207 protein-coding genes, 4 tRNA genes, 3 rRNA genes, 2 other RNA genes, 6 pseudogenes, 1 riboswitch and 2 other annotated features (1 of these 225 only partly in view) are annotated in these 230686 nt (G+C 40.4%); of the genes and pseudogenes, 41 read left to right on the forward strand and 181 right to left on the reverse strand.

What is annotated here, in order from left to right; translation table 11 throughout:
* Window positions 1-186 precede the first annotated feature (186 nt).
* The 6 genes from B6F02_RS08700 to sufC all read right to left on the reverse strand — a co-directional run bounded on the left by B6F02_RS08700 (window position 187) and on the right by sufC (window position 7434).
* Window positions 187-1665, reverse strand: a complete 1479-nt coding sequence (locus tag B6F02_RS08700) for an NERD domain-containing protein (RefSeq protein WP_080146963.1) — start codon at window positions 1663-1665, stop codon at window positions 187-189.
* A 526-nt stretch (window positions 1666-2191) separates the two neighbouring features.
* Window positions 2192-3583 carry a Fe-S cluster assembly protein SufB gene (gene sufB, locus B6F02_RS08705; RefSeq protein WP_306293723.1) on the reverse strand — a complete coding sequence of 464 codons (1392 nt, stop codon included), beginning with the start codon at window positions 3581-3583 and terminating at the stop codon, window positions 2192-2194.
* Between the two features lie 59 nt (window positions 3584-3642).
* Entirely contained in the window at window positions 3643-4119 is a 477-nt protein-coding gene (sufU, locus tag B6F02_RS08710; protein ID WP_080146965.1) for a Fe-S cluster assembly sulfur transfer protein SufU, read from the reverse strand.
* On the reverse strand, window positions 4106-5344 hold the full coding sequence (locus tag B6F02_RS08715) for a cysteine desulfurase (protein ID WP_080146966.1): 1239 nt from the start codon (window positions 5342-5344) through the stop codon (window positions 4106-4108). The genes sufU and B6F02_RS08715 overlap by 14 nt, the downstream gene beginning before the upstream one ends.
* Entirely contained in the window at window positions 5341-6639 is a 1299-nt protein-coding gene (gene sufD, locus B6F02_RS08720; protein WP_080146967.1) for a Fe-S cluster assembly protein SufD, read from the reverse strand. Before sufD ends, B6F02_RS08715 begins: the two co-directional genes overlap by 4 nt.
* Before the next feature lie 18 nt (window positions 6640-6657).
* Window positions 6658-7434, reverse strand: coding sequence for a Fe-S cluster assembly ATPase SufC (gene sufC, locus B6F02_RS08725; protein ID WP_080146968.1), 777 nt, complete (start codon window positions 7432-7434; stop codon window positions 6658-6660).
* Window positions 7435-7701: 267 nt separating this feature from the next.
* Window positions 7702-7773: riboswitch (Fluoride riboswitch) on the forward strand.
* Between the two features lie 92 nt (window positions 7774-7865).
* On the opposite strand from sufC, the gene B6F02_RS08730 reads away from it, so the two are divergent.
* Together B6F02_RS08730 and B6F02_RS08735 are read left to right on the forward strand one after the other, a co-directional pair.
* A complete protein-coding gene (locus B6F02_RS08730; protein WP_080146969.1) occupies window positions 7866-9044 on the forward strand; it encodes a cation:proton antiporter in 1179 nt (392 codons plus the stop codon).
* Window positions 9045-9155: 111 nt separating this feature from the next.
* On the forward strand, window positions 9156-9896 hold the full coding sequence (locus B6F02_RS08735) for a gamma-glutamyl-gamma-aminobutyrate hydrolase family protein (protein ID WP_080146970.1): 741 nt from the start codon (window positions 9156-9158) through the stop codon (window positions 9894-9896).
* 55 nt (window positions 9897-9951) lie between these two features.
* On the opposite strand, the gene B6F02_RS08740 is transcribed toward B6F02_RS08735, so the two are convergent.
* From B6F02_RS08740 to B6F02_RS08815, 16 genes are all read right to left on the reverse strand, one after another.
* Entirely contained in the window at window positions 9952-10731 is a 780-nt protein-coding gene (locus B6F02_RS08740) for a GNAT family N-acetyltransferase (RefSeq protein WP_080146971.1), read from the reverse strand.
* Window positions 10732-10787: 56 nt separating this feature from the next.
* The gene (locus tag B6F02_RS08745; RefSeq protein WP_080146972.1) at window positions 10788-11453 is read right to left on the reverse strand and encodes an alpha/beta fold hydrolase; all 666 of its coding nucleotides are present in this window, start codon (window positions 11451-11453) and stop codon (window positions 10788-10790) included.
* Window positions 11454-11569: 116 nt separating this feature from the next.
* A complete protein-coding gene (phoU, locus tag B6F02_RS08750; protein ID WP_080146973.1) occupies window positions 11570-12247 on the reverse strand; it encodes a phosphate signaling complex protein PhoU in 678 nt (225 codons plus the stop codon).
* A gap of 47 nt (window positions 12248-12294) precedes the next feature.
* Entirely contained in the window at window positions 12295-13038 is a 744-nt protein-coding gene (gene pstB / locus B6F02_RS08755; RefSeq protein ID WP_179128588.1) for a phosphate ABC transporter ATP-binding protein PstB, read from the reverse strand.
* Window positions 13039-13060: 22 nt separating this feature from the next.
* The gene (gene pstA, locus B6F02_RS08760) at window positions 13061-13876 is read right to left on the reverse strand and encodes a phosphate ABC transporter permease PstA (RefSeq protein ID WP_080146975.1); all 816 of its coding nucleotides are present in this window, start codon (window positions 13874-13876) and stop codon (window positions 13061-13063) included.
* Window positions 13877-13878: 2 nt separating this feature from the next.
* Complete coding sequence (pstC, locus tag B6F02_RS08765) at window positions 13879-14745, reverse strand: phosphate ABC transporter permease subunit PstC (protein WP_080146976.1); 867 nt, start codon at window positions 14743-14745, stop codon at window positions 13879-13881.
* A 271-nt stretch (window positions 14746-15016) separates the two neighbouring features.
* Window positions 15017-15901 (reverse strand): substrate-binding domain-containing protein, encoded by an 885-nt coding sequence (locus tag B6F02_RS08770; RefSeq protein WP_080146977.1) that lies wholly within the window; start codon window positions 15899-15901, stop codon window positions 15017-15019.
* A gap of 270 nt (window positions 15902-16171) precedes the next feature.
* A complete protein-coding gene (locus tag B6F02_RS08775) occupies window positions 16172-17593 on the reverse strand; it encodes an SLC13 family permease (RefSeq protein WP_256864676.1) in 1422 nt (473 codons plus the stop codon).
* Window positions 17594-17762: 169 nt separating this feature from the next.
* Window positions 17763-17942 (reverse strand): 2-hydroxymuconate tautomerase, encoded by a 180-nt coding sequence (locus B6F02_RS08780; protein ID WP_080146978.1) that lies wholly within the window; start codon window positions 17940-17942, stop codon window positions 17763-17765.
* Between the two features lie 135 nt (window positions 17943-18077).
* On the reverse strand, window positions 18078-18935 hold the full coding sequence (locus B6F02_RS08785) for a MetQ/NlpA family ABC transporter substrate-binding protein (RefSeq protein ID WP_080146979.1): 858 nt from the start codon (window positions 18933-18935) through the stop codon (window positions 18078-18080).
* 56 nt (window positions 18936-18991) lie between these two features.
* Window positions 18992-19693: a methionine ABC transporter permease gene (locus B6F02_RS08790; RefSeq protein ID WP_080146980.1), complete on the reverse strand. Its 702-nt coding sequence runs from the start codon at window positions 19691-19693 to the stop codon at window positions 18992-18994.
* Window positions 19686-20717: a methionine ABC transporter ATP-binding protein gene (locus B6F02_RS08795; protein WP_080146981.1), complete on the reverse strand. Its 1032-nt coding sequence runs from the start codon at window positions 20715-20717 to the stop codon at window positions 19686-19688. Before B6F02_RS08795 ends, B6F02_RS08790 begins: the two co-directional genes overlap by 8 nt.
* A 116-nt stretch (window positions 20718-20833) precedes the next feature.
* Window positions 20834-21101, reverse strand: a binding site (T-box leader).
* 114 nt (window positions 21102-21215) lie between these two features.
* A complete protein-coding gene (locus B6F02_RS08800; RefSeq protein WP_080146982.1) occupies window positions 21216-21575 on the reverse strand; it encodes a glycine cleavage system protein H in 360 nt (119 codons plus the stop codon).
* Window positions 21576-21595: 20 nt separating this feature from the next.
* Window positions 21596-21946, reverse strand: coding sequence for an arsenate reductase family protein (locus B6F02_RS08805; protein ID WP_080146983.1), 351 nt, complete (start codon window positions 21944-21946; stop codon window positions 21596-21598).
* Window positions 21947-22069: 123 nt separating this feature from the next.
* Window positions 22070-23101, reverse strand: coding sequence for a YihY/virulence factor BrkB family protein (locus B6F02_RS08810; protein ID WP_080146984.1), 1032 nt, complete (start codon window positions 23099-23101; stop codon window positions 22070-22072).
* Between the two features lie 252 nt (window positions 23102-23353).
* A complete protein-coding gene (locus B6F02_RS08815; RefSeq protein WP_080146985.1) occupies window positions 23354-23584 on the reverse strand; it encodes a DUF2969 family protein in 231 nt (76 codons plus the stop codon).
* Between the two features lie 183 nt (window positions 23585-23767).
* Between B6F02_RS08815 and B6F02_RS08820 the strand changes: the two genes are divergently transcribed.
* Together B6F02_RS08820 and B6F02_RS08825 are read left to right on the forward strand one after the other, a co-directional pair.
* Window positions 23768-24670, forward strand: coding sequence for a fumarylacetoacetate hydrolase family protein (locus tag B6F02_RS08820; RefSeq protein WP_080146986.1), 903 nt, complete (start codon window positions 23768-23770; stop codon window positions 24668-24670).
* Window positions 24671-24877: 207 nt separating this feature from the next.
* The gene (locus tag B6F02_RS08825) at window positions 24878-26161 is read left to right on the forward strand and encodes an MFS transporter (RefSeq protein WP_080146987.1); all 1284 of its coding nucleotides are present in this window, start codon (window positions 24878-24880) and stop codon (window positions 26159-26161) included.
* A 97-nt stretch (window positions 26162-26258) separates the two neighbouring features.
* Here B6F02_RS08825 and B6F02_RS08830 read toward each other — a convergent pair whose 3' ends face one another.
* From B6F02_RS08830 to B6F02_RS08870, 9 genes are all read right to left on the reverse strand, one after another.
* Complete coding sequence (locus B6F02_RS08830) at window positions 26259-27629, reverse strand: M20/M25/M40 family metallo-hydrolase (RefSeq protein ID WP_080146988.1); 1371 nt, start codon at window positions 27627-27629, stop codon at window positions 26259-26261.
* A gap of 37 nt (window positions 27630-27666) precedes the next feature.
* On the reverse strand, window positions 27667-29034 hold the full coding sequence (locus tag B6F02_RS08835) for a M20/M25/M40 family metallo-hydrolase (RefSeq protein WP_179128561.1): 1368 nt from the start codon (window positions 29032-29034) through the stop codon (window positions 27667-27669).
* Between the two features lie 186 nt (window positions 29035-29220).
* Window positions 29221-30201, reverse strand: a complete 981-nt coding sequence (locus tag B6F02_RS08840; RefSeq protein WP_080146990.1) for an ABC transporter ATP-binding protein — start codon at window positions 30199-30201, stop codon at window positions 29221-29223.
* Window positions 30185-31279, reverse strand: coding sequence for an ABC transporter ATP-binding protein (locus B6F02_RS08845; RefSeq protein ID WP_080146991.1), 1095 nt, complete (start codon window positions 31277-31279; stop codon window positions 30185-30187). The genes B6F02_RS08840 and B6F02_RS08845 overlap by 17 nt, the downstream gene beginning before the upstream one ends.
* A gap of 102 nt (window positions 31280-31381) precedes the next feature.
* Window positions 31382-33052, reverse strand: a complete 1671-nt coding sequence (locus B6F02_RS08850; RefSeq protein WP_080146992.1) for an ABC transporter substrate-binding protein — start codon at window positions 33050-33052, stop codon at window positions 31382-31384.
* A 94-nt stretch (window positions 33053-33146) separates the two neighbouring features.
* Window positions 33147-34103 (reverse strand): ABC transporter permease, encoded by a 957-nt coding sequence (locus tag B6F02_RS08855; protein ID WP_080146993.1) that lies wholly within the window; start codon window positions 34101-34103, stop codon window positions 33147-33149.
* 17 nt (window positions 34104-34120) lie between these two features.
* Entirely contained in the window at window positions 34121-35071 is a 951-nt protein-coding gene (locus B6F02_RS08860; RefSeq protein WP_080146994.1) for an ABC transporter permease, read from the reverse strand.
* Window positions 35072-35127: 56 nt separating this feature from the next.
* Window positions 35128-36312 carry an amidohydrolase gene (locus tag B6F02_RS08865; RefSeq protein WP_080146995.1) on the reverse strand — a complete coding sequence of 395 codons (1185 nt, stop codon included), beginning with the start codon at window positions 36310-36312 and terminating at the stop codon, window positions 35128-35130.
* Window positions 36313-36375: 63 nt separating this feature from the next.
* Complete coding sequence (locus B6F02_RS08870) at window positions 36376-37599, reverse strand: M20 metallopeptidase family protein (RefSeq protein WP_080146996.1); 1224 nt, start codon at window positions 37597-37599, stop codon at window positions 36376-36378.
* Between the two features lie 566 nt (window positions 37600-38165).
* On the opposite strand from B6F02_RS08870, the gene B6F02_RS08875 reads away from it, so the two are divergent.
* Complete coding sequence (locus tag B6F02_RS08875; protein ID WP_080146997.1) at window positions 38166-38516, forward strand: hypothetical protein; 351 nt, start codon at window positions 38166-38168, stop codon at window positions 38514-38516.
* Between the two features lie 60 nt (window positions 38517-38576).
* Here B6F02_RS08875 and B6F02_RS08880 read toward each other — a convergent pair whose 3' ends face one another.
* Window positions 38577-39302: an NAD-dependent protein deacylase gene (locus tag B6F02_RS08880; protein ID WP_080146998.1), complete on the reverse strand. Its 726-nt coding sequence runs from the start codon at window positions 39300-39302 to the stop codon at window positions 38577-38579.
* 170 nt (window positions 39303-39472) lie between these two features.
* Here B6F02_RS08880 and ssrA point away from each other — a divergent pair.
* Window positions 39473-39842, forward strand: a transfer-messenger RNA (tmRNA) gene (ssrA, locus tag B6F02_RS08885).
* Between the two features lie 122 nt (window positions 39843-39964).
* On the opposite strand, the gene B6F02_RS08890 is transcribed toward ssrA, so the two are convergent.
* The 5 genes from B6F02_RS08890 to B6F02_RS08910 all read right to left on the reverse strand — a co-directional run bounded on the left by B6F02_RS08890 (window position 39965) and on the right by B6F02_RS08910 (window position 46298).
* Complete coding sequence (locus B6F02_RS08890; RefSeq protein ID WP_080146999.1) at window positions 39965-40297, reverse strand: tyrosine-type recombinase/integrase; 333 nt, start codon at window positions 40295-40297, stop codon at window positions 39965-39967.
* On the reverse strand, window positions 40245-41090 hold the full coding sequence (locus B6F02_RS08895) for a site-specific integrase (protein ID WP_179128562.1): 846 nt from the start codon (window positions 41088-41090) through the stop codon (window positions 40245-40247). The genes B6F02_RS08890 and B6F02_RS08895 overlap by 53 nt, the downstream gene beginning before the upstream one ends.
* 112 nt (window positions 41091-41202) lie before the next feature.
* A complete protein-coding gene (locus B6F02_RS08900; protein WP_143745267.1) occupies window positions 41203-43779 on the reverse strand; it encodes a DEAD/DEAH box helicase family protein in 2577 nt (858 codons plus the stop codon).
* A gap of 1 nt (window position 43780) precedes the next feature.
* Entirely contained in the window at window positions 43781-45649 is a 1869-nt protein-coding gene (locus tag B6F02_RS08905) for a site-specific DNA-methyltransferase (RefSeq protein ID WP_256864677.1), read from the reverse strand.
* 22 nt (window positions 45650-45671) lie between these two features.
* The gene (locus B6F02_RS08910; RefSeq protein ID WP_080147002.1) at window positions 45672-46298 is read right to left on the reverse strand and encodes a LexA family protein; all 627 of its coding nucleotides are present in this window, start codon (window positions 46296-46298) and stop codon (window positions 45672-45674) included.
* 146 nt (window positions 46299-46444) lie between these two features.
* Here B6F02_RS08910 and B6F02_RS08915 point away from each other — a divergent pair, with 146 nt between their 5' ends.
* Window positions 46445-46672, forward strand: a complete 228-nt coding sequence (locus tag B6F02_RS08915) for a helix-turn-helix transcriptional regulator (RefSeq protein ID WP_080147003.1) — start codon at window positions 46445-46447, stop codon at window positions 46670-46672.
* Window position 46673: 1 nt separating this feature from the next.
* Window positions 46674-46949 carry a BRO-N domain-containing protein gene (locus B6F02_RS08920; protein WP_080147004.1) on the forward strand — a complete coding sequence of 92 codons (276 nt, stop codon included), beginning with the start codon at window positions 46674-46676 and terminating at the stop codon, window positions 46947-46949.
* Between the two features lie 133 nt (window positions 46950-47082).
* Here B6F02_RS08920 and B6F02_RS11185 read toward each other — a convergent pair whose 3' ends face one another.
* The 3 genes from B6F02_RS11185 to B6F02_RS08930 form a co-directional block, all read right to left on the reverse strand.
* Window positions 47083-47235: an IS3 family transposase gene (locus B6F02_RS11185; RefSeq protein ID WP_143745327.1), complete on the reverse strand. Its 153-nt coding sequence runs from the start codon at window positions 47233-47235 to the stop codon at window positions 47083-47085.
* Window positions 47216-47836 (reverse strand): IS3 family transposase, encoded by a 621-nt coding sequence (locus B6F02_RS08925; RefSeq protein WP_179128563.1) that lies wholly within the window; start codon window positions 47834-47836, stop codon window positions 47216-47218. The genes B6F02_RS11185 and B6F02_RS08925 overlap by 20 nt, the downstream gene beginning before the upstream one ends.
* A 132-nt stretch (window positions 47837-47968) precedes the next feature.
* Window positions 47969-48229, reverse strand: coding sequence for a transposase (locus B6F02_RS08930; protein WP_080145561.1), 261 nt, complete (start codon window positions 48227-48229; stop codon window positions 47969-47971).
* Between the two features lie 91 nt (window positions 48230-48320).
* Between B6F02_RS08930 and B6F02_RS08935 the strand changes: the two genes are divergently transcribed.
* From B6F02_RS08935 to B6F02_RS11165, 4 genes and pseudogenes are all read left to right on the forward strand, one after another.
* Window positions 48321-49013: a DUF6973 domain-containing protein gene (locus tag B6F02_RS08935; RefSeq protein ID WP_080147006.1), complete on the forward strand. Its 693-nt coding sequence runs from the start codon at window positions 48321-48323 to the stop codon at window positions 49011-49013.
* A gap of 22 nt (window positions 49014-49035) precedes the next feature.
* Window positions 49036-49458, forward strand: coding sequence for a hypothetical protein (locus tag B6F02_RS08940; protein ID WP_080147007.1), 423 nt, complete (start codon window positions 49036-49038; stop codon window positions 49456-49458).
* 401 nt (window positions 49459-49859) lie between these two features.
* On the forward strand, window positions 49860-50333 hold the full coding sequence (locus B6F02_RS08945; RefSeq protein WP_080147008.1) for an ASCH domain-containing protein: 474 nt from the start codon (window positions 49860-49862) through the stop codon (window positions 50331-50333).
* Window positions 50334-50348: 15 nt separating this feature from the next.
* Window positions 50349-50540, forward strand: a pseudogene (locus tag B6F02_RS11165) (hypothetical protein); the annotation flags it as partial.
* A gap of 212 nt (window positions 50541-50752) precedes the next feature.
* On the opposite strand, the gene B6F02_RS08955 reads toward B6F02_RS11165, so the two are convergent.
* Entirely contained in the window at window positions 50753-51055 is a 303-nt protein-coding gene (locus B6F02_RS08955) for a hypothetical protein (RefSeq protein ID WP_080147010.1), read from the reverse strand.
* A 253-nt stretch (window positions 51056-51308) separates the two neighbouring features.
* Between B6F02_RS08955 and B6F02_RS08960 the strand changes: the two are divergent.
* A pseudogene (locus B6F02_RS08960) lies at window positions 51309-51434 on the forward strand (YjzC family protein); the annotation flags it as partial.
* A gap of 84 nt (window positions 51435-51518) precedes the next feature.
* On the opposite strand, the gene B6F02_RS08965 reads toward B6F02_RS08960, so the two are convergent.
* The 3 genes from B6F02_RS08965 to B6F02_RS08975 all read right to left on the reverse strand — a co-directional run bounded on the left by B6F02_RS08965 (window position 51519) and on the right by B6F02_RS08975 (window position 53114).
* The gene (locus tag B6F02_RS08965) at window positions 51519-51950 is read right to left on the reverse strand and encodes a hypothetical protein (RefSeq protein WP_080147011.1); all 432 of its coding nucleotides are present in this window, start codon (window positions 51948-51950) and stop codon (window positions 51519-51521) included.
* 236 nt (window positions 51951-52186) lie between these two features.
* Complete coding sequence (locus B6F02_RS08970) at window positions 52187-52624, reverse strand: VOC family protein (RefSeq protein ID WP_080147012.1); 438 nt, start codon at window positions 52622-52624, stop codon at window positions 52187-52189.
* 67 nt (window positions 52625-52691) lie between these two features.
* Entirely contained in the window at window positions 52692-53114 is a 423-nt protein-coding gene (locus B6F02_RS08975) for a GNAT family N-acetyltransferase (RefSeq protein ID WP_080147013.1), read from the reverse strand.
* A gap of 126 nt (window positions 53115-53240) precedes the next feature.
* Between B6F02_RS08975 and B6F02_RS08980 the strand changes: the two genes are divergently transcribed.
* Both B6F02_RS08980 and B6F02_RS08985 read left to right on the forward strand, forming a co-directional pair.
* The gene (locus B6F02_RS08980) at window positions 53241-53804 is read left to right on the forward strand and encodes a helix-turn-helix domain-containing protein (RefSeq protein WP_080146705.1); all 564 of its coding nucleotides are present in this window, start codon (window positions 53241-53243) and stop codon (window positions 53802-53804) included.
* Window positions 53768-54634 carry an IS3 family transposase gene (locus tag B6F02_RS08985; RefSeq protein ID WP_080147014.1) on the forward strand — a complete coding sequence of 289 codons (867 nt, stop codon included), beginning with the start codon at window positions 53768-53770 and terminating at the stop codon, window positions 54632-54634. The genes B6F02_RS08980 and B6F02_RS08985 overlap by 37 nt, the downstream gene beginning before the upstream one ends.
* A gap of 54 nt (window positions 54635-54688) precedes the next feature.
* Here the strand turns inward: B6F02_RS08985 and B6F02_RS08990 are convergent, their stop codons facing one another.
* Window positions 54689-55801, reverse strand: a complete 1113-nt coding sequence (locus tag B6F02_RS08990; RefSeq protein WP_218672176.1) for a thermonuclease family protein — start codon at window positions 55799-55801, stop codon at window positions 54689-54691.
* 143 nt (window positions 55802-55944) lie between these two features.
* Window positions 55945-56142, reverse strand: coding sequence for a hypothetical protein (locus B6F02_RS08995; protein WP_080147015.1), 198 nt, complete (start codon window positions 56140-56142; stop codon window positions 55945-55947).
* Window positions 56143-56493: 351 nt separating this feature from the next.
* Between B6F02_RS08995 and B6F02_RS09000 the strand changes: the two genes are divergently transcribed.
* Window positions 56494-56898, forward strand: coding sequence for a YolD-like family protein (locus B6F02_RS09000; RefSeq protein ID WP_080147016.1), 405 nt, complete (start codon window positions 56494-56496; stop codon window positions 56896-56898).
* A gap of 54 nt (window positions 56899-56952) precedes the next feature.
* Here the strand turns inward: B6F02_RS09000 and B6F02_RS09005 are convergent, their stop codons facing one another.
* Window positions 56953-57351, reverse strand: coding sequence for a hypothetical protein (locus B6F02_RS09005; RefSeq protein WP_080147017.1), 399 nt, complete (start codon window positions 57349-57351; stop codon window positions 56953-56955).
* Window positions 57352-57509: 158 nt separating this feature from the next.
* Between B6F02_RS09005 and B6F02_RS09010 the strand changes: the two genes are divergently transcribed.
* Window positions 57510-58010: a hypothetical protein gene (locus B6F02_RS09010; RefSeq protein ID WP_080147018.1), complete on the forward strand. Its 501-nt coding sequence runs from the start codon at window positions 57510-57512 to the stop codon at window positions 58008-58010.
* Between the two features lie 86 nt (window positions 58011-58096).
* On the opposite strand, the gene B6F02_RS09015 is transcribed toward B6F02_RS09010, so the two are convergent.
* The 7 genes from B6F02_RS09015 to B6F02_RS09045 all read right to left on the reverse strand — a co-directional run bounded on the left by B6F02_RS09015 (window position 58097) and on the right by B6F02_RS09045 (window position 65448).
* A complete protein-coding gene (locus B6F02_RS09015) occupies window positions 58097-58873 on the reverse strand; it encodes a Cof-type HAD-IIB family hydrolase (RefSeq protein ID WP_080147019.1) in 777 nt (258 codons plus the stop codon).
* Between the two features lie 27 nt (window positions 58874-58900).
* A complete protein-coding gene (locus B6F02_RS09020) occupies window positions 58901-59581 on the reverse strand; it encodes a histidine phosphatase family protein (RefSeq protein ID WP_080147020.1) in 681 nt (226 codons plus the stop codon).
* Window positions 59582-59762: 181 nt separating this feature from the next.
* Window positions 59763-60224, reverse strand: a complete 462-nt coding sequence (smpB, locus tag B6F02_RS09025; RefSeq protein WP_080147021.1) for an SsrA-binding protein SmpB — start codon at window positions 60222-60224, stop codon at window positions 59763-59765.
* A 26-nt stretch (window positions 60225-60250) separates the two neighbouring features.
* Window positions 60251-62557: a ribonuclease R gene (rnr, locus tag B6F02_RS09030; RefSeq protein ID WP_080147022.1), complete on the reverse strand. Its 2307-nt coding sequence runs from the start codon at window positions 62555-62557 to the stop codon at window positions 60251-60253.
* Window positions 62554-63303, reverse strand: a complete 750-nt coding sequence (locus B6F02_RS09035; protein WP_080147023.1) for an alpha/beta hydrolase — start codon at window positions 63301-63303, stop codon at window positions 62554-62556. The genes rnr and B6F02_RS09035 overlap by 4 nt, the downstream gene beginning before the upstream one ends.
* A gap of 204 nt (window positions 63304-63507) precedes the next feature.
* A complete protein-coding gene (secG, locus tag B6F02_RS09040; RefSeq protein WP_080147024.1) occupies window positions 63508-63738 on the reverse strand; it encodes a preprotein translocase subunit SecG in 231 nt (76 codons plus the stop codon).
* 888 nt (window positions 63739-64626) lie between these two features.
* Window positions 64627-65448, reverse strand: coding sequence for a ZIP family metal transporter (locus tag B6F02_RS09045; protein WP_080147025.1), 822 nt, complete (start codon window positions 65446-65448; stop codon window positions 64627-64629).
* Window positions 65449-65706: 258 nt separating this feature from the next.
* Between B6F02_RS09045 and B6F02_RS09050 the strand changes: the two genes are divergently transcribed.
* Complete coding sequence (locus B6F02_RS09050; protein WP_080147026.1) at window positions 65707-66588, forward strand: cation diffusion facilitator family transporter; 882 nt, start codon at window positions 65707-65709, stop codon at window positions 66586-66588.
* Window positions 66589-66934: 346 nt separating this feature from the next.
* On the opposite strand, the gene eno is transcribed toward B6F02_RS09050, so the two are convergent.
* From eno to B6F02_RS09110, 12 genes are all read right to left on the reverse strand, one after another.
* Window positions 66935-68236 carry a phosphopyruvate hydratase gene (eno, locus tag B6F02_RS09055; protein ID WP_080147027.1) on the reverse strand — a complete coding sequence of 434 codons (1302 nt, stop codon included), beginning with the start codon at window positions 68234-68236 and terminating at the stop codon, window positions 66935-66937.
* Window positions 68237-68331: 95 nt separating this feature from the next.
* The gene (gene gpmI / locus B6F02_RS09060) at window positions 68332-69864 is read right to left on the reverse strand and encodes a 2,3-bisphosphoglycerate-independent phosphoglycerate mutase (RefSeq protein ID WP_080147028.1); all 1533 of its coding nucleotides are present in this window, start codon (window positions 69862-69864) and stop codon (window positions 68332-68334) included.
* A 1-nt stretch (window position 69865) separates the two neighbouring features.
* Window positions 69866-70621 carry a triose-phosphate isomerase gene (gene tpiA, locus B6F02_RS09065; protein WP_080147029.1) on the reverse strand — a complete coding sequence of 252 codons (756 nt, stop codon included), beginning with the start codon at window positions 70619-70621 and terminating at the stop codon, window positions 69866-69868.
* A gap of 133 nt (window positions 70622-70754) precedes the next feature.
* Window positions 70755-71942: a phosphoglycerate kinase gene (locus B6F02_RS09070; RefSeq protein WP_080147030.1), complete on the reverse strand. Its 1188-nt coding sequence runs from the start codon at window positions 71940-71942 to the stop codon at window positions 70755-70757.
* A gap of 302 nt (window positions 71943-72244) precedes the next feature.
* Window positions 72245-73246, reverse strand: a complete 1002-nt coding sequence (gap, locus tag B6F02_RS09075) for a type I glyceraldehyde-3-phosphate dehydrogenase (protein ID WP_080147031.1) — start codon at window positions 73244-73246, stop codon at window positions 72245-72247.
* A 101-nt stretch (window positions 73247-73347) separates the two neighbouring features.
* A complete protein-coding gene (gene gap / locus B6F02_RS09080) occupies window positions 73348-74340 on the reverse strand; it encodes a type I glyceraldehyde-3-phosphate dehydrogenase (protein WP_080147032.1) in 993 nt (330 codons plus the stop codon).
* A gap of 46 nt (window positions 74341-74386) precedes the next feature.
* On the reverse strand, window positions 74387-75415 hold the full coding sequence (locus B6F02_RS09085; RefSeq protein ID WP_080147033.1) for a sugar-binding transcriptional regulator: 1029 nt from the start codon (window positions 75413-75415) through the stop codon (window positions 74387-74389).
* A 269-nt stretch (window positions 75416-75684) separates the two neighbouring features.
* The gene (locus tag B6F02_RS09090) at window positions 75685-76221 is read right to left on the reverse strand and encodes a thioredoxin domain-containing protein (protein WP_080147034.1); all 537 of its coding nucleotides are present in this window, start codon (window positions 76219-76221) and stop codon (window positions 75685-75687) included.
* Between the two features lie 221 nt (window positions 76222-76442).
* Window positions 76443-77039, reverse strand: a complete 597-nt coding sequence (gene clpP / locus B6F02_RS09095; RefSeq protein WP_080147035.1) for an ATP-dependent Clp endopeptidase proteolytic subunit ClpP — start codon at window positions 77037-77039, stop codon at window positions 76443-76445.
* 243 nt (window positions 77040-77282) lie between these two features.
* The gene (locus tag B6F02_RS09100) at window positions 77283-77759 is read right to left on the reverse strand and encodes a nucleoside 2-deoxyribosyltransferase (RefSeq protein ID WP_080147036.1); all 477 of its coding nucleotides are present in this window, start codon (window positions 77757-77759) and stop codon (window positions 77283-77285) included.
* Window positions 77760-78313: 554 nt separating this feature from the next.
* Window positions 78314-79360, reverse strand: coding sequence for a HAMP domain-containing sensor histidine kinase (locus B6F02_RS09105; RefSeq protein ID WP_080147037.1), 1047 nt, complete (start codon window positions 79358-79360; stop codon window positions 78314-78316).
* The gene (locus B6F02_RS09110; protein WP_080147038.1) at window positions 79350-80030 is read right to left on the reverse strand and encodes a response regulator transcription factor; all 681 of its coding nucleotides are present in this window, start codon (window positions 80028-80030) and stop codon (window positions 79350-79352) included. The genes B6F02_RS09105 and B6F02_RS09110 overlap by 11 nt, the downstream gene beginning before the upstream one ends.
* A gap of 134 nt (window positions 80031-80164) precedes the next feature.
* Here B6F02_RS09110 and B6F02_RS09115 point away from each other — a divergent pair, with 134 nt between their 5' ends.
* Window positions 80165-82507, forward strand: a complete 2343-nt coding sequence (locus B6F02_RS09115; RefSeq protein WP_080147039.1) for an ABC transporter ATP-binding protein/permease — start codon at window positions 80165-80167, stop codon at window positions 82505-82507.
* Window positions 82508-82572: 65 nt separating this feature from the next.
* Here B6F02_RS09115 and B6F02_RS09120 read toward each other — a convergent pair whose 3' ends face one another.
* Complete coding sequence (locus B6F02_RS09120) at window positions 82573-82797, reverse strand: hypothetical protein (RefSeq protein WP_080147040.1); 225 nt, start codon at window positions 82795-82797, stop codon at window positions 82573-82575.
* 228 nt (window positions 82798-83025) lie between these two features.
* Between B6F02_RS09120 and B6F02_RS09125 the strand changes: the two genes are divergently transcribed.
* Window positions 83026-83238, forward strand: a complete 213-nt coding sequence (locus B6F02_RS09125; protein WP_080147041.1) for a hypothetical protein — start codon at window positions 83026-83028, stop codon at window positions 83236-83238.
* A 59-nt stretch (window positions 83239-83297) separates the two neighbouring features.
* Here B6F02_RS09125 and B6F02_RS09130 read toward each other — a convergent pair whose 3' ends face one another.
* The 9 genes and pseudogenes from B6F02_RS09130 to B6F02_RS11080 form a co-directional block, all read right to left on the reverse strand.
* Complete coding sequence (locus B6F02_RS09130; protein WP_080147042.1) at window positions 83298-84875, reverse strand: Mur ligase family protein; 1578 nt, start codon at window positions 84873-84875, stop codon at window positions 83298-83300.
* Between the two features lie 209 nt (window positions 84876-85084).
* Window positions 85085-85978, reverse strand: coding sequence for a ribokinase (rbsK, locus tag B6F02_RS09135; RefSeq protein ID WP_080147043.1), 894 nt, complete (start codon window positions 85976-85978; stop codon window positions 85085-85087).
* A gap of 24 nt (window positions 85979-86002) precedes the next feature.
* The gene (locus B6F02_RS09140) at window positions 86003-86587 is read right to left on the reverse strand and encodes a TraX family protein (RefSeq protein WP_080147044.1); all 585 of its coding nucleotides are present in this window, start codon (window positions 86585-86587) and stop codon (window positions 86003-86005) included.
* Between the two features lie 1229 nt (window positions 86588-87816).
* Window positions 87817-89598 (reverse strand): pyruvate oxidase, encoded by a 1782-nt coding sequence (spxB, locus tag B6F02_RS09145; protein ID WP_080147045.1) that lies wholly within the window; start codon window positions 89596-89598, stop codon window positions 87817-87819.
* Window positions 89599-90048: 450 nt separating this feature from the next.
* On the reverse strand, window positions 90049-90408 hold the full coding sequence (locus tag B6F02_RS11135; protein WP_256864699.1) for a DUF2200 domain-containing protein: 360 nt from the start codon (window positions 90406-90408) through the stop codon (window positions 90049-90051).
* 33 nt (window positions 90409-90441) lie between these two features.
* Window positions 90442-91872: pseudogene (locus B6F02_RS09150) on the reverse strand (amidase family protein); the annotation flags it as partial.
* Between the two features lie 237 nt (window positions 91873-92109).
* Window positions 92110-93543, reverse strand: a complete 1434-nt coding sequence (locus B6F02_RS09155; protein WP_080147047.1) for a 6-phospho-beta-glucosidase — start codon at window positions 93541-93543, stop codon at window positions 92110-92112.
* A 155-nt stretch (window positions 93544-93698) separates the two neighbouring features.
* The gene (locus tag B6F02_RS09160) at window positions 93699-94676 is read right to left on the reverse strand and encodes a radical SAM/SPASM domain-containing protein (protein WP_218672178.1); all 978 of its coding nucleotides are present in this window, start codon (window positions 94674-94676) and stop codon (window positions 93699-93701) included.
* Window positions 94654-94926, reverse strand: coding sequence for a hypothetical protein (locus B6F02_RS11080; RefSeq protein WP_218672179.1), 273 nt, complete (start codon window positions 94924-94926; stop codon window positions 94654-94656). Before B6F02_RS11080 ends, B6F02_RS09160 begins: the two co-directional genes overlap by 23 nt.
* A 245-nt stretch (window positions 94927-95171) precedes the next feature.
* Between B6F02_RS11080 and B6F02_RS09165 the strand changes: the two genes are divergently transcribed.
* Complete coding sequence (locus B6F02_RS09165) at window positions 95172-96449, forward strand: NAD(P)/FAD-dependent oxidoreductase (RefSeq protein WP_080147048.1); 1278 nt, start codon at window positions 95172-95174, stop codon at window positions 96447-96449.
* Window positions 96450-96542: 93 nt separating this feature from the next.
* Here the strand turns inward: B6F02_RS09165 and recQ are convergent, their stop codons facing one another.
* From recQ to B6F02_RS09305, 28 genes are all read right to left on the reverse strand, one after another.
* A complete protein-coding gene (gene recQ / locus B6F02_RS09170; protein WP_080147049.1) occupies window positions 96543-98717 on the reverse strand; it encodes a DNA helicase RecQ in 2175 nt (724 codons plus the stop codon).
* 922 nt (window positions 98718-99639) lie between these two features.
* A complete protein-coding gene (gene pepF / locus B6F02_RS09175; RefSeq protein ID WP_080147050.1) occupies window positions 99640-101448 on the reverse strand; it encodes an oligoendopeptidase F in 1809 nt (602 codons plus the stop codon).
* A 341-nt stretch (window positions 101449-101789) separates the two neighbouring features.
* A complete protein-coding gene (locus B6F02_RS09180) occupies window positions 101790-102737 on the reverse strand; it encodes a phosphoglycerate dehydrogenase (RefSeq protein ID WP_080147051.1) in 948 nt (315 codons plus the stop codon).
* Window positions 102738-102848: 111 nt separating this feature from the next.
* Entirely contained in the window at window positions 102849-103643 is a 795-nt protein-coding gene (locus tag B6F02_RS09185; RefSeq protein ID WP_080147052.1) for a hypothetical protein, read from the reverse strand.
* Window positions 103644-103797: 154 nt separating this feature from the next.
* Entirely contained in the window at window positions 103798-104673 is an 876-nt protein-coding gene (gene rsmI, locus B6F02_RS09190; protein WP_080147053.1) for a 16S rRNA (cytidine(1402)-2'-O)-methyltransferase, read from the reverse strand.
* Window positions 104651-104992, reverse strand: coding sequence for a GIY-YIG nuclease family protein (locus tag B6F02_RS09195; RefSeq protein ID WP_080147054.1), 342 nt, complete (start codon window positions 104990-104992; stop codon window positions 104651-104653). Before B6F02_RS09195 ends, rsmI begins: the two co-directional genes overlap by 23 nt.
* Complete coding sequence (locus B6F02_RS09200) at window positions 104979-105689, reverse strand: tRNA1(Val) (adenine(37)-N6)-methyltransferase (RefSeq protein ID WP_372924838.1); 711 nt, start codon at window positions 105687-105689, stop codon at window positions 104979-104981. The genes B6F02_RS09195 and B6F02_RS09200 overlap by 14 nt, the downstream gene beginning before the upstream one ends.
* 455 nt (window positions 105690-106144) lie before the next feature.
* Entirely contained in the window at window positions 106145-106999 is an 855-nt protein-coding gene (locus B6F02_RS09205; protein ID WP_080147056.1) for an aminoglycoside 6-adenylyltransferase, read from the reverse strand.
* A gap of 36 nt (window positions 107000-107035) precedes the next feature.
* Entirely contained in the window at window positions 107036-107890 is an 855-nt protein-coding gene (locus tag B6F02_RS09210; RefSeq protein WP_080147057.1) for an MBL fold metallo-hydrolase, read from the reverse strand.
* A 306-nt stretch (window positions 107891-108196) separates the two neighbouring features.
* Window positions 108197-109558: an APC family permease gene (locus B6F02_RS09215; RefSeq protein ID WP_080147058.1), complete on the reverse strand. Its 1362-nt coding sequence runs from the start codon at window positions 109556-109558 to the stop codon at window positions 108197-108199.
* A 221-nt stretch (window positions 109559-109779) separates the two neighbouring features.
* Complete coding sequence (nrdG, locus tag B6F02_RS09220; RefSeq protein ID WP_080147059.1) at window positions 109780-110340, reverse strand: anaerobic ribonucleoside-triphosphate reductase activating protein; 561 nt, start codon at window positions 110338-110340, stop codon at window positions 109780-109782.
* Complete coding sequence (nrdD, locus tag B6F02_RS09225; RefSeq protein ID WP_080147060.1) at window positions 110330-112534, reverse strand: anaerobic ribonucleoside-triphosphate reductase; 2205 nt, start codon at window positions 112532-112534, stop codon at window positions 110330-110332. The genes nrdG and nrdD overlap by 11 nt, the downstream gene beginning before the upstream one ends.
* 125 nt (window positions 112535-112659) lie before the next feature.
* Window positions 112660-113619, reverse strand: a complete 960-nt coding sequence (gene nrdF, locus B6F02_RS09230) for a class 1b ribonucleoside-diphosphate reductase subunit beta (protein ID WP_080147061.1) — start codon at window positions 113617-113619, stop codon at window positions 112660-112662.
* A 119-nt stretch (window positions 113620-113738) separates the two neighbouring features.
* Window positions 113739-115928 (reverse strand): class 1b ribonucleoside-diphosphate reductase subunit alpha, encoded by a 2190-nt coding sequence (gene nrdE / locus B6F02_RS09235; RefSeq protein ID WP_080147062.1) that lies wholly within the window; start codon window positions 115926-115928, stop codon window positions 113739-113741.
* A complete protein-coding gene (gene nrdI / locus B6F02_RS09240) occupies window positions 115909-116280 on the reverse strand; it encodes a class Ib ribonucleoside-diphosphate reductase assembly flavoprotein NrdI (protein ID WP_080147063.1) in 372 nt (123 codons plus the stop codon). The genes nrdE and nrdI overlap by 20 nt, the downstream gene beginning before the upstream one ends.
* A 2-nt stretch (window positions 116281-116282) precedes the next feature.
* A complete protein-coding gene (gene nrdH / locus B6F02_RS09245; protein WP_080147064.1) occupies window positions 116283-116516 on the reverse strand; it encodes a glutaredoxin-like protein NrdH in 234 nt (77 codons plus the stop codon).
* Between the two features lie 352 nt (window positions 116517-116868).
* Window positions 116869-117213 (reverse strand): DNA replication initiation control protein YabA, encoded by a 345-nt coding sequence (locus B6F02_RS09250; RefSeq protein ID WP_080147065.1) that lies wholly within the window; start codon window positions 117211-117213, stop codon window positions 116869-116871.
* Between the two features lie 374 nt (window positions 117214-117587).
* A complete protein-coding gene (gene holB, locus B6F02_RS09255; protein WP_080147066.1) occupies window positions 117588-118571 on the reverse strand; it encodes a DNA polymerase III subunit delta' in 984 nt (327 codons plus the stop codon).
* Between the two features lie 22 nt (window positions 118572-118593).
* Window positions 118594-118923 (reverse strand): cyclic-di-AMP receptor, encoded by a 330-nt coding sequence (locus B6F02_RS09260; RefSeq protein ID WP_080147067.1) that lies wholly within the window; start codon window positions 118921-118923, stop codon window positions 118594-118596.
* Between the two features lie 34 nt (window positions 118924-118957).
* Window positions 118958-119593, reverse strand: coding sequence for a dTMP kinase (gene tmk, locus B6F02_RS09265; RefSeq protein WP_080147068.1), 636 nt, complete (start codon window positions 119591-119593; stop codon window positions 118958-118960).
* Between the two features lie 198 nt (window positions 119594-119791).
* Window positions 119792-120010: a YaaL family protein gene (locus tag B6F02_RS09270; protein WP_080147069.1), complete on the reverse strand. Its 219-nt coding sequence runs from the start codon at window positions 120008-120010 to the stop codon at window positions 119792-119794.
* Between the two features lie 11 nt (window positions 120011-120021).
* Entirely contained in the window at window positions 120022-120618 is a 597-nt protein-coding gene (recR, locus tag B6F02_RS09275; protein ID WP_080147070.1) for a recombination mediator RecR, read from the reverse strand.
* 75 nt (window positions 120619-120693) lie between these two features.
* Window positions 120694-121014 carry a YbaB/EbfC family nucleoid-associated protein gene (locus tag B6F02_RS09280; RefSeq protein ID WP_080147071.1) on the reverse strand — a complete coding sequence of 107 codons (321 nt, stop codon included), beginning with the start codon at window positions 121012-121014 and terminating at the stop codon, window positions 120694-120696.
* A 37-nt stretch (window positions 121015-121051) separates the two neighbouring features.
* Window positions 121052-122773 carry a DNA polymerase III subunit gamma/tau gene (gene dnaX / locus B6F02_RS09285; RefSeq protein WP_080147072.1) on the reverse strand — a complete coding sequence of 574 codons (1722 nt, stop codon included), beginning with the start codon at window positions 122771-122773 and terminating at the stop codon, window positions 121052-121054.
* Between the two features lie 253 nt (window positions 122774-123026).
* An RNA gene (gene ffs / locus B6F02_RS09290) (signal recognition particle sRNA small type) lies at window positions 123027-123113 on the reverse strand.
* Between the two features lie 62 nt (window positions 123114-123175).
* Window positions 123176-124450, reverse strand: a complete 1275-nt coding sequence (locus tag B6F02_RS09295) for a cytochrome P450 (protein WP_080147073.1) — start codon at window positions 124448-124450, stop codon at window positions 123176-123178.
* A 120-nt stretch (window positions 124451-124570) separates the two neighbouring features.
* Window positions 124571-124792, reverse strand: coding sequence for a hypothetical protein (locus tag B6F02_RS09300; RefSeq protein ID WP_080147074.1), 222 nt, complete (start codon window positions 124790-124792; stop codon window positions 124571-124573).
* A gap of 49 nt (window positions 124793-124841) precedes the next feature.
* Complete coding sequence (locus B6F02_RS09305; protein WP_080147075.1) at window positions 124842-125420, reverse strand: GNAT family N-acetyltransferase; 579 nt, start codon at window positions 125418-125420, stop codon at window positions 124842-124844.
* A 155-nt stretch (window positions 125421-125575) separates the two neighbouring features.
* On the opposite strand from B6F02_RS09305, the gene B6F02_RS09310 reads away from it, so the two are divergent.
* Window positions 125576-127369, forward strand: coding sequence for a S9 family peptidase (locus B6F02_RS09310; RefSeq protein WP_218672180.1), 1794 nt, complete (start codon window positions 125576-125578; stop codon window positions 127367-127369).
* A gap of 155 nt (window positions 127370-127524) precedes the next feature.
* Window positions 127525-128247: a hypothetical protein gene (locus B6F02_RS09315; protein ID WP_080147077.1), complete on the forward strand. Its 723-nt coding sequence runs from the start codon at window positions 127525-127527 to the stop codon at window positions 128245-128247.
* Between the two features lie 69 nt (window positions 128248-128316).
* Here B6F02_RS09315 and uxuA read toward each other — a convergent pair whose 3' ends face one another.
* The 9 genes from uxuA to B6F02_RS09360 form a co-directional block, all read right to left on the reverse strand.
* Window positions 128317-129354 (reverse strand): mannonate dehydratase, encoded by a 1038-nt coding sequence (gene uxuA, locus B6F02_RS09320; RefSeq protein ID WP_080147078.1) that lies wholly within the window; start codon window positions 129352-129354, stop codon window positions 128317-128319.
* A 98-nt stretch (window positions 129355-129452) separates the two neighbouring features.
* Window positions 129453-130760, reverse strand: coding sequence for a PTS sugar transporter subunit IIC (locus B6F02_RS09325; protein ID WP_080147079.1), 1308 nt, complete (start codon window positions 130758-130760; stop codon window positions 129453-129455).
* A 10-nt stretch (window positions 130761-130770) separates the two neighbouring features.
* Window positions 130771-132147, reverse strand: a complete 1377-nt coding sequence (locus B6F02_RS09330; protein ID WP_080147417.1) for a glycoside hydrolase family 1 protein — start codon at window positions 132145-132147, stop codon at window positions 130771-130773.
* A 157-nt stretch (window positions 132148-132304) separates the two neighbouring features.
* Window positions 132305-132991 (reverse strand): FadR/GntR family transcriptional regulator, encoded by a 687-nt coding sequence (locus B6F02_RS09335; RefSeq protein WP_080147080.1) that lies wholly within the window; start codon window positions 132989-132991, stop codon window positions 132305-132307.
* A 144-nt stretch (window positions 132992-133135) separates the two neighbouring features.
* Window positions 133136-134422, reverse strand: a complete 1287-nt coding sequence (locus B6F02_RS09340; RefSeq protein ID WP_080147081.1) for an ABC transporter permease — start codon at window positions 134420-134422, stop codon at window positions 133136-133138.
* Window positions 134415-135314 carry an ABC transporter ATP-binding protein gene (locus tag B6F02_RS09345; protein ID WP_080147082.1) on the reverse strand — a complete coding sequence of 300 codons (900 nt, stop codon included), beginning with the start codon at window positions 135312-135314 and terminating at the stop codon, window positions 134415-134417. Before B6F02_RS09345 ends, B6F02_RS09340 begins: the two co-directional genes overlap by 8 nt.
* A 174-nt stretch (window positions 135315-135488) precedes the next feature.
* Window positions 135489-135893 carry a secondary thiamine-phosphate synthase enzyme YjbQ gene (locus tag B6F02_RS09350; protein ID WP_256864678.1) on the reverse strand — a complete coding sequence of 135 codons (405 nt, stop codon included), beginning with the start codon at window positions 135891-135893 and terminating at the stop codon, window positions 135489-135491.
* Window positions 135894-135996: 103 nt separating this feature from the next.
* Window positions 135997-137031, reverse strand: coding sequence for a branched-chain amino acid aminotransferase (locus B6F02_RS09355; RefSeq protein ID WP_080147083.1), 1035 nt, complete (start codon window positions 137029-137031; stop codon window positions 135997-135999).
* A gap of 54 nt (window positions 137032-137085) precedes the next feature.
* Window positions 137086-138099: a PTS transporter subunit IIC gene (locus B6F02_RS09360; RefSeq protein ID WP_080147084.1), complete on the reverse strand. Its 1014-nt coding sequence runs from the start codon at window positions 138097-138099 to the stop codon at window positions 137086-137088.
* Window positions 138100-138512: 413 nt separating this feature from the next.
* On the opposite strand from B6F02_RS09360, the gene proC reads away from it, so the two are divergent.
* Window positions 138513-139304 carry a pyrroline-5-carboxylate reductase gene (gene proC / locus B6F02_RS09365; RefSeq protein WP_080147085.1) on the forward strand — a complete coding sequence of 264 codons (792 nt, stop codon included), beginning with the start codon at window positions 138513-138515 and terminating at the stop codon, window positions 139302-139304.
* Between the two features lie 17 nt (window positions 139305-139321).
* Here proC and tadA read toward each other — a convergent pair whose 3' ends face one another.
* Complete coding sequence (gene tadA / locus B6F02_RS09370) at window positions 139322-139843, reverse strand: tRNA adenosine(34) deaminase TadA (protein ID WP_080147086.1); 522 nt, start codon at window positions 139841-139843, stop codon at window positions 139322-139324.
* Between the two features lie 100 nt (window positions 139844-139943).
* On the opposite strand from tadA, the gene B6F02_RS09375 reads away from it, so the two are divergent.
* Window positions 139944-140807, forward strand: coding sequence for a helix-turn-helix domain-containing protein (locus B6F02_RS09375; protein WP_080147087.1), 864 nt, complete (start codon window positions 139944-139946; stop codon window positions 140805-140807).
* A gap of 59 nt (window positions 140808-140866) precedes the next feature.
* On the opposite strand, the gene B6F02_RS09380 is transcribed toward B6F02_RS09375, so the two are convergent.
* The 28 genes and pseudogenes from B6F02_RS09380 to mtlA all read right to left on the reverse strand — a co-directional run.
* Window positions 140867-141205 carry a hypothetical protein gene (locus B6F02_RS09380; protein WP_080147088.1) on the reverse strand — a complete coding sequence of 113 codons (339 nt, stop codon included), beginning with the start codon at window positions 141203-141205 and terminating at the stop codon, window positions 140867-140869.
* Window positions 141206-141289: 84 nt separating this feature from the next.
* Window positions 141290-142114 (reverse strand): manganese catalase family protein, encoded by an 825-nt coding sequence (locus B6F02_RS09385; protein ID WP_080147089.1) that lies wholly within the window; start codon window positions 142112-142114, stop codon window positions 141290-141292.
* 252 nt (window positions 142115-142366) lie between these two features.
* Window positions 142367-144859 carry an ATP-dependent Clp protease ATP-binding subunit gene (locus B6F02_RS09390; protein WP_080147090.1) on the reverse strand — a complete coding sequence of 831 codons (2493 nt, stop codon included), beginning with the start codon at window positions 144857-144859 and terminating at the stop codon, window positions 142367-142369.
* A 20-nt stretch (window positions 144860-144879) separates the two neighbouring features.
* Complete coding sequence (locus B6F02_RS09395) at window positions 144880-145350, reverse strand: CtsR family transcriptional regulator (protein ID WP_080147091.1); 471 nt, start codon at window positions 145348-145350, stop codon at window positions 144880-144882.
* Between the two features lie 277 nt (window positions 145351-145627).
* Window positions 145628-145700, reverse strand: a tRNA-Lys gene (locus tag B6F02_RS09400).
* A 6-nt stretch (window positions 145701-145706) separates the two neighbouring features.
* Window positions 145707-145779, reverse strand: a tRNA-Val gene (locus tag B6F02_RS09405).
* 22 nt (window positions 145780-145801) lie between these two features.
* A 5S ribosomal RNA gene (gene rrf, locus B6F02_RS09410) occupies window positions 145802-145917 on the reverse strand.
* 106 nt (window positions 145918-146023) lie between these two features.
* A 23S ribosomal RNA gene (locus tag B6F02_RS09415) occupies window positions 146024-148937 on the reverse strand.
* Between the two features lie 162 nt (window positions 148938-149099).
* Window positions 149100-149172, reverse strand: a tRNA-Ala gene (locus B6F02_RS09420).
* Window positions 149173-149203: 31 nt separating this feature from the next.
* Window positions 149204-149277: transfer RNA gene (locus tag B6F02_RS09425), tRNA-Ile, on the reverse strand.
* Window positions 149278-149394: 117 nt separating this feature from the next.
* A 16S ribosomal RNA gene (locus tag B6F02_RS09430) occupies window positions 149395-150946 on the reverse strand.
* Together the 16S, 23S and 5S rRNA genes with 4 tRNA genes alongside form the textbook arrangement of a ribosomal RNA operon.
* 133 nt (window positions 150947-151079) lie before the next feature.
* On the reverse strand, window positions 151080-151265 hold the full coding sequence (locus B6F02_RS09435; protein WP_080147092.1) for a hypothetical protein: 186 nt from the start codon (window positions 151263-151265) through the stop codon (window positions 151080-151082).
* Window positions 151266-151415: 150 nt separating this feature from the next.
* Window positions 151416-152684 carry an AI-2E family transporter gene (locus B6F02_RS09440; protein ID WP_256864679.1) on the reverse strand — a complete coding sequence of 423 codons (1269 nt, stop codon included), beginning with the start codon at window positions 152682-152684 and terminating at the stop codon, window positions 151416-151418.
* 200 nt (window positions 152685-152884) lie between these two features.
* Window positions 152885-154387: a lysine--tRNA ligase gene (gene lysS / locus B6F02_RS09445; protein WP_080147094.1), complete on the reverse strand. Its 1503-nt coding sequence runs from the start codon at window positions 154385-154387 to the stop codon at window positions 152885-152887.
* A gap of 395 nt (window positions 154388-154782) precedes the next feature.
* Window positions 154783-155667: an Hsp33 family molecular chaperone HslO gene (gene hslO, locus B6F02_RS09450; protein WP_080147419.1), complete on the reverse strand. Its 885-nt coding sequence runs from the start codon at window positions 155665-155667 to the stop codon at window positions 154783-154785.
* 140 nt (window positions 155668-155807) lie between these two features.
* Window positions 155808-157928 (reverse strand): ATP-dependent zinc metalloprotease FtsH, encoded by a 2121-nt coding sequence (gene ftsH, locus B6F02_RS09455; RefSeq protein ID WP_080147095.1) that lies wholly within the window; start codon window positions 157926-157928, stop codon window positions 155808-155810.
* Between the two features lie 181 nt (window positions 157929-158109).
* Window positions 158110-158646 carry a hypoxanthine phosphoribosyltransferase gene (hpt, locus tag B6F02_RS09460; protein WP_080147096.1) on the reverse strand — a complete coding sequence of 179 codons (537 nt, stop codon included), beginning with the start codon at window positions 158644-158646 and terminating at the stop codon, window positions 158110-158112.
* Between the two features lie 14 nt (window positions 158647-158660).
* Entirely contained in the window at window positions 158661-160097 is a 1437-nt protein-coding gene (tilS, locus tag B6F02_RS09465; RefSeq protein ID WP_179128564.1) for a tRNA lysidine(34) synthetase TilS, read from the reverse strand.
* Between the two features lie 200 nt (window positions 160098-160297).
* Window positions 160298-160747: a S1 domain-containing RNA-binding protein gene (locus B6F02_RS09470; RefSeq protein WP_080147098.1), complete on the reverse strand. Its 450-nt coding sequence runs from the start codon at window positions 160745-160747 to the stop codon at window positions 160298-160300.
* Between the two features lie 152 nt (window positions 160748-160899).
* A complete protein-coding gene (locus B6F02_RS09475) occupies window positions 160900-161361 on the reverse strand; it encodes an FtsB family cell division protein (protein ID WP_080147099.1) in 462 nt (153 codons plus the stop codon).
* 159 nt (window positions 161362-161520) lie between these two features.
* A complete protein-coding gene (locus tag B6F02_RS09480) occupies window positions 161521-161778 on the reverse strand; it encodes an RNA-binding S4 domain-containing protein (protein ID WP_080147100.1) in 258 nt (85 codons plus the stop codon).
* 4 nt (window positions 161779-161782) lie between these two features.
* Entirely contained in the window at window positions 161783-162832 is a 1050-nt protein-coding gene (locus tag B6F02_RS09485; protein WP_080147101.1) for a MazG nucleotide pyrophosphohydrolase domain-containing protein, read from the reverse strand.
* Between the two features lie 59 nt (window positions 162833-162891).
* Window positions 162892-164502 (reverse strand): putative polysaccharide biosynthesis protein, encoded by a 1611-nt coding sequence (locus tag B6F02_RS09490; protein ID WP_080147102.1) that lies wholly within the window; start codon window positions 164500-164502, stop codon window positions 162892-162894.
* Window positions 164495-168043: a transcription-repair coupling factor gene (gene mfd / locus B6F02_RS09495; RefSeq protein ID WP_080147103.1), complete on the reverse strand. Its 3549-nt coding sequence runs from the start codon at window positions 168041-168043 to the stop codon at window positions 164495-164497. Before mfd ends, B6F02_RS09490 begins: the two co-directional genes overlap by 8 nt.
* Before the next feature lie 45 nt (window positions 168044-168088).
* Window positions 168089-168649, reverse strand: coding sequence for an aminoacyl-tRNA hydrolase (gene pth, locus B6F02_RS09500; RefSeq protein WP_080147104.1), 561 nt, complete (start codon window positions 168647-168649; stop codon window positions 168089-168091).
* 145 nt (window positions 168650-168794) lie between these two features.
* On the reverse strand, window positions 168795-169196 hold the full coding sequence (locus B6F02_RS09505) for a hypothetical protein (protein ID WP_080147105.1): 402 nt from the start codon (window positions 169194-169196) through the stop codon (window positions 168795-168797).
* A 191-nt stretch (window positions 169197-169387) separates the two neighbouring features.
* Window positions 169388-169918: a hypothetical protein gene (locus B6F02_RS09510; RefSeq protein WP_080147106.1), complete on the reverse strand. Its 531-nt coding sequence runs from the start codon at window positions 169916-169918 to the stop codon at window positions 169388-169390.
* 570 nt (window positions 169919-170488) lie between these two features.
* Window positions 170489-171646 (reverse strand): annotated as a pseudogene (mtlA, locus tag B6F02_RS09515) (mannitol-specific PTS transporter subunit IIC); the annotation flags it as partial.
* Window positions 171647-172068: 422 nt separating this feature from the next.
* On the opposite strand from mtlA, the gene glmS reads away from it, so the two are divergent.
* The 3 genes from glmS (at window position 172069) to B6F02_RS09530 (ending at window position 175270) form a co-directional block, all read left to right on the forward strand.
* Entirely contained in the window at window positions 172069-173877 is a 1809-nt protein-coding gene (gene glmS, locus B6F02_RS09520; protein ID WP_080147108.1) for a glutamine--fructose-6-phosphate transaminase (isomerizing), read from the forward strand.
* A gap of 144 nt (window positions 173878-174021) precedes the next feature.
* Window positions 174022-174684, forward strand: coding sequence for a uridine kinase family protein (locus B6F02_RS09525; RefSeq protein ID WP_256864680.1), 663 nt, complete (start codon window positions 174022-174024; stop codon window positions 174682-174684).
* 25 nt (window positions 174685-174709) lie between these two features.
* Complete coding sequence (locus B6F02_RS09530; RefSeq protein WP_143745271.1) at window positions 174710-175270, forward strand: DUF1697 domain-containing protein; 561 nt, start codon at window positions 174710-174712, stop codon at window positions 175268-175270.
* Window positions 175271-175368: 98 nt separating this feature from the next.
* Here B6F02_RS09530 and celB read toward each other — a convergent pair whose 3' ends face one another.
* From celB to B6F02_RS09555, 4 genes are all read right to left on the reverse strand, one after another.
* Complete coding sequence (gene celB / locus B6F02_RS09535) at window positions 175369-176706, reverse strand: PTS cellobiose transporter subunit IIC (RefSeq protein WP_080147110.1); 1338 nt, start codon at window positions 176704-176706, stop codon at window positions 175369-175371.
* 437 nt (window positions 176707-177143) lie between these two features.
* A complete protein-coding gene (locus B6F02_RS09545) occupies window positions 177144-177698 on the reverse strand; it encodes a GNAT family N-acetyltransferase (RefSeq protein WP_080147112.1) in 555 nt (184 codons plus the stop codon).
* A gap of 230 nt (window positions 177699-177928) precedes the next feature.
* Window positions 177929-179503, reverse strand: coding sequence for an aspartate 4-decarboxylase (gene aspD / locus B6F02_RS09550; RefSeq protein ID WP_080147113.1), 1575 nt, complete (start codon window positions 179501-179503; stop codon window positions 177929-177931).
* A gap of 227 nt (window positions 179504-179730) precedes the next feature.
* Entirely contained in the window at window positions 179731-181701 is a 1971-nt protein-coding gene (locus B6F02_RS09555; protein WP_306293716.1) for a S9 family peptidase, read from the reverse strand.
* A gap of 350 nt (window positions 181702-182051) precedes the next feature.
* Between B6F02_RS09555 and B6F02_RS09560 the strand changes: the two genes are divergently transcribed.
* Window positions 182052-183026 (forward strand): L-lactate dehydrogenase, encoded by a 975-nt coding sequence (locus B6F02_RS09560; protein WP_080147114.1) that lies wholly within the window; start codon window positions 182052-182054, stop codon window positions 183024-183026.
* Window positions 183027-183763: 737 nt separating this feature from the next.
* On the opposite strand, the gene B6F02_RS09570 is transcribed toward B6F02_RS09560, so the two are convergent.
* Window positions 183764-184744: a polyprenyl synthetase family protein gene (locus tag B6F02_RS09570; RefSeq protein WP_080147116.1), complete on the reverse strand. Its 981-nt coding sequence runs from the start codon at window positions 184742-184744 to the stop codon at window positions 183764-183766.
* A gap of 106 nt (window positions 184745-184850) precedes the next feature.
* Window positions 184851-186692, reverse strand: coding sequence for an NAD(P)/FAD-dependent oxidoreductase (locus tag B6F02_RS09575; protein ID WP_080147117.1), 1842 nt, complete (start codon window positions 186690-186692; stop codon window positions 184851-184853).
* Window positions 186693-186997: 305 nt separating this feature from the next.
* Here B6F02_RS09575 and B6F02_RS09580 point away from each other — a divergent pair, with 305 nt between their 5' ends.
* From B6F02_RS09580 to menA, 3 genes are all read left to right on the forward strand, one after another.
* Window positions 186998-187510 (forward strand): FMN-binding protein, encoded by a 513-nt coding sequence (locus B6F02_RS09580; protein ID WP_080147118.1) that lies wholly within the window; start codon window positions 186998-187000, stop codon window positions 187508-187510.
* Between the two features lie 147 nt (window positions 187511-187657).
* Window positions 187658-188731, forward strand: coding sequence for an FAD:protein FMN transferase (locus B6F02_RS09585; protein WP_080147119.1), 1074 nt, complete (start codon window positions 187658-187660; stop codon window positions 188729-188731).
* Window positions 188732-188733: 2 nt separating this feature from the next.
* Complete coding sequence (gene menA, locus B6F02_RS09590; RefSeq protein ID WP_080147120.1) at window positions 188734-189678, forward strand: 1,4-dihydroxy-2-naphthoate polyprenyltransferase; 945 nt, start codon at window positions 188734-188736, stop codon at window positions 189676-189678.
* Between the two features lie 68 nt (window positions 189679-189746).
* Here the strand turns inward: menA and B6F02_RS09595 are convergent, their stop codons facing one another.
* From B6F02_RS09595 to glmU, 3 genes are all read right to left on the reverse strand, one after another.
* Window positions 189747-190190: a NusG domain II-containing protein gene (locus tag B6F02_RS09595; protein ID WP_080147121.1), complete on the reverse strand. Its 444-nt coding sequence runs from the start codon at window positions 190188-190190 to the stop codon at window positions 189747-189749.
* Between the two features lie 124 nt (window positions 190191-190314).
* Window positions 190315-191289 carry a ribose-phosphate diphosphokinase gene (locus B6F02_RS09600; RefSeq protein WP_080147122.1) on the reverse strand — a complete coding sequence of 325 codons (975 nt, stop codon included), beginning with the start codon at window positions 191287-191289 and terminating at the stop codon, window positions 190315-190317.
* Window positions 191290-191401: 112 nt separating this feature from the next.
* Window positions 191402-192775, reverse strand: coding sequence for a bifunctional UDP-N-acetylglucosamine diphosphorylase/glucosamine-1-phosphate N-acetyltransferase GlmU (glmU, locus tag B6F02_RS09605; protein ID WP_080147123.1), 1374 nt, complete (start codon window positions 192773-192775; stop codon window positions 191402-191404).
* A gap of 296 nt (window positions 192776-193071) precedes the next feature.
* Between glmU and B6F02_RS09610 the strand changes: the two genes are divergently transcribed.
* Entirely contained in the window at window positions 193072-193683 is a 612-nt protein-coding gene (locus tag B6F02_RS09610) for a general stress protein (RefSeq protein WP_080147124.1), read from the forward strand.
* 47 nt (window positions 193684-193730) lie between these two features.
* On the opposite strand, the gene purR is transcribed toward B6F02_RS09610, so the two are convergent.
* Window positions 193731-194555, reverse strand: a complete 825-nt coding sequence (gene purR, locus B6F02_RS09615) for a pur operon repressor (protein ID WP_080147125.1) — start codon at window positions 194553-194555, stop codon at window positions 193731-193733.
* 223 nt (window positions 194556-194778) lie between these two features.
* On the reverse strand, window positions 194779-198210 hold the full coding sequence (locus tag B6F02_RS09620) for a pyruvate carboxylase (protein ID WP_080147126.1): 3432 nt from the start codon (window positions 198208-198210) through the stop codon (window positions 194779-194781).
* A gap of 208 nt (window positions 198211-198418) precedes the next feature.
* On the opposite strand from B6F02_RS09620, the gene B6F02_RS09625 reads away from it, so the two are divergent.
* Window positions 198419-198781 carry a DUF2512 family protein gene (locus B6F02_RS09625; protein ID WP_080147127.1) on the forward strand — a complete coding sequence of 121 codons (363 nt, stop codon included), beginning with the start codon at window positions 198419-198421 and terminating at the stop codon, window positions 198779-198781.
* Between the two features lie 118 nt (window positions 198782-198899).
* On the opposite strand, the gene B6F02_RS09630 is transcribed toward B6F02_RS09625, so the two are convergent.
* The 13 genes from B6F02_RS09630 to ispE all read right to left on the reverse strand — a co-directional run bounded on the left by B6F02_RS09630 (window position 198900) and on the right by ispE (window position 210416).
* A complete protein-coding gene (locus B6F02_RS09630) occupies window positions 198900-201128 on the reverse strand; it encodes a glycosyltransferase (RefSeq protein ID WP_143745272.1) in 2229 nt (742 codons plus the stop codon).
* Between the two features lie 56 nt (window positions 201129-201184).
* A complete protein-coding gene (locus B6F02_RS09635; RefSeq protein ID WP_080147128.1) occupies window positions 201185-202267 on the reverse strand; it encodes a diguanylate cyclase in 1083 nt (360 codons plus the stop codon).
* A 211-nt stretch (window positions 202268-202478) separates the two neighbouring features.
* Window positions 202479-202628, reverse strand: coding sequence for a 50S ribosomal protein L33 (gene rpmG / locus B6F02_RS09640; RefSeq protein ID WP_080147129.1), 150 nt, complete (start codon window positions 202626-202628; stop codon window positions 202479-202481).
* Window positions 202629-202639: 11 nt separating this feature from the next.
* Entirely contained in the window at window positions 202640-202765 is a 126-nt protein-coding gene (locus B6F02_RS11025) for a putative metal homeostasis protein (protein ID WP_179128565.1), read from the reverse strand.
* Between the two features lie 224 nt (window positions 202766-202989).
* A complete protein-coding gene (gene rpsN, locus B6F02_RS09645; RefSeq protein WP_080147130.1) occupies window positions 202990-203259 on the reverse strand; it encodes a 30S ribosomal protein S14 in 270 nt (89 codons plus the stop codon).
* A gap of 145 nt (window positions 203260-203404) precedes the next feature.
* The gene (locus B6F02_RS09650; protein WP_080147131.1) at window positions 203405-204193 is read right to left on the reverse strand and encodes a hypothetical protein; all 789 of its coding nucleotides are present in this window, start codon (window positions 204191-204193) and stop codon (window positions 203405-203407) included.
* A 54-nt stretch (window positions 204194-204247) separates the two neighbouring features.
* The gene (locus tag B6F02_RS09655; RefSeq protein WP_080147132.1) at window positions 204248-204580 is read right to left on the reverse strand and encodes a DUF2812 domain-containing protein; all 333 of its coding nucleotides are present in this window, start codon (window positions 204578-204580) and stop codon (window positions 204248-204250) included.
* On the reverse strand, window positions 204573-204893 hold the full coding sequence (locus tag B6F02_RS09660) for a PadR family transcriptional regulator (RefSeq protein WP_080147133.1): 321 nt from the start codon (window positions 204891-204893) through the stop codon (window positions 204573-204575). The genes B6F02_RS09655 and B6F02_RS09660 overlap by 8 nt, the downstream gene beginning before the upstream one ends.
* Window positions 204894-205014: 121 nt before the next feature.
* Entirely contained in the window at window positions 205015-205836 is an 822-nt protein-coding gene (locus B6F02_RS09665) for a metal ABC transporter permease (RefSeq protein WP_179128566.1), read from the reverse strand.
* Window positions 205773-206489: a metal ABC transporter ATP-binding protein gene (locus B6F02_RS09670; protein WP_080147135.1), complete on the reverse strand. Its 717-nt coding sequence runs from the start codon at window positions 206487-206489 to the stop codon at window positions 205773-205775. Before B6F02_RS09670 ends, B6F02_RS09665 begins: the two co-directional genes overlap by 64 nt.
* Before the next feature lie 176 nt (window positions 206490-206665).
* Window positions 206666-208258: a metal ABC transporter solute-binding protein, Zn/Mn family gene (locus tag B6F02_RS09675; protein ID WP_080147136.1), complete on the reverse strand. Its 1593-nt coding sequence runs from the start codon at window positions 208256-208258 to the stop codon at window positions 206666-206668.
* A 181-nt stretch (window positions 208259-208439) separates the two neighbouring features.
* Entirely contained in the window at window positions 208440-209411 is a 972-nt protein-coding gene (locus tag B6F02_RS09680; protein ID WP_080147137.1) for a ZinT family metal-binding protein, read from the reverse strand.
* A gap of 153 nt (window positions 209412-209564) precedes the next feature.
* The gene (ispE, locus tag B6F02_RS09685) at window positions 209565-210416 is read right to left on the reverse strand and encodes a 4-(cytidine 5'-diphospho)-2-C-methyl-D-erythritol kinase (protein ID WP_080147138.1); all 852 of its coding nucleotides are present in this window, start codon (window positions 210414-210416) and stop codon (window positions 209565-209567) included.
* A gap of 409 nt (window positions 210417-210825) precedes the next feature.
* On the opposite strand from ispE, the gene B6F02_RS09690 reads away from it, so the two are divergent.
* Complete coding sequence (locus B6F02_RS09690) at window positions 210826-211224, forward strand: VOC family protein (RefSeq protein WP_080147139.1); 399 nt, start codon at window positions 210826-210828, stop codon at window positions 211222-211224.
* Between the two features lie 119 nt (window positions 211225-211343).
* Here the strand turns inward: B6F02_RS09690 and B6F02_RS09695 are convergent, their stop codons facing one another.
* The 5 genes from B6F02_RS09695 to metG form a co-directional block, all read right to left on the reverse strand.
* On the reverse strand, window positions 211344-211583 hold the full coding sequence (locus B6F02_RS09695; RefSeq protein ID WP_080147140.1) for a Veg family protein: 240 nt from the start codon (window positions 211581-211583) through the stop codon (window positions 211344-211346).
* 544 nt (window positions 211584-212127) lie between these two features.
* Complete coding sequence (gene rsmA, locus B6F02_RS09700) at window positions 212128-213024, reverse strand: 16S rRNA (adenine(1518)-N(6)/adenine(1519)-N(6))-dimethyltransferase RsmA (RefSeq protein ID WP_080147141.1); 897 nt, start codon at window positions 213022-213024, stop codon at window positions 212128-212130.
* Complete coding sequence (rnmV, locus tag B6F02_RS09705) at window positions 213017-213580, reverse strand: ribonuclease M5 (RefSeq protein WP_080147142.1); 564 nt, start codon at window positions 213578-213580, stop codon at window positions 213017-213019. Before rnmV ends, rsmA begins: the two co-directional genes overlap by 8 nt.
* Window positions 213581-213595: 15 nt before the next feature.
* The gene (locus B6F02_RS09710) at window positions 213596-214360 is read right to left on the reverse strand and encodes a TatD family hydrolase (RefSeq protein WP_080147143.1); all 765 of its coding nucleotides are present in this window, start codon (window positions 214358-214360) and stop codon (window positions 213596-213598) included.
* Window positions 214361-214492: 132 nt separating this feature from the next.
* Window positions 214493-216523 (reverse strand): methionine--tRNA ligase, encoded by a 2031-nt coding sequence (gene metG, locus B6F02_RS09715; protein ID WP_080147144.1) that lies wholly within the window; start codon window positions 216521-216523, stop codon window positions 214493-214495.
* A gap of 178 nt (window positions 216524-216701) precedes the next feature.
* On the opposite strand from metG, the pseudogene B6F02_RS11190 reads away from it, so the two are divergent.
* The 4 genes and pseudogenes from B6F02_RS11190 to B6F02_RS09725 all read left to right on the forward strand — a co-directional run.
* A pseudogene (locus tag B6F02_RS11190) lies at window positions 216702-217019 on the forward strand (Rep family protein); the annotation flags it as partial.
* Window positions 217020-217070: 51 nt separating this feature from the next.
* Complete coding sequence (locus B6F02_RS11195) at window positions 217071-217274, forward strand: hypothetical protein (RefSeq protein WP_372924839.1); 204 nt, start codon at window positions 217071-217073, stop codon at window positions 217272-217274.
* Window positions 217271-217420, forward strand: coding sequence for a hypothetical protein (locus B6F02_RS11030; RefSeq protein ID WP_179128567.1), 150 nt, complete (start codon window positions 217271-217273; stop codon window positions 217418-217420). Before B6F02_RS11195 ends, B6F02_RS11030 begins: the two co-directional genes overlap by 4 nt.
* 387 nt (window positions 217421-217807) lie before the next feature.
* The gene (locus B6F02_RS09725; protein WP_080147146.1) at window positions 217808-218431 is read left to right on the forward strand and encodes a CadD family cadmium resistance transporter; all 624 of its coding nucleotides are present in this window, start codon (window positions 217808-217810) and stop codon (window positions 218429-218431) included.
* Window positions 218432-218480: 49 nt separating this feature from the next.
* On the opposite strand, the pseudogene B6F02_RS09730 reads toward B6F02_RS09725, so the two are convergent.
* The 8 genes and pseudogenes from B6F02_RS09730 to B6F02_RS09765 form a co-directional block, all read right to left on the reverse strand.
* A pseudogene (locus B6F02_RS09730) lies at window positions 218481-219059 on the reverse strand (IS3 family transposase); the annotation flags it as partial.
* Between the two features lie 16 nt (window positions 219060-219075).
* Window positions 219076-219348 carry an IS3 family transposase gene (locus tag B6F02_RS09735; protein ID WP_179128568.1) on the reverse strand — a complete coding sequence of 91 codons (273 nt, stop codon included), beginning with the start codon at window positions 219346-219348 and terminating at the stop codon, window positions 219076-219078.
* Window positions 219312-219875, reverse strand: coding sequence for a helix-turn-helix domain-containing protein (locus tag B6F02_RS09740; RefSeq protein WP_080147149.1), 564 nt, complete (start codon window positions 219873-219875; stop codon window positions 219312-219314). The genes B6F02_RS09735 and B6F02_RS09740 overlap by 37 nt, the downstream gene beginning before the upstream one ends.
* A gap of 268 nt (window positions 219876-220143) precedes the next feature.
* Window positions 220144-221541, reverse strand: a complete 1398-nt coding sequence (locus B6F02_RS09745; protein WP_080147150.1) for an ISLre2 family transposase — start codon at window positions 221539-221541, stop codon at window positions 220144-220146.
* Window positions 221542-221736: 195 nt separating this feature from the next.
* Entirely contained in the window at window positions 221737-222144 is a 408-nt protein-coding gene (locus B6F02_RS09750) for a YbaN family protein (protein ID WP_080147151.1), read from the reverse strand.
* 83 nt (window positions 222145-222227) lie between these two features.
* Window positions 222228-223055: a Cof-type HAD-IIB family hydrolase gene (locus B6F02_RS09755; RefSeq protein ID WP_080147152.1), complete on the reverse strand. Its 828-nt coding sequence runs from the start codon at window positions 223053-223055 to the stop codon at window positions 222228-222230.
* A gap of 330 nt (window positions 223056-223385) precedes the next feature.
* A complete protein-coding gene (locus B6F02_RS09760) occupies window positions 223386-224396 on the reverse strand; it encodes a YeiH family protein (protein WP_080147153.1) in 1011 nt (336 codons plus the stop codon).
* Window positions 224397-224682: 286 nt separating this feature from the next.
* Window positions 224683-227094 carry a glycoside hydrolase family 31 protein gene (locus B6F02_RS09765; protein ID WP_143745274.1) on the reverse strand — a complete coding sequence of 804 codons (2412 nt, stop codon included), beginning with the start codon at window positions 227092-227094 and terminating at the stop codon, window positions 224683-224685.
* A 222-nt stretch (window positions 227095-227316) separates the two neighbouring features.
* Window positions 227317-227531 (forward strand) — a binding site (T-box leader).
* A gap of 70 nt (window positions 227532-227601) precedes the next feature.
* Here B6F02_RS09765 and B6F02_RS09770 point away from each other — a divergent pair.
* Together B6F02_RS09770 and tyrS are read left to right on the forward strand one after the other, a co-directional pair.
* The gene (locus B6F02_RS09770) at window positions 227602-228090 is read left to right on the forward strand and encodes an NUDIX hydrolase (protein ID WP_256864682.1); all 489 of its coding nucleotides are present in this window, start codon (window positions 227602-227604) and stop codon (window positions 228088-228090) included.
* Window positions 228091-228115: 25 nt separating this feature from the next.
* A complete protein-coding gene (gene tyrS / locus B6F02_RS09775) occupies window positions 228116-229384 on the forward strand; it encodes a tyrosine--tRNA ligase (protein ID WP_080147155.1) in 1269 nt (422 codons plus the stop codon).
* A 65-nt stretch (window positions 229385-229449) separates the two neighbouring features.
* Here tyrS and B6F02_RS09780 read toward each other — a convergent pair whose 3' ends face one another.
* Entirely contained in the window at window positions 229450-230424 is a 975-nt protein-coding gene (locus B6F02_RS09780; RefSeq protein WP_080147156.1) for a DUF1002 domain-containing protein, read from the reverse strand.
* 257 nt (window positions 230425-230681) lie between these two features.
* Window positions 230682-230686 carry the end of an OmpA family protein gene (locus B6F02_RS09785; protein WP_179128569.1) on the reverse strand. It continues 1819 nt past the right edge of the window, so the window shows 5 of its 1824 coding nt (coding positions 1820-1824); its start codon lies off the right edge, out of view; it ends in the stop codon at window positions 230682-230684.

A 230686-nucleotide genomic window follows, 5' to 3' on the forward strand; every position in this document is an offset into this window, starting at 1 on the left:
TAACATAAGGGGCTGCAATTGCCTCCCTATTATTCCCAAAATGCCAACAATAATTGTGTCACTCATTTTTAGATTCAAATCCCTTCTTAGTAGCTTCTGTTTCGATTATCTATTGAATGTTTTAAAAAATGTTTATAGGTATTAGTCAACTTTAATGCGTATTTGCCCGTACTACTAAAATATCCGTTACTCATTGAAATCAAACATTAAGTCACGCAAAACGCCCTTATAATTTGCTTCAACTAATTTATATTCTTCAGATTCTACGTTTATCAAGGCATTTAAAAGTAAAGCGTATAGCTGGTTGACTCTTGTTAAAGATTCATCTGAGTTTAATTCAATTTTATCTTTATATTTTAACAGGGTATCAAAATGTGGATTATATAAAATTGAAGTCATTATAGTTAATTCACTATCTGGTAAAAATCCGAGCAGTTTTGACCTTAACTTGATGTACTCATCTAACTTTTGAGTTCTTGAGTTATCGCTTATTACAGATTCTCTTAATTCATCTACAATTATCATTAAGTCTCCAATTGGTAAGGATAGTATATTAGAATTTTCAAGTTTATTAGCAAAACCAACAGGTAACTCAAAGCATACATTTAATAATAATATCTCCTTATCTTCACCAAAATGTAAAGGTTTTCCTTGGTGCATGAAATTACCATTTTCAACTATATACTTTTTACCTTTATTTAGTTGTTTTGCAGCTTTTAATATTATCGAATCTAAATTTCTCTTTGTTGTACTTGTATTACCTTCGAGTCTGTAATCGTTATATAAAAGTCCACTTTTACATTCAACTAATATAATTTTTGTATCAGTTTCAACGAGTAAATCGATTTCTCCATACTTGTACGTAAGATTTTTATAAATTGAAGATTCCGGTAAGGAAAAATCAAATATATAATAAGTAAGCTCTTCTAAAAACTCACCCTTATGTGCTTTGTATTTTTCATTCTCAGCCAACAAATAGTGAAAATTAGATATTAAGTGATTTCTATTAAAATAATAATTAGTGAAAAATTTATCTGTCTTTTCTATTTTTATAAATGGCTTTTGTTGTATCTGCTTTATGAATGAATTTTTTGTACTTAAATCCAATTCTGACTCTTCAATTGAAAAATAATCAATATATTTTTCAATCATTTTCAAAGTAATTTCACGGTTTTCCATTTCATAATTTTTCATAATTTTTTTAACTTCTGCAATATTAAATAAAGTAGATTTATTTTGGGCTAAGAAAATGTACATTATCATAAATATAGACTCATCAAACCCATAATTTTCAATCAAGGTTGGCGAAAACTTATCAAATAGCATGTGGAATAAATAAACAAGATGAATATCCGTTAGACTACCATTATATAGACTATATTCAGTAGAAGGAGCTTTCGATTCTACTAGCCTAACAATAGATAATTTATCAGAAATAGTAGTTAACACTTTGAAGTCTAGTATTTTCGTACCTCTCGAATATTTAAAAATTAGGTAAACAATATCCATAATATCATTTTCATCAATTGCTACATATGAGCCTGATGAACTGATGTTATTTTCCTTTCTAAGCATTGAAACTAGAATTGATAAACTATTTGTTTTTTCCCAAGATGATATTTCTGAAATAATATTTGTTTTTAAAGGTTCAATTATTTCATCCAATTCTATTCCCCCTTAATTTTGATTAATTTCTCGTAGTAAAATTCACCCCATCTTAATTATTTAAAGTTATCTTTACATACCCTAGCCTATTTAATTTTTGTGCAAATTAACCGGAATTGGTATCCAAAATTTTACTTAGACACAAATTTTTTAGTTCCTCTGCTTCAACTAAGTTTCCTTTATAAAATAATTTAACTTCATGGTCTAATTACTCTATTGAAAGCGTTGTTCAAATTTTTCTTTACACTTCATCCTTACTTTAAAAAGCCTCACCATTTATGATACATCTCAAAAATATCTACTTCTAAACCTCATTTTAATCTTTCTCGTCTACGTTAATTTTATCACTTTTTTATAATCCGATTCTATGTATATTCGAATTAATTATAACTTTTTCTTTAAATTAAAAATCCCCATATCAATTATAGGGTTAGTTAATTGATTAGCAATTACTTTTATAAATTCACATATATATAAGAGCTTGAAACACACTCTATTAAGGTTTCAAGCTCTTACTTATATTTTTTTACCCCACTGACCCTTCCATCTCATAACTGATCAATCGGTTCAATTCAACTGCATATTCCATTGGAAGTTCTTTCGTGAAGGGTTCTACGAATCCCATGACGATCATTTCTGTGGCGGTTTCTTCGTCTAGACCGCGGCTCATGAGGTAGTAGAGTTGTTCTTCTGATATTTTAGATACTTTTGCTTCGTGTTCTAATGCGACGTTTGAGTTGTGGATTTCGTTGAACGGGATGGTGTCGGATTTCGACTTGTCATCCATGATGATCGTATCACACTCGATGTGTGAGATTGATCCGCCGGAATTTTTTCCGAAGGTCACTTGTCCGCGGTAGTTCACTTCTCCGCCGTCTTTAGCGATGGATTTAGAGACGATCGAGCTGGATGTGTTCGGTGCGTTGTGGATCATTTTTGCGCCGGTATCCTGCACTTGTCCTTCACCTGCCATGGCGATAGACATAGTCGTTCCGCGTGCGCCGCGTCCGTTTAAGTGGATGCTTGGGTATTTCATGGTGGTTTTTGCACCCAGGTTTCCATCGATCCATTCAACGGTTGCGCCTTCTGCGGCTGTGGCACGTTTCGTCACCAGATTATAGACATTGTCAGACCAGTTCTGGATCGTCGTATAACGGCAGTAGGCATCTTTTTTAACGATGATTTCTACAACTGCGGCATGCAGCGAGCTTTCAGAGAATGTTGGTGCAGTACACCCTTCTACATAATGCACACTGGCGCCTTCGTCTACTACGATCAGTGTCCGTTCAAATTGGCCCATTGCTTCATCATTAATACGGAAGTACATCTGAAGCGGCACGTCACAGCGTACGCCTTTTGGTACATAGATGAACGTTCCACCTGACCAGACGGCTGAGTTCAATGCTGCCAGTTTGTTATCGGTTGGCGGTACGACGGTTCCAAAGTGTTCTTTGAAGATTTCCGGATACTCTTTTAACGCAGTATCAGTGTCGGTGAAGACGATCCCCAGTTTTTCATATTCTTCTTTCATATTGTGGTAAACCACTTCTGATTCATACTGTGCCCCTGAACCTGCCAAGAATTGACGCTCGGCTTCCGGAACGCCTAGACGATCAAAAGTTTCTTTGATTTTTTCCGGTACGTCATCCCAGCTGCGCTCTGGTCTTTCGCTGGACTTACGGTAATACGTAATATTATCAAAATCAACTTCTGAAAGATCTGCGCCCCATTCTGGCATTGGACGTTTCAGAAAGTGGTCATAAGATTTCAAACGGTAATCCAGCATCCATTGCGGTTCTTCTTTGCGTTTTGAAATGTCTCGGATGATCTCTTCTGTCAGTCCTTTACCTGTATCGTAAATCGACTCGACATCATCGTGGAACCCGTATTGGTATTCGCTTTTTTCTGGTACATTCACCATGATTGCGTTCCCCTCTCGTGATTAGTTGTTCTTCTCTAAGTGTTGACTCGTCAGGTTTATTCAGTAATGTCTTCGTGCTTCATTTGCCCTTCCAGACCCGTTCCTTGGCTCGCCAATGCTTTCTCCAAGGCTTTCCAGGATAAGGTCGCACATTTGATGCGTGCCGGGAATTTGGATACACCTGACAACATCATCGCGTCTCCTAATTCCATTTCATGCTCTGCATTGTTTCCTTGAACAACTTGCGAGAAATCTTCCGACAGCTTCAAGGCTTCGTCAACCGGCTTTCCGATAATCGCATCCGTCATCATGCTGGCACTGGCCATAGAAATCGTACAGCCGCTGCCGTCGAATCGCACATCTTTTACGATATCGTCTTGAACATTCAGCTGGATTTGAATGACGTCTCCGCAGGTCGGATTTCTCAGCTCGATCTGTGTGGTCGTTTCATCCAGTACGCCGCGTCTTCTGGGTGACTGAGAATGGTCCAGAATGACGGCTCGATATAATTGATCTAGTTTAGTTAAGGCCATTTAAGAAAAACTCCTTCGTGGCTATCAGCGCTTCAACAAATTTATCTGCATCGGCTTTCGTGTTGTATAAATAAAAACTCGCTCTGGCGGTTGCCGGCTGGTTCAAGTATGTCATCAGCGGTTGTGCACAGTGATGACCAGCTCTGACAGCGACGCCTTCCATATCCATCGCGGTTGCGACGTCATGAGGATGCACTCCGTCGATATTAAAGGCGATCACGCCGGTTCTAAGTGAAGCGTCTTTAGGTCCGAAAATCGTCAGTCCATCAATGGCTTCCAGTTTCGGCATGATATACTCTACGATCTCTTTTTCATGCTTCAGGATCGTCTCCATACCGATTCGACTCAAATAATGGATCGCTGCGGCTAATCCGATTGCGCCGGCAATATTCGGTGTTCCGGCTTCGAATTTCCAAGGCAGTTCTTTCCAGGTACTGTCGTGTTCTTCTACAAAATCGATCATTTCACCGCCGAATTCGATCGGTTCCATTTGTTCGAGTAAGGCACGTTTCCCATATAATACACCAATTCCAGTCGGTCCCAGCATCTTATGCCCGCTGAAGGCATAGAAATCAGCATCCAGTGTTTGTACATCCACCGGCATATGCGGCGTTGCCTGCGCACCATCGACAACCAGATAGCCGTTTTTCTCATGGACCCAGTCTGCAATCTGCTTGATCGGATTGACGACACCCAGCACATTTGAAACATGGGCTAAAGAGACGATTTTCGTTTTGTCGGTGATTTTATTGCGGGCATCTTCCAAATCCAGCTGTCCGTCTTCTGTCAGCTCAATATAGACGAGTTTCGCGTTCTTTTTCTTGACTAACTGCTGCCATGGAATGATATTGGAGTGATGTTCCATATAAGAGATCAGGATCTCATCACCTGGTTCAATCACCATTTCCCCGAAGCTTCTGGCTACCCAGTTCAGGGAAGTCGTTGTGCCTCGAGTGAATAAGACTTCTGCCGTTTCACCAGCATGGATAAATTCCCGCACGACTTCTCGTGAACCTTCATATTGGCTGGTCGCCCGTTCCGCCAGTGTATGCACCCCGCGGTGAACATTGGCGTTGGAGGTATGGTAATACGTCTCCAGCGCCTGCAGTACCGCCGCCGGTTTCTGAGTTGTAGCGGCATTGTCCAGATAGACTAACGGTTCATCATTGACGACTTGATTTAAAATGGCAAAATCGTGTTTCAACTGTTCGAATGGAACGGTCATCTGCTGGTCAGCTTCCTTTCGATTGTGTCGACCAATTCATCTCGGATGGCTTTCAGTGGAATCGCTGAGATCACGGATCCCAGGAATCCGCGGATAACAAGTCTTTCTGCTTCGCTCTTGGCGATTCCGCGACTCATCAGATAGTACATTTCTTCCGGGTCGACTCGACCTACAGAAGCGGCGTGTCCCGCTGTGACTTCGTTTTCATCAATCAACAAGATCGGGTTTGCATCTCCGCGCGCTTTATCCGAAAGCATCAAGACACGGGATTCTTGCTGGGCATCTGATCCTTTTGCTCCTTTGACGATATGTCCGATACCGTTGAAAGTCAGTGTCGCACGGTCCAGGATAACCCCATGCTGGAAAATATTTCCAATCGTATGGTTTCCGTAGCTGACAACATTTGAGTCGATGACTTGGGTCTGTCTGCCGCTGCTGATGCCGACAGCTTTCAAGTCTGAACTTGAGCCGTCTCCGATCAGATTCGTATCCAAATCGGCGATCGTATTGCCGTTATTCATGACGCCGATCGCCCAGTCGATGGACGCATCGCGGAAAGTATGACCAGCACGATTGAAGTACGTTGTGGTATTTTCACCCAGTTGATCTACCGCTGAGAATTTGATCTGTGCCCCTTGTTTTGCGACGACTTCGACTAGAATATTCGCTGCGTTTTTCTCTTGTCCGGCAGTCAGGAATTTTTCTACATAGTTGAAGCTTGAATTCACGTCGGCATAGATCAGAACGTGTTTGATGAAGCTGTCTTCAACTAAACTGTTTTGAATAAAAATCGCTTCTAATGGTTCTTCAACGACTACATTCTTAGGCACATATAAGAATAGCCCCGAGTTCATAAACGCTGCATGGAAAGCGGTGATTTTATTTTTACCGGCTTTCACGGCATGCTGCATATAAGCTTCTTTGACTAAGTCCGGATGGTCTTTTAAAGCGGTCTTGATATCTGTAAAAATGACGCCTTTTTCTTTTAAGGATTCAGGCAGTGTCTCGATTACCGATTCATTTCCTGCTTGAATGACACGTGCAGCATCTGCTTTGTCTTCTACGAATTGAGTGATATCAATGGCTTTTTGAGCAGGTGCCCCAGTCAAATTGGGTACTTGCCAAAGCGGCCAGCGGTTGTAACGCAGACGTTCGATCACAGGAAGGTCTAGTTCTTCGATCTGATTCAGAGATTCCAATCGCAACTGAGTCATCCATTCCGGCTCACCTAGTCCTTTTGAGAAGGCTGTAAGGGCATCTGCATAGTCTACATAGTGCTTTTCTTTTGTTACCATATGATTGGCCTCCTCTTTTTATTCGTGTTCTTCCGCGTTGTACTCGATACCCAGTTCTTCCATTAAACCTTTATAGCCTTCAGCTTCCAGTTGGTGCGCTAGCTCTGCGCCACCGGTTTTCACGACACGTCCATCCATCATGATGTGTACGACATCTGGTGTGATGTAGTTCAAGAGTCTTTGGTAATGGGTAATGATCAATGAACCAAAGTTGTCGCCGCGCATTTCATTCACGCCTTTGGAAACGACTTGCAAGGCATCGATATCTAGACCTGAATCGATTTCATCTAAGATCGCAAAAGTCGGTTCGATCATCAGTAATTGCAGGATCTCATTGCGTTTTTTCTCTCCGCCTGAGAATCCTTCATTTAGATAACGTTCTGCCATTTCTTCCGGCATATCTAATAGCGCCATTTTTTCATCCAGTTTTTTGATAAAGTCCATAACACCGATCTTATCGCCTTCTTCCCGGCGGGAGTTGATTGCTGCCCGCATAAATTCTGCGTTTGTGATTCCAGCGATCTCGCTAGGATATTGAACCGCTAAAAACAGTCCAGCTCGCGCGCGTTCGTCAACTTCCAGTTCAAGAACGTTTTCTCCGTCCAGCAACACTTCTCCTTCAGTGACTTCATAGCTCGGGTGTCCCATGATGGCAGCTGAAAGCGTAGATTTCCCTGTTCCGTTGGGTCCCATGATGGCATGGATTTCACCTGTCTGCATTTTCAAGTTGACGCCTTTTAAAATTTCTTTGTCTTCAATGGATACATGTAAATTCTTGATTTCTAATACTGCCATTATGTACCTTCCTTTTCTTTGTCAGATTTTTTGAGGTATTGTCTTGTTATACAAGCGGTTTCCGCTTTGCGTATACTCTTACATTTTAGTCTAATCAATAGACCATATCAAGAACAATGACTAGGCATAAAATGCTTGAATCGTTAAAAAGACGATTACATCAAGGTTTCCAGTTTATAAAAATGATTATTTAGTAACGAGTACAAATTATTCGGCACTAAAAAATTCAATACTGCAGCGTCAAAGACCAGATTTTGTGCTATACTATACTCAAATGGGAATGAGGTTCTCCCAAGGCGATGCCTAAACTGCTGAAAAGCTGATGACTTCTGTGATGACACTGTTCATCCCGGAGTCTCGGCTTTTTTTGATGCTTTGTTTATGGATGGTCTGTCATCTTAAATCATTTTACCGTGAGAGGATTGAAAGAGATGTTAACGAGTTTGGCTTTGATTTTTTTAGTGGGGTTGTTATTGAGCGGGGCTTTCAAGAAGTTGGCACTGCCAGGACTGATCGGGATGATTATTGCGGGTATGCTGCTGGGACCGAATGGACTGGATTGGCTGGATCCTTCGCTGCTTTCCATTTCTTCCAGTTTGAGAGAAATGGCATTGGTCATTATTTTAACTCGTGCAGGATTGTCTTTAAACGTAGAAGAACTGAAAAAAATCGGTTTGCCGGCGATTTTAATGAGTTTTGTGCCGGCAATCTTAGAGATTTCAGCGATCACCGTGTTGGCGCCGCTGTTCTTTGATCTTTCTTATATCGAGTCTGCATTGATGGGGACAGTAGTGGCGGCCGTTTCGCCAGCCGTTATCGTGCCATTGATGTTGAAGATCAAAGCTCAAGGATATGGTCAGAAAAGAGGCATTCCCCAACTAGTCTTAGCCGGTGCTTCCCTGGATGATATTTTTGTGATCGTCTTGTTTTATGCTTTCTTGTCTCTTGCTTCGGGCGGAGCGGTAACGGCCAGTCATTTTTTCACGATTCCTGTTTCGATTATTTTGGGCATCCTCGTGGGAATCATTGTCGGCTGGTTGCTCGGTCAGTGTTTTAAACTCATAAAAATGAACCAGATTGTGCAAGTACTCATCGTGATCAGTGTTTCGTTTTTATTGCTGGCATTAGAGGACAGTTTGGAAGGATTCATCCCTGTATCGGGACTATTGAGTATCATGAGTCTTGGAATTGTTCTGCATCAGTTCTTTCCTGCTGTCGCCGGTAATCTTTCTCCTGTTTACAGCAAGCTCTGGATTGGCGCTGAAATTTTGCTTTTTGTCTTGGTCGGAACAACGGTCAACTTGTCCTATGCTGCAGCTGCCGGCGTATCAGCCGTTTTACTGATTCTATTCGCGTTAGTCTTCAGAATCACAGGCGTTTATCTCAGCCTGATCCCTTCGTCGTTGACCCGTAAGGAAAAGGGATTTACCATGATGGCTTATACACCGAAAGCGACGGTACAAGCGGCTATCGGCAGCATTCCGTTGTCGATGGGCTTATCCAGCGGTTCGCTGATCGTAACGGTAGCGGTTCTCTCTATTCTGATTACTGCACCTTTTGGGTCTATTCTGATTGAACAGTCCTATAAAAAACTGCTGCAGCGAGATTGACGTTTATGGATAAAACCAGAATTAAAGTGATGCTCACTTTCAGATCCGTTTGTCAAAGGATTCTTCTATAAGCTATACTATAACTAAATGGGTGTAATGGAGGATGAAAGAATGAAACCAGTTATTGGAATTCCCGGAAATGTATTAACAAATTTTAGTCCGCAATATGAGAGCCTGCCCATCACCTACACGCCGCATGGATTTGTAGATGGCTTACAAGCTGCCGGCGCTTTGCCTGTCGTCTTCCCGATTTCAAACGAAGAAAATGCCAGACAATATGTTAAGAGTGTTGATGCGATTGTATTGGCTGGCGGCCAAGACGTTTCACCGCTGATTTACGGAGAAGAGCCGCATTTGAAGCTGCAAGCCACAAGTCTGGAACGAGACCGTTTTGAAATGGCGGTCATCAAAGAAGCTTGGGCTGAAAACAAGCCTGTTTTGGCAATCTGCCGCGGTCTGCAGATTTTCAATGTCGCTTTTGGCGGAACGCTGTATCAAGATGTCTCGCTTTATCCTGAAATTGGCGTGCAGCATGTGCAAGCTTCAACGCCGGAGACGGCTGCGCATTCTGTTACGATCGAAGCCGATTCCTGGCTGGGCGGACTTTATGGAAAACAGGCACATGTCAATTCCTATCACCATCAGGCAATCAAGCAACTGGCTGACGTTTTGCGTCCTGTTGCCTGGTCAAAAGATGGTCTAATCGAAGGATTTGAAAGCAATGATGACCAGCACATGACCATCGGTGTACAATGGCATCCTGAGTTGATGATCAAGCAGAATCAAGCGGCTCAAGGATTATTCGATGCTTATGTACAAACCGTCATTGATTGGAAAAATCAATCGTCATAAAAGTCAAACTAATTCAAAGCAGCCGAGATTGAATCGTCCCGGCTGCTGTTTTATTTTATCCTTTTTTACGGGTCGTAACATAATACGTATCGTACGGTTCTTTCAAAATATAGCCCAAATGCTGTGCCAGTTTTACAGAACCGATATTATCGGCATCCCAGTTTGGATACAGCTGGCGGTCTAAGCAGTCCAGTATCAAAGCGGCTGAAGCAACTGCAGCTAGCCCTTTTCTTCTATAATCTGAATGCGTCCCGACTTCTATTTCGATCCCTTCATCATAAACACTGAAGCTGGAAGCCCCGCTGACAACTTTATCTTCGTGAATGACTGCATAGCCGATTCCTCTATTTAAAAAGTCTTTCGCAGATTCAAAGTTTCCGGTAAAGTCTTCTGATAGAGCATGCAACGAGGGCATTTCAATGACCGTCTCATCGAGTTTACGGACAGTATAATCTGACGGCAATTGATTGACCAGGTTTTGCAGGTGCTGGCGGTCAAAAGCATCTGAACTGTTTTCAAATCGGTATCTTGAGTATTTTTCAAAAGCTTCTGCGTGAACCGTTTCGATTAGTTGTTGCCATTCTTCTGATTCCGTAGTGATGAGAACATCTTCTGGTATGTTGCGCAGCAAAGCTTCCACTGCTGGTGTATTCGGATCTCCTGCGAAGAAGGTAAAGATACTGACGGTAATCTGAGCTGCAGTGGGATGATGTAGATCATCGACCCATGCTTCCCCCATATGTCCTTCCAGATAGCTGCGGATCAATGTATCTTCAAAGGCTTCGAAAAACGGCTTGACCAGTTGGCGCTGATTTTCAGGTACTTTTGTAATCATAAGGTTTCCTTCTCTCTTTTAATAATGAAATTCCAAAAAACTGATAATAGATGAGGTTAACGAAGGATAAAGTCACTGACTGTTTCAGCCAGCATGTCGTTATCTATGATATAAGAACTATGATCTTCATTTTCCAAAATCATCAGTTCCGCGTTCGGGATCTTTTTCTCAATCGTTCTGTACATTGAACGGTAAAACAAATCATGTTCTCCGGCGATAACGAGTGTCGGCACTTGAATATTTCTCAAGCTCTCCGGATCAATATTCGGCTCATTCAACATCATATAATAAGCTGGATCTTTTGTTTCTAAGTATTTCTTCTCTAAGTATCTTAAAGGTTTCTGTTTCCAGTCTTTAGGTGAAAGATTGGGACTCAAACTGATCAGTTTCGATAAATAAGTTTCTTGTCTGATTCCAAGAATTAAAGCCATAATTCCCCCATCACTGAAACCAAGAATAGTGACGTCTGTCAGTCCTAATTGTTCAATAAACTGATGGATATCTTCTGAAAGATCCTCATAGTTATACGGTGCAGACGACTTTGAACTTTGCCCGTGGTCGCGGCTATCTACCGCATATATTGTAAACCGCTCTTTCAACTGCTCTGCTAGTACATCAAAAATATGATGGTCTTCCCCATTCCCATGCAAAAGAATCAAATTGGGTCCCTTACCAGATACTTCGTAGTGTAATGTCGTTTGGTCGTTTATATTCAGTTTCATTTAGCACACCGTCCTTTCTAAGCTGCCTCGTTCAGTATAACCCAGTCTGACTATAAACGGTACAAAAAAAGTGCCTTCTCCATTGAAAGAGAAAGCACTTTGTCTATAAGATCTGTTTATAAGTTTTCGTAAGTGTGATGTGTGTTCAATTCTTGGATTTCTCCAGTATCGAAATAGACGATCCACTCAGAAATGTTGGTAATATAGTCTCCGATTCGTTCAATATACGTGCTGACCATGATGTAGTCAGTCGCTCCTAGAACCAATTCTGGATCTTTTTTCATTTCAGCAATTGAAGCTTCTTTGATATCATGTACCAAACTGTCTACTAGATAATCATATTTTGCAATTTCCAGCGCTCTTTCTTTGTCATATTCAACGTAAGCGGACAAAATATCTTCGCCCATTTTTTTGATTTTTTCACCAGCGTCAGAAATCATGCCTTCGACCGTTGCGTTTCGCTTGTTTCCTTTTACGCGAATCGTTGACTTCGCAATACTCACTGCATGATCGCCCATACGCTCCAAGTCGGCAGAAGCTTTCATAACGGTGATGATTTTTCTCAAGTCCGTTGTTACTGGTTGTTGTAATGCAATCAGTTCGATACAAGATTGTTCAAGGTCATGTTCGTACTGGTTGATTTCTTTATCTTCGTCAATAACACCTTTGGCCAATTCTTTATCGTGCTTGACAAAGGCTTTAATGGATTTATAGATTGCTTCGTTAACCATGCAGCCCATTTGATAGAATTTGCGGTGTAACTGTTCTAATTCTTCATCATACGCTCTTCTCATTTTTATACCCCTTCTATTAAAATTCTATTAAAAGATAATGGTTATTCTTATCCGAATCGTCCAGAAATGTAGTTTTCTGTTTCTTCTTGATCCGGGTTTGTAAAGATTTTACGTGTGTCCCCTGTTTCGATGATATGGCCATTCAAGAAGAAAGCTGTTTTATCAGAAACACGAGAAGCTTGTTGCATGTTATGCGTTACCATGACTATAGTATACTCATTTTTCAGATCAGATACCAATTCTTCGATTTTTGCTGTTGAGATTGGATCCAAGGCACTTGTCGGTTCATCCATTAAAAGAACTTCGGGTTCTACTGCCAATGCACGAGCGATACAGATTCTTTGTTGTTGTCCACCTGAGATAGACAATGCGTTACGATCTAAGTGATCTTTTACTTCATCCCAGATTGCAGCTTGTTTCAGTGAACGTTCAACGATTTCATCTAAGGTCTTTTTGTCTTTGATTCCATGTGTACGCGGTCCGTAAGCAATGTTGTCATAAATTGATTTAGGAAATGGATTAGGTTGTTGGAAAACCATTCCGACTCTTTTACGTAATTTATTGACATCCATTTTGTTCGAATAGATATTCTTACCGTCCAGTTCAATGGTTCCTTCAATACGACAAGTTTCAATCAAATCATTCATACGATTCAATGATTTAATAAAGGTAGATTTACCACAACCAGAGGGTCCGATAAATGCTGTGATTTGTTTCTCAGGAATCTCAAGATCTAATCCATGAAGTGCCTGGAAATCTCCGTACCATAATTTTAAATCTTTGATGTTCATTTTAGGACTTTGTGTAGCCAATTTATTTTCCTCCTTTAGATAGACGCGAACTTACTAAGGTCGATAATCCGTTCAAGACTAATACGAATAACAGTAAGACGACCGCTGTAGCATTTGCCTGGTCAACGTGGAATCCTTCATTAGACAAGACGTACATATGCAGAGAAAGTGTTCGTCCTGAACTGAATAAGTTAACAGGGATATTTGATGCAGATCCTAGTGTGTATAGCAAAGCTGCCGTTTCTCCAATAACACGGCCTGTTGCTAAAATGACACCAGACAGGATTCCCGGCATAGCTACAGGAAGCACAACGGTAAAGATCGTTCTTAGTTTACCGGCACCTAGCGCATAACTCGCTTCTCTGATTGGACGTCCAGTTGAAACCAGCGCCTCTTCTGTTGCACGAATAATCAAAGGCAGGGACATGATCACAGAAGTTAAAACTCCAGCAATCAATGAAAGACCAAAACTTAAAAATGTAACGAAGAACAAAAATCCGAATAAACCATACACAATAGAAGGAACAGCAGCTAATGTATCTGTCGCCATACTAATTGCTTTAATCATTGGATTTTTTCTGTTCGCATATTCCACAAGGTAAAATCCAGTAAATACACCGATTGGAGTTGTAATCAGTAAGGTTCCGCCTACTACAAATAAGGTGGTAACAATCGCAGGCATCATTGAAACATTTTCTGAGTTGTAATCCCATGAGAACAGGTCAGGTGTTAGATATAATACTCCATTGACTAGAATGTAAAAAATAACATATCCCAGCATACCGAACGTAATGGCGGCAGCTAAATAAACAAGACCACGGATGATTTTTGCGCTCATAATTAGCTCGCCTCCTTGTTTTTAAAGTAAAGAAAGATGGAATTGATCAATAAAATAAATCCGAATAGAACAACGGCTGTAGCAATCAATGCTTCTCTATGTTGTCCAGTTGCATATGCCATTTCGATAACGATGTTTGTTGTCAGTGTTCGAACCCCAGAAAGCAGATTATCTGGAATAATTGCTTGATTCCCTGCAATGAGTACTACGGCCATCGTTTCACCGATCGCTCTTCCAATCCCTAAGATGACACTAGAGAAAATTCCTGATTTAGCGGCAGGAAGCAAGACTCTGAATACACTTCTTTCGTGCGTTGCTCCTAATGCAACGCTACCAGTGTAATAAGTCTTAGGGATAGCACGTAATGCAGATTCTGATAAGCCGATTACAGTGGGCAGGATCATAATCCCCAGTAAGACAGATGCAGTTAAGACACTGTATCCATTTCCGCCAATATTTTCACGAATAAATGGGGTGAATACTCTCAAAGCGAAAAATCCGTAAACGATAGAAGGGATAGCTGCCATCAAGTTCGTAGCAGGTTTTAATACTTTATACAAAATCGGGGGGCAAAATTCAGCCATGAATACAGCTGTTAATATACCGATCGGTACACCAACGATTGCAGCACCCAATGTGACATAAATCGATCCAATGATCATAGGGAAAATACCATAAAGCGGTACATTATTTGTGGGTGCCCAGTCCATACCGAAAATAAAGTCAAAAAAACCATATTCGGCTATAAAAGGAACGCCGTTAGCAAAAATAAACAAAATAATGAGCAAAAGTGCAATGATAGAGAAACAAGCAGAGAGAAAGAAAACGCCTTTCATAGCCGCTTCTTTAGTGTTCTTCAAATTTAACATCCTTTCCAAGAAAACGATAAGTTGAGTAATTTACAATATTCATAATAATCCATATGACTTCAGATGTCTATGCTCGAACTTACCTGACTGCCATCACTAAACACACAAAAAAGGTATGGAACCGATTGTTTCAAATCGGCTCCACCCCTTTGATACTAACTTAAAGGTATTTAGTTATACTTTATACGAAATTGATCAAGATCTATTATAAGGGGAGACTTACTCTTTGTCGATCTTATAGTGTATCATTTCATTAAATTATCATTTAGAATTACTCAGTAACTTCATCCCAAGTAGTGATCTCACCAGTAAAGATTTTTTGTACTTGATCAAGAGTCAACCCTTCAAGAGGATTTTCGTTGTTGACAACAACTGCAATACCATCAAGAGCAATTGCTTCATGTGTTAGTGTAGAAGCTTCGTCTTCAGAAAGTTCACGAGAAGCCATTCCGATATCAGCAGTTGCATCTTGTGCAGCAGTTACACCAGCACTTGATCCAGTAGCAGAGATTTCAAATGTTACATCAGGATAGATTTCGTTGAATGCTTCAGAAATTGCAGTCGCAACGGGTTCTACTGAAGTAGATCCTGCAAGACTGATTGTTCCTTCGATTCCTTCTTGCTCTTCATAAGCAGCAGCATCAGGTTCTACAGGAATGTACCCTTGTTCTTCAACGATTGCTTGACCTTCAGCACTGAAGATGAAGTCCCAGAATGCTTGAGCTTGAGTAGAAAGATCTTCTCCGTATGCCATGTTGAATGGACGAGCGATTGGATAAGAACCATCAGCAACTGTTTCGTTAGTTGGTTCAGTTCCATCAACTGGAACACCTTTAACTGAGTCATTCAATGAACCTAAAGAGATGTATCCAATTCCATTAGAATCTCCAGATACAGCACTGATAACCCCTTGAGTACCATTTTGGATAACTGCACTTTTTGCTGTCATGTCGTCGCCGCCTTCTGGCTGAACACCAGTAATCTCGTTGAATGCACCACGAGTACCTGAAGCAGTATCACGAGCAATAACAGTAATTGTATCTGAAGTATCAAAATCACCAGATGAAGTTCCTTCTGATCCTCCATCGCCACAAGCTGCCAGAAGTGCAGTTGCGCTTAGTGCCATAATCCATTTTGATGCGTACTTAAGTTTCATTTGAAATCTCCTTCTAAATTGTGATGTGATAGACAGTCGATCTTGTCCTCGATTCCTATACTACAAGTCGAATGTTGATTCATTACTAGATTTATGTTGAGAAAATGTAAATTTGTGTAAATTTTATGTAAATTCACACGCTGAATCCAGCTTTATAGCCATTCATTTAGACAAAAAACACTGACTTTACTACTTCACTTAATAATATCATTACAAACAAAAACTATTTTTGAAAGCTATTATAAATGTCCAGCTGCCGTAGAAGTTGCTTTAAAAATTGAGCAGTACAGGCTGCAGGAAGTAAACAGCTAAGACGATGACAACGATACTGACCATATTCATCCAGAATCCGGCTTTTACCATATCTTCGATTATCAATTCATTTGTACTGAAGACGGCTGCATTGGGCGGTGTGGAGATCGGCAGCATAAACGCACAAGAAGATGCTAAGGCAACAACTGCCATGATCCCATAAGGCTCTACTCCAATCCCCGCTGCCAGCCCGACACTGATCGGCATCAGCATGTTGGAAACTGCGGTGTTGGACATGATTTCTGTCATGAAAAGAATCGTCGCTGTCAGAATGATTAGTATCCATAAATAATTGAATTGATTCAAGTTAGCTAAAACATCTCCGAACCAGAGGGTTAATCCTGAAGATTCGAAAGCTGCAGCAAGTGATAGTCCCCCGCCGAATAATAGAAGCAGCCCCCAAGACAAGCGCTTCATATCGATCCAGTCCAACAGTCTTCCGCCCTTTGAGCTGGGGATTAAGAACAATAAGACGGCGCCGGTAATAGAGATCGTCGTATCAGACAATTCGAACGGCAGAAACCCGCCAAAAATCCATAATAGTCCGATAAAGGCAAACACAATGGCGACCATTTTTTCTTCGATAGACATCGGTCCTAATTCTCTTAGTTGTGTTTTAGCAAAATCTGCTGAAATTCTTCCTTCTTGTTTCACTTTGAATTTGATTTTTGTAATGTAGAAATAAAGTACGATCATTAAAATAATCGTTACAACGATACCAAACAAGAACCAGTCTGAAAACGTCACGTTCTGGTTCAGCATACTAGAAGCAATGGCGACAAATGCAGCATTAGGAACGGATCCTACAATCGTTGCCAATCCGCCGATCGAAGCAGAATACGCAACCATCAGCAGCAGTCCTTTAGAAAAATTATCCATTGATTGCTGATCAAAGAAGTTTTTATCTTTGATCTCAGTGATCAGCGCAATGGCGATCGGCAACATCATTAAGGCAGTAGCTGCATTAGAGATCCACATCGATAGAAAAGCCGTAGCCAAGCCGACACCTAAAATAATTCGGTTACTGCTGGTCCCTAAGACGGAAATAATCGACATCGCAATTCGTCTGTGTAAATTCCACTTTTCAATGGCAATTGCAATGGTAAATCCACCCATGTACATAAAGACGATTGGGTTTCCGTAAGCCATTGTCGCAGTGGCTTGATCTGTTCCACCCGTCAAAGGCAGCAGAACGATCGGCAGCAGCGAAGTCGCCGGGATCGGCATTGCTTCGGTGATCCACCACGTTGCAACCCATAGCGTTACGCCAAGCACCGCTCTAGGCGATGGATCCAGTCCCGTCAGCTGGGGCAGAAAATAAACTAAGGCAAAAAACAACGGACCTAGCAGGAACCCGATTCTTTTGATTCCAAATCTCACAATTCATCATTCCTTTATTTTTTTCATTTACAGCAATAGACATAATAAAATAGCGCATGTGCAGAGGCTGCTCTGAGATGCACTATTTTAGCGTTGAATTTGATGCTGATGTAAACAATCAGTCATTTGATGAAAGTACAGCATTCAAACGATCTGGATAAATAGTCAATTATCCTTGATATTCACCTTTTGTGGCAATATTTGACTTTTCAATATCGTTAATGATAACGGTAATCGCATCCTTGCTGGCACCTGTATGAGTTTCAACAGCTTTAACGATATCTTCTACCAAACCTTTTTTCTGTTCATTTGTACGACCTTTGATCATATCGACATGTACAATCGGCATTATAGTCACTCCTTCACACGTAGTACATTCCATCATAGCATATTTTGCCTTTTAAAATGTTCCTACCAAAAAAAAGAAAGTATTTCAGCGAAATACTTTCTTAAAGAAGCGATTCATTCTTTTTTAATTTATTTTTTATTCAGTGACGGAAACGACTGCTCCGCCCCACTCTTCAAGAATAAAGTCTTGAGTTTCCTGGCTGCGCAGTTCTTCAACTAATTTCAAGATTGCTTCGTTTTCTGCATCTTCAGCATTTACAGCAATAATGTTTGCGTATGGAGAATCCGCACTTTGGATTGCGATAGAGTCTTCTACAGGGCTGATTCCGTTATCTACTGCAAAGTTTGAGTTGATAAATACAACGTCGCCTTCATCATTATTGTACAGTTGAACCATCAATGCCGGGTCATAGTCATACTGGAATTCCAAGTTGCGAGGATTCTCAGCGATATCATCAAATGTCGCATCTGTAATGTCCACGCCTTCTTCTAATGTAATCAAGTCAGCATCACGAAGGATTTCAAGGATACGACCATAATCCGGTGCATTGCTGCTGACCAGAATCTGTGCACCATCCGGTAAATCTTCTAAGCTTTCATGACGCTGCGAGTAAGCTGCAATCGGTTCGATATGGATTCCGCCGACATTAGCAAAGTCATATCCGTTTTCCTCAATCGCTGCTTCATAGTAAGGAACATGTTGGAAGTAGTTTGCATCCAAGTCGCCGTTTGCCAACGCTTCATTGATCAATGGGTAGTCTGTATACGTAACAATCTCTAAATCTACCCCTTCTTCTGCCAGTGTCGGTTTTACAAATTCAAGGATTTCTCCGTGTGGTGTATTCGTTGCCCCGACTGTAATCGTTGTGGGTTCTTCTGTGCTGCCGCTGTCGTTTGCAGCATCTGACGCAGTGTCTTCCCCGTTACCGCATGCAGCTAAAAGTAAAAGTGCTCCTGTTGAAAATAATGCTTTCTTGAAAATTGATTTAGTCATTTTAATTCCTCCATTTTAATATATCGTTTTTTTAAATGTCTTCTAAATAAGTTGGACTAGCGCTTGTCGATTCGTTTCACAATAAAGTCGCCGATCGCCTGAAAAGTAAAGACGATCAAGAGAATGGTGATGGTAGCAACCAGTATGACGGTGTTTCGACTTCTCTGGAATCCATCCAGATAAGCCATGTTTCCTAGTCCGCCTGCACCAATGATTCCGGCAATTGCAGAGAACCCAATGAGTGAAATAGCAGTAACCGTAATGCCCGCTACCAAAGATGGCAGACTTTCTGGGATCAGCACTTTAGTAATGATCTCCCACTTATTTGCTCCCATCGCTTCCGCGGCTTCAATCACGCCTTTGTCTACATCTCTGAACCCCGTTTCAACCAGCCTTGCATAAAACGGTGCAGCTGATAAAATCAATGCCGGAAGTCCCGCTGTCGGTCCAGTGATGGTTCCAAGCAAAGTACGAGTAAACGGAATGAGCAAAACGATCAGAATGATAAAAGGGATCGACCTGAACACATTTACAATCATTGTAGTCACTAGGTAGGTGATACGGGCAGCTGTTCCGCTTCTTCTGCTTGTTTCATATAATAGCAATCCTAGAATCAATCCAATAACGAAAACAGCGATCAAAGAAGTAAAAGTCATATACAGAGTATCTACTGTATTGTCCCAAAGCTTCGGCAGTTCTACTTCTTCCCAGTTAGTATAAGACCTGAGAACGTCTAAAAAACTTTGTTCATTACGCATAATCGATCACCTCAATTTCTATATCGAACGCTTTGATCTGAGCCAGTGCTTGTTCGACTGCTTCTGTGTCTCCTGTTACCTGTACATACAGCGAACCGACAGTTGAGTCTTGCGATTCTTGCACGTTACCTTGAATAATATTTATATCAACATTGCACGTCCTGGAAATCTTGGAGATAAATGGATTTCTGACTTGCTCTCCTTGGAAAGCTAGTCGAGCAATCTTGCCTTCCGGATACTTTTGCGCCAATTCATGCAGAATCGCAATAGTATCCTCTGAATCTGCTGATGTATCTTGTCTGATAAATTGTTTCGTGATCTCTTCTTGCGGATTGCGGAAGACTTTTGTGACTTTGCCTTCTTCAACCACTTGGCCGGCACTCATGACGGCTACTCTATCGCAGATTCTTCTGATGACTTGCATTTCGTGCGTGATCAGTACAATCGTCAGGTTCAACTTGCGATTGATATCCAGCAGCAGTTCTAAAACGTCTTCTGTCGTTTTCGGATCCAGAGCGCTGGTCGCTTCATCACATAAGAGTACTTTCGGGTCATTGGCTAATGCTCGAGCAATGCCGACTCTCTGTTTTTGTCCCCCGGAAAGTTCTGAAGGATACGCATCTTCTCTACCTTCCAGTCCAACGAGCTTGATCAGTTCTAACGCTCGTTTTTTTCGTTTCGATTTAGGAACTTTCGCAATTTCTAATGGAAATAAGATGTTTTCCAATACGGTACGGCTCCAAAGCAGATTGAAATGCTGGAAGATCACCCCGATTTTCTGACGTTCTTTTCTCAAGGTCGCTTTCTTCAATGTATTGAGTGCTTTGCCTGCGAGTGAGACTTCACCATCTGTCGGCTTCTCCAGTCCATTCAATAGTCTGAGCAATGTACTCTTACCGGCTCCTGAGTAGCCGACTATGCCGTAAATTTCACCATCATCGATTGATAGATTGACATCATTCAAGGCAGTGACATTATCGTTTTTTGTTTGATAGATTTTATGAATATTTTTTAACTCGATCAACTGTGTTCCTCCTTCAGTTATTGCTTCAGTTCTTGCTGGTTCTCTGCTATTTTAAAAGCAGATTTTTATTCTGGACACAAAAAAAGCTTCTGTCCTATAAAATCTATGTGTAGATTTCAAAGGACAAAAGCTTCAGCTTTCGTGTTACCACCTTTATTCGCCGCATGCTCACGCATGAGACCTCATCCAGTACTTAGATTAGAGCAAGGCTGTCATCTGTATACTGCGGCACGATATCGGGTGCATCCGGATCAGGCTTGTGAAGATTCATTCACCTGTTCTGCTCAAAGATCATTTTCCACCCCGCCTGCATTGCTGCTTTTCACCAAATCGCAGCTCTCTTTGAATGTTTCTTGGATGTACTCTTCTTATCATCGCTTTATTCTATCGCTTATAACGGTTCATGTTTAAGTGACTTTTATAATATCAGCCCAACTCTTTGAAGTCAAGCAGAAGCTGAAAAAATTTAAGCTTCTGCTTGGTTTCCAATTTGCTGGTTTATTCTACTTCAACCCAGGGCTGATCAGAGAAATCCTCAAACTCAGCTTGATCTACGTCTACTAATTCAATGATCCAATTATCTTCTTTATCTTGTGCATTCAAAAGATCCGGCTCATCTTCTACTTCTGTATGAATCGCATTCACTTTTCCAGACAGCGGAATCGTCAACTCTGTGACTGCTTTAGCGCCCTCTACGCCTAGTAAAACATCTCCCGCTTTCAATTCTGTTCCGTACTCAGGCAGTTCAACGAACATCACTTCGCCAATGTCGTCCTGTCCTTTTTCAGATAAACCTAGTCTATAAGTTTCCCCTTTTTTCTCGATCCATACTCCAGATTTGTGGTATTTAACTGTCATTGCGGTTTCTTCCTTTCACATTATGCCCATGTCTCTTCATATTCCGGTTCTTTGAATCCAATCGTGACATGTCCTTGATCAATTGCCAACGGACGCTTGATGAGCATACCGTTTTCTGATAAAAGCTGTGCCGCTTCTTCAGTCGTCATCTCGTCTAACTTATCCTTCAGCTGCAGCTGTCGATAAACTTGCCCGCTGGTGTTAAAGAATTGTTTGATCGGACGATCTGACTGCTCCATCAGTTCAATCAGCTGCTGCTTATTTGGAGTCGTTTCTTTCAGATTGATCCATTCATAAGAAACCGAGTGGTCATCCAGCCACTTCTGTGCTTTTTTGCATGTCGTACAAGTCGGGTGACAATAGAACTGCATACCTGATCAATCCCTCCTGTTTCAATCGTCTTGTTCTATTATAAGCCATTTTCAGACAAAGAAAAAGAGTGAAAAAGCCTTGCGTTGATCCGCATGCTTTTTTCACTCTTAACGAACTGTTAATTAATTGTTTTGCTGTTCTTCTTTCCGTTCTTTTATTTCGTCTTCTTTCAAGCGATTGACTTTATACAATCTGCGTTTTAAAACCGTGACATCGGCTTCATCCGGATAACCGGTCCAAGAAGAGTCATTGATCTGATTCTGTCTTCTCAACTCAGATTCATATTCAGGGACAGATTCATGCGTATTCCATTCAAAGATAATGGTATTCAGCAACGCTCCCAGCAAAATAATGATACTGGATAAATATAGGAACAGCATGAGGGCGATAAAGGCACCGAATGTGGCATTGGCTACAGCATCTCCTCCTGCAAGATTCAGATAAAGCGAGAATCCTTGGACTAAGATCAGCCAGCCAACCGTTGTAAAGATCGCCCCAGGATAAGAATACTTCATTGTCAGACTATGGTTCGGCACAAATCGGTAAACAATTAAAAAGACAACAAATAAAATCCCGATCAGTACAACATATCTCAAAACAAGGAATTCTTCTATATAAGGAATGCTGAACCCAACGAATTGCTGAACGATATTGAGAATCTGTTCACCGAATACGAAGATAAAGACGGCCAGCCCAATTACGAGCAGAATCCCCATCATGACCAGCACTGAAAGAATCCTCGCGACGATAAAGTTATTCTGCTGCACAGCACCATATACGTCATTCAACACTGTCCGCAAAATATTGATGACTCGACTGGATGACCAGATTGCGGCCAGCAAACCAAAGGAAATCGCTCCGCCGCTCCCGCTCTGCAAGTAGCTTTCAATTGTAGGTCTTAAAACGTCATAAATATCATTAGGAATAATATCAGAGATGAAATTCAGCACATCCGCTGTAGCCATCGGCAGCAGCGGAATAATATTTGCAATAACCAGCAGCACCGGCAGTAAGGATAAAAGCAGGAAATAAGCCATTTCTGCAGCACTCTGACTGACCTCAGCTCGTTCCCAGTTTGACTGCAGTATTCTGATCAAACGGGCCAGCTTATTTTTTTGCGGTATCTTATCTTCATATTTCTCCAACTTTTCCATTTCTTCACTTCCTTTAATCGTTCAATCTTTGTCCGCTCAACATTGAACTGTCTTTGAAATTATCATATCACACTCCAAATCTGAATCGTATTGAAAGGCTTTGAAGCGAGGATAAAAGCAAAGATAGAAGCAAAGATAGAAGTAAAAATAGAAGCTAGATCGGGAAGACAATAAAAAAGCTTTCTTGTCTCGTTATGCTGCAAAGGTTGTCTGCAGTAACCAGCAAGAAAGCTTTTATAGTTTATTTTAATATTACTGATCGTGCAGGTTGTACTCCGCAATAATCATTTGGATTCCTTCGTCGACCGTTTTAGCCGTCATTTCTTTTTCTGACTTGTAATGAACGGCTGCTTGTCCTTCTGGTTCTTGATGAACCGTTCCGATCACTTTGTTTTTCACTAACACTTCTAAGTCTGTGACTGTATCTGTATTTTTGCTTGTCTCTCTGATTTCAACTTCTATATTTTTGTTTCGTTTTGCCATTGTGTTCATCCACCTTCGCTATAACACTTCAGATATTCTGTCTCTTTAGCATACTTCAAACCACAGCGTTGGGCAAGAAAAAACGGTGAAATAAATCGTTATAATTTTAAATTCGAGCTATTTTCAATATACTATTTTTAGTAGAATCAGGAGTTTATTCTGATTTTTATAGGAGGATAAAAAATGAGACTCGTTCAATACTATACGAATTCAAACTCAACAGCTCAGCTCGGTATTGAAACTGATAAAGGTATCCTCAATGCCAACCTGCTGAGTGAACACTTTAACAGCGACAAACAGTTTACGATGGAATCCATACTGGAAGAGCAGACAGAACAGTTGTCACAGTTATCAGAATGGATAGAGACTCTTAATAGTAACAATAACAATGAATTAAACTCTGAATTATATGAACAAAAAGACCAGATGCATTATCTGCCGGTCATTCAAAACCCTGAAAAAATTATCTGTGTGGGTATGAATTACATGGACCATGTTAAACAGGTAGACGGTGAAGTTCCGCTTAGCCCTATCCTTTATAATAAGTTTAAAAATGCCTTAGCAGCCCACGAGCAGGAGATTCCGCTTCCGCCTGTGGCTAATCATGTTGATTTTTCTGCAGAACTCGTTGTTGTCATTGGAAAAGAGGCGAGTAATGTCTGGGAAGAAGATGTAGATCAATACATTTTTGGATACACGGTAGGAAATAATCTGTCTGACCGCTACCTTCAATACAGAACATCGCAGTGGATGCTAGGGGAAACCTTAGACTATTTCGCTCCAATCGGTCCTGCCTTGGTCACAAAAGATGAAATCAGTGATTTGAGAAATCTAGACGTTGTATTGAAATTAAATAACGAAATTGTTCAAAACGGCAATACCAAAGATATGATTTTTGATATCCCGATGATCGTCAGCTATTTATCTAAGCACATCACCTTAAAACCTGGAGATCTGATTTTTACCGGTACGCCTAAAGGGGTTATTCTAGGAAGAGATTCTGATGACCGCAGCTGGCTGACACAAAATGATTTGATTGAGATCACCATCAGCGATGTCGGCACATTAAAAAATCAAATCAAATAAAATAAAGAAATGTATAAAACTTCTCTCTTATTCCTTTTCTGCTTGGCCACATCAGTCGACAGCAGAAAGGGATTTTCTTTACCTGGATTTTTCAATTCACCTGCTTATGTAAAGTTTAGGCAAATTATCAGCGGTTTCTCTCTCTTCATGGTCGTTTTCTGCTAAAATTGATTAATCGAAAACGAATATAAAGGAGAGTATCTAACGATGAAACTGTCTTATACTAAGTCTGAACACAGCTGGATGTTTTATGACTGGGCCGCATCCGCCTTTTCTATTATTATTACAACGGCTATTTTCCCTATTTTTCTAAGCAGCTCTACAGAAGCAGCAGGAGTCTCGAATTCAACTTCCTACTTGGGGTACACGATTTCGGCATATACCTTGATCAGTGCGCTTTTGTTCCCGGTCTTAGGAACGATGGCTGATGTAAAAGGATTTAAAAAGAAATTCTTCCTGTTTTTCTTACTGTTAGGATTGGGCGGCACAGTCAGCTTGGCGTTTATTCCACACACTAATTGGATCGGCTTGCTGATCGGCTATGCCCTCGCTTCCATCGGGATGGCCGGTGCAAACGTTTTCTATGACGGATTTTTAGTGGATATTACCGAACCTGAACGCATGAACCGTGTTTCCGCGCGCGGGTTTAGTTTAGGCTATATCGGAAGCTGTATTCCCTTTATTATCAGCATGGGGATTGTCATGCTTTCTCAAGGCGGCGTTATTCCGCTTTCGACCATTCTCGCTACCAGAATCGCCTTTATCATTACAGCATTATGGTGGGCTGTTTTCAGCATCCCGATGATCAAAAATGTTCACCAGCATCATGGTGTGGAACGCAGACCACACTTGGTCAAACACAGCTTCAAACGGTTATTCAGCACCTTTAGAGAATTAAGCAAGTATAAATCAGCTTTTATGTTTCTGATTGCCTATATGTTATATATTGACGGCGTGGGCACGATCATTTCAATGTCGACTTCATATGGGACTGACCTTGGATTAGAGTCAACGGACTTGCTGGTTGTTTTGTTTGCCGTACAAGTTGTTGCTGCGCCGTTCGCTATTTTATATGGACGACTGGCCGACCGCTTCCCTGGAAAGACTATGATTTACGTGGCGATTGTTATTTATATCTTTATTTGTTTCTATGCCTTTTTCATGTCTTCTCTTGTAGATTTCTGGATTCTTGCCATGCTGGTTGCGACTTCACAAGGCGGTATTCAATCCTTGAGCCGTTCTTATTTCGGTAGAATCATTCCTAAAGACAGAGCCAATGAATTTTTCGGTTTATATGATATCTTCGGACGTTTCGCTTCTATCATCGGACCTTTCCTGGTTGCACGAATCACTCAATTGACAGGACAGTCAAACTACGGTGTATTCAGCCTGATTTTCTTGTTCATCCTAGGATTCATTGTATTGACAAGAGTCCCCGAGACAAAGGCTGGTCGTGAAAACGAGCGGCTGAACGAAGGCGTTTCTTCTTAATCTGCTCAATCAACTCAGAATAAAAAACAGTCTCACGTTTCAGGAAGCGTTCATTCCTGCGTGAGACTGTTTTTTTGCATGCTTTTATTTTATGAGTCTATTCTTTTTCTCCAAAGTCTTTGAGCAGTATGATCATATGCTCAATGCCCTGATAAAAGTCCTGCAGTCTGACATTTTCATTCGGTGCATGCGCACCGGACTTCGCCCAGCCTGTTCCGCTGCCTAGAATCGGTACACTTAAGTATTCTCCGAAACCATGCATGGGACCTGTTCCAGGAGAGTTCGGGTTCAATACGATGTCTTCTCCATAGACTTTTCTAGCAGATTCCAAGACCGTTTGGACAAAGGGATCCGTCAGATCTGTCCGAAACGCTTTTTCTCCTGTGATCAGCTTTAATTCTATATCACTGAATCCTTGAGCATCCCAGTGACGACGTATCACGTCATAAACATCCTCCGGATCCATTCCCGGGACTAAACGAACGTCGATCTTAGCTTGCGCTCGTCTTGGCAGCACGGTCTTGCTGCCGGGACCGGTATACCCAGACAGCATTCCTGAGATGGTCATCGTTGGATATAAAATAAGGGCTGCCTGCGGAGACCAGGTTGTCTTTTCAGTAATCAATGGTTGTTTCAAACCGTAGTTTTCTTTCAGCTTTTCTCCATTGAATGGAATTTTTTCGACAAATGATTGTTCCAGTTCTGTTGGCGGCGTCATCAGCTCATAAAATCCATCGATCGTTACTTGATGATCTGCATTTCTGAGTGAGCTTAATGCATGCGTTAATCGCCAAGCAGCATTATTCACTACAGCCCCTTTAGAAGAATGGATATCCACCTCTGCACTGTCTACCCAGGCATCAAAATAAGCGATCCCTTTGATGCCCGCATCGATTGTAAACCGTTCTTCATTATCTTTGCTGCCGGCTTCCCAGATACATGCATCAGCTGCAAACAAGTCCGCATATTTCTCTAAGTAAAGGTCGATCGTCGGACTCCCGATTTCTTCCTCTCCTTCAACTAAGAACTTAATGTTGCAAGGCAAACCATCTTCAGACTCACTGAGGATCTGTATGGCATTCAGTCTGGACATAAAGTTGGCTTTATTATCAGAAACTCCGCGGCAATATAAAATATCATCCTTGATGGTCGGTTCAAAGGGTTCCGTTTTCCATTCATTCAACGGATCTTCCGGCTGCACATCATAGTGGTTATAGAATAGTAATGTTTTTTCAGCATTTCCATTCTGTCCGGCTTTGAAGAACCCGTAGACGATCGGATGACCGCCCAGGTCTTCTAACAGCTTCGCTTCACCGCCGAAAGACTCTATCAACTGCTTTACATAATTCGCCGTTTCAGGAATCATTCTTTTCTGAGTTGAGACCGATTGTAACCTTAAATAATCGAAAAACGGTCCCTGATTTTTTTCAGCAGTCTCTACTATCTTTGTTGTCCATTCAGTCTCCATTCAAACGCTCCCTTTACTTTCCAATTTAACATTCGATTTAATTACCAAAATCCTGAAGCAAGTATGCCATATGTGCTGTGCCTTCGTGGAAGTCTTTCAGACGGACCGATTCATTCGGTGCGTGAGCTTTAGAGTTCGCCCAGCCGCATCCGCTGCTCAAAACAGGCAAGCTCAAGTATTTATCAAAATTATACATTGGGCCTGTTCCTGCATTGTTGGGAGAAAGGACAATATCCGTTCCTTCTCCGTAGGCCTTTTGAGCAGATTCTACTACTGTCGTTACGAAATCATTCGTCAAGTCAGAACGGAACGCTTTCTGTGCTTTGATCAACTCTAATTTAACATCTTCAAATCCATGTTTATCCAGATGTGTTCTGATCAAATCATGGATTTTTTCGGGATCCTGCCCCGGCACGATGCGGCAGTCCAGTTTTGCAGATGCTGCTCTTGGCAGAACCGTTTTACTCCCGGGACCCGTATAGCCAGAAATAAATCCGCAGATGGTCATCGTCGGATAGAAGGCTAATGCTTCATTCGGTGTCCAGTCCAGATCTTTTGTGATCAATGGGTGTTTCAGTCCATATAAAGCTTGAGTTTTATCTTCATCAAACGGCTTTTTACCAACGACTTCTTTTTCCAGGTCTGTTGGCGGCGTTATGTCATCATAAAATCCTTCTACGAGTATTTGGTTATCAGCTGAACGTAAACTGGCTAAAGCATGTGTCAGTCTCCAGGCTGCATTATCGACAACAGCTCCGATAGAAGAATGAATATCCACGTCTGCACTTTCGACAGCCAGATCAAAGTAAGCCATTCCCTTGATCCCTGCTTCGATCACATAATTCTCATCTTCGTCTTTACCGCCGAATTCCCAAATACATGCGTCTGCTTTAAATAGATCAGCATATTTTTCTAAGTACGCGCCTAATGAAGGACTCCCGTTTTCTTCTTCTCCTTCAATCAGGAATTTCACATTACACGGCAGCCCTTCTTCGGTATCCAATAAAGCTTCGATTGCATTCAATCGAACCATCAGATTTGCTTTATTGTCCGCCACACCGCGGCAGTATAAAATGCCGTCTTTCACAGTCGGTTCAAAAGGTGCACTTTCCCACTCATCAATCGGATCTTCCGGTTGAACATCATAATGATTGTAGAATAAGATCGTTTTCTCTGCATTTCCTTTTTTTCCTGCTGGGAAATAAGCATAAACGACCGGGTTGCCGCCCAGGTCATCCAGAATCTGTACTTCTCCGCCGGTTCTTTCCAGCATTCCTTTTACATATTCCACAGTCTCTGGAATCATGCGGTCTTGGGTCGACACGGATTCAAGTCTTAAATAATCAAAAAATTCATCCATGCGGTCGTCAATGACTGTCTGCAGCTTTTCTTCTAACGTACTCATCTGTTGGGTTCCTTCTTTCGTTATAATTGGTTTCTCTCATTATACCTTAAGGTGAAAAACAAAGAGACTGAATCTGAGATTTCTAAAACCTGTTGCCTTTAGAATATTCTCGATGATTCAGCCTCCCCTTTATACTATCCATTTATTTAAGCTATAGAACTGGGACCATCCCGATTCGTTGTTCATTTAAGCGTATTTTTGACCTTCTCGCATCAATCTTTCGCGTTTTTTCTGATACAACTCGATTTCATCTTCGTGACAATAGATAAAATGCTCTGGTGCGATCTCATGCAACCCGACTTTTGTCAGATCCTTATAATTGTGGTACTCAGGATCATACTCTGTTCTGACGCGTGTTCGTTCATTTTCAGGATCAGGCGTCGGAATTGCTGAAAGTAATGACTCCGTGTACGGATGCAGCGGCGCTTGATACAGTTCATCTGCTTCCGCAACTTCCAGCATCCGTCCGCTGTTCATTACACCAATTCGGTCGCTGATATATTTGACCATCGATAAATCATGGGCAATAAACAAGTACGTCAGATTATTTTCTTTTTTCAAGTCTTTCAGCAAGTTGACCACTTGTGCCTGAATCGATACATCCAAAGCGGAGATCGCTTCATCAGCAATGATAAAGTCCGGCTCGACTGCCAGCGCACGAGCAATTCCTACCCGCTGGCACTGTCCACCTGAAAACTCTTTGGGATAACGATTGGCAAACTCCTTGCTGAGTCCAACGGCTTCCAGCAATTCATACACTCTCTCAGTCCGCTTTTTGCTGTCTTTGTAAAGCCCGTGAACCTTTAGTGCGCCTCCGACAATATCTTTGACGGTAATTCTCGGGTTCAATGATGCATAGGGATCTTGAAAGATCATCTGCATCGATTTCCGGAAGTCCAGCAGCTGTTTGCGACCACTGATTTTTGAGATATCTTTGCCTTTATATAAAATCTGTCCGCCGGTAATGTCGCCGAGTTTGATCAGTGACCGTCCAGTCGTTGATTTACCACTGCCGGATTCTCCAACCAAGCCGAATGTCTCACCTTCATAGATATTGAAGCTGACATCCTTGACTGCTTGGACTTCATTTTTCTTTCCTTCGTTAAAATACTTTTTATATCCATGGATCTCAACAATCGTATTTTTTTCTTTAACCTCTGCTGCCAATGGCTTCACCTCCAACTTGACTACTGATCTTTTTTGATGTGAATAGTGCTTCGTATTTCGCTTTTCGTCGAATAACTTCTGCTGGCGGTGTCACATCCGGCGCATCTGGATGCAATAACCAGGTTTTTGCATAGTGCGTATCTGTTACCTTGAACATTTCAGGTTCTTGTTCAAAATCAATTGCCAATGCATAATCATTTCTAGGCGCAAAAGCATCTCCTTTTGGCGGATGCAGCAGATTCGGTGGTGAGCCTGGAATATTGTACAGATCCGTCTGGTGGATATCCAGCGTCGGCATAGATGCCAGCAGTCCCCATGTATAAGGGTGCATTGGATTATAGAAAATTTCATCAGCTGTTCCAATCTCTACAATTTGTCCAGCATACATAACAGCCACTCGATCCGCCATCTGTGCTACCACTCCTAAATCATGGGTAATGAAGATAATGGATGTTTCCATTTTGTGTTTCAAGTCATTCATCAAATTTAAGATTTGTGCTTGAATGGTCACGTCTAAAGCCGTTGTCGGCTCGTCAGCAATCAAGATCTTCGGTTCGCAAGCTAACGAAATAGCAATCATAACCCGTTGTCTCATCCCGCCGGAAAATTGATGCGGATAATGCTTATGCGTCTGTTCCGGATTTTTAATGCCGACAAGTTTCATCAACTCGATTGCTTTGTCTTTTGCCTTTTCTGCCGGTACATTCTGATGAGCGATGATCGGTTCTGCAATCTGTCTCCACACTTGCATGGTCGGATTCAAAGAGGTCATTGGATCTTGGAAGATCATGGCAATATCGTTTCCGCGGATCGATTGCATTTCTTTATCTGAGATCGTCAGTAAGTCTTTGTCTTCATATAAGATCTGACCGCTTTCTATAATCGAATTTTTCTTCGGCAATAAACGGTTGACGGCTTTTGTTGAGACCGATTTCCCTGAACCGGATTCTCCTACTATGGCTAATGTCTCGCCTTTTTTTAGTTCAAAATTGACGCCTCGAACAGCCTGGACTTTCCCTTCGAATGTCTTAAAAGAAATGGCCAAATCCTTTACTTCCAGCACATTTGTATTATCCATATGTTCCCCACCTCTATCTTTCCTTATTCTCTTACCACAACAGGACGCATCAGTTGATACGTCCTCTCGGGCAACCCTGCAGTTTTCAGTATTTCCTATCTTTTATTCTTGAGGCTCAAGCGTCCATTCATGAACGTCATGTAGTGAACCTGCCCAGTATTCATTGGTTCCGCCATTCAAGTAATCCACTTGTACGGAGAACTGTGAATCTGAGTAAAGCGGAGCGAGAACTCCTTGATCTTGCATGTATTGTGATAGTTCTTCGTAAATTGGGAAGCGTTCTTCAAAACTTGTTCCTGCAATCCCTTGTTCTAGTAAATCATCGATGACTGGGTCTGCTGTACCTGTATTATTTGAAGAAGCTCCGGTTTGGATATAACTTGACACGTTCGGGTCAACAGTGTGTCCGAAGCCCATCAGACCGATATCGTAATCCATATCTTGAGCTGTCTGCAGCCAAGTCGGGAAGTCGTAGTTTTGCTGATCGACTTGAACACCGATCTCTGTCAAAGCTTGTTGGATCAAGTTACCATTTTGTTCTCTGACAGCATTTCCTGTAGGCACACCGAATTTAAGCGGTTGGCTGAAGTCGAATCCAGCATCTTCCAGCATTTGTTTAGCCAGTTCCGGATCGTATTCAAGCGGTTCTACGGCATCTGATTGGTATGGACTTGCTGAAGAATACATACTTGCCAGTACTTCTCCACGTCCTTCCAGCAGATTGTCCACAGGCAACTGACGATCAATTGCATGGATCAATGCTTTACGAACTTCCGGATCAGGGAAACGCTCATTGTTGATGATCATATATTGACCATTAAAACTCGGGTTTTCCTGAACAACGATGCCTTCTGTTTCTTCAAGAATAGAAACATCTTGAGTCGGGATCATTCCAATTCCGCCTCCAGCAGTCATATGCAGATTACCAGCTTGAAGTTCTGTGACCAGTGTCGTTCCATTCATCACTTTTCCGTAAATCGTGTTGATTTTCGGAGCACCTCTGTAATAGTCAGGGTTTGCTTCTAAATGAATATAGTTCCCATTATCATATTCTGCAAAGGTATAAGGTCCGCTGAATACGCTTGGTTGAGTTGCTGCTTCTGAATTTGAAATCTCAGACGGTTCGATTTCTCCGAAAACATGTTCCGGTGCAATCAATACGTTAAACCCGATAAATTCTTTCATCAACGCCGGATCGACTGGCTGCTTCGTTGTAATCGTCAGTGATTTATCTCCAGTGACTTCAACACCTGAAAGTGAATCTGCACCTTCTGCTAATTTTCCTGCATCATCTGTCCCTTCAATCAACGTTGAACTCGTCCCTAACGTTGTTTCAACTTCTGGATCCGCAATAGCATTTAATGTAAAGGCTACGTCATCTGCCGTGACAGGTTCCCCATCTGTCCAGTTGGCTTCCGGATCAATTTCGATCGTGAAGGTCTGATTGTCTTCCGTCTCAAAACTGGAAGCTAACGCACTATCCCATTGATCCGCTTCCGGCATAACCAGCAAGCTGTCATACATAAACCGCTGAACCCATTTCCCCGCTACACCTGGTGCATAAAATGGATTGAAACTGTCTGGTGCATTGGTCATTCCGACCATCAATGTGCTGGTATCTCCTTCTTCAACTTGCGGCCCGCTGCTTTCTCCTTCTGTACCGCTCGCTGTATCCTCAGGACCTGGTACCGCTGAATCTCCACAAGCTGCTAATACAAGTGTTGAGGCAAAGATTGTTGCTCCGAATTTAACGTTCTTTTTCCAATTTGACATGTAAATTCTCCCCTTTTATCAGTCGTTCAATTTAGCGATCTGATGATTCCCCAACCCTCAGATGCTTGATTATTCGTCTAATGGCTTGCTTCGTTTATCCTTTATTCTCCCCTTCAACGGCTTCTCTTAATCCTTCACCGATAAAGTTGATGGCTAATACTGCAACAAAGATCAAAATTCCGGCTGGTACCCATCTCCATGGTTCAGCTGTCAATACACGAATCGACTGGGCGCCTGATAAGATGTTCCCCCAGCTTGGTCTTGGCGGTTGTACTCCAACACCTAAGAAACTCAAGGAAGCTTCTGTAAGGATCGCTGTTGCGATTCCGAAAGTTGCATTAACCAAGATCGGTGAAATGACATTCGGCAAGATATGAACAAACAGAATACCGAATGTGGAATACCCTGTCGCCTCAGCTGCTAAGACAAAATCCTGTCCTTTCAGTGTCATGACTTGTCCTCTAACCAGCCTGCAAAGCGGCGGCCAGCTTAAAACTCCCAGCACAATCGTTACGACCCAGATTCCTGATCCTAGTAAAGAAACCAATGTCAAAATGACGAGAAAGAATGGAAAAGACATGAACGCTTCAGTCACTCTCATGACAATCGCATCAATCACTCCGCCAAAGTAGCCAGAAACCAACCCCAAAGTGGTTCCAATCACAACGTAGATCGCGACTGAGAATAACCCGACGGTCATAGAGACTTGCGTACCATGAATCAGACGTGTCAGTACATCTCTTCCAATATCATCCGTTCCCAAGAAAAAGTTGTCATACGGTGCTGCCTGGAACTGACCTACCGAAGCATCTCTAGGATGCGGCGAAATCTGTTCAGCAAATATCGCAACCAATATCATCGCAATAAAGATTACTAAACTGACAACGGCCACTTTATTTTTAAAGAAACGCTTGGCAATTGTTTTGAAATAACTATCGCCTGCTGTGACGACTTGTTCTGCCGCGCTTCCAGGGAAATTGACACGTTCTGTCGAATTGACCAGATGAAATAGTGCATTTGCGTTTTTATTGTGCCCTGCATTTTGAGCCATTTTCATCTCCCCTTCTCTTAATTGTATTTAATCCGCGGATCAACTACTGCGTACATAATATCGACCAATAGGTTCGCAGCCAGTACAACAACAGCTGACAAGATGGTTACGGCCATCAGAATCGGATAGTCCCTTTGCTGAATTGCAGTAATCGTCAAGCGTCCAAGTCCCGGCCACTGGAAAATCTGTTCTGTTACAATAGCTCCGCCGACTAGTCTGGGTAAGTCTGTCCCAATGACGGTAATAACCGGGATCAAAGCATTTCGCAATCCATGCTTCGATAAAATCGTTTTCTCCGCCAAACCTTTAGCAGTAGCTGTTCGCATATAATTTTCTCCATATACCTGAATCATTGTCGAGCGCATGTACCGGGCCATATTAGCAATGTAAAAAGCAGATAAGACAAATACCGGTAAAACTAAATGATGAACCACTTCAAAAAATCCGCCGCTGCTGCCCAATTCGATCATCCCGCCAGTCGGGAACCAGCCGAGTTGTACAGCAAAAATATAAATCAGTCCTAATCCTAAGAAAAAGTTTGGAATCGACACACCGACGAATGAGCCGCCTGTCAACAGATTATCAATCCATGTTCCCTGCTTTCTGGCACTGATGATTCCAAGTGGAATCGCAACGATATAAGAAAACAGCAACGTAGATCCCATCAGAATAACCGTCGGAACCAGTCTAGATACTACAATCGGCAATACAGCATATCTAGTAGAAAATGAATTCCCGAAGTCTAGTGTCAAAGCTCTGCCCAACCAGCTGATATACTGGATCGGCAATGGCTGGTCCAATCCCAGCGCTCTTTCAGTTGCAGCAATCTGTTCAGCTGTCGCATCTGGTGTTACATATAATTCGGCTGGATTACCTGGAGTCAAGTTCACCATCAAGAATGCTCCAATTGAAATCATAAATAATACCGGTATCGCTGTAATCAGCCGTTTAGCAATATATTTTTGCATAGTTTCCTCCCCTTTTCTTGCACTTTACGTTGATCGTGTACTCTAGCAGCTGCCGTCTAGTTTAAATATTCATCGACAATCGCTAAAAACACTTCCCCTGATCTTAGTAAAGATTGTTCATGAATGACGAACCGCGGATGATGATGAGGATAAGGTGCATCGTCTTCTGGAAATTTCGCTCCAACTCTCAAGAAAGCACCCGGCTTTTCCTTTAAGTAGTACGCAAAATCCTCTCCCCCCATAGCGCCTTCTACTTCCTCAATCTCATCTTCTCCAAAGACGGTTAAGAATTTTTCTTTCAATTTGTTCACTTCTGCGGCATCATTTTGGATTGATGGATAACCTCTTACATAATCAATATCCAGCGTGGCGTCAAATGCTTCTGCAATACCGCTGCTGACGGACTTCAGTTTACTTTCGATCATATCCTGAATATCTCCATGCATCGTTCGAACGGTTCCATTGATTTCTGCTGAATCGGCAATAATATTATAGGCTTCTCCGCCGGCATTGAAGCCTGCGAAAGTCAATACGGCCGGCTTGACAGGATCTGTCAATCGACTGACCACCTGCTGCAAGCCCGCTATGATCTGTGCTCCAATTGTCAAAGCATCATGAGTGTCATGCGGTGCCGCACCATGTCCGCCTTTCCCTTGGACCTTCATCGTAAATGTATCCGAATTTGCCGAGCCAAAACTATAGTTGTATAATACTTTTCCTAGTTCCTGTTCTGCTCCTAAGTGAATCCCAAAGACATAATCAACACCATCCAGCGCACCCTCTTCTACCATTGACTTGGCTCCGCCAGGCAATAATTCTTCAGCATGCTGATGCAGCAATACAACATTCCCTTTCAGCTCATCTTTATGCTGTGCGAGAATCTTAGCGGCACTCAACAGCGATGCGGTATGTCCATCATGTCCGCAAGCGTGCATAATCCCTTCGTTTTTAGATTTAAACGGAACATCCGCTGCTTCTTTGACTCTTAACGCATCAAAGTCTGCTCTTAAGGCGACTGTCGGTCCAGGTTGCCCACCTTTGATCGTTCCAACAATTCCGTAACCATTTCCGACATTCGTTCGAATCTCATCGACTCCAAAAGATTTTAATTTTTCTTCAATGAATTTTGCCGTTTCTTTTTCTTCAAAGGAAGGTTCTGGATGCTCATGTAAATATCTTCTCCAGCTGACGGTTTCATCAAAATTCTGTTTTAGTTCTTCTGCCCATGATTGGTATGCCATGATCCTTCTCCTTCTTTCTCCCTTATTTTGTTTATCGCTGTGAAGTCTGTGTCCGTTAGCTGTCTATCCGACGGTCACGGAAGCTTCTGCTTTGCTGGTTTCTTTTTCCGTTAAATAATGATCAATAATCGATAAGAAACATTTTCCTCCAAGCAGCAAAGCTCGTTCATCGAAATCAAATTTAGGATGATGATGAGGATATACGATCCCTTTTTCTGCGTTTCCGGAATTTACAAAGAAGAAAGATCCCGGTTTTTCTTGCAGGAAGTATGCGAAATCTTCTCCACCCATACGAAGGGGTGTTTCTTCTACCGTCTCTTCACCAAACGTCTCAGTAAACAAGTCAGCAATCAAAGCTGTTTCAGCTTCATGATTATAGAGAGCAGGATATCCTCTCGTGTATTGAACTTCGCAAGTTGCATCGTGCGCTTCACAGATTTGCTTAGTCATCGTAGAAATTTTTTCTTCTATTAAATCTCTCACTTCAGGCGCAAATGTTCGAACCGTCCCTTTTAGTAAAGCTGTGTCCGCAATAACGTTGTTTGCACCATCGCCCGCTTTGAATGTTGAAAAAGTCAACACTCCTGACTTCTTAGGATCTTTCTGCCGGCTGATGATCGACTGCAGTTGGTTCACGACATAGGAAGCCACTACGACAGAGTCAACAGTTGCATGCGGATAAGCAGCATGTCCGCCTTTTCCCTGAATCTTGATTTCAAAAAAGTCTGGTGCTGCCATTGCATACCCTGAACAGTAAGTAACTTTCCCATATTCCAAAGGGGATCTTAAATGCAGTCCGTAAATATAATCTACATCCTCTAATACGCCTGCATCGACCATTGACTTTCCGCCGCCTGGAAGCACTTCTTCTGCGTGCTGGAAAATAAATTTCACTGTTCCTGACAGTTCAGCTTCATACTGTTTCATTACTTTTGCAACACTTAGTAATCCAGCTGTATGTCCGTCATGTCCGCAAGCATGCATGACACCGGGATTTTTAGAAGCAAAAGGCAATCCTGTTTCTTCATGAATCCTTAAGGCATCAAAGTCAGCACGAAATCCAATCACTGGACCCGGCTTTGATCCTCTTAAGTAAGCAACGATTCCTCCGCCGCCTACACCTTCTTCGATTTCTTCATAACCAAATGATTTTAATTTCTCTGCAATAAAAGCTCTTGTATTCCATTCTTCAAATGAAGGTTCTGGATGCTCATGTAAATGTCTTCTCCATGAAATAGTGGTTTCAACATTCTCTACTAGCGCTTTTTCCCAATTTTCGTATCCCATTCTTCACTCGCTCCTTCATTTTGTTGAATGTTCTGAATATTTTCAGCAATTAACCATCTTTTTCTAATGTTTTTCAAATTTTATATGTATTAAATGAAAAAGTCAATGTAAATTGTCAGTAAATATAATATTTATTTCTCATACTTCGTCCTTTATAATATTCGTTTTTAATTCTAAGCGATTTGGAATCGATTGCACTATTTTGTGTCTATTTTGTGAACGATAAATTACTTTACCTGGTATGGTTAGCTAATAAAAATGAATGTTATAAAAAAATAATATCAAACATGATGATTATGACTTTTCAGGTGGTAATTTATGCAATTTGTTGAGAATATTCTCTTAAATATACAATTAGAGATTTATAATTTTTTAATATCACTCTTCTGTTTGGGAACTCTTGTCCAAATTATGAATGTTATTTCTTATAGTTCTTTCATTTATTCTACTTGACATTTACAAGTGAGTAAACTCACTTTATTATTATAGTATCTTATGTTCTGAAAAGGGAAATACGTTAAATATATTCAACAGGAATTCAGTGTAATTCTTTTAGGAGTGAGTAAATGAAAGAAAGTCCACAATATCAAGAAGCAATTGCATTCGCAAAGACGTTGGGAATGACTGAAAGAGAATATCTTACTTATCTGCATGAAAAGAGTCAATCTGTTAAGTCCGTCATGTTGAACGATAGCGAAGGGTTCAAAATCTTTTTAAAAGAATTCCATACAGTGCTGGATGATTTAACAGTCTGTACTAAAGCAGATGAGACAAAAGCGGCAAAAAAAGAACGATCTATGGAAGCGGCAGCTGATTTGTTGCAGAAAGTCAGTTCAGATCCAATGCTATTGGTTCAAATGTATGAACACTATCAGTATGATGCAGACGACGGCTCAAATCCTTTAGTTAAACCATAAAAAAACCACACTTTGATGATTCAGACAATGTTCTGAGCCAGCAAAATGTGGTTTTCTTTTTTAAAGCTTGCTTAAGGTCTCTCCTACTTTCCCTTTAATGAAGAGGTCTACTTCTAATGCTTTCGTATCGATCGCCTCTTGGTTGATCACAACAACCCTTTTGCCATTAAAATGATAAATAAGGTTTTTTGCCGGATTAACGGTTAGAGACGTGCCGGCAATAATCAGCAGATCTGCTGCTTGAATCGCTTTTTTACTTCTGTCCATTACTTTTCTATCTGGATTTTCCCGGAAATAGACAACAGACGGACGGACGATACCATTGTCGATCGGGCATCTTGGAACATTCTGCTCATCTCTTTGAACTTCTTCTGGCAGGTATTCACGAAGACACTTCATACAGTACCAAGTACGATTATGCCCGTGCAGCTCCTGAACAGAGCGATGTCCAGCTTTCTGATGCAGCCCATCGACATTCTGAGTAATTACGCGAATATCTTTTCCGTTCTGTTCCATTGCAGCCAGTACTTGATGTGCTGCATTGGGCTCAGGAGGTTTTTGCTCCGGTTTAGGTCGATTAAAAAAGGCTTCAGGATGTTCCATAATATACTTTATGTTCATCACTTTTTTAGGATCAAGCTGTTGTTTCTCTAATTTTGTATATCGTCCTTCTCTAGAACGGTAATCAGGCAGTCCGCTTTCAGTTGACACACCTGCACCGCCAAAAAACACGATAATTTTCGCTTCATCTATATATGCTTTTAATTGCTTGATCTGAGGATCCATCTTTTTCCCCTTTCTGTCGTTCGCTTCTATTATAACAACCTTAATAGATTCCTGCATTATTCTCAGCTTAAATAAGCGAACAGACTTTCATTTTTTGATAAAGTGTGCTATACTATTTAATAGAAATGATAGAGTTATTCTATGATTTCCAACTTAGTTTTATCTATATCGGGGTTGTTACGGATTCGACAGGCATAGATTGAGCTTGAGTTGCGTTCCGCAGGCGGCGGCTGCGTACCAACGTCACAGTTAAATATAACTGCTAAAAACAATAATAACACTTACGCTTTAGCTGCGTAATAACAGCTAATTAGCGTGATCCGAACTGGCATCGCCCACGTGTCACGTTTGGGTCCTATAATTAAGTGGGATACGCCAAAGCTTTCCGTCTGTAAGCTTTGGAAGAGATTACCAGACTAGCGACGCATGATGCCTGTTATACGGCTAGTGCAGAGCGAACTCTTAATCGTATAACTATGAACGTAGAGGCTTAAGTGCCAATGTGTCTGGACAGGGGTTCGACTCCCCTCAACTCCATAAAGAAAAAGTTATAAGAAGAAACAAGCCTGTAAACGCCGAAAATATAGCATTTACAGGCTTTTCTTTTTTGTGGTGAGACGTTATTTAAATATATGAGGGGGAGTAAAAAGGGGAGCAAGAAATTAAAAATCAATATGATTGGAAAAACGTTCAGCAAAATCGTCTCTCTGAGCTTTTGTAAGGTGGGTATAGGTGTTTTGTGTAGTAGAGATATCGAAGTGTCCTAAGCGTCGTTGAATCTCTTCCATTGAAGCACCAGCTTCATAAAGAAGAGTGGCATGTGTATGCCTTAATTTATGAACGGGTATAGGATCAAGACCAGCTTTTTCAGCTGTACTTCTTAACCATTTGCGAGGTTTGGAAGGTGAGAGCCATTTTCCGTACTCACTGACGAATACCCACTTATAAGGATTGTGTTCTCTCCATTCTAGTAATAGTTCGAGTGTCCTTATTATCTATAGTAGTCATTCGCTTACTCGTATAGTTTTTAGGTTCTTTCAAATAGAGCTCTGTTTTATTATTTGATCCAGCAACTGTACGTCTGCTGATAGCTTTATCTACTCTAATCATGTAATTAACAGGGTCAACGTCTTCCCAAGTTAACGCTAAAGCTTCTCCTTTTCTTAATCCAGTAAAAGCAAGCAATCTAAGCAAAGCTTTAGCTTGTAAGTTATCAGAATCGTCGAGGACATCCATAAATTGCTTTAATTCTTCTGTTTCATAAAAAGTTTTAGTTGCTGCTTTTTTAGGTTTTCTAGGTTTAGAAACAAGTTCACAGGGATTAGAGAGAATAATTTGTTGTTTCCTAGCATGATGGAAGACCCGACTCATTTCATCCAGCCATTTGCTGGCATTGGAAAAGGCGCTCCATTCGTTCACCTGCTTCTGGATCATGTTAGCGTCTATTTTGCTAATTAGATAAGACCCGAATTCTGGAAGAATTCTATTGTTAAACATACCATCATTCTTTAATAGCGTCGACTCAGCAACAGTATTTTTGTATGAATCTCTCCATGACTCATATACATCTTCGAAAGTCATTTCTTTTTTATCTTTCACTTCATAGTATGTTTTATTAGCGACTTGTGCTTGAATTCGTTTTAAGACTATATTGGCTTCCCGTTTCGTTTTAAAGCCTTGTCTAGTAGTCTTGGATTTCTTTCCAGTCAAAGGGTGTACACCAGTATAGACTGTAAACTTAAAAGCTGTTTCACCATTTTTCTTTTTGTATTTCTGTATTTCAGCCATTTTCATTCACCTCACATATGTTATAATAGGTACACAAAAGAGACCTACGCTGTAGGCTTCTTTTCACTAACACACCTAATCTTCTTGGCGGGAGGGTAGGTGTGTTTTTTATTTATTTTACAATATAATTCTCAAAGTCTTCTCTGAACTCATTTTTGTACTGTGAAGTATCAGAGTAAAATTTAAGTCCTAACAGACGGACATCATCATTTTCCGATAGGATCTCAATATCATCCCGTTCTAATAGAGAAGTCAGGAAGTCTTCTTTCCATTTATCAGTCAATCTTAAATGATCACCTTTAGGTTCCAGGAAGACCTGGTAGGTGTAGTTTTCGTCTTGTAAGTAGAGCAGGAAGTCGGGCATGAATCCTCGTACACCGTCAATTTCTACTATTTTTATCTTACGTTCGTTTCTAATCAGATAGACTTCTTTATATTTCTTTTTCAATTCCTCGATATAATCATTGATAAAATCGATAAAGGAATCTTCAAGGTTATTCACTATAGCTTTATCATATATAAACCAATCAAAGTGTCTCATGGATCGAGGCTGTTTGACTTCTGTCATGTCTGATACGTTTGCATTCACTTTGTTCATCTCTACATAATAGTTATTGATAAGCTCAGAGAATGCTACTCCCTCAAAGACAGGCGTACCACGTTCTTTAGAATAATTCAGACGTATTTTTTTCTCGAGATACTCAAAGAACTGATCAACCATCTTGAGTTTTTCTTTTGGGTTTAGATCTTCAAGATTCATTGAAACTGGTGCAGATATGTTTAATGTTGCGTTACCTAAAAAATCAGGACTATTTAAAAAGTCTTGCATGCTGGATAAAGCAGGAATATAATTCTTGAAGTTCTCAAACCTAAAGAACGTATTACGTTGAATTGCTTTTTGTTTATATACTGAATCTATTTTCCAGGACAGAAGATGTGTATCGAAATTAACTTTAGATTTTACATTTTTTCCAAATTGTTGTTCAATAGCAGGTTGAAAACTTATGTCATACAAATCATAAGCGTTATATTTCTCCAACGTATCAAAGTCATCCGGAGTTGTTTCAACAAGTTTATTAATATAAATCTTGCCGTTCTTAAAGATTGGATGCTTTCTGAAGCTAGGCTTTATTTTAGCTTCTAGTCGTTCATAACTATCTTCTTTAACTTGAATGTTAGCAGCTTCAAGTGACTTATTGAGATTCTTGATATAAGAGTTCTTATTAATTGTATGGTAGTGCAGGGACTCTATAGCCTTCAGATCGGATCCAATGGCATCGAAACGTCGTTTATACGATTGTTCACCTTGATGTTCAAAAGGGAAGTAACGGGCTCCACGGCCAATAAGCTGAGCTTCACTATCTGTAGTTGTTTTTGTAGTAGATGCACCTTCACTCACTCGAACAATATCAAAAAGGTTCAATACATCCCAGCCTTCATTCAACTTGGCTACAGCAAAAATTGTTCTAATTGGATTATTTGGTTCTTCCAGACTATTAAGCATGAGTGCATTGTCTTCAGACAGAAATTCTTTACTATTTGCATTGATAGTCGTTGCATCAGTAAAGTCCCATTTGAGATCTTGGAGAACGTGACTCAAATCTTTTGTCTTATAATAATGGAACATTTTCCCCCAGATACCTTGGTTATATTGGTAAAGTGCATATCCATGTTCGATTGTATCTGTTAGTTTATCAAGGGTTAGTGATTGTATCATATTCAGCAATGTTTCGTTAGCTTTTACAGATGTAGCAATTTTATTTGATTTAAATAAAATAACGGGCTTTATCGATACATTGTTATCATGAGCTATATATTTACGGTATTGGCTGAGTAAGATAGCGTGAAACATTTTATTATCGTCATCTTCATCAGCTCGAAGGAGCATTACGTTTTTAGAATAGCCATCATTCATAAAATGTTTTAAGTCATATTGGTATACGATCTTATCACGGTATTTATCGAAAAGAGCATCTTTGTTTAAATCGATAGTAGCAGTGAATTCCAGGAGTCTATTTTCTGGATTCAACGCTAATAGTTTACTTACAGTATTTTCCCAAGTTTTTTCTTCTGCTTCTTTAGTGTTTAGTTTCCGTTCATCACGTTTAGTTAAAGCGTTGATATGATGAGCCTCATCAGCAAGCAAAACAACTTTATCCTCTTCTAATGAATCAAATGTTAATGAATTTTCTCTAGGTTCAGTTAGATCCATGTGTAATTTCTGTATAGTCGTAAGCTTAAGATATATCGTATTTTTGTCTGGCAGTGACGGGAAGACCTCAACAATTTGAATATTAATCTTTTCTCCATCTATAGTGATCCCATCTTTTGTAAATAGATATTTAGATGAGGACAAGTTTGTTAAATTATCAAATGTTTTTCTGATAATAGCATCTGTATTAACAAAGAAGATAAAGTTTTGGTGATTGTGCTGCTTGAATAAATAAAGCATAGTTGCAGCAAGCACCAAAGTCTTGCCTGATCCAGTAGCCATATGGAATAATAAATGATTAAAACTCATATCGGCATTATCCGATTCTTGAGCAAAAACAAAATGTTCCAAGGCTTCTTGCTGATAAGGTCTTAAGTCATGACTCAAGTTATCCGTAATATAGCTTGGTATTTCCGGTGGATTCTGAAAGAGGTTGAATGAATCAGCTATTTTTTTGTGTAATAGTTCCTCAGCCAATTTATTCGCCTCCTTGACCATAGAAAGAGTGATTAAACTGTTTAACTTCTTCAGAAATATCATATTGAGTATCATCAATTTCAGAATAATTTAGATACAATTGGTTCATATCTAAGACATCAATCAATACTTTTTTCTTTTCGTCTATGGATAGGGTAGAGAAATGATCATCTTCAACAGTTACTTTGTTAAGTTCAACTTTGAAGTTTAAGTAGGCAGATGACATCATTTCTTCCAATATGGTTTCTAACTGTTCTTCTGATGCAATTTCATTCAATTTATCGATATAATGTTGATTTAGACTATCCAATTCAGCATAGACGAAACTACCACCGCCTCGCCAGTCTACCTCTTTAGATATACCGCCTTGTTCACCCTCGATTACTTTTTGAAGACGATGGACTGAAACAGTATTTATATAATCCATTTGTTCAATTCCTATGAATTTGCGATTCATCTTCATTGCGACTGCCTGAGTGGTTGCGGAACCCATAAAGAAATCTAATAATAGGTCGTTTTCATTGGTAGCTAATTCTATAACAGTTTTTAAGAGACCTTCTGGCTTTGGAGTAGAAAATACTGCTTTACCAAATAAACCCTTTAACTCTTTATTAGCCTCTCTAGTAGTTCCAGAATTCAACCAAATGTTCTCAGGAGTTCTTCCGGATTGATCTGATAGATAAATTTTTCTAATAATGCCAGAATTATCAGCTTTAAAAATTATTTCCCCAGTAGATATTTTTTCTTTTACTGTTTTTTCAGACCATCTCCAACCATTATCAGGCGGGCTGATAATGGAGTTGTCGGGAGCGATAATGTTATACTTCAAAGTTTCACGTAAATTAGGGCTTCTAACGTCACCAGATCTCCACAAGCCTTTTGGGTCATTATCTGGATTCTTATAATTTATGTTATCTTTTTTTGTTCGCGGCGCTTCAAAATTATCTAATAAATCTTTGTTTTTTGAATATACAATTAGGTGATTATAATGTCTTGAAAAGAAACGTTCATCATTTTTACTTTGTTTAGTATGATTCCAAACTATATCAGCAATAAAATTATTTCTATTAAAAATTGAATCTAATATTACATTTAAATAGTGACTTTCATTACTGTCAATATTAATCCAAATACTCCCACTCTCTGCCAGTAATTCTTTTGCTATTTCCAAACGGTTCTTCATAAATGTCAGCCATGTGGAGTGGTTAAAACTGTCGTTGTAATTGAAACCATCATTATTGGTGTTATAAGGCGGATCAATATAAATCAATTTTACTTTACCAGCATAACGTTCTTTCAGGGTATGTAGAGCTAAGAGATTATTACCTTTAATGATCAAATTATCATTATCATTAAATTCTGTAACCTCACGTTCACCATCTTTATCATACTTATTCATGTTTGTTAAAACTTTAGGGGAGAATAGGGTATCAATTTCTTCTTTTGCAATCACATTATGATAATAGACTTCTTTTTTATCCTCATCTTCATTAGACATACCGCCTTCTAACACACAATCTTTAAAAGGGAAGTCTAGGACCACATCTGTATTGTAATTTAGGTATTTACCATCGCTGGTTAATCCAATTTCATTTCGGTATTTTGTATAACTATTTTCCCAATAGGTTTTATATCGCAGCATTTCGATAAACTCTTCTACTTTAAAAATGGTCATGTCACCAACTGAAAGGGCATAGGCCTCTTTAATTTTATCGTTAGATAGTAAAGCAGTAATAACTTTTTCATCGTAGTTTCTAAGATCTTCGATAACTCTATTTTTTAACAATGTTTCTTCATCCCAATATTCAGGGAAATCAGAAAGCACAGTTTTTATGTTATTCAATAGTGTTGTTTCTATTGTTGAGTTCACTGAACATTCTCCTTCATGTAAATTATAATTCTACATCTACTCTTAAAGCTTTCCCTACAATCTTGGCGGGATTCTCTTCCGTCACTATGTAAGGGGCGTAATCTTCGTTTAGCGGTTGTAATAGAATAGTTTTTCCTTGCTTAATTACTTTCTTTAATGTTGTTTCTTCATCACCATTAACCAACACCGCAGCAATTTCTCCACTTTCTACATCTTCTTGTTTACGGCATAGTACATAGGATCCATTAGGAATCTTAGGCTCCATACTATCACCAGTTGCTTCTAAGAAGAATAATTCACCATGATAATCTAAATAGTCTTTAGGGACTTCACGATACTCAGATATATTTTCTATTGCAGTGATGGGATCACCACATGCGATTTTACCTAAGACAGGGATGCGCTCGAAGCCAGTTACGGGTATCATGTTTTTCGCTTCAGTTGGTGGAAATAGATCGTTAATACTTACGTCTAGAGCTTCTGCCAAATCGAATAAGACATCTTGATTCGGGGAACGATATCCGGTCTCATAATTAGAAATAGTTGCTTTTTTTGTTCCGATTAAGTTACCTAATTCTTCTTGAGTCATTTTCTTCATTTTTCGATAATGTCTTATTTTATTTCCGATAAAGTTATTTAATTTATCCATAAAATTTTTACCTCCTTCCTGTTTATACTATTCATTGTACACACTAAAAAAATGGAAATCAACAAATAATACACATAATGCAAACTTTTGTGTTGACGATTATATGCGTATCGTGTACTATGTGAATGTAGACAGGATGTAAATGGATGCAATGGCATTTAATTCGAGAAAGAAAAGAACATGGAGAAACACAGAAAGACTTATCTAAGTTACTAGATATTAGTGAAAATGCCTATAGACTAAAAGAGAAAGGAGATAATCAATTTAAAAGTGAAGAAATGTTTTTGATAGCCGATCATTATAATAAAAGTATTAGAGATATTTTTTTACCTAACAAGTACACGTTACGCAAGCACAAGCGGAATGAGGAATAAAATGAATTTAAAAACATACTTATTTGAAAGTCGAATGGTAAGAATGATAGAAAAAGAAAATGAGCCGTGGTTTGTAGGAAAGGATGTAGCGGAAATACTAGGCTACTCCAATTCAAGTAAGGCAGTATCTAATCATGTTGATTTAGAAGATAAAAGGTTTGAAATGATAGCACATTCCCGAAATGGGAATCTGTCAGAAACTAAAACGGCTATCATCAATGAATCAGGATTTGGTATTACGTCAATATCTTGGACACGCTTTAAGAGAATTTCTTAATGAAACATGGACCCGTTTTGAGGCCTCAAGGTTTCGGTAAACGTTCTAACCGCTGACGCTTTTTAGAACATTTACCGAAACCATGAGGATAGCTAAAGTCTTTCTATTTAACCGTCCTGTGGTTCCGTCTAACTTAAATGACTGCTTGATCTAAGTATGCTTGCTCAATGGCCAGGGGCGTTCGGTTCCCAAGTGCCGAGTGGATTCTCTTCCGATTGTAGAAGGCTTCAATGTATTGAAATAATTCTCTATAAGCCGTATCGAAATCAGGATAATTTTTTTTGATAAACTTCTTCCTTTTTTACGATAGAATGAAAGGATTCGATTACGGCATTATCGTGAGGACTCCCTTTCCGACTGAAACTATGACGAATCCCTTGTTTTTCCAACGCAGATTCATACGCTTCGCTTGTGTACTGTGAACCAAGATCAGAATGGAGAATGAGGCCTTCGGCCGCACCGTATCGTTGGGTTGCCTTGGTTAAAGTATCTAAGACCAGATCCACAGTCATCTGTCGGCTAAATGACCAAATGGCTTTCCGTGAATATAAATCAAGGATCGTGGAGAGGTAACTCCATTCATCTTTCCCTGTCCAAATGTAGGTTATATCCGTTACCCATATTTGGTTCAATCCAGTGGTAGAAAAATCTTGATGTAATAAGTTTACCCGATCGTCTGACACAGGATCAGCGGACCTATGTGGCCGCCATTTCTTTTGTGTAATGGAACGAATGCCCTGTTTATGCATCAGTTTTTGAACACGTTTGAGACTGCAGTCTTCGTTTTCTTGAGTAACCAAGATTGCATAAATTTTCGGGGCACCATACACACGCCCACTTGATTCCCATATGCGTTCAATTTTTTTTGAGGATACGCCGATTTTCACGATCTCTATGCGATTCCTCGCGATTAATACGTTCATAAAAACTTGAGCGTGGAATCGCAAACAATTCCAGTGTTCGCTTTAAATTGATGTCGTCTTTAATTGCGTTGAGTTCGAAAATAAAGTCATCGCGGTCTATTTTTGAGTGAACATGGCTAAGACCTTTTTTAGGATATCATTGTCTGTCTTAAGACGGGCATTCTCTGCTTTGATTTTTTCGATATCTGCTTCAGAATACCCGGTTTTTTCATCCGTGGAATATTTTTTGATCCACCGATAAATGGTTTGTTCTGCTATGCCATGTTCCTCACTTAAATTCTTTACTGAATGACCATTTTCGTACAAACTGACTAGTGTTTTCTTATAGTCGACATCATAGGTTCTTCGATTTGACATCGATAGACACTCCTTTTCGATAGTTTATATTCTATCAAAACGTGTCCAGGATTTCATACTAACATCAGCATGTTTACTCATCTTAGATGGGGTGTCAGTTCAAGCGGAAGAACTTAGTGATGATGCATTAGATGAATTAAGTTATAATGACTTCGCCGAAGCTCAAGAGATTTTCGATGAAAGATACGGAGATGAAATCTTGAGTGAGCATGAGAAAGATGACTTAGCTGTCTTGATATTGAATGAGATTGCAAATAAAGCTAAACCGTTCAATAACTCAGAGATAAATTACTCTCTTATGGCCAGCTCTTCAAGTATATTGCCCGAAGCATATAAAAAACTCAACTCTAAAGAAAAGGCATTGGTTAAAACAAGTCCATCTCAAGCTTTGCACGTATACGCTGCATCTAAATCTGCAAATCAATTATCTATAACGTACTTCAAAAATGGAGGTAACGATAAAAATAATGGTAATGCTTTTAAACATGCTTATTGGAACGTTTTAATGTATGTGCAAATTGGCTATAATGGTGCAAAAAAATGGGCAGACGCCCACGAATATGGACATAGTGGTGTAGCTACCACAATGGACTATAGAAATAATGAAGTGGGCCGGCAAACTGGGAAAACTCTAGTTTCTCAAGTTAAGAAGAAACACAAACGAAAACCTACTTATTTAGAAGCTAGAAATGCTGTCTTTACAAAAATCAATCAGGGAAAACTATATAGAGTTGTGAACTCTAAACTAGTTAAGACAAATAGCTCAGATAATATTAGACGGTAGTATAATGAGTTGGAGTGGTCGTATGAATTTAAAAAGAGTTTTTATTCCTATATCTATTATAGTTATTCTTTTATTGGGTTTATGGATTTATTTAGAAACTAATAAACCAGAAAATATACTTACAATAGATAACACTTCAAGCAGTACAGTGAAAAATATTAATGTTTACCTAACCAAGAGTACTGATGCTGATGATCAAATCATTTACGAAAAAGAGTTTGGTTCTGTTAGTGAGATTCCACCAGACAGCTCAAAAGATATAGTATTTTCAGAATCTACTGAAAATGAACCCTTTAACATCGTCCTTGAATATAAAGATATGAAGGGAAATATTCATCAAGATTTTGTCAATAATTATATTCCAGAAAATTCTAAACATTTTAACCATACTCAAGTTATAGAAAACGTCGATGAAAACGGAGTAATAACATTTAGAAGCTATTAACAAAGAAGAAAGCCCTCATCCAATTAGGACGAGGGCTTTTAAACTGGTCGATTTCGACTAGTTTGAGATTAAAAAGTACCATATAAATGAAAGTACCTTTTAAAGCTTAAAAAAAGCAAACTTCCCTTTGCTTTTTAGTTTTTTTTAACAATCCGAGTAAGACAAATTTTAGTGAAATTTTCCATTTGCTGAAGAGAGAGTATGTGATTCATCGAATTACTGTATACAAATTCTGAATCGTGGACTTATATTTTGCCATTCTAATAGATTAGATTCATTTACGCTTACTTGTGAGTTAATTTTACGGTAATTTTGAAGGGACATATGATTATGTTAAACTTTAACTACTGCCTATATACGGTTATAACAAAAAATGATACATAAAAAAGGATGCGCTACTTATGAATTCAATCGAAAAATACTGGAAAGACTTTGCACAGATAAATAATTTACCAAGTACTCTTCCGGAGGCTTGGATGTTTGGCGATGGTTCTGAGTCTATGGGAGACGAACTTGGAGCTTTAGTAGTAAATGGAATAAAGACTGGAACTTGTTCTGCTGAATGTGTTTATGAGTTGGAGGGTGAAGAACTGCAGAAAGTTGGACAGTATGACATCGTACTGGACGGCAGAGAAAATCCTTTAGCCATCATTCAATACACTGACATTGAAGTGTTACCCATGAATGAAGTTTCGGAAGCCTTTGCTTTTTCCGAAGGAGAAGGCGATAGGAGCTATGAGTATTGGTACCGTGAGCATGAAAAGTTCTTTACATGGGAACTTGGTCTATACGATTTGCCATTCACTCCTGATATGCTGGTCGTTTGCCAAACCTTTAAAGTCGTAGATATTTATGGAAACAAACAGAATAGCTAAGAAAGGAGAATTGCATTGGTCAAATTTGGACCGAGGAAACCGAGTTTTAAAAAGTCTTTTTCTGCAAGAACAACAGGAAGAGCTAAAAGAGCTGTCAAACGGTCGATTGATCCTACTTATGGTAAAAAAGGAGCTGGATGGATCAAGAATCCGAAGAAAGCTGCCTATAATAAAGTGTATAATAAAACGACTTTTTCCGTTACTGACGGTACTAAAACTCCTTCAAAAAATAATGACTCCAGCTCAGGATGTGCCTGTGGTTGTATCATAGCAGTGTTGCTTATTTTACTGGTTATTATTCTTGCCATATTTTGACGAATCTTCGCAGTGTACTGAGTTGATGGAAGATTATGTTATAGCCTTAATAAACGACTGTCATAGCTACTTGAAATCAACAGAATCTAAAAAAAGAGCAACCATTATTGGCTGCTCTTTTTGAATATACTCTTCAATTCATCTATGCGGATCAATATTTCTTTTTGTGCTTCTATGTGAAAGGCTCTTATACAGTATCCAGAAGGAATCTTTTTAAATCCTTCTACAGTAATCATCCTATTTCTCAATCCCTTAAAGCGATCATCTGGAGAATCCAGCATAAAATGGTCTCCTCTTTTTATCTCGTAACTCTTACTAATTGTTTGGCTTCTAACCGCTACTTTAATCTTCAAAACTTTCCCAGCGCCGTCTTTTATAACCGTCGCCCTCGTTATCCTTTTATTCATATCCATCCCCATCTAAATAACGTTTATTATTTTATTGAATTCATTATACTATAAATGGTTATTATTACTGAATCAGGATGCTTACAACTGGTTTAGCAGGATTGGCTTTCTTTCTAAAAAGTCTTTTAAAATAGACTTTTTTCTGAGCTTCAATCGTTATTCTTTGTAACTCTCTTTTGCTTTGGTGTCAATCCCAGTAAAGGAGGTGTTCATATTGGCTGATTTGTATAAATAAGGTACGGATGATGTAGCACCAGGTGAATATGTTGAATGTGATGAAAACGGAGAAGAAGTCTCTGATCCTCGAATAGTTACAATAGAAAAAGGGGACCGCTTGCCGCCTACTCAAGAAAGCGGACATATGTGGAAGAAAAAATAATGAATTTGCGAGAGCTGTTGATGCAGCTCTCTTTTTTGGTTAAAAAAACATCCTGACGATAATGCCAGAATGTTTTCTCACTGTTTATTCTGCTGTGTCCGGCATTTCCACTTCATTGACAATCACTGTCGCTGAGTCGCCAAGATAAACCAGTTGCACCATTCCATTTTCATCGATCCAGCGCAGACGATTTTCAGTATACTCTATATCATAACTGCCTTCTGTTTCATAGATGACATCTCCATCTCGTCCGACAACTTTCATTTCTCTGTAGACAGAGTCTGTATCATATTCTGTTACAGCTTGTCTTTTCGCTCTCTGGAAACTAGCTGAATTGATGTGCATCATTGTGAAGAATCCGGCAATCGCAATGATCAGAATGCCTGCAACCGCTATACCTGCTTTTAAAGGTTTTGTTTTTACGCCCATAATCAGACCGCCGCCGACTACTATGACAACTCCCAGTAAAATAATCCAAAATATAATGACGCCTGTGTATGCTGCTAAGCTTGCCATGTTACCCTCTCCTAATCGGTCCTTATTATGTACTGCAATATCTTGCTATTGATTGGTCAAACAGCTGTTTGCTCTTGTTCAACCTTTATCATTCTATCATTTATAGAATGGTCTTACCATGAGATTTTGTATCTTTTACCGCTCTTCCTCATATGTTCATGCTCATAGAAAAGCCGCAAACAGTCTGCGGCTTTGACTTACTTCATTTCAGCTCGGTATTCACTTAACCGCATCGTTTATGGCTCAATGATCAGCATATCTTGCTCATCAAATTTCCAGGTATCTGCATACGCCACTTCCCAGTAATAACCATCGGGATCTTGAAAGTATCCACTGTATCCGCCCCAAGAAACGATTTCAGGCTTTTTCACCATGACTCCGCCACTGCTTTCGGCCAATGTCATCAAGTCATCGACTTCTGCTTTTGTTTTTGTATTGATGGCAAAGGTAATGCCGCTGAATCCTTGATTAGAGATTGCCGGCGGATCAGCTTCGTTGATATCATTCGCTAACTTTTCCAGCGGAAACAGCTCCAATTTTGTTCCCTGGTTATCAAAAAATACGATCGGCGGATTCTCTGCATCCTCATAGCATTTAAAGCCGATCTGTTTGTAAAAGGTCATAGACCGATTCATGTCTTTGACTCCTAGCGCAATCAGATTGATTCTATTCATGTTTGCTTCCTCCATTTCTTTTAGTAAAATGTAACGGGTCTTATTTTACTCACTTTTTTTACTCACTTTACTTCATCCGTTTATAGAAATGTATTTTTGTCACGCCGGCTATAGGCATATCTTTTAGGGAACCATATTCTGTATATCCGCATTTCTTATAAAATCCAGCAGCCTGATAGCTTCTGGTAGTCAACGTCACATTGATGATATTTTTTTCAACAGCTGTTCTTTCCATCTCTTTCAATAGTTGTGTCCCAAGCGACTTGCCTCTAAATGCTTTTTTAATAGCCAGCAGCGAAATATGCAGACTCTGATACTGTTTTCGACCAACGATTCCTCCGGCCAGCTGGTTATCTATATAGAGACCGATAGCAATTTCTTCTTTTTCTGCTTCTGGTACTTTTCCGAAATGCTCTTCATCCTGCTCTTCAAAAATTTCATTAAGCATCGTCTCCAGTGTATCTTTATCAATGCGCTTAAATTCAGTCAACAGATTCGTCTCCTTTTCATATTTGAATTTCTTCTTTTTATATTATTGACTATATCAAAAAAGAGCAGATTTGGTGCCGACCCCCAGAAGTTAGAGTAAACAATCTAACTTCTGGGGGATTTTTGTATGGTAAAATACAGCTTTGAATTCAAATTAAAAATTGTAAATGAATATCGGGAGGGACCTTTAGGGTATACGTTACTAGCGAAAAAATACGGATTACCTAGTAACACCCCTGTTGAAAAGTGGGTTCAGCTGTATCAACGTTTTGGAGAAGATGGATTAAAGCGTAAAAAATCTAAAGAAGTCTACTCTGTTCATTTTAAATTAGATGTATTACACTTTATGAAACGAACAGGTGCTTCTTATCAAGAAACAGCTCATTCCTTCGGAATCAGAGAATCTTCTATAATTGCGAACTGGAATCGAACGTTTCATCAAGAAGGAATAGAAGGCCTGAAACCTAAAGCCAAGGGGCGACCTTCTATGTCTAAGCAACCAAAGAAAAAAACAGGTAAAGATCAAAATAAATTATCTAGAGAACAAGAACTGGAACGGGAAAATGAGCTTCTCCGATTGGAGAATGCTTACTTAAAAAAATTAGAAGCTTACGAGAAGAATCCGAATGCCTTTCTCGAAAAGCACAAGCAACGGTGGCGTTCGAGCTCAAAGAAGAAGGATACAGACTAAAGGATGTACTTGTAGTAGTAGGCATTCCTGAAGCTACGTATCATTATCATGTAAAGCGATGGAACAAAGCAGATCAGAATCTATTCTTAAAAGAAACTATTTCCGAGCTATTTTATCACTTCAAAGAGCGATATGGATACAAGCGCATCACGAAAGAGTTGAATAAGACTGGAATCAAAATCAATCATAAAAAAGTTTATCGATTGATGAAAGAACTCCACTTAAAGTGTACTAAGTTCACCCGTAAAACACGTAAATATAACTCTTACAAAGGAACAGTAGGAAAAGTTGCGAAAAACCTTCTAAACCGACGGTTTACTACTCCTTATCCTTTACAAAAATTAGTGACAGATATTACGGAATTCAAATGTCTTGGAGACTATAAACTCTATCTCAATCCTATTATGGATTTATATAATGGAGAAGTCATTTCTTATGGCCTCAGTCATCGTCCAACTTTGGATTTAGTAATACATCCACTAAAGGAAGCTGTTCAGGTAGTTAAAAACAACGCTACAGTGCGTACGACGATTCATTCCGATCAAGGCTGGCATTATCAACACAAACAATGGAGAACTTACTTGAAGAAAAACAAGGTTTTTCAAAGTATGTCTCGTAAAGCAACGTGTTCTGATAACGCGGCGATGGAGAACTTTTTTGGCATTATGAAACAAGAAATGTATCACGGAGAGCCTTTGAAGGCGTATGAGGAACTCAAAAAAGAAATCGAAGAGTATATTGAGTGGTACAACACTATTCGTGGAAAACAAAAATTGGCTGGCCTAAGTCCAGTGGAATACCGAACTCAAACCAGCCAAGAGGCTGCATAATATTAAACTCTAACTTTAAGGGGTAAGCACCTTTACTCTACTCTTTTCGTTTATTTATTGTTTGCTTTTTCGGTAACCGGCTGCTTGAGCAGCTTCTTCAGTATCAAAGTACTGCTCGCCTCTTTCTGGATCGATTTTAGTCTGATCGTAATATCTGCCGCCAGGAATATGATAGATTTTTTCGCCTGATGAACTGATATTGCCTTTGATTTTTCCGCCTGTTGACTGCGCCGGTGCTTCTGCCTGTTCTTCTGCTTCTGATGTTTCAGAATCAGATGGCTGTGAGTCATTCTCCGCTGTTTCTGCTTCAGTAACAAATCCACTATCCGTTACATAGTTTTCAATCGACCAGATTCCGACTGCTTTTTCTTGTGCTTCTCTTTGGATAGCTTGATAGCGATCTACGTATTTTACATTCGGATTATAAATGTACGCGACTCTTGCAAGCCCTCGTTTTAATAATGCTTCTTGGATACTATTCCCTTCTTCATCATATACATACATCAATAGCCGTCCGTATTTATCTCTTTCGCTGATATCCAGTTCCAGCTGCACTTGTTTACCAGATAATCTTTCTTTTACAAATTGACTGGCTTCTTTTCCAAATGGCTGGACGGGTTTATCTGGATGAACAGTTTCTGGCGTATCCACCAGCAAGAAACGAACACTTTCTTCTTTACCGTTTATATTGACTTTGATCGTATCTCCGTCAACTACTCTGATGACGTCATATGTTTTAGCACCTTCAATAGTGCTGCTTTCTTGTTCTTGTATTTCGGTTTCAGTTTCAGTCTCGGTTTGGTTCCGTTTGTTTTCTTGTTGTGCCTTTTGCTGTTCTTTTTTAAGTTTTTCTTTTTTAAGCCGTTCTTTCTCTAATTGTTCCTTATCTTCGTCAGCCTGTGCCTGTTCGATTTCTTGCTCTGCTTGTTCCTTGTCTACTTCTGCGATTTCTGATTCCGACTCTATATGTACGGCATCATCACTGTTCTCAGGTGGGGCAAGTTCTGTTCCGATGACCATCAGAGCAAAGCTTCCAACTAAAAGCCCAACCAAGGTTCTCTTGTTCATCGATCGATTTCTTCTCAGCTTCGGCGTTGCCAGCAGCAGGATACTGTATATCAATCCGATAATACCCACAAAAAAAAGTATATTTCCTATTACTGTCATTCTTCTCTCTCCTTTCTTTCAGTATAACAGCTGCCATCAGAATTTCTTCCTGTTTTTATGACAGTCTCCCTACATTTATCCTCTTTACGTCCTATCATTAGCTGCATCTTTCCATATGCATTACCCAAATAAAAAAGAGCGAATTATTCCGCTCCTACTTGTTTTGCGTATTCAATTAATTTTTCCGCATACTTTGGATTTAATTGTTTGATGTCTGCTTCTTCTTGTTTCAAGGCTATCAGCGTATTCTGATCTACCTGTGTTTTTGAAGCAATCTCAGAAAGTGTCTCTCCACTCTCTGTCACCAGCCATCTGATTAATATTTCATCAGATTTTCTCATTCTGGCAGTCTCCTTCACTCTATGATCTTTCGTAAAACTATATCTCACTATTTACATAAATACAATCCCTTTATAACCGTATAATTGAACTGTAATATCTCTTTGACTTTCCATTTGGAGGTTTATTATCTCAGCTGATTTTAAAATCCTGATTTAAAAGGCTGCTTATGAAAATGTTCTCTTTCATTTTCACTCGTTAAATGGATTTCGTTTAAAGCTTCAGGATTTAGTAATAGACAAAAAAACAATGATGTTTCTTTACGCTATGAATGATTTTCACTTGACCTTTCGAACAAATGTTCTTAATATAGAATTATACCAAACGTATATTCTTATAAAGGAGCGATCAAAATGGCAGAAGAAGTCATATTATTAAATCCAGATAAGTTAGGCTATAAGGACCGCGGAAAAATGAAGTGGCAAGGGATGATGCTGTCAGACCATACAGAGGCTTTAAAGAAAATGAAGGCAGAAGAACAAGCCATCGATATACCCGCTAAAGAGGAAATGACGGTGGAAGAGATTTCTAAAATGCTTTATGAAGCCTATGTAACAAAGTCTCCGGTGGCGATCCAAGCGAACGTTTTAAGAAATGGACAGTATTATCCTGACGTGCACTGTCTGGTACTGGGCTATTTAGGTGAAAAAATAATTTTGCAGCTGAAAAATGGGAGTATCAAACGAGTAAATATAGACCTGATCCGTAATGTAGAAGTCTTCAATGTTTTGAAATGGCATAATAAACGGACAGAATAACAACTTGCAAAAGACCCTGAAACTAAAAGGCTCAGGGTCTTTGCAATACGTTTTTTATTGATCTTCTTTCTTGCTGTATTTATCCAGCGTGAACAGCAAGTCTTCTGTCAGGTTCTCTGCTTTTTCCAAGGAACGTTCCTTTTTCTCAGAATTATTAGAAAAGCTTTCAATCACTTGTGTTAAAGAAAGATAATATGCATATCCCAGGTCTCTCAGCGGCTGCATATAAGGATTCTGGTTATTCAGCGCCATGAAAAACTTTGAATAGTTGTCACTGACTTCGATATACGCATCGCCAGATTTGATTGAAGATGCTTCAGCCAGTCTATTTCTTGCATCAACCAGCTGCTGTACCTGTTCTTTTACTATATGATGGTTGTGTACCTTACGCTGTGCTTGTTCCGGGCGGTTCAGCCACCGCTCACTCAGTCGCTTAAACACATTTGAACTCATGATTGATTCACTCCTTTGCTGAAATACGAGTTCACTTAAATGAGAACCGTGATGCCCTTCTCTTGCTGCGATTTGTTTCCGTCTCATTTCAGGTGGGTTCTGGTGTGCGTTCGTAAAATGTAAGTGCTATAATAATGATGAAAAAGGAGGTAAGCTAAATGAATTTTGACCAAATGAGAATATTAGACAGTCTGCTCAAAGAGTTTAATACCATGATTGATAATGACACTGAGCTGCAGGAAAGTGATATCAAAAAGTACAAACTGCTTTTTGAAATGGACAATGAACTGTACTCTGCAGATTTCATTATTTACGATCGAGAAAGTGATTCATTCAAGCTGCGGTATATGACACCGACTAGTCTGCGGTTTGTGTCTGCCTTGAGACCGGACAATGACTTTACCGAAGAATTCTTCAAAAGTTACCGACTCAATCGAGAGGATTTCAAAAATTTATTGAAGTCTCCTGACATGCTGCTGCTGGCATTGATCGATGTAGTCAAAAAGCTGCATCCTTCCTTATTCCGAAAGGATCGTCTTCAAAATGGTGAAAACATTGTATACAATCTTCAAGGATTCCACAATGATTTCGCACTGGATTTCTTACTGTGCTCCAATAAAGAGTTCCATCCTGTTTCACTTGTAGAAGACGACTCTTAAAGCGCTTACTTATACTGTTTATAAAACCGCATACTCCTGGTTTGTCTGATTTATCATTGAGACAGGAGTATGCGTCTATTTTTGTTTTAAATTAGTCCAAAATGCTTCAGTCCATCTACGATTCCACCATTGATATTGCTTTTTGCAACATAGTCAGCCAATTTTTTGACTTCTTCAGAACCATTTGCCATTGCAACACTATGATCAACTTCATTCAGCATCTCGATATCATTCGGTCCATCCCCGAATGCATAAGTCGGAACATCTGCTAAATCCAGCAGTTCCACTAATCGTTTAATACCGACTGCTTTTGAATTTTCGTTTAAGATCGTATCAATGGAATACGGTGAGTTGCGGTAGAACGATAATTCCGGAAATTCCTGCACGAATTCATAATCCAGATCCGTGTTCTGCGTAAACAGAAGCACCATTAGAATATCATTATTCCAAGCGTAGTCAGGATCTACCTCTGGTGTTTCTGTATGAATAAAGCTGTAGGCTTGGTCGGCACTCTCGTCTTCTTTGGTCAGTTTAAATCCATCTTTGCTGTAGTAAGCAACAGACATATCAAAAGCTTCGACTTTCGACTGAATGCGTTTCAGCAGTGTTTTGTCAAACACCCCTTCATACACGTCCCTGCCCTCGTACTGGATGTAGTGACCGTTCAAAGAAATAAAAGAATCGATAACAGAGTCATTCAGTACATGCTGGACTTGCAGATGACTGCGTCCAGTAGAAATAAATGGGACTCCGCCGTTTTCTTTCAGTTTGGCTAATGCATCAATGACGTCTTGATCCAATTCAGAACGCTCATTCAGCAATGTACCATCTAAATCAAAAAATACTAATGCGGTTGGTTTCAATCTTAAACCCTCAAATCTGCTTTAGTTTTATTCTGCGTCTTTAAAGTGAGAAACATCGTTGTAGCGATCTAGGTGATATTTTCCGCCATGATAGCTGGCAACAGAGACACTTGCATTCAATAATGCTTGAGTATCTGTTAAATCAGGGATTAAATTCTGAAGGATATAGCGGATCGTTCCACCATGCGCCACTAACAGAATCGTCTCTCCTGAATCGCGATGTTTGTCGATCAGTTTGATCAAGCCTTTTTCCACGCGATCCCAGAACATCATAAAGTTTTCTGCATCGTGATAAGGGTCTGCTTCTCTGAAAGCATTCATGCGCGCTGGTATATCTGTATTCAAGAACATATCTTGAGTTGTTTCATACCCCATGTGTTTTGCTACACTTCCCCAAGCTTCTGATCCAAACATACCTTCATAAGAGCCGAAGAAAACTTCTCTGAATTCCGGCATTTGTACCATTGTCAGATTATCCGCTTGTCCATTTTCTTCTAAAATGATCCCCGCAGTATCTTGAGTACGTGTTAAGTCGCTTGTGTACACAGCGTCGAATTTGACATCTGCTAGTCCGCGTCCACAGCGATGAACATCTTCGATTCCATTATCGGTCAGCGGAGCATTGCTCCATCCCTGCATACGTCCATAATGGTTTAAATAGGTTTCTCCGTGACGAACAAAATAGATCGTGACACCTTCATTAGCCATAGTATTCTGTTGCTCCTTCCAAATTTGTCTTCTTCTTTATTGTAACAGAGTTCCTAGACTGATGCGAAGAGAATGAGGGAAATCACACAGTAGATTTTACGACTATTAGCAGAATGAGCCTAACCAAAAAAGCACCAGAGAGCAGATATACTCCAGTGCTTTTCTCATCGACTTCTATAGACTAACGATGTTCCTTTAATGCACGTTCGACTTGGCGTTTCTGGTCTTTACGCTTAAGGGATTCTCTCTTGTCATATTGTTTCTTCCCTTTGGCCAGTCCAATCAGAACTTTGGCAAATCCATTCTTGATGTACACTTTAAGCGGCACCAGTGTCACACCGCTTTGTTTGGATTCCCCAATCAATCGATCGATCTGCTTTTTCTTCATCAGCAGTTTTCTGGTTCTAAGCGGATCATGGTTGAATTGATTCCCTTTATCAAATGGTGCGATGTGGACATTGTACAACCAGATTTCTCCGCCTCTGAATCCGGCATATCCATCTTTTAAATTGATTCGTCCTGCACGGATCGATTTGATTTCAGTTCCCTGCAGTACAATACCGGCTTCAACAGTATCGAGAATACTATATTCATATCTTGCTTTTCTGTTCTGAGCAATCAGGTTGCCTTCACCTTTAGGCATCTGCATCACCCTCCCTCTATCTACAACTAGCGCTTACGCTTGCCAGACCGTTTTTTCTTTGTTTTTCTGCGTTGTGTGTGTTGATTTTTGCGTTCGGCTTTTTTGTTAGTGCGTTTTGTTTTTTTGTTTTTCTCTGTTTCTGGATTTTCAGCCAACTCAAAGTCGATTTGGTACCCTTCTTTGTTAGCTGCAGTCACTTTAACCTTAACTGGCTGTCCGATACGGAAAATACGGCCAGTGTGACGGCCGATCAGCAATAATCCGCGTTCGCTGAATTCATAGTAGTCATCATCCATTTTAGAAATGTGAATCAGACCTTCTACAGAATTCGGCAATTGCACAAACATTCCAAAGTTGGTTACAGAAGTGACTAAGCCTTCAAATTCTTCTCCGACTTTTCCTTCCATATATTCCGTTTTCTTCAGTTCATCTGTTTCTCTCTCCGCATCAACTGCTCGACGTTCGGTCTTCGAACTGTGCTCCGCGATTTCCGGTAATTTTTTATTCCAGCGTTTCTGAGCTTTTTCATCTTTTCCAACTTCATCATAATAATGGATCAAGCGATGTAATATCAGATCCGGGTATCTTCTGATTGGAGATGTGAAATGAGAATAGTATTCAGCAGCTAATCCATAGTGCCCAATCGGGTCTATATCATATTTCGCCTGCTGCATAGATCTCAGCATCAGCATACTGACAACCGTTTCTTCCGGCTTGCCTTTCACTTCATTGATGACAGCCTGCAAGTCTTTTGGCGATACACTGTCTTTTGTTCCTTTGACATTGATACCAAAACTAGTCACGAATTCTAGGAATCGCTGCATTTTCGCTTCATCAGGACGCGCATGGATACGATATAAGATCGGCAGGTTTTGAGTCGCATAATGTTCTGATACTGTCTCATTTGCTGCAAGCATGAAAGATTCGATCAGTCGCTCGCCGACGCCACGTTCACGCAGCAGGATATCGATCGGTTTACCATCTTCATCCATCTTGATCTGAGCTTCGTTCGTATCGAAATCAATGGAGCCGCGACGAACGCGTTTTGCTTCCAGAATATGATGCAGTTCTTCCATCGTCTCAAACATGTCTACAAGATCTGCATGTTCTTCTCTGACTTCCGGATTTTTCTCCATCAAAATTTCATTCACTGCTGAATACGTCATTCGACGGTACGAGCGAATCACACTAGGGAAAATATCATAACGAACGACATCTCCAGCTGAATCGATCTCCATTTCACAACTCAATGTCAAACGGTCTACATTTGGATGAAGCGAGCAGATTCCATTTGATAATCTCTGCGGCAGCATCGGAATCACACGGTCTGTCAGATAGACACTAGTCCCGCGTTCGAATGCTTCCTGATCCATCGGGCTGTCTTCTTTAACATAGTGAGAGACATCCGCAATGTGTACTCCTAATTGATAGTTGCCATTATCCAATTTTTTAACGACAACAGCATCATCTAAATCTTTTGCATCTGCGCCGTCAATGGTAATGATAACGTCATCCCGCAAGTCTTTACGCCCTTCTAGATCAGCTGCTTGAATCGTGTCAGGTACGGCTTCTGCTTCTTCAATGACCTCATCCGGGAATTCAGAAGGAATACCGTATTTATTGACGATCGTTAAGATTTCAATCCCTGGTTCATCTTTATGTCCAATGGTACGCGTAACGAGTCCATACATATCTTCGTCTTGTGTTCTAGGATAATGGGTCACTTCTACTTGGACGATGCTTCCTTCTACCGGACGAATACCTTTGGCTGTTATTTTCAGCGTGATATCAGGCAGTTTTTTACTCTGCGGCAATACGTATCCATAAAGCCCCAATTCATCCACTTCGTCATCGGAGTAAGCATGGAACTCTCCAACTAGTAACTTTGTTGCCCGTTCCACAACTTCCAGTACTTTCCCGACAGGTGCTTTTCCTTTCCAAGGAACAGCCTCTTTAGTCACTTCAATTGTAACTAAGTCGCCATTCAATGCTGAATTGGTATCATGGGGCGGAATGAAAATATCCTGTTCGAATTCATCAAGCGGTACAAATCCGAATCCTTTGTCTGTCCCGCTGAATACCCCTTGTAAAACTGGTTCTGCCTCTCTTAATTTAAATCGCCCTTGCTGTGTGAGTATAATTCTCCCTTCTCGTTCTAATTCTGCAATGGCATTGACCAGTTTTTTAAAAGCTTTCGACCCAGTAGACTCAAGGCCCTCACTGATATCGTTGACTTCAACGCTGTTCAGTTCACTTTCTTCGATAAACTTCAAAATACGTTCTTTGATTTGTTCGTTTTCTTCGTTATGCTCTTCGTTCACTTCTTTGCTCATGAGTTGCCTCCATCCCATTCCAGAGTAGACAGGAATGATAATAAGTCAATCTGTAACTGCTTGCCGATTTGCCCTGTAGTGATTACATGCGGCGCATCGTCGTACCAGTGAAAATCAACATTTGCCTGAACTAATGCATCTCTGTATTTACCTGCTTGATGCGGATCTATCATTTCATCTTGTCCGCCTTGAGCGATAAACACATTTTTTGATACGTCTTTATAGTTCGGAACCATTGTTTGAATGAACTCATTCAAATGTTTCAAAATCGTATCCAGCTGCGGCTCAGCTGAAGTTTTCTGTCCAGCAATCTCTTCTTTTGAGTAGCCTTCGTTTTTCTTCATATATTCATACCACATCATGAAGTTTCTTGGAACGTGGCTGTGTTCATTACTGATCACCGGTGAAGAGAATGTTCCGGCTGCTTTAACATCTTTTGTCAGCATAAGGTGTGTGGCAACAACGCCGCCTAGCGACAATCCAAATACTGCAATTTCATCATAGCCTTTGTCTTTCAGATACTGGTAAGCTTTTTCTCCATCTTTTTTCCAATCCTCGATCCCGTACTTGAAAATATCGTCGGGATTTTCTGTACCATGTCCAGATAGAGTCGGTGCATAAACCGTATAGTCAGCTCGTTCCAGTGCTCTTGCCAATCCTCTCATATCGTTAGGATTACTTGTAAAGGCATGGAACAGCAAAACTGCTCTAGGTCCTTTTTCAAAAAATATCGTTCTGTCTCTCATCTGTTTCACTCCTTAACGCTATACCTATAGTTTACCTTACTTGGTGAAATTTTAATACCAAAAGACTACTCTCTATGAGTTGTCTCCTAAGACTTTATTTCTTCTATCTATCAAAAAAGAGCAATCCAACATTCAGACAGGACTATTATTCCTGCACTTGCAAATGTTTGGAGTTGCTCTTAAATCAGTTTGTATTTAGATAGATTATAATATTCGTGTCAATGCAATCGCCAGACCGAAGAAAAGAACGATACAGACAACCGTTGTTTTGATCAATACAGCTTCAAAGCCTCTTGCTTTCTGCTTTCCGAATAACTGACTGGCCCCACCTAAAAAAGCGTTAGACGCACTTTGAGTTTTAGTCGGCTGCATAGCCACTACGATAATAATAAATACTGATAAAACGAGCATAACTCCTAATAAAAAATCGTACATCTCGAAATTGCCCTCCCTTTCATAAGTCTCTCATTGTTTAATATAGCATAAATGGTCGTTAAATACTAGGGTGGATCTGAAGATCGAGCAGGAGGAGCTGATTAATCTCTGGCCTATCATAACGCTGTACTTACAGTTTTCGTACACAACGGTAACAATCCCCTGATATTCAAAGAGGTAGTCTTTATCACCCTAATTATACTCCTAGGCACTTTTCTCCGCTTTTTTCGTATCTACACTCTAGTTCCACTTGGCGTATCCTAAAAAATTCCTTTGGTAAGAATGATACCTTGTATTTTTGTTACTCGGTCTCTTCTGCTCTTCCAGTTGATAGAATGCGCTGCTTATTTTTGCTACTCGACCTCTTCTGCTCCTCCAGTTGTTAGAATGTGCTGCTCATTCTTGCTACTCAATCTCTTTTGATCCTCCAGTTGTTAGAATGTGCCGCTTATTTTTGCTACTCGATCTCTTTTGATCCTTCAGTTGTTAGAATGTGCCGCTTATTCTTGCTACTCAATCTCTTTTGATCCTCCAATTGTTAGAATGTGCCGCTTATTCTTGTTACTCGACGTTTTTTGCTCTTCCAGTTGCTAAAATGTGCCGCTTATTCTTGCTACTCGACCTCTTTTGATCCTCCAGTTGTTAGAACGCGCCGCTTATTCTTGCTACTCGACCTCTTTTGATCCTCCAGTTTATTGAATTCACCGCTTATTCTTGCTACTCAACCTCTTCTACCGCTACAGTTAATAGAATAAGAGGTTCATGTCAGTGTATTTTAATACTCTACGGGTTTGGGGGAGTCTAGGACTTTACCCGGAGCGCATCAAAAAAAGAGAATCTCCTTAATAGCCAAGAGATTCTCTAATAGATTGATTTTATTATTCTAAATTATCCAAGTGCTACATCTAAGATCATCATGATGACAAATCCACCCATCAGAGCAAGTGTGGCACTATCTTTATTTCCGTTCGTTTGAGATTCAGGAATCAGTTCTTCAACGACTACGAAAATCATTGCTCCAGCCGCGAATGCTAAAGCATATGGCAGAATCGCTGCCATCATAATGACTGCTGCAGCACCAATTACTGCGGCAATTGGCTCAACGATAGCTGACAGCTGTCCGTAGTTAAAAGCTCTCCATCTACTGCTGCCGGCTGCTCGGATAGGCATAGATAAAGCCGATCCTTCAGGAATATTTTGAATACCGATCCCTAAAGCCAGTCCTACAGCACTTAAAAAGGCGTCTCCATTTGCGATTCCAGCAGTTACTGCACCAAAGGCAACCCCAACGGACAATCCTTCTGGAATATTATGAATTGTAATAGCTAAAAACAGCAGCATATTTTTAGATGCCTTCGTCTTAGGACCTTCTCTATTTTCTTCTGGTTCATTGAGATGCAGATGGGGAATGACCACATCGATCAGTCTCAAGAAGAAACCTCCTACTAAGAATCCGATTGCTGCCGGTACCCAAGACCAGACACCATATCCACTGCTCTCTGCATTTGAAATCGCAGGCGCCAATAATGACCAGAATGAAGCAGCAATCATAACACCTGCAGCAAAGCCGTTCATTATGTCTAAGAATTTACGATTGATCGTTTTAAAGAGGAACACAAAAGCTGATCCGAAAATTGTACAGCTCCAGGTAAAAAGTCCGGCAAGTAACGCTTGTAAAACAGGATGAAATGAACTGAATGTTTCTAAAATGGAAATCGCCCCTAACTCTTCTAAGTATTTTTTACTACTACTTGTTTATTATAGTCAGAATAAAGTATATCAATTCTAAATGTAAAGTCAATAAAAGCGAACGGTACTCAGTGAGGCCTTGCAATTTGTTCATAGCAGAACATCATGCTACAATACACATATGAATGATTTTTCATATATTTAAACTGGAATATCAAATAAAACATATCTTTAAAATTTCGTTTTACTTTATTTAAATAATCTGGGAGGAAATAACAAATGACTCATAAACATGAACACCAAAATCAAAGCATCAAGAATATTCGGCTGGTCTTTTTTTTAAATCTTATCTTTTCACTTTTAGAATTTGTTTTTGGTACTTTCCTCAATAGTGCAGCCATTATATCTGATGCCGTTCATGATTTAGGTGATTCCATTTCAGTAGGGTTGTCCTGGTTCTTTCAGAAATTTTCTACTAAAGAAAGCAACGATAAATTCAGCTTTGGTTATCAGCGATTCTCCTTGATTGGAGCACTCATTACTGCTGTTGTTTTACTTATCGGTTCTGCTGCAGTCATTTATAGGAGTATACCGATTCTGTTCAACCCACAACCTGTCAACACTACTGGGATGTTCTGGTTTTCTTTTATTGCAATTGGTGTTAATGGCTATGCCGCGTGGCTGATGCATAAAGGAAGCTCTAAAAATGAAAATTTTCTGAATCTGCACATGCTGGAAGATGTTCTAGGTTGGGTCGGCATCTTAATCGTCAGTATAGTTATTAGATTTACAGATTTTTATATTTTAGATCCGATCTTTTCTTTGCTCATAGCAGTATATATTCTGATTCAAGCTTTGCCAAAATTTTATAATACATTAATGGTTTTTCTAGAGCGTGTTCCAGAAGGCGTCGATATCAACTCGCTGGAACAAAATATCCTTGCCATAAACGGCGTTAAGGACTTCTCTCATTTTCATATCTGGTCTCTGGATGGAGAAACCAATGCTTTTTCTGTTACCTTGCTTGTTCCAGAAGAAACAATTTCGGAAGGCAGCCGCATCAAAAAAGATGTAAGGCACTTACTAGATGACCTTAACGTAACCCACTCTACAATCGAATTGGTCACTGATGAGAAAGACTTGCAGAAACATGCACATTGATTTTTTTATTAGTCTGAGAACCTTAACATAAACACCTTTCTTTTTAAAAGAAAGGTGTTTATTATCACTTTTGTTTAAGTAATCAATATATTTGAAAGGTTCATTTAACAGAAGCCTCTGCTAAAAATATCATCATTAATACAGTGGTATATTTTTCAAAGTCTATTTCACCTGATGCACTGATGTACGTTACTCGTCTAAAGACTTTTTATTTTAACGAACCAATTTGAATAATAGAGCTAATTTCAAAACAAAACCCTCCCGCTGAGATTCAGCAGGAGGGTTTTTAACAGATCATCATTTATTCTATTCGGAATAAACTTTATCTGACTTATTTAGAATCTAATTATTTGTTTTTAAGGTTGTAGAATGCTTCTAGACCTTCGTAAGTTGCTAGTTCGCCTAATTGGTCTTCGATTCTTAGTAATTGGTTGTATTTAGCAATACGGTCAGTACGGCTTAATGAACCAGTTTTGATTTGACCAGCATTAGTTGCAACAGCGATATCAGAAATTGTAGAATCTTCTGTTTCACCTGAACGGTGAGATACAACTGCAGTGTAACCAGCTTTTTTAGCCATTTCGATAGCGTTGAATGTTTCAGTCAATGTACCGATTTGGTTAACTTTGATTAGGATTGAGTTAGAGATATTGTTGTCAATTCCGCGTTTAAGAATTTCAGTATTTGTTACGAACAGGTCGTCCCCAACTAATTGAACTTTGTCGCCTAGGCGCTCAGTTAATAGTTTGAAACCATCCCAGTCATTTTCGTCCATTCCATCTTCGATTGAAAGGATTGGATATTTGTTTACTAATTCTTCAAGGTAGTCAACTTGTTCTTCAGCAGAACGTTTAACGCCGTTTTCACCTTCGAATTTAGCGTAGTTGTATACGCCGTCTTCGTAGAATTCAGAAGCAGCACAGTCAAATCCAAGGTATACATCTTTACCTGGCTCAAGACCAACTTTTTTGATTGCTTCAAGAATTGTTTCTACTCCGTCTTCAGTTCCGTTGAAACGAGGTGCAAATCCACCTTCATCCCCAACAGAAGTTTCTAGGCCGCGGTCTTTAAGGATTGCTTTAAGTGCATGGAAAATTTCTGCTCCCCAACGTAGTGCTTCTTTGAATGTTGGAGCTCCAACTGGTAAGATCATGAATTCTTGGAACGCGATTGGTGCGTCAGAGTGTGATCCACCGTTTACGATGTTCATCATTGGAGTTGGTAATACTTTAGTGTTTGTTCCTCCAAGATATCTGTAAAGAGGGATGTCAAGGTAGTCTGCAGCAGCGCGTGCAACAGCGATAGATACACCAAGAATCGCGTTTGCTCCCAATTTACCTTTGTTTGGAGTTCCGTCTAATTCGATCAACGCTTTGTCGATACCCATTTGGTCGCGTACGTCCATACCGATGATTGCGTCAGCAATCGTGTCGTTTACGTTGTCAACAGCTTTCGTTACACCTTTACCAAGGTAACGGTCTTTGTCTCCATCACGTAATTCAACGGCTTCGTGTTCACCAGTTGAAGCACCTGAAGGTACCATTCCGCGGCCAAAAGCTCCTGATTCAGTAAATACTTCTACTTCGATTGTTGGGTTACCACGTGAGTCTAAAACTTCGCGTGCTAATACATCTGTAATATATGGCATGTATATTGATCTCCTTTAATATTGTTTTTTTATTTTATTTACACACTTTTTAAGTGGTTAAATACATATTGAGTGATGAAATGATTCTGACATACTTAGTCTTTGATGATTAAGCTTTCTCCAGTCATTTCTTCTGGTTTGTCGACTCCTAATAGATCTAGCATTGTAGGAGAAACATCTGCAAGTTTACCGTCTGTACGCAGGTTCAATCCTTTTTTCGTTACGATGACAGGTACAGGGACTGTTGTGTGTGCAGTGTGCGGGTTACCTTCTGGTGTCAGCTCAGTATCTGCGTTTCCGTGGTCAGCAAAGATAATGGCAGATCCGCCTTTTTCAATGATCAAGTCAACTACACGGCCAAGATTTTCATCTACCGCTTCAATTGCTTTAATCGTTGGTTCCAGCATACCAGAGTGTCCAACCATATCAGGGTTCGCAAAGTTCAAGATGATGGCGTCATGTTTGTCGTTTTGGATGTCTTCCACTAAAGCATCCGTAACTTCATAAGCGCTCATCTCAGGCTTAAGATCATATGTTTCTACTTTCGGAGATGGAATCAGAATACGATTTTCACCTGGGAATTCATCATTTGTTCCACCATTCATGAAGAATGTAACGTGCGGATACTTCTCAGTTTCTGCAATACGCAGCTGAGATAAACCATTGTTTGCTAGGACTTCACCAATCACATTTTTCATGTGAACCGGTGGGAACATAACATCTGCTTTCATATCAGCAGTATATTGTGTCATCGTTACAAATTTCAAGTTAGCTGGTACATTCTTGCGGTCGAATTCATCAAAGTTTGGCTCAGTCACTGCACGAGATAATTGGCTCGCACGGTCAGGACGGAAGTTAAAGAATACAATTGCGTCGTTATCCTGAACGGTCGCAACAGGTTTGCCATCTTTTTCGATGACAACAGGTACGATAAATTCATCCATAACGTCTTCAGCGTAGCTGTCTTTAACAGCTTGTACTGGATCCGTTGCTTTTGCGCCTTCACCATTGAAGATCGCATCGTATGCTTTTTGTACACGCGGCCAGCGGTTATCGCGGTCCATTGCGTAGAAACGTCCTGAAACTGTCGCGATTTCTCCGATACCTTCTTCAGCAATCACGTTCTGAAGATCTTCAAGGAAACCAGCTCCTGAATCTGGTGCAACATCTCGTCCATCTGTAAATGCATGTACATAAACTTTGCTGACGCCTTTTTCTTTAGCATCTTTTAATAATGCTGTTAAATGGCGTGAGTGACTGTGTACACCACCGTCAGAAATCAATCCGAAGAAGTGCAGTGCTGAATCGTTTTCTTTAACATGATTGATCGCACCATTTAAAGCTTCATTCGTTTTAAAATCGCCGTCTTCAATTGCCTTATCAATACGAGTAATGCTTTGATACACAATACGTCCAGCACCAATGTTTGTGTGTCCAACTTCTGAATTCCCCATTTGGCCTTCAGGAAGTCCAACAGCTAGTCCAGAAGCTTTCATCGTTGCGTGGGGATATGTCTCCCAGTAACGGTCAAAGTTTGGCTTTTTAGCTTGTGCCACAGCATTCCCGTATTCTTCTTCACGCCATCCGAATCCGTCTAGGATAATGATCGCTACAGGTGCTTTACTCATATTACTTAGCCGCCTCCAATAGTTTTAAGAATGAATCTGCTTCTAAACTTGCTCCTCCAACTAATGCGCCGTCGATGTCTGATTGCTCCATCAATTCAGCAATATTTGCTGGTTTTACAGAACCGCCGTATTGAATACGAACAGCTTCAGAAACTTCATTGCTGTAAAGTTTTTCAACTGTTTGACGAACGACTTTGATTGTATCGTTTGCTTCTTCAGAAGTCGCTGTTTTACCTGTTCCGATTGCCCAGATTGGCTCATAAGCAATAACAGAGTTTTTGACTTGCTCGTCAGAAAGCCCTTCTAGTGCTTTTGTTACTTGGCCAGAAACAAGATCATTTGTTTCACCAGCTTCTTTTTGTTCTAATGTTTCACCAACACAGATGATTGGAACCATTCCGTGGTTGAAGATTGCGTGTGCTTTTTTGTTTACATCTTCATCTGTTTCGCCGAAGTATTCGCGACGTTCAGAGTGTCCGATGATAACATACTGAGTTCCAAGGTCTGCTAATGCAGCTGGAGATGTTTCACCAGTGAATGCACCATTGTCTTCAAAGTAGCAGTTTTGAGCAGCGATTTTAAGATCAGAATCAGCTGTCATATCTAGTAGTCCTTGTGTAAACAAGTTGGGAGCGCCGATGACAGCGTCCACTTTATCAGAAGAAGGGATATTGTTTTTAACTTCTTCAATGAAAGAAGCAGCTTCAGCTGCAGTTTTGTTCATTTTCCAGTTGCCGGCAATAATAGGTTTACGCATGTTCAATTCCTTCTTTCAGATAGTTTAATTGATGGCGGATCGCGGAAGACTGAGCTTCCGCGTCTGCCCTAAGTTCATTTTACAACCTTCAATAAATGGTTCAACCAAAACCCTTTAAAAGAGTTATCTTGAATTATTTATCTGAGATAGCAGCGATTCCAGGTAATTCTTTTCCTTCAAGATATTCTAGAGAAGCTCCGCCACCAGTTGAGATATGGCTGAAGTCATCTTCGAATCCTAATTGTTGAGCTGCAGTTGCTGAGTCGCCGCCTCCGATGATTGTTGTTGCATCATCAAGGTTCGCAAGGACTTCACAAACATCACTAGTTCCTTTAGCAAAGTTAGACATTTCAAATACACCCATTGGGCCATTCCATACAACTGTTTTTGCGCCTTCAAGTTCTTTAGAGAACAATTCAACCGTCTTAGGTCCAATATCTAATCCCATTTTACCTTCTGGTACGTCGCCTTCTACAGTTTCAGTTTCAACGTCATTTGAGAATTCAGAAGCTACAACAGAATCAACTGGCAATACCAATTTGTCTCCTGCTTTGTCTAATAATTCTTTCGCTAATGAAACTTTGTCTTCTTCAAGAAGAGAGCTTCCGATGCCTTTACCTAGTGCTTTATAGAAAGTATAAGTCATTCCGCCGCCGATCAGGACTTTGTCTGCTTTAGACAATAAGTTCTCGATAACTCCGATTTTGTCAGATACTTTTGCTCCACCTAAGATCGCCACGAAAGGACGTTTAGGCTCATCTACTGCTCCGCCGATAAAGTTGATTTCTTTTTCTACTAAGAAACCAGCTGCTGATTCTACGTTTGAAGCAATCCCAACGTTAGAAGCGTGAGCACGGTGAGCTGTACCGAATGCATCATTTACGAATACATCGCCTAAGGAAGCCCAGTATTTACCTAATTCAGGATCGTTTTTGCTTTCTTTTTTACCATCAACATCTTCGAAACGAGTGTTTTCAAACATTAACACATCGCCTTCAGAAAGACTGTCCACTGCAGATTCTAATTCTTCTCCGCGTGTTTCTGGAATGAATTTTACGTCTTTGTTTAGTAATTCGCCTAGACGCTCAGCAACTGGTGCTAGTGACAATCCAGCTTTGTCTTCTTCCGTTTTAACACGGCCAAGGTGAGAAAATACGATCGCTTTTCCGCCTTGTTCAAGTACATATTGGATTGTAGGCAATGCTGCTTGAATACGATTGTCGTTTGAAATCTTGCCATCTTTCATTGGTACGTTAAAGTCAGCACGGACTAAGACTTTTTTACCTTTAAGATCTAGATCTTTTACAGTTTTTTTAGGCATAGTTACTCTACCTTTCCTTTTTATAATAATGATGCTGTTATTGACTCGCTCAGAACATCATTTACGCAATAGTATTCTGTCAATAAAAGAGATTTATTCTGAACGCTATGTTCACAAATAAAAAAGCAGGGAAGCGCGATACTCCATACGGCAAACTACCGCAAAGAGTTCGTGCTAAAACGATTCTGATCGTTAAACGCGTTCTTTACTTTAGTTCACAGCATAGAGTGAGAGCTCCCCCGCTTATTCATTCTTGTTCTGTTCGGTTATTGATCAATTAAGATACTTTGAATTTTTTCTTCTTATAAAGAAGCGAAGTATTCAAGAGTACGAACTAATTGAGCAGTGTATGACATTTCGTTATCATACCAAGAAACAGTTTTAACTAATTGTTTGTCTCCAGCATCAATAACTTTTGTTTGAGTTGCATCGAATAATGAACCGTAAGTCATACCTACGATATCAGAAGATACGATTGGGTCTTCAGTGTAACCGTAAGACTCATTTGCAACTTCTTTCATTGCTGCATTAACTTCTTCAGCCGTTACTTCTTTAGAAAGAATAACTTGTAATTCAGTTAATGATCCAGCAGGAACTGGTACACGTTGAGCAGCTCCATCTAATTTACCTTTAAGTTCAGGTAATACTTCACCAATCGCTTTAGCAGCACCTGTTGAGTTAGGAACGATGTTTACTGCTGCAGCACGAGCACGACGGAAGTCACCTTTAGGGTGTGGTCCATCAAGAGTCATTTGGTCTCCAGTATACGCGTGAATTGTAGTCATTAGACCACCTTCGATACCGAATTTATCGTTTAATGCTTTAGCCATTGGAGCCAAGCAGTTTGTAGTACAAGAAGCACCAGAGATTACAGTTTCAGAACCATCTAAAACTTCGTGGTTTGTGTTGTAAACTACAGTTTTGATGTCGCCAGTTGCAGGTGCAGAAACTACTACACGTTTAGCTCCAGCTTTCAAGTGTAATTCAGCTTTTTCTTGAGTAGTGAAGAATCCAGTACATTCAAGAACGATATCTACTCCTAGTTCTCCCCATGGAAGATCTTCTGGGTTACGTTCGCTCAATACTTTAACATCGCGTCCGTCTACAGTGAATTTGCCGTCTCCGACAGATACTTCACCATTGAAGCGTCCTTGAGTTGTATCGTACTTAAGCAAGTGAACCAACATATTTGGATCTGTCAAGTCGTTTACTGCAACAACTTCTAATCCTTCAACATCGTTAATACGACGGAATGCAAGACGTCCAATACGTCCAAATCCGTTAATAGCTACTTTTACTGACATAATACAATTTCCTCCTTAGAAAATTGAAAAATTTTTTTATTTTAAATCTTAACTGAAGCGAGTCAATTAAGTCTTAAATACATTAAGTTAGGTGTTGATTTTTATAGGTTAGCCATAAAGTCTAACGTTCTTACCATGTTTCCTGTGAAGCCATATTCATTATCGTACCAAGCTACAGTTTTAACTAACTGGCCTGATTCGCCTTCGATGATTTTTGTTTGAGTTGCATCGAAGATTGATCCAGCAGGAATTCCGATGATATCAGAAGAAACAATTTCATCTTCATTGTACAAGTATGCATCTGAAGAGTACTCTTTCATTGCTGAGTTGATGTCATCAACAGAAACTTTTTTATTTAATACAGAGTATAATTCAACCATTGATCCTGTAACTGTTGGGATGCGGACAGCTGTTCCGTCGACTTTTCCGTCAACTTCTGGGATAACTTTCCCTACTGCTTTAGCCGCTCCAGTTGAAGCAGGAATTGCATTTTGTGCTCCGGCACGACTTTTACGTCCGCCTGGTGAGTCTTGTAATGACTGAGTTGAAGTATAAGCATGTACTGTACTCATCAATCCGTGATCTAGTCCGAATTCTTTATTCAAAACGTTGATCATTGGAGACAAGCAGTTTGTTGTACATGAAGCAGCTGAAACAATTTGGTCTTCAGGCTGAACTGATTCGTGGTTAACGCCGAATACGATTGTTTTAAGATCGCCTTTAGCAGGTGCTGAGATCAATACTCTTTTTGCACCAGCATCGAGATGTGCTTGAGATTTATCGCGTGAAGTATAGAAACCAGTACATTCTAAGACAATATCAATTCCCAAGTCACCCCATGGTAATTGACTAGCATCTTTTTCTGCGAAAGCTTTGATTTCATTTCCTGCAACATAGATTGCATTTTCTTTAACTTCTACTTCGTGCGGGAAACGTCCTTGAGCAGTATCATACTTTAGCAGATAAGCTAAATCATTGTTATCTGTTAAATCGTTGATTGCTACGACCTCTAAATTTGTATCTGATTCTAAGATTCGACGAAGAGCCAAACGTCCAATACGTCCAAACCCGTTAATTGCTACTTTCTTTGACATTCTTGTTTCCTCCTTAGATTTTCGTTTCTATTTTAAAAGGTTTCCTTTAAAGGGTTCCCCCATTTAAAATCTCATTAGCAGCTGCCTCATCCGTCACTAACCATGTGTGCGGAGGGACAGTTTTTACATATGCTTCGATTGCTTTTGCTTTGTGTTTACCACCGGCTACCGCTAGTACATTTGGAATCCGACCCATCTGTCCTGATTGCAGACCGATGCGAGAGAGCTTGTAGACGATCTCTCCTTCAGGGTTGACAAATTCGCCAAATGCTTCAGCAACAGCGTTTTTTTCTTTTAACAACTGTAGTGTCTCAGTGTTCATACCGCGTCTTTCAGCCATTTCGAAAGCACTGCCTATACTGTACAAAATCAGCGAAGCATTTTCAACTAATTGCAATGTTTCTTTGATTTCCGGCTCTTCTGATAGTAATGAATACGTATCAGATCTGACATATTCAGGTGCGTAGAGTGCCCGGCTTTTTCCGCCAGATTTTCGAGCCATTTTTTCTGCGATCATGTTGGCTTGGATATCAACTGATTCTCCTAAACCTCCACGAGCAGGTACAAATAACAGTTTTCTGTGCGCACCGAATCCTTCATCCATTGCATCTGCAACTTCACCCATAGTCGTTCCGCCCATGACGGCAACTACGCTTTTACCTGCCGGCAAAAGAAAATCCAATGCTTTAACAGCAGCAAGTCCCATGTCCTGTGCGATTTGTTCATCTTCATCCGCGTCTCCGGGGACAATAATACAATGACTGATCTTCAGTGCATTGGCCAGACGAGTTTCTAACTCTTTCGATCTGACGTGCTGCCCCATGATTCGTTCGAGCTGACGATAAATTTCTACACCAGAAGACGTACATTCCATCCCTATAGAAGAAGTTTTGACTAATCCTTGTTGTTTCAGGATGTCCACTTCACTCCTCAAGACTCGTTCTGTGTATCCCAGTCTGGCAGCAAGTGTCCTTCTTCCGATCGGCCCCATTTTCTGAATCTGTTTCAGTATATGATAGCGTCTCTTCAGTGTTTGAAATGTATCGGGTGCTACTTTTTCGATAACTGACAGCATACTTTAACCTCTCCTCGACTACTCATGCACAGATTCTATTGAGAAATCCTTCTCGACCGAAAGTGCAAAAGTTTGCAGCGAAAAAAGTGCTAACGTCTGTGCTGCAGGCGTAACCTTCGCTTTCTTTACTACTTATATAAAAGAAAGTGAGTTGAACTCGCGATCTTGTTGATGTTTCTTGAATGCATACATAGTGTACCAACAAGCTGGGCAAATTTCAACCCATACAGACAAATTAGCGGGACGAAAATCGCCCCTATTCAATTTTATTAATTGCCTCTTACTAATTTTGTTTCAATCATTTCTGTCAACTCTTCATTTGTAATGTGCTCATCGAAAATAAACTCTCCAATGAATACAGACGGCACAAGCGTGACATTTGCTTCGCTTGCTTCTGTGATAATTCTTCCAGCTTCTGTTTTGTTATTTTGATCAGTGAGAGAGCGTTTCGTCATGGCGTATTCAGCGACCGCTGATTCATCTAATTTTCCCCACTCCTGTTGCTGAGCCAGGAAATATTCAATATCTTCCTTCGTTTTTACTGGATCATTATAGTCTAACAAATGATGAATGACGTTCCCTTTTCTCAAGCCGGGTTTTTCCTTGTCGAACAGCTTGACGATTCTTTCTACTTTTCCATCTGCTACATAAGGGTCAAGTACAGCTGCAGATTCTTCCCACCACTGTTTGCAGAATGGACAGTTTAGATTAATGAACTCAATGACTTTAACGGGTGCACTTTTCTCACCAAGATGTATTCCGCCATTGGTTGTTACTTTGGATGCGTTGATATTTGAAGTGTCCATTATTTCATCCTTTCTTTAATCTATTCGCTTCTTTTATTATAACCCTATCAAATTCTCTTGACCAGTCAGACGGTTGGCGTCGGATGTTTAAATTGTCTATAAGAATAATAACAAATTTCATCAACATTAGTCATAGTATAGAAATTGCGTTTATTATGTAAAAAAGACAGGGTACCGTTTTACAGCACACCCTGTCTTTTAGAACAAAATTATTTTCTTGGTTATTTATTCAAGTCAGCTGAACTATCCATGATTTCGTCAACTAAACCGTATTCTTTTGCTTCTTCTGCCATCATGAAGTTATCACGATCAGTATCACGTTCAATGACTTCAAGTGGTTGTCCAGTACGTTCAACTAAAATATTGTTTAATCTTTCGCGAGTTCTCAAGATATGACGAGCAGCGATTTCGATCTCAGTCGCTTGTCCTTGAGCGCCGCCAAGTGGTTGGTGAATCATGACTTCTGCATTCGGCAATGCAAAACGTTTGCCTTTTTCTCCTGCAGCCAGTAAGAAGCTTCCCATTGAAGCCGCAAGTCCGATTGCAATTGTTTGAACGTCAGATTTGATAAAGTTCATTGTGTCGTAGATTGCCAGACCGGCAGTTACAGATCCACCTGGAGAGTTGATGTAAAGATAGATATCTTTTTCAGGGTCTTGGGCATCCAAGAACAATAACTGCGCAATAACAGAGTTGGCAACTTGATCATCGATCGGTCCGCCAAGCATAATGATGCGGTCCTTGAGTAAGCGAGAATAAATATCATACGCGCGTTCACCGCGTGGTGATTGTTCAATAACTGTAGGTACTAAATTCATAAATAATGTCCTCCTTGATTTCACTTTTATTCAGTGTAACATAGTTGAAATTGTGAAGCTAAGGATATTGTACTCCAAAGGTCAAAAAAGGTCAAATGGTAAGTTTGATGTTCGTACTGTTTCCAAGTAACTTTTATCTCTTACATTTCTTTAATAAATTTTGCCAACAAATTGAAATTTGTAAAAGGATAAATAGGTAAAAGCCGATTCTGCTTTTAAGCAGCTCTCCCTATTCCCCATAATTTATCCTAACACTTCTTTTAAAGTCTGAATCAAAGCCTCTTCAGTTCTCACAATCTTTCCGCGCTTTTTGATCAATCCGACAATATACAAATTGACATAAGAAAACTGTGACTCAGCTATTTCGTCAATCGCATTCAACTTTTGCTGATTCCCATAACTACCTTGTCTGGAATCTGTGTACAGGCCGATAATCGGCTTATCCATGGAATAGAAATAGCCGATTTCTGCCGCTAATCCCGGATCAACAATCGGTCCATCCAGCAAGGCAACCAATACATCCGACTCTTCCAGATGAGCATTATCTCCTTCAGCAATCATGATACTGTCCGCGTAGCCAGACTTATCATTTATCGCTTCATTTTCTACCGGATTGTACACTTCTACATCGAAGTTTGCTCTAATTTCTTTTGCCAGCATTTTGTTGTACGCCGCTTCCATTTCGCTGAATAGCGGTGCCCCTAAGTAGATTTTTTTCATGATTGTTCCACCCTTTCGATTGTAACGCATTCCTTAATATTTTGGCATTTGATTTATTGCATTCATTTAGGAGTATGCTATTGTGTTTTTCAATTAGTATTATAACGAACTGCAACTCCTATAAACAATAAAATAAATAACGCAAGAATCATATTCAACAGCAGTATCAACTTTATGTAAAATATTTAGGTTACTAGACTTTAGTATTCTATCATGCTGTTGAGTATAAAAAATTATGCTTAACTGTCTATCTTTTTCTAAAAAGTGCACGCCAAATTTCTATTGTGATAAATTTTCTTAGAAAGCGGGGATATGCTCGATACATGTCTCTTCATGCAGAACCGTTTAAGACGATAGCAGTATTTTGTTAAGAAATAACCGTTAATTGGCTAAGTTTGCGACGGTTATTTCTTTTTGTCGTTATTCAGCGTTATCAAAACAACTAAAGGGTTATCAAAACAACTAAAAGTTCTAAAATCAATTTATTCGTCAAAAAAAAGACTCCAAGATATGAACTCTGTTCAAACTTCTTGGAGTTTTTCGTTTCTTTATTCCTAAAAAACTTTATCCGCAGGCAGCACAATCCCAATTACTGTTCCTTTTCCTGAAGTACTTTCTACTTGGATCTCTCCTTCATGCAAGTCAATGATTTCCTTGACGAGTGCCAGACCCAGTCCATTTCCTTGGGTTTTTCTGGTGGTGTCTTCCTGATAAAAGCGTTCAAATAATTTCTCCGTGGTTTCTTTTTTCATTCCAATGCCTGTATCGGATAATGAAATTGTTACTCGATCATTCTGATGTCTCAAGGTGACCGAGATCTTTCCGTAAGGCTTGTTATATTTGATGGCATTGTCAATCAAATTAAGCCAGACTTGATATAGCAGTTCTTCATCCCCATTGAAAGTAGAGGGCTCTAAATCTATGTTCCAGTCTAGCTGTTCTTTTTCCCATTTCGGCTGCAGGAACAGGATGACTTCTCGAATCTGCTCGTCCAGGCTGAACATGTTTCTGCTTAGAGAAAATTGTTCGTTGCTGATTTTTGTCAGATTTAAAATATTATCGGACAGCGTTGCAAGCTGCTGCGTACCGTTTAAAATTCGGTGATAGTAAGCTTGCCTTTCTTCAGGGGTCAAATCTGTTTGCTGCAGCAGCTGGACGTAGCCTTGAATTGTTGCGACCGGTGTTTTGAATTCATGAGAAACGGTCGACGTGAATTCGCTCCGCAATAATTCTACACTGTTCAGCTCCCTTACCATTGCATTAAAAGATGTGTATAACTCTTGTACTTCTTTAATCGATTGCTGCTGATCCATCTGGATAGAAAAATCTCTTTCCGCTACTTTTTCCATGTTTTCTCTTAACTGTACAATCGGTCTTAAAACTCTGCGGACGACAAAAGCTGTAACGGCCGTACTCATGGTAATACTATATACTCCGAAAATCAATAAAACAGGAGCTGTTCCAGTCTCTTCAGGATGAATAATATTCCACCTTGTCAGAAAGTAGACGATCGCGATGAAAGATAAGGTTGTGACAACGAGCAAGATGAAAATCAGAATTGTCAAATAGACCCACAACTGAGATGTTACCTTATTTTTCATTCGCTGCCACCGCTTTGTATCCGAGTCCTCTGACTGTGATGATTTCAAAATCCCGATTTCTTGAGAATCGGCTGCGCAATCGTTTGATATGTACATCGACTGTGCGTTCATCCGTATCTGACTCAAATCCCCAGATATCATTCATCAACTGGTGACGTGTAAATATTTTGTCTATATTGGACAGCAGTTTGTACAACAGCTGAAATTCTTTGTTCGGCAATTCTACCATTTCCGTCTCTGAGGAAACGAACAGCTGATCCTGATTCAATACAGTCTGCCCGATCGTTACAGCTCTGTCTCGGTTCACGCGAGATCTTCTCAACAGTGCTTCTACTCGCAAGACCATTTCCTGAACATCGATTGGCTTAACCATATAGTCGTCGATCCCGCTGCGAAATCCGATTTTCTTATCTTCCAATGTCCCTTTTGCCGTAATCATTAGAATCGGCAGATCGTTTTCAAACTTTCTCAAAAAAGAGACAAATTCGTTTCCGTCCATTTCCGGCATCATGACATCTGTGATAATCAAATCCAGCTGAGTCTGCTTCATCTGTTCCAGTGCTTCCGTTCCGCTTTGTGCTGTATGGACCTGAAATCCTGCTTTCAATAAAACTTGCTTGTATAATTCTGCTAGGTTTTCATCATCTTCTACAATCAATATTGGATGCATGCTAAGACTCCTTTTTCAGCTTATTCTTTATTATTTTATCAAAAAAACCTTCTAATTCATATTCAGTTCACAATCAAGTGTTATGCTTGAATCATTCTGAAAATAGAAAATTGCATCGAAGGAATGAACCAAGCATGTTAGAAATCAAAAATATCAAAAAACACTATAAAGTCGGTGAAACAACGACTAAAGCACTAGATGGTATTTCAGTCGCTTTCCGCGAACAAGAATTTGTTGCGATTCTCGGTCCCAGCGGTTCTGGTAAAACGACAATGCTGAACGTCATCGGCGGACTAGATAATTATGATTCCGGCGATTTGATTATTAACGGCAAATCAACGAAGACCTTTAAGGACCGTGACTGGGATGCTTACCGAAACAACTCTATCGGATTCGTATTCCAAAACTATAATTTAATCAGTCATTTAGGCATTATTGACAATGTAGAATTAGGTATGACCCTAAGCGGTGTTTCTAAAGAGGAAAAACACAGAAAAGCAGAGGATGCTCTGACGCGTGTGGGTCTTAAAGATCACATGAATAAAAAGCCTTCTCAACTATCCGGCGGACAGATGCAGCGTGTGGCAATTGCCAGAGCTTTGGCCAATGATCCGGATATTTTACTGTGCGACGAGCCGACAGGTGCTTTGGATACAGAGACCAGTGTTCAGATCATGGATCTCATCAAGGAATTATCTAATGAAAAACTAGTTATTATGGTAACCCATAACCCTGAACTGGCACATGAATACACAGACCGAATCATTAATTTTGAAGATGGTAAAATTCTGAATGATTCAAATCCTTATACTGTTCAGGAACAGTCAGATCAATTCAATCTTAAACAGACAAAGATGACTTTTTTGACAGCATTGAAATTGTCTTTCAATAATATTCGTACCAAAAAAGGCCGTACGATTTTGACTTCTTTTGCTTCCAGTATCGGTATTATCGGTATTGCGATTGTCTTGTCTCTTTCTAACGGATTCCAGATCCAGATTGATCAGACTCAGTCGGAAACATTGTCTCAATTTCCGATCACAATTTCCAGAGTCACCACAGACAGCAGTGCAGCTATAGAAGCGAGACAAGAAGAAGAAAAAGAAGAATTTCCCGAACAGCAAACAATCATTGCAGAGCAAAGCGATCAAGAACAATCTCAGCGAATCAATGATATTAACGAAGATTTTATTGATTACGTGGAGAATATTGACCCTGAATTAAGCAATAACATCGGGTATACTCGTTCAATCGGTATGAACTTGTTGCGAGAAGTTGATGGCGAAGCTCAGCTTGTATCTTTCTCAAACACCAACTCAAGTGATAATTCTTCTGCCATCACTAGCGCCCTTTCTTCCTCAACGGGAATCGGTGTTTCTACTTTCCCTACGCAGCTGGACGAAAGCCAAGGAAACTTTCTGGAAGAAAACTATATGTTATTAGAAGGTCAATATCCAAGTGAACCAACAGATGTTGTACTAATTGTAGATGAAACAAATACCACTAATATCCATGCTTTGGAAAATCTTGGATTTGATGTTGAAAATGGCGAAGAAATCAATTTTGGTGAGATTGTCGGCACAACGGTCCAACTCGTTGGAAATAATGATTATTATACTCAGTTACCTACAGGTGGATTTGTCCCTAACACTGATTATGCTTCCCTAATCGATAATGAAGATAACCAAACCATTACAGTTTCCGGTATTTTGCGTGTTAAAGAGGACTCTACCATGAATCTATTAGCTCCAGGAATTGCCTACAGCAATGAACTGACTGCAGATATTATAGAAATGAATCAGGATTCACAGATCGTTCAAGCACAAATAGAGAGCGATATGAATGTAATGACTGGTGAACCTGTAGATGAGACAACGAAAGATACACTGCTGACTTATCTTGGCGGTGAAAGTGTCCCATCTAGTATTATGATTTACCCAAACAATTTTGAGGATAAAGAAGCAGTATTGGATTATCTGGATGCTTATAATGAAGATCTGCCTGAAGATGAACAGATCATCTATCAAGATTTAGCTGGTACGGTAACGAGTCTGACTGGCGGACTCATGGATGCGATCACTTATGTGCTGATTGCTTTCGCAGCCATTTCATTAGTCACTAGTATGATCATGATCAGCATCATCACATATACTTCTGTAATCGAAAGAACCAAAGAGATCGGTGTGCTGAAAGCATTAGGCGCTCGTAAAAAAGATATTACCCGTGTATTCGATGCTGAAACCTGCATTCTAGGAATTACTTCTGGTACATTAGGTGTGTTGATCGCCTGGTTACTGACTTTCCCGGCAAACTATATCTTGCTGCAAGTAACTGATCTAGAGAACGTGGCGCAATTGAATCCACTTCATGCATTATTGTTGATTGTCGTTTCCACTGTTTTGACGATGCTGGGTGGACATATCCCAGCTCGTATGGCAGCTAAGAAAGATGCGGCGATTGCATTGAGATCTGAATAGCCTTTTGTAAATAGTTAACTAAACAACAGAGAACGACAGGACTTTCCAATACCATTTCAAATGTATTAGAAGGGTCTGTCGTTTTTATTGTGAGTCATTTGATGATCTTGAGAGAGGTATATTTTATTTTTCTGATAGTCAATAATATTACCTTTATTTTTTGAATTCACTGCATCTATGTTTTCAATAACTTTATTTTCCGAAATACCTAATGACCGAGCAACCGAATGAATCGTCACCTCTTTTCTGACAACAATGTTAGAAATAGTTTCTAATGCAAGTTCTTCCATCTGTTCACCTCCTGCTCTTTACTTTTAAACTAAGTTTATCATTAAAAATCATTAATTCTCTTATACTTATCACAACATTCAAAAAGCGCTTAATATTTTTTTGTGATGAACCTTAATTTGTTCAACTTATATATAGTATCATTCCGGATGAAATACTGTTTTTTTGTGTATGTAAGGATGCTGCTACTCAATTTCTATGCTATAGTAAAAATAAAGGAGTGGATACCTTTGAAAGACGACAAAGATAAAAAACGTACTAAAGGTGATAAAGAGACTTCTTCAGGTTCCAATGTGGGTGTAGGAATCGCTATTGGTGTTGCATTAGGGACATCGTTGGGATTGGCATTTGATAATTTGGCGATTGGACTGGCGATCGGTATTGCACTGGGAACTGCCATCGGAACATCCATTCCAGCCGATAAAAATAAAGATGACGAATAAAAACAAGCATGGTCTCAGTTGTTCACTGAGATCATGCTTGTTTTTTAGTAGGCTGTCATTTAATTACTTTGAACTGGCGGCATTCCGATCAGTTTACTATTTAAAACAGTATAGATTGCCTCTTTATCCACATACGGATATTTTTCCATAATGAGTTCCAGTGTTCGATTTGCGCCAGTATCCATTGAGTGCGCGCCTGAGATGAGTAAAAGATCGTCTTCTTGAATTCTATCTACACCTAACCTTAATGCATCCTCCAACTCTTCAAAGAAATCAACTTCTATTCCAGCTTTTCCCATGACTTCTAAGAAAGCGTTCAGCTCTTCCTCTGTCACTGCATCCTTTTTCATGACATTAGATTGGCTTGTCGTCAAAATGATTTTGTTCATGTTGACTTTACGGAACCAATCGACAAGGGTTTCAGAGATTTCTCTGCTTAAGGCTGGACCGTTACTGCCTCTGATCGCGTGGACAAGATGCAAGTCATTATACTTTAGATGTCCCAAAGCTTCCATGCATGAATCAATATTATTTTTGTTCAGCAGCAAGTCATCAATAACTTTGAATTCATTATCATAAAGAATCTGGAATCGTCTTTCTACACCTTTAAAATTTTCAATGCCTTGTTTTACGACCTCAAATGGAATATCATTGATCAATCCAGTTAAAACAGCTGTGACAGCATTATAAATAGAGTGGAATCCCGGTACAGCCAGTTCTATCCGGTAACTGTCCGGTTCAATAAACTTTCCATCCAATGTTCGAATAGACTGGACAATATTCATCGTAAAAGCAGGTTTGCCTGTCGACAAGTCGATATCTGATACAGTAACCGTCCCAGTATCGTTTTCCACGCCGAAAGTAACAACTTGTGCTTCTGTCTGTTCTGCTAATGGAATCAGTAAAGGTTCATCCAGATTAATTAAAGCGGAACTGCTCGGCGATGCTTCTCGAATCAAGGAAGCTTTAGCATTAAAATATGCTTCAAAAGATTCATGCAGTTGAATGTGCTCAGGGCTGATATTCATAAAAGCCACTATATCGAAAGCTGTCTCATGCACTCGTTTCAATTCTAACGCTGAGGAAGAGACTTCCATAGAAACATGCGTTACTTCTTTATCACGCATTTTAGCAAAGTACTTCTGCAGTTCATAAGATTCTGGTGTTGTCAGAAAGCTCATCTCTGCCTCATCATTGATCTTGACTTGAATCGTTCCGATCAGGCCTTTTTTTAACCCATACGCGCTGAATATTTCATCGGTCATGTATGTAATCGTCGTTTTGCCGTTAGTAGCAGTAACACCGAAGATTCGCATATCTTTAGAAGGTTGATCGTAGAAATGACTGCTGACACTTGCCAATGCTTCACGAGTGTTATTCACTCTGATTTGCAACACGTCCAGCAATTCAACATATTCTTCTACAATAACTGCAACTGCGCCTTGTTCGACAGCCTTCTTTGCAAACTGATGACCGTCTGCTTGCTGGCCTTTAATGCAGACAAATAATGTCTCAGGGATAACTTCTTTTGAATGGTAAGCAATTTTTTCGATATTCAGTTCATTCATATCGACTTTTTGCTCGGGATAACGGATTGATTCAATCTCCAGAGAGTTGATTAGATGTAATAAGTTCATTTTTTTATCCCTTCCAGAAATCGATTACAATACAATTGTATTAAGAGTGTTTAATAATTTGTTTTCCCAGTGTACATTTTTTTGGAGAAAATGTCGATTTTTTCGCTTGTACTTTTTTTCATTTGTCACGCTTTAAAAGAATCCATACAAGCCTGCTCTTGTTAAAAAACGGTTACTCAGCCAACTGCAGGATTTTGAGTATCTGTTCTCTATTTGAAAAATGCTTTTAGGTTTTCTAAAGTCGACATGCCGTTTTGTGCTTCGGAACGCTGGATAGACAGGGACGCTGCTTTATTAGCATATCGAACACTTTCCTCTATCGTTTTCCCTTCAGCGTAAGCTACTGCAAATGCTCCATTAAATGTGTCCCCGGCTCCAGTTGTGTCTACAATACGCTCTACTGGAAAAGCCGGTATGCTGATAATTTTTTCTCCATTGCAGAATACCGCTCCATCTTCACCTAATGTGATGATTAGTTTACTAGGATACTTAAACAACATTTCTTCCATCGTTTTATCTGGAAATAATACTTTAAATTCTGTTTCGTTTGGTGTCAGAAACGCTACTTTTTCAATCCACTCCTCGCTGATCAACCTTGCTGGTGCTGGATTGTAAAGGACTGGTACATGATATTCTTGACATGTTAGAATCAGTTTTTCAATCGTTTTAACCGGCGTTTCATTTTGCACCAGCACGATATCACTGGCTTTTAATCGTTCTAACTGCTCTTCGGTTTGAAATAGTTTTTCTGGAGTAAATTGACGATTTGCACCTGCTACATAAATGATTGAGTTGTCGCCTTCTACCACTGTAATAAGTGCAGTTCCAGAAGCGTGCTCTTTTATTCTGACAACTTGATCAATGGATACTTGATTATAGGTCAAGTTTTCCAGCAGTCGAATTCCAAATTCATCTTCGCCGACAGCTCCAGCCATTGCTGTTTGAGCTCCAAGTCTGGCACATGCCACTGCCTGATTCGCTCCTTTTCCACCAAAAAATGTCTGAAATTCTTTTCCTTCAATTGTTTCACCTATTTCAGGCTTTCTATCGGCATTGACGACAAGATCTGTAGAAATACTGCCGACTACTAGAATATTTGCCATTCTATCCTCTCCTTCTCTAATCATTTACATCACCAGCAGAATCAGTACAGCTTGATGCACTGGGTAAAACCAATAAAAAAAGTATCGCGGTAATCTAGGCAGCTTGATCGTCCATTTAGTCAGGAATAAAGGAACAGCTGCTGCGGAGAAGGTCTGGATAGAGAGTCCCATTACGAATTGAACCAGCAATGTTCCAAGTACACCTATCTCCCGATTCCGCTCTATCATCCAATAAATCGCCCAACCGAACAAAAAACCATAAACTGAATACTCCAATGGAATGCTCAATAATAAAAATATTAAAAAGTATTTTTGATATCTTAAGGATAATGAAAACACTGCCAACAGGAAAACCACATTTAACGTGTTAGGGGTAATCGGCATTGAGATAATGCCCAAAAGTACCAGCCGAATAATATACTTCTGATAGTTTCTAGTCCGTTCTGTTCCTTTAATAATGCCATATAAAAAACAGGGAAATGCTACTCGCCCAATTATTCGCAGCCAAAGCAGCTGCGGAAACAGGAAATAACCAATGTGATCAACCAGCATTGTGATGATTCCGATCCATTTAATCATGTTCAGGTGATGGTCGAATGTCTTTTGCATGTAAAGTACCTCCAAAGTTTAAAATTGGCTGCAAGCAAATATCCGCTTTTCTACCTCTCTCTTATTATAGCAGTTCAAAGACTGCGGCTGCTTATGAAAAGGCAATCGAGTAGGAAAAAGGAGCTCTCTCCCCGTCCTTACACATCAGTATACATTCGGACTCGAAGACGGCGGTTTGTTCATTGACATTCAAAAATGAAAACTTTTTCATCGCGTAGTCTTCTTGGACAATTTACTCCGCTCTTTGTGTATCTACTCTCTGCTTCCACCAAAAAGTTATTCATGTTTGCGATCTATCTTCTGTCAACGTCTTCCCTTACGAGACAGTTGCCCTTCAGCGTCTCCTGCAGATCTCCCAAAGTAAGAACAATACCTTTAATTCTTGGCACTTGACCACTTCTTCTGCTCCAGTTGGTAGAATCTGCCTCTTATTTTCGCTACTCGAATCCCTTTTCTCACTCAGTTGGTAGAATAACTCTCTTATTTTCGCTACTCGACTTCCTTTTCTCCCTCAGTTGGTGGAATAACTCTCTTATTTTCGCTACTCGGCTTCCTTTTCTACTTCAGTTGATAGAATAACTCTCTTATTTTCGCTACTCGTTCTCTTATACCGCTCCAGTTGATAAAATAAGCCTCTTATTTTTGCTACCCGCCCTCTTATTTTACTCCAGTGGATAGAATGAGTCTTTTATTTTTGCTACTCGGCTTCTTTTGTTCCTCCAGTTGATAGAATAAGTGGTTCCTGTCAGTACGAGTGTTTGTATTCGACTTCAGATTAAGCCTCGCGGTGGGCACCTTTGTCATTCACTAACTATTTATACTGCCAAGCTTGCAGGAGACTTTCACCATCAGGTTGCCGCCCGTGCCGGGCGCACAAAAAAAACAAGATGCCTCATGACATCTTGCCTAGTATTTTTATGGTTGTCTAGCACTGATCACATAGCGATGATTTTTCTGACATTCTTGCTCCTTTACTGCATCATAAAATGGATTCTTTTGAATATCTTTTAGTCCCAGTTTAGTAGTTAGATAGTAGAAGTATCCTTAACTAAAATCAATAGGAAAAGAAAGCATAATGTGAAGAAGACATTGAATCAAAAAAGAAACCCTGAAAGGAATGTAAAAGTACAATCCTTTCAGGGTTTCTATAAATTTTAAGACTTTCAAAGACTGATGGTTCAGTCTTCTAATATTAAACTGTAAGATACACTAGAAAATAAGTCAGCTTATTACTTAGCTACTTTAGACTCAAGTCCTTCAGCTTTTAAGAATTCACTAAATGGTACTAATTCTTCAGCTTCATATTTCTCTTTGTAAGCTTGGATTTTTTCTGCACTGTATAATGCAGGGTCTAAATAAAGTGTTTCAACTGGAATTGGACGATCTTTAGTAATTTTAGCATCTACTACGACTGTTTTGCCTTCTTTATAAGCTTTAACAGCATCAGCCATTACTTGGTCGATATCTTCAATACGGCTTACTGTGAAACCAACTGCACCTTGAGCTTCCCCAATTTTTGCGTAGTCCACGTCAGTAAAGTCAGTACCGAAAGTATTTGTGTTTGTATCTTCATATTTGTTCTTGATGAATGCATATTCAGTGTTGCTGAATACAATGTTGATAACAGGCATGTTGTAACGTACGTTAGTAACGATATCTTGGTAGTTCATTGAGAACGCACCATCACCCATGATGTTAAAGACTTGGCGATCTGGATATACGTTCTTAGCACCAATACCGCCTGGAAGTCCAATACCCATTGTCGCAAACAATGGAGAAGTTCTCCACATGTTTTTAGGTGTCATGTGTAAGTGACGGATAGATGTTTGAGTAGAGTTACCAACATCGATTGAGTAAATCGCATCTTCATCAGCGTATTTGTTGATCGCATTGTATACTTGATAAAGTTGCAGCGCGCCGCTTTCTTTTGTTTCCAACTTAGTCATGTAGTCACGCCAGTTTTGAATATTTTTCAAGTTAGCGTTCCACCAAGCTGATTCTGGAACTTCTGTTACTTTTTCAAGTAATGAATGAACAGCTTCGCCTGCATCTCCAAGAATCGCAACATCAGCATTGTGACGTTTGCCAAGCATAGCTGGGTTGTTATCAATTTGGATGAAGTTTTCAGTATTTGAGAATGTACCTTCAATTTCAGCAAACGGGAAGTTTGATCCAACGAATAGAATTGTATCTGCTTCTTTAACTGTTTCATTAGCTGGCTTCCAACCAACACGGTATGTTGAACCAGTTAATGCTTCAAAGTCATATTCGAATGTTTCAAAGTTTTTACCAGTTGTAATGACTGGTGCTTTAAGTTTACGAGATAATTCTTGAACTGCTGGACCATGTCCCATAGTTCCAACACCCGCATAAATCGCAGGACGTTTAGAGTTGTTCAAGATTTCAACAGCAGCGTCAACATCCGCTTCGTTAAGCGCTGGAGATACATAATCACGGTAGCTGTGACCTGAAGAGTAGAATGCATCTTCATCAATTTCGTGGTAACCGAAATCACCAGGTACTTCGATTACAGCTACTCCACGTTTAGATAGCGCTGTACGGATTGCATCGTCCATCATTTTTGGTAATTGTTCAGCATAAGCCACACGACGGTTGTATACTGCAATACTTGCGAACATTGGATTTTGGTTCAATTCTTGGAACGCGTCCATGTTCAATTCTTTTTGAGGGCGAGATCCTAGAATAGCTAATACTGGAGTATTATCCATTGCTGCATCATAAAGCCCATTGATTAAGTGAGAAGCACCAGGTCCGCCTGATCCAACACAAACAGCAATGTTTCCGCCAAATTTACGTTGCATTACAGCTGCCATTGCGCCAACTTCTTCATGTTTTACTTGTAGAAAGTTAATGTTTGTTTCTTCTTGTTCACCTAAAGCTTCCATTAGAGGAGCTAAAGTTCCTGAAGGGATTCCGTAAATTGTATCAATTCCCCATCCTTCTAAAACTTTTAGTGAAGCTGTACTAACTTTGGTTTTACCGTTTGTCATTTCAAAAAGTCCTCCTAGATTAATTTCACAAAACACATTCTAGAATAGCATATCATGATTAAACTGAAAATCAAAGTTTAATTTTCATTAAAACGCTTAATCTATCATTTTTTTTAAATACTGTCACTTATTTTACATATTTTCCATTAAAAATAAGGAATTGTTTAACTGTTGAAGATAGGCTTAAAAAAGTAGATCTGCTCTAACAGAAACAGTTCCTAATATATCAAGCCTCATTCAGTTATATAGAAAACAGTTCAATTTTATAGCCGTCACTAATTTCTAATCAACGTCTTATAAAACTGAACCATTTTAAGTCATCCAGACGATTTACTAGATACTTATATTACACAATATTGTTTGTTAAATTTTTCCAATTCATTTTCTATATAGCCGACTTCTTCATTAGCAGCGTGTCTAAAGTTCATACTATTTCTCCCCGCTTAATCATTAAACTTCTGCATTACGCAAAATCTTCTCCATTTTTTTACCTTTCGCCAGTTCATCGATCAGCTTATCGAGATAGCGGATTTCTTTCATCGTCGGCTCTTCGATTTCTTCAATCCTCACACCGCAGATAACCCCTTTTACTTGCGCCCGGTTGGGATTCATTTTTGGAGCCTGCTCAAAAAAGGTTTCAAAATCTGTTCCATTTTCTACTACTGTATCAAGTTCGGACTGTGAGTACCCTGTCAGCCAGCCGATAATCTCATCTACTTCTGCTTTTGTGCGACCCTTTTTCTCAGCTTTAGTAACATAATGCGGATAAACACTTCCAAAACTCATTGTATAGATTTTATGTTTAGCCATTGTTACCATCCTTTTTATCAATACTGGTTTCTTACGGTGCAACGTACTTTGTTCGTAGGCATAGGCACATTCTAGTAATAGGGGTTCTGAATACTGTCCGGCAGTAAACGTTACACCGACTGGTTCTCCTGCAAGTGTACAGCCTGCTGGTACGGTTATCGATGGATATCCGGCCTTGGCAGGGATCATTGCGCCCACATTATTCGGCGTAAGAATGACATCTAACTGGTATTTTTTTAAAGCAGCATCCATTCCATTTTCACGAGACTGTTTCTGATCATGAATGTAACTGTTTAAATAATCAGGTTCAATCAGACGTCCACTCGTACTTTCCGCCTGGTAAAACAAAGCTTGTCCATATTTTAAAGCTCTCTGTCCCAATCGGCGGTTTCCTTGAATCATATCATTTAGCGTATTCAAGTGCAAAGATGCATCTACTGTTTTCAAATACGTCTCGATCGCAGACTTGAATTCGTAAAGCATGACATTGATATCCCAGTTACTGTCAGCTGATGGAATTTTAACATCTTCTACTACAATCGCACCGGCTGCTTTGACTTCTTCGATTGCTGCATCGATCACTTTTCTCTGTTCCTCTCCTATATACTGAAAGAAAGGCTGACGAGCAACACCGATTCTTTTGCCTTTTAATCCGTCTTTTTTAAGATAATCCGTAAAGTCGGTTCCTCTGAAAGGATTGGTTTTCGTTATAGGATCTTTTTCATCTACACCATTCAACACATTGAATAAAACGGCTGCGTCTTCAACTGTTCTGGTCATTGGCCCCGCTGTATCCTGTGTGATGGAGATCGGAATAATTCCAGTCCGACTCACTGATCCAACCGTCGGCTTCAGTCCGACTAACGCATTTTGACTCGCTGGGCTTAGGATCGACCCGGAAGTTTCTGTTCCGATCCCTGCCGCTGCTAAATTTGACGCAACAGCAGCACCGCTTCCGGCACTTGATCCGCCTACCATAAACTCTTTTCCATAAGGATTCAATGTCTGTCCGCCGCGTGAACTATATCCAGTCGGCATGGCCTCAGCAATAAAATTGGCCCACTCTGTCAAGTTTGTCTTGGCTAAAATAATCGCACCGGCTTTTCGCAATTGTTTAACGATAAAAGCATCTTCTTTTGCGACATGATCTTTCAACAGCAGCGAACCTGCTGAAGTATGCATTCTATCTTGAGTATCAATATTATCTTTGATCACTACTGGAATACCCTGTAAGTCTCCAAGGTACTCTCCGTTTTTCCTAGCTGCATCCATGCTGTCTGCTATAGCTAAAGCATCTGGGTTCACTTCTAAAATGCTGTTCAACGCTGGACCCGATGAATCAATGACTGCAATGCGTTCAAGATAAGCCAGCACCAATTGTCTGGAAGTGACTTCTCCCGATTCCAGTGCTGCCTGCAGCTGCTTGATTGTCTTTTCTTCTACCCACTTTAATGATTCCTTCACCTTAATTCCCCCAATTAACTTTCTAGCTGGTAAACGACCCAAGTTATAATGAAAACCTTCTGATGATTTTCCCCCAACTGATTTAGCTTTTCTTTGTACTCTATATTTTAAAGAACTCGATAGATTTAAACAATAGGCATTCTTTTAACGAGTTGCTGCTATGACCAAAAAGAGAGTGTCAGCTGCATTAGCCAACACTCTCTTCTATTCATCTGCTTAATCTGTTAAAAATGGTGATTAGTCGTTGCTGACATCTTCCCCATTTGTTGCGATGACTTTTTTGTACCAGTCAAATGATTTTTTCTTCGTACGTTTCAATGTTCCGTTACCAGCATTATCGCGGTCAACGTAAATGAAGCCGTAGCGTTTTTTCATTTCACCCGTTCCGGCACTGACAAGATCGATACATCCCCAAGATGTGTAGCCCATCAAGTCAATTCCATCTAGTTCCACAGCATCTTTCATCGCTTGAATGTGTTGAGCCATGTAATCGATACGGTAATCATCTTCTACATATCCATTTTCGTCCGGTGTATCAATAGCACCTAGTCCGTTTTCTACAATAAACAGTGGTTTTTGATAACGATCGTAAACGTCGTTCATTGTGATACGAAGTCCAAGCGGATCAATTTGCCATCCCCACTCACTGGCTTCCAAGTATGGGTTTTTAATCGAAGCAAAAATATTTCCGGCTGTTTTTTCATTTACTTTCGGATCTCCTGAAGCAACACGAGAAGAATAGTAAGAGAATGAGATAAAGTCTACTGTATGTTCTTTCAACAGTTCTTTATCGCCTTCTTCAAATGGAATCTCGATTCCGTCACGTTCTAGTTCTTTCAATGCATACGCCGGATACTCTCCGCGTGATTGTACGTCGATGAAGAAATAGTTTTCGTGATCTTCTTGTTGTGCTGCAAATACGTCTCTTGGATGAGGTGTATTTGGATAATATTTACCGGCTGCCAGCATACATCCGACTTGGTTTTCAGGATCTACTTCGTGCGCGATTTTAGTAGCTATCGCACTTGCAACCAGCTCGTGGTGAGCTGCTTGATATTTGGCTTGTTTTTGGTTTTCTCCTTCATCAAAAGCAATTCCAGCGCCCATGAATGGTGCGTGCAGAATCATGTTGATTTCGTTGAATGTTAACCAGTATTTTACTAAGCCTTTGTAACGGTTAAAGATTACACGGCATAAGTTTTCGTAGAATCCAACGACTTTACGATTGCGCCATCCGCCGTATTCTTTGATCAAGTGCATCGGGCAATCAAAGTGAGTAATCGTTACTAATGGTTCAATTCCATATTTATGGCATTCTTTGAATAAGTCTTCGTAGAATTTCAAACCTGCTTCATTCGGCTCTTCTTCGTCTCCTTTAGGGAAAATACGTGTCCAAGCGATCGATAAACGGTAGGTCTTGAAGCCCATTTCTCCGAATAACGCAATATCTTCTTTGAATCGGTTATAGTGATCGATGGCTTCTTTTGCTGGATAAAAATGTTCATCGTCGAACTCAAAATGTTTGACTTGTCCGGTAATAATCGGTCCGCGGTCTTCTCCCACAGGCACCACATCAACGTTTGCTAATCCGCGTCCATCTTGATCATATCCGCCTTCTAATTGGTTTGCCGCTGTAGCGCCGCCCCAAAGAAAATCTTTTCTAAATCCCATGTACTTGTTCCTCCTTAAGTAGTTGAGCTTTTGAAAGCCCTCTTTATCTATATCTAGATTGTAAAGGGTGTAATCCATTACATACAAGCGCTTTTATGTAAAGTTTTTATCCGATTTTTACAATTGAAGTTTATACTGAAAAAAACAATCATTTTTCAAAGCAGCTGCTGGCAGCATTTTTTGAATTTCTTGCCGCTGCCGCATAAACAGCGCTGATTTCTTTCTGGTTTGGGGTATCCGCTATTCAAGTAATGCAGCAGCTGCTCTTTCTTAATCCGATTAGCTATCATCTGCATTCTTTTATCAACATATTGATAAATCATTTTGTAAGCTTCGCAGAAATATTCTGTTTCTTGAGGATTTTTCCGATCTCTGTTTCTCGGGCAGCCGCCGTTGCACAATTTTAGAAAAGGACAAGTCTGACATTTCTCCGGTATTGATGGTTTAAGCTTTGAGAAATTCTGCAAAATAGGATGATTTAAGATATCTTCCAGTGAATCCGTTCCGACATTTCCGATTTTATAGTCTTCATGAATATAAAAATCACAGGGAAAAGCGTCTCCATTTTGTTCCAGGACCAATGTAGTTGGACAATACTCTCTATGCTGGCATAGTTCTGGAGTCTGATGCAGATAAACGGCCAACATATTTTCAAAAAAGCGGATGGATATATTTGGGTTGCCGTCGTTGTACCAGATATCGAATACATCACATAAAAACTGACCATATTCTTCCGGTGTAATATGGTACTGCGGCGCCTTATTCACTTCTTGAGAACGAAAATCCATGCAGGGAATAAACTGCAAATATGTAAATTCCTGTTTTCTGTAAAAATCCATCAATTCTTTGGCGTTATGCACATTGTCTTCATGAATTACAGTCAGTATATTAAAGGGGACCTCTTCATTTTTCAAGTGCTGAATACCGCGCATTACAGCATCATAACTGCCTCTTCCGTTGTTGCGGATTCGTCGCTTATCATGAATTTCTTTCGGTCCATCTAGACTAACTCCAACGAGAAAATCGTATTCTCTGAAAAATTGCGCCCAATACTTATTGATCAAGGTTCCGTTAGTCTGTACAGCATTACTGACTCTTGAAAACCAAGTCTCATGCTTTTTCTGCAGCTCCACGATCTTTTTGAAAAAAGCGAATCCCTGCCATCAATGGTTCGCCGCCTTGCCAGGCAAAAGGAACGACGCCTCTTTTCAGACTAATATATTCTTTTATAAACTTCTCCAGCACAACTTCATCAATCCGCTCAAATTTGCCAGGTTTCCCTTCACAGCGACTATAGTAACAATAATCACAAGCGAGGTTACATGCTTCTGATACGGTTTTCCACATAACCCCATCAATCACAGGCTGTTTTACAGGTATCATCTATTCGATTCCCTTCTGCTGCATTTCTCCTTCATTAATTTTAGCAGTATATTTAAAAAAAGAAATAATTTTGTGAAAAACAAAACAATTTAATATTCATACATATTTTTTTCATAGAACCCTCCTTCTTCATCAGTTATCTTCCGGTTCAGAATGTTCACATCTAATTCTTGAATCTTCTAGATAATCGTTATGTTCTGTGGTACAGTAACGGGTAGTTTAAAATGCAGAAATGAGGAAAGAACATGACCCACTACGATGTACTTGTCGTTGGCGGCGGGACAAGCGGGATGATGGCGGCCATTTCAGCGGCAGAGCATGGTGCAAAAGTTGCTGTTGTGGAAAAAAACAAGTTGCTGGGCAGAAAGCTTTTAGTAACGGGTAACGGACGCTGTAACGTAACAAATAATCGCGATAAAGAAGAAATCATTTCACATATCCCTGGAAATGGACGCTTTTTATATAGTGCTTTTTACCAATATGATAATTACGATATTATGAAATTTTTCCGTTCAAACGGAATTGCCTTAAAAGAGGAAGATCACGGAAGAATGTTTCCGACAACTGATAAATCAAGAACGATCGTTGAAGCTTTAAAACGAATTATGGAAGAGAAACACATTGAAGTCTTTTTGAAAGCACCCGTTGATACGGTGTTATATGAAGATGGAAAAACAAAAGGCGTTCGTCTGCAAGATGGACGGACTTTACTGGCTGCTAGTGTGATCCTTTCTACTGGTGGTCGAGCAATGCCGAAAACCGGATCTACTGGTGACGGCTATCAGTGGGCTAAAAAGGCCGGACATACCTTGAAACCACTATATCCTACTGAAGTACCTGTTACGTCTGATGAGCCTTTCATCGTTGACCGTGTATTGCAGGGACTGGCTTTGAGAGATGCGAATCTGAGTGTGCTGAATAAAAAAGGCAAGGCCGCGATCTCCCACCGGATGGATATGATCTTTACCCACTTTGGGATTTCAGGACCGGCTGTTCTGCGCTGTTCTATGTTTGTACATCAGACCATGAAACGCGACAAAACAGATCGAGTCACGATGACGATCGACGCATTGCCTGACAAGTCAGCTGGCGAGTTGAAACAAGACATTGCTAAACTGATGAAAGACGTCGGAGATAAAAGTGTGAAAAACACACTGAAGAGTTTGGTGCCAGAGCGATATCTATTATTTGGACTGGATAGAATGGATATTTCAGAAAGTCTGCCGCTGAAACAGCTGACACACGCGCAAATCGATTCACTTGTTGAGTTTTTCAAAGATTTCCGTTTCACTGTAAATGGTTCATTGCCGATTGAAAAAGCTTTTGTAACCGGCGGTGGGGTCAATACAAAAGAAGTAAATCCGAAAACGCTGGAAAGCAAACTAATGCAGAACTTGTACTTTACAGGAGAGATTCTGGATTATAATGGCTACACTGGTGGCTATAATATTACGGGCGCTTTTATTACTGGCCGAGTGGCTGGTATGCACGCAGCGCAATCCGTATTAGGAATAGCTCAATAAACAGTTAAAGAGCCGCTGAAGAAATCATAACCGATTTCTTCAGCGGCTCTATTTTATTGGGGAAATTTCTTCTTTATTTAGTAATTTTCTTTTTTATTTAATAAGCTTCTTTTCTTCCAGTTTCAGTTTTGCTAAAACAAATTTGATTTCATTGTAAGTGATCGTTTCAGTTACCGCCTCTTTTATCGGCTTGAGAAATTCTTTTCCAACTTCAGTGATAGCGGAGCGAATCTCGATTTCACATTCCGGAGAAACCAGACGTGTATAATCGATTGTTTTTTCTTCTTCAATCGCTTTGCTCAAATGATTGACAATTGTATTCGAAGAAAATCCTCGAAGTTCTGCAATTTCTTCAACCGACTGTCCATCCTGGAACAGCTGAAGCGTCTCTTCAGCAGAATCTTGGCTGCCGTTTTTAGACTGTAACGCTGGCTTAGTGACTGCTTTTGACGAAACATTTTCTTTTCGTTTGTTTTCAACTTCTATAGACTGCTCGGCAACATAGTCTTGGATCAGTGGAATAAACTGCTCGCCATATGTCGTCAGTTTCGCTTCTCCAACGCCGTTGATTGCTAAAAACTCTTCTTCCGTCTGTGGAAATTTAGCGGCCATATCAATCAAACTGCGATCGGTAAAGACTACAAATGGCGGCTTTCCAATATTTTGAGCGATCTCTGTTCTCAAGGCACGAAGCTCTTCAAATAAGTGTTCATCATAATTTTCAATATTTTCTACTGTTTTAGTTTTATGTTCTGTTTCTTGTGTGAGCTGCTGTCTCATAGCCAATGTGACTTGCCCTTTTAACAGCTCCGGTGTTTTCCCCGTGAACTGCAAGATGGGATACTGATCTCCACCCAGTTTCAGGTAACCTTCGCTGACCATAATCGAAATCATGTCTTTAATTTCTGTATCTTTATACTCTTTCATAATCCCATACGTACTCAACTGGTCAAATCCGAATTGTTTGATGCGCTGATTTTTCTTTCCGCGCAGAACATCTGTAACCAGCCCTGTGCCGTAAGCTTGTCTCATTCTGTGAATATTGGATAATATTTTTTGACAGTCTACCGTAATATCTTTCGTGATGGACTCGCCCGTACAGTTCGAACAGTTTTCACACTCGTTCCATTCAACTGACTGGTTGAAATAATTCAGAATCGTTTTACGCAGGCAGTTTCCGGTTTTACAATATGTGATCATCGTATTCAGGTTCTTTTTCGCATGCGGAGAATTCCCACGTTCAATCAACAAAGTATTTGTGATAATATCTTGAGCAGAATAAAAGAGAACGGCTTCTGCCGGTGCACCATCTCGTCCAGCACGTCCGGCTTCCTGATAGTAGCTTTCCATATCCAGCGGCATATTATAGTGGATAACTTTTCGAACGTTGCTTTTGTCAATCCCCATCCCAAAGGCATTCGTCGCTACAATAATCGGCTTGCGGTCATATAAAAACTGCTCTTGATTCTGCATTCTTTCTTCTGAACTGATTCCAGCGTGATAGAGGGTTGCCGGAAATCCTTTTTTGTTTAAAAAGGTATAAACACTCTCAACGTTTTTTCGGGTATTGCAGTAAATGATACTGGATTCGTTTTTATCCAATACCGAAATAAGTTTGTCTCTCTTTTTTGTAGGCTTTACGACAGAAAAATATAGGTTTGGACGGTCAAAGCTTGCAACATATTGATAAGGATTTTCCAGATGCAGCTGATTGATCATGTCTGCTTGAACAATATCTGTAGCCGTTGCTGTAAAAGCCGCAAACGGCGGTCTGTTTTCAAAAGCTTCCATGATTTGCGGAATCATTTGATAACTTGGTCTAAAGTCGTGGCCCCATTGTGAGACACAGTGTGCTTCATCCACGGCAACTAGATTGACCTTCATTTGTCGGACGACATTAAAGAAAAAATCATTGTCCAATCGTTCAGGAGAAACATACAATAAATCAAGCTCACCCATTGCTGCCTCATCCAGAATCATCTGCTGTTCAAAGAAAGACAACTGACTGTTAATGTAGGCTGCTTTGACCCCCATCGACTGAAGGGTGTCGACTTGATCTTTCATCAAAGAGATCAAGGGAGAAATGACCAGCGTGGTTCCTTCTAAAAAGATTGCTGGAATCTGATAACAGAGAGACTTCCCGCCTCCTGTTGGCATAACACCCAGAACGTCTTTCCCTTCCAGAATGGCTTCTATCAATTCCTGCTGTCCCGGTCTGAATGTGTCATATCCATAAAATTGTTTCAGTGTTTCAAAAATCGTCTTCATATTGCCTCCATGATTCTAAAGCTCGTTTAGTTATCTACTGCCATTCATTTAAGAAACTACTTTTTAGGTTATTTTGCATAAGTAATGTAACTTAACTATCTTACCATATTCAGTGATTATTTAAAGAAGCTGGAAGGAATTATCAAAAGAATCAAGCCTCATTCATCCTTTACTAATATAATTGTGCATTTACCTTAGAAATTGATTATTTTTTAGTTGAGTTTTCGTTTCATAGGATTTTCTTTGTTGTGACCCATTTAATTATGTGAGTTTGGAAGGGATTTTCAATGCTTATTGCCTTTTCTGGTTTGAGTACTGACAATCAGCGCTTTATTCTCTGTACTCTTTTTAATTTCTACCTTGAGTACTGACAATCAGCTCTTTATTCTTAGTACTCATTGCCGTTTCTACCTCGAGTACTGACAATTACCCCTTTATTCTCGGTACTCATTCTATTTTCTGTCTTGAGTACTGACAATCAGCGCTTTACTCTCTCTACTCATTGCCGTTTCTTGTTTGAGTACTGAAAATCTCCCCTTTATTCTCGCTACTCATTCTATTTTCTACTTTGAGTACTGAAAATTACCCCTTTGTTCTCGCTACTCATTCTATTTTCTACTTTGAGTACTGAAAATTACCACTTTATTCTCGCTACTCATTCTGCTTTTTATCTTGAGTACCAAAAAGTATCGTTTCATACTCAGTTTTCCGCTTCTTCTTTTCAATCAAGTCAATAATCCAATGCTTATTCTTGAAACTGATCATCATTTAAATTTCAAGCTAATCTCCACACGTTCCATCTCGTGCGAACCCATATTATCGATTCTTTACCGGCAACAAATTCTGTTAAACACAAAAAAATCAGGTTCTCCGTTTTAGCGGAATGCCTGATCTTTTGCTTAACCTTTTAGAATCTGTCTATCTATTTATTTTCCAGTTCGCCAGTCAACTCAATAATGCGGTCAACGGTTTCATCTAGATATTTGATGGTATCGGTTAATGGTTTGTCGGTCGTAATATCAACGCCCGCAACAAGTGGTGCTTCTGCTGGTACTTTTTGTCCGCCTAATGCTAGGAATTCTAACCAGCCATCCACTTTTTCTTCTCCACTCTTGATTTTCAAGAAAGCTTGAGTCGCAATCGTCAATCCCGCAGAGTAAGTGTATGGATATAGTCCCATGTAGTAGTGGATCTGACGCATCCAAGTCAATTCAGCACCTGGTTCAAGTTCAACGGAGTCTCCCCAGAATTCTTCTAGAACACTGCGTTTGATTTCGCTTAATTTGTTTGCATCAAAACTCTTGCCAGCATCGATCAGTCTATACACTTCTCTTTGATACGCTGCTTCAAGCAAGTGCGTCACAAAGTTGTGGAAGTATGTTTTAGAGATCATTTTAGATAAAATAGAGCGTTCCATACGCGGATCATCCGTTTTACCTTGCAGGTAGTCAGTCAATAGCAATTCATTAAAAGTAGACGGTCCTTCAATCAAGTATAGAGATGGACGCGCACTGGATAATGGATTGTTTTCATTTGAAAGAACGCCTTGTCCAGCATGTCCCAATTCGTGGAACAATGTGTAAGCATCTGTTAATTCACCTGTCCAAGTGATCATGACATATGGATGTTTACCGTAAGTCGTTGAGCAGAATGCACCAGAACGTTTTCCAATGTTTTGCGCGAAATCTGTCCAGCGTTCAGGATACGAGCGCATGATCATGTTGACATAGTCTTCTCCAAGCGGCGCCATAGCTTTTTGGACCAGGTCTTTAGACTCTTCGATAGTCAGTGGTGTCGTATATTCAGGATCCAAGTCAACTTTCAGATCGGCGTACGTCATTTTTTCCAGACCATGAACGTCTTTCAGATGCGTAATGAATTTACGCATTACCGGAGCAAAGTCTTTCATGATCATATCGATTTGACGGTGATACAATTCTTGATCAACTTCTTGGCTTTCTAGTAAATAATCGAAGATAGAGTCATATCCGCGCATTGTTGCGATGGTTTTCTCTGTCTGCAAGTGTGTATAAAATGCCGTTGCTACAGTGTTTTTGTATTTTGACATGACTTCACTGAATTTATCGTAAGCTGCACGACGAATTTTTGGATTATCAGAGTACATATAGACTTCTTCATATAATACAAAGCTTAATTCATATTCTTGTCCGTCTACTTCAAATGTTCCGAAGTCTGCATCTGCAGAACGAGCTTGCTCAAAGATTTCAGAAGGTGCATCAAAAACAGGGCCTAATTGAGCTAGTGCCTTTTCAACGTTTGGATCTAATTTTGCTTTTTTAGCCGCTTTAACTTCACGGACAAACGGTCCATATTGAGGCTCTTTTTCGACAACCGCATCTAACGTTGCTTCATCTGCTTCTTGAACTTGTGAGTTAAAGAAGCTTAGATTTGCACTAATACCCGCTAGTACATTGGATACATGGCGAGATTGCTGCTGTGCTTCACTGTCAGAAATATCAACAGAAACCGGCAGCATTCCGTATTGACCCAAATGGGACGCTTTAGCCATTAATCCTTCGTATTCTTTAATAGCTGCAATCAAAGTATCTACACCGTCAAGGTTTCCATTATATTTATCTGAAAAAGCTTGAACATCTTTTGGAAGCTGTTCTGCTGCTTGTTCAAACTCTGCTTGAGTACTGAAAATTGCTGAAAGATCCCATTTTAGATCTTCTGCAATATCCGCACGACGTTTTAGTTGTTCTGCCATTTTATTCTCCCCTTTGTCTGAATATAGTGAACAGATCAGTTATAGAAATATAACTAGAAGGGATTTAGTCATGCCTATGTAAAAAGACAACATCACCGAAGGAGGATGTGTAATTTTACTCTATTTAGACCGCTTTTACATTTCAACCTTAGTCCTTCACTACTAAATCTATTCACTCTTGCGAATAATTATAACACTCTTTGACTATTTTGTGTGAGAAAAATATGGGAAAATTCAAATTGAACACTCATTTATTTTTTGTCATTTTCCTTTTCTGAAATCTTAACAAAAAAACTGTCTTATTGTTCACTGAGAGCAGTCAACAACAAGGCAGTTTTCTTTTAGTATCCTTTTGAATAGTCCACTAAGTTCAGCGGAAGTTCTTCTCCATTGACATAAGCTTCTAAGTTCTTTTCAAATATCGGAAATAAGCTTGCGCTGTAGTCTTCCAGTCTTCCAGCGATATGCGGTGTGATCAGCACATCTTCACGGTTCCATAAAGGGTGGTCGCTTGGCAGCGGCTCTTCATGGAAAACATCCAGACCTGCATAGGCAAGATTATTATCCAGCGCCTCCATCAAAGCCTCTGTATCCACTGTACCGCCGCGTCCAACATTAATAAATATACTCTGATCTTTCATTTTAGAGAACAACGCCTGATTAAACATGTTTTCCGTTTCGTCCGTCATTGGCAGAATATTGATTACTATGTCTGCTTTTCCAATGACTTCAGATAAATCATCTTGAGTATGCTGTTCGTCCATATACTCGACTTCCCCGCCGCTGCGGTTGATTCCGATCGTTTTCATTCCGAAAGCTTGTGCAATTTTACCTGTCTGCTTTCCGATTTCCCCTGTTCCAACAATCATCATGGTTTTTCCACTCAATTCCAGCAAAGTACTGACAGAAATCCATTCAGATCTCAGCTGAGCGCGAAGAGAGATGTCCATTCCTCTCGTATAACTAAGCAGCATACCGAAGATTGACTCCGCAATCCCATTTGCATGGATACCGCTTGAATTCGTTAATAGAATATCCTGCTCATCTAATAATCCCTGGTCTAAGTAATCGACTCCTGCCGAAGCCACTTGAATCCATTTAATCTGATTATTTTCATTATGAATGAGGCGATTTCCTTCATCACTTTTCCAACCATAGACGATTTTAATGTCTTCAATATTTTCCGCTTCTTCCACAGAGGAAACGAGCGTATAATCTGGTGCAAGTTCCTTTATCCGATTTTCCTGTTCTTCTGTCAGTTTACGCAATGAAACGATTGTTTTTGTCATATCTTCCACCCCTTTTTAATATTATGACACAGCTTATCAGAAAATTCTATCTTGCGGTTTCAAACAAAAAGAGTACACCTTTTTTATGAAGGTATACTCTTTAATATTCACTTATTCGACTGTCTGATACTCGCCTGTTACAGAATCCAGTTTTTCAATATGTTCATCGTTTAAGTTAAAGTGGTAAAGTCCGATCATATTAGACCATTCTACACCATCTTGTTCAACGGTTTCTCTTACTTCAACGGTGACCCATTCTTCATCTGTTTTATCTACAAAGTAAGAATAATTTTCGTTGGTTAGTTCTAGTCGGTTCATTACTTGTTCAAATGCATAATCCTCTGCTTCTGCATCTGTCGCAAATTGACTGCCAGGTGTTGTTTCTTCTTCAGCTTTTTCTTCATTTTCTTTCACTTCTGCTTCGCGCTGCGTCAACCAGTTGTCCAGTTCTTCATCTGTTGCTTCTTCAATGGACTCTCCAGTATCTGCTAAGTATTCTTCACTTAAAACAGAAGACTGACGTTCTGTCTGGTATTCCGTCTTATCAGAGGAAGCGCCCGCTACTTGTCTAGCTTTTTCTGCTTGTGCAACATTTACTTCTTCCAGCAGATTTTCTGCTTCTGACTGTAATTCCGGGAAAGAAGATAAGTCATTTTTTAGTAAAATAGATAAGGTACCTGCTGCTTCATCGGTTTGATCAGCATCAAACTGTGCTTGCGCTTGATCCAGCATATCTTGGTATTCTGTTTCTGATCCAGTTGATTCTGCAGGTGTCTCTGTTGAAGTTTCTGTCGTTTCTTCTTGTGCTGTTTCAGGTGCTTCTGCTGATTCTTCTGTTTCATTACCGCAGGCTACTAGTACTGTACCAACGGTTAATAGTGCAGCTAATTTCGTCCATTTTTTCAATGAGGAAACCTCCTTTAGATACGTTCATTATACTGTATCTTTCTTTGGATTACTATTTAAATTAGAGACTGAATTTCGAGTTTGGATTTAAGCTTAACTCAAAGTTTCTGAACTCGTCCTCCTTTACTTATATTGCTGAATATCATTTATTTAATCACAACTCATGATACGCTGAGTAAATATCTCTTTTGGGTATGTCTCTTAGCCGAGCGACCATCTTGATGGCTTGCTTGCTGGAGATCGCTTCCGTCTCCATCACATGATCAACATGCTCTTTCAATGACCAATTCTGCCACTCTGCGGTTTCATCATTGACTGAAGCATCTGAGTTCCCTTCAAGAATCACACAAAATTCGCCCCTAATTTGCTCCGTTTGTGTCCAATCTGCCACTTCTGCGATCGTACCCCGGATAAATTCCTCATACCGTTTGGTCAACTCACGTGCCAGCACAATTTTCCGATTCGGTTCAAATACTTTTGCCATCTGTTCCAGCAAGGCTTTTAGTCGGTGTGGCGATTCATAAAAAACAATGGCTTCCTGCCGATTATTCAATGTCGTCAGTTCAGCTTGCAGCTCTTTTTTCTTTCGGGGTAAAAATCCATAAAAGTAAAAAGGCTGCGGGGCAATCCCTGAAGCGATCAAAGCTGTCAGTGCCGCATTTGCACCCGGCAGCGGAACGACAGAAATCCCTGCTTCCACTGCAGCCCTAACTAAGTCTACACCTGGATCGCTGATAGAAGGCATCCCGGCATCACTGACTTGTGCAATCGAGTTTCCATCTAACAACTGTTCAATCAGCTTTTCTGTCTTCTCTTTTGAATTATGCTCATGAAAACTGGTCTGCTTTGTATCGATTTCAAAATGATTCAGCAGCTTCTGTGTATTTCTTGTATCTTCTGCGGCGATCAGATCAACCTCTTTTAACATTCTAATTGCGCGAAAGGTCATATCTTCCAAGTTTCCAATAGGTGTAGGAACTAGATACAATGTCCCGTTTTCAGTTGGTTCAAAGCTCTTTTGCGTCTGCATCAGTTAACTCCTTTTTATCGACGACTATGCGTGGATCAGTTTTCTTGAATGGAATCTGAACACCTTCGTTTTTCAGATAGCGCTCTTTGTATTTTCTAGACAGTTTTTTAAATGCCGCCTCTGCTTTTGTCGCTTTGCTTCTAGAAGCATGTGCTTCTGCATAGACCATCTGAGCAGGTCTTCTGTATGATGGACGAGTATATTTGGCACCAACTCCAGTGTTGTGTTCTTTCAGCCTGCGGTCTAAATCAGTTGTATACCCGCCGTACAACGTACCATCTTTACACCGCAGCACATAAAAATAACTAGTGGTTTCCATAAATCATCCTTCTAACTTCCGGCAGATACTGATCTTGCTGATCGAATACAAAAAGCGGCGGCAGAACTGTAAATCCTGTCTCTTTTCCATTCTTAATGCCTTCGATCAGCAGCATGTTCGCTTCTTTATGTTCTTTCGGATACACGAACCTGACTCGTTTAGGTATGAGGTTAACAGCTCTCATTGCATCTAAAATCTCTAAAAATCGTTCTGGACGATGGACAAAATAGGCTTTTCCTTTTGTTTTTAACAGAAAAGCCGTTGCTTTGACCATTTCCTGTAAATCTAAGTGCAGTTCATGCCTGGCAATGGCAAGATGTTCATTAGGATTTTTAATGCTTTCATCTAATACTTTGAAATAGGGCGGATTACAAGTCACGACATCTACAGAATCATGCCGAATCCATTGTTTGACCTCATTAACATCTCCATGGATCATCTTGACTTGTTTTTCCAGCCCATTCAACTGAATACTTCTATTCGCCATATCCGCTAACCGCTCTTGCAGTTCCACTCCAATGATAGAGCTTTGCGTTTTCTGACTCAGCATTAAAGCGACTGCCCCGTTTCCAGAACATAAGTCAACAATTTTCGCACGAGAATGCTTTGGGACTTGTGCAAAATCTCCCAGCAAAACAGCATCCAGAGAAAAGGAGAACACCTTGGGACTCTGAATGATTTCCAAGTCACACTGCATCAACTGATCGATTCGTTCATCTTGCTTAAGTAAGTCGTTCACTATTTCAGCTTCCTTATCCATTGATTTCTTACAGTATACCAAATTTCAACACTGAACATTACCCTAGAATTGACAAAAGCCCCTCCAATGAAGGAGCGGCTTTCTAATTAAAAATAAATGACTTATACAGTTATTTCGGAGCTAAAATACTATTCAAATTATACTACTGAGTTTCTCATTTAAACAACACAGTCCCTACCTCTACCATGTCCTTACAACTCTCAAGTTGTGCCAGATCGATTAAACTTCGTTAAAACGATTTTATATAATGTTTCATATCTATTCTTAATGTAGTTATATTATACCATACGTACGTTAGAAAGCAATTATTCTGCTTTACCTGCCTCCTCTTTTTATCCAGCAGATATCAGGTTGCTCTAAATCGATGTATTTAGTTCAAGCAGGTTTCTTTTTTATCTCTTTAAGTAACTCAAAGTATAATTCATACTATTAGCTGCTTCTTCTCGATTATAATTAAAGTGATTTTTTTCAGCCGATTCTTTTGCACAGCTATCAAATTTCCGCTGCAGTATAATCAGAGCTTCTGACAGCTTTTCTAGTGAACTCAAATTCAGCAGTTTTAAAATATCCGCTCTTTCTTGTTCATCCAGATATTCCAATAGATACTTATAACTTTTCCCTATATTTATTCTATAATCGAAGCGGTCCGCAATCGACCAGCTCAAAAGCTTTAAGTATTCTTGAAAGCAGATCATTCGAAAATGCGATTCTGCATAAAGCAGTTCATTGCGGCAAATGCCTTTTACCACATACGTTGAAACCCACCAGAATTCGTTGCAGCAGTTTTTGAATTCTTTTTCAGTCGGCTGTTTCTGCCAGTAGATTTCATCATTAGTATACAGATCATCCGGTAACAGGGCTTTTGGATCATATAGAATGATTCCTACCGGATCTTCTTTTCTCCAATCTTCTATCTTCGACACTGGACATATACCCAAATCGATTCGATTGCCATCGGTAAACAACATGAGAAAATTAAAGCGTTCGTTCAAATCCAATGGACCTTCAGCGAAATCAGCAGGGGTTTGCAGCAGCAGCCTTTGCCCGAAAGCATTGATCCAGTTTCTTTCTTCTACTAACTCCTGCATTTTTTCATATTTTACAAAATATACGATATCATAATCTTGAAACTCATCTATCCGGGCATTTAGATTAGCTCTTGAGCCGTTCATGGCGATCGCCTCTACTCCTTCTATAGAAGCAGCCACCTCAAAAATCGTATGCATCATTTCGTCGCAGCTTCTCATGGTTTCTCCTTTCGAAATCCTTTATTTTTAGCAGTGTTATGAACGCTTCAAAGCATCTATGACTTCATTTCCATCTTCACTCCACTGAATCATTCGGTACTGAGCATCATGATAAAAAATCAGCTTTGCATTTTCTTGTCTGGCGATTTCTCCCCATTTCAGCTTGGCAGCAATAGAATCCATTGGATAGTCATCCAATCCTGTAACCCATAGCGGATTCTGATGCGCATGTGTCGGCATAATATCTGCCATATGCAGCAGTGTCTCTCCCTTTTGCGTCAATTTCACGATAGAATGTCCTTTACTATGCCCTCCAGTATGAAACAGTTCAATACCAGGAACCACTTCTACATGTTTATCAAATAGGATAACCTGATTCTGAATCGGTTCCCAATTTTCCTGCCGGTAAGTACTTTGCGTCCGCAAATTCGGATACCGCACTTCATCCCATTCGACCGTATTGATGTAAATTACTGCATTAGGAAAAGTCGTCTGATAGGTTCCTTTAACAAATTGTGTCAGCCCGCTCGCATGATCTGCATGCATATGCGTCATCAGCACAACGTCAATCTCTTCTCGTTTCAATCCAGCCTGTTCGAAACTGGCTTCTATTTTTACTCTCTCTTCAATTCCGCTATGTTTGATTTCTTTTTCTGTCAGTTTATCCACATTTATTCCGGTATCGATTAAATAATTTTTTTGCTGGTATTGAATCCAGATCATGTCTGTTGCCAGCTTTATTTGATTCTGCTCATTTACCGAATACTTTCTGGACCATACTGCCTTCGGTACCGGACCAAACATCGTTCCGCCATCCAACTGAGTCATGACGCCTTCTAACCAGGTGATCGTCATTTCATGAAATTTTAGTGAATCAAGTATTTTACTCATCCGTTATGCTCCTATCTGTTTCCTTTATTTAAAACTGTCTGTCATCTTTTTCATTGCCGATTATGCTTTACTGAACAGCAACTCAATAAAGGGATTCAAGAAGGTTATACCTTTTGAGTTGATTTCATAAAAGTCTCGGATTGTTTCTTAACCTTAACATAATGACCTTGAAGTAGAACCGTTGCTCCATTATTTTCAGATTTCCAAGCTCCTATTCACTCTTAGTTTAACGCCTTTATGTTCCTTTATGTATAAAAAAAATCGTCCTGCACACAATACTTAGCTGCGCGCAGGACGGTTTAACGGTTAGTCTTTCACTGTTTTCCTTTGATAATAATAGTATCCTGCTATACAGACAAGCAGTGAAAAAACCAAGAAAAACGGTACGAATGTCGGATTTGAAAAGATTCCGCCAACGAGAATAATCAAAGAACCAAGCGTTCCGAAGACTGGTGCTACATAGCCTAAGAAAACATTCTGAATTGTTCCGACTCGTTTCAACTGAATAACTTTAAGATAGAGTACCGCGTATGCCAAGTAACTGAAAATAATGGCAATTTCGCTGACGTCTCCACCTGATAATAGATTTGTTTTCTGCGTTATATAATGTAAAAACATCCAGCCCAGACTGAGGACAAAGGCAAAGGTAGCAGAGGCTGGTGAAAGTTCCCTTTCTGGATCGATTTCGGCAATCTTGTCACTCATTGGGATCATATTCTTAGTCGCCAGTGCTTGCGGCAGACGGATAAATCCTAATGTCAACCCATTTACAACCCCTAAAACTGCAATCAAGACAAACGTCAGGATAATGGATTCTCCCATTGGTCCCAGCAGTTCGGTACCGATCTGATTGATTGCACCGTCTCCTGTAGAAAGAATATATTCTTCTCCAACGATGGAGACTGTTCCTATAAAGTAGGCTAGATAAACGCCAAGTACGATCAGCGGTCCAATTGTTAAGGCAATCGGCATATTGCGTTTCGCATTTTTCACTTCTGGTGTAATGGTCGTTGAGATGACCCATCCTTCAAATGAGAATGCCATTGGTGCTAAAGCGGCCAACCAGCCCAGCCCTACTGAACTTGTCCCAATTTCAACGACTTCACTTGGTATTTCCGGCATTGGTGCGCTCCAGAAAATACCAGCAATGCCAATTCCGATCAAAGGAATCAGTTTAATAAAGGTCGTTATATTCTGAAATCTTCCGCCGGCTTTTAACGAAAGATAATTCATCGCAAATAGAAATGACAAATACACCAGTCCAATGCCAATTTGCATTTCCAGCGTTGAAGATAAGCCAAACAGCATCGTCGTATAGATTCCTGCTACCCATGACACAACAACGGTGATCGTTGGTAAGTAGACCCACATCTGAAACCAGCCGAATGCACTAGCCGCAGAAGAAGAGATAAATTCTTCAAAATAACCAACGACTCCGCCGATTTTTGTTGTTCTGCTTGCCAGTTCTGTTAGAGTGATACTACCGAAAATCACACATAGTGCACCAATACAAAATACTATAATACCTAAAACAACATCGCCGCCGGTATAAGTCAGGATATCGTCTGCTTTAAAAAAGATACCCGATCCGACACAGATGCCTACAATCATGGACAAAGCAGTCAGTAATCCATAATGCTGCTTGATGCCCTTCGTTTTTTCTTCCACTTCTTTGCTCCTTTAATGCTTCATTTTTTTGATAGAATATACTCGATTAAAATGAATATTGTTTTCAAAATAAAGTATATCTCAGAATATACCAGAAAATTCAGCTTAAAGAAAGACGTTCGCAGATCCTTTTATAATTTGTTATGCAGATTTTATTCACTTTGATTTCCACTAATAACGACCAGTATCATATGACCGATAACAGCCGACTCACTAATCGATTATACGTACTCTCCATTCTTCCATAAGACAACAGCTTCCGCTGTCAGTGATGCCTGAACATCAATGATGCGCTGATTAGAACTGCCTCTGAAAGCTAAGTTCAAATCTTTTTTATTCAGTTCAAAACGGCCGTCTACCACTACGTCTAAATAAGAAAGCAGAATCTTTTTATCCTTAGATCCGCGCATCAGTTCTTCCCAAGTATAGCCAGACCATGACCAAATATCTTTTGACGCTCCATATTCTTCTCGTACACGACTGCAGAGCTGTATCGTTACTTCTGTGTTCAAAAATGGTTCTCCACCCAAAAGCGTAAGCCCCTGACAGTAGTCTGCATTTAAATCTTCAATAATCTGATCCTCCAGCGCTCTTGAATATGGTTTTCCATATGCAAAATTCTGTGCTGCTTTATTATAACAACCTTTGCAGGCAAAAGGACATCCACTGACATAGAGACTGCACCGGACACCTTCTCCATCTACAAAATTATATGGTTTGTAGTCGGCGATATACTGCTTGCTGAATTGTTTTGACGTCCAGGAGACTGGATCAACTGCCAAGTGGATCGTCTCCTTTCATATGCTTGATTCTAGAGGCGATTTCTTTATGTCTGCCTTCTACCATTGGCCGTTTTTGAGGGTTTCCAAGGTACCCGCAAGTTCTTTTTACAACGTCGCATGTTTCAGGATCAGTGTTGCCGCATTCCGGACATTTAAACCCAAATTCTGTCGGTTTAAAATCTCCTTCAAATCCGCACGCATAACAATGATCAATCGGTGTATTCGTTCCTAAATACCCGACTTTGTCATAAGCATAGTCCCACACTGCTTCTAATGCTTTCAAGTTCGTCTGCAGTTTCGGATATTCACAGTAATGAATGAATCCTCCGCTCGTATAAGCAGCGTAGTCTTTTTCAAAATCAATTTTTTCAAATGGTGTTGGATTTTTTCTGACATCATAATGGAAGCTGTTCGTATAATACCCTTTATCTGTAATATCTTCTATGATCCCGTACCTTTCGGTATCCAGTTTACAAAAGCGGTCTGTCAGGCTTTCGCTTGGTGTAGAATATACACTGACATGAAGGTCAGTCTCATTCCCCCATTGATCAGCCTTTTCTTTCAGCTTGCGGACAATATCCAATGTGAAAACTTTTGCTTCTGTATTTTTTTCCCACCCACTGCCGTAAAACGCTGTCGCTGCTTCGTATAATCCGATATATCCAACAGATGCTGTCGCTCTGCGATTTAAAAAGAGCTGCTCTACTTTATCCTGTTTGATCAGCCGCTTTCCAAAAGCACCGTGCATATATAAAATCGGCGCATTTTCTGGTAAAGCATCCATTACTCTATAAGCTTTAAAGATCAGTGCATCATGCAAAACGTCCAATCGTTCTTCCAGGATTGCCCAGAAACGAGACTGATCTCCGCCTGCCTCCATAGCAATTCGTGGTATATTCAAGGTAACAACACCTAGATTCATTCTTCCGGCGTTAACTTCTTCTCCTTTTTCATTTTTCCATCCTTGCAGGAATGATCTGCATCCCATCGGTGTTTTAAAGCTTCCTGTCAGTTCAACGATTTTGTCGTAAGATAAAATATCAGGGTACATCCGTTTAGCAGAACAAGCCAGCGCCAGCTGTTTGACCTCATAATTAGGATCCCCTTCTTCTAGGTTTACCCCTCTTTTCAATGTGAAAATCAGTTTTGGAAAAATAGCGGTGCGCTTTTCTTTTCCAAGTCCATTCAGCCTGACTTGTAAAATCGCCTTTTGGATTTCGCTTTCCAGCCAGCTGGTACCTAACCCGAACCCTACACTTGTGAAAGGTGTCTGACCTTGAGAAGTGTATAAAGTATTGATTTCATATTCTAGACTTTGCATCGCATCATAAATATCTTTTGTCGTTTTTTCTTTCGCAAACGCCGTTTGAATCTCTGATCCTTCAATCCACTGTTTAGCTGTTTTTAAATGCTTTTCATAATTCAATGCAGCATAAGGTGCCAATACCTCATCGATCCGATCAAAACTGCAGCCGCCATATTGGCTTGAAGCCACATTTGCAATAATTTGAGCCGTTTGAGCGGTTGCTGTCTGAATTGACCTGGGCGGCTCAACTTCAGCATTGCCGATTTGGAATCCTTTTTCAAACATCTCTGCGAAATCGATCAAACAGCAGTTGCTCATAGGAGAATAGGGTGTATAGTCTAAATCATGGTAGTGGATATCGCCCTTTTCATGGGCATGTGCAACATGTTCCGGCAGCATTCTCAGACCGACAGCTTTTCCTACAATACCGGCGGTCAGATCACGCTGTGTGTTAAACACCTTACTGTCTTTATTAGCATTTTCATTGACTATGTCTCTATCTTTTGCTACTAGGCTTTGAATCATCTTGTTGACATCCCGCCGTCGCTCTCGTTCAAGCAGCTTTCTTTTCTTCATGTCTGTATAAGTCATGATAAACTGAGGTAATCCAACTTCATTTAACGTATTTTTTAAAATGTGTTCTATCTCACAAGAGTCAATAAATAAATGACCCCCTTTTAATACTTTTTCTTCTACAGACTGTATGATTGTCATCCAATCTGTTTCGGTTACAGCAGTCTGATGATCTGCGGCAATCCTTTCTATGATCCTTTTCAATTTGTTGCGGTTGTAAGTCTGTGTACTTCCATCTCTTTTGGTAATCATCCAGTCCAATGGTTGTTCCAGTTCCAGATTAGTATGACTTTGCGTACGATATGTATCTTGCATAACGGTTCCCCTTTCTTGATCGCTTGCTTTTTACGGTTTTATGCGTAAATATTCACAATTATATTTAAAAGCAGATCCTGCTCAATACGGCAGCAGGATTCGCTTTTACTATTTTTATTTACAGTTTAATACCATTTCACGTAGTCTTCATCTTCCATTGTTTCAAGCATACCCAACAAGTAGCCGTTTCCGACTTGAGAAAAGAAATCATGGTTGCTGGTTCCAGTGGAGATTCCGTTCATGATGATGGGATCGACATCTTCTGCTGTGTCCGGGAACAATGGATCGAACCCTAGATTCTGCAAAGCTTTGTTGGCATTATAGCGCAAGAACACTTCCACACGCTCCGTCCAGCCAATTGCTCCATAAAGATAATCTGTATACTCTGTTTCATTCTGATATAACTTGAACAATAAATCATACGTCCAGTTTTTCAGGTCTTCTTGTTCTTCTTCGGAAAGCTGGTTGTATCCAATCTGGAATTTATAGCCGATATACGTACCGTGAACAGATTCATCTCTTAAAATCAGTTTAATAATCTCTGCCACGTTCGTCATTTTACTATTTCCCAAGTAGTGCAGTGGTGCAAAGAATCCTGAATAGAATAAGAACGACTCTAAAAATACACTGGCTACTTTTTTCTGCAGATCTGTTCCTTCTTGATAGATTGCGTTAACGATCTGGGCTTTTTTCTGCAGCATTTCATTAGAATGTGTCCAGTCAAAAATCTGGTCGATTTCTGACTTAGTGTTTAACGTACTGAAAATCGCACTGTAGCTTTTTGCGTGCATAGATTCCATGAATTCAATATTGTTGTACACGGCCTCTTCATGCTGCGTACGGATATTTTTCTTCAAGGCTTCGATACCGTCTTGCGACTGTAACGTATCCAACAGTGTCAAACCGCCGAATACTTTTGCCATCATATCTTTTTCTTCAAAAGACAGTTTACTCCAGTCGCTCAAGTCGTTGGAAAGCGGAATACGCGTATCTGTCCAGAACTGCTCTACCAGCTTTTCCCACGTCAATTTGTCGATCATATCATCGATTTTATTCCAGTTAATAGCTTTATAGGTTTCAGTCATTTCTCGTCTCCTCGTCCAGTCTATGTCGTTTGGTTTTCCGTTGCCGACCATCTGCCGTTTATTCCACCTTAACTGCTTTGTCTAGGTTGCAATAAATCAGCTTTTCTTATCTTATTTAATTAGATGGTACAGCTCTCACATGCATTTGAGCCGATCTCTTCTGCATCATCGGTAAACGTCCGCACATAATAGATCGATTTAATACCTTTTCTGTGTGCATAGTGTCTCAAGATATTCAAGTCACGAGTCGTCTGCTTCGTTGTCTTTTCTTTCCACTCGTAAACCCCTTCTGGGATATCTGAACGCATAAACAGTGTCAAACTCATTCCTTGATCCACATGTTTTTGTGCAGCAGCATAAATATCGATGACTTTACGCATATCCATGTCGTAGGCACTCTTGTAGTAAGGCATCGTTTCATTAGATAAATAAGGCGCCGGATAGTATGTTTTCCCTGTCAGCTTCTCTTGTCTTTCTTCTACTAGACGAGTGATTGGATGAATACTGGCAGATGTTTCGTTCACATAACTGATTGACCCTGTAGGTGCTACTGCCATACGGTACTGATGGTACAATCCGTCTTTTTGCACATCCTGTTTCAAGGCAGTCCAGTCTTCTATCGTCGGAATCTTAATACCGCGGTCTTTGAAGATCGCTGCAACTTTTTCGTACTCAAAGGTATGCTCTGCTTCTGTATACTTATCAAAATAAGTACCATTAGCATAGTCGGATTTTTCAAAATTATAGAATGTCTGACTGCGTTCTTTCGCAATCTTATTGCTGGCTTTTAATGTGTAATAGTTCAGCAGCATGAAATACGCATCCGTGAATTCAATCGATTCTGGTGAACCATAATGCATCTGATTCAACGCAAAGAACGTATGCAAGCCCATAGCGCCTAATCCAATCGTATGATATTTATCATTCCCATTTTTTATAGAAGGTACGGCATCAATGCTGGAACGATCTGTAACAAACGTTAATGAACGGACCATTGTATCAATTGAACGCTCAAAATCCGGAGTTGTCATTAAGTTGACGACGTTGGTTGAGCCCAAGTTGCAGCTGATATCCGTTCCCAGCGTTTCGTATTCTTGATTGTCTTTGATCAATGAAGGCTCTTGGATCTGCAGCACTTCACTACATAGATTACTCATCGTGATCGTCCCATACACAGGATTTGCTTTGTTTGCTGTATCTATGTTGATCACATAAGGATATCCAGATTCTTGTTGTAATTTTGAGATTTCATTTTCTAGTTCGCGGGCATTGATTTTAGTTTTCTTGATTTCCGGGTTAGCAACCATGTTGTCGTATTCTTTTGTAATATCAACGTAAGCAAATGGTTCGCCGTAGATTCTTTCGACATCATACGGGCTGAACAAGTACATCTCTTCATTGCGTGCAGCCAGCTCGTAGAATTTATCTGGAACAACCACACCAAGCGACAATGTTTTTACGCGGACTTTTTCGTCGGCATTCTCTTTTTTAGTGGATAAGAAACTCATAATATCCGGATGGAACAAGTTCAAGTAAACGGCACCTGCGCCATTTCGCTGACCTAACTGGTTCGAATAGCTGAAACTGTCTTCTAATAACTTCATTACAGGCAAAACACCGCTAGAAGCATTTTCAATTTTCTTGATTGGATCCCCTGCAGCACGCAGGTTTGTCAGATTCACTCCAACACCTCCGCCGATACGCGAAAGTTGCAGTGCAGAGTTAATGGCACGTCCGATACTGTTCATATCATCAGTCGTTTGGATCAAGAAGCAGGAAACCAATTCGCCGCGACGTTTTCTGCCGGCATTCAAGAATGTCGGTGTAGCCGGCTGGTAACGCTGGTGGATAATTTCATCTGCGATTTTTCTAGCTAATGCTTCGTCTCCATCCGCTAAGTATAAAGCGTTGAAGGCAATACGATCTTCGAATCTTTCTAAGAAACGGTTACCATCATTCGTTTTCAGAGCATATTGTGTGTAAAACTTATAGGCCGCCATGAATGAGCGGAAACGAAAACGCTGATTGTACAGCTCTTCAAATAATTCGGTAATAAATGATTTTGAGTATTTTGAAATAAAGCCTTCTTCAATAAAATCATGTTCGATCAGGTAGTCGATTTTTTCACTTACACTGTCAAAAGGGACAGTGTTCGGATTAACGTGCTCAATAAAATACGCTTTTACAGCTTCACGGTCTTTGTGAAGCGGAATCTGATTATTTACTGGTCGGTTGATTTCATTATTTAATTTAAAATACGTTACTTCTTTTGGCGTTGCTTTTACTGGACTATTTGAAGCCAAGATCATCCACCGCTTTCCTTATTTTTTTTACATCTTCTTCGTTTCCCTGGAACTCAAATTCATGGATCATTGGAACTTGATATTCTTCTGCAAGATCTTTTGCAGTAAATACAAATAGCTGACCAAAATTGAGATTGCCTCCGCCAGCTACGCCTTGTAAATGTGTCCTATTTTGTTCGGTCTCAATAAAATCATTCAAGATCTCCGTGACTTCTTTATCATATGTCGGAGTAATAATGATATAAGGTTCATTGATAGGAATGAATGGATTTGTCGGCGTCAGTTCCAACAAATCCATTCCCAGTTTATTGACGAACTTCCTAGTCTGTCCGGTCAGGGACATATACACGACTTTCATAGTTACGCCAATTGGTTCAGCATATCCGGGCGGAAGCCGTTGAATGCTTCCAGACCTTCAGCCAATACGACCGGCAGTGAACTGAAACCCAAACTTTTCACTTCTTCGATCGCTGCTTCGTTTTCTGCAATATCTTTGACTTCGTATGGAATCCCTTTATCTTCCAAATATTTTTTTGTGAAATTGCACTGCATGCAATTTGGTTTTGAATAAACAATAACAGGTGTGTTTGACATAATAACTTCCTCCCAGTGAATGATGACAGGCTGATTCAGCTTGTTTCATTATAAGAGAGCTGATCTATATATTGTGGCTGCTTCATTTTATCTGCAGTCACATTTTGGTTCTGCGCTCTCTCTATATCGTATCTATTATTTTACATGAGTTAGAAAAATATTCAAGGATAAAACACTGCATGTAGAAAATAAATTTAAACCGAACACAACATGTTGTGCCAACGCACAAAAAAGACACTCCCGTCTTTCCGTCTGAATAGAGCGGAAAATCGAGAGTGTACAAGGATTTGTACTTGTCATATGCTTTTTTGTTTTTATCATCTAACACTATATATAGTGTCTGCTTTTTTACTTATTTTCTTTCACCGTAGATAACTTCCAAACAAAATGCACATGGTTCATCGCCGTCTCGTCTGGATCCATAAAACAAGTTGCAGACATGGAAACCATCTTCGTAGATTTTCTCCAAATTCATTCGAGACTTTGTCATACCGCTGTCAGTAATTTGTTTTTCGATCGACTGCTGCTTGATCACTTCAGCCAGTCTGTCTCTTAGATGCTGATTTTCCATACTGAGGGCATGATTTTCTTCTGTCAGCTGAGACAGCTCCTGCTTTACTTGTTTAAGCGATTTGAGAGTGGCTTCTGCTTGGACTTCCAATTCAGAAAATGTGTCATGTAACTCTTTTTTATTCATTATTCACCACTTTTTCATTTCTCTGCAGATTTATTATTGTTTCAACGGTTAACCTTTACTTCTTGTGAATCTTTTTATACTTTTTCAGTAAATCGCGCATAGATGCGATTGCCTTATAATAGCATAACACGATTAGAAATCAATTGGCAAACCCCAAAATCAAAAAATATTTAAAACATTTTATTCTGCTTCAAGTTTAACTGGTGATTTGAATCATTCCTTGAATCTGAGACTCAGATAGATAATTTAATAGGAAAAACCATTATCAATTGAGACGGTTCTTACAATCAGCTGTACGACTGTAAGAAATCGGCAGACAACGTTTGATTATTTATATTGATTAAATAGAAATTTATTTATAATGTGTGTACTTCTTAAATAGAAACGATTTGTAAAGCAACATCTTCAAATATTCCCTGAGCAGCGACATTGCTGTTCAATTTCTTTTTAGCAGCAAGCAGCAGTTCTAAAATAGCCGTCAGCTGCCGACTGGACATCTGGTCCGCTATTTTTTTCAATTCAGCTTCATGGTTCAAAAATGCTGGCTGCACCTGTTCGGAATAGGTAAGATTCAGCAGATCCCGGTAAATAATGATCAGCAGATCTACAACTTGATGATAGGTCTCGCGGTCCTTCGCTGCCCCCATCAAGTCTGTTTGTACGTATACAAAGGCCTGCTCATCCCTTTTCGCTAACAGCTTGAACCATCCCCATAGTGTTTGGACTAGATTCTGAAAAGCTTCTTCCTGAGCGAGTTCGACTGCTTTAGCCGCATCATGTGTCATCCGCGCAGTCAGTGAGGCCTGTGAAAGAGTCAATCCCCGATTTTCAAGCTCCACTATTCGTTCTGAGAGTGGTCGAACAGGAAAGTGAACAATCTGACATCGTGATAAAATTGTCGGCAGGAGCCGCTGTTTAGCAGATGTCAGCAGCAATGCTGTTACATCCCCGTCTGGTTCCTCCAAAAATTTCAGCAAGCTGTTCGCTGCATTTTGCGTCATTTTTTCAACATCCTCAATAATGAACAGCTTACGCTTACTTTCAACTCCGCTTTTAGAAAATTCTTCCTTCAGCTCTCTAACTTGAGCCACTTTGATGGAAAGTCCGTCTGGTTCGATTTCAATAATATCGGGTTGTTGGTGCGTGTCTATGCGCTGACATTGATGACACTTCCCGCAAGGCTGCTGTTCTTCAGAATAGTGAGGACAGAATAGTGCCTTTGCGACCCATAATGCCATCTCTTTTTTTCCGGCACCAGCCACCCCTTCAAACAGGTAAGCATGCTGAAGTGTCTGATTCTCGATCAATTTAGAAAACAGCCGATGAATACTCGGCTGTTTTTCAGTAATGGTCGACATAATTCGTCTCCCCTATTTCAATTTAATATTGTTGGAACTGGTCAATTGGCAGGACGAATAACGTAGCGCCTCCAACTTCAACATCTACTGGATAAGTTAAATCAGACTCTAATGTAAAATCATAAGAAGGCGGGCTCATCATCGTCTGACTTCTAGTAGAGCAAGTTTCTTTTATCAAAGCTAGGACACCTTCGACTCTGCGATCTTCTACACCAATTAAAAATGTAGTATTTCCTGCACGGAGAAATCCGCCTGTTGATGATAACTTGGTTGCTCGGATACCCTTTTCTACAAATTCATCAGCCAAACGTTTGCTGTCTTGGTTTTGTATGATTGCTACGATTAGTTTCATTACGTATTCATCCTTTCTGATTGTGTTCGCCGTTCTATTTTTTTAACACGGATTGAAGAGCCTGAAAGGCCTTCTCAAAGACAACTTGCTGATCATCACTTGCATCAATCACAACAAATCGATCCGGATCTTTTTCAATCATTAAATGGTACGCCTTGCGCACCTCTTCATGGAATGTGACAGCTTCCAGCTCTAGACGATCCTGCTGGCGATTAGACTGTTTATCTTTGATTCGCTGCAGTCCGACTTCAGCTTCCACATCGAGATACAATGTCAAGTCAGGCGTCAATCCTTCAATCGCGAACTCATTGAGGTCTCTGACTTTTTCCATTCCGATTCCTCTGGCCTGTCCCTGATAGGCGATCGAACTGTCCACAAAGCGGTCGCATAAAACCATGTCTCCTCTAGAGAGTGCAGGCAAGATTTTTTCTACAACGTGCTGTCGCCGGCTGGCTGCCAGCAGCAAGGCTTCTGTACGTGCATCCATTTCTGTGTAAGCAGGATTCAACAGCAATCCGCGAATTTCTTCAGCAATCGCACTGCCGCCCGGTTCACGTGTCACCACGATTGGACGATCGATCGTATCTTGCAGTGCCGGAACCAGCTGCTGCAGCAAACTCGATTTCCCTGCTCCGTCCGGTCCTTCAATCGTTATAAACAACCCTGTCACTTTGTTTCCTCAATTCTAAAAAATTCTCTTCTTTATTTTATTATACGGTAGATTCGACCCGGTTGTCTATGTATTTTGTAAAAGCTTTTGCAGTCCAGCAATAAACAAATCCAATAAAAAAAGCAAATGCCCCCCTATTTCTTAACCCGATAAAGTCAAGAAGCAGGACTGATCATTTGCTTTTCATAGTCTCTCTTTTTATTTTCCACTGATGTTTCTGACTCTTGCTTCTTTGAATAGATAGAAATATTTAGCTTGGGCCAGTTTGCGGTCTGCTTTTTGCTTAGGATGCTCTTCTACAATGATTTCTTCTAATAATTTTGACTGCTCCCAAGCTTCCTTCTGATGCTCTATCAGCATCAGCAATTTTTCATCATAGCCTTTTTTGAGTTTTGATTTTTTCCTAAATAATCCCATTTCTGATTCCTCTACATTTCTCTACGGCCTTCGACAGCTTTCAGCAAGGTCACTTCATCTGCATATTCAATATCGCTGCCCACAGAAAGTCCATGTGCTAAACGAGAAACTCGGATACCAGACGGCTTGATCAGACGAGATAAGTACATTGCTGTTGCTTCTCCCTCGGCAGTCGCATTCGTCGCAATGATCACTTCTTTGACTTCTTCATTTTGAAGACGTTTGATCAGATCAGGAATATTAATATCTTCAGGTCCTGTCCCTTCAATCGGAGACAATACACCATGCAGAACATGGTAGAGACCTTTGAATTCCTGCATTTTCTCCATTGAGATGACATCTTTCGGGTGCTCGACCACTAGAATCAGAGACTGATCACGGTTTTTATCTCTGCAGATTTCGCAAGGATCTTGTTCTGTCATATTGCCGCAGACCGAACAATAAGTCAGATCCCGTTTCACACTGATCAAAGATCTGGCGAACCCTGTAACATCTTCTTCGTTCATATTGACGGTATAAAAAGCCAGGCGGGCAGCAGTTTTCTCCCCAATTCCTGGCAGTTTCATATAGCTTTCCATTAATTTTGAGATCGGTTCTGGATAATGCATGACCGTTTCCTTTCTATAACATCCGCTGAATCAGCAGATGCTGCTAGAGTTAATGGTAACTTAACTAGTATAGGATTATAATCCGGGCATACCCAATCCTTTAGTGTATTTACCCATTACACGTTCTGTTTCAGCATCTACTTTTTCAAGTGCATTATTGACAGCAAGTAAAACTAAGTCTTCAATAATTTCAACATCTTCAGGATCAACAATTTCTTCTTTGATTGAAACATTTTTAAGTTTCTTATCTCCTGTAAAGGTTACTGTTACTAAATCATCATTCGCTGAACCTGTAAATTCTGTCTGATTCAACGTTTCTTGGGCAACGCCCATCTCTTTTTGCATTTTTTGCATTTTCTTCATCATACCTTGCATATTTCCCATTCCACCGCGCATAATTGTATCTTCCTTTCTATTTGTTGTTTTCGCTGCGTTATTCTTTTACTTGAACAAATGATTCTCCAAAGAGTTTGAAAGCTTCTGAAACAATCTGATCTTCTTTGGGATCAGGTGCTGCTGCTTCCTGATTGTCTTCAGCAGATGTACTGTCTTCTTTCATCTGCTTGATGAATTCCTGGCGAACGATCGGCCATTGTTCAGCAGGTACGCTGATCATTTCTGCTCTGTGTCCAATCACTTTTTCAAGATACTCACCGATTGCATCTAAAAGAATGGTATCATTCGTTGCTCTTTCACATAGAATATCATAATCAAAGGTCACGACCAACCCTTGAGGACTTGCTGCTACAGGAGTCGATGTATTCATAATGGCTTTCTGACTTGCTTCCAGTACATTCATCAAATCAGGCCAAACATCTTTCAATTGTGACAAATCCTGTCTGGTGGCATTTTCCAGCACTCTATGCACAGATGTTTTATTGACTTTGAAAACAGACTTGCTGCTGGAACTCCGTTTGGCTTTTTGAGGAGCTGGTTTTGCTGTCCCTTGGTTCGCCGTTACGTTCTGCATCAGTTTCTGCATCTCTGCCAGCTGTTTTTTCAAAGCCGCCACTTCCTGCACTTGATCATCTGCCCCACCAGAAGACGGTGCTGTACTGGCTGTCTGCACCGCAGCTCTGGCTTGCGTTAGCCGAACGGTTGCTACTTCTAGATAAACTTCAGCATGATTAGACAAGCGCATTTCCTGCTGCGTCTCATTGAATACTTGGATCACTTCATACAGCAGTGCCGCTGGAACTTGTTCTGCAAGTTCTGCGAATCCATCATCCGCTTTTGCCATCTTCAGCAGCGTATCTGCTTGAGACGTCTGATAGAGCAGCAAGTCCCGGCTGAACAAGATCATATCCTCAACAAATCGGCTTGGATCTTTCCCTTCTGCAATTAATGCATGAAGAATATTCAGTCCTTTTTCTGTTTCGTGTGAATACAAAGCTTCAATATAACCTTCCAGCAATTCCTGCGTTATGCTGCCGGTAATTCTCATCGCATCTTCTGTCTGGAGCGCTCCTTCGGAAAATGACAAAGCCTGGTCCAAAATGCTTAAAGCATCCCGCATCCCGCCTTCTGCTGCTTTAGCAATAGTCTGAAGTGCATCTTCAGCATAATCCACTTCTTTTTGTGTCAGGATATACCGCATCCGTTCCACAATATCCTGCGGCGAAATTCTTCTGAAATCAAATCGCTGTGTTCTGGAAATAATCGTCAGCGGAATTTTATGCGGTTCTGTCGTTGCTAGAATAAAGATAACATTTGCCGGCGGCTCTTCTAATGTTTTCAACAAAGCATTGAATGCTCCCATTGAAAGCATATGGACCTCATCGATAATATACACTTTATAGTCCGCTTGTGTAGGTGCATAATTGGCTTTGTCCCGGATATCTCTGATTTCTTCGACTCCGTTGTTGCTGGCCGCATCAATCTCGATCACATCGCCCAGTTTCCCTTGTGTAATCGATTGACAGAGATCGCATTCATTACACGGTTCGCCGTCTTGACTATGCGTACAGTTAATGGCTTTAGCAAAAATCTTGGCCGCACTTGTCTTACCTGTTCCACGGGGACCTGTAAACAGATAAGCATGACTTGTCTTATTTTGGACTAACGCATTCTTCAGCGTTTGAGTGATGGCTTGCTGACCGGCAATATCTTCAAATCGCTGAGGACGCCAGACTCGGTAAAGTGCTTGGTAGCTCATGATTCCCCTCTTTTCTCTTTATATTCCAGATCATTTTTCTTGATTGATCAGATGTTTCCGTTCAACTCGCTGGGAGTCGGTCTACTCTCTATTATAAGTGAATTCAGATAAAATAAAACATAAATTTTAACGATATATTATGATAAATGGCTGCCATTTTGATTAATGTATGTGCAGAAACAGAAAAAAAGATGCCCTCATAAAAGGAACATCTCTTTTCTTATATGCACAAATTCACTTTGTTCATAACTATGTATGCACATAACACATGGAGGAATGTACTTAGTGCTGCTTCCTTCCGGACCTGACACGGTTCATACACCCGCCATTGTCATGCGGCCTTTCGGCAATTACTATTATACAATAGAATGAACAATTTTTCCAGTCCTATTTCGGATTCTCTTAACCCTTATACATAATTTGTTCAAAAACCATCCCGCTTTTTGGTGTAGTCGGCATGTTGACTAAACTGAAACCTACATCCTGTTCAGGTACTGTATAGTCGATTTTATTGATTAGAAAATCTGTAACGATTTCCATTGCACGTACAGTGTTCCACTCGCCGGGACAACGGTGACCAGCAGAATAGCTGCCGCCGCCTTGTGCCAGCAGCTTGTATTGCACTTGATCAGTCGGGCTGTTATGCCAATCGCTGAATCGTTCTGGTTTGAATTGTTCAGGGTTTTCCCAGACCCTTGGATCATGGTTGGTTCCATAAAAGTCAAAGATCGCTAGTGTGTCTTTCTCAAATTGATATCCATTCCAGACAAAATCTTTTCGAGTGATAGCACCGTTAAATGGAAAGAATGGATAGTATCTTCTGATTTCCTGAATAAACATATGCAGGTAATACGGATTGTCTCCTGTCAGCTTGGCTTTTTCCTCAGGGTGCTGCTGCAGCGTTAGGGCTGTAAATGCAAAGTAAAGTGCAATTGCAACAGATGGGCGCACAACATTCAGTAATTCTACTGCAGCTGTTTTAAGATCCAGAAGTTCTCCATCCAACTCTCTATGCCAAGACATTTGATAGAGGGCCGTTTCTTCTGCCGGATGCAGTTTTCCTTCTCTGACTTCTGCTATCAGTCCGCTGATCCATTTCTCTCCTTTTTTTCTGCCGATGCGCCCTTCAATGTGACGGGTGCTGACGGCGACTGGTGATTCGATCATACTGATCAGCTGTGCTGTCCGCTTGTCGACTTCTTTTTCTTTTAAAGGAATACCGCACCATTCACAAGCAGCTCTTGTCAGTACCTTTTGGCTCTCTTCATAGAAGTTGATCGAGTCTTTAGTCATCCATTCTTTTGTTGCTTTATATAAGTACTTTTCGACCATTTTTGCCCAAATTTCAATTCTCTCTTTGGACATCAAGTCTAAAAACAGTTTTTTGCGGTGCCGATGTGCTTCATCATCCAATTGCTGGACACCGCCGGCTCCCAGCAAGGTAGCAACAGCAGGTTCGGGTGCAGCACCTTCACGTTTGAACTTCTCTTCATCATAGAATAATGCTGCAGCTTCTTCACCACCCAGCAGTATCGCTTCTTGACCGAGAACTCGGGTCTTTACAGCATCAGAGTGGTAAATCTTATGGCGATTTGAAACATATAAGTATCCTTCTCTTAAAATACTCAGTCCATTTTCTAATCCCTCTTCTATAGGCATCGGTCTAGTTTTTTGCATCATCGTTTCCTCCTTGAAGATTGTTTAGTGAACTTGTTTTGTTCATTACGCTTTCTTCTTCAGTATATTCTTCATTCAGGAAACTTTGCAAATCATACTCCTTGTAAATACACTGTCTGCTTACTGCTTTTTATCATGAGGGATGATCATTGGGATGATAACAGAGTTGACCAATATCACGCCTATCCAAATCAAAGCCCAGTCCAGGTTTGCCAAAAGAAATTCACGAAACAATATCGGCACCAATATCAATAATGTTTCATTGAACAGGAAAAACAATACGACTTTCCCCTCATTCCTATCCCACCATGTAGCATATTCCGGCCAACCTTCTTTTCTCATTGTTTTGCTCCTTCAGTTTTCCCCTACTAATTATAGAATTTTACTATTCCTATTCTCTCTCGTTCAGCTTTAAATAATCTGCTTTTAAAATAGATGCATACACATCATTGACGAATTCACCGTCTTTGTCTATATTGACATGACGCAACACGCCTTCTTGCTGCATTCCCAGGCGTTTCATGACTGCGCCTGATGCCTCGTTCCGTTCATCTCTGATAGCGTAGACTCTTTCAAGTCCAAGTATTTCGAAGCCTAGTTTAAGTAATGCTTGTCCAGCTTCAGTCATATACCCTTTTCCGCTATACGCAGGATTCATAACATAGCCCAGTTCGGCTTGAAAATTTTTGGGTTTTATCCGCAGATCAATTGTTCCAATCATTTTTCCGGTTTCCATCAATTCTATACCGTATTTACCAACAGGATCTTTTAGAAAGTAAGCTAAGATATTTTCTTCTGTTTCTTCTATAGTATGGTGTTCATCAAACACGTAAAACATATGCTCTCTGCTCGCAGCATACTCGTACATATCAGCTGCATCGTTCAATGTGACAGGTCTCAGTTTTAATCGTTCAGTAAACAGCACTCGCTGCTTTGCATAAATCAGTTCTAAATTCGCCACTAGTCTCATCCTTTTGATTTTTAATTATTTTATCATAAAACAATAACGTTTAGAGTCGTTCTCCTAATTTTATCAGAATAAAAGCGATAAGCTCTCTCTTTAGATTAAAATATGGTAAGATAAAGTAAATAGATAGATACATAGTCTTTAAGGAGGAATGGGTGATGAATTTTAAAAAAGCAAGTTTTGAACAATTTTTTCACACTAACCGCATCGGCACCTTCGCCGTGTCTAAGGATGAATCGAAATTAATTTATATGACAGATGTGACTGGAAATCCTAATCTCTGGGCCATCGACTTAAAAGTCAGTACAACACCATATTTATTTGCAAAATACGATGAGTCTGTCTCGTTTATTAAAATCAGTCCGGATAATGAATTTGTGCTTGCCGGATTCGACAAAGATGGAAATGAAAATACTCAAATCTATGCTCTGCCCATTCAAGGCGGTTATCCGGAACCGCTCGTGACCGGTGATGCTTCCGAAAAATATTATTTCGCTGAACTTTCAGAGGACGGCAAGCGGCTTTATTACATGACCTCAGAATCAAATCCGAACTTTTTGAATACACACGTCCGAGATCTGGAAACGCAGGAAGATAAACTGCTGGAAGAAGGTGCAGAAGCGCCTACCTATCTTACAGCCGTTTCTAAAGATGAAACGTTGAAGATTTACACTAAGCTTTATTCTAATACGCATCAGAAAGCTTATATCAAAACAGACACCGAAACTATCTGGCTGCTTCCAGAAGAAGCAAAACCTCCCTATACAATCGGAGAAACGATTATCACCGATGACCGAAGAATTTACTTTGTCACGGACTACCAGAGTGAACGATCTTATTTGGTGCGGTTCGATTTGGAAAGCCGCCAAAGTGAAACAGTGCTTTCTTTCAAGAATGAAAGCATTACAGAAGCAATCTGGCATGAAGAATCCGAAACGTTCATTTTGGCTACCACAGCCGGTGTTACCGATAATCTTTATCGTTTTGATCCAACTACTAGAGATATTGAAGAGCTCGTTGTTCCGATTCATGTATTGAGTACGGTACGCGTCGCTAAAAGCGGAACGATTTATTTATCTGGTTCGAGCTCTATTATGCCTGTCAATATCTTTTGCTCAGTAGACGGAGTGCATTGGGAATCTCTAACGGAGAATCGGGTACTCGGAATCGATTCTACGGAAATGGTCGAACCTGAAACTGTTCAGTTCAAGTCTTTTGATGGTTTGAGCATTGAAGCTCTATTATTTAGAGCCGCCGAAGAAACAGCTAACGGGTATACGATTTTTTGGCCGCATGGCGGACCCCAAGCTGCTGAAAGACAGAATTTCCGGGCATTGTTTCAGGCGCTAGTTTACAATGGCTATACTATTTTTGCTCCTAATTTCCGCGGCAGTACAGGATATGGCAAGACGTTCGCTACACTCGTTGAGCAGGACTGGGGGGAAGCGCCTAGACTGGATAACGTAGCTAGTATCGAATGGTTATTCGAACAGGGTATCGCTTCGAAAGACTCTTTATTCTTGGTCGGCGGCAGTTACGGCGGATATATGAGCTTACTGCTCCACGGTCGTCATCCAGAGTATTTCAGAGCGGTTGTTGATTTATTTGGACCGTCTAACCTATTCTCCTTTTATAACTCTGTTCCGCCGCACTGGAAACCGATCATGAAGTTGTGGCTGGGTGATCCTGAAGAAGATCGCGAAAAATTTATTGCGGATTCTCCAATCACTTATTTAGATACAATGACAAAACCTATGTTAGTCATTCAAGGGGCACAGGATCCTCGAGTAATCCAAGAAGAATCAGATCAAATTGTTGAAAAGCTGATTGAAAAACAGCGCGATGTAACTTATATGGTTTTGGAGGATGAAGGTCATGGATTTGCAAGAAAAGAAAATGAAATCAAGGTCTATAAGAAAGTGATGGCCTTTTTAGAAGAACATCAACGTTAACCCCTTATTGAACCGGCTTCTCTCATTGATTTGAGTGAAGCTGGTTTTTATTTATTTCCCGCAGCCCCAGTATAAAGCAATTCTTTGAGAATTTTAGGTTTCTATTCTATACTTGCAACTAACCGAAAAGAATTGCTGAGAAGGCGGGTCAATAGATGAATATAGTAGGCATTTTAGTTGCAATAGCTTTTACAGCTATCCATTTTATATCACCAGATTTCAGAGTGAAGTTTTTCAGCGTTCGTCAGTTCACATCGCTCATTGGCGGTATTTCTATCGCTTATGTTTTTTTTCACTTAATTCCAACAGCTAGAGAAAATGAAGCGCATGTCTCTGAAGCCTTGAGTCTGTCGGGCGAGAGTGCCTCTAATCTTTTATATGGCGCTATGCTGTTTGGCTTAGTGACTGTCTATATTTTGGAACAGATGCTGGAAAAAACTGAAACAAAACTAAAAAAAGGACAAACTGATCCAAATATGGGTATCTTCTGGGCACACTTAGGGACTTATACATTCTATAATACCGTCACCGGATTCTTACTGGCCGAACAGCGATTTGAACCCGGAATTGCTCCTTTTATCTATGTAGGCGTTATCGGGCTTCATTTCCTGACTAATGACTGGGTCCTGCGGGAACACTTTACAAAGAAATTCCAGCATCACGGACGCATCCTGCTTGGATGCTCTGTTTTGGTTGGTCTTGGACTCGGACTGGTAATCCCCTTCAACCATCTTGCACTAGGGATACTGGAGTCTTGTGTAGCTGGAGGACTGATTTTGAACACGATCAGAGACGAACTGCCAACATTCCAAAAAGAAGGCATTTCCTCATTTCTTTTAGGCGTTGTTCTTTATTCTTCGCTCCTGCTTTCTATATAAAGTGAAAAAGGTTTGCAGTGTATGTTCACTGCAAACCTTTTCATTTTAATTATTCGAGCAGCTGAAATTCTACTCGTTGATGGCTTCCCAGATACCATTCAAATAACTCGCGCCCAATGCACGATCATACAGTCCATATCCAGGTCTGCCTGTTTCGCCAAAAATCATACGGCCGTGATCGGGTCTTAAATACCCATTGTACTCATATTGCTTTAAAAGTTTCATGATTCTAACCATGTTTATTGAACCATCGTTTGAAGCGTGTGCTGTTTCTTCAAACGATTGATCTTCATGCAGCTGTACATTCCGTACATGCATAAAGGCTACTTTCCCTTTTTGCAAATAGTTTTCCAGCATTGTGTAGATGTCATTCTGACTACTTGCGCCAAGCGAGCCTGTACAGAACGTTATCGCATTAGATGAACTGTCCGAAAGGCTGAAAAGTTTCTGATAAGCTGCTTGATTCGTTATAATTCTTGGCAAACCGAAAATAGAATACGGCGGGTCATCTGGATGAATCGCCATTCTTATTCCCGATTCTTCCGCCACAGGCAGAATCGCATTCAGAAAGTATGCCAGGTTTTCCCATAGTTGATGCTCATCTATGTCAGCATATTGCTTCATCAGACGTTTCAGCTCCTCTTTTTCATAGGACTCATCCCATCCTGGCAAGGATAACGACTCATTTAATGGATCTATCAATTGTAATGATTTTGTATCTAATGCTAAGGAAGTAGAACCATCCTGATTCCGGTACTCTAAGGTTGTCCGAGTCCAGTCAAATACAGGCATGAAGTTGTAACAGATCGTTTTGACACCGTACTCTGCAAGATTATGGATCGTCTGCTTATAATTTTCGATCCATCTGTCTCTCGTTTGCAATCCCAGTTTGATGTCTTCATGCACCGGAACACTTTCCACAACATCGAACGTCAGCCCATGTGATTCAATGTCGTTTTTGAGTTTTCTGATCTGTTCCAGCGGCCAGACTTCTCCTGAAGGGATACTGTATACAGCGCTCACAATCCCTTCCATATTAGGAATTTGTCTGATGTCTTCCAGCCTCACGGCATCCGTTTCTCCGTACCATCTAAAGCTTAGTTTCATATATGCCTCCTGCCTTGTTTCCTTTATTATCCTTTTTCTAATATCAAAGGAATTCAAATACTAACCTATAAATCTGAATCCCTTTTCATTTCTTTTATCTATTCACTTTCTGCTTTAGCTTGAGCGATAGACACTCTTTCGCTTATTTTAATAAACGGCAAGTATAAAAAGACGCCGAATATCAGAATAATCAGTTGAACGACAATCGCCCGCCAGTCACCTGCTGTCGTCAAGTAAGCATTTATCAGCGGAGGTGTGGTCCAAGGTACCAAGATGACTGATCTATTTAAAAACCCAATGACTGTACAGAAGTAGGCAAAGGCGATCCCGATTGCTGGTAAGAGAACGAAAGGAATCATCATCGGCAGGTTAAAGACGATTGGATATCCGAAGATAATCGGCTCGTTAATATTGAAAATACCGGGAACAAGTGAAATACTGGCAACCTCACGAGAAGACTTCAACTTTGCAAAGATAAAAATGGCAATCATCAAAGCAATCGTTGATCCAGTACCACCGATCATACCAAATGTTGATATAAAAGAATTGGTAATAATATGCGGTGCGGCTTCTCCGGCATTAAAAGCCAGCATATTTTCATTCATATTCTGCAGCGTTAAAGGATCTAAAATAGCGCCATTAACAACTGTTTGATGAATCCCAATCGTAAATAGAAAATTGGAAAAGCTGTAAATAACAATCGTTCCGATAAGACTTGTATTAACTTTTCTCAGCGGTTCTTGAATCAGTGTTGTAATCAACTCAATCAGATTGGTATCAAATCCAGCAATCAGTACAGCAGATAAGACTCCAAACAGACTCAATGTAATCATAGTCGGCAGCATAACAGTGAAAGATCTGCTGACTGCTGGCGGAACGCCTTCTCCTAAATTGATCTGCAGCTTTTTAAAGCGGGATATGCGTATAAAGACTTCTGTTGCTAATAACCCGATAATAATCCCTGAGAACATACCGGTTGTTCCTAAGTTGGTAAATGTCAGACCGCCAGAGACGAGCATATCTTCTCCGCTCTCCAGCCCTGGAAGCGTAATGGATAACGGCATCATAATAATCAGCGTACCCAGCGCTATCGCAGCTGAGGATAGGGGATTTTGAAATCCTTTATTTTTGGATAAACTGTATGCAATCATTGGGGCAATTAGTAAACTAGCCAGATTCAGCGTACCGTTTGTGATGACATTTCCCCACGTTTCCAGCTTCGCCAGCGTTTCCCCGGTAAATAGCCACGGGAAAACGACACTATTGATTAAAACGGCCAAGCCGGCAAGTATGAAGAACGGAATAATAACGGCAAATGCATCTCTAAGGGAACGAAGATGTACTTGGTTCCCTAGTTTCACCGCAAACATGGTAAAGCGATCAATAAACGTATTGTTTTTTTCCATCTGCTGTCTCCTATTCTAAATCTTCTCCATTCGAGTTAATAACCTTTTTCAACCACCAGTAACTTTTCTTCGGTACACGTTTCATATCTTTCAGATCATGATTGTCTCGATTCACATAGACGACCCCGTAACGTTTACGCATATCTCCCTGTGAGCTCAAAATGTCGATCAGACCCCAGCCCAGATAGCCAATTGTTTCCACGCCATCTTCAAACATTGCGTCTTTCATCGCTTGCAAGTGGGCTCTGTGATAATCAATTCTGTACTGGTCATCAATTTCATGTTCCCCGTCCCATTCTTCTTTGACGCCGATACCATTTTCAATAGGAAATACCGGCAGCTGATATCTCTGATACAGTTTGTTCATCACATCTCTAAATCCTAATGGATCAATCTGCCAATCCCATTCTGTACTCTCTAAATGAGGATTTTTCTGCTTCCCTTCCTTCATCATAAAGTTCACAGGTGTTTTGGGATCTACTAAATCAGAATTAATAGTTGAACTGGCATAATAACTAAACGAAAGAAAGTCACTTTTCAGTTTTTTCAGTTCTTTCAGTTCTTCACTGGTTGCTTTCATATCTATCTGATGGTTTTCCACATAAGTCATGACTTCCTTGCTGTATCTTCCGTGTACAAAGGCATCAAGCAGATTGAAATTGACAAATTCATCCCATTTACGGGCATATAAAATATCTTTTGGCTTACTGGAAGCAGGATAATTTTCAGAATAAGCCAGCATTCCACCGATCAAACAGTCTGTTTGTTCATGGATGTAATTTGCGACTCCGACATGAGCCATCATCACGTTATGACTGATTTGATAAAGCTCCTCAATCGTCTGCTCCCCCTTAAGGTATCCGCTGATTCTAAATGCTTCAGGAACATGGAACAGATTTTGTTCATTAAAAGTGATCCAGTATTTCACACGATCACCAAATCGTTTGACCATTTCAACACCAAAATCAACAAACGCTTTCATTACATGTTTGCTTAAAAACCCGTTATACTGTTCAGCTAGATGAAGCGGCATGTCAAAATGATACAAACAGATCATCGGCTCGATTCCTCGATCAATCAGCGCATCGATCAGATTGCTGTAATAAGTAATCCCTTCTTCATTAAAGTCGCCGTCTCCATTTGGATTCACACGGCTCCAAGAAATCTGAAAGCGATAACAATTCATCCCAAGATCTTTAAGAAAATCAAAATCGGTCTCATAGTCGTGATAGTTATCATTTGCGACTTTCCAGTCTGAGGCAAATTCTGTGGCTTCACGTATATCGTAAACCGACATGCCCTTTCCGCCTTCGTTCCATCCGCCTTCTGTCTGCATACTGGATACAGAATTTCCCCATAAAAAGTCTTTCGGCAACTGCTTATTCATTTTCTCCAACCTTTACTCCTCCTAAATCAGTTTAGACATAAAATATGTCCTGTATATAATAGTATTGTACACTGGCATCATAAAATACGTAGGATGTATTGTCAAATATTATTTAATTTAATCTAAAATTATCTGTTTTTACACAAAAACATCCTACCTATTTTTCGTGGGCAGGATGTTCTAGAGATATTCGATTATTGCTCAAATGTATAAGCATTGCCTGCTGGGCTCCTAAACTGTCTTTTTGACGAATGGCTTCTACGATCTCTTGGTGAGAAGACACTGTTTCTCTTTTTTTCTGTTCACTCGTAAAGTGATCGTTATAAAGGTGGATAGATTCGTTAATGATTGGGATTAAGTGGTATAACGCTGTGTTTCCAGACGCTTTTGCGATTTGAGTATGCAGCTGCTGATCTAATTGCGTATACTCTTCATCATTTTCATTCATTTTTTTCTCAATTTCCAAGCATAACGATTCCATTTCTATCACATCGTTTTCTGTTGCATTCTGAGCAGCTAAAGAAGCCACATAGGGCTCAAGCATGAAACGTATATCAAAAAGGTCTTTTGTCAGTTTTCGTTTGTTTTCCAATAATGAAAATCCGAACGGATCGTCCTGCAATCCTTTTTTTGAGCTGATGAATGTACCGGAACCTTGTTTAACTTCCAGAATATTTCTGGATTTCAGCATTTTGATAGCTTCTCGAACGGTGTTTCGGCTGACATTCAACTGTTTTGCCAGTGTAAATTCATTTGGCAGCCTATCTCCTACTTGAAGATCACTCTCTTGTATGACATTCATTATATTATGAGTCGTAATTTCTACTAGTGTCTGTTGTTCCATCTTCTGCTCCTCTTTCCAGTTCTCATTCTTCCACTATTCTGATAGTAAGAGAATTCCCGCTCAATGTAAACGATTATTCACAGCTTTTATAAAAGAAAAAGGAGTCAACAGTTTGTTTTACTGTCAACTCCCTTACGGAATAGATTATCCGTTTGCTTTCTTTGCTTTCTTTGCTTTCCGGTTACTTTGCATAACGCTCCAAGAACGTTTCATCGTTCCAATGATTCCTGAATCCGAATAGATCAGTACATTAGCTCGGTAAAATGCCAAGGATACAGCCGTTAAAAGAATTGTAAATAAAACTGTACCGACAATCGATATCCAGACACCTAGTGTTCCGACGGTTTCTGAAGCGATTCTAAACGGCATTACAAAAGGAGTGAACAATGGAATATAAGAAAAGACAACGGCTAGAATGTTTTCTGGTGAAACAAAAGCGTATAATCCAACGTAGAATCCTGCTAATGCGATCATCACAATCGGCGTAACGGATTTGTTTACATCTTCCATTTTAGAAGCGAGCGAACCAAAGAATGCCGCTAAGATAACATACATCAATACGCCTGTGACAAAGAAGATAATTGTGTAGCCCAATAATTGCTGAACGATACTCCAAATATCAACTTCATTTAAAAACGTTTGAATGAAAGAAAGATCTTTTGCAAAGAAATAGCCGATCACACCTACAACTACGTAAAATGCCAGCTGCGTCAGAATCACTAAGATGACTCCTGCCAGCTTACCAAAGAAGTGGTTCCCAGCTGTAGCACTAGACAAAATGACTTCCATAATGCGTGTGCCTTTTTCGTTCGCAACTTCTTCTGCAATGATAGAAGCATACGTCATAATGAAAATAAAAATCCCGATACAGACAAAGTAAGCACCAAATTCTTGTACAAATGTATCATTATTTTCTTCCGTAACCAGTTCTCCATCTTTAATATTTACAATAGATTCTTGGACTGTAACAGGTTCAGATAAGGACAAAACTTGTTCTTGCGTCAACTGAAGTTCATTTGCTCTGACCATTGTCTGATAAGTTGCCAGCTGTTCATTCAACACTGGAATATAGTCTGACAATGAATCATTATGAGTCACTTCTGCTTGGATCGAACCTGCACTTTCTTCAATGGTCAGATAGCCGTCCAGTGATTCATCTAATAAAGCTTCTTCCGCAGCCGCTTGAGTGGTGATATCTTCTTGGATATCAAATGGACTGCCTTCTTGGCTCAGCATCTCTTGGACTGCTGGATTTTCAGAAATAATAGCTAGTGTCGGTGCTTCAGCATTCTCCGCATCCTGCGACGTAAAGTATCCGATGGCAATCGCGATTCCAGCCACTACTAGAGGAGACAATACCATAATCAAAAATCCAATAGATTTCACGTTTTTCTTGTACACTTCTTTTGTAATAACCCAAAATTTATTCATGTTTCTCACCTGCCATTCGCTTAAAGATTTCTTCTAATGTCGGCGGCTGTTGACTAAAGGTTGGAATATACCCATCTTTTGTCGCTGCCTCAAAAATAGCTTTTCCATCTTCTGTCTGGCTCAAAGTGACTTCCGTTACACCGTCTTTATTGACACGTGCTTGCTGCACTCCAGGGAATTGCAGCAATGCTTCAGTAGATAATGGTGATTCCAAGAATAGTTTTGTTCTTCCAAACTGCTCTCTGATCTCTTTGATTGAGCCTTCCAAGATCTGCTGACCGTTTCTCAGCATGATCAAGCTATCGCACAATTCTTCCACATTATTCATATTGTGACTAGAGAAGATAATACTGGCACCATTTCTCTGTGCTTCTTTGATTCCTTCTTCCAGTAAATCCGCATTAACCGGATCTAGTCCACTGAACGGCTCATCCAGAATAATCAGTTCCGGCTGATGAATCAATGTAGTGATCAATTGAACCTTTTGCTGGTTCCCCTTGGAAAGTGTTTTGACTTTATCGCCTTTTTTACCTTTGACGTCAAATTTTTCCAGCCAGTTATCGATCAATGGCTTGATTTCTTTTTTAGACTTCCCTCTCAGTTGAGCAAAGTAAAGAATCTGATCTTCTATAGATACTTTTGGATAAAGCCCTCTTTCTTCCGGCAAGTAGCCCACTTGGTTGAATAATCTGTTGGTGAATGCCTCGCCTTTCCAAAGGACCTCTCCTTTATCCGGTGTAAGCAAATCTAAAATCATACGGAATGTCGTGGTTTTTCCAGCTCCATTTTGTCCGATCAGGCCCATAATCTCGCCTTTTTCGATCTTAAAGCTGATGTTATCGACAGCCGTCATATCTCCGAACGTTTTACGAAGATTTCTTGCTTCTAACATCTCATTCTTCCTCTCTGTTTATACAGTTTATGTACTCAAGAAATCTCGCTTGATTACTTGATTATAATTTAATTGTACTATTGTTTGACTCTTCTTTCATCAGTCTTTAGGATGAAATTTCAATATTTCTTCAAAATATTTTCATATTATGTTTGGATATTCCTATTTCGTATTTTATCCTCCGATGATTTTCACGTATACAGTTCGGGTCCTAGGTCCGTCAAATTCTGCAAAATAGACACTTTGCCATGTTCCAAATACCATTCGACCCTCTGATATAATAAGTGTTTCACTTGCCCCGGTTACAGTAGACTTCATATGTCCGTCTGAATTCCCTTCTCTATGAATAAAATACTCATGATTGGGAAACGTATCGTTCAATGCAGCATTTAAATCTTTTTTGACATCTGGGTCTGCATTTTCATTGATCGTGATACCAGCAGTAGTGTGCGGGCAGTATACGATCATGATACCTTCTTCGACTTGGCTCTTTTCCAGCGCTTCATTTAAATAATGATCGATATTGATCAATTCCTGTTTGTGATGGGTTTTAACGTTATATTCAAATAAATTTACCATACAATTTCCACCTTTCATTTTCTCAATCTCTTTCCACTTCATTATAATGAATAATATCCTATTAAGACAAAAACTCGGTCTAAAAAGACCGAGTTTAAGCTGATTATTCTACTTTTTCAATCCAGCCTTCCGGCGCCTCAACGTCACCATACTGAATACCAACTAACTCATTGTATAAGCGTTTCGTTACAGGGCCGACTTCTGTCTCAGAATAGAACACGTGAAAATCATCTTTGATCTGCAGTCCGCCGATTGGTGCAATAACTGCCGCTGTCCCGCAAGCTCCCGCCTCTTTGAACTGATCGATCTGATCAATGTAAACGTCGCCTTCAGAGGTTTTTAAGTTCAGACGGTTTTCAGCAAGCCACAATAGAGAGTACTTTGTAATACTCGGCAGAATAGAACTGGATTTTGGTGTAATAAACACATCATCTTTTGTAATTCCAAAGAAATTGGCTGCACCGACTTCTTCGATCTTTGTATGTGTTTCAGGGTCAAGGTAAACAGCATCACTGAAACTTCGGGCTTTGGCTTCTTTTCCCGGAAGCAGACTTCCTGCGTAATTGCCGCCCACTTTAGCTGCCCCTGTCCCTTTCGGTGCCGCTCTGTCATAATCCGTTACTAAAAAATTGGTCGGTTTCATTCCGCCTTTAAAATAAGGCCCAACTGGCATGACAAAAGCTGAGAAAATATATTCATCTGCTGGTTTAACACCGATATTATCTCCTACACCAATAATAAACGGACGGATATACAGCGAGCTTCCAGTACCATAAGGCGGTACCCAGTCTTCATTTGCTTTCACTACTCTTTTAACGGCTTCTACAAATCGATCTTCCGGATATACCGGCATCAGCAGTCTTTCACAACTCAACTTCATCCGTTTAGCATTCTCATACGGACGGAACAATTGAATAGAGCCATCTTTTGTACGATATGCCTTTAAGCCTTCAAAGCATTGCTGGCCATAGTGAAGAGCTGTTGAGCCTTCTGAAATATGCAGCTGATTATCTTCTGTCAATTGCCCTTCATCCCAAGCACCATCTTTATAGTATGAGATAAAGCGGTAATCTGTTTTAATATATGAAAAACCTAATTCTTTCCAGTCAATATTCTCTGGTCTTAACTCCGTCGTCATTTCTCAATCTCCTATTCTCTTTAAAACTTTTAAAGGCAACCCTTTGATTATTTATCAGCTGACCTCTAAGGCCATATCACCTGCCTTGATGGCTTTCGAAGCATACAGCAGTTTGTTGACTGCTAAGGTAATCAAAATCGGAAGAACTGCACCACATAACAAGTATACACCAAAAAAGGCAAGTCCTGAATGGTTGATTACCCAAAGCGGTGCTACTCCGGCAGCAAACCCTACCCCGCCCATCTCAGGAATGGTTTCAAATCCGAAAGCAACTGTAGCAATCGGACCGCAGATGGCAGATGCCAGGGTTGGACCGATCAATATTTTAGGGTTTTTTATGATATTAGGCAGTTGAACTTTCGGTGTACACAATCCTTGCGCAATATACCCCCCAAGATTATTTTCTCTCATTGAAATGATGGAAAATACAAAATACTGAGCCGTTGTTCCGATCAGCATCGCCCCGCTGGCCATTGGACTTAATCCTAAGGCAATAGATAATGCTGCGGAAGACAGAGGCGACATCAGAAACAGACCAAACAAAACTGCCATGACAGCTGAACCTATGACTGGGCTGTCGGCCACTGCTCCCGAAATCAATTCACTGACCATCAGCAGCAAGGGGCTGATAACCTGAGCCAGTCCTGCCCCTGCCAAACCTCCGGCCAACAAGGACAGCGTTGGAATGGACATCATGTCTAACGGTGAGGTTCCGGTCAGTTTCTTTCCGATAAAGGTTGCAATCACACCAGCAATCAGAGCACCAATCGGATCTCCGCCTACAATCGTATATCCTGATTCCGTAGCCTGAATCGCACCTCCGCCTAAGGTCGAAGACGCCATGGAAGCAAAAAGCGTAAGCGTGTTAGCTTGCAGATTAACCGCAATTCCGGCGCCTAGTGCAGGAGCTAGTAAAACGCGAGCAACCCCTCCAATTGTGACGAGTATCGGTAATCCCAGCATATCCCCAAGTGTTCCAAATAAAAATCCGATTCCGATCGTTACAAAAATAGCATTTGCTACTCCAGACGAAACCTTCAGCAGATTGTTTTTCACGTACTCTCTCATTTTACTATCTCCTCTCTTTTCCTTTGATAAACTCAATAATATAAAAAAAGCCAGCCCTGAATTAACTGGGCTGACGAGTATGTACGAAATCTCGAGCCCTTGTTAAACTGCTAAATAGGACTCTATCTTTTGAGAATAGAATCCTGATTATGGGCTGACAATGTATAAGAGGGCAGATGAACAGCACAATGCTTTTTTTGTTTGGTCTTGCATCGACTGTTTAACCATTATAAGTTGCATATGCGTTCATCTCCTCTTTTTATATTATGATAATCATAAAGTTTCATATCAGATAAGTCAATGATTTACATTAAATAAATTTAATCCATTCTCGATTCAGACCTATTCCTATATCGTGCTCTTCCTGCCCGTATGCTATACTTTAAGAAACCTCAGGAAAGAAGGATTACATTTTGAAAATAGGATTTATCGGATTCGGTCATATGGCTCAGGCTATCGCAGCTGGTTTACTTCAAAATCAGGTTGTTGAAGGAAAAGATGTTATTTTCTCCAACCGTACAGCGGCTAAACGATCTCAGCTAGAAGAACGGTTCAGCATTGCTGGAACAAACAGCAACCAGCAAGTCTGGGATCAATCTGACATCATTATTTTAGCTGTGAAACCTTATCAAGTTGATGAAGTTTTAAATCAATTAGATAAAACATATCAGCCTTTTGTTATTTCCGTTGCAGCAGGTGTAACAATGTCTCAGTTAGCAAATCAGCTGCCTCTGAAATCATTTATCCGAACAATGCCCAATTTGAATGCCCAAGTAGGCGAAGGCATTACCGCCTTCATAGAAAACGATCAAGCGGATCAGACAGGTCTGGATTCTGCAAAAGTGATTTTTGAAGCGGTGGGAAAAGTGGTAGAACTGCCAGAATCTCAAATGGGGACTTTTATTGCACTAGCCGGCAGTTCACCTGCTTTAGTTTTTCTATTCATAGATACACTGGCAAGATCTGCTGTTAAGTATGGTTTATCCAAAGAACAAGCGACTGAAATTGCAGCACAAGCTGTTCTGGGGAGTGCAAAAACTGTTCTCGAATCTGAACATTCACCCTGGGACTTGGTGGATCAAGTTTCTTCTCCAGGTGGTATTACTGTTAATGGCGTTCTCTCTCTACTGCAAAGTGATTTTTCTGCTTCTCTGATTCAATCTGTAGACAGCATGATTGAGAAGAACAACCAGATGTCTGAATAGTCAAAAAGACTCTCTTATTAGTCTAGAGAGTCTTTTTCTTTTGCTTTGAGCAGGTTCAGTTGTTGTTTCTTTAACTTCTTTTTTTCTCGCAATTGTTTGAAAAAGCTTGTCAGCAATTGACGGCACTCTTCTTCTAAAATGCCTCTTTCAACATAAGCTCTATGGTTCATTCGATGATCATCTAATAAATTCATCAGTGTTCCTGCTGTTCCGCCTTTAATATCAGCCGGACCATAATAAACTTCCTCAATTCTTGAAAGCACGATAGCTCCGCTGCACATAGCACAAGGTTCAAGGGTTACAAATAACTGGCAGTTTTCCAAGCGCCAATTTCCTAAGTATGCATTCGCCTCTTGGATTGCAATCATCTCTGCATGCGTCGTAGCATTATTAGACGATTCTCTTAGGTTATGGCCTCTGCCGATGACTTGACCATTTTGCACGACTACTGCTCCAATCGGCACTTCCCCTTTTTCTTCTGCTTTCTCAGCTTCTTTGATAGCCTCTTTCATCCACTTTTCTTTTTCTGATAATTCCATTGTTCAACGCCTCTTTCTGTGTTCTATTATACCCTAGTTTCTTCTTCTGCCAAACAATGTTAAAATAGCATTAACATGATCAAGGTTTGGAGGATTTACTTTGGAATTCACTGATTTGAAAATGATTTATCCAGAAGCAAGTATCACTGAACGTCCTGTTTATGAAACAACTCACTTATCCTTACCCTATAAAAACAAATGGATATCTGTCCCTCAAGCTTCTTTAACTGAAAATGAAATCGATTTACTGAAACTGGTTTATACACATAAACCTGCAACTGCAGCACAAAAACATCACTCTGTCTGGTATGACTATCTTGCCGGAAACAGAGCAGCTGTCCCCAGCCACATCGATTCTGTTCGTATGATCCAACTAAAACTCGTGAAAAAAGATGAACAGTTCGATGCACAGTTATGGTTTGATTCAGCCGCTGCTTTGTTTGATCCCCTTATTGATCACTTCTTTTTTACTGATGATCTATTTATCATGCTGCAGTCGGGGGAGACCGATTTCAGTACCCGCGAAGAAATTGAAGGTATGCTGCAAACATTGGAAGATGATTTTTCTATTAAAGTATTTTGCTTTATTGGTCAATTCTGGTCATATTCTATGAATCTCCGGACCCTTTTACAAGAAGAACTTAGTATTTTTTCTCAAGAACTATCGCACATGAGCAGTCGAATGGGTTCCCTGTCTGATGTTTCATTACATTATTTTACAGCCAGCAGCTTAGCAGATAGTGAAGTAGTCCAGCAGTTGAAGTTCAAGCTGGAGTTTTTGGAAGACTGGAAAGAACTGGTACATGCCCTTTGGGAGAATCAGGGAAATGTCAGTATGGCTGCTAAATCTCTGTTTATCCACCGCAACACTTTGCAATATCGGATGGAAAAATTCCAAGAAGCAACAGGGTTATCTTTAAAACAAATGAATGATTTAGCACTGTGCTTTTTGCTGACTTTATAAAAAATAAACGATTAAAAGACCTCGCAACGAATTGCAAGGTCTTTTAATCGTTTATTTAATTATTTGACTACTTTTTTTGCATCGTCCATCTTGTCGCTGAAGAAATGTTTCAAATCAGCTGTTACATCAGATAAACTGCTTTCAAGGTCTTTCACCTTATCTGCAGTACTGACCAAGCTATTGATTTCATCATCAGATAGCTTGTCTAACACTTTAGAAGACTTTTTCTTATCTCCACCTAATTTGTTGAATACTTTTTTAGCGGCTTTACGATTGACGACTGCTTTTGTCTTTTCTTTTGCATTGTCAGAAGTAAAGATGAAAGACAGAATGCCGACTGCTACTGCAAGTCCTACTCCAATCAATACCCCTGCGTTAGGATCGTTCATCTTTTTCATTGATTTGTCATCCTTTCTTGATCTATTAAGAATAGAATAACAGAAATCATTTATTTTCACTAAAGATTTACTTTATGGCTTTTTTTAAAATAGGTCCATAGCTGAAGTATTATAGACATCTTTGGTAACAGGTTTCAGAATTGGTTTTTGTCCCATCGCTTCTGGTTTCCCTGTATAAATGAATTTCTGTCCATCTTTAGCTGTTTTGTCTTCTACTACTTTTTGGCTTTCCTCTCCTGCCGAGAAGTTGAATAATGTATGAGAAACATCACTGACTTCATAGCTGCTTGGAACTTGCCCAGGAACAACAACGCCTTCTTTTTCTTCTAATTCCTTGATAGCTTCAATCCATTGCAACTGATGCTGGGTATCTCGAGCTAGTAAGAACCCTAACATATCTTTAACACCTTTGTCATGTGTCATTTCATATAATCTAGCCACTTGAAGTCGGCCTTGAGATTCAGCTGTTACATTCATTCTCATATCTGCCAGCAGATTCCCGCTTGATACAATATAATTTGAAGTCCAGGCATTACCATTTGAGTCTTTTGGAGCTGCGCCCAGTCCATTTACAATCGCATGCTGTGGATTCATTCCGCCCATAACCGCTGCAAGTGCCGGGTCAGATTGGACTGCTTTATCTTGTGTAGCTAAGGGTGCACCTTCAAGTAATTGTGCAATCATTGTAGCTATCATTTCTACGTGTCCGATTTCTTCTGTCGCTGTATCTAAAAGCAAGTCTTTGTATTTCTCATTTCCACGAGCATTCCACCCTTGGAATAGATACATATTCATAACGGACATCTCGCCCCATTGACCACCTAAAATCTCTTGCAGTCTACGTGCCATTAACGGATCTGGTTGGTCAGGTTTTGCATTATACTGAAGCTTTTTATCGTGCATAAACATATTATCAACATCTCCTTTAATTGGTATGGTACATGCTGAACTTTACCACGATAAAATTTGATTATCAAAAAATAGCGCTTGTTATTAAAAAAGAGCTTGGAATAAAATAAATCTCTTGAAGGTCTCCTGCACTGACTTTTAAAATATAATCATAAAAAAATCGCGTTCATCACTTTAGCAGACAGATTCCTTACTAAAGTGGGAACGCGATTTTTACTTAAGACTTTTGTTCCAGACTCTTAAACTATAAAATTAATTATTGACTGGAACAGCTGCATCATTGGAATCCGTATTTCTTTCCTTTACTTTCAGCGTAATATTACCTTTTGATGCGCCGATTGTTACGTTGTCGCCGACAACGATATGCCCAGACAACAAGTCTTCACTTAAACGATCTTCGATTTTATTCTGAATGGCTCTTCTTAATGGTCGAGCACCATATTCAGGATCAAATCCTTCTTTTGCAATAACATCCATTGCGGATGGAGTGATTTTTAGTTTAATACCTAACTCATCCATTCGAGTAACAATGTTCTGAGTCAGTAATTTAACAATTTCTCGTAATTCTTCTTTTTTCAATGATTCAAATACAATTGTATCATCTACCCGGTTCAAGAACTCTGGACGGAATGCATTTTTGAGTTCTTCACGGATGCGTTTCTCCATGGCAGTATGATCGAATCGTTTATCAACTGCTCCAAATCCTACTGACTTTTCATCACGGAGAGCCGTAGCTCCCAAGTTGGAAGTCATGATCATAATGGTATTCTTGAAGTCCACTTGACGACCTTTTCCGTCAGTCAGCAGTCCATCATCTAATACTTGCAGCAAGATATTAAACACATCTGGGTGTGCTTTCTCTACCTCATCTAACAAAATAACCGAATAAGGTTTTTGACGGATTTTCTCCGTTAATTGCCCACCTTCATCATATCCTACATATCCTGGAGGTGAACCAACCAATCTACTAGTACTGTATTTTTCCATATACTCAGACATATCTACTCTGATCAGTGAGTCTTCACTGCCGAACATTGCTTCTGCCAATGCTTTAGCCAGCTCAGTTTTCCCGACACCAGTAGGTCCTAAGAACATAAACGAACCAATTGGACGATTTGGATCTTTCAATCCGCTGCGTGCACGTCTGATTGCTTTTGAAACTGCGACGACTGCTTGTTCTTGACCAACCACGCGCTCATGCAGTACTTTTTCCAGATTTAATAAACGGTCTGTTTCTTTTTGCTCCATCTGCTGAACAGGAATACCCGTCCATTGTGAAACAACTTCAGCAATATCTTTTGCAGTTACTTCTAAATGACTTTCATCACTGTCTTCATTATCAACTAGATTTTCAACACGCTTACGCTGTTTCATTTCTTTTTCGCGAATTTGAGCTGCTCTTTCAAAGTTCTGCTCTTGAATGGCTTCTTCTTTCATTCTAGTCAAATCATCCAGCTTCTGTTTTGCTTTAGACATGGTTGTTGGCTGATCACTTGCATCAATTCTGACTTTAGAAGCTGATTCATCCATTAAATCGATCGCTTTGTCCGGTAGTTGTCTTGAGGTGATATAGCGTGTCGATAAATGAACAGCAGAATGAACGGCTTCATCAGTAATCGTTACACCATGATGTTCTTCATAACGGTCTTTCAACCCTAACAAGATAGCTTCCGTCTCAAGCTCAGATGGTGGATCCACTTGAACAGATGCAAAACGACGTTCTAAAGCAGCATCTTTTTCAATATGTTTCTGATACTCATCTAATGTTGTTGCACCAATCGTCTGCAACTCTCCTCTTGCAAGTGCTGGCTTAAGAATGTTAGAAGCATCGATTGCGCCTTCTGCTCCACCTGCACCAATTAAGGTATGCAGTTCATCTATAAATAGAATGACTTCACCATCTTCATAAATTTCATCGATGATTTTTTTCATACGCTCTTCGAATTCACCACGATACTTAGTACCCGCAACAAGGGAGCCCATATCTAAGGTCATCAATCGTTTATTTCTCAAAACCGGAGGTACTTCTCCCGCAATAATCTTTTGAGCTAATCCCTCTGCAATAGCCGTTTTCCCTACACCGGGATCCCCTACTAATACAGGATTGTTTTTCGTACGTCTGCTTAAAATTTGGATGATTCGACGAACTTCTTTGTTACGTCCGACAATCGGATCCAATCTATCTTCACGAGCCGCTTGTGTCAAGTTACGCGCTAGAGAATCCAGTGTAGGTGTCCCTTCAACGGATTTCGGGCCTTTCGCTTGTCTGCGACCTTTTATTCCGCCCCTTGTTTTATTTTCCTGTACACCTAATTTTTTCAAGATCAACTGTCTTGTTTTAGATAAGCTGATTTCTAAGTTATTCAGTATTTTTGAAGACAGAATATCTTCATCTCTTAATAATCCTAACAATAAATGTTCAGTTCCCACTAATGGTCTCTGCATTCTTCTCGCTTCATCAGTTGCATACTTAATAACTTGACGTGCTCTAGGTGAATAAGGCAGCACAGCACTTGCTGGTATTTTACTTCCCGGTCCATAGCTTGAGAAATGTTCAATTTCTTCTCTTACCTCTTCTTCTGATAAGGTCAATTGGCGCAGTGTTTTTCCTGCAATTCCTTCTGTCTCAATGACTAACCCAAGTAGTAAGTGTTCAGTACCTACGGTACGATGGCGGAATCCTTTTGCTTCTTCTTGTGCAATCAATAATGTTTTTTTGGCTTTATCTGTAAACAATTCATTCATTCAATTTGTCCGCCCTTCTATTATCTCGGCTCTTCGTATTTTAAATTTCCAATCATATTCCTGAGTAAGTTTGCTCTTATCTGATTATCAATGATTCGTTCCCCAGTGTATAATGTTTTATCCACTGCCACTAACATCAACTTAGCTTCTCTTTTTGATATAATATCATTTTCAAACAATCTTTGTACAACCGATTGCGCATCTCTTTCAGAAATACTCTTCCCAATAATTTCAATCATAGTATCCAGCACTTCAGATTCATCCAGCAATTGTACTTTGATAATTCGGATGTATCCACCGCCGCCGCGTTTACTCTCTACTAAATATCCTTGTTGGATTGTAAAACGCGTATTGATCACATAATTAATCTGAGAAGGAACGCAATCAAATAGCTCTGCAATTTCACTACGTCTGATTTCAACTTTCTCTTGTTGATTCAAAACTTTTTTCAAATAAGCTTCAATGATATCTGACATGTTTTGGTTTTCCATGTTGAATCACTATCAAAACAAAGATGAATGCGTATATAGTAGCTTCTTTTCTACACACATTCAAGTATTTGTTTCGATACCCTCCTATCTTTTTAAATGTCTTGCTAAAAATCTCGAGTTTTTCTTTGACTAACTTTGACTAATCATATTATACCAGTCCTATTCTGATTTTTAAAGAGGCAAGGTCTGAGGGTATTCTATTCGAACGCACCTAACAAAAAAAGCCATGCGGGTAATCGCATAGGCTTGATAATTTTGTATAAAGGTCAACGTCTGATGAGCCATGCAGGGTTCGAACCTGCGACCCTCTGATTAAAAGTCAGATGCTCTACCGACTGAGCTAATGGCTCAAAAAATGGAGGTTAACGGGCTCGAACCGCTGACCCTCTGCTTGTAAGGCAGATGCTCTCCCAACTGAGCTAAACCTCCGGGATAAAATAAAAAAAGAGCTGCACGGCAACGTCCTGCTTTCACAAGGGGAAACCCCTCACTATCCTCGGCGCTGGGAAGCTTAACGGCTGTGTTCGAAATGGGAACAGGTGGATCCTTCCCGCCATCATTACCGCACAATGACTCTTTTCTATTGTAAGAGAACCTTGTTCTCTGAAAACTAGATAGCTGATCTTGCTCACTCACATGTTTGACAACACCGCATACGCTTAGACCAACATGGTTGGTTAAGTCCTCGATCGATTAGTACTGGTCCGCTCCATACATCACTGTACTTCCACTTCCAGCCTATCTACCTGATCATCTTTCAGGGATCTTACTTCCTTAAAGGAATGGGAGATCTCATCTTGAAGGAGGCTTCACGCTTAGATGCTTTCAGCGTTTATCCCTTCCACACATAGCTACCCAGCGATGCCTTTGGCAAGACAACTGGTACACCAGCGGTGTGTCCATCCCGGTCCTCTCGTACTAAGGATAGCTCTTCTCAAATCTCCAACGCCCGCGACGGATAGGGACCGAACTGTCTCACGACGTTCTGAACCCAGCTCGCGTGCCGCTTTAATGGGCGAACAGCCCAACCCTTGGGACCGACTACAGCCCCAGGATGCGACGAGCCGACATCGAGGTGCCAAACCTCCCCGTCGATGTGAACTCTTGGGGGAGATAAGCCTGTTATCCCCAGGGTAGCTTTTATCCGTTGAGCGATGGCCCTTCCATATGGTACCACCGGATCACTAAGCCCGACTTTCGTCCCTGCTCGACTTGTAAGTCTCGCAGTCAAGCTCCCTTCTGCCTTTACACTCTGCGAATGATTTCCAACCATTCTGAGGGAACCTTTGGGCGCCTCCGTTACTCTTTAGGAGGCGACCGCCCCAGTCAAACTGCCCATCTGACACTGTCTCCCAACCGGTTGACGGTTGCGGGTTAGAGTGGCCATACAGCGAGGGTAGTATCCCACCATTGCCTCCACCAAGACTGGCGTCCTGGTTTCATTGGCTCCTACCTATCCTGTACAAGCTGTACAGACACTCAATATCAAACTACAGTAAAGCTCCATGGGGTCTTTCCGTCCTGTCGCGGGTAACCTGCATCTTCACAGGTACTATAATTTCACCGAGTCTCTCGTTGAGACAGTGCCCAAATCGTTACACCTTTCGTGCGGGTCGGAACTTACCCGACAAGGAATTTCGCTACCTTAGGACCGTTATAGTTACGGCCGCCGTTTACTGGGGCTTCAATTCAGAGCTTCGCCGAAGCTAACCCTTCCTCTTAACCTTCCAGCACCGGGCAGGTGTCAGCCCCTATACATCTTCTTTCGAATTAGCAGAGACCTGTGTTTTTGGTAAACAGTCGCTTGGGCCTATTCACTGCGGCTGACCATAGGGTCAGCACCCCTTCTCCCGAAGTTACGGGGTCATTTTGCCGAGTTCCTTAACGAGAGTTCTCTCGATCACCTTAGGATTCTCTCCTCGACTACCTGTGTCGGTTTGCGGTACGGGCAGCCTACTTCTCACTAGAAGCTTTTCTTGACAGTGTGACATCAGATACTTCGGTACTATAAGTTCCCTCCCCATCACAACTCATCCGTATGAATAGAAGCATTTGACTCCTACTCGGACTTGTTGCTTGGGCACGCATATCCAACAGCGTGCATATCTTAGCCTCCTGCGTCCCTCCATCGTTCAAACAAAGCAGACTGGTACAGGAATCTCTACCTGTTGTCCATCGCCTACGCCTATCGGCCTCGGCTTAGGTCCCGACTAACCCTGGGAGGACGAGCCTTCCCCAGGAAACCTTAGTCATTCGGTGCACGGGATTCTCACCCGTGTTTCGCTACTCATACCGGCATTCTCACTTCTAAGCGCTCCACAAGTCCTCACGATCTTGCTTCAATGCCCTTAGAACGCTCTCCTACCATAGAACCAATGGTTCTATCCGTGGTTTCGGTACCTTGTTTAGCCCCGGTAAATTTTCGGCGCAGGGCCACTCGACTAGTGAGCTATTACGCACTCTTTAAATGATGGCTGCTTCTAAGCCAACATCCTAGTTGTCTGAGCAGCCCCACATCCTTTTCCACTTAACAAGGATTTTGGGACCTTAACCGACGGTCTGGGCTGTTTCCCTTTCCACTACGGATCTTATCACTCGCAGTGTGACTCCCGGATCTACATCAGCGGCATTCGGAGTTTATCAGGATTCGGTAACCCGATAAGGGCCCCTAGTCCAAACAGTCGCTCTACCTCCGCGATGCACTATCCGAGGCTAGCCCTAAAGCTATTTCGGAGAGAACCAGCTATCTCCAAGTTCGATTGGAATTTCTCCGCTACCCACACCTCATCCCCGCACTTTTCAACGTACGTGGGTTCGGGCCTCCAGTGCATTTCACTGCACCTTCACCCTGGACATGGGTAGGTCACTTGGTTTCGGGTCGACGACGGCATACTGAACGCCCTATTCAGACTCGCTTTCGCTGCGGCTCCACCTCTTCGGCTTAACCTTGCATGACATCGTCACTCGCCGGTCCATTCTACAAAAGGTACGCCATCACCCATAAACGGGCTCTGACTACTTGTAAGCACACGGTTTCAGGTGCTGTTTCACTCCCCTTCCGGGGTTCTTTTCACCTTTCCCTCACGGTACTGGTTCACTATCGGTCACTAGGGAGTATTTAGGCTTGGGAGATGGTCCTCCCGGATTCCGACGGAATTTCTCGTGTTCCGCCGTACTCAGGATACCGGCTAGGCAAGGTCGGATGTCGCATACGGGGCTTTCACCCTGTCTCGCATAACATTCCAATTATTTCTGCTATCCTTACTCGTCCATATTGCCGGTCCTACAACCCCAGAGTGCAAGCACTCTGGTTTGGCCTCTTCCCGTTTCGCTCGCCGCTACTCAGGGAATCGCGTTTGCTTTCTCTTCCTGCAGGTACTGAGATGTTTCAGTTCCCCACGTCTACCTTCTTCTCAGCTATAGATTCACTGAAAAGATATCACCCTATGACTGGTGATGGGTTCCCCCATTCGGAAATCTCTGGATCAAAGCTCACTTACAGCTCCCCAAAGCATATCGGTGTTCGTCCCGTCCTTCATCGGCTCCTAGTGCCAAGGCATCCACCGTGCGCCCTTATTCACTTAACCGATTGGTTAAGCGTATGAATTTAGCGATGAGAGTTTCATTCAAGGAACAAAACTGTTCTCAATTTTAAATATCTCGGTGTTGTTTCTTAACATGTTTGTGTTATAAATCAACTATCCAGTTTTCAAAGAACAAAGCACAACCTCTAATGATCGAGATTGTAATGGAGCCTAGCGGGATCGAACCGCTGACCTCCTGCGTGCAAAGCAGGCGCTCTCCCAGCTGAGCTAAGGCCCCTGTATTAAAGTGATTGCAGTTTGCTTTATAGTGGGCCTAAGTGGACTCGAACCACCGACCTCACGCTTATCAGGCGTGCGCTCTAACCAGCTGAGCTATAGGCCCGATATATTGGAGCAAACAATTTGAAAAATTCTATTTATCAATAATAGCAAATCTTTCAAAACTAAACAAAGTAAAAACCTGTGCAAGGTTCCGTTGCCCTAAAGGCAATATCCTTAGAAAGGAGGTGATCCAGCCGCACCTTCCGATACGGCTACCTTGTTACGACTTCACCCCAATCATCCATCCCACCTTCGGCGGCTGGCTCCCAAAAGGGTTACCCGACCGACTTCGGGTGTTACAGACTCTCGTGGTGTGACGGGCGGTGTGTACAAGACCCGGGAACGTATTCACCGCGGCGTTCTGATCCGCGATTACTAGCGATTCCAGCTTCATGCAGGCGAGTTGCAGCCTGCAATCCGAACTGAGAATGGCTTTAGGAGATTAGCTAAACCTCGCGGTCTCGCAACTCGTTGTACCATCCATTGTAGCACGTGTGTAGCCCAGGTCATAAGGGGCATGATGATTTGACGTCATCCCCGCCTTCCTCCGGTTTATCACCGGCAGTCTCGCTAGAGTGCCCAACTGAATGCTGGCAACTAACAATAGGGGTTGCGCTCGTTACGGGACTTAACCCAACATCTCACGACACGAGCTGACGACAACCATGCACCACCTGTCACTCTGTCCCCGAAGGGAAGGCTCTATCTCTAGAGTGGTCAGAGGATGTCAAGACCTGGTAAGGTTCTTCGCGTTGCTTCGAATTAAACCACATGCTCCACCGCTTGTGCGGGTCCCCGTCAATTCCTTTGAGTTTCAGCCTTGCGGCCGTACTCCCCAGGCGGAGTGCTTAATGCGTTAGCTCCAGCACTGAAGGGCGGAAACCCTCCAACACTTAGCACTCATCGTTTACGGCGTGGACTACCAGGGTATCTAATCCTGTTCGCTCCCCACGCTTTCGAGCCTCAGCGTCAATTACAGACCAGAAAGTCGCCTTCGCCACTGGTGTTCCTCCATATATCTACGCATTTCACCGCTACACATGGAATTCCACTTTCCTCTTCTGCATTCAAGTCTTCCAGTTTCCAATGACCCTCCACGGTTGAGCCGTGGGCTTTCACATCAGACTTAAAAGACCGCCTGCGCTCGCTTTACGCCCAATAAATCCGGACAACGCTTGTCACCTACGTATTACCGCGGCTGCTGGCACGTAGTTAGCCGTGACTTTCTGGTTAGATACCGTCAAGGCCGGGGCAGTTACTACCCGGCTTGTTCTTCTCTAACAACAGAGCTTTACGATCCGAAGACCTTCTTCACTCACGCGGTATTGCTCCATCAGGTTTGCACCCATTGTGGAAGATTCCCTACTGCTGCCTCCCGTAGGAGTCTGGGCCGTGTCTCAGTCCCAGTGTGGCCGATCACCCTCTCAGGTCGGCTACGTATCACAGCCTTGGTGAGCCATTACCTCACCAACTAGCTAATACGCCGCGGGTCCATCCATAAGCGGCAGCCGAAGCCACCTTTCATCTAAGAGACAGGCGTCTCAAAGACCTATGCGGTATTAGCATCCGTTTCCGGATGTTATCCCCCTCTTATGGGCAGGTTACCCACGTGTTACTCACCCGTTCGCCACTAATCCACTCTCTGCAAGCAGAGAGCTTCATCGTTCGACTTGCATGTATTAGGCATACCGCCAGCGTTCGTCCTGAGCCAGGATCAAACTCTCGTTTTAAGTTTGAAAAGCTCAATTGTATTGATTGTGAATGAACCTTGTTCATTCGATAGTTGTCTTGATCCATAAAGAATCGAAGACCCCTGCACATTTGGTTGTTTTACTTTGTTCAGTTTTCAAAGATCTACTGTATTCATGGTGTTCCAATGTTTGTCGCCTCGTTATCAGCAACTTTTATATCATACCATGTTGTCGTTTCGCTGTCAACAACTTTTTTCAACTGATAAATCACCATTTGAAATGTAAGCGTTACAGAACTCGCTGTGACAACTACTAAAGTATATCTGTTTTCGATACGATTGTCAAGAAAAAGTTTCATTTGTTTAAAACTTATTTCTTTAGCTGTTTCTTTCTATGCTTTGCAGCAACGAGAATAATCATAACAAGATATAGACAAATCGTCAATACTTTTTTTCAAAATATGTAGAAAAAAATAGAAGCCCCTTATAATAAGGGAACTTCTATTCTATTATGCTAAATCATCTTCTTCTTTATCTTGTTTTTCATGGTCGTTTTGACCTTTCTCTTTAATTTTCTTGTTTTCTTCTCTTCTGTTTTCTTTTGCTTCTTTAACCGTTTCTTTCATCTGATCATCCATTTGATGATCTCCTCTAACAGCTTCTTCTACAGTTCTGACTTCGTATTCACCAGAAACATCTCCGTAATATTTATTGTATCTCTTTTTAAATTTCTGGAATAATTCGACAACAATAACTTTTAAGATAGCATATATTGGTACACCAAAAATCAACCCGAAAATGCCAAGCAAGTCTCCAATAACGAGTAAGACTACAATGATCGTCAGTGGATGAATATGCAGTTGTCTTCCCATAACATTTGGCTCAATCAGATTTCCGTCAATAAACTGAACGACCATCCACACAATAATGAGCTTCAGTACCATAAACCAAGAAGCGGTCAAAGCTACGACTACTGCTGGGATGAAAGCTAATGTCGGACCGATATACGGAATGACAGAAGTAAATCCTGCAATCAGTGCTAATACTCCAGGATATTCCAATCCGATTATCTGAAATCCAATAAACATCATTACGCCTATAGAAGTGGCTATAATCAACTGTCCTTTAATATAGGCTCCAACTTGGGAGTTGATTTCAGTAAAGACGCGTATGATTTCTTCTCTCCACTTGGGCGGTACAGCTGCGAGTGCTCCTTTCGACATCTTTTTTTCATCTTTTAGTAAGAAAAATAGAATGATCGGGAATGTAACCAAAGTGATGACTACATTCGTCACACTTGATACAACTGTTGAGACACTGCTAAGTCCGTTGTTCAGATATTCTGTAATATTTTGCGGTATCTGACCAACAAAGTTTTCTCCTTGTTCAATATACGTTTGAACATCTTGACCATATGGCAGACCATTCAGCCACTGTGTCACTGTATTCGTAATTGAATCAATAAAGGACGGAAAGTTTTCTGCTAAGCTGATGAACTGATCTCTAAGCAGCGGAATTAGTGTTCCGATCAGGATCCCCAGCAATGCGAGCACTACCACATATAACAGACTGACTGAGAGGATCCGCTTCATTCCCTTTTCCTCTAAAAAGTCAATTAAAGGATTAAACAAGTAATAAAGCAACAGTGAAATAATAAACGGCATAATAATACTTGAGACAATAATAACCAGTGGTTCGAATAAAAAACTGACTGTATTAAAAAGTAAGAAGATAATACCAATCATAATCAGTATTCCCAGCGTATATACTAAATTCATACCTCCTAAAAAATTTATCCATCTTGATCTTTTCATCTAAATTCCTACTTTCTTTAAAATATAGCGATTCGTACATACATTTTATCTTAAGCAGGGTTTAAATACGAGTAAATCGAACGTAGAGGTACTTTTGATTGTTAAAAAAGCGTTTGTCCGGACACATGTACCCAGACAAACGCTTTTTGGATCCTATTCTTATGTTAATCGATATTTTTCAATGTAGGGAATAATAGGACGTCACGAATGGTATGTGCATTCGTCAGCAGCATAACTAAACGGTCTATGCCGATTCCTAGTCCACCTGTAGGCGGCATACCATATTCCAACGCTTCGATAAAGTCTTCATCGATTTCATGCGCTTCATCGTTTCCTTGGTCTTTCTCTTTCATTTGCGCTTCAAATCGTTCTCTTTGATCGATCGGATCATTTAATTCACTGAAGGCATTAGCATATTCATGACGAGCGATAAACAGCTCAAAACGGTCTGTAAATCTTGGGTCATCAGCATTCTTTTTAGCTAGTGGAGAAATTTCTAAAGGGTGCCCATAAACGAATGTAGGTTGTATCAATGTTTCTTCTACGAACGTTTCAAAAAATTCATTTACAACATGTCCAAACGTTGCATAGTCATCTACTGTGACATTATGTTCTTTGGCCAATTGACGGGCTTCATCGTTAGACATTTCTTTCCAGAAATCAATGCCTGTCTGTTCTTTGATTAAATCAACCATATGTCTGCGTGCCCATGGTTTTCCTAGATCAATTGTTTCCTCACCATATGCCAGCTCGCTATGACCTAAAACATTGTGTGCAACGGTTTTGATCATATCTTCTGTTAAATCCATGACATCTGAAACGTCATGATACGCAGTATATAATTCAAGCATGGTGAACTCAGGATTATGCGTCGTATCGATCCCTTCATTCCGGAAAACACGCCCGATTTCATAAACTTTTTCCATCCCACCAACAATCAATCGTTTTAAGTGCAGCTCAATGGCAATTCTTAGGTATAATTCCATATCTAAAGCATTATGATGTGTAATAAACGGGCGAGCAGCTGCTCCTCCTGCTAAATTATGCAAGAGCGGCGTTTCTACTTCCAGGTAATCATGTCCATTTAGATAGTTTCTTATCTCTTGAATGATTTGACTGCGTTTTGTGAAACGATCAAACGAATGCTCATTTGCAATTAAATCAAGATATCTCTGACGATATTTTTGCTCAACATTTGTTAGACCGTGGTATTTATCAGGAAGCGGACGGAGCGCTTTTGAAAGGTAAGTCAATTTTTGGGCTCTCACAGTGACTTCGCCAGTGTTGGTTTTCATAATCGTACCTTGAATACCTAAAAAATCTCCCAAGTCAGCTGTTTTAAAGCTTTCGTATTGTTCTTCGCCCACAGCATCCTTACGAACGTAAATCTGGATGGAACCTTTTTTATCTTTTAAATGGGCGAATCCCGCTTTTCCTTTTCCACGTTTCGTCATTAGACGTCCAGCGATTATAACTGAGTGTTCTTCTTCAGATAAGGCTTCTTTTGTGCTTTCTTCAAATTCAGATTTAAGTTCTGAAGAAAAATGAGTCCGTTCGAATCTGCCGCCAAATGGATCAATGCCGCGTTCACGTAATTCACTCATTTTTTCTCTTCGTACCACTAGTTGGTCGTTTAATGTTTCTTGATTAGATGGCTCTTGAGTCATTCGTATATTCTCTCCGTTTCTTTGTTAAACGATTGCCGTTTCTTATTATTGTACAGCAATATTCAATTGTTTTTTTCTGTCTATATATCTTACTTTCTTTTTTCACTGACTCACTGTTTAGTCTTCTCTCTGCAGGTTTAGGAATTCCCCCTGTTTTATAGCTTGCTCAACGCAAGTCAAGGTGCGTATAGTAACTAGAGGGATAACTAATTGATGGCTGCTTTTTACAGTTTCTTTAGCGTTATCACAGGCTGCATTTTAGGAATTGCCCATGCAACTGCTGCCTTTTCTAATCAGTAAAATTAGTCAAGTATTCGATTTTTTACATTCTGCATTATAGTAACATAACTTTGACTGTTCTTAAAGTCAGTATACAAAGAACTGTCGAAAACAAATTATATAGAGGCAGCTTCTTCTTTTAACGATTCCAAATCGCTTTCTGAATAGTGATATTTTCTGCGACAGAAATGGCAAACTGCTTCTGCGCCGTGATCTTCATCGATCATACTTTGGATTTCATCTACCCCTAGCGAAACAATTGCATCTCCGAAACGTTCTTTTGAACAGTCACATTCAAAGGTTACAGGCATTGTTTCCAGTAATTGATAATTTTCTGCCCCGACAAGTCGTTCTAAAATTTGTTCTGGGGTTTCACCATTTTCCATCAACTTAGAAACTAACGGCAACTCTTCGATCACTGTCTCGATTTTTTTAATGGTTTCTTCTTTCGCTCCCGGCAAGACTTGAATCATGAAGCCCCCAGCTGCTTTCACTGTTTCATCCGGGTTCACAAGAACCGACACGCCAACTGCAGAAGGAACCTGTTCTGAATTAGCCATATAATAAGTGAAATCTTCTCCTAGTTCTCCACTGATTAACGGTACTTGTCCGACAAATGGTTTTTTCATCCCTAAGTCTTTACTGACTGTCAGCATCCCTTCGGTTCCGACCGCTCCTCTAACGTCCAGCTTGCCTTTTGCGTTTAACGGCAGGCTGACATGCGGATTATGGATATACCCTTTTGTTTCGCCTTTGCCATTACTGTCCACGATCAAATAGCCAACAGGACCATCTCCGTTAATTCTAACGGTAATTTTATCGTTTCCCTTTAGTGTTGCACCCAGTAAAGTCGTTCCAAGCATCGCTCTTCCTAATGCAGCAGTAGCCGTACTCCAAGAATCGTGTCTTCTCTGTGCCTCAGCAACCATTTCAGTTGCATTAAGGACGTATACTCTAATTTCATTATCATAAGCCAATGCTTTTAGTAATTTATCAGTCAAAAAATCGCTCCTCATATCCGCATTCATTAGCGGTTCTCCTATAATAATCTAACTTAATTTCTTTTATTATACAAGTAAAGAAGAGGAGGGCTAAAGTATGACCTCCTCTTCTTCACTTACTTTTTAGTTGTCAGAAAAGACTATTTCTTTTCTTCGTCTGTTTCTGTTTGGTCTTCAGTTTGATCAGAAGCGTCTTCGCTTTTCTGTTCTTGTTCAAACTGTTTTTCGCGTTGTTTTTCTTTTTCTTCACGAGCTGCTTTCACTTCTTCAAATGAAGTTCCGATTTGTTCCTCTTCTGGATTTCTTTCGGCTTCTTCACTTTCACGAGGGAATTCAACTGGATCACTGCTGCGTTTGTCCGGCATTTCGCCTTTTTCAAACAAGCTCTTGATCTCTCTTTCATCCAGTGTTTCCACTTCAAGCAGTTTTTGTGCAATCAGTTCATGAGCCGCTTTATGCTCTTCGACAATGCGTTTTGCTTCGTCATGAGCTTCATTCAAGATTCTCAGAACCTCCTGATCAATCTGATAAGCGAATTGTTCAGAATAAGCTTTCGATTGAGAATAATCTCTACCAAGGAATACTTGACTGTTTCCTTCATATTGAACCGGTCCAAGCAAATCGCTCATTCCGTACTCTGTTACCATACTGCGCGCTAACTGAGTCGCTTGCTGGAAGTCATTTGAAGCACCGCTTGACTGAGAATCAAAAATCAACTCTTCAGCTACACGTCCACCTAAAAGGCCGACGATTTGTTCAAACATTTCTTTTTTCGTCATCAAGAAACGGTCTTCTCTCGGAAGCATGATGGCATATCCGCCGGCACGTCCACGAGGAACAATCGTTACTTTGTGAACGATACGAGCATCGCTCAAGACTAAGCCGACAATGGTATGTCCAGCTTCATGGTAAGCGACCATACTGCGCTCAAGTTTAGAAATCACACGGTCTTTCTTAGCTGGACCTGCAATAACTCGGTCATGCGCTTCATCCACATCCAGCGCTTCAATCGTTTTACTATCGCGACGAGCTGCAATCAATGCTGCTTCGTTCAGTAAGTTTTCCAAATCAGCTCCGGCAAATCCTGGTGTTTGTTTCGCAATCACTTTCAAGTCGACACTTGAGCCCATTGGTTTATTTTTAGAGTGTACTTTCAAAATTGCTTCACGCCCTTTGACATCCGGACGTCCAACCATGATACGACGGTCGAAACGACCTGGACGAAGCAAGGCAGGATCCAATACGTCTTGACGGTTTGTTGCTGCAATAACGATAATACCTTCGTTTCCTGTAAAACCATCCATTTCTACAAGCAATTGGTTCAATGTTTGTTCACGCTCATCGTGACCGCCGCCCATTCCAGCTCCACGCTGACGTCCAACTGCATCGATCTCATCGATAAAGATGATAGCCGGTGCATTTTTCTTCGCATTTTCAAATAAATCTCTTACACGGCTAGCCCCTACACCAACGAACATCTCAACAAACTCAGAACCTGAAATTGAGAAGAACGGAACGCCAGCTTCACCAGCTACTGCTTTAGCCAGCAAGGTTTTACCGGTTCCAGGAGGTCCTTCTAATAAGACACCAGCTGGGATTCTTGCACCGAGATTTGAGAATCTGCGAGGGTCTTTAAGGAACTCAACGATCTCTACAAGCTCTTCTTTTTCTTCATCTGCTCCGGCAACATCCGAGAAGCGGACTTTACTGGTCTTAGCATCGTTTTCTTTCGCTTTAGACTTTCCGAAGTTCATTACTCCGCGTCCGCCGCCAGCACCGCCGCCGCCTTGGCCGGCCTGGTTCATCATGAAATATAAAAATCCGACAAACAAGAGCAGTGGGAAGACTGAGATCAGCAAGCTGGTCCAAATACCGATAGACGGTTCTTCAAGCGGTTGTACTTCTACACTGTTTTGATCAGCTAAAGCCATTACTTCAGAAACCGCGGAATCATTCTGCAAAATGCTGGTTGTGAACGTTGTAGTGTTTTGTTCTACACTTCCGAAAAGCGAAACGCCTTCGTTGTTTTCAACTTCCACTTCCTGTCCGTCACGGAATGTTCCGTTTATTTCATAAATGCCATTGGTTGGCTGAATCGTAAATTCTTCTACTCGATCTTCTTCAAGAAATTCGACAAATTTAGTTGTATTAACTCCTTGTGATGCTGCGTCGGAACCACTAGTCCACCATGATACGAGGCCTATGACTCCAATGAACACCATGATGTAGAAGAGGCCACTATTGAAAAATCCTTTCTTCATGTCATCCTCCATCTAACTATTCGTTTTATTATTTAAACAGGTTGCCCTATTTAGAAATGATACTGTCTTATACTTAACTTATGGTAACATACTTGACCTTTTTTGACTATGAATTTTGTTTGACGATTATAATAATAAATCGATTCTAACATATTCCGTAAAAAATGTTGTTCAGAAGGATTTATTGGTAGATTTCAGGTTTCAAAACACCAATGTACGGCAGGTTACGGTAGCGCTCTGCAAAGTCCAGTCCGTACCCGACAACAAACTCATGCGGCACTTCAAATCCGATCCAGTCAACAGTCATATCCACTGCACGACCTGAAGGTTTATCTAAAAGCGTTACAATCTTGACTGAAGCTGCTTTTCTGTATTTGAACATATCTTGCAGATACGCTAATGTACGACCTGTATCAATGATATCTTCTACAAACAAAACATGTCTGCCTTCTACATTTGTATCCAGATCTTTCAGAATCTTGACCTCGCCAGAAGAAGTTGTTTCGTTTCCATAACTTGATACATCCATAAAATCAATTTCCAGGTAGATTTCCATTGCTTTGATCAAATCAGCCATGAAAGGCAGTCCGCCTTTTAAGACACCGACCAGCAATGGATTTTTATCTTTGTACTCTTCTGAAAGGATGCTTCCCAACTCTTTAACTTTCGCTTGAATTTCTTCTTCTGAAATTAAAATCTTTTCCATATCTGACTTCATATCTTTGTACTCCTTCAATCATCATTTTCTTCATTTTTTTCAGTTAAAATCAGTACATATTGTACTCTATCTGATGCCGGCAAGATAGAAAACTGAGATTCTTTTAATCCAACCACCCACAAAATTTCTTGGTTTCTATCTTCTACGACCATAGCTTTCTTTCTTTCAGCAGTCGGAATTTTCTGATCAATTAGAATTCTGCTGATTTTTTTTGAACCAGACATTCCTTTCAATTTGATCCGATCTCCATTCTGGCGATGGCGAATGGTCAGCGGTACCTTTACAGCTTGTCGGTCAAAATAAAGAATCGCTGTTTTGGTCCTCTTAATTTCAGGAAGGTCTGTACTGCGGAACAAACCTATACTTGCTCCATACGGCAGCGTTCGCCATTCTCCCATCGGCAGTTCGATTCGTTCATCGATTCGTTCAAGATCCGAACCGCTTTTCTCCACTTCTGGCAGAACCTGTCTGATCCAAAATTCGCTGTATTCTTTTATTCCTTTAAAATGACCTGGTAAATCGAGTGTACTGTTTGCTTTTGTGCTGGTCAACCATTCATTTAGTAATTCGATATGCTTTTTCTTATAGAACTGCTCTGAGGGATCATAGAGTTGATCGAGCAACTGTTTTAGAATCAATCTCCGCCAAGATTCCGGTTCTGCAATCAACTTCTCTCGATTAAGCTTAACGCCTTTTTCGTAAAAAATCAGCGCTTCTTTTGCTTTTTCTTCGATTAAAGGAGTTGTGATTTTTATTAGATCTTGGAGCTGGGCAGCAGCGTCAGCAAGATGATCTTCCACTTCTTCATGCTCTTTTTTCAGCATCGGCATAATAAGATGTCTGTATCGATTTCGCGTATAGTCGAGCTCAAGGTTAGACTCATCTTCGAAAAATAAAAGCTGGTTTTCTTCAGCATACTGATATAGTTCTGCTTTGGATACCTCCAGCAGAGGTCTGATGACTCGTTCAGAGCCATCCGCAAAAAGCGATCGGCTTTCCAATATCCCTTGCAGCTGAGGCAGCGCACTTCCGCGAACCAGTCTCATCAAGACAGTTTCTGCCTGATCGTTTTTATGATGTCCAGTCAGCAGTTTCTGGATGTTATTTTCTTTCATCACTTGCTTAAAGAAGCGGTAGCGCTCTTGTCGAGCAGCATTTTCTATTCCGCTTTTCGGATGCAGCTCCTTTTCCCATTTATGAGTATAAACTGGCACCCCTAATTCAGCAGCTGCATTGGCTACCGCTTCTGCTTCTTGATCTGCAGACGGTCTGAGCTGATGATTCACATGAACGACGGAAATCGTCGGACGACAGGTTTCCGGCAACTGAGCGGTCAATTGCAGAAGAGCCATGGAATCAACCCCTCCTGAAACAGCAATCAGTACCGGTTCGTTTTGCCGCCAATACTTCTGCGTCTGTACCTTTTTTGTATAGATCTGGGCTAATTGCACCTCGAAGTCCCTTCCTCTCGTCCGACTCATTTATCCAGCAATAGGTCGTCAACAGGCGGTAACAAAAAAAGGTTAGGGAAACTCCCTAACCCCTTTTCTACGGTTTCGCTGTTGATTGATGAAAAGTTAAGTGCCATTCATTACATAGACGGCTCGGTCAATTCGGTTCGATTCAACCTATCCTCTTTTGAATGACCTTATTATCCTCGACGGCCGCCGCGCCCGCCGCGTTTGTTTTCAGTATTGCGTTTTAAAGATGTCAAGCGGTCTTCACTGTCTTTCAAAAATGAATTCATTAAAGAATCAAAGTCATCTTTTTTAGGTGCTGCTGCACTGCTGCGTTTATTGTTAGATGAATAGCTGCTGCTTTTTGGTCGTTGAGGCACTTTTTTCTTTGGAGCTTCTTCGACAGGTTTGTCTTGAGCTTTACGAATAGATAATCCGATCTTTCCGTCGTCTGCTATAGACAATACTTTAACAGTAACTGTCTGACCCACTTCTAATACTTCATTGATATTTTCTACATAGCTGTCGGATACCTCACTAATGTGAACTAATCCCGTTTTCTTGTCTCCAAGGTCAATAAATGCACCAAAATTTGCGATCCCAGTTACCTTACCTTCTACTTTGCTTCCAACTTCAATTGACATGTTTTCTTTGTTGCCTCCTAATTAATTTGTACATATTATACCATGCACATTTTGGATAATAAAGTATTTTCAAAAGGTTTTGCTCTCTTTAAGAAGAAATCGTTCGCCATTCTCTTTAAAAAGCATGCAACCTTGTTTTTCTGCCTCAGCAGTTATTCTTCCTCTGAACTGCTGCTGCTATTCTGATCAGCTTCTGATTCATCGGCTTCAGTGTCATTAACCGGATCAGCATAATCGGGGGTTTTGTCTTCTGGGAAACTGAAAACCACTTCATCCCCTTTAGTCAGATAATATTCGCTTCTCGCTAGTTTGAGGACATAATCCTCATTTTCCAGCAGTCCTACGTAATATTCCAGTTCTTCCTGCTTGAGTTCTAAAGCTGCTAATGTTTCTTTTGCTTCAGCCTGTTCGATTTTTGATTCTTGCCATTCTCCATAATTGCGTACTAAAGGTGCGACAAGGAACGCTACAAAAACCAAGCCTAAAATAGTGATGAACATCGTTCGTCGTTTAATAAATTTGAGCCTTTTTTTATGGCGAATATTCTCAAGTGTCTTTTCTTCTATGTATTGGTTGTCTAGTTTTGTAATGACTGGTCGCTTTTTCTTTTCCATAAACCTCTACCTCTCAAGAATGCCTTTTCTTTTAGTAGATTGATTATAGCAAGAATCCCATTATAAGCAAAGGATTGTCACAGTAATTTAATATGCGATTACTGTGACAATTTCTTTATGCTCTTTTGTTCATTGATTTTGCTTCTGCATCAGACGATTTTAGTTATTGTATGTTTCTTCAATAATGCTGTATAGGTCTTTCGCTTCATCTTTTTTGGTTGTATCTCTCAATGCTTCTACTTTAACAACCATGGTCTTATTTCCAAAACGAATACTCAATTCATCGCCTTCTTTGACCGTTGTAGAAGATTTCGCTGTCTTTCCGTTGATCTGGATGCGGTCTTTATCTGCAATTTCTTTTGCCACAGATCTTCTTTTAATAATTCTGGATACTTTCAGAAACTTATCAAGTCTCATAAGATTACCTTCTTTCTTCTTTTTCTTTTTTCTTGATGGCTTGCCACAGAGCATCGACTTCTTCAACCGTTTCCGCTTTTACCCCATCAAACACATGCGGATGACGGCGTCTTAATTTACGATTTATGTTGTCCAGCACTTCTTCAAAGGTAAATTCACCTGTTTTTTCAGCCAAGTTGGTCTGATATAAAATCTGCATCAGAACATCACCAAGCTCTTCAATGATATTTTCGATATCATCATTTTCAAAAGCTTGAATCAGTTCTTCTGTTTCCTCTTTTAAATAAGGCAAAAGGGAATGGTGGGTTTGTTCTCTAATCCAAACATCTCCCGAATCACCCGTAATTTCGTCAGTATAGTACTGCAGCAATTCAAACGATCTGGTTCTCTGATCTCTTTCTAATGGAGGAACATAGACAGATCTTAAGTTATGCACCCCGTCAAAACGATCCAATTCATAAAGCGGCATCCACTCTGCTGACTCTTCCATACTGCCGGCAGCATCTACTATACAGATCCGATGTTCATCAGGGTACTTTTCCATCAGCGTCAGCTTCACTTCGCTAGCCATCAACTGATTAAAAACTTGCATGACCATAATGGATTGACCTGTTTGGATTACATCTGCTGACAAGTCGAAAGCATCTAGAAGCTGGAATCCATTGACCGGATCGGCTTTAACAGCTTGAAACATATCATCGATAAAGCTTTTTCCACCAACAATCTCTACTTCAGCATCCGAGGCTAATAATAACTGCACCGTTTTCTCTGCTACCATCGGATGTCCTGGTACAGCATAAACAATCTCTTTACTTTCCGACAAAGTCAGCAGCTGGTCCGCTATTGCTGGGTACACTTGGTCAAATTCAGCATATTGTTCGTAGAAATCATCAAAAAATGTCATAACAACTTGATCTTCCTGAAGCTGCTTGACTACCGGATGATCTTGCGTTCGCACGTAAAGCTGATCGGCTTCTTTTATTGTCTTGTAGACTCCCAAGGTCAGCTGATCCATATCTGAAGACCCTAAACCGACCACTTTTATTTTTCCCATTTTTTCTTCTCCCTTCAGCCCCAGGTTATATGCAGCTGAGGTTTATTTGCTTTAATCCATTACTTCTTTTTTTGAATACGTTCATATATTTTACTGAACGGCATATAATGCCATTCTTGTTCACTTAGGAGGTTAAACTGAGTTAATCCCAGTAAAAAAGCGACCCCTCCGACCAAAACACCTGCCAACGCTAAAACAAAGGCCGTTAATCGGTTCTCTTCAGGCAATACCTGAGCCAAACCGCCGACTCCAAAATGTGTTATCACACCCATAACAGATAACACTAAGGGCATTTTTATCCATTGGCCTTTTTCAAATAACTGATGCCAAATACCGATCGGCAGCTGTGTGGACATAATCAGCAGCACCAGTAGTAACGAAAGAACAGTCAGATAACTGGAGCCCATTACACCTGCATACCGTACAGCGAATTGATTCATAAGCAGCTTGAACAGCAGCCCTATTGATAGAGCCGCTATCGGAAGCAGTTGGCTAGTGCTGCTTTGCAAGATCGACAGAGTAATACTGATCATAGATGCCAGCAAAACACTGATTACAAAAACTTGCAAAACCGCAGTTCCGGACTGATCCGCAAAAAGTGCCTCGTTAAGCCAAGGCATGATGGCGATCAGACCAACAGCAGCGGCTCCTGAAAACAGCAAGGTCAGTTTTAAAACGGATACTGCACTTTGTTTCCAGGCTGCTGTTTTTTTCTCTTGGCTATATCGGCGCAGTAACGGCAGTGCACTTGTCGAGATTCCTAATCCTGCGACCAGCCCTAACTGTACAAAAGGCTGCCCGCGATCATAAATCCCTTTCATGTTCATCGCTAATGCCTCAGTAAAACCGGCATTGATCAATCCATTGTAGACCGTAAATGAATCGATCAGTTGGAACAGCACCATCATGCTGCTCATAGCCGTTAACGGTAGTCCTTCGATCGCCAGCCGCTTACCGACTCTCAAAAAAGAACGCTTTTGCACTCGTTCGCCTCTAAAAAAAACGAAAGCCGCATTTCTATCGTTCTCTGTATTTCGTTTCAGCACATACAGAATTAAAATACTCAGCCCTATTATGCCTGCGACCCAAGAAGAAGACAAAGCATAGGTGCCCATCTGGTAAACGGACCAGTCCGTTAATGTAAATAGATAAGCCGCTGCCAGAAGAACTGTAATCCGTGCGATTTGCTCACCTACTTGCGAAATCCCAGTCGGCACCATATCCAAGTTTCCTTGAAAATACCCTCTGATACTTGCTAGACCAGGAATAAACAAGTAAATATAAGAAACAGATCGAATAACCGGAGTCAACTCTGGGTCTCCCATCAACAGTGCAATCAAGTCAGCACCTAACCAGAATAAGAGGAACAAAGTACCTGATCCCAGCATAAGCCACAACCCGATTTCTTTTAAAACTCGCATCTGACGATCAGCCTCTTCTTCTGCAACCAGTTTCGAAATAAACAGCGGCAGTCCATTTAAAGCCAGGGCAACGGCTATACCATAAAACGGGTAAATCTGCTGATAAACATAGAACCCTTTATCACCAGTCAGATTTTGAAAAGGCACCTTATAGACGGCACTCAGTACTTTTGTCACTAAGGCAGCCATTGACAAAATCAGGGCACCTTTCATCATATGCGAGTGATGTTTATTAGCCCTTTCACTCATCTTGCTGACCAGCTTTCGTTTTCACTTTTTTCTGTTGTGTTAGAAATTCAGCGATATTTTTAGCAAATAAAACCAATTCGTCCATCCAGGCATTATCGGTCAGTTTATGCGGCAGTTTGAATTCAATACTCAATCCGCCATTGGTATTCATATCTGTCTTCAATGTACTATCTTTCAGCGCTTTAAAAATTTCCGGAAGCGGAAGCTGTTTCGCCCCTTCTTTTGAAAAGCTCACAATCACTTGACGTTTCTCGCGTTTAATGGTTTCGATCAATGCAGTATCGCTGTACATCTTCAACAGACCAATCGTTAATAAGTCAGAGACTTCCTGAGGATAGTCACCGAACCGATCGATCAATTCATCCTGCAGTTCTACGTAATCCTCATCACTAGAGAATTCACGAATCCGCTTGTACAGTTCGATTTTTTGTCTTTCATCTTCCACATATGTCCCTGGAAGATAAGCATCCACAGAGAGATCCATTTCAACGTTGGTATGCTGCTGCGTTTCGTCTCCGCGTTTTCTTGCCACTGCTTCAGCCAGCATTTGCGAATAAAGGTCAAACCCAACCGAATCAATAAATCCGTGCTGCTGCTGTCCCAGCAAGTTTCCTGCTCCACGAATCGACAAGTCTCTCATCGCAATCTTGAAACCAGATCCCAGCTCAGTAAAGTCTTTGATAGCCTGCAGCCTTTTTTCACTGACTTCTGTCAGAATCTTATTAGGCTGGTGCATAAAGTAAGCATATGCTACTCGGCTGCTTCTGCCGACTCTTCCTCTTAGCTGATACAGTTGCGACAGACCCATACGATCTGCATCTTCTACTAATAGTGTATTCACGTTCGGCATGTCGATCCCTGTTTCAATGATGGTTGTTGTAACGAGAATATCGTATTCCCCTTGAATAAAGTCGAATAATATACTTTCCAGCTGCCCTTCCGGCATTTGGCCGTGTGCAATCCCGATTCGCGCTTCCGGTACGAATTGCTGCAGCTCTTCTGCCCGCTGTTCGATCGTACTGACGCGGTTATGCAGGTAGAACACTTGACCCCCGCGGGCCATCTCTCGCTTCATCGCTTCTCCAATGACGATGCCATTCATTTCCATCACATACGTCTGTACTGGATAACGATTCGCCGGCGGTGTCTCAATGACCGAAAGATCTCTTACACCCAGCATGGACATATGCAAGGTTCTAGGAATCGGTGTCGCGGTCAATGTCAGCACATCCACTTCCTGCTTCAGCTGTTTCAACCGTTCTTTGTGTTTCACACCAAAGCGCTGCTCTTCATCCACGACTAACAATCCCAGGTCCTGAAACTGTACATCTTTTGACAAGACACGGTGCGTTCCGACAACCACGTCTACTTGGCCTTTACGCAGACCTTCCGTTAACTTTTTGACTTGCTGACTCGTTCTGAATCGACTCATCAAGCCAATTTCTACTGGAAACTCTCTGAATCGCTCAACCATCGTTTCATAATGCTGCTGCGCTAATACTGTTGTTGGAACCAAGATAGCTACTTGCTTGCCGTCTTGGACAGCTTTGAATACTGCACGCATGGCCACTTCTGTTTTCCCATATCCAACATCTCCGACCAGCAGGCGGTCCATTGGTTTGTCTTTTTCCATATCCCGTTTCACTTCTTTAATAGAACGAAGCTGATCATCTGTTTCTGAATAAGGGAAAGCCGCATCAAATTCATGCTGATACTCATTGTCTTTAGAAAATGGAAAGCCTTTTTTGCGTTCTCTCTCCGCGTACAACTCAATCAAATCATCTGCGATATCTTCTACCTGGGAAGCAACTTTACGTTTTGTTTTAGACCAGGCTGTACCACCCAGTTTATTGATCTTCGGTGTTTTCCCTTCAGAAGAAACATATTTCTGAAGCAAATTGACTTGGGTAACCGGGATAAACAGTTTGGAGTCATTCTCATAAACGATCGACATATAATCCTGATGGACACCGTTGATCTCCATGGTCTCCATACCCGTATATTTTCCGATTCCGTGATTGACATGCACCACAAAATCTCCAGGATTCAGTTCAGTGTAATTTTTTAGTCTTTCTGCATTAGAGATATTCTGACGACGAGCTCGTTTACGATTGACTCGGTTAAATAACTCTTTTTCAGTTAATACCGCTAGTTTCTCTCCGGGCAGTTCAAATCCATTCTGAACAGTTGAAGGAATCACTTGAATCTTCTGTTCCTGAATATCATCTTGGTCTGACAAGATACTTGGAATCTCAAAATCCAGCAGTGTTCGATTCACTTTGTCTGCTCGTTCATCATCCACTGTCATGACTACGACTGTATATCCTTGCTTCTCCCAACGTTCCATCTCTGTCTTCAACAAATGCATTTGACCGAAAAACTGCTGCATACTGCGGTACTGGAAAGGATGGATTGCATCAAATTTTAATCCGCGCATTCCTTTTTGAAATAATGCAAAATGCAGAATGTCTTGATCCAGCTTTTTCATTTCTGTTCTGAAGTCATTAGAAAAGGTTTGTTTCTGCAGAATCAAGCGTTGAGACAGCTGAGAAGTGACCCACTCTGCTTCTTCCTCATTCAGCATAGCATCCTTTTCTAATATTCGAGGATATTCATCCATTACTATAGTGGCATCTTCTGAAATATATTCTAAGACAGAGGTGTTTTTCTCATAAATAAAATCTCTGAACTTCACTAAATCATCAGAAAGCTCCCCTGCCTCTAGTTGATCAATCATTCCATTTAATTGTTTGCTCAACTGCTGTTTTGCCTCGTTGTCTGTCATAGAAGACAGATTGTCTGACAAAGCTTTTCTCAATTTGTCTGCAGCAGGCTGCAATTGTTCTTCTGTCACTAAAAAGTCAGTTGCAGGAATCAACGAGATTTTTTCCACATTACTGATCGACCGTTGGGTATCTGCATCAAAAAATCTCAATGAATCCACTTCTATATCAAAGAACTCGATTCGTACAGGATTTTCCTCTGTCAGCGGGTAGACATCAATGATTCCGCCTCTAATGCTGAATTCTCCAGGAGCAGCGACTTTCTGCTCTCTGCGGTACCCCATATTGACGAGTGATTTTGCAAAAGTTTCAAATTCGATTTCTGCGCCTAGTTCAATATTGATATGCGCCTGTTCGAATACTGCTTTTGGCGGCAGTAATTTTCTAACACCTGATAGCGGCACGATGACTACGCCTGGTTGGCCAGACAACAAATAATCAAGTGCCTGTACTCGCTCTGCACGAGCTTCCGGTGAAGCAATCGCCATCTCGGCATGAATCATATCATCTACTGAAAACACAAATAACTGGTCATCAGGAATCAGACCAGTGAAATCTGCCATCAGTTGATTGGCATGATATAAATTCTGAGTAACAATAACGATCTGCTGCTGTTTCTCCTTCAGTAAAGAAGAAAGAAATAGCGCTCTAGCAGAACCGGCAATTCCGGTAATCAATTGTGTTTGTCGTTTACCGACAGCAGAGAAGACCGCTTGGACAGAAGACTTCTCTCTTAAAAAACTTGTAATGGTAGCCAATAGTTTCCTTCTCCTTTTTCAATCTTTAACCAGCTGCTTTACGTTTTAATTATATTTGGTCATTGTATCTTGGAACGTCTGCCCTTCTGACCAATATTTCACTGCATCAGCCGACTGTTTGACTGCAGCGAGCATCTCTTCATGTACCGATTTGTCGAATCCATTCAACACATGAGAAATAACAGACTGCCCTTCATATGGACGTCCTACACCAACTCGAATTCGATTGAATGTTTTCGTCCCGATATGCTGGATAATACTTTTGATACCGTTATGTCCGCCTGCTCCGCCTTTTGTTCTCAAACGAATTTTCCCAGTCGGCAAGTCCATATCATCATAGATCACAACAATATCTTCTTCAGTCAACTCATAATAGTCCATCCACGGACGAACAGATCTTCCGGAATCATTCATAAATGTCTGCGGTTTAATCAGCAACACTTTCTCTGTACCGATTCTGCCCTCCGCATAAACAGAATCAAATTTACTTTTATTGAAAGCCCACCCTAACTGGAAAGCTAATTCATCTAATACAATAAACCCTATATTATGCTTGGTTTCTCTATATTTTGCACCTGGGTTGCCTAATCCAATAACTAATTTCATGGTTAATCTCCTTGCAGTAAAATTCTTGTACATGCAAAAAAGCTGAACGATTGATCGTCCAGTTTTTCCGTATCGTGCTTTGTATTCAGTATAGCACAGTTGATGAATGAAAAACATGTTTCACATCCGAACACTCAACTGTCTATTATGTCTTTTTAACAAACTGATGGTGACAAGAAGGACAAGTAATTTTCACTTTCCCTTTTCCTTTTGGAACACGCACTTTCTGCTTGCAGGAAACACAAGTATAAAACTTATATACTTTCTGCTGCGCTCGCTTGTTTTTCAATCGCTGAAAGAACGTCACTGTTTTTTGCTTGATTTGGATATATTTTCTATATTCCTTATAACGTGCAGCTTTTTCTTTTGATAATACTCTCAAAATAGCATAGGCGATGAATGCTATCCCTATAACGGAGAAAATCAATCCGCCGACAAAATTGGATAATAGATTGATCACTAATCCCGCAATCAGCAACACTCTGGAAAATTCATCCATTCCGTAACGGCCATTCATATAAAACAACATTTTTTGAATAAATTGCATTTGTTCCCACCCTTTGAAGTTATTCGAGGTTCATATACAACTAGAATACCATCAAAATTTAAAGAAACCATGAATATCTCAGTTTTCAAGTCAGGAAATCGTCCAGATAAACTGACTAGACAAAAAACCGAAGTTTTCCTGCTTCACGCAAGAAAACCTCGGCTGTCCATATACTAAGTCTGGTTTTTAAATTATTCTGCAGCTGGCTCTGCTTCAGTTGCTGAAACAATAACCGTTTCGTGACGAATTAAATCTTCAGCATTCACTTCATCTCCAACTGCTCCCAAATCTTCGTCAGAAACACCAACTTGATAAGTTGTATCTTCTGCAGGAGTTGAAACAGGATAAGTGAATTCACCCTCTGTAACTTCAGGCTTAGCCACAACTTGACCATCTTGAATGATATATGCGTAAGGCGTTACACCTTCTTCAGTTGCTACAGCCGTTCCTGTAATAACAGCTTCTCCGCTAACTGGATTGTATACATAACCATCCTCTGTCCAGGTTGCACCTGAAAGTTCCAATTCGATTGTAGAAGTGTAGTTAAGATCGTCTGACTCAATGCTGTCGATAATTTCTAGTGCACTTTCACCAGAATTTTCAGAACCTGAGCTCGCTTCTTCAGTAGTGTCCGTTTCTGTTTCTGATTCATCTCCAGAACCGCATGCCGCTAATAAAAGGCTGGAAACCGCCAATAACCCAACTAATTTTTTATAAACCATTCTTTCTCCCCCTAAATGTATGTAGACTTGTTATTCAAAACTTGCCTGAATACAAGTCTATCTGTAAAATCCATTAACTGTATATTACCATATATACGTTTATATAACAAACTTTTTAATGAAAATTCATTTTGATAAATTTAACAAATATACAGTCGTTTTACTTTTTAAAACGGTTTTTCTTGCCAATATACAGTAGGGTATACAAAATTACATTATGATAATTTAGAGAAAATATTGAGAATATAATTAAATAGTTATATAATGAAGCACGTTTTATCATTATTTTTTCATTTTCAATGTTTTTTCACTTTACAATATGCTTCAGCAATTCTTTCAGTCAACTGCTCGTCTTGTAATTGTGTGATGTCTTTAACCACATCAGAGACAGACTCTTTTGACAATCTTTTTTGCAGTTCAACACTTTCCTGATCGTTGGGATCATTGTAGCAGAGTAGCTTGGCAACAGTAGAAACCAGCGCTTCTGTTTGGAGTCCACTCTCTTTCGCTTCAAAAGGAAACGCAGAAAACAGTGGAGAAATTCACTGTTTTCTGCGTTTCTGCAATATTAAGAAATGAAGCGCACATTGCTGACAATCCCATACCAGCATCACAAGCGAAGATGATTTTGCTGACATGGTTGTTTTCAACTGCTTCAACACCCATTGCTGCATCTAATGCGTCATCTTCCTCTTCTGCTTTGTCTAATTTCAGAACAAGCGCTCCAACTGCAAATGAAGCCGCAGCTGCTAAGATAACACTTAAGATAACTGTTACATAAGAACCTGAAGCTGTGTTTGCCAAAATCGCAAGTATCGAACCTGGTGAAGCTGGTGCACGGAGCGCGCCGTCTAGTAATACGTTTGTGAAAGTCCCTGTAACCCCGCCGGCAATTGCTGCTAAAAACATTGCTGGTTTCATCAATACATATGGGAAATAAATTTCATGAATCCCACCGATAAAGTGAATCAAGATTGCTCCAGCAGATGAAGATCTTGCTGACCCTTTACCAAACACCAAGTAAGAAAGTAAGATACCAAGTCCTGGTCCCGGGTTAGCTTCCAACAGGTAAATGATTGATTTTCCTGCTTCAGTTGTCTGCTGAGCTCCCAGCGGTGTAAAGATACCGTGGTTAATTGCATTATTTAAGAATAAAACTTTAGCTGGTTCAATAAATACGTTTGTCAACGGTAGTAAATTTGCGTTAATGATCCACTCTACTCCGGCAGCCATGGCGTTGTTCAAGCCTAAGAAGACAGGACCAATCGCCCAGAAGGCTAATAGCGATAGCAAGAAACCGATAATTCCGCTTGAGAAGTTGATGACCAGCATCTCAAACCCTGTCGGAATCTTGTCTGAGAAGAAATCATCAAAGAGTTTGATTGCAAACCCACCCAAAGGACCGGAAACCATAGCGCCTAAGAACATCGGTGCTTCAGGGGCACCCATGATGACCCCCATCGCTGTGATAACCCCAACGACTGCTCCTCTCTGTCCGTGAACCACACTACCACCTTGATAAGCGATCAATATTGGAATCAGAAATCTGATGATCGGGTCTACCATTGTTGCTAGACTCTCCCTGGGTAAGAAACTATCTGGAATAAATAATGCTGTAAGAATTCCCCAAGCGATCAGCGCTCCGATATTCGGCATGATCATACCGCTCAGATAAGAACCCAAGCGTTGAATAAAAGCTTTTGCACCTCTACTTTGTGTTTGCTGCATGTTATATTCTCCTTTTTTATTTATAATATTTACTGCTTAACCTTACATTTACATTGTAAGCGCTACGCTTACTTAATATTAGCTCTACTAGTGGAGACATTGTCATAGTTTTTTTGACAAGATTCATATTAATGAGTAGATTAATATGAATCCTTGCTTAATTTAAGATGAAATTATCTGCCATTTGCTTAATTATATTAAGTCTTTCTCTTTTCACTTAATATAATTAAGCAAACTACTCTACAAGGACCATTTAAAATAACACATATACCAATTTTATTATTTAGTCCAATATTTATTTGACAATCCTTAGTATAGGTTATAATATTGTCATGCATCACGTTATCGAAACCAAAAAACAGTATATACCAATGCTAATCTGGTCTATACCTCTAAAAAAATTATTGAAAGAAGGAACACTTATGTGCGGAATTGTAGGATATATCGGAAATAAAGATGCAAAAGAAATTTTATTGAATGGTTTGGATACACTAGAGTACCGAGGATATGACTCTGCGGGTATTTATGTAACAGATGAAGAAAATCAAGGTCATTTATTTAAAGAAAAAGGCCGTATTGCGGCACTTCGTGAAAAAGTAGATGGTTCTATCAACGCTTTCTCAGGAATCGGTCATACACGCTGGGCAACCCACGGTGTTCCAAGTGTAGCCAATGCTCATCCTCATCAATCTACAAGCGGTCGTTTCACTATTGTACATAATGGTGTAATCGAGAACTTTGAAGAAGTCCGTGACGCTTATCTGTCAGATGTAGAATTCCACAGTACAACAGATACAGAAGTTATCGTTCAACTAATCGCTTGGTTCGTAGAATCTGAAGGTCTTGAAACCATTGATGCCTTCAAAAAAGCAACCGTTACATTGAAAGGTTCTTACGCATTAGCATTAGTTGATAACGAAAACCCAGACACTCTGTACGCTGCTAAAAACAAGTCTCCTTTATTATTGGGTACTGGCGAAGGATTCAACGTTATTTCTTCAGATGCTATGGCAATGGTTCGTGAAACGACTGAATTCATCGAATTGATGGATGGCGAAGTGGCTACTCTGACAAAAGATTCCATCAAAATCGAAGACCTTGCCGGCGAAGTGATCGAACGTGACAGCTACACTGCTCATATCGATGCAAATGACTTAGGTAAAGGAACTTACCCATACTACATGATCAAAGAAATCGATGAGCAACCAGCTGTTATGCGTAAATTGGTTCAGCAATACCAAAATGCAGAAGGTCAGCTAGAGATTGACGAAGAAGTATTGGCAGAAATCATTGAGAGCGACCGCGTTTATATCGTGGCTTGCGGAACAAGTTATAATGCAGGTTGGGTCGGTAAACAGTTACTTGAACGTGTTACAGGTACTCCAACTGAAGTTCATTTAGCAAGTGAGTTTGCTTACAACACACCTCTATTGACTAAGAAACCGTTCTTCATCTTCTTATCGCAATCAGGTGAAACAGCGGACAGCCGCCAAGTGTTGGTTCAAGTAAACAAAGCAGGATACCCTTCTTTAACGTTGACAAACGTTCCTGGTTCTACACTTTCTAGAGAAGCGAAACATACATTACTATTGCATGCGGGTCCTGAAATTGCTGTAGCTTCAACAAAAGCTTACACAGCACAAATTGCTGTTTTAGCAATCCTTGCTGAATGTATTGAAAAATCCAATGGAGAAACTTCTCCGATCGATGTCGCTCATGAACTAGGCATCATCGCTAACGCTATCGAAACAGTTATTGATGATCACGAAATCTTCGAACATCTGTCAGTGACTCACTTGAGCACAAGCAAAAATGCTTTCTATATTGGTCGCGGAATCGATTACTACGTCGTAATGGAAGCTGCTTTGAAATTAAAAGAAGTTTCTTACGTTCAAGCTGAAGGCTGGGCATCAGGAGAATTAAAACATGGTACGATCGCATTGATCGAAGAGAATACACCCGTTATTTCAATCATTACGGATGAAGTTTCTGGACCACACACTCGCGGGAATGCCCACGAAGTGATTTCTCGCGGAGCGAACAGTATGATCATTTCCATGGAAGGATTAGATCGTCAAGAAGACGCTTATGTTCTTCCTAAAGTTCATGATCTATTAACTCCGCTGATCAGCGTGATACCAACACAATTGATTGCTTACTATACGGCACTTCACCGTGGAAACGATGTTGACAAACCTCGTAACCTGGCTAAATCTGTAACCGTTGAGTAAATCGACTGTTTAAATGAAAGAACTGAGAAGCCCGTTTCCTCTGGTTTTCTCAGTTCTTTTTGTTTACTATAAACTTATTAAGCTTTTAACCTCTTAAAGGTTTTATTAATAAAGTTTTTACTTTAACAGTGGAGTGATGACATAATGGATATGCAGACATTTACAGAAAAGATAGCGGGCAAAATTAGAACATTGGAGAAAAAATCACTGCTCATCGGTATCTCTGGTCACGGCGCTTCCGGCAAAACGACATTTGCTGAACAACTCATAGCGGTGTTAGGTGATCAAAACGTTAATTACCTGAATACTGATCCTTATATCATCCTTTCCGATGTTAGAAAATACACTAATATCGAGTATATGTTTGACCAAAAAAGCCATCAGTATACAATGACCGCCTGCCACCCTAGCGCTCACTTTGTCTCTGCATTAGAAAGAGATATTCAGATGATCAAGGCTGGATATGATTTACAAACGATTGACGTCCCTTACGCGCCCACAGCTTCAATTTCTTCCAGTAATGCTATTACGATTGTTGAAGGAATGAGTACAGCCTTTATAAACCCTGATTTATTTGACTTGTCGATTTACTTTTATACAGACGGAGAAACCGAATGGATTCGCAGGAGTACTCGAGATACTAAAGAAAGAGATCGCACCTTAAAAGAATTGAATGACTCACATCAAGAAAGACGCATTCAATACAAACTCTTCATGCATCCGTTTCGTGAGCATTTTGATATTGTCGTAAAATCCTCAGAGCCTTCTTCTAAACTGAAAATAATAGAATCCAATTTCACTATATAGACTTAAATAGTATAGGAGGATGAATATGATTTATATTGCATTGTTGAGAGGAATCAATGTGGGTGGTAAAAATAAAATTAAAATGGCAGCGTTACGAGAAGCACTGACAGCACTCGATCTCAAACAGGTCCAAACTTATATCCAAACCGGGAATATTGTTTTCGAATCAGCTTTAAGTTCCGCTGAGTTGATCCCTTTGATCGAACAGAAACTATCTGCTGCTTTCGATTTTTCTGCTCAGGTCCTTTTACGGACTGCTCCTGATCTTCAAGCCGTCTATCAGCATATCCCGTTTTCTGATAATGAACTGTCGAAAGCTCAAGAATCTGCAGTTGGTGAAAGTCTCTATGTCGCTTTTTTGTCCGCCCCTTTATCAGAAGTAGCTGTATTATCCCTGGAGTCATATAAACAAGACAGCGAGGAATATCATGTAGACGGAGCACACGTCTATTTCCTTTTTTATGAAAGTATCCGCAACTCTAAATCAGCCAATCACCTGCAAAAACTGGATCCCGCTGCAACAATCAGAAACTGGAAAACAGTGACGAAGCTTGTCAGCATGACTGAGGAGCCCAACAACAACTGAACGAATAATCCAATTTAAAACTCTTAAAACAAAAACTCTGCGAGAATGTGATTGTTAGCCGCATTCTCGCAGAGTTTAATTATATAGTTAGATTTATTTTAAGCTTCTGTAGGTTGAGTCGCTTGTACTCCGCCTTCTTCAACAGCTTCGATTCCTTCAGTACCCTCTGTTTCCAGTTGGTACGCTTTCTGATCGACGATTCTGAAGAATGGGTAGTAGACTGCAGCACTCACGCCAATTTGGAAGACTTGTAAAACAGCTCCTCGCCATCCGCTTAAGAGTAATCCAGAGATAATTGGTGGTGTGGTCCAAGGAATATTGGCACCGTTTGTTAACGGAACTAAGTTTAAAGCCATTGCTGCATAAGTCATTCCTGCCATAATCAATGGCATCAATAGGAACGGAATAATCAGTACTGGGTTCAATACGATCGGAAGCCCAAAAACAAGTGGTTCATTGATATTGAATAGTCCAGGAACCGCTGCTAGTCTTCCCAATGTTTTATATTGTTGTGACTTAGCAAACAACAGAAGACAAATTGCTAGTCCAAGTGTTGCACCAGCTCCTCCGATTTTTACGAAGTTACCGTAGAATTGAGCATTAATGATATTTGGCAGTTCAGCCCCAGCACTAAATGCTGTTGCGTTTTCAGCTGTCAGGTTCAACCAGATCGGGTTCATTACTGCACCGACGATGTTTGATCCATGAATCCCAAATGACCATAGCAACCCTTCAAAGATGAAGATAATAAAAGTTGTAGGCAATGTACGCGCTAAAGCTAATAACGGCGTTTGCAGAATTTGGAAAATAAATGCGTGTGCCGTTTCAAATGGTGTTAAACTGAATCCAATACGGACAAAGTTGAAAAGAACAATGACAATAAATCCAGGTATAAGCGCTGAGAATGATCTTGCTACGTTTGAAGGAACGGATTCTGGTAATCTGATGACCCAGCCTTTTTGAATAACCCAGCGATAGATTTCTGTAGAGATAACTGCAGCCAGCATTCCAACGAATAGTCCGCTCGCACTTAAGTTAAGTGTCGGAATCCCTGTTGCTCCTCCAGCGTCTGCAATAGAAGGTGTTAAAATAAAGAATGAAACTAATGCTAGTAATATTGCTCCAATATCATCTACTTTATAGTAGTTAGCCAACGATTTGGCTACACCAACCATAACAAACGGTGTCATGATTTCCATGGTCATGTTATAAGGTACCATGAAATAGCTGTTCCAGTCTGCACCCAGCAATCCTTCCATAAATTCTGGATAACCATTGATCGGTAAATTAGCGAATAACAAGAATACTGAACCAATAATCAATAAAGACATAGCGCCGAAGAACCCAGCTTTTACAGCAGATAAGTATCTATTTGCGTCTAATTTAAAAGCAATCGGTGATAATACATCAGATAATTTATTTAGTGCTTTTTCCATAACATAAACCTTCTTCCTTCTTTTAAATTGAATGATTGCAACTTTCATCAACCTGGCACGAACACGATTAAGCGTTTGCAAAATTATGTTTTGAAACTATCCCTTTTTTTGCTCCCCCCCTCTGCTTACCACAAGATCTCTACTCCTAGGAACCTTGCTGTTCAGTTCGAATCTTAGCTGTACTGTCCGTACCGCTTTTGCTGCCGCTCTGTTCTTTGTAACCCCTTTCATGATTTCATTATATTTCCTCATCCTGATTTTAGCAAGCGTTTTCTTTGTTGTTATATCAGCATTTACAGTGTGTAATCCATTACATATGTGTTCTATCAGCATTTCTTTTTTAAAACTTTTTTTGAATATAACTGATATTTCTGCAAAGTTTTATTATGGCTAAACAGTAAAAGAGACTCCTTAGTAAAAGAGTCTCTCTATAGCTTTTATCCTTTATTTTTATTTGCTGTCCATTCTTCTTTCAAAATCCCCATTCGGATAGAATCATAGTAGGTCCCATTCCAGTAGCGGACTTTTCGCAAGCGGGCTTCCATGGTCATGCCCAGTTTTTCACCTACACGAATCATACGGTGATTACCAGACCAAGTCGTATAGCCTACTCGCACTAAATCCAGTGAATCAAATAAGTGTTGGATCCATAATTTTAAGATACGAGTACCATATCCTTTTTCTCGTTGAGGCTGCTCATACAAAAGAATGCCCATCTCCAGCCATTTCGAAGGTTCATGCTCCCAGTAATAACTGACTGTTCCTACAATTTGTTGATTGATCAATACGACTTTCATCTGGTCATTTTCAATCCAGTCACTGCATTTTTCCAGAAACACTTCGTAAGCTAAAGCATGATGTTCATAATAGGGCGCGTCCCATAATTTCCATTCTGGATTTTCTTCTTTATAAGCATATGTCCACAACTGCTTCATATCGTCAGCTGTGATATCTCTGATTGTAATCTCTTGATCTTTTAAAAACTCTGACATCTTCATATCCTCTCTGATCTTGTACATTTACTTTGTCAGAAAGAATCACTTTTTAGATTAGTGTTTGTTTTCCCCTCTGACACTTTGCTTATCTGCTGATTGTTTTCCATGGCACTCATCCCTTTCTATGTACACTCTTTATTCTATCGGTTCAGTGAACAGAACTCAATAACACTGAACAGAAGACATTAAAAAGACGTATGCACATTAGCTGTACATACGTCTGATATTCATTTCCATGCTTGATACAAACGATCGATCATACTCGTGATTCTATTTCCAATCTCTGTATACGCTTCGGTTGGAAGATTCGCTAATGAAACTCGGACCGTCCATTTGCTGGAGCCAAACGCTTCTGACTTCAGCAGCATCAACTGCTCTTCTTCTACCAGTTTTGCGACTAAATCCGTCATTGTCCAGTTTGCTTGGATATACTCAACAAATACTGAGTTGTATTTCTGGCTCAACCACCATTCAAAATCGATTTCACAGTAATAGGCGGTATTTAGTTCCTTCAGCGGCAGGGTCATTCCTAAAGAAGCATAAAGCAGTCTCCCTCTTTCCTGACAAATACTGATGACTTCTCTTTTGTATACATTTTCTTTATCCATAAGCGCGTACAAACTGAACAGGGTCATCATGACTTGCTGTGGTGCTGAAAGCCCCGCCGCATGATTTAATGCAACCGATCTGCTGTCAGCCACTAATCGATCAATGAACTTAATTTCTTCCGGATCAGAAGTCAGTGTTTCGTATCGATGGTTTAATTGAGCACGTTTATGTTCTGGTAATGCCTTCAGTCGTTCATCAAAAATATTTTCTTTGGCGACGGCTATTGTACCGATTCTCCATCCAGTGGCACCAAAATATTTAGAATATGAGTAAATACAAGCTGTATTGTACGGCAGTACGGTAAATAATGATGTGAACTGATTTAAAAATGTCCCATATACATCATCAGATAAAATCATTAATTCAGGGTTATCCTGTTCCACTATATCGATCAGCTGGTCAATGGAATCTCCATAAATGGCATTAGCCGTTGGATTACTCGGATTCACTACAAATACAGCTTTAATCTCAGGATTACGCAGGCGATCCAGTTCTTTTTTCGAGAACTGATAACTGGTATGGCCGTCAATATTCATCAGCTCAGAGCGGATGTACTCAACGTTAAATCCATATTCTGGAAGCTCAGGAATTTCCATATAGGGAGCAAAGGTTGGAATCAGCAGTGCAATCGTATCCCCTTTTTCCAGCAAAGCATTGTTGAATAACGAATTGAATGTGTAAACGATGCCTGCTGTTCCGCCTTCTACAGTGAAAATATCAAAAGGGGCGCTTTCAGAATCAAATAACTCATGATGCAGATACTGTTTAATGGGTTCTTCGCAAGCATTCAGTACACGCTCGGGATGAGGATAGTTATCACCAATCACGTAATCCAGCATTTCTTTCAGCCATATTTCTCTAGGCATTCCCATTAAATGCGTTCCATTTTCCCAGATCATTTTAAGCAGCTCTGCTCCTCTTGCTTCTTTAGCAGATAAAAACTGTTCAAATCGTTCTGCACGGCGTCCATCTTCTAGAATCATTCCTGCAATTTGACTATTTGGGTGATGGATGGTCTCGCTTGTAGCAAATTCTCCCAACAAGAAAAATGCTTCTCTTGGAATAGGGGCTGTCCAGTTCGGATTCCCTCTGCCGGCATTCAAGAACGCTTTTGTATTCGGCGTCTGCTGTCTCTGATTTTCCAAGTATAAATTCAATTCAAAAGGACTTAAGCTTTCAAGATCCTGCTTCAAAATTCCACTCCTAGTATTTTCCTTCTCGTCTTCTTCTGTCGTGATTGAGTATAACAAACAAGCTATGAAAACCCAAATTGAAAAGGCGAATCTATGGGATTCTATACAAATTTTAATCTTTGATTGGCTTTCTAAGGTTACTCTCACTTAGCCTTTTAAATCATACTTCCCAAAAAAACTGCTCGCCTTTATATTGAAAAGTCGAGCAGTCTGGTATTGAATTTCCTTTAATGTTTTTCAAACCAGTCTGAGATAGCTTCCATTCTATCCAGACGTAAATTCGGCAAGCCCATTCGAGACAATCCGTGACTAGATTGCGGGAACGTAATCAATTTAGTATCTACTTTATGTTTTTTCATAGCAATATACATTTGTTCTGCCTGTTCTTGTGGACAGCGCAGATCTTCTTCTCCATGGATGACCAGCAAGGGGGTCTCAACTTGTTCTGCATATGCCAGCGGAGACATTCTCCATAGCTCTTCCACATTGCTTAAATCATGCTGTAATTGGAATTCAACAAAATGCGGTCCAATATCACTCGTACCATAGAAGCTGATCCAGTTAGAAATACAACGTTGAGTTACCGCTGCTTTGAAACGATTTGTATGCCCAACGATCCAGTTTGTCATGAAGCCTCCGTAACTTCCCCCAGCAACATACAAGCTGTCTTGGTCAATTTCCGGGTGGTTTTCCAGCACTTGATCTGTTCCCAGCATTAAATCTTCATAGTCTTTGTTTCCATAGTCACCCAAAATGGATGCGACAAATTTCTGACCATAGCCGTTTCCACCGCGAGGGTTCAGCATAATAACGCCATATCCCTGACCAGCCAATTTCTGCATTTCATGAAAAAAGCTTTCTCCGTAACATACTTGCGGACCGCCATGAACATACAAAATTGCCGGATGACTTTCTTTTGATTCAACTGGCGGTACATACCAGCCTTGGATATCCCAATCATCAGCACCTTTATACCAGAACATTTCCGGTTCAACGATTGTATGCTCAGCCTCGAATGCAGCATTTGGATTATACAGTGTAGTAATTTCTCCGGATGCCGTATTTAACAATCCGACTTCACTCGGTTTGATGACAGTAGAATACGTAACAGCCAGCTCACCTTCAGACTCTGTCAGATCTCCACCCGTTAAATGAACTCTTTCATCCACCAGTTTCTCAGGATGACCGCTCTTTGATCCTTTATATACTTGAAGTTTTCCATGCTCTGTGACAGGGAATAAGTATTCATCATTATTGATCCATTTAACTGGGAACTCCGAAACATTTTGCTGGAAGTCGCCAATAATCGTATCGCCTACTTCAGCATCCAAATTTTCTGTCAAGCATACCAACTGGTTCGTTTGAACATCGTATCCATACAATTTAGCTTGTGATACAAAAGCAAACTCAAAATCATTTCCAACCAGCAGATAATAGTCTTCCACTTCATTGGCGGCTAAGAAATAGAAGCTCCCTTGAGGAATTTCGCTAGTCAGTAAAGACGTTACTTTTGTTGCAATCGAATACTTGTAGACACTTCCGCCATACACCCATTCGTCTTCCGGATTCAGCTTATCCCCAAACAGCAGATAGCTTTCATCTTTCGCTACATAACTTAATCCAACCGGACGATCTTTTTCTAATATAACTTGATCCTGCTTAGTAGCAATGTCGACTTTTTTGATCTGATAGGTTAAGTCAGACGGCAATACTCCGCCGCCATCCATTTTGTACTGAAGTTTTGTGATTACTTTTGGTTCCGGAAGCTTTTTCTCTTTATTCTTTTCTGCATCTTTTTCTGCTTCTTCCGGTTTTTGAGAGGTTTGATAATAAACACTTGCTCCATTACTTGTCCATTCATAATGATTGATTCCGTTCTTTTCTTCTGTTAATTGAAAAGCCGAACCTCCAGTTAATGGAATTAAGAACAATTGTGTTTTTTTATCCTTAGTATTGTTGGATAGGTAACCCAGCCACTTTTTGTTTGGCGAAAGACTGATCCCTACATTAGATGATCCGCTGTCTCCCCAGTGAACACGTTCTCCAGTCTGCTTGTGAACACTGTAAATAGATGTCTCGTACGTATTTTCTTCTTTGTTCATAGCCGTTTCTACAAAAAAGACCAGCTCTCCCCATACGACTGGCTGTGAAACACTCTTCAAATCATACAAACTTTCTTTTGTGATTGTCTTCAACACGAAACTCCACCTTTAAAAACATAATTAAAATATAACTAATTGAGTTCAGCTACCCTATCCATACATTTGAAAAACTAATATTCAATGTACTAAAGAAGGTGTTAAGCTGAAATTATGCATAATTATACTTGAAATATGAGTATTTTATTAAATAACTTAATACAATTCTGCCACTCTCTGACCGTTTAGTCAATAGAGATTATGATAAACATTCTCATAATTCAGATTTCCCCTTCATTAGAATTGTTTTTTGATTATTCACAGATATTTTTGTTAAATTTGACTCTTTTTGCTCCATGTGTGATATAATGAACTTATGAAATTCAACTTATTTAAGGGAGTGTGCAACCTTGAAAACTATAAAAGATCAACAAAAAATCATTCTAATCGGCGACGGTGCTGTCGGCTCTAGTTATGCCTATTCTCTAATCAATCAGAATATCGGACAAGAGCTTGGCATTATTGATGTTAACCGAGATAAAGCAGAAGGCGACGTTATGGATCTAAGCAGTGCCTTAGCATTTACGGCACCTAAAAAACTTTACGTGGCAGACTATGCGGACTGCGCGGATGCAGACCTTGTTGTCTACACTGCAGGAGCAAGTCAAAAACCTGGGGAGACGCGTCTGGATCTGACAGAAAAAAATCTGCGCATTACAAAAAGTGTTGTAGAGAGTGTTATGGCCAGTGGTTTCAACGGAATATTTTTAGTTGCTACCAATCCTGTAGATATCCTTTCTTACGCTGTTTACAAATGGTCCGGCCTGCCGGCTGAACAAGTGATCGGTACAGGTACTTCTCTGGACAGTGCTCGGTTCCGCCAAGCAGTAGCCAACTTGCTTGACGTTGATGTACGTAACGTCCATGGCTATATTATTGGTGAACACGGTGATACAGAATTCCCAGTATGGTCACATGCAAACGTTGCTGGATTGCAAATCAACGAGTGGGTTGAAAACAATCCGAATACTGATGAACAAGCATTAGTAGATATCTTCTTTTCAGTAAGAGATGCTGCTTATACGATTATCGAGAAAAAAGGCGCTACCTTCTACGGTATCGGCGTATCTCTAGCACGGATCACTCGCGCAATCCTTAACAATGAACATGCCGTGCTGCCTTTGTCTGTTTATCTTCAGGGAGAATATGGCGAAGAGGATATTTATATAGGCACACCCGCTGTTATTCACCGCAACGGTATCAAGAGTATTATTGAAATTCCATTAAACGATTCTGAAAAAGAAAAAATGAAACATTCGGCTAAAACTATTCGTGAGCACTTAGCCGATGTTATTGAGAAAAGTCCTGATTTAGCTTTTGAATAAAGGGTCTGTCTTAAGACACAAGCTGTTGAGAAACAGCTTGTGTTCTTCTTTCAGTTGAAATTAAAGCGCTTTATATTTTTTAACAATAAGGACGTGCTTTCATGCAGCTTAAGTTTCAGTATATATCAAAAGTGATTTTCATCTTTTTTCTTTGTTGTTTTCCATTTATTATATTCTGATCAACCCTGCTTTCATCTTTGAGTATTATAGTGATTGGATCGTTTTCCCAGGGTTTTTGATTCTTGGCTTTCTACTAGATATCACGAATAAAAAGCAGTATGAGGGATTATCTGTTTTTCACAAAGTCATTGATTATACAACTATTCTTTTTTTACTGATTTTACTTATCCTTACATTTATATGAAACGAGGAATCGGCAAATGAAAATACGTTATTATTTCATTAAAAGATTTTACATAACCCTCTTTCTGACTGGTGTTTATTTCGCAATTTTTGTTCCTTCTTTTCATATATTCCCGGATCGGCTCAATTTAGGCAGTTTTGTTTCCTTGCTGCTGCCGGCTATTTTTTTAGATTTTTTCCATTTACAGTCGGACCATAATTTTGTTGAGACTTTTTTGAACTGGACATTGCTTTTAACTTTCAGTTTATTTTATTTACTATATCTCATTCATTTTGCGCTGCTTTTTATCTCTTTGTTTTAGATATGATTCAACTGCAAAAAGAGCAAAACCTCTATTCAATATATCAATAGAGGTTTTGCTCTTTTATCTGCATTACATTTTTCGTTCTAACAACTGCTTGGTCAATGATTGAATCATCTGTTTTTCTGGAGACACTGGAAGTTGGTCGATTCTTTTCAATGCTTTATGTGTATATTTTCCAGCTAACGAGCGCGCTTCATTTACTCCACCCAGCTCATTTACTAAGTGCTGTACCATTTTAACATCGTCCTTTGTCATTTTATTCCGCTTAGACAGCAGTGGTTCAAATTGTTGACGATTCTTGCGCATCGCAAAGATCAGCGGCGCTGTATAGATACCTTGTCTAACATCTTCCAGCACAGGTTTTCCCACGCTCTCAGAATTCTGTGTGTAATCCAATATATCGTCTAATATTTGAAATGCCATACCAATATGGCTGCCGATATAGTATGCATGACGAGCCTTTCTCTCTGTCATACCCCCTTCAAGCGCTCCTGAATAGCACGCCAGAGCAAATAACTGAGCTGTTTTTCCAGAAATCTGTGTCAGGTACTGTCGGATTGTCATATCAAGATGATAATACAAGTGCATCTGATCTAACTCACCCATCAAGATCCGTTCCATTCCGCGAGTATTAATATCTAGTTGCCGGTCCGATTGAACCTGCTTTGCCAGCAGTCGAAATGAAACGGTAAATAAGTAGTCTCCTGCATAAACAGCAGCGTCTTTTCCATACTTTGATTGTATCGTTGTTTTACCTCTGCGGGTATCCGCATCATCAATAATATCATCGTGAATGAGCGTAGCCGCATGCAGCAACTCGATAGAAGCCGCTAATGCCCGAGCTCTCTCAGGATCATGTTCAGTGCCGAATGCAGAAAACAACAGTGTATAAGCTGGTCGCAGCATTTTCCCTCCAGACTCCAGCATATCCGTCAATACTGCTTCCACTTCTTTATTCCGCATATGAATCGATCGCTTGATCAATTGAATGACCTGTTCCAATTCGCTGGATAGGTCAGGATAATCCTCCCAAATTGGATGTAATTTCATAATTCTCTCCTTTAAATCCCTGCACTTAGTAAAAAGGGAGACGAGTTGTTAACCCCGCCTCCGCCTTTTTTGTTTCTTTCGACTTGCTTAAGCTGTTTAATATGATTTAATAAATAGATTTTTCCTTACCATACCACCAGGATCCGGCTTTTTTCTGAATCCATGGAATAACATAATAATCCAATCCGAAGGCGCGTCCTGAGCCGTTCATTAAAGCAATGGCTACAAAGATAAACCAAATATTGACCCAATAAAACATACCGGACAGTGCGAATGAGATTGTCAATGCAATGGTAGCTGCACTTGCCAACCATGTAAATAGACCGAAAATCAGCGCTAAGGCAATAGCGATTTCTACACATGTCATAAATTTTTGGAAAAATAGTGCGACTTCTGTATTTGGTATCATGATTTTCATGATACTTTCAAACCAGAACGGCGCTTCCTTAAAAATCATCATAGGTTCTTCTCCGTAAGCATAACTCAATCCGAAAATCGGCTTAGCCACTTCTTCTGCAACAGCCTCTGAAGCTCCGGAAACCGGATTTTGCAGCCAGGCAAACGGCAGAGAAACTGTATCCCCGAACCAACTATGAGTACCAAAAAGGCCAAACGTTTTCTTCAACCCTTCAATGAGCCACATACTTCCATAAAACACGCGCAGCGGTACACTCCATAAAACATTTCCGTATCTGGAAAGGTGCCCTCTGAAAATATTCCGGTGATGTTTGATATGGAAAAACTCATGCAATATATATTGTATCATATAATAACCAGAGCGGATATCAAAGAAGTATTTCAAGTTGACTATGTGTTTCATTAAAATAGCCAAAAACCCACTTAGATGGATTCGATCAAACAGATAGGCTACACCGTACTTAGAACCGACAGACACCAGTGTCCCCTGATAGTTTGACTCATGCGGATGTTTTTCTCCACCTTCAATAGCGGCTGCAATATTTATTGCTGCTGTATGTCCTGTCTGTTCAGCAGCCTGCACGATCTGCGGAGTAGGCTTTCCATTCTCTTCATAATAAACTAAGTCACCGATAACATAAACATTATCCAAGTCTTTTGCTTCCATAAATTCATTTGCCACAAGACGACCTGCCCGAGCTTTTTCCGCTCCAAAGTCTTCTGCATCTGAATTCGCCTTTACACCCGCTGCCCAGATCAACGTATGAGTATCTAACGTATCATTCGTTCCAAGCGCTACTTCCGTCGGTGTAACATTGACAACAGGAGCATCCGTCAAAATTCTCACGTTTTTCTTACGCAGGTATTTTTCTACTTTGCCAGAACTGACCTTGGGAATCGTTGTTAAAATATCTGACTGAGCTTCAACCACCACTAAATCGATTTCTTGCTCATCAATATGGTACTTTTCTGCTAGAACCGGCTTCCAGTCTATCAGCTCTCCTACCATTTCAATCCCAGTAAATCCAGATCCGCAGACGACAAAGCGCAGCATAGCTGCTCGCTTCATTGAATCGCGTTCTCTGGCTGCAGCCGCAACTGTATCTTCGATATGGCGTCGAATACGGACAGCATCTTCCCAGGACCACAATGTAAATCCGTGTTCTTTCACTCCTGGAGTTCCAAAATCATTAGCTTCTCCGCCCATTCCCAAGACTAAGTAGTCATAAGCGTAACGACCATTTTCAGTAATCACTGTCTTTTCTTCGTGGTCCAGCTCAGTAACGTTATCTGTTACAAGTTCAACATTTTTTCTGCGGGCGAACAATCTTTGCAGATCGTATTGAATCGCATGAGGTTCAACACGTCCACCAGCAACTTCGTGCAGCTCTGTCATATACGTATGATAAGCATGACGATCAATCAAAGTGATTTTGACCGCTTCATTCTTCTTCAATTTTTTCGAGAGTGTCTTTGCAGCTGAAACTCCTGCAAACCCTCCACCGACAACAACAATATTAGTCTGTGACATTTTGGTATCTCCTTTATTAAACTCTAATTATTTGTGAAATACAATTCATTTCGTTTGTATTATATATCACAATTTATCTTCGGGTTTATTATAACTTCTTTTATGTTAAATGTCTATATCACTTTTTATATATTATATTCTTTTATATATAAAGATATTTTATTAAATATCATATATGAAGAAAAATTTAATTTGAAATTATATTGTGAAAGTATAGACAATTTTATTGTGATGTTGTATACTAACGTTGTTGAAACGTCCTCAATAAATATTGAGTACATACATTAAATTTTGGAGGGAATACCATGCAATTAGAAAAAGGATTTAAATTTGCTGCAACACTTTTGGCTTCATCATTTGTATTAGCTGCCTGCGGTAGTACAGATGACTCAACTTCTACTGAAGATTCAGATACAGCAGATACAACTGAAGAAGCCGGAACAGATAGTACTGAATTACAAGACGGCTCTTATTCTCTAGAAGAACAGAATTTTGATGAAAATGGCTGGCGTGTTGTTTTTGATATGACTGTCAGCGACGGACAAATCACAGAATCTAACTACGATTACGAAAACGAAGCTGGCGAACTGAAATCTGAAGATGAAGGTTATCAAGAAGCTATGAAAGATAAAGTAGGTGTGGGTCCTGCAGAATATCTTCCTGACTTGAATGGGCAACTAGAAGAAACTCAAGATCCTTCTGAAGTAGATGTCGTATCTGGTGCAACTCATTCTTCTGAAAGTTTTGTTGAATATGCTCAACAATTAGTGGATGCTGCTGAAGAAGGCAACACTGAAACGATTGAAGTCAACAACTAAAAATACTCTAGAAGTCTTTTCTCAAAGAACGTTTTCATTTATACTTTAAGAGAAAATCTTACTGATAAAAACAGGTCTTAGACTTTTAGCTAAGACCTGTTTTTATCCTTATTCCACTATTGATTGATTTTGAAAGAGGTCTGGATTATGAGAAAAGCGTTTATTTATATTTACCTATTTCCGCTGATAATATTCAGCATTTTATTAAGCGGTTGTCAGTCTGAACAGGCGCAAGAAGACCGCAATCTTGCAGGAACCCCCTATGAACGAACAGAATTTCTAATGGGGACCGTGGTTCGAGTAACGGTCTACAATGATGGAAAAGAAGAAGCTTTAACAAAAGCTTTTGACCGTATTGAATCATTGGCAAGTTATATTACAACAGAAGAAACAGAAGAACATTCAATCATTCAATCAATCAATGATGCAGCTGGTCAGGAAGCCGTTTCCGTTCCAGATGATTTATATGCACTTATTAGATCAGCTGTTCATTATAGCGAAAAAACTGAAGGATCTTTTGACCTGTCCGTAGGTCCACTGACAAGCTTATGGCATATTGGTTATCCTGATGCCAGAAAACCAGCTCAATCTGAAATTGATGAAGTATTATCCCTGATTGATTATAAAATCATAGAACTGGACGATACAGAACAGACAGTCTATTTACCAGAAAAAGGGATGCAAATTGATTTAGGCGGTATCGCAAAAGGCTTTATCACAGATGAAGCCGTAAATGTTTTAAAAGACAACGGTGTAGATACTGCGATTGTCGATTTAGGCGGCAACATTTTCGTTATGGGCAATAGTGCCCGAAGTATGAGTGAAAAGTGGAATGTAGGCGTTCAAGATCCGTTTAAAGAGCGTGGAGAAATTTTAGGGTCCATTCCTGTCAGCAACCGTTCAATCGTGACTTCCGGTATTTACGAACGCTATCTTGAAGCAGACGGCAAGCAGTACCACCACTTGCTTGATCCTAAAACCGGCTATCCATTTGATAATGAATTGGCAGGTGTCAGTGTAATCACAGATCAGTCAATCGATGGCGACGGACTCTCTACTTCACTATTTTCTAAAGGATTAGAAGATGGATTATCATTTGTTAATCAGTTGGAAAATACAGAGGCTATCTTTGTTACCAAAGACAAAGAAGTTTATTTATCCAAAGGGTTAACGGACTTCGACTTAACAAATGACGCATTTACTTTAATGGACGAGGAATAGCAATGACAATAAAAACTTTTTTAGATTTAGTTGAAATCAAAACAAAATTAGCCAGCTTATTTCCATTTTTACTAGGCACTTTATTTTCAGTATACTATTTCCAGTCTTTTGACTGGATCAACACTATACTCTTTTTTATCGCAATGATCTTATTCGATATGACGACTACAGCAATTAATAACTTGATGGATTACCAGAAATCCAAAGCTGACGATTATAAGCGGGAAGTCAATATTATCGGTCAATCCCAACTATCTGAAAGACTGGTTATTCAGATTATCTTATCTATGCTGATTGCAGCTGCTTTGCTTGGAATTGTACTCGTTGTCAGAACTAATCTCTTATTATTGCTTATAGGTGGACTATGCTTTTTAATCGGTATTTTCTACACGTTCGGTCCGGTCCCAATCTCAAGAATGCCGCTTGGCGAAATCATTTCTGGTTTAACCATGGGATTCGGTATCTTTTTTATTGCGATTTTTATCAATACAAATGATCAAACATTGATCAACTTGATGGTAAACTTACCTAACTTTACTATTGTGGGAAATAGTTTAGATCTGCTTGTTGCCTTTTTTGTTTCTTTACCGATTGTTTTTTTAATCGCCAATATTATGCTGGCAAACAATTTATGCGATTTGGAACAAGATATAGCGAATCACCGGTATACGTTGCCCTATTATATTGGCAAGGACCATGGAGTACAGCTTTTTAACGGATTAGTTTACGCCAGCTATGGTGTGATTACGATTGCTGTTTTACTCGGCTGGCTGCATCCGCTGCTGCTGCTCGTTCTACTGACATTGATTCCCGTACGAAAAAATCTCATAGCGTTCAACAAAGCACAGATCAAACAGAAAACCTTTATTTTATCTATTAAAAACCTAGTATTATTCTGTGGTACAGAAACGATTTTACTGCTGTTTAGTTTACTATTTATCCAATGATTAATCATTTTTTCTAATACAAAAAGGCTGAAGCAATCGCTTCAGCCTTTTTGTATTAGTTACAGGTTTTAAAGTGGAATGATGACGTCTGTTTCTTCTTCCATTTCTTTACCATCTGGAGATTCTGCATGAATCTCTATAATCAGTTCATGCGGCAACACTACAGCGGTCTCCCCCGGTTGGCTGATCCAGCCTTTTCTTACTCCTAATTGATCCGGACTGTTATCTTCTTTATTTCGGATTCTTGTTCCATCTACTTCGATAATATTATATTGACCTTCTGCAGGATAAAAAGTCTTCGTTTCATGCGGTGTATCTTCTGAAAGTTCAACTTTATAGACTTCTTCTCCGGATATTTTAACCGTAGCCATAATTCGGGCATCTTCATCCACTTGATTGAGTTGAATCCCGTATACCACATGCGGAACAAAAGAAGCAGCGAAGAGACAGACAATAATCACTGCATCCAGTGGTTTCATCTTACTTAAATGGAATTTCAATGTTTTCATCATCTCTGCTTCAGCTCCTCTCTTGTTCATAAGCAGGGTAAAAATAATAGACACTGAGGCGGTCAGTTATGAATAGTGGTTCAACAGCTTGACCAGCTCAGTGTCTGATTATAGATTACTTATAATCTTATTTTTTGAATTTTTTCTCAAATAACGGACTAACTGAACGGTTTTCATGAATTCGTTTAATTGCATGTCCCATCAGTTCTCCAACACTCACTTGTGCAACTTTATCTATTTTTTGTTCTTCTGGAATATTAATAGAATCTGTAACAATCATTTTTTTGATTGGAGAAGCTTCCAGTCTTTCAATCGCGGGACCAGAGAATACAGCATGCGTACCGCAGGCATAGACTTCTTTTGCACCTTGATCAACTAAAGCATCAGCAGCTAGTGTGATCGTTCCAGCCGTGTCGATCAAGTCATCAATCAAAACGGCCGTCTTGCCATTAACATCTCCGACGATATTCATAACTTCCGCAACATTTGCTTCTGGTCGGCGTTTATCAATAATCGCAATTGGCGATTTCAAGAATTCTGCCAGTTTACGTGCACGGGTTACACCGCCGTGATCTGGCGATACGACGACTGTATCTTTTCCGCCTAGCCCTTTATCCAAGAACCAGTTTGCAAGCAGAGAAGCGCCTAGTAAGTGATCTACAGGGATATCAAAGAATCCTTGGATCTGAGAAGCATGCAGGTCAAGCGTCAAAATTCTATCTGCTCCTGCTTCTGTCAGCATATTCGCTACTAACTTAGCTGTAATGGGTTCACGAGATCTAGCTTTTCGATCTTGTCTTGCATAACCATAGTACGGCAGTACGACATTGATCGTTTTTGCGCTCGCTCTTCTCAGTGCATCAATCATGATCATCACTTCCATCAAATGATCATTCGCAGGTGCTGATGTCGATTGAATCAAATAAACGTGATCTCCACGAATACTCTCTTCAATATTGATACGAATCTCGCCATCACTGAATTTCTTAACAGAAACGTCTCCTAATTCTACTCCAACGTCTGCAGCAATTTTTTCTGCAAGCGGAACGTTAGAACTCAAAGCAAAGATCTTAAGTTTTGGATCAGAATAATGTTCGGACATGTGGGCCTCCAGTTTCTTTCTTTTCTTCTATTTCTACCATCTATTAGTTTATGATGAAGTTTACAAGAAATCAACATTCTTATTCAATAATAACGCTTTTATGGTGAGACTTCTAATCTTTTATCGACATTTTATTAATATAGTCTTCTTTTATGGTTTGACGGGCCCGTGCGATAGCCAACGAGTTTTCAGGTACAGTATCCGTAATGGTCGAGCCAGCCGCAATATAAGTGTTCTTTTCAACAGTTACCGGCGCAATCAAATTTGTGTTGCAGCCGATGAAAGAGTTATCTCCGACAGTAATTTTATGCTTGTTTTTGCCATCATAATTTACAAATACGGTTCCGCAGCCAATATTGATGTCTTCTCCTAATTCGGCATCTCCTACATAAGTTAAGTGACCGATTTTAGTTTTCTTGCCAATCGTTGCCTTTTTCACTTCAACAAAGTTTCCGATATGAACAGACTCTTTCAAGACGGTTTGCGGGCGAAGATGGCTGCTTGGGCCGATATCACTGTAGTCTCCCATAATCGACTCTTCGATCATTGAACTAGTTACGTTAACGCCATTTCCAATTGTGCTGTCCACGATAACAGAGTGAGCTCCAATGGTACAGTCCTCCCCAATCGTCGTGCTGCCTTTTAAATAAACGCCAGGTTCAACAAGCGTATCTTGTCCGATTACAACATCACTTTCAATATACGTGTTCGCCGGATCAATCATCGTTACACCATTACGCATGTGTTGTTCATTGATGCGTTCTTTCATCACCTTGTTGGCTTGTGCCAGTGCCACACGGTCATTGACCCCCAAAGCTTCATCCATATTATCCAGCTGAAATGCTGCGACCAGTTCTGACTGATTTTTTAAAATCTCAATAACATCCGGAAGATAATACTCGCCTTGGACATTTTCATTTTTTACTTTTTCCAGCGTTTCAAATAGTGCTTTGTTGTCGAAACAATAGGTACCCGTATTGATTTCTTGTACCGCTGCTTCAGCTTCAGAAGCGTCTTTTTGCTCAACAATCTTAGTAACTGCACCTTCCTCGGAACGAATGACTCTGCCATATCCAAAAGGATTGTTTGCATGAGCAGTCAGTACCGTCGCTTTTGCGCCTTCTTTTTCATGAAATTCTACTAGACCTTTCAGCGTATCGGCTGTCAAAAGCGGAGTGTCTCCGCAGATCACTAGGGTTGTTCCTTCTTTGTCTTTCAATTCAGAAGCTGCTTGTTTTACTGCGTGAGCAGTACCAAGTTGTTCTTCTTGTAAGACATAAGAACTTTTTTCTCCCAGATACTCCTGAACGGTTTCAGCACCAACACCTGTGACTGTAACGACTTGATCTAGATTTACGGCTTGTGCTTGATCAACAACATGCCCTACCATTGGTTTCCCCATGACCGGGTGCATGACTTTATATAATTTCGATTTCATTCGTGTTCCTTGACCTGCTGCTAATACTACTGCATATCGATTATTCACTATAGTTCTCCCATTCTGTTCATCTTCTGTTTCATTACAGCTGTTTATAGTGTGATTATTCATATCACTTCTGATAGCTTTATTGTACTTTTTTAAGGAAAGAATCCTGATTCTATCATACTTTACCTACTTGGCTATTTCAAGTTCTTAAGGTGTTTTGTTTGTAGGTCGGCTTTTCTCATTTTATACTGTAGTTAGGTTAAAACCTTATCTCATTACAGATATAAACCAACCTGTTTGATGACACTGCCGCTTAAAGCAGTAGACTGCAGGGATTCTAATAGGAGGAATGTTAAATGGATAAAGAACAAACCGTTATAGGAAGTTACAAAAAAGAAGAAGAAGCGATCAAGGTCATTAAAAGATTAGAGGCTGAAGGTTATACGAATGACGAAATTACGTTGTATACCAACCAAGAAAAAAGTCACTCTCTGAGAAATCCAGAACATGTAGATGTTTCTGAGCCGGATATGAATGGCAATGATTCTGATCATGAAAATAATTCTAATTTTTGGGAATCTATAAAAGATGCATTCAAAGTCAGAGAGGATCATCATTTTGACGATCCTGACTATACTACTGACGATGATTTATTGCATAGATACCGCGATAATTTGGCTAATGGCGAGATTGTCGTAGCGGTCAGCAATTTTAAAGCAGATCGATCAGGAGATGCACCGCATCAGTCTGACCAGGATAGACAAGATGATAGAGTACAAGACCTCAATCAAGCGACCAGCTCTGTTCGTCCAATCGCAGGATATCCAGCCAACGGAGGCGTCCAAGGTACGCAACCGCCGCTTCAACCAGGTGAGTCAGAAGGTACACCACCGATGCTGGATGATCAAGCTGATACTACCGGACGACAAACTGAAGGGCGTAAAAGACCGGCAGACGACAAATTATAAACTTATAGAAAAAGAGAGATGCTGGATTGCAGCATCTCCCTTTTTATTTACATTGAAGACAAAAAGTTTCCCGGTACAACTTGAATCGTTCTGCTTTTCACGTCCACACTATTGACTTTTAGTAATGCGGTATAGTTATCGATCGAACGTTCACCTTGATATAGGTTTTCCGCAATAACCGTTGCACCTACAAGTTCTGCGTCGAATTCCTCGATCAGACTCTTCATTCCGTTGACCGTTCCTCCGCCTTTCAAGAAATCGTCTACGATCAAGACTCTTGACCCTCGTTTTAAACTTCGGCGGGACAATTCCATTTTCTCAACACGCTGCGATGATGAACCTGATACGTAATTGATGCTGACCGTAGATCCTTCCGTTACTTTGGAATCCCGGCGAACAATCACAAAAGGAACATTCAAGTAAGTCGCTACAGCTTGCGCAATCGGTACCCCTTTTGTTGCGACTGTCATAACAGCATCGATTTTCTTATCCATGTAATACGAGGCAATGACCCGGCCGATTTTTCTTAACCAATCTGGCTCTCCCATCATATCGGAAAGATACACATATCCCCCAGGGAGTAGACGCTCAGAATCATTCAACTCCGTACAGAATTCTTCAATAAAGGTTTCGATATCTTCTTTTTTCATTTTCGGGATATAACGTGCTCCCCCGGCTGCACCGGGCACTGTTTCCAGAATACCGATTCCTCTTTCCTGGAAGGTCTTTTTCACAATGGTCAGATCTTCACTGATACTTGATTTAGCTGACTCATACCGCTTGGAGAAAAATGTCAGAGACACTAATGTATGCGGATGTTCCAGCAGGTAGTGAGTGATATCAATCAATCTTTCACTTCTTTTTATTTTCAACGATGGACACCTCTTTTATTTAACGTACAATCTTAATGATTCTTTTCTATTCTACATCTAATTACTAAAAAAAAACAGTCATTTATTTATTTTCTAGTAAAAACGTTCGGAATTTTTTTGACAAAAAAAGCAGTGGATCTTGTACTTTGAGCGAGTCAAAGTGCGGCTGCATGCTGTTTTGAGCTTAGCATGCCCTTCAAGATCCACTGATTTTAATTAATGATTAAATCGTTTCGATTTCAATGAGCAAGTCGCTGGATTCGATTTGATCTCCTTCAGCAACGTAAAGATGCTCTACAGTACCGGCTATGCCGGAACGAATGGTCGTCTCCATTTTCATAGACTCTGTAATGACGACAGGATCCCCTTTTTCCACTTTATCTCCGCGACTAACCAGAATCTGCAGGATAGAACCAGGCATGGTTGCCCCGATATGTCCTCGATTAGATGGTTCTGCTTTCTTGCGGACAGCTTTAGTATTGGTGATACTCTTATCGTTGATTTCGACTTGTCTACCTTGTCCATTCAGCTCAAAATACAATACTCGATTTCCTTCTGAATCCGGATCCCCAATTTGATTCAACTGGATGATCAACGTTTTTCCTTTTTCGATACTGATCTCGATTTGTTCCCCGGTTCTCATACCGTAGAAGAAGGATGGTGTATCGAATTTGGTGATATCTCCGTACGTATTCTGGAAGAAGATGTAATCTTTGAACACTTGCGGATACATAGCATAGCTCAAAACCTCTTCAACGCTAGGTTCTCTGCCGATCTGTTCAGCCAATTCACTGGTCAGTGCAGCAAAATCCAGCGGCTCTCTATAATCACCAGGACGTCCTTCAATTGGTGCTTCTCCATTTAAGACGATGTCTTGAAGTCGTTTAGGAAAGCCGCCTTCCGGTTTACCTAATTCGCCTTTAAAGAAACTGATCACAGATTGCGGAAAACTCAGACTTTCGCCTTTTTCATAAATATCTTGTTCAGACAAATTATTTTGAATCATGAAGAGTGCCATATCACCGACGACTTTTGAGGACGGCGTTACCTTGACAATATCTCCAAACATTCGATTGACCACAGCATACATTTCTTTCAACTCATCCCAGCTGTCTGCCAGTCCAACGCCTTTAGCCTGTTGTTTCAAGTTGGTATACTGTCCGCCCGGCATCTGATGCTTATACACTTCTGTTGAAGCTGCCGGCATGCTTTCTTCAAAGATAGAATAAAATTTTCGAACATCTTCAAAATAACGATTAATGATTTCAACATTTTCAATATTGATTTCCGGTGCCCGGTCAGTGTTTTCAAGTGCATAGTATAGACTGCCCATACTCGGCTGACTCGTTTTTCCGCTCAGTGCGCTTTGAGCCACATCGACCACATCAACACCTGCTCGGATTGCGGCCCCGTAGGTATAAACTCCATTACCGCTGGTATCATGCATGTGCAGGTGAATCGGTATATTTACTGTGGACTTCAACTCACTGATCAGACGATAAGCTGCATGCGGTTTTAGAAGACCAGCCATATCTTTGATGGCTATCATATGCGCACCGATATTTTCCAGCTCGACTGCCATTTTCTTATAGTAGTCCATTGTATATTTGGTTTGAGACGGATCATTCAGATCCCCTGTATAGCAGATGGTTGCCTCAGCAATTTTATTATTGTCTCTTACATATTGGATACTTTTTTCCATTTGGGGTATCCAGTTCAGACTGTCAAAAATCCGGAATACATCAATGCCGTTTTCCGCTGCCACTGCAATGAATTTTTCTAGTACATTATCTGGATAATTTTCATAACCGACTCCGTTTGACCCTCTGAAGAGCATTTGGAAAAGTGTATTCGGCATTTTCTGTCTCAGTTTGCGCAGACGTGCCCATGGGTCTTCGTTCAAGAAACGGTAAGCAACATCAAAAGTTGCTCCTCCCCACATTTCTACTGAGAATAATTCCGGTATACCTTGCTCCATCTGTTCTGCTACTGCCAGCATATCTTTTGTTCGCATTCTTGTAGCGAGCAGACTCTGGTGAGCGTCTCTGAACGTTGTGTCGGTCAGTAATACAGCATTCTGATCTTTTACCCAGTCAGCGACAGCTGCTGGTCCTTTTTGATCAAGGAGCTGTTTAGGGCGGATCAATTCTTTTTCAGGCAGAATCAGCTTCTCTGGCATTCTTGGAGTGCTGAAAGCCGGTTTCTCAATTCTTCCAATGCCCGGGAATCCGTTCACTGTTACATTTCCAAGGTACTGAAGCGTTTTGTTACCTCTGTCTCGACCTTTAGAGAAAATATACAGCTCTGGTGTCTGATCGATAAAGGTCGTAGACGCTGCTCCGGAGATGAACGCCGGATGCTTCACAACATTTGCTAAAAACGGAATATTGGTTTTCACTCCGCGAATGCGAAATTCCTTCAGTACGCGCCCCATTTTCTGGACCGCTTTGGAAAAATCAACGGCGTGTACAGATGCTTTTACTAATAGAGAGTCAAAGAACGGCGTGACCACTGTTCCCTGGAATCCATTTCCTGCATCCAGACGAACTCCGAATCCACCAGGAGAACGATACGTATTGATTTTCCCTGTATCCGGATAGAACTGATTCAGTGGATCTTCTGTAGTGATACGGCACTGAATAGCTGCCCCGATCAAATGAATATCTTCTTGGTGAGGAACTCCTACTTCGTTATGCAAATGTTTACCTTGAGCGATCAAGATTTGTGATTGTACAATGTCGATTCCTGTGACCATTTCTGAAATCGTATGTTCGACCTGAACTCGAGGGTTGACCTCGATAAAATAGAACTGATCTCCTTCTAGAAGGAACTCAACTGTTCCAGCATTGACGTATTCTACATGCTTCATCAGTTTTACAGCTGTCTGGCACAACTGTTCTCTTACTTCGTCTGTTAATGTAACACATGGGGCAACTTCAACGACTTTTTGATGACGGCGCTGAACTGAACAGTCGCGCTCATATAAGTGGACTAAGTTGCCGTGCGTATCCCCTAGAATCTGCACTTCAATATGCTTGGGATTTTGAATATATCGTTCTACATAAATATCTCCGCGTCCAAAAGCAGCGATAGCTTCGCTCTGCGCACGCTGAAATCCTTCAATTGCTTCTTCTTCATTAAAGGCTACACGCATTCCGCGGCCGCCTCCGCCTAAAGCAGCTTTCATAATGATGGGATAGCCATACTGGTTGGCAAAATCTACTGCTTCCTGCATTGATTGAACAGCACCTTCTGTTCCCGGAATCGTTGGAATTCCAGCTTCCAGTGCCGCTTTCTTCGCTTTTAATTTATCTCCAAAAATATCCAACTGCTCTGTTGTCGGCCCGATAAAAGTGATACCTTCTTCTTGACATCTCTTTGCAAAGTCCAGATTTTCTGATAGAAATCCATACCCCGGATGAATAGCGTCTGCTCCGGCATCTTTTGCAATATGAATGAGACCTTCAATGTCTAAATAAGCTTCTATCGGTTTCTTGCCTTTTCCGACTAAATAAGCTTCATCTGCTTTGAATCGATGAACGCTTTTTTCATCTTCTTGCGCATATACGCCTACTGTACCGATTCCCAATTCCGTCAGTGCCCGGAAAATTCGAATCGCGATTTCTCCCCTGTTTGCTACAAGTACTTTTTTCAATCTTTTCACCTCTTACCCTATCTTTGGATTTCTATAATTCATTATTTTTTTATTTTACCAGAAATTTCGTTTTTGCGTTTGAAAAATTCTGCAATTCCTTTTAATGAGTTTAGCGAACAAAGCTATTATACCCATCAAGCACTATTAGTTGTTAAACAAAACAATTCTAGATACTATAACTATATCTTAGAAAGGGAGATGAATAAAAATGAAACACGTTAAGGCTATGGCTATTAAGCTGATTGCTATCATACTGATTTGTTGGATCATTCTCTCGTTACTATGGAATATTCCGCTTATGGATGCAGTTATTGGAGGAGCGATTGTTTCTGTCATGATTTATGTGATCGGAGACTTGCTGGTACTGCGTAAGATTGGGAATATTGTGGCAACCGTTGTGGATATGGGTGGTGCGCTAGCTATTCTTTGGGGTTATCTATACCTCTCATTAGGAGAAAGCTATTTCCTAGAAAGCCTAGTTGCTTCAGCAGGTATTGCTATTTTTGAGTGGTTCTTCCACTCTTGGCTGCTTAAGAGCCATGTCGTACCAGATGAACGTTCAATGAAATAAGGGGTTTACCATTTAACTTTATGGCATAGAATCGGCTGCAAGGACCGACAGTTTATCTGTTCCGTCCTTGCAGCCTTTTTACAGCTATATTCCTTAAACTTGTCAAAGTAAAGTTGTGTTATTCCGTCTCTCTTTGGAAAAATACACCCGCATTTGTATATCCAAAAGATCTTTGGATCCAGCGAACTTCTCCTTGTCGTTGATCGATGTTATTCTCAGGCGCATCCAGTGTAATCAGGTCACCTTTTTGAATCTTCGCTCTTGTTCTGACTTGCGTTCCTTCTTCATTGATGTCGACCAGTGAAGCGGAATAGCGCAAGTGTTTATGGATCAGCAGCCCGTTCGTTCTGACTCTTTCTCTTAACAGCTGTCTAGTTTTAGATGCCGGCATTTTTTTCGTTTGTCGGAAAAAGCCCAGCGCTGTCAAGAATAAGCCTGACTGCTTATAATTTTTATCTCCAATAATGGCTCTTGTACTGCTGTAGATGGTTTTGATAATGAAACGGTATTGTGCTGGAGTCAATTCAGTGAACCGAACCCCAATCTCTGTATCCCCTTCTTTCCCTTTATCCATCCAGCGGACCTCGCCTTTTAAGCCGGTTTCACTTTCAATTGTTAATACCACACTGGTTAGTTTTTTCCGAGCAGCGGAGTTGGGAATAGATAGGCGTGCGCCGTATTCACTTAAGTCCAAAACCGTTGCTTCTATATTCTCTTCTCCATTTGCGATAGATGCTTGTTTCGTTGTTAAGAACCGCTCAGCTGTCCGATACCTAGGACGTTCAAAGAAAATCATAATAACTAAGAAAATACCGATCAGGTTATACGTTACCCAGAACAAGTTGATCAGCACACTGTTGATTTCCAGATCGACCAGTTCCGGAGCTATAAAGGCTAGTACAACTCTAACGATTCCGATCATGGATAGAACCGCTAGAACAATATGGAACCAGCTGGCTCTCCAAAGAAATTGTCGTTCATTTGTCTGGATTCCTTTCCGGGTCACGTTGAACTTCACATTCCCTTTCAAAAAGGTTTCAGATAAAACGGCCCACGCCATTGAAGGCGCCAGTGCGGAATCATAGACATTTGTCCACATCGTTGTTCTTTTCTTTTCGGAAATCAAGCTGGCAAATACTTGTGCGGCAATAAAAGACGGTACCCAGAATAACAATAAGTCTTCAAAACTGGCATTCAGTACGATAATGCCAAATACCAGATATAAAATTGGTGAAATCAGATAAATGATTTTATAGACACCAAAAAACCAATAATGAATCCCATCCATGTACAACAGTTTCTGCATAAAAGATAATCCTTTTGTTTTTAAAGGATTCCATTTTCTCACTACTTGAATATTTCCGCGGCACCATCTGTCGCGCTGTTTCAATAAGTCTTTATAGGTTTCCGGTGCGAGCCCTACCGCTACCACACTGTTAACAAATACCGTCTCCCAGCCTTCTGCTTGGATCAGCATGCCTGTCGCCATGTCTTCTGTAATAACACCAGTCGCAAATCCGCCGATCCCTTCCAGTGCTTCTCTTCTGAATAACGCATTGCTTCCGATATACATCGTTGCATTAAAGCGGTCTTTGCGCTCTTCGAGCATGCGCATGAAAAAGTCTTGTTCGTTATTGATACGATCTCCGGCAAATAAGTTGAACTGGAATGGATCATCATTGTAAAACGCCTGGGGTGCTTGCACAAAAGAAACCTTCGGATCAGAAAAATATCCCAATGTCTCTTGCATGAAATTCGCTTTAGGCACCATATCAGCATCCATGGTCACAATGATTTCTCCGTGAGAAACACTCATTGCATGGTTTAAATTTCCTGCTTTAGCCTGCTTATTATCGTCTCTTGTCACATGACGTACACCCAGCTCTTCGCATAAGACTCTAACATCATCTCTTCTGCCATCATCACAGACTAGGATCTCGTATAAGTCATCTGGATAGTCCATTATCTGAGCAGCTACGATTGTTCTTTTCAGCAGATCGACCGGTTCGTTGTACGTTGCAATCATCACATCAACAGTCGGCAGGGTTTCAAATGACGATAAAAACACTTTCTTCCGCTTCGTCCTTTTCCAGAACAGGGTCGTTGTCACAAGACTCTGGAAGTAGCCCATCCACTCCGTAAATAATAGTAAAAAACCAGCGATTATACTAAGTATTGATACAGAAGGCAGCGTGTAAGCCGATCTCCAGATCAAGTAAATCAGCTGCAGCACCAGGAAAAGAACAATACTGAGTCTGATGACATTCTGATTTTTCTTGCCGTAAAGATAGCATAGGCTTAAAATCAGTAAAACGATCAATAAATAGGTAGTCTGTAATGCATTCATTGTTTCCATCCAATCATAATTTTTACCCTAGATAACCTTCACCAAAAATTGCAGAATCACCACGATACTACTTGATTCCGTCCATTTTCCTTCGCTTTGTACAGCGCTTCGTCTGCTTTATCAAGCATTCCTTCTGTTTCTGACACACTTTCAGGATAACTTACAAAACCAATGGATATCGTAATAGAGAGCTTCAGCTCATCATTGATCAGAAATTGGTGACGTTCAACACGTCCCCTGATCCGTTCAGAGATTCCCGCAGCTTGGCTCTTCGTAAACGTCGGCAGTACAATGGCAAATTCTTCCCCGCCTTTACGGAAGACAGACCCTCTATTACCGACTACATCTTCCATGATCCGAGAGATCTCCATAAGCACAAAATCCCCAGTCCCATGTCCATAAGTGTCATTAATGCGCTTGAAATGATCAATATCCAGCATAATCAAAGATAATGCTTTTCCATTTTTAGCAGAAAGCTGCTTAGAGTATGCCCAGACACTGTCAAAGTTTCGAACATTTTTTAGTCCAGTAAGGAAGTCCGTCGTTGATTCATTTTTATATTTGCGGAATAAATATTCTGAAGTCCTTAAATAGTTGACTAGCAGTATGGATGTCACACCTCCAATTGTGGAAACAATCCAGTAAACCCCGATTAAATGGAGCAAAACATTCATATCTTTTATTAAAAAGTAAAAGAGTCCAGTTGTCAGGATATTTGACAGTAAGACCATATAGGCTCCTCTGATTAGCAGGTTGTCTTCTTTTTCAAAAAGATGATTGATTATCAAGTAACCTATCAGCATTAGCGAGAATGCAACTGCTGCTGAATAAGAAGATTTGTTAATACCAAATAAAAACCTCGAAAGTATAATGAAAATGGTGGTTATATAAGTCGGTTTCTTGCCTATAAATAAAATCATCAGCAGAATCGGAATATACCTTAAATCAGCCAGTGTTTCACTTGTTACGTTAATTGAAAAGTGCATCAGAACAAGCCCAAGGACACCTCCGCAGAGTCCATCGATCAGATTGGATACCCACGGGCGATTACTAGTCTCCCGTCTGCCCCACCTAGTCTTCATATAGATCAGTACAAAAGTCGTTACAATACATATATTTACAAATAAATCTTCAATCATTATTTTTCTCCTAGTTCATCTTATACCTTCTCTTCACTATCATACTGACTTTTTCAACAAAAATCAGTTAAAATTCTAGAGAAGTGATGACAATTTATGAAAAAAGTCGCTCAAGTCTATCCTAACACTATTAGAAAAAAAAAGACGAACAAAAAAACCTTGAAGTACCCGCAAGGATCCTTCAAGGTTTTTATCTGTTATAAAAGCCGAATTATTTTACTTCTCTAAATAAAGCTTTACGGCGTAATTTTTGAGAATATTTTTTTAATTCTAGGCGCTCAGGGTTATTACGTTTATTTTTAGTAGTGATGTACAGTCTTTCGCCTGTTTCAACACATTGCAAAGTAATGTTCACTCTCATGATCTAACCTCCTATTTTTTCAAGCCTCGTCTTAATTTCTTCGCTTCTTTAATGATTCTAAGCCCTCTTCTTGCTGTTACTTTATTGGGACTTTTCATCATTCTTCTAGCTGTTGCTAAGTCTTTTTTCTCAGGCATGTTAATAACTTTCCTCTCTATATTTAATCAATTCTTGGTCCATAATGCAAGTATTAAATGAACGTTTATCTCTTTAATAAATAAGGGGTTTCCAATAAACAGCAGACTAAAGTCTCGTTCTTCTGCTTTCAATGATTCTATCTGGGAAAACTGAGAGGATTGAAACAAGAATCTTGCTGATGGCAATCCTTCTTTTCATTCTCTTGTTACGAGCTGATCTTGGTTTACCAGCTTGCTTTTCTTACGCCGGGGATTTTGCCTTCATGTGCTAACTTCCGGAAATTAATACGAGATACCCCAAATTTGCGCATATAGGCATTCGGACGTCCATCAATTCTGTCTCTATTCTGCAGTCTAGTCGGTGAAGCATCACGCGGCAACTGAGCCAGTGCTTCATAATCCCCTTTTTCTTTTAACTCTTTTCTGAGTGCTGCATATTTTTCAACCGTTCTTTGTTGTCTTTTGTGTTTCTCAATTTTGCTTTTTTTAGCCAACCGATTCTCCTCCTTGAATACTTAAATCGTAAAGGTTACGATTTACATTTTACACCCGTTTTCTTGTTTAGTCAAGCCGCTGATCAATCTATTTTGTAAAAGAAAAGACCCTTGAATAATCAAGAGTCATAAGCGCACTGATCGTCTATCTGATGCTGGAATTCAATTCTTCCACAGTTGCTTGAACAACTTTTTCTACAGGCTGTTTCCCTTTATAATCAACATACATTACTACACCATTTTTTGATGCGTAGACTTCCTTTTGATCATATTCATCATATACCACTAATCTATCCAAAACAGGATGCTCTTTTTCAATATACAACTCATCCTCTTTTTCGTAACGATGTGCTTTGATGAGGTCGTTTATTAATTGATTTGAAAGACTTGCTAATGTCAGATCATACACCTCATTATTCAGATAAGGCGTATATCCTCCGCTTGCATAACCTTCAGCGTCTCTTAGAACCGCTCCATCCTCATGAACATCAAGCTGCTCAGGCGCTAAGGGGCTCCAATTGCTATATGCGTAAACATTCGAATCTTCTTCACCTTCTTGAACCAGTAAAGATTCTTCGATAGCACTCAACCTGACAATCGGCAAATCTTCAGAACTTTCAGAAAAAGTCGTACTGTTCAACTGTATCAGTTGCATAATTAAAATGAAAAATACAACTCCCATAAATAGACTAATAACAGCTTTCAGAAGCAGCGTTCTTCTATACAGCTTCCTCCACGGTGCTTGATGATCAATTTTTTTGCCTTCTTTCATATTGTTTCTCAGTTTTCTTATGGAAAGATAAGATTGAAGACCATTATAAGTGATATAAGCAAACTGTATCGTCAGCACGACTTGCGGAATACCATTTCCTCTCACTAAAGTCAGCAAAGGCGTATTGTAGCCGAATAATATGCTGTATAATAGTCCAATCATTATAATAAATGACCCCACTGTCAGCAGTGCATTCCAAAGAAGTTTGTCCTGCAGCTATTTTAATGTAAAGGCTTGTTCTGCCGGATCTGTATGTAATTCTGGTGCTTCGTTTTCTTCTGCAGCAAATACATTGAACGCTTTGTATTCAGCCACATGCTCCCATCCATATTCTTTGTACATAGATATCTGTTCTGGAGAGAGTTGGTTTTCTGGTGCAATTTCCATACGGTATTTGACTTTTTCAGGGGCACCTTTTTTAAAGCGAGTAAAGTGAACTCCCAGCTTGTCCAAATGATAACCCTTGGCAGACATAACGGTAAACCAGCTTTCATGCTCTCCGATTCTCCAATAGTCTCCCGGGTGAATTCTGTAAACGGTTTTAATCATTGTCCATCCCCTCCTCTAGAATGCTGCTGTCACGAATCATTGCTTTCAATCGGTCGAGCTCAGTGCGCAGTGCTTTTTCTCCTTCTGCTGTGATCTTGTATACTTTTTTCCTGCCGTCATTCCCTGCTAGTGCAATCAATCCATCTTTCTGCATCCTGGAAAGCACTCCATACAAAGTTCCCGGCCCCATCTCTATCCGCCCATTTGAAACTTCGTTAATGGATTGCATCAATTGATATCCATGATTAGGATGCATCAGAGCCAGTAAGACGTAATACATTGCTTCTGTCATCGGTCCGCCGTTATAAGCCATAGCTGTCCTCTTTCTTTTTAAATTCTCCGTTATTATGTTACGCGATATATCGTGTAACATAACATTACTGTATAAACTATCCTATGTAAAGAAATCAGCACAGAAAATCTGTGCTGATCCTTTAATGCTCTTTTCTTTTTGCTGGTTTGAACTTTTTGATTAAGATGGTAACAATGAATACACCAATAAAAATCAGTGTAATGGTCGCTCCCGGCGGTGTTCCGTATTGATAAGAAGAAATTAAACCGGAGACCATTCCGAATATAGCGATACCGATTCCAATAAGAATGACTCCTGTAAAACTTTTGCTTAACCTCATAGAAATGGCAGCTGGAAGAATCAGAATAGCGGACACCAGCAAGGCACCTACGATCGGCATGATAACGGCTATCGTTACTCCCGTTAAAATATTGAATAAAATAGACATCGCTTGAACAGGCAGACCTGATGTAAAGGCTGTTTCTTCATCAAAAGTCAGGATATACATCGGCTTGCGGAAAATAAAGTACAGTCCAACAATGGTCACGGTCAGAAACAGCAGCATCCAGACTTGCGCCTGACTGATGGTTACGATTGATCCGAATAAGAACTGATCAATGCTGATTGTTGTCCCTCCGTCACTTAAACTCATTAATACGAGGGCAACTGCCATTCCTCCGGACATCATAATTGCAATAGAGATTTCTGAATATGTCCGGTAAATCATTCTTAAATACTCTAATATGATGGCTGCAATCACAACAATAAGAATATTTGTCCAAGTTGGGTTAGCCCCTATCAGCATACCCAGCGCTACACCCGCTAATGAGATATGCGACAAGGTATCCGCCATCAGTGATTGTCTGCGCAGAATCAGGAATAATCCCAGTATCGGCGCAACTAATGAGATAAGGAATGATGCTTGGAAGGCTCTTTGCATAAATCCATAGAGAAACATCTCCAAGGCGAATTCTCCTTTCTGACCAGCTCAATGTGTTTGTCTACATACTGTTTCAGTTCATCATGATCATGAGTGACCATTAATATTCCTTTACCGTGGACTTCACTATTGTGCTTTAATAATTTATAAAATTCTTCTCGAGACCGAGTATCCATCCCTGTAGTTGGTTCATCTAATACAAACAGATCCGGGTCTGTCGCGAACACTCTGGCAATTGAAATCCGCTGTTTTTGACCTCCAGATAATTCGCCGACTTTTTTGTGACGCATATCCCACATGCCGACAGATTCTAATGAGCGACGGACATGTTCTTTGTCTTCTTGATCCAGTTTTTTGAACCACTTGCCTCTCGGGTAGCGGCCAGATTGAACTAATTCAATGACTGTACTCGGAAATCCCGCATTAAAAGAAGCGACTTGCTGAGGGACATACCCTACTGATAGTTTTTTATTCCAGCGATTTTTATTTGACAATTCTACAGTGCCTTTTGTCGGCTTTAATAATCCTAGGATATTGCGCAGCAATGTTGTTTTCGCAGCGCCATTTTCTCCTGTCAACATGACAAATTCTCCAGAATTCACTGTAAAAGAGATATTTTCAAGGACAGGCTCATTTTCATAGTGGAACGCTAGCTCATTTACTTCTATATAGTGCATTTCATACACCCTCTCTTCACTTACCAATCGTTATATATTCCTACGGTATTCTACTTGAATCGCTTGCTGATTGCAACAGACCAACGGCAGATAAACCGGATAAACGGCATAAAAGGACAATCTTTCTGTCTTGGCTGGCAGAAAGGCTGTCCAATTACCTGGTTCTTTCAGTTCATTTAATTGATGCTCAATTTCAGGGCTTCAATATTTTCTTTCATTGCATCAATATAACCTAAATCTTTTGACTGCAACTCTTCTGACAGACTTTCTAAATCATGCAAGACGGCTGTTTCAGTTCCTGTCTCTGTGGCAACAGTCTGAGCAATAGAAGAATCGGCACCTTGTTGGTAATAGATGACCGGCACATCATGTTCTTCAACGAGATCACCGATTTCAGCAATTCTGGATGGACTTGGTTCTACTTCAGTAGACAGTCCGCCGATCGCTATCTGTTCCAGATTGTATCTTCTAGCAATATGTCCAAACGCTTGATGCTGCACGACAAACTCACGGTTTTCAGCACCTTCAAAGGCTTCAACAAATTCTTGATCCAGCTGTTGGAGCTCTTCTTTGAAAGTAGCAGCGTTTTCTGTATACACTTCTTCTCCTTCAGGGTCGATCTCAATCAGCGCATCGCGAATAACGTCGACTTGTTCTTGAACAAGCACTGGATCTAACCAGCTATGAGGGTCTTCATTCTCGTGATTGTCGACTAAAACATCAATCACTTCTGTACTGACAACTTCGTTCCCGTCAGCGTCAAGCCCTACTGCTTGTACTTGGAATTCTTCGTCTTCAGCAGTTGCTTCAAATTGTTCTGTTGTCTGACCTTCCGCTACTGTCCATTCAGCAGATTCGTCTGAGCGAGTTGACCATTGCCATTCGCTGACTTCTGCGCCAGTTTCTGCTACAAGCGTAACAGCATCTCCAGTGTGATAATGTCCAGCTAGTCCTGCTACAACCACTTCATCTGAACCGGCAGCTTCTTCCTCTTCATCATGATTGTGCTCTGCTTCTTCCTCACCGTGTTCATGGTCGCCTTCTGCATGATCATGTTCTTCTTCACCTTCATGATTATCTACTAAGATCGCAACCGGTCCAGATTCAGCTAACACTTCATGATCTTCTCCGTAAAGTTCAGCTTTAACTTCAAAGCTCTCTCCTAAAACGAGGTAGTTCAATTCAGATCCGAATTCGTCTGAAATTTCTTCCCATTCTGCCTCTTCTCCAGAACGCGTATACCAGTGCCAGTGATCCAGTTCTTCATTGCCTTCCATGGAAGCTGTCAATTCAATTGTATCCCCTGTATGGTAGTGTTCTGCAACGCCATCGATTGTTATTGCTCCAGCTTCAGTATGTTCTTCGCCTTCTGCGTGAGCATGGCTTTCAGCGCCAACTGACTCATTGACATCTTCCGCTGCACTGACTATTTTCAGATCCTCATTTTCAATAGAATTGAACAGATCTTCAGCCCAGTACTCCATTTCAGGACTGCTGTAGACAAACATATCTGCTTCATTAATTGCTGCAACGTCTTGAGCACTTGGTTCATAACTATGCGGATCTGCATTTCCAGACACCATCAATGTTACATCAGCTCGATCTCCAGCAACTTGACTTGTAAATTCATACATTGGGTAAAATGACGTCATGATAGATACTTCAGCTTCTTCGGCAGTATTTTCTGCTGAATCTCCATTTGAACAAGCTGCTAGTGTTGTACCTGCAATCATCATCAGTAGAGCAGATTTTAACCATTTATGTTTCATTTGATTCGCTCCTTTATCTTTTCTTCTAGACATGTATACAATGTCTTTTCGCCAAACCATCGAAAGCGACACTATATCCACTAATTTATATTCAAATTGATCTCAGTCAGAAGTTCAGCACCTTACAGGTTCACTTCACCTCTTTTATTCTAAAAATCAATTGACTTCAAAGTCTATGTTCTTAGTGTGCAAACATATCTCTGACAATGGCGTCTGTATCCCAATCTTTCGGATAGTAGGTTGGCCAGTTTGTCACTTCTTCTAACAATTCTTGATTATCGTCTCCCCAGTAAATGTGGAAGTGTGTAGCGTCTTGCGGTGCAATACCATGATCGCTGAACTGGATGTATTGCGGCATGTCTTCTGATCCGCCCGACTTGCTGAAGATGAAACGAACGCCTCTGTTTCCTCTTTCATAGTTCAGTATCTCATAGCCATCGTAAGCATACTCTGCAGTCATTTCAGAACCATCTTCATAATAGAAAGTGAAACTGTCGTCTTTAATGTCCATGTGGTCAACGTCTGTTACATAACCTTTTCTGTAGTACTCTTTATATTCTTCGGCATTCATTGTATCACTGTGGCTGGCTTTATCTTCGAATATAATATCCAAGTCTCCGTTTTCCAAATAAGGATAAATAGATTGCCATTCGCCTTCCCAGTCAGCTAGTGTACGATCTTGAACTTCATCATTATAGAAGAAACCATTATAAATTCTTCTGCCGAGTTCATCGTTTGCACCATGATCGTCAATTACCACTTCAACTGGCTCAGATTCTGCGATCGCTGCTTCATCAGCATCTAAAAGCTCAGCTTTAACCTGTAGTCCGTTTATTGTAGCTTCTCTAGAAAACACATCGGAAGTTAATCCTGCAACGGCTTCCCAGTCGCTGGCTTCATCTTCTTTTATGTACCATTGCCAGTTTGAAAGATCTGTTTCTACATCGGGTACTGCTGTCAATTCTACTTCGTCACCAGTGTGATAGTGTTCCGCTACACCTTTCACAGTGATTTCACTAGGTACAGCACTCGCTTGACTGCTTTCTTCCGTAGCTTCCGCTTCGCTGCCTGTCTCTGTTGATGCTGTATCCTGGCAGGCTGCTAACAGTAACCCAACCGAAAGCATTCCTGAAAACTTGACCAATTTATTCATGATTGATCATCCTTTTCTTTTTTTATTGTAAACCGTAAATCGTAACCATTACGATAAACAACAATACATATATTATTCTATTCTGTCAACCACTTTTTCAGAAATATTTAAAGAGGTTACAATGCTGCCGGCACCATAACCTCTTCTATCCTTTTATTTAAGCGTTCTGACTAAATAAACTTCCTTACAAAAGCCCTTTAGTCCATTGACGATTCTTTGAGCTTTCGAGAAATGCTGTGTAAAGCCGTAAACAGTCGGACCCGTTCCACTCATCACAGCTGTATCTGCACCAAAGGCTTTCATTTTTTCTTTTATAATTTGAATATCGGGCTGCTGTTCAATTGAAATCGGCTCTAAAGCATTTCCCATTTGCTGAACCATCTTTTCGTAGTCCTTAGCAGCAATCGCTTCTACCATTTGTTGGGCAGGATACTTCGGTAATACTTCCGGCTCCAGCTTTTCAAACACTGTCCAGCTTGAAATCCCTTTCACAGGCTTGACCAAGACAACCCAGCATTGCGGTATTTCTTCAATCAGCTGGATCGCTTCTCCTCTTCCAGTGGCATAAGCTGTTTTATTATAGATGCAAAATGGTACATCTGAACCGAGTGTTTCTCCCAATTCTGCAAGTTCTTCTAAAGAGAGATTTAACTGCCACAGCCGATTCAACCCTCTTAAAGCGGCCGCTGCGTCACTGCTTCCTCCGCCTAAACCAGCAGCCACCGGAATCTGCTTATTGATTCTGATCTGAACCCCCTCATCAATCTGATGCTTTTCTTTCAGTAAACGGGCAGCCTGGTAGACGATGTTCTTTTTATTCAAGGGGATTGCAGCTGAATTGGATACAAGCTTGATTGCAGAGTCCTTTTGAGGTGTAAAGGTTAACCGATCAGATAAATCAACCGCTGTCATGATCAATTCAAGTTCATGAAATCCATCTGTCCTTTTAAACAAGACATTCAAAAGCAAATTAAGCTTTGCTGGTGCTTTTTCTACAATTTCCACTTTTCCCCTCCTTCGAAAACGCTCTTCTACTTACTCTTTAGTTTACCGGATGTAACGCTGATTTTTAAAAATAATGCTTGTTTACATTTTAATATAAATAAGATAAAAGATGCGAAGGATGACTGTTTCTGTTTATCTTCTCTTTTAGACTTGACAGGTTATGCTATACTTGATGTAAATCGTAACCGTTACGTTTTAACTATACATTTTTAATCTTGGAGCTGATGTTAGTGATAGATACTCTTTTTGTACTATTTTGTATTCTAATTATGCGGCCGATGTTGTTCAGTGTGCCGATTTTAAATAGACACGCAAAATATTCTGTTTTTTTATGAAAAATGATGGTCAAAATCTGGTACACTGATTACACTCATTTATTTAGTCATTTGAATTTGAAAGGAGAATATTCATGAGTAAGGGAGCCATTCATCACATTGAACTATATGTCTCCGATTTAGAACAGTCTACTCAATTCTGGGGATGGCTACTGGAAGCATTAGGCTACACTTCGTATCAAAAATGGGATAAGGGACAGAGCTGGAAACTGGAACAGTCTTATATTGTTTTCGTTCAGGCGGAAGAGCGCTTTTTGGATATCCCTTATCATCGTTGTCGAGTTGGATTGAATCATTTGGCTTTCCACGCTGACTCCCGTCAGCATGTGGATACACTGACTGAACAATTAAAAGAAAAGCATGTCCCTATTCTGTATACAGACCGTCACCCTCACGCTGGAGGAGAACATCACTATGCCGTCTACTTTGAAGACCCGGATAGAATTAAAGTAGAGCTAGCAGCATCTGAATAAAAAGACCCTCTCTATCGATTCCTTCTATTGATTCCTTGCTAACCGCTTGCACAAACCTAAAAAGAGCAAACCGAGAACCGGCTTGCTCTTTACTAAGTACATTTTTATTCGCTATTTGATTAATTGTTTAAAAATTCTAATTCGACTGTCTGTGTCAATACGTCTGTATAACTGTAGGATACTCGTTCAAATGCATTCTCTTCCTGATTCAATTCCACAATGAACACAGCAGGATACGTTTCTGATAAAATTCCTTTGCGTTCCGTTGTTTTCTTTCTTCCGGCTTGAGCTGTCAATCTAATCTCTTTCCCTAGATGACCGTCAAGATTTTGCTTAATACTTGCTATAGTAATTGGCATAATCTATTCACCTCACAAAGTTATAAGCACAGTATACCATAAAAATCCGAAAATTAAAAGTTTATTTGAAGAAGAAGGTTTGTTTCAAACCTTATCTTAAAAACTCATTTTTCTCTAATAAATACGTCTCAAGCTGTTTACACCGGTCAAATGCATTGATACCAACAGATTTTTATCGGATTATTTTAACAACCTCAAAATAATCTATCCTTCTTTCTCATCAATCCTTTAAAAATTAATGCTTATTTACAGTATTTTTACTTTATTTACCTATTCAATATGCAGATATTCTTCAACAATGCGTTAAAATGGTCAGTTTTCACTTATCAGGATAGATGACTAATTATCAGTCACTTTCCAGATCACTTATCTGTGATTTTCAAAGAACTTAACGACCGATAAAAGTAAAACCGAACATTACAAGTATCCCTAATTCATTTATATAGAAATTCTCTTCATTTCTTTTGAAAATAACCTCAAAAAAGACGAAGAACGCTCGAGGTTCTTCGTCTTAAGTGATTTATTTAAATGTTAAGGTGTTTTCTTATTTTAAAACTGTTAGTTGTTCAGCCACCAACGCATCTGATAGTCTGCCGAATTCTTTTAAGGACAGCGTTTCACCGCGTCTTTTAGGATCAATTTCAGCTTGGTCTAAAGCGCGCTGAAGCTTCTCTTTAATTTCTGGTTCTTTCCCGTAAGCTGACTGCAGGTTGTTCCATAGCGTTTTTCTTCTTTGAACAAATGCTGCTCGTGCGACTTGGAAAAAGGCTTTTTCGTCTTTGACCACAACTTCAGGTACTGATTTTCGACTCAGACGAATAACTGCTGATTCGACATTCGGCTGCGGCGTAAAGACCGTTTTCGGAACGATAAAGGCAACTTCTGCATCCATATAATATTGTACGGCGATTGAAAGCGAACCATAGGCTTTTGTGCTTGGTCTAGCTGAAAGGCGATTGGCAACTTCTTTCTGCATCATCAAAACCATACTGTCGATTGGCAGATTCGACTCTAAAAACCCTAGAATAATTGGAGTCGTTACATAATAAGGCAAGTTTGCAATGACGACTACTCGTTCAGCTTCTTTCAGATATTCTTCTTCAAAGGTTTTTAAATCGGCTTTCAATACATCCTGATGAATGATTTTTACATTCGGATAAGGAGACAGTGTATCCGCCAGCACCGGCAAAAGTCTATCATCGATTTCAAAAGCTATCACTTCTTTTGCTTTTTTAGCAATTTGTTCCGTCAAAGCCCCGATGCCCGGTCCAACCTCGATTACAGTCGTTTGGTCATCAATCTCTCCAGCAGAAACGATTTTTTCCAGTATGTTCGTGTCTACAATGAAGTTCTGGCCTAAACTCTTTTTGGCTGCCAGTTGATATTTATCTAATATCGCTTTTGTTCTGGCTGGGGTCGCAATGTCTTTAAATTCAGTCATTTGCTTCCTCCTTTCTAATGTCTTTTAACGTTTTTTCTACCGTATCCTGGGAAATACCAAACATGTTCAATCTCTTCTCCAGCTGCTTACCATTTGTATATCCAATTCTAAGAGCATCACCGAGTTTGATCCGCAATTGCTTGGCATTCGGACCGCCCATCAGTCCTTCCCGAAGTAAAAACTTGCGGTCGATTGTTGGGCTTTCGCCGACCTGTTCACTATATAAGCCGTCCAGTGCCGCTTGAATCGTTTCAATAGAAGCATGCTCGATACCGAGACTGCCTTTTTTGTTTGGTCTAGCTTCCTCTTGGCTTAAAAAGGCGTGTTTTATGCCTGGTACTCTTCGAGAAATAATTTTCCGGATTTTCTCTCCTGGGGCATCCGGATCCGTAAAAACGATTACGCCTCTTTTCTGCTGTGCATGTTCAATCTCAATCAGGGTCGCTTCATCAATAGCTGACCCATTTGTTTCAATTGTATCTGCATTGACAGCAAGCTGAATACGTTTTGTATCATCTCTGCCTTCTACCACAATGATTTCTTTGATTTTCTTCATCTTGCAGCTCCCAGTTTAACTCAATCTGAATAAACGATGTGCATTTTCAGTTGTTTGTTTTGCAACTTCTTCAACTGGCAAGTCTCTCTGCTTCGCAATTTCCTCGGCTACAAACCGTACGTAACTTGGTTCATTGCGTTTTCCGCGATAAGGAACAGGGGTTAGATAAGGGGCATCTGTTTCAATCAGCAGCTTCTCAAACGGTACAGCTTTCGCCACTTCTTTAACTTCAGGCGCATTTTTGAATGTCACGACTCCACTGAGTGAAATATGCATCCCCAAATCCAGAAATTTTTCCATCCAGTAAGTGTCAACATTAAAACTGTGCATGATTCCGCCAATGCTTTCAATGTTTTCCTCTTTCAAAATCTTATACGTGTCCTCTGTTGCATCTCGGTTATGGATACTGATCGGCAGATTCAATTCTTTCGCTACTCGTATTTGACGTCTGAATGCTGTGTACTGAGCTTCTCGCGGAGTATCCCAGTAATAGTCCAGTCCCATTTCCCCCATAGCTACTACGCCCGGGGTCTGCAGCTGCTGGATCAATTTTTCTTCCACTGCATCTGTATAAGTCTCTGAGTCGGTTGGATGCCAGCCGATGATAGCATAAACGCCTTCATAGTTATTGGTCAGCTCTAATGCTTTTTTTATTGTGGGTGTATCAAATCCTACGATTGCCATCTGATTGACCTTTTGTCTGCGCGCTTCTTCGATCAAAGCGGCTTCTTCGCCTTTAAATTTTTCAACGTTCAAATGCGTATGTGTGTCAAAAAACATTTTCTAATCTGCTCCTTTGAAAATCGGTTACCTTTATAGTAACAGATTGCCTTTTTTAGTGCACTGTTCAAAAAGAAAGAGCTAGGTTTCCCTAACTCTTTCTCATTGATATAATCAATGCTTCTTTATTCTTTAAGCAACAATGGATCCATTCGGCATATGTGCCGGTGCTTCAACCACTGTTAAGTTTCCTGCTTCATCTTCGGCAGAAAGAATCATTCCTTGAGAAATTTCTCCTCGCATTTTACGCGGCTTCAAGTTAGCAACAATCACGACTTTTTTGCCAATCAGCTGCTCAAAGTCCGGATAGTATTCTGCGATGCCTGAAAGAATTTGACGGTGCCCGCCTTCATCGTTCGCATCCAACCGGAATTTTAATAGCTTATCTGCGTTTTCTACGCGGTCACAGGAAATAATTTCAGCGACTTTTAATTCGACTTTATCAAAAACATCATACTTGATTTCTTTGTCTTTGACTGAAGATAGTTGAACCTCTTCAGGGTTCCAGGCTTCTTCAGCTTCTTCCTCAGAAGTGTTTCCGCTCATTGCTGCTTGAATGGCTTCAACTTCCTCTTCTTTGTCTAATCTCGGGAAGATTGGCTCGCCTTTTTGGACAACAGAAGCATCTGCTGGGAAATTGCCGAATTCCACAGTTTCCCAAGTCGTATGATCTTCTGAGACACCAAGCTGCTCAAAGATTTTTGCAGGGGTTTCCACTAAAACCGGCTGCAGTAAGATACCTGCTACGCGCAAGCTTTCAGCTAGATGAGCCATCACACTTGCTAAGTCTTCGCGGCTTGCTTCATCTTTTGCCAGTACCCACGGCTGTGTTTCATCGATATATTTATTGGTACGAGAGATCAGCGTCCAGACGGCTGTCAACGCAGAACTGAACTGCATTGTATCCATTTGCTGATTGAATTCTGCAATAGTTTGCGCTGCTGTTTCTCGCAATGTTGCATCAAATTCAGTTACATCCCCATTGTATGCCGGAACGTTCCCGTCAAAATACTTGTTGATCATGGCAACTGTACGGTTCAGCAAGTTTCCTAGATCGTTTGCCAAATCATAATTCATCCGGTTGACGAATTCTTCTGGTGTGAAGATACCATCACTTCCAAACGTCACTTCTCGCATTAAATAATATCTCAATGGATCTAGTCCGTAACGCTCAACTAAGAACTCAGGGTAAACGACATTCCCTTTTGATTTAGACATTTTTCCGTCTTTCATCAACAGCCATCCATGTCCAAAAATCTGTTTTGGCAACGGCAGATCAAGCGCCATCAACATAATTGGCCAGTAGATTGTATGGAAGCGCACGATTTCTTTCCCAACCATCTGTACATCAGCGGGCCAGTATTTCTTGAATTTCTCTGGCTGATCTTCAAATCCGCCTAGATCAGGGTCATAACCCAATGCTGTAATATAATTCGTCAGCGCATCGATCCAAACATAGATAACATGTTTAGGGTTGGACTTGATCTGTACCCCCCAGTCAAAGGTTGTACGTGAGACGGCTAGATCTTCCAATCCGGGCTTTATAAAGTTGTTGATCATTTCTTTTTTTCTGGATTCAGGCAGGATAAAGTCTGGATGATTATCGTAGTACTCTAATAAACGGTCAGCATATTTGCTCATCTTGAAGAAGTATGATTCTTCTTTCACCCATTCGACTTCATGTCCGCTTGGCGCAATTCCGCCCGTCACATTGCCGTCTGCATCTTTAAATACTTCTTCCAGCTGTGTTTCTGTAAAGAATTCTTCGTCAGATACAGAATACCATCCGGCGTAATCTCCCAGATAAATGTCTCCTTGGTCCAACAGTTTTTCAAAAATTTTAGCAACGACTTCTTTATGGCTACTATCAGTGGTACGAATAAACTGATCATTTGAAATGGCCAGTGTTTTCCATAGTTCTTGGATTCCTTCTGCCATTCCGTCCACATATTCCTGCGGAGTCTGACCCAGTTCTTGTGCTTTTGTTTCAATTTTCTGACCATGTTCATCTGTACCTGTCAGATAAAATGTATCATAACCCTGCAGACGTTTGTACCTTGCAACAACGTCACAAGCAATTGTAGTGTAGGCATTTCCGATATGCAGTTTTCCGCTGGGATAGTAAATCGGAGTAGTAATGTAAAAAGCGTTCTTATCAGACAAAATTGTGTCCTCCTTGATGATTAACCTATTTATTTTGAGTGTATCTGAATTTAACCGGTCAAGGATACTCGAATACCCATTCAAGCCATCCTCCTGTGTTCATTGATATACTTACACAGTATAGCATACAACCACCCTAGATTGAAGATGAGAACCGCAACCGTGTGTTAGGAATTGGAGTTGGATTGTATATCCTGAATCAGCTCCTGAAAATTGGAGACAATTGTTAGATGAAACAGGAGAAAAGTGGATAGAAAGCCCCCTGCATGATAAAGATATAAACGAAACGACTGATGAAATAAAAAAACCTCACTGGCATATAATAATTTCGTTTACTAACAAAAAAAGCTATAAACAAGCGTTATATATCTCTGAAATGCTGAATGCACCAGAACCAAAAAAAGTTGCTAGTTTACAAGGTTCAGTTCAATATTTGTGGCACAGAAACAATCCTGAAAAGTATCAGTATGATAAAAGTGAAGTTGTTGCTCATAATGGTTTTAAATATCGTCAATATTTAACAGATGTTGGAGTAGATACGGATGTCATTCTGCAAGAAATAGTGCAATGGATTCGTGAATCTAACTGTTATGAATATGGGGATTTAGTTGATTGTGCTGTATCTGAAAAGTTCGATGATTGGTTTCCTACCGTTAGAAGTCAAACGATCTTTTTAACTGCTTATCTACGCTCTAATCGGCATAAGCCTTTTAAAAAAATAGATAGAGAAACTGGAGAGATATTGGAATGATGGATAGAGAAAAAGAATTACAAGCTGAAATTAAAAATTTAAAAAAAGAGAATGAAGAATTAAAAAAGCGAATTGAGAGATATAGGGAAATTGAAGTGGAATTATCAACGGAAGTTGATTTACTGAGAAATGGAATTATTGAATAATAAAAGCCTCCTGACGAAAGTCGAAGGGGGTTTTTATTTTGGTTTGAGGCTTGCATACCTACTGAAAAAGTAGGGCAGCAAAACGTCAAACAGGTATCAGCTAATTGCACCATAAGGGTGCGCTGATACTCGGCTCAAAAGAGCCGACAGAGCCGTCTGCAAGACCCCTCGGCGAGCCCACCTTTACGAAGTAAAGTATAGTGGGTTATACTTTACATAGAAGTAGTCACCGAATTCCAGTTAGAAACTATTTTGTAACTACGTTTTGAGGAGGAGTAAAATGCTTTCCTACGTCCGACATTACCCACTAGCGATAGCTAAATTAATGTGTCTGTGCTCCCCTAAAATCTGCTGATTTATTACTGACTAACACAGGAGGTTTTTTTTATGGGACAGACAATCATATCTGCTATTGGTGTTTATATTTCCACCAGTATCGATTATTTAATTATTTTGATTATTTTATTTGCACAGCTATCACAGAATAAACAGAAATGGCATATTTATGCGGGGCAATATCTAGGCACAGGCTTACTTGTAGGGGCGAGTTTAGTTGCTGCTTATGTCGTCAATTTCGTGCCTGAAGCATGGATGGTTGGATTGCTTGGTTTAATCCCTATCTATTTAGGGATTCGCTTTGCAATTGTTGGAGAAGGTGAGGAAGAAGAAGAAGAGGAAGAAATTATTGAAAGATTAGAACAAAGCAAGGCAAATCAACTGTTTTGGACAGTTACATTGCTGACAATTGCGTCTGGCGGAGATAATTTAGGTATCTATATACCTTATTTTGCTTCGTTAGATTGGTCACAGACCCTCGTGGCGTTGCTTGTGTTTGCAATCGGCATAATTATCTTTTGCGAGCTTAGTCGGGTGCTATCCTCTATTCCGTTAATATCCGAGACAATTGAAAAATACGAGCGAATCATTGTGCCCTTAGTATTCATTCCACTTGGACTATACATCATGTATGAAAGTGGTACGATAGAGACTTTTCTGAACTTTATTTTATAGATAAAAAAGCCCCTTAAAGGTACTTACCCCTTAAAGTTAGAGTTTAATATTATGCAGCCTCTTGGCTGGTTTGAGTTCGGTATTCCACTGGACTTAGGCCAGCCAATTTTTGTTTTCCACGAATAGTGTTGTACCACTCAATATACTCTTCGATTTCTTTTTTGAGTTCCTCATACGCCTTCAAAGGCTCTCCGTGATACATTTCTTGTTTCATAATGCCAAAAAAATTCTCCATCGCCGCGTTATCAGAACACGTTGCTTTACGAGACATACTTTGAAAAACCTTGTTTTTCTTCAAATAAGTTCTCCATTTTTTGTATTGATAATGCCAGCCTTGATCGGAATGAATCGTCGTACGCACTGTAGCGTTGTTTTTAACTACCTGAACAGCTTCCTTTAGTGGATGTATTACTAAATCCAAAGTTGGATGATGACTGAGGCCATAAGAAATGACTTCTCCATTATATAAATCCATAATAGGATTGAGATAGAGTTTATAGCCTCCAAGACATTTGAATTCCGTAATATCTGTCACTAATTTTTGTAAAGGATAAGGAGTAGTAAACCGTCGGTTTAGAAGGTTTTTCGCAACTTTTCCTACTGTTCCTTTGTAAGAGTTATATTTACGTGTTTTACGGGTGAACTTAGTACACTTTTAAGTGGAGTTCTTTCATCAATCGATAAACTTTTTTATGATTGCTTTTGATTCCAGTCTTATTCAACTCTTTCGTGATGCGCTTGTATCCATATCGCTCTTTGAAGTGATAAAATAGCTCGGAAATAGTTTCTTTTAAGAATAGATTCTGATCTGCTTTGTTCCATCGCTTTACATGATAATGATACGTAGCTTCAGGAATGCCTACTACTACAAGTACATCCTTTAGTCTGTATCCTTCTTCTTTGAGCTCGAACGCCACCGTTGCTTGTGCTTTTCGAGAAAGGCATTCGGATTCTTCTCGTAAGCTTCTAATTTTTTTAAGTAAGCATTCTCCAATCGGAGAAGCTCATTTTCCCGTTCCAGTTCTTGTTCTCTAGATAATTTATTTTGATCTTTAACTGTTTTTTTCTTTGGTTGCTTAGACATAGAAGATCGCCCCTTGGCTTTAGGTTTCAGGCCTTCTATTCCTTCTTGATGAAACGCTCTATTCCAGTTCGCAATCATAGAAGATTCTCTGATTCCGAAGGAATCAGCCGTTTCTTGATAAGAAGCACCTGTTCGTTTCATAAAGTGTAATACATCTAATTTAAAATGAACAGAGTAGACTTCTTTAGATTTTTTACGCTTTAATCCATCTTCTCCAAAACGTTGATACAGCTGAACCCACTTTTTAACAGGTGTTTTACTAGGTAATCCGTATTTTTTCGCTAGTAACATATACCCTAAAGGTCCCTCCCGATATTCATTTACAATTCTTAACTTGAATTCAAAGCTATATTTTGCCATACAAAAAACCCCCAGAAGTTAGATTGTTTACTCTAACTTCTGGGGGTCGGTACCAAATGGGGCTTTTCTTATATTTTTTTGAATCCTAACTTCAAAACCTCAGATACGTTTTTTTACCGCTAATTCGCCAAACCAAAGAATGGAGTGTGTGTCAAGTTGTTGTAGGAAATCTCTAGAATCGCTTTTTCCTTTTATTGTTTTTCGCTGTTTACTGAGGGAGAAAGGCTCTGCGAGCCTTTCTCCCTCAGTAAACAGCCTTAAAATCTTTTTATTTTAGTACTTTAGCCAATTGTCCAAGAGCGTGAGAAGACGCACAGCGCTTTCCAATCCTGCCTTCAATCACACCGATTGAGTTTCTAGTTTTGGATTTTTTTAGTAATGTACGGAGTATCCCCTTGAATTCAGGGATAAATTCCTGTTTAAAAGCAGGGATCGTTTCGGTTAACGCTTGTAAAAACAACCCATTCTTACGAGCCGAGATAATAGCTGCTAGGTTACCTGCACCTTTCTGTCCGAATCCACGACCTTGTCGTTTCATGCGATAACTATAGGGACGGTGGTTACTCTCGCAAACCCCAATCCCTTTTCGAAGAGGAAGATAACGTAAGTGAAGTCCCTTTAAACTGTCCCAATTTCGATCCAAGTAGCTGAGTAATTTTGTCAGTTCAAGCTCATATTCAGTTCTGCGGTAATCGTCTTGAATGCGATCATTCGCTTGAGAAATCACTGCACAAATCCTGGCATAATCCCATTTTCTAACAGCTGAAATCATCTGATAAGACAGTTCCTTATCGAAAGACAAGCGCTGTTTGATTTTTTGATTCACATGATAGGCATCTCGAAAGTGTTCGTGTCGTGCGCATTTCCCAATGATCGAATCAAATTTGTCCTTCTCGTAGCCACTACCTCCATCACTATTTGAAATGATGACTGTATTCCGAAGATCATAGGTCGCTTCAATCCACGCACTCGCTCGTTTAAAAGCCTCTTGGCTTGATTCTGTACTTTCAAACATCATGGAATTCACTAGAACAGGACGCTTTCCTTTTTTCTCCACACCTTCATGAATCTGCACACGATGAAGCTCCGCACGTTCTTTTCCTTTACGTCTAGTCAAAAGCAGACCATCCCCTTCAATAAATAGAACAGGTGCTTTTCTCTTCTCTTTCATCATGGTTTCATCAGACAACGGTTTCTGTTCTGTCCATTCTTGAACTTTTTGACCGACACGTTGGGTAATAGAGTGAATAGCTGAATGACTTAAAGAAAAGTTGGTTAATAAGTTAATCGCATCGGCAGCTTTACGATAAACTCCATCTGAAGCCATTTGAGCTGCCTTCATTTCTACCAATGGAGAATTTCTTGAACGAGAAGACAACTGTAAAAACTTATCCAGCGGGATAAGGCTTTTTTCTCCTTTTTTACGCACACGTCTACGTGAAAACTCAACCGTCCCAAAGGTAAATTGCATCGTACGCTTTCTTACACTATCAATCTCGTACCCTTGATCTTTGTACGATTGAATACACTTTTTGTCTAAGCGCTCTATGCATTCTTGAAAGCATTCTTCAGCTTTTTGCCTGAAAAGCTCCTCAAATAAGATTTCTGCCTCTAAAAATGTCGCTGATCCTTCCAATATTTCCATCATTTGTGCTATAATTTTCATCGTAAAGAAGTCCTCTTTCTCTCTAGTTTCTGCAAATTCTAGATTAAGGGTCTTCTTTCTTTTTGTCTACCCTATATTTTTCTACTTCCTACATAAACTTTACACATAGAAAACCTGATAGAACTCTGCAAAAAAATCAGCATGATGATCTCTTGACTGATCATCATGCTGATTTCTTTTTAAAAACGCCTCTATTCAATGATTGTGCTCTGTCTCCTCTGTCTTGTTTGCTTCTTGATCAACTTGACGATCAGGAATGACAAACCAGATCATAATGGTTAACCCCACAGTCAGTACGCTTAACATCAGTTTGATGAGCGGCAGCGGCGCAAAGTAAATCGAAATTGCCATCAGCACATAACTGTTCAGCAGGATTTTCCACTTTCGGTTTCTGGGAATCGATTTTGTTTCTGCATAATCGGCAACAAAAACTTGATACAACTTCGTCTTTTTCAGCCACTTGTCAAATCTGCTGGAACTGTGGGCAAAACAATAACCGGACAACAATAAAAATGGGGTTGTCGGCAGCACCGGGAGCAGTGCCCCTAACGCACCTAATGCAAAAGAAACCAGTCCACAACTTACGAGTGCTATACGTTTCATTTTATCAAACCTTTATCTTGATTTTTACTTCAGTTGCCTTCGTATACATAATTGCACTGTGTTTTTTCAAACTTCACTTTGAATTAAGGAATCAGATTTAATTTCTTCAATCCTTTTTCTATGCCGTCCTCCGATACGTCTGCAGTGATCATATCCGCCACTTGCTTCAGTTCTTTCCAGCCATTCCCCATTGAAACGCCAGTACCGACATATTGAATCATTTCCATATCATTTAAGCTGTCACCGAATGCATAAGTATCTTCTTTTTTTATTCCCAGTTCTTTAATGATGCGCTCAATTCCGGTGGCTTTTGAAATGCCTGAGCTGATGACATCTACCGTATAGTCATTTGATCGAGCGAAATGCAGCTCCTGGAAACGCTCTCTATATGCAGCTTCTTCCTTTTCACTAACTTCAAGGATCACTTGGCAGATCGCTTGATCTTTATAATCTTCAGGTTTAGGCGGCTTTCGGATTAGACGGCTGAATATAGACATCTGAATTTTATTTGGTACTAATTTCCCAATTCCTTTCAAAACTTTTAAGATCGAACTTCGTCTAACTAGCGAAATAAATGAATTACTATAAATCTCTTCCGTTCCACATAGAACGATGCCTTTTCTATCCTCAGCTGCTTGATCCATCAGTCTCTTTAGTACATCGTCTTGGATCGGATTTGTAAAAATCGGTTTGCCTTCCAATACGATACGTTGACCATTCATGGCAATATAGCTGTCGATGTCTAATTCTTCTCTGACTTCTTCTAATAGCATGGTTGCACGACCCGTTGCAATGACCGGCAAAACGCCTTGTTTCTTTAAAGCTTTGATCGCTCTTTTTGTCGATTCCGGAATGTAGTTTTGTTTGGAAACCAAAGTTCCGTCAATATCGAAAAACACGACTTTCTTCATGAATAAGCTCACTTTCTACAAAGAGATTTTTATGTTCACTCTTTTCAAAACTATTGGTAGTAATCCTATTTCTATTGTACCATTCTAACGAACTACTTCATAACAAATAAGAATGATCCAAGAGAGTGATCTCACTCTGTAAAACAGACAGAACGCTCATAAAAAGATGAAAAGATTTTCCAAAAAGCAAAAAAAGACTTATACACTGGGCATAAGTCTGAATTGAATGATTTCTTTTATATTGTCTTTCAACATTTGATCATTTTTTTGAAAGTAAAATTACGGATGGTCTCCCGATTTAATTAACTGATATTTACGCTCACTTGCTGTCTAGATCAATCCTAAAATGAAAATCAAAGCAATCGCAGCAGCTGTTTGAATCATGCCGACAGAGAGACCGTAAAATATGAAACGAGGACCTTCTTTAATAAACTTGCTTAAATCTAATCTAAGACCGATAGCTGCCAAAGCCGTAGCTTCAAGCCATGAACTGATATAGTCGGTTGTTTCTGCAATTTCTCCGGGTATTGAAAAGACACTATTCGCGATACAAATGATTAAAAACCCAATAATATACCAGGGAATCGGAAGCTTTCTGCTGTATGTTTGTTCTGCTGCAGTAGAGGTTGTCTTCTTTACTTTCCTTTCAAAAAGTATAACGACGACCACTAGAAACAAAATTCGAGTGATTTTAAAAAGCATCGCATAAGTGACGGTTTCAGGATTGATCAGACTGGCTCCTGCCACCACTTGCCCAACTGACTGAAGCGTTCCTCCAAGCAGGGCGCTTTTACTTAATAGATGATCTCCGAAAACAGCTAATCCAAGGAATGGCAAGGTCAGCATCATAACTGTTCCCTGCAGATTGACCAAAGTAATGATCTGTCCTTTTTCTTCGTCATCTGCATGAATGGCTGGTGCAATTGCTCCAATAGCCGAGGATCCGCACACTGCATTCCCGCCGGCCATCAACAGTGTCATTTTTTCACTGAATCCCATTTTCTTTCCGATCCAGTAGGCTGCACCGATCGTCACTGACATCATACAGATGACGTAAAGTACACCTCTTACCCCGATCTGGCTGATCGTTCCAAACGTTACCGTAAACCCGAGCAGAACGACCGCATACTCAAGAAATTTGCTTTCTGCAAACTTAGTTCCTTTAGCTAAACCTGCCTGTCTGAAAAAAGTATTGCCTAACACAATACCGAATAAAATAGCGAGTGTAGATCCGCCAAGCTGCGGTAAAAGTGTTCCTCCGATTCTGGCAAGTACGGCTACTGCAACAGCCAATCCTAAACCGGGAATAATCGGACGTAGTGTTTCTTTAAAACTATGCATTCAATCTTTCCTTTCAGTAAACAACTATTTCACCAAGAACGTTTCCTCTTTTCACAAAACAGCTGTCTTTTTGACACAATCCTGTTTTATTATACTATGAATCTGCAAAATTATTATATGAAAATTTTATTCTCTAACAATAATATCCAATTTATACACAAAACAACCTGATATCAATAAAATCTAGATATCAGGTTGCTGCATAATTTTTCTTTCCCTAATCGTCCGCTTAAAAGGTGCTGCTTTAGTGTTTCTTTCTTGCTGCTGCGACAACATCGAGATGATATTAGTCTACATCTCCTGGATTTGCCCAGATCAGTTCGCTTAATGCTTCCAGCAGGTCAGGATCAATGTCCAGCGCCAGCAGTCCACTAATGACTCGTGCACTGTTTCGGCTTTTCTTCACTGTTGCATAGATTTTTTCTTTAAGACTTGTCGATAACTGTGCTCGATCCAAGAATTGGAAAATTTCTCCGTACATATCATTGCGTTTAGCTGATACACCACGGAATCTGACGAAATACCAAGAGTCAATGTCTTGTTCAGGGATTTCCACAGTGGTAAACTTCCCTTTTTTCGTTACAGTAGCGTCCACTTTCTGATCTTTCACAAACACCTCCGGTTCTTCACTATAAGAGAAACCGACAAAGGTTAAAGTGAATTGACGCTTTTCAGGCAGACACTCCAAGTCTCCTTCAGGTTGGTGAATCTGGAAAATCGACCAGTCTGTGTCTTCTTCATGCCATTTCAGAGAAAGTTTTGTTGTAGCATGTTCATTATTTTTCCCTAATCCGTCGTCTTCGTATAAAGTGAAGTTCCCATCCGCACCGGCAAAGATACGAATATCCATATTTTCCGGATTCGCGACACAGTTTTCAGCTGATTGATCCATTGGAATGATTCCGCCCGCTTTTGCAAACACAGGCATTGTAGAAACAGGACGATAGACATCCAAGATTCTTCCACCTTCGTAGACTCGACCGTTAAAGAAGTCGATCCACATTCCTTCAGGCAGCCAGGTTTTTACTTGTGCCAGTCTCAAATCGCCTTTTAGTGGTTCGGTGATCGGCGCAACCAGCAACTGTGTTCCAAAGTAGTATTGATTCGGCACTTCGTACGCTTCATCTTCCCAAGCATGATGATAGTACATTGGACGAATCAGCGGGAAGTTGTCTGCACTTGTCAGGACGTTCATCGTATACAGATAAGGAATCAGTTTGTGACGCAGCTGCATAAATCGTGTAACGATCCGTTCTGCTTTTAATCCATATCTCCATGGTTCTTTACCACTAAACTCACCATCTTGACTGTGCAGACGGTTGATTGGCGAAAAGACGCCGAACTGGACCCAGCGGATAAAGAGCTCGCTGTCTTTGACACCGCCGATATGTCCGCCGATATCATGACTCCACCAGTTATAGCCGACATTAGAGGCTGTTGCAGTAAAGTATGGCTGGAAGCTCAGTGCATTCCAGGTAGAAGCCGTATCACCTGAGAAGCCGATTGGATAGCGGTGCGACCCTAATCCTGCATAGCGCGAAAAGATCAGTCCGCGGTTTTCTCCTCTGCTGTGATCCAGGAAGTGATAGTGGTTCAGCATCCATAAAGGATCCAGTCCTTCAACTTTTGTGACACTGCCCTGCTGCCAGTCGATCCACCAGAAATCTACTCCGATTTCTTCATGTGGATGGTGCAGATATTCAAAATAAGCATTCAGAAATTTGGGATCTGCAATATCAAAATTAATGGGTTCGTTGTTTTCATAGTCTACGTCCATTTCTTTTGCCATCGGTTCATACAGCTCTTCAAAAGGCTGTACACCGTTGGCCGGATGCAGGTTCAAAGTTGTCTTCATCCCTTTTTCATGCAGCCAGCTCAGAAATTCTTCTGGCTCTGGAAACAGCTCTTTGTTCCACGTATATCCGGTCCATCCTGATCCATACTCAGATGGAACGTCTGTCAGATGCCAGTCCATATCCAATACCGCCACAGAAAACGGAATTCGCTTTTCTTCAAATTGATTGATCAGACGCTTGTATCCTGATTGAGAATAGGCGTAATACCGACTCCACCAGTTTCCAAGCGCATATCTAGGAAGCAGCGGTGTATGACCGGTCAGATGATGATAGTCTCTCAACACACCTAGATAATCGCGACCGTACCCTAAGAAATAGATATCGACAATGTCATTAGACCTCTTTTCGACCCAGCCATTATCTAACAGTTTCATAGAATTGCTGTCATCAATAATGGAGAATCCATTTTTGCTCATCAAACCTTCTTCTAACTCGATTGGACCGTCAGAAAAGTCCAGCGTCCGGGCTGTTCCTTTTAACGTATCCGGCTTATCTCCAAAATACCATGTACTGTGGTAAAGGCTGTAATTCCCTAATGCCTCAATATTTAAATTATTCTTAGTAAATCCGCCCTGTTCTTTATGAAAATTCAAGTGAACATGCGAAGTAATGATCTCAATAAATTCTTCAGTTTCTTTCAGTTTGAACTCTGGTGTTTCAAAATCTCGATTCAATACTGTCTGCGTGGAAGCATCCTCAAACGCTCCACTTGGATCATATTCTAATCGAATCATCGCTGGTGTCAGTACTGTAAAACGGTACTGTTCCCATACGACAATGGCGTCTTCCGATGCTTTAGGTTGTGCATTAATTCTGAATGTTTCTTGTCTTTTGGTTACCAATAGTCGTCTTCCTTTCCGCAGTGTCTATCATTTATAGTTTATCATAACTAAAAGTTGAGGCGAACTGCTTTGCATACACCCAATTTTTGGATTGACTGATAAACTCTTTCTAGTCTGTTTTAACATAGTCAGGCTGCATTTAAAAGGATCTGGAAAGAATTATCGCCGGAAGCGTTGACGAATGATTTTTTATAAATTATACTAAACTTCAAATCAATTACAACTATTGCGATGAACTGGCGCAGTAATGAGTCTGTCCCTATAAAGAAAAACAACTAGAGAGCGAATGGCTGGTGAAAATTCGTATAAACAGACATCATGAAATACACCACGGAGCATACCTTTACAGGCGCGACCCAGCGTTATGGGTATGAGTGAAAATGAGGAATTTCCTTCATTTTAATCAGGGTGGTACCACGGCAGCGTTCGTCCCGGTAAAAAGCATCGGCTTTTTATGGGGATTTTTTTATGCTGATTTTTAGTAAATGAATAAAGGAGGTGGTTGTATTGGATGACGTTGAGTATATGAAGCATTTTGGCGTGTATGGAGTATCGATCTTGGATGATCGGCTTTTATGTATTGAGAAAAATTCCGGTCCCTATCAGAATCGGTATGATTTGCCTGGCGGCAGCCAGGAGCCTGGAGAAGGCCTGACGGAGACACTGGTCAGAGAAGTAAAAGAAGAAACAGGCCGCACAGTTCTCCAGTATGACCAGCCTCGTATATACGATACTTTTGTCCATCCCGTTGGACGACCGACAGGAACACACCATATATTTGCGCTATATACCATTACGGTCAGCGAGACTGCTGAAGCGCTCATAGAAACCGTTGTTGACGGACTGAATGATTCAAACGGCGCTGGATGGATCAACTTGGCAGATCTGAACATGGAAAATGCTTCTCCGCTTATCTTAAAAGTGATAGACGAATGGCAACAAAACAAGGCAGTTTTGGATAAAAGTTCTTTTGAACAATGGACGATCAAAAAATAGACAGATGATGATTAGGAGATGAAGTATGAATATTTTAGATGAATTGGAATGGCGCGGTGCCATTAACCAACAGACAGATGAAGACGGATTAAGAGAACTGACAAATGAAAAGAGTGTCGCATTATACTGCGGGATAGACCCTTCCGGAGACAGTATGCACGTCGGGCATTTGATTCCCTTTATGATTTTGAAAAGATTTCAATTAGCAGGACATAGACCGGTGATCGTTATCGGCGGCGGAACCGGCTCGATCGGTGATCCAAGCGGGAGAAACTCTGAGCGTGTCTTGCAGACGATGGATAAAATTACTGAAAATGCTGAAAAACTCAGCTCACAAATGCGCAGTCTGTTTGAAGCAGGATCTGAACAATCCGGGATCAAACTCGTCAACAACTATGACTGGTTGAGCGAGCTCAGCTTCTTGGACTTCTTGAGAGACTACGGTAAAGAATTCAACATCAATACGATGCTGGCAAAAGATGTTGTGGCAAACCGTATGGACACGGGAATTTCCTTTACAGAATTCAGCTACCAGATTATTCAGTCTGTCGACTTCCTGCACTTATTCCAAAATGAAGACGTTCAGCTGCAGATCGGCGGTTCTGATCAGTGGGGCAATATCACAGCTGGTCTAGACTTGATTCGTAAAAAAGAAGGATCCGAAGCAAAAGCTTTCGGATTAACCATTCCTTTACTGCTGAAAGCAGACGGAACAAAATTCGGCAAGTCAGCGGACGGTGCGATCTGGCTGGATCCTGAGAAGACAACTCCTTACGAATTTTACCAGTTCTGGTTCAATCAAGATGACCGCGATGTCGTCAAATACTTGAAATACTTTACATTCTTGTCTAAAGAAGAAGTGGATGCTTTAGCAGAACAAGTGGAGACAGAACCGCACAAGCGAGCTGCACAAAAAGCCTTAGCCGAAGAAATGACCCGCTTCGTTCACAGTCAGGAAGCACTGGATGAAGCCATCCAAATTTCCAAAGCACTATTCTCCGGCGAGATTCAAGACCTGACAGCAGCTCAGATTGAAGCGACCTTTAAAGATGTGCCTTCTTCAGAAGCTCCAAAAGGCGAACACAATTTAGTAGAATTCTTAGTTGATACTACTGGAATTGAACCATCTCGCCGCCAAGCCCGTGAAGATATCAAAAACGGTGCGATTACAATCAAAGGTGTAAAAGTTCAAGACGTCGACTATGTTCTTTCAGAAAAAGACAGTTTCGACAACCGCTTCGTGATCGTCCGCCGAGGCAAGAAGAAATACTTTTTGGTGAATTTGACAGATTAAATAGCGAAAATAGTAAAAGCCTTACTCATCTATTTTGACGAGTAAGGCTTTTTTGATGTGGAAATTCAGCTAAAGAACCCGGTGATTGCTTCCCAGATCGAACGGAAGAAATTTCCGATTTGTTCAAATAGTCCGCTCTCTTCTGCTTGCTGGAAGGCATCGCTGAATCTAGAGCGAATGTCACTGGATAATTTTTCCAGTTGTTCTCTTACTTGTGCTGAGTCGATTGCGCCCGTCTGCTGGTACTGTTCAAAGAACGCTAATAAGCGGTCCAGCTGTTCTTGGGAAATGGCATTTTGAAGATTATTGTTTGCCAGTGCATCATTTATGATCTGTTCAATCTCTTCTCTTGTTGCCAGCTGTTCTTGCCCTTCTTTAAGCTCTGCCAACTGTTGTTTGATTTCAACGATCGCTTGGTCGAATCTGGATGTATCGAATGCTTCTTCACCGCTGTTCTCCTGAGCAATCTGATTTGTCGTTTCTAACTCTTCTTGCGCCACTTCCATGCGGTCTTGATCCAACTCTTCCCCGTTAACGTCAAAAGCTTTGTAGATTCCTGTTAAGGCACTTTCACCGGTTACCGGACGGATACTCGCAACCATGATCGTCACATCTTCTACTCCGGCAGTGATCGCTGCATTTGCGTACTGTTCTTGTGTAATTTCAGTAATATCGTCTGGGGTTTGAATGATGACATTGACACCTTCCCCCTCATTTTCTCGCTGTACGAGTACTGAAGAAATCATGCTGGCTGTATTTCCTGATCCGGTCCCTAAATATGTCTGCAAGTCTTCTCCTGTAACATCTACACTCGCTACATTCTCCATGCTGTCGATCTCTAAAATCTCCGCTGTCTCCTGAATCTGCGTTTCATTTAAGCCGCCGCCATAGACATACGTCGGCAAGCCCCACGCTTCATCTACTACACTGGTGTCGATTCCTTCTGCAGCCTCTGCCTGCTGCATTCCTCCAGACAGTATTGCTGTCGTCAATGTGATAGCTGCAATGCCTTTTGAAAATAATTTTGTAAAATGTTTCATCTTTCGAGCTCCTTCATAGTGTATTTTATATGAAAGCTTTTTTTATAAATAACCTCTTGATGTTGCTGTAAGTATATCATTCCAAAATAGTTATTTTTAAAAATTCACAAAATCTACAGTAATTCTTAAACTTTATCTCCTAATTTAAAACGTATTATCTCAATTCAACTCAAAATAGACAAATAAGAGCAGCTGTCTTCGCGAGGAAAATAGCTGCTCTTATAGTCTTAAATAAATATCCTTATATCAGCTGATTTTTATT

Origin of the sequence: Marinilactibacillus piezotolerans, from assembly GCF_900169305.1 — a bacterium.
Lineage (GTDB): Bacteria > Bacillota > Bacilli > Lactobacillales > Carnobacteriaceae_A > Marinilactibacillus > Marinilactibacillus piezotolerans_A.

Coding starts and splice junctions, on each gene's coding strand:
- sufU (WP_080146965.1), bottom strand. CDS start 4,119: ATGGCCTTAACTAAACTAGATCAATTATATCGAGCCGTCATTCTGGAC.
- B6F02_RS08715 (WP_080146966.1), bottom strand. CDS start 5,344: ATGACCGTTCCATTCGAACAGTTGAAACACGATTTTGCCATTTTAAAT.
- sufD (WP_080146967.1), bottom strand. CDS start 6,639: ATGGTAACAAAAGAAAAGCACTATGTAGACTATGCAGATGCCCTTACA.
- sufC (WP_080146968.1), bottom strand. CDS start 7,434: ATGGCAGTATTAGAAATCAAGAATTTACATGTATCCATTGAAGACAAA.
- B6F02_RS08730 (WP_080146969.1), top strand. CDS start 7,866: ATGTTAACGAGTTTGGCTTTGATTTTTTTAGTGGGGTTGTTATTGAGC.
- B6F02_RS08735 (WP_080146970.1), top strand. CDS start 9,156: ATGAAACCAGTTATTGGAATTCCCGGAAATGTATTAACAAATTTTAGT.
- B6F02_RS08740 (WP_080146971.1), bottom strand. CDS start 10,731: ATGATTACAAAAGTACCTGAAAATCAGCGCCAACTGGTCAAGCCGTTT.
- B6F02_RS08745 (WP_080146972.1), bottom strand. CDS start 11,453: ATGAAACTGAATATAAACGACCAAACGACATTACACTACGAAGTATCT.
- phoU (WP_080146973.1), bottom strand. CDS start 12,247: ATGAGAAGAGCGTATGATGAAGAATTAGAACAGTTACACCGCAAATTC.
- pstB (WP_179128588.1), bottom strand. CDS start 13,038: ATGAACATCAAAGATTTAAAATTATGGTACGGAGATTTCCAGGCACTT.
- pstA (WP_080146975.1), bottom strand. CDS start 13,876: ATGAGCGCAAAAATCATCCGTGGTCTTGTTTATTTAGCTGCCGCCATT.
- pstC (WP_080146976.1), bottom strand. CDS start 14,745: ATGTTAAATTTGAAGAACACTAAAGAAGCGGCTATGAAAGGCGTTTTC.
- B6F02_RS08770 (WP_080146977.1), bottom strand. CDS start 15,901: ATGAAACTTAAGTACGCATCAAAATGGATTATGGCACTAAGCGCAACT.
- B6F02_RS08780 (WP_080146978.1), bottom strand. CDS start 17,942: ATGCCGATTGTACATGTCGATATGATCAAAGGTCGTACAAATGAACAG.
- B6F02_RS08785 (WP_080146979.1), bottom strand. CDS start 18,935: ATGACTAAATCAATTTTCAAGAAAGCATTATTTTCAACAGGAGCACTT.
- B6F02_RS08790 (WP_080146980.1), bottom strand. CDS start 19,693: ATGCGTAATGAACAAAGTTTTTTAGACGTTCTCAGGTCTTATACTAAC.
- B6F02_RS08800 (WP_080146982.1), bottom strand. CDS start 21,575: ATGACAGTTAAATACCACAAATCTGGAGTATGGATCGAGAAAAAAGGG.
- B6F02_RS08805 (WP_080146983.1), bottom strand. CDS start 21,946: ATGCAGTTCTATTGTCACCCGACTTGTACGACATGCAAAAAAGCACAG.
- B6F02_RS08810 (WP_080146984.1), bottom strand. CDS start 23,101: ATGGAAAAGTTGGAGAAATATGAAGATAAGATACCGCAAAAAAATAAG.
- B6F02_RS08815 (WP_080146985.1), bottom strand. CDS start 23,584: ATGGCAAAACGAAACAAAAATATAGAAGTTGAAATCAGAGAGACAAGC.
- B6F02_RS08820 (WP_080146986.1), top strand. CDS start 23,768: ATGAGACTCGTTCAATACTATACGAATTCAAACTCAACAGCTCAGCTC.
- B6F02_RS08825 (WP_080146987.1), top strand. CDS start 24,878: ATGAAACTGTCTTATACTAAGTCTGAACACAGCTGGATGTTTTATGAC.
- B6F02_RS08830 (WP_080146988.1), bottom strand. CDS start 27,629: ATGGAGACTGAATGGACAACAAAGATAGTAGAGACTGCTGAAAAAAAT.
- B6F02_RS08835 (WP_179128561.1), bottom strand. CDS start 29,034: ATGAGTACGTTAGAAGAAAAGCTGCAGACAGTCATTGACGACCGCATG.
- B6F02_RS08845 (WP_080146991.1), bottom strand. CDS start 31,279: ATGGATAATACAAATGTGCTGGAAGTAAAGGATTTGGCCATTTCTTTT.
- B6F02_RS08850 (WP_080146992.1), bottom strand. CDS start 33,052: ATGTCAAATTGGAAAAAGAACGTTAAATTCGGAGCAACAATCTTTGCC.
- B6F02_RS08855 (WP_080146993.1), bottom strand. CDS start 34,103: ATGGCTCAAAATGCAGGGCACAATAAAAACGCAAATGCACTATTTCAT.
- B6F02_RS08860 (WP_080146994.1), bottom strand. CDS start 35,071: ATGCAAAAATATATTGCTAAACGGCTGATTACAGCGATACCGGTATTA.
- B6F02_RS08865 (WP_080146995.1), bottom strand. CDS start 36,312: ATGGCATACCAATCATGGGCAGAAGAACTAAAACAGAATTTTGATGAA.
- B6F02_RS08870 (WP_080146996.1), bottom strand. CDS start 37,599: ATGGGATACGAAAATTGGGAAAAAGCGCTAGTAGAGAATGTTGAAACC.
- B6F02_RS08875 (WP_080146997.1), top strand. CDS start 38,166: ATGAAAGAAAGTCCACAATATCAAGAAGCAATTGCATTCGCAAAGACG.
- B6F02_RS08880 (WP_080146998.1), bottom strand. CDS start 39,302: ATGGATCCTCAGATCAAGCAATTAAAAGCATATATAGATGAAGCGAAA.
- B6F02_RS08895 (WP_179128562.1), bottom strand. CDS start 41,090: ATGGCTGAAATACAGAAATACAAAAAGAAAAATGGTGAAACAGCTTTT.
- B6F02_RS08910 (WP_080147002.1), bottom strand. CDS start 46,298: ATGGATAAATTAAATAACTTTATCGGAAATAAAATAAGACATTATCGA.
- B6F02_RS08915 (WP_080147003.1), top strand. CDS start 46,445: ATGCAATGGCATTTAATTCGAGAAAGAAAAGAACATGGAGAAACACAG.
- B6F02_RS08920 (WP_080147004.1), top strand. CDS start 46,674: ATGAATTTAAAAACATACTTATTTGAAAGTCGAATGGTAAGAATGATA.
- B6F02_RS08930 (WP_080145561.1), bottom strand. CDS start 48,229: ATGTCAAATCGAAGAACCTATGATGTCGACTATAAGAAAACACTAGTC.
- B6F02_RS08940 (WP_080147007.1), top strand. CDS start 49,036: ATGAATTTAAAAAGAGTTTTTATTCCTATATCTATTATAGTTATTCTT.
- B6F02_RS08945 (WP_080147008.1), top strand. CDS start 49,860: ATGAATTCAATCGAAAAATACTGGAAAGACTTTGCACAGATAAATAAT.
- B6F02_RS08955 (WP_080147010.1), bottom strand. CDS start 51,055: ATGAATAAAAGGATAACGAGGGCGACGGTTATAAAAGACGGCGCTGGG.
- B6F02_RS08965 (WP_080147011.1), bottom strand. CDS start 51,950: ATGGCAAGCTTAGCAGCATACACAGGCGTCATTATATTTTGGATTATT.
- B6F02_RS08970 (WP_080147012.1), bottom strand. CDS start 52,624: ATGAATAGAATCAATCTGATTGCGCTAGGAGTCAAAGACATGAATCGG.
- B6F02_RS08980 (WP_080146705.1), top strand. CDS start 53,241: ATGGTAAAATACAGCTTTGAATTCAAATTAAAAATTGTAAATGAATAT.
- B6F02_RS08990 (WP_218672176.1), bottom strand. CDS start 55,801: ATGACAGTAATAGGAAATATACTTTTTTTTGTGGGTATTATCGGATTG.
- B6F02_RS08995 (WP_080147015.1), bottom strand. CDS start 56,142: ATGAGAAAATCTGATGAAATATTAATCAGATGGCTGGTGACAGAGAGT.
- B6F02_RS09000 (WP_080147016.1), top strand. CDS start 56,494: ATGGCAGAAGAAGTCATATTATTAAATCCAGATAAGTTAGGCTATAAG.
- B6F02_RS09005 (WP_080147017.1), bottom strand. CDS start 57,351: ATGAGTTCAAATGTGTTTAAGCGACTGAGTGAGCGGTGGCTGAACCGC.
- B6F02_RS09010 (WP_080147018.1), top strand. CDS start 57,510: ATGAATTTTGACCAAATGAGAATATTAGACAGTCTGCTCAAAGAGTTT.
- B6F02_RS09020 (WP_080147020.1), bottom strand. CDS start 59,581: ATGGCTAATGAAGGTGTCACGATCTATTTTGTTCGTCACGGAGAAACC.
- smpB (WP_080147021.1), bottom strand. CDS start 60,224: ATGCCTAAAGGTGAAGGCAACCTGATTGCTCAGAACAGAAAAGCAAGA.
- rnr (WP_080147022.1), bottom strand. CDS start 62,557: ATGAGCAAAGAAGTGAACGAAGAGCATAACGAAGAAAACGAACAAATC.
- B6F02_RS09035 (WP_080147023.1), bottom strand. CDS start 63,303: ATGAGAGACAGAACGATATTTTTTGAAAAAGGACCTAGAGCAGTTTTG.
- secG (WP_080147024.1), bottom strand. CDS start 63,738: ATGTACGATTTTTTATTAGGAGTTATGCTCGTTTTATCAGTATTTATT.
- B6F02_RS09050 (WP_080147026.1), top strand. CDS start 65,707: ATGACTCATAAACATGAACACCAAAATCAAAGCATCAAGAATATTCGG.
- eno (WP_080147027.1), bottom strand. CDS start 68,236: ATGCCATATATTACAGATGTATTAGCACGCGAAGTTTTAGACTCACGT.
- gpmI (WP_080147028.1), bottom strand. CDS start 69,864: ATGAGTAAAGCACCTGTAGCGATCATTATCCTAGACGGATTCGGATGG.
- tpiA (WP_080147029.1), bottom strand. CDS start 70,621: ATGCGTAAACCTATTATTGCCGGCAACTGGAAAATGAACAAAACTGCA.
- B6F02_RS09070 (WP_080147030.1), bottom strand. CDS start 71,942: ATGCCTAAAAAAACTGTAAAAGATCTAGATCTTAAAGGTAAAAAAGTC.
- gap (WP_080147031.1), bottom strand. CDS start 73,246: ATGTCAGTAAAAGTAGCTATTAACGGATTTGGACGTATTGGACGTCTT.
- gap (WP_080147032.1), bottom strand. CDS start 74,340: ATGTCAAAGAAAGTAGCAATTAACGGGTTTGGACGTATTGGACGTTTG.
- B6F02_RS09085 (WP_080147033.1), bottom strand. CDS start 75,415: ATGCTGTCAGTTATCGAAAAAGTAGCACCCGATACATTTCAAACACTG.
- B6F02_RS09090 (WP_080147034.1), bottom strand. CDS start 76,221: ATGGACACTTCAAATATCAACGCATCCAAAGTAACAACCAATGGCGGA.
- clpP (WP_080147035.1), bottom strand. CDS start 77,039: ATGAATTTAGTACCTACAGTTATTGAACAATCACCACGCGGTGAACGC.
- B6F02_RS09100 (WP_080147036.1), bottom strand. CDS start 77,759: ATGAAAAAAATCTACTTAGGGGCACCGCTATTCAGCGAAATGGAAGCG.
- B6F02_RS09105 (WP_080147037.1), bottom strand. CDS start 79,360: ATGAAAAATAAGGTAACATCTCAGTTGTGGGTCTATTTGACAATTCTG.
- B6F02_RS09110 (WP_080147038.1), bottom strand. CDS start 80,030: ATGCATCCAATATTGATTGTAGAAGATGATGAAAACCTAGCAGAATTA.
- B6F02_RS09115 (WP_080147039.1), top strand. CDS start 80,165: ATGTTAGAAATCAAAAATATCAAAAAACACTATAAAGTCGGTGAAACA.
- B6F02_RS09120 (WP_080147040.1), bottom strand. CDS start 82,797: ATGGAAGAACTTGCATTAGAAACTATTTCTAACATTGTTGTCAGAAAA.
- B6F02_RS09130 (WP_080147042.1), bottom strand. CDS start 84,875: ATGAACTTATTACATCTAATCAACTCTCTGGAGATTGAATCAATCCGT.
- rbsK (WP_080147043.1), bottom strand. CDS start 85,978: ATGGCAAATATTCTAGTAGTCGGCAGTATTTCTACAGATCTTGTCGTC.
- B6F02_RS09140 (WP_080147044.1), bottom strand. CDS start 86,587: ATGCAAAAGACATTCGACCATCACCTGAACATGATTAAATGGATCGGA.
- spxB (WP_080147045.1), bottom strand. CDS start 89,598: ATGACAAACGGTAAAACCAAAGTTAGTACAGCTTCACTAAAAGTTTTA.
- B6F02_RS11135 (WP_256864699.1), bottom strand. CDS start 90,408: ATGGCTAAACATAAAATCTATACAATGAGTTTTGGAAGTGTTTATCCG.
- B6F02_RS09155 (WP_080147047.1), bottom strand. CDS start 93,543: ATGGGATTTAGAAAAGATTTTCTTTGGGGCGGCGCTACAGCGGCAAAC.
- B6F02_RS11080 (WP_218672179.1), bottom strand. CDS start 94,926: ATGATACCTGTAAAACAGCCTGTGATTGATGGGGTTATGTGGAAAACC.
- B6F02_RS09165 (WP_080147048.1), top strand. CDS start 95,172: ATGACCCACTACGATGTACTTGTCGTTGGCGGCGGGACAAGCGGGATG.
- recQ (WP_080147049.1), bottom strand. CDS start 98,717: ATGAAGACGATTTTTGAAACACTGAAACAATTTTATGGATATGACACA.
- pepF (WP_080147050.1), bottom strand. CDS start 101,448: ATGGCAGAACAACTAAAACGTCGTGCGGATATTGCAGAAGATCTAAAA.
- B6F02_RS09180 (WP_080147051.1), bottom strand. CDS start 102,737: ATGACAAAAACAATCGTTTCATTGCGTAAACTGACAGAAGAACAGGAA.
- rsmI (WP_080147053.1), bottom strand. CDS start 104,673: ATGCAGACGCAAAAGAGCTTTGAACCAACTGAAAACGGGACATTGTAT.
- B6F02_RS09195 (WP_080147054.1), bottom strand. CDS start 104,992: ATGGAAACCACTAGTTATTTTTATGTGCTGCGGTGTAAAGATGGTACG.
- B6F02_RS09200 (WP_372924838.1), bottom strand. CDS start 105,689: ATGCAGTGTGACTTGGAAATCATTCAGAGTCCCAAGGTGTTCTCCTTT.
- B6F02_RS09205 (WP_080147056.1), bottom strand. CDS start 106,999: ATGAGAAGCTGCGACGAAATGATGCATACGATTTTTGAGGTGGCTGCT.
- B6F02_RS09210 (WP_080147057.1), bottom strand. CDS start 107,890: ATGAGTAAAATACTTGATTCACTAAAATTTCATGAAATGACGATCACC.
- nrdD (WP_080147060.1), bottom strand. CDS start 112,534: ATGCAAGATACATATCGTACGCAAAGTCATACTAATCTGGAACTGGAA.
- nrdF (WP_080147061.1), bottom strand. CDS start 113,619: ATGACTGAAACCTATAAAGCTATTAACTGGAATAAAATCGATGATATG.
- nrdE (WP_080147062.1), bottom strand. CDS start 115,928: ATGATCTTGGCTTCAAATAGTCCAGTAAAAGCAACGCCAAAAGAAGTA.
- nrdI (WP_080147063.1), bottom strand. CDS start 116,280: ATGAAAGTCGTGTATATGTCCCTGACCGGACAGACTAGGAAGTTCGTC.
- nrdH (WP_080147064.1), bottom strand. CDS start 116,516: ATGTCAAACACACCTGTTATTGTTTATTCAAAACCAAATTGCATGCAG.
- B6F02_RS09250 (WP_080147065.1), bottom strand. CDS start 117,213: ATGAATAAAAAAGAGTTACATGACACATTTTCTGAATTGGAAGTCCAA.
- holB (WP_080147066.1), bottom strand. CDS start 118,571: ATGTCGACCATTACTGAAAAACAGCCGAGTATTCATCGGCTGTTTTCT.
- B6F02_RS09260 (WP_080147067.1), bottom strand. CDS start 118,923: ATGAAACTAATCGTAGCAATCATACAAAACCAAGACAGCAAACGTTTG.
- B6F02_RS09270 (WP_080147069.1), bottom strand. CDS start 120,010: ATGGGATTATTTAGGAAAAAATCAAAACTCAAAAAAGGCTATGATGAA.
- recR (WP_080147070.1), bottom strand. CDS start 120,618: ATGCATTATCCAGAACCGATCTCAAAATTAATGGAAAGCTATATGAAA.
- B6F02_RS09280 (WP_080147071.1), bottom strand. CDS start 121,014: ATGCGCGGTGGAATGGGAAATATGCAAGGTATGATGAAGAAAATGCAA.
- dnaX (WP_080147072.1), bottom strand. CDS start 122,773: ATGAGCTACCAAGCACTTTACCGAGTCTGGCGTCCTCAGCGATTTGAA.
- B6F02_RS09295 (WP_080147073.1), bottom strand. CDS start 124,450: ATGCAAAAAACTAGACCGATGCCTATAGAAGAGGGATTAGAAAATGGA.
- B6F02_RS09300 (WP_080147074.1), bottom strand. CDS start 124,792: ATGAGAAAAGAAGGTTGGCCGGAATATGCTACATGGTGGGATAGGAAT.
- B6F02_RS09305 (WP_080147075.1), bottom strand. CDS start 125,420: ATGAGACTAGTGGCGAATTTAGAACTGATTTATGCAAAGCAGCGAGTG.
- B6F02_RS09310 (WP_218672180.1), top strand. CDS start 125,576: ATGAATTTTAAAAAAGCAAGTTTTGAACAATTTTTTCACACTAACCGC.
- B6F02_RS09315 (WP_080147077.1), top strand. CDS start 127,525: ATGAATATAGTAGGCATTTTAGTTGCAATAGCTTTTACAGCTATCCAT.
- uxuA (WP_080147078.1), bottom strand. CDS start 129,354: ATGAAACTAAGCTTTAGATGGTACGGAGAAACGGATGCCGTGAGGCTG.
- B6F02_RS09325 (WP_080147079.1), bottom strand. CDS start 130,760: ATGGAAAAAAACAATACGTTTATTGATCGCTTTACCATGTTTGCGGTG.
- B6F02_RS09330 (WP_080147417.1), bottom strand. CDS start 132,147: ATGAATAAGCAGTTGCCGAAAGACTTTTTATGGGGAAATTCTGTATCC.
- B6F02_RS09335 (WP_080147080.1), bottom strand. CDS start 132,991: ATGGAACAACAGACACTAGTAGAAATTACGACTCATAATATAATGAAT.
- B6F02_RS09340 (WP_080147081.1), bottom strand. CDS start 134,422: ATGAATAAATTTTGGGTTATTACAAAAGAAGTGTACAAGAAAAACGTG.
- B6F02_RS09345 (WP_080147082.1), bottom strand. CDS start 135,314: ATGTTAGAAGCAAGAAATCTTCGTAAAACGTTCGGAGATATGACGGCT.
- B6F02_RS09350 (WP_256864678.1), bottom strand. CDS start 135,893: ATGGTAAATTTATTTGAATATAACGTTAAAACCCATCACAAACAGGAA.
- B6F02_RS09355 (WP_080147083.1), bottom strand. CDS start 137,031: ATGACGACGGAGTTAAGACCAGAGAATATTGACTGGAAAGAATTAGGT.
- B6F02_RS09360 (WP_080147084.1), bottom strand. CDS start 138,099: ATGAGAGAGTACGTGAAAAACAATCTGCTGAAGGTTTCGTCTGGAGTA.
- tadA (WP_080147086.1), bottom strand. CDS start 139,843: ATGGAATTATCAGAAAAAGAAAAGTGGATGAAAGAGGCTATCAAAGAA.
- B6F02_RS09380 (WP_080147088.1), bottom strand. CDS start 141,205: ATGAAAAAGATGAACGATCCTAACGCAGGGGTATTGATTGGAGTAGGA.
- B6F02_RS09385 (WP_080147089.1), bottom strand. CDS start 142,114: ATGTTTATGCACGATAAAAAGCTTCAGTATAATGCAAAACCTGACCAA.
- B6F02_RS09390 (WP_080147090.1), bottom strand. CDS start 144,859: ATGAATGAATTGTTTACAGATAAAGCCAAAAAAACATTATTGATTGCA.
- B6F02_RS09395 (WP_080147091.1), bottom strand. CDS start 145,350: ATGGAAAACCAAAACATGTCAGATATCATTGAAGCTTATTTGAAAAAA.
- B6F02_RS09435 (WP_080147092.1), bottom strand. CDS start 151,265: ATGAAACTTTTTCTTGACAATCGTATCGAAAACAGATATACTTTAGTA.
- B6F02_RS09440 (WP_256864679.1), bottom strand. CDS start 152,684: ATGAATTTAGTATATACGCTGGGAATACTGATTATGATTGGTATTATC.
- lysS (WP_080147094.1), bottom strand. CDS start 154,387: ATGACTCAAGAGCCATCTAATCAAGAAACATTAAACGACCAACTAGTG.
- ftsH (WP_080147095.1), bottom strand. CDS start 157,928: ATGAAGAAAGGATTTTTCAATAGTGGCCTCTTCTACATCATGGTGTTC.
- hpt (WP_080147096.1), bottom strand. CDS start 158,646: ATGAAGTCAGATATGGAAAAGATTTTAATTTCAGAAGAAGAAATTCAA.
- B6F02_RS09470 (WP_080147098.1), bottom strand. CDS start 160,747: ATGTCAATTGAAGTTGGAAGCAAAGTAGAAGGTAAGGTAACTGGGATC.
- B6F02_RS09475 (WP_080147099.1), bottom strand. CDS start 161,361: ATGGAAAAGAAAAAGCGACCAGTCATTACAAAACTAGACAACCAATAC.
- B6F02_RS09480 (WP_080147100.1), bottom strand. CDS start 161,778: ATGAGACTTGATAAGTTTCTGAAAGTATCCAGAATTATTAAAAGAAGA.
- B6F02_RS09485 (WP_080147101.1), bottom strand. CDS start 162,832: ATGGGAAAAATAAAAGTGGTCGGTTTAGGGTCTTCAGATATGGATCAG.
- B6F02_RS09490 (WP_080147102.1), bottom strand. CDS start 164,502: ATGAGTGAAAGGGCTAATAAACATCACTCGCATATGATGAAAGGTGCC.
- pth (WP_080147104.1), bottom strand. CDS start 168,649: ATGAAATTAGTTATTGGATTAGGCAACCCAGGTGCAAAATATAGAGAA.
- B6F02_RS09505 (WP_080147105.1), bottom strand. CDS start 169,196: ATGCAATTTATTCAAAAAATGTTGTTTTATATGAATGGCCGTTACGGA.
- B6F02_RS09510 (WP_080147106.1), bottom strand. CDS start 169,918: ATGGTTTATAAAAAATTAGTTGGGTTATTGGCGGTTTCCAGCCTTTTA.
- glmS (WP_080147108.1), top strand. CDS start 172,069: ATGTGCGGAATTGTAGGATATATCGGAAATAAAGATGCAAAAGAAATT.
- B6F02_RS09525 (WP_256864680.1), top strand. CDS start 174,022: ATGGATATGCAGACATTTACAGAAAAGATAGCGGGCAAAATTAGAACA.
- B6F02_RS09530 (WP_143745271.1), top strand. CDS start 174,710: ATGATTTATATTGCATTGTTGAGAGGAATCAATGTGGGTGGTAAAAAT.
- celB (WP_080147110.1), bottom strand. CDS start 176,706: ATGGAAAAAGCACTAAATAAATTATCTGATGTATTATCACCGATTGCT.
- B6F02_RS09545 (WP_080147112.1), bottom strand. CDS start 177,698: ATGTCAGAGTTTTTAAAAGATCAAGAGATTACAATCAGAGATATCACA.
- B6F02_RS09570 (WP_080147116.1), bottom strand. CDS start 184,744: ATGAAATTACATCCAATTTGGGAGGATTATCCTGACCTATCCAGCGAA.
- B6F02_RS09575 (WP_080147117.1), bottom strand. CDS start 186,692: ATGTCACAGACTAATATTGTTGTTGTCGGTGGAGGGTTTGCAGGAGTT.
- B6F02_RS09580 (WP_080147118.1), top strand. CDS start 186,998: ATGCAATTAGAAAAAGGATTTAAATTTGCTGCAACACTTTTGGCTTCA.
- B6F02_RS09585 (WP_080147119.1), top strand. CDS start 187,658: ATGAGAAAAGCGTTTATTTATATTTACCTATTTCCGCTGATAATATTC.
- menA (WP_080147120.1), top strand. CDS start 188,734: ATGACAATAAAAACTTTTTTAGATTTAGTTGAAATCAAAACAAAATTA.
- B6F02_RS09595 (WP_080147121.1), bottom strand. CDS start 190,190: ATGATGAAAACATTGAAATTCCATTTAAGTAAGATGAAACCACTGGAT.
- B6F02_RS09600 (WP_080147122.1), bottom strand. CDS start 191,289: ATGTCCGAACATTATTCTGATCCAAAACTTAAGATCTTTGCTTTGAGT.
- B6F02_RS09610 (WP_080147124.1), top strand. CDS start 193,072: ATGGATAAAGAACAAACCGTTATAGGAAGTTACAAAAAAGAAGAAGAA.
- B6F02_RS09625 (WP_080147127.1), top strand. CDS start 198,419: ATGAAACACGTTAAGGCTATGGCTATTAAGCTGATTGCTATCATACTG.
- B6F02_RS09630 (WP_143745272.1), bottom strand. CDS start 201,128: ATGAATGCATTACAGACTACCTATTTATTGATCGTTTTACTGATTTTA.
- B6F02_RS09635 (WP_080147128.1), bottom strand. CDS start 202,267: ATGATTGAAGATTTATTTGTAAATATATGTATTGTAACGACTTTTGTA.
- rpmG (WP_080147129.1), bottom strand. CDS start 202,628: ATGAGAGTGAACATTACTTTGCAATGTGTTGAAACAGGCGAAAGACTG.
- B6F02_RS11025 (WP_179128565.1), bottom strand. CDS start 202,765: ATGCCTGAGAAAAAAGACTTAGCAACAGCTAGAAGAATGATGAAAAGT.
- B6F02_RS09650 (WP_080147131.1), bottom strand. CDS start 204,193: ATGATTGGACTATTATACAGCATATTATTCGGCTACAATACGCCTTTG.
- B6F02_RS09655 (WP_080147132.1), bottom strand. CDS start 204,580: ATGATTAAAACCGTTTACAGAATTCACCCGGGAGACTATTGGAGAATC.
- B6F02_RS09660 (WP_080147133.1), bottom strand. CDS start 204,893: ATGGCTTATAACGGCGGACCGATGACAGAAGCAATGTATTACGTCTTA.
- B6F02_RS09670 (WP_080147135.1), bottom strand. CDS start 206,489: ATGCACTATATAGAAGTAAATGAGCTAGCGTTCCACTATGAAAATGAG.
- B6F02_RS09675 (WP_080147136.1), bottom strand. CDS start 208,258: ATGAAACATAAATGGTTAAAATCTGCTCTACTGATGATGATTGCAGGT.
- B6F02_RS09680 (WP_080147137.1), bottom strand. CDS start 209,411: ATGAATAAATTGGTCAAGTTTTCAGGAATGCTTTCGGTTGGGTTACTG.
- B6F02_RS09690 (WP_080147139.1), top strand. CDS start 210,826: ATGAGTAAGGGAGCCATTCATCACATTGAACTATATGTCTCCGATTTA.
- B6F02_RS09695 (WP_080147140.1), bottom strand. CDS start 211,583: ATGCCAATTACTATAGCAAGTATTAAGCAAAATCTTGACGGTCATCTA.
- rsmA (WP_080147141.1), bottom strand. CDS start 213,024: ATGACTGAATTTAAAGACATTGCGACCCCAGCCAGAACAAAAGCGATA.
- rnmV (WP_080147142.1), bottom strand. CDS start 213,580: ATGAAGAAAATCAAAGAAATCATTGTGGTAGAAGGCAGAGATGATACA.
- B6F02_RS09710 (WP_080147143.1), bottom strand. CDS start 214,360: ATGTTTTTTGACACACATACGCATTTGAACGTTGAAAAATTTAAAGGC.
- B6F02_RS11030 (WP_179128567.1), top strand. CDS start 217,271: ATGATGGATAGAGAAAAAGAATTACAAGCTGAAATTAAAAATTTAAAA.
- B6F02_RS09725 (WP_080147146.1), top strand. CDS start 217,808: ATGGGACAGACAATCATATCTGCTATTGGTGTTTATATTTCCACCAGT.
- B6F02_RS09740 (WP_080147149.1), bottom strand. CDS start 219,875: ATGGCAAAATATAGCTTTGAATTCAAGTTAAGAATTGTAAATGAATAT.
- B6F02_RS09745 (WP_080147150.1), bottom strand. CDS start 221,541: ATGAAAATTATAGCACAAATGATGGAAATATTGGAAGGATCAGCGACA.
- B6F02_RS09750 (WP_080147151.1), bottom strand. CDS start 222,144: ATGAAACGTATAGCACTCGTAAGTTGTGGACTGGTTTCTTTTGCATTA.
- B6F02_RS09755 (WP_080147152.1), bottom strand. CDS start 223,055: ATGAAGAAAGTCGTGTTTTTCGATATTGACGGAACTTTGGTTTCCAAA.
- B6F02_RS09760 (WP_080147153.1), bottom strand. CDS start 224,396: ATGCATAGTTTTAAAGAAACACTACGTCCGATTATTCCCGGTTTAGGA.
- tyrS (WP_080147155.1), top strand. CDS start 228,116: ATGAATATTTTAGATGAATTGGAATGGCGCGGTGCCATTAACCAACAG.
- B6F02_RS09780 (WP_080147156.1), bottom strand. CDS start 230,424: ATGAAACATTTTACAAAATTATTTTCAAAAGGCATTGCAGCTATCACA.